Source organism: Humiphilus diazotrophicus (genome assembly GCF_059726315.1).
The window spans coordinates 346029-576714 of the sequence record NZ_AP040871.1; the positions used below are offsets into that span (position 1 = coordinate 346029).

Below are 230686 nucleotides of genomic sequence, written 5' to 3' on the forward strand. Positions count from 1 at the left end.
GGTGGTCATGCTTGTCAGTCTCGTGAGCCTCGGATGGAGAGTTGGTCTCGTCGTTGCGGCCGCTGTTCCTCTAACGCTATCGGCAACCCTGGTCGCGATGCTCGGCGCGGGCATTAACCTCGATCGGATTTCGCTCGGAGCGCTCATCCTAGGCCTTGGCTTGTTGGTCGACGATGCCATCATCGCGATTGAGACAATGGTTGTAAAGATGGAGGAGGGGTGGGACCGAGTCAAGGCTGCAAGCTATGCCTGGAACCATACAGCAGCCCCGATGCTCTCCGGCACCCTCGTCACAATTATCGGTCTGATGCCAATCGGATTTGCGCAATCGAGTCCTGGTGAGTATGTTCGCAATCTCTTCTGGGTGGTCTTCATCGCTCTCCTCATCTCTTGGGTTGTTGCGGTCACGTTTACGCCATTTCTCGGGGTTAAGATGCTACCCAACATTCATCGAATGGAGGGAGGATATGCGGAGATTTATGAAACACCCAATTACCGAAGGTTCCGCAGTCTGGTTGTCGCGGCGGTTGAACATAAGTTCCTAGTCGCAGGCGCCGTTGTAGCACTGTTCGTGACCAGCGTTCTCGGGATGAAGTTTCTCCAAAAACAATTCTTTCCAAACTCGGACCGGACGGAGATTCTGGTGGACGTCACTCTTCCTCAAGGTACGAGTATTGAAGCGACTGAGGGCTCGGTTAAGAAGCTCGAGGAATGGTTAAAGAAGCAGAAGGAAGCGACGACCGTGACCTCCTACACGGGAGGTGGCGCACCACGGTTCTATCTTGCCTACAACCCCGAACTTCCGGATCCCAATTTTGCCAAGTTAATCATTTCGACTCCCGACGAAAAAGCACAAATGCAACTCCTGACGAGGTTACGACAGCAACTCGCTGCGGGTATGGTTCCAGAAGCCAGAGTGCGTGCAGCGCGCTTTGTCTTCGGGCCATATTCTCCATGGCCTGTGGCATTCCGTGTAAGCGGGCCGGATTTGGCGAAGGTTCGCGAGATCTCAGAGAAGCTTCTCAAGCTAGCGAAAGCCAATCCGCATACGAGACAGGTAAACCTGGACTGGAATGAGCGTGCTCCGACCATTCACTTTGTTCTCGATCAGAATCGGTTGCGCTTGCTCGGACTGACGCCTGCGATGGCCGGGCAGCAGATCCAGTTTCTCACCACGGGCGTGACAGTTACCCAGGTTCGAGAAGACATCCGCGCCGTCGATGTAATCGCGAGAACAGCGGGAGAGAACCGGCTCGATCCAACCAGGCTTATGAATATGACTCTTCAGAGCAGCGATGGTCGAGCCATTCCACTCAGCCAGGTTGGAACCGTGGAAGTTCGTCCAGAAGATCCCATCTTGAAGCGTCGCGACCGGCTCCCCACGATCACCGTGCAATCCGATGTTGACGATGCCCTTCAGCCCCCGGACGTGTCTGCCGAGTTGGCGAAGTCGTTTAGACCCGTCAGCGACTCCTTGCCATACGGCTACAAAGTTGAGGAGGGAGCAGGAGTCGAAGATTCACAGAAGGCCAACACCGCTCTTGCTGCCGTCTTCCCGATGATGATCGTCTGCATGCTTGTAGTCATCATCTTTCAGGTTCGCTCATTACCGGCGTTGGCGATGACGCTATTGACCGCTCCACTGGGATTGGTTGGTGTCGTTCCGATGCTCCTCGTCTTCCATGTTCCATTTGGGTTCAACGCGATCATCGGCTTGGTTGCGCTCGGAGGAATTCTGATGAGGAACACTCTGATCCTGATTGGACAGATCAAGACCAACAGAGACGAAGGCCTCGATCCATTCCATGCGCTCGTAGAGGCAACGGTGCAGCGTTCCCGTCCGGTTGTCCTAACTGCGCTTGCTGCGGTTCTCGCCTTTATTCCGTTGACCTTCTCTCCATTCTGGGGATCGCTGGCATACACCCTGATCGGCGGAACGGCGGTTGGAACAGTTCTCACCCTAGTGTTCCTACCGACGTTCTACTCCATCTGGTATGGCATTCGGCCAATCGAGCGACCCGTTTCCAATCTGGTCGCGCAGTAGATATCTCTCGGAAGGGTGAAAAAGAATGACGAATAAAGAACAACTCATCCGAAGCGCGCTGAGAGTTTGGAAGCTGAACGAGATACGTTTCTATCGAACCTTGATCGTGCTATGCCTGATATTTATTCGGGCGCGCAGATTAAGGAAGCGTCAGGCAAGATTCATCTGGCGTTATGGAATGCATTCACCCAGTGAACGCTCAAGGAATGGCTCGAATCCCACACCGGCGCCTCCAACGAAGAGTTCGCGGCTGATCCCACAAGAAATCGGTTCACCGTGAGGGTGAACCGAACCGCTCACATGGCATACCATTTGGGCCAAGCGACACTGGCCAAATCCCCGCGCTGACGCGTTCGTCCGAAATGCCTGGTAGTACTTGCATGCTCAGGCTGACAGACGCCGCCATTTAGACTCGCATCTGGGTTCTCCATGTCGGTTTATTCGGGGATCCAAAACGGTCAACCGCTCCCGTGAAGGAGCGGCTGGCAGCATGCGAAAGCAGCCATCTTGTTATCCCAGCTTAAAGACCTCGGTCTTGAACCAATCATTCATCCCGTTGAAGGTGGCATCTTCCTCAGCGCCCCACGATCCCCGGAAAGGCTTAGCTGCTTCTACCAGAACTTCATGGTCGTCAGTTGCGAGCTTTTCCATCGTCTGCTCGACAAACTGCGGTAGCGGCATTGAACGCGGGTCCTTGCTGCTATCCAAGAGATCCGTTCCCACCCAGGGCGGAGCAAGTTCCTGAACCTTCACGGAAGTCCCCTTCAGCATATAGCGAAGCACCATCGAGTAGGCGTGGAGAGCTGCTTTGGTCGTGCTGTACAGTCCTGTAAACGCTAGCGGCGAGAACGCCTGGATCGACGAGTTATTCAGCACTACGGCATAAGGTTGTGCTTTGAAATGCTCAATGAGAGCGCTGGTCATGCGGATCGTGCCGTAGACATTCGTCTCGTATTGAGAAATAAGAATGCTCTCATCAATCGGCTTCGAGACATCGTCAATCAGCATCAGGCCAGCGTTGTTCAGGAGCACATTGAGCTGGGGATACTTCTGAGTAAGGGCTTTTGTGACACTTGCAATGCTGTCGGGATCTCTAACATCCAACTCCACAGAATCCATCCCCGGATTCGCCTGAATCACGTCCGACAGATTTGCCTTGCGACGACCTGCGACAATGACCTTATTCCCCAGTTTATGGAACCCTTCGGCTAAGCCACGGCCGATTCCGGATCCGCCGCCAGTCACCAAGATTGTGTTACCCGTCAATTTCATACTTCCTCCTAGTCCATTCCTTGAGGGCGCCGATCAGCAGCCCAAATCCCATTCATATAGAGTATGATCGTAATCTTAATGATGCAAAAAACTGCACAGAAACAGTGGCTGCGACGCTTTCTCAGCGTGGCCGCGATTGAGCTTGACAGCCGCATATGGTCCACAAGATCTCCCTCTAAAGGAACATGAGCCCGTCCACTGTGCTCAGTATCCATAGGAAGCGAGGTTGAGTCTTGTCTGGCTGTTGCACAATTTGGATTCTTGGCATCCTGAATCAGCTCGATGGACCCTGTGCTCTAATTGTCAGGAGCTCACCTATTGAGCAGGAACCGAAGGAGTATCGATGAGAAAGTCGAAAGCAGAGAAAGCAGACACTCATTCCAAGATCGTCTCGATTGCAGCTAAGCGTTTTCGGGAGCGCGGCCTAGAAGGCGTTGGCATTGATGAGTTAATGAAAGAGATCGGGGCGACCGCTGGAGGCTTCTATAAGCACTTTGCATCCCGGGATGATCTGGTCATCGAGGCGCTTGGCGAAGCATTTCGAGATCTGGACAAGTTAGAGCAACAATCCGAAGACCTGCAGGCACTGTTGAGCTCGTTCGTAAGCGAGGAACACTGTGCTCATCCCGGGAACGGTTGCGCGATCACTGCAGTTGCAGGAGATGTTCGACATGCGAGCACAGGTGTAAGAGCGGTGTTCACCGAACGCGTCAAGCATGGTTTCGGCTATTACGCGGACCATCTGAATGATGGCGATGCACAGTCGCGGCGTGCACGAGCGATACTGATCTTCAGTGCAGCTCTCGGAGGAATAACCCTAGCCCGTGCAGTTAGTGACAAGTCGCTCTCTCGTGAGATTATCGCTACTCTGCGGGAAGAACTCGTTACCCTCAGCAAACCGTCAGAGCAGCGAGGAGTCGCAGTCACGCAACGTCCAGTTCGAAGGAAAGCTCGACCGGCATCGAAATAGGTTGCTCACAACGGGAGAGCGATCAATCGTTGCAGGCAAAATGTATGATGCGACATCAAGAACTCAGCCTAAGGCAGAGCGTTCTTTGTGGCGGCGCTACAAGACCTAAGGAGTATCACATGCTTCACCTCGCGCCACATCCTCGGCCCAATCGTGCGCTCGTCTTGCAACCAATGCAGTGACCAAGGATCGCACAGTTCCCGCGCGCGAAATCATCATGCGCTCGTAATCGCCCAAGTCGTCGGCCGCGTGGAACGGCGTGAGATTCGATGGAGGCAGTTTGGTTGGAGCCTCCAGGTCTTCATCGACCGCCGTCGCCAGGACTTGCAATTCGCACACGATGGCTGCCCTTATGTCTGGACGCACTTTGCACCGACTTGCTGGATCTTCTGTGGCATCGCGGACGTAGAGCACCTGACTCCAGGCAAGAGCAGCCGCCGAAAGCGACGCTTGAATGATCAAATCGCTCATCTCTGCCTGTGAACGTCGGTCTGCGCCCACATCGTATTCGATGCTATCGTCAAGGGAACGTAGCAAGGTTAAGTCGAACCCGATCTGCCTCCTCAATGACGCCTCCTGCCGAAGCACTTCCATGGTGTCTCGGGTGACATCCATCGAAGTGGCATCAGCAGTCTTCCGAATGACGGAAGCGAGCACCTTCTGCATCCGCGTCACAGAGCGGGCAACGCCAGAGGGAAGAAGACTTTTTCTCTGCGGACGGCGTTGTTTGAAGCGCGGTGCTTGCAGACAGAAGTAGCAGTCTGAGACAGATGGGAAGCAAGCTGGCTCGCCGACGATTAGCCAGGAAGCCGAAGTTACGAATGCGTACGAATCCGCTGGGTAGTATATGGAGCAGGAAGCGCCGTAGGAACTCTGCAACCGGCAAGCTCATGAGCCGTTTCTGGTTGCCATGCGCGGAGTCTCTCCAACGAAAGGTGACCTTGCCATTTGCTAGTGCTACGAGTCTGTGATTGGAGATAGCGACACGATGGGTATAAGCGCCCAGATAGCGTAAGGCGTGCTGTGGGCCTCCAAAGGGGCGCTTGGAATAGACGATCCAGTCGTGTCGGAAAAGGGTTCGCAGCCAGGAGTCGAAGGCACGTGGTTCAGCCAAAAACTGGAGGTGGCCGTGAAACTGCAGCTTGTCTGTATGAAAAGCAGTTCTTCAGTCCGGCGACAAACTTACCTCGAAAGACGCGACTGAGTACTTTAAGGGAAGGAAGAAGGCACGTTGGGAGTTGATCCAGCGGGTGTGATCCGGAGTTAGCCCGCCAGCCGACAGGATGCAATGGACATGAGGATGAAATAACAATCGTTGGTTCCAGGTATGCAAGACACTGAAGAAACCAATCTCGGCTCCCAGATGACGAGGATCTCGGGCAATCTCCAGGAGCGTTTCTGCACTGGAGTGAAATAGCAGGTTGAAAACGGTCTTCTTATTCTGCAGGGCAAGCGGGGCCAGTTCGCGAGGTAAGGTAAAGACGGCATGCACATAGCGCGTTGGCAATAGTTCCTCTTGCCGCGCCTGAAGCCAGCGCAGGCGGGCGTTGCCCTGACACTTGGGACAATGCCGGTTACCGCACGAGTTGTAGGAGATGGCGATGTTGCCGCAGCCTGAGCAACGGTCCCGGTGAGCGCCAAGCGATGCCGTACGGCATCGATGAATCGCCAGCAGAACCTTTTGATGTTGCCAGCCAATCCAGTGCCGGCTCTGTTCCAGGAAGGAGGCTCCTGCGCTACGAATAATATCAGCCAACTCCAGAGGCGGCCGATTTATGCGCGCGGGGTTTGCCCTCCCGATTGGCGCAGAGTAAGCGCATCTAAAGGACTGGTCGTGGCATGGAGATGTTGGCTGGACAAATGCAGATAGATGGTCGTCTCCTCTAGATCGTGGTGTCCGAGCAACATCTGAATGGTACGCAGGTCGGTCCCGGCTTCTAGCAAGTGAGTAGCAAAGCAGTGCCTGAGCGTGTGCGGGTGGATATTCTTGTGCCCCAGGCCAGCCCGCTGGGCAGCCCGATGACATGCCCTCCAGACAATCCTGACCGAGATGGGGCGGCTTCCGGTGTGGTGGCAATTGCCAGGGAATAACCACTCTGTCGGTTTGCGCCGAAGCCCACGCCAATAGCAGCGAAGTTCCTCCAGCAGCTTTTGGCTTAGCATCACGTCGCGGTCGCGGTTGCCCTTGCCGCCATGAACATGAATCACCATCCGCCGGCTATCGATATCGCTGATCTTCAGATGGGTCAGTTCCGAACGCCGTACTCCAGTACCATAGAGCGTCATCAAGAGAATGCGATAAAAGGGAGGCGCGGCCGCATCAATCAGGCGGGCGACTTCTTCCTGACTGAGGATCTCCGGCAACCGGACTACCTTTTTAGGATAAGGTGTCTCGGCGATGCTCCAGTTCCGCTTAAGTACCTTGATATACAAGAACCGTAGCGCGGCTAGCCTCTGACTAACAGTGTTCGGACTGAACTTCAACTTGCTGAACAACATCGCTTGGTACTGGCGAATATGTTCCCGACCCAATTGATCAGGGCGGCAACGGAAATACTGACTGAAGTGCTCCACCGCATGAAGATAGGTACTGATGGTTGTTTCAGCGTAGTTGCGACGACGCAACTCCTCAATCATGAGCTGTCGTAGACGAGTCACAGAGAGGTCCTCCTTCTCTGCGACAAAACTACGCCTTCAGTCACTCATGCAGGTTCCTCAACACGCGTAAGCGTCCGCCGCCTAGCGGCTTCGTTCAAGTCCTCTTCGGGGAGATCTAGCGAGATTGAGCACAAGAGCTTCCGACCATGTTGCTTTCTGAACTATGTTCCAGCAGAGCGCAAACTGAGGTTAGCTGGACACTCAGATCTGGGCGTCATTTCAAAAGCTTGATCAAGTTGCTGCAAGACAGGCTTTATAACTATAACTCCGGCCACGCTGATGTTTTGGTTCTTTGGACCTCGTTCTAAACAGGTTTGCTAGATCATATTGTCGACTCGGTGGCACTTGAGGAGCAGATAAGCTGTTCGTTGCGATTGCTGGGATTTTTTCCGATGCATTCCGATTCTCAGCAGTTCGTTGGTGTTGCGTATTGGGTCACGGCTTTCACGGCGATAACACGGGTTCGAATCCCGTCGGGGACGCCAAATGTTTTCAGTCACTTAGCAGAAGCCCCCTGTTTTCGCCCGGGAGCTTTTGGGGGAGCAGTTAAGCCCCTTTTCAGCGATTTGCGGACGAAATTCCGGCCGCACCATCTCTACGACTTTCTGTTGCGCCTTCCTCTTCGCCGGCATCTGCGCCTGAGTATAGACATCCATAGTGATTCGTATGGATGCATGGCGCAGCAGCTCCTGGACTACCTTCATATCTTCACCGTTCGCCTTGAGCAAAGTCGAGTAAGTATGGGGAAAAGTGTGCCACGAAACCCGCTTCTGAATTCCCAGCTAAAGCATTTTCGCTTCTACTATGAACCAATCAACATTTGCGAAGTGTGGTTTTTCTTGACAAAAGCCACGAATACCTCCGCTGTTCGGTCTACGCTAAAAGCGAAAATGCTCCAGTATTCCCGCAATCGAAGATCAGGAAAGAAGATCGATCCTATAAAGCACTTGAACGGCCGAGAGTTTCGTTTGCTTGCTGGATATGGAACTGCGTATAACTAGCGCGCTTGATGAAACGGGAGCCTGGTTAACCGCGGCTTGTCTCGTACAAGAACCATGACCTTCTCTGGGCTTCGTCGATCCAGTTTTCGAGGAGACTCGCGGACGCGAGGTCGCCGGCCTGATCACAGAGTTCGTGAAGGCTGCGCATGCTCAGGGCGAGTGCTTTGTTGTCTTCCCACAATTCGCTAAGCATATCCTGCGGAGTGACGTAATCGGCGTCGTTGTCATCGATCCTCTTGAGACGCGCAATATGTCCGATGGACTGCAGCGTCGTGCCGCCAATCTTTCGGACGCGCTCGGCGATCTCATCGGTCATTCCGAATAGTTGATCCCCATGCTCATCGAGAAGCAAGTGATAGTCGCGGAAATGCGGGCCGCTCATATGCCAATGGAAGTTTTTCGTTTTGACGTACAGAGCGAAGACATCTGCGAGAAGGATGGTGAGTGCTCCGGAGATTTGTGCAACGGAATCCGGTGCAAGGTCGGTATGGGCAGAATGGGCTGCGACTCTGCGGGCGGCCAACTCTTATTGTGATTTTGTCATATTGTTAGCTCCTAGTGATTGTGCTAATTGCTAATGTCTGACGGCATACTTGGAAGCTAATTCTTCCAGGCCCCCTATGAAGATGCCTTGGAACAGATTGTGAGCCTCCTCATCGCTTACTCCGTTTGGCGTGAAAGTCCCGGCCCACTCGACTTGGCACTCTTTGCTGCCATCCACCGGAGTCGCGCTTATCCTGGCCAAGTAATCGGTCACCGGGAAAGTAGCCTGCAGGATCGAGTAACTGTAGGTTCGCCCAAAGCGATCAAATCGCTCCAGCCGTTCGATGATACTCTGCCCATCAGCGGTCACGAGATGACGAATGCGTCCCCCGTTCGACAGAGTGCTCTTGGGGATGAAGGCGGGCATCCAGTCTGGCAGGGAGCCAAAACCTCCAATCAACTCCCATACCTCGTCCGCGGAAACATTAAGGTTGATGGTTGCCTTTGCCGAGGCCATAAAAAAATCCTCCCTATTTGCGATCGATTGGAAGAGGAGCGTTCGGTGAAACAAGAGCTTGCTTACGCAAGTCCTGCCAAAAGTCATTGGGCACGAAGGTACTGAGTGCGGTATGGTCTTCGGAGATGCGTTCAGGTCTGCTTGCTCCCGGAATAATCGCTGCGGACGCCGGATGCGCAAGCGAAAATTGCAAGGCTGCTGCTTTGATTGAAATCGCATATCGCTCGCAAAGGGTCTTGATCTTCTGCACCTTTGCCAAAATCTCAGAGGAGGCAGGAGCATACTCAAAATGGGCTCCACCAGCGAGGACACCGGAACTGTAGGGACCTCCAACAACGACGTCAACCTTTTTGGCTTCGCACGCCGGCATCAACCGCTGAAGTGCTTTCTCGTGATCGAGAAGAGTGTAGCGGCCGGCAAGAAGAAAAGCATCAGGATGAGTCTCTGTCATCTCGATAGTCGCTTCGCAGGGCTCCACGCGATTGACACCAAGTCCCCAGGCCTTGATCATCTTCTGATCGCGGAGCTTCGTCAGCGCGACCATTGCGCCGTGGTGGGCAATTTCGAACTGCGCAATCCATGAATCGCCGTGGAAATCACGCGCGATGTCGTGGATCCAGACGAAATCCAGGTAATCTACACCGAGACGCTTAAGGCTGTCCTCGATCGACTTCATGGCGCCGGTTTCGGTGTAATCGTACACGATCTTATTCGGACGGCCGTGTTTGAAGAGTTCGCCTTTTTCGCCGAAGAATTGCGAACCTGCTACAACCTCGTCGAGGATGATGCGCCCCACTTTGCTGCTCAAGCGATATTCGTTGCGCTTGTGTTTCGAGAGCTGGTTTCCGAGGCGAATTTCAGAGAGGCCCCCGCCATAAAACGGCGCTGTGTCGAAGTAGCGGACGCCTTCCGACCAGGCTGTGTCAACGGTTGCAGCGGCTTCAACATCCGGGATGTTGCGGAACATGTTACCGAGCGGTGCCGCCCCGAATCCCAGCGGTCCATTCAATAGATACTCTCTGACACCCATAAGTTCTCCCATCGTCGGCGCTTCGTCCTGCAGGCATATCGGATCATTGGAGAGTGAGGTGGCCCGCCGCGAGCGGCTGCAGTGTACGCAGTAATATTGACGGGATCATGTATCGTTCGCAATTCCATAAATGTTGAATCCAGCGGGACCGGCCTGGGGAAAACGCTTGCGAGGACTTCCCGCCATCACAGCAACGGATCGCAACTACGCTTCCGCTACCTTTCAAGAGAAGCATCGAAGCCTGCGATTGTCATGGTATCTGCCGTCCGGATGGCGTCACGACGTATTGGTCTTCTTTATGCATAGTCAACCCTTCCACTAGCCCGCTATCCGTAATCCATCGCTGACGAATGCAGACGGATGCTTGTAGTGCCTTTCCACCGGCGTGTCCAAAAGCCCATATTCACCATGATCGGCGAGCCTCAGTGACATGCGAACTAGTGAGGCGAACGAATCTGCGCGCATCTTTCGCATAACACGCCCACGATGCACCTGGACAGTGTTCTCCGTAATTCTTAGTTCGTATGCTGTTTGCTTGTTAAGAAAACCTGCCACGACGTAGCGCATGACTTCCGCCTCCCGGGAGGTGAGCGACCGCCAACGGTTTTTCAAATCTTCGTCCTCTCGGCGCAGGGCAAGGGTCGCTTGATCTCTTCTGAACGCCTCTTCCATTACCTCCAGCAAATGGGAGCTGCTGAAGGGCAGCGTAAGGAAGTCATGAGCGCCTTCCTTGATCGCCCGCACGCAAGAAGGAATGTCACCATCATCCGAAAGAAAAACGATCGGCGGGGCGACCGCGCCAAGCATGCGTTGAAGATCAAGCCCGGACATATCCGACAGCCGGAGACTGATGAGCAGACAGCTGGCAACCTCAGGACGTTTGCAGGCAAGAAATTCGGACGCCGATTTGAGCCAATAGGCACGAGTTCCCTGGGATTCGATGACCGCGCTAGCTTCTTGGCCCAGGCTCTCGTCATCGGTGACGATGTACGCAACTCGCGATAGGTCGCGGGTGCTGGCCCCAATCCAATTTGCCGATCGGTTTGCTGCTGATATATGCATGTGTAGCGTGTCTGAGAGCATCTTTGCCTGAGAAGGGGAATGACGTTTGTCATCAGGGTCGAGGGAATGAACCCGGAAGTGCCTGGCGGTTACCGCCTTGTCAATGGCGAGGTCAATGCTGCCAATGAGCGAACCGTCCTGGCGCACGAAGGCCACGAGATGACCTCCAGTGTCGACTACGGCGATGTTGTAGGCGATTCCCAAGCTGGCGGCTTTGACCTCAGCGGCTGATAGCATACACTGCACATCTTTGAGCGTAATAGCCTCATAGGATCTCGGCACGGCGACCTCCCTGATGTTCCAAATAGACGATTGGTTTTAAGAAATCCGTCGCTGTTACGCGCATCGTTGGCTGATGGCGCTCTTTAATCTGTCACTGAAAGTGCGACTTGCACGAAGGGCCGTTCGATTCTTCAGTTTCACTAGAAGATCCTGGTTGCGGAGCGTTTTGAATCCCGAGACTTTGCTAAGGTTGACGGCGAATGACCTGTGAATGCGGCAAAACGTTTGTGCCGGCAATCTGTTCAACAAAATGGAAAGCGGCTCCCTCAAGAGGTGGGTGGCTCCATAGACATGAAGTTCGGTGTAGTCGCCAGCAGCCGCGATCCATTCAATTTCGCTTACTTCGATGACGTGTGTCCGTCTTCGGTCCGTGGTAGTGATGCGTCCCATGCTGAATTGGTAGTCGTACGAGTGAGCCATCGTCGAGGATTCCTGTTGAGCTGTACTCTCTGTCACACGTCGAAGGGCAATCTGTTCTCGTACTCGATTCAACCTTACATCGAAGCGATCGGCATTGAATGGCTTCAGCAGATAATCGGCAACTCCCAAATCGAATTCTTGAACGGCATAATGGGCGTGCTCTGTAAGGAAGACAACAATAGGTCTTACCGGCTTACACTGTAGCTCTGCAATGTCGAGATCGGAAGCTTCCAACAATGCTACATCGATAAAAATTACATGAGGTTGGAGAGTGCGGAGTTTCCGGAGTGCATCTTCGCCGGATGACGTTTGAGCGACCATTTCAAAATCGTGGTGCGCGAGAAGCCGCGCGCGGACAGTCGCTATTGCAGTCGAGTCGGCATCGGCCAGAAGCAGGCGGATCTTCATCTCTTGCATCCCCGACTTACGGGTGGGCAGCGAGTGATCGGACCCGAGCCGGCCAGGTATTTGGCGATAAGCTCTCCAAGTTTCCCGAACGCCTCCGGCAGTTGACGCGATAGCGTTTGAAAGTGAAAGCATACGTTTTAACCCGCCCCGTGAAGTGATGCCGGCTTACCGAATCTGAACCTGGCTCATCCGAGCCAATCCATTTGGCACGGAACTGGTACAAGACCAAAGCTTGAGCGACAGCATCGCCGAATAACTTTCAACCTTACATCCAGCGGCATCCAGGATTCGATATCCGACGAGAACTACCATGCGCTTTCGAGCGAGGGAAAACGATCCCGTTAAACTGGGTTTTTGAGGTAGCACAGTCGAGGGCTTTTCAGATCACACGAAAGAGGGGGGGGCGGGAACGGATGAACTCACCAATCGGCGATCAAAGTTTTATGATGCCCCGACGGAGACCGATGGCGACGGCTTCGGTGCGATCATTGGCTCCCAGTTTTTCCATAATGTGTTTTATATGCCCCTTTACCGTTTCCTCGCTGATGAAAAGCATCGAGGCGATATCGATATTACGATTTCCCTGGGCAATTTTTTCAAGGACTTCTATCTCTCTTCGACTCAGGGGAGCCTGCCCGAGGTGCTGTGCAAGTTGTGCAGCCACTTCCGGAGGTACATACCTTTGGCCATTGTGAACTTTACGAATCGTCTCCAGGAGTTCCGGGCGGGGCATGGTCTTCAATAGATATGCCTGCGCACCTGCTTCGAGTGCACGCCGAATGTCAGCGTCGCCGTCGAATGTAGTCAACATGATGATCCGTGCATGCCCGAACTCCCGCCGGATCGCCAGTAATGCGTCCACGCCGCTGATATCGGGTAGACGGAGGTCCATGAGTGTAACGTCCGGTTGGAAAATGCGGAACTGCTCTAATGCTTCTCGTCCGTTAACAGCTTCCGCGACCAATTCCATATCCGACGCATTACGGATGTAAGCGGCGATACCCTCACGCATGAACGGGTGATCGTCAACGCACAGGATTCGGATTGACGCAGGTTGCGTGGTCACGAGGGGACCTCCTACCGCTTAGGATAATGCTTTCGGAACCGCCACGGCCACCGTATCCAGCGACGGTTTGCGCGCGTATAAGCGACTGCGGCCGGGACTCGGAGTTCCACATCTGTACCCCCGGGGGTACGGGTACGGATTGCCAGGTCTGCGCCAATTGCCTCAGCGCGTTCTCTCATGCCCGCCAATCCCCAATGGCCTTCGCGACCATGTTTCAGTACTGCCGAATCGATCCCGCAACCGTCATCCCTCACTCGCAGGCGAAAGACATGTGGTCCATACTCTACCAGTATCTCGATCCGGCTTGCCGAAGAATGAGCAATGGCGTTGATGTAGGCCTCCCGTCCGATCCGATACACCTCATCGAACACGACTCTTTTCAGAGGGTGTGGATAACCTTGCACATGCACAAGGTCTTCGGCAGCCTGAGCGGGAACGAATTCGGCAGTCATTCGTCTGAACTTAGTCTCGAGATTTATGGAACTATCAGTTGTGCGGAGGCCGTGTAACGCCTCCCTGCCTTCCGCTGTGACCTGTCGCATCTGTTGCAGCAGGCGGTGCAACGTGTACCTCGTCGGTGAATCTTCTGGAAGATCGTCTTGGGCGACGTCGAGTTGCATTGAGGCGCTTATGACACCCTGTAACAAAGTATCGTGTAAGTCTTGGGCAATTCGCGTGCGCTCGGCGAGTCGGTCCTGAAATCGTCTATTGAGTTGACCCGTGACCTGCCTCAAACGAATTCGATAGAACACAATGGTAAGGACCGCGGCCAGCAAAACTCCGAGCGCCTGGAAGTACCAAGTCTGCCAGAATTCCGGCCGTATGGTGAACTTCACGTCGTTCTCAGGGCCATTCCAGATTCCGAGCGCATTCGATGCCATGATGCGAAATGTATAAGTTCCCGGAGACAAGTGAGTGTATACCACCTGCCGTGACGATGAATCATCGCTCCATTTTTGATCCAGGCCATCAAGGCGGTAGCGGAACTGTGTGCGTTGTGGCGCTGCCAAACTCGTTCCGGCGTAGCGGAAGGTGATGCTGCGGGTATTTGGTGACAAACTCAATCCTTGTTGCGGACCCGAAACTGTGGTCTCTGCTAACACCGATTCAATCCGTACCCGTACAACGCCATGATATCCTTCGGCTTCGCTTGGATCTGCGACCGCGAGTGAGTGTGGCAGCGATAGCCAGATACGTCCGGAGGAGTCAGAGATGAGTGAGCGATCCCGCCTCACGCCCTTTGTCTCGCTCAATCCATCATCGACCCCATAGCTCAACACGTCATTCTCTTTAAGAGTTCCATCGAGTAGCTTTGTCCGGTTGATTTGCAGGACGTGTTCTGCGGTGGAGATCCACAGAAAACCTTGAGCATCCTGCCCGATGCCTAGCACCTCGTCACTTAATGTGTGCGGTAGACCAAGAGGCACCTCAATTTGACCATGATCGAATCGCGCGATACCGTGAGTTGTCCCAATCCATAAAACATGGCTTGAGTCCTCGAACACTGTTCTGATATTGGGTGGCGGGTAGCTTTCCGGGAAGACATATGTGCGCCAATGGTTGCCTGAGAAATGTGTTAGGCCACCGGGCGAAGCAAACCACATTGTCCCGTCGCCAGCTTCCATAGAGGAAAAAATTGCGTTTGAGGGGAGATCTTCCTTCACGGTATATGTGGTGAATAGCCCGTTCCGCAGAACACTTATACCTCCGCTCACCGTTCCTGCCCAGACACTTCCGTCGCGTGCGCGGGTTACCGTGTAAACGCTATTCTGGGCTAGTCCATTCTTTTTGGTATAGGTTCGAAATGACCACCCATTGGTGCGCTGTATCAGCTCAGTAAGCCCACCCCTCTGTCGCCCCAGCCACAGTTCGCCTTTGACGCCGTCGATTGAATAAACAACATCATTGTTATCACCAGGAATCTCCACGCGCTTGACTGAACCATTCTCAAGGCAGAAAAGCCCGCCGGATGTCGGTCCGAACCAGGCGCGGCCAGTATCGTCTACAAAGACAGGTCCACCAATCTCTTTGAGCGAAGTGTCGCGGGAAGAGATCGACGTAAATATCCCGTCACGAAGGCGTTCGAGGCCGTGTGATCCGGCAAACCAAATGCTTCCATCGTCATCTTCATAGATCGAAGTGATTTCTGGGTCCTCCTGACTACGGAAGACCCCGGTGACTGTTTTGCGTTTGGGGTCGATGCGGTAAAGCCCAGCGTCTGTACCTGCCCATAGGCTGTGATTATGATCCCGCAGGAGTGCAAAAACCTGTGCTTTATGCAGGCTGTCAGGAAGGCTCAGATCAAGGGAGGTACTATGCTCCCATAGATGCAGTCCGCTCTCCGAGCCTATCCATACCCCACCCTGTTCCGAAGGTGCCAGAGCATTCACGCTGCGTAGCAATGTGTCGGGGAGAACCTTGGTAAACTCACCGTTCTCGATCTTGTATAGGCCCGCATCTCGCGCGCCGAGCCATAATGCCCCGGTGGGACCGTCAAGAAGGGAAATGACTATGCCATCGATGCGGTCCCGCGGGGACTTTCGTTGAAAATTGCCATTCAGAAAATGAAGAGTTCTATTTTGTGGACCCCACAGAAGCGGCTTACCGTTCTGATCCCGAGACATTGCTGTGAAGAATGCTTCGCGGATATCGAATCTCTGTACCGCATCTTCGAACACGCCATCTCGATATTTGAGTAGCCGTGGACCATCGAGCCTGATCCAGAGATCTCCATCTGTGTCCTCCACCAGTCCTCGGACTGCAACTGATCTGCGATCTGACAAGGGGAGATCGATCGGAGTGAATTCGGACCCGTCGAAACGAACAAGTCCACGTTCTGTACCCAACCAGAGGTAGCCATCGGGAGTTTGAGCTATCGCGTAGACGGTGCCGCCGGCATAACCCTTATCGGCACCCCACGTGTTGTGTATGTACTGTGCGATTGTTCGATTGCCACTCAGTGCCAAGGCTGGCATCGAAATTCGAAACGCCAGGGAAAGTGCTATGCCCGCGAGGACCCTATTGGCTGAAACGCAATCATGGTAAGTACTCGAAATTCTGGACCACAACTTCGACAGGATGCTGCAGTCCGCTTTGGGGATGGTGGACATCATAAAAGTCGAGGTGGAGCGTTTCGTCGGCCGGCACCGGTACGCCAGATTTGAACACATGATCCATTATCTTGGAGCGAGGAGCTGTAGATGCGCCAGCGAAAGACCGGAAGGCGGCACTACTCGGTTCCCATCGAAGCACATGCGTTGTGGCTCCCGCTGGAACCTCAAAGTGTACTGTATTTTCGGGGATATAGTATGGCTGTACTACGTAGTCAGCGTTACGGTTTTCGGCTTTGCCCCATCGGCTCAGTTCAATATCCATCTCAGCTCCATCGCCGCCCTGCGTGAATATAGCCAGAACGGCAGACAGCGGAAGATGAGCAGTGTCTGCGATCACAAACCTGTAGGTTCCATAGCCAAGACTGTGGCCTAGCCAGATGCCCGCACAATACCGATGGCCTCCCTCCACTCCCATCAATAGGTGAAGATATCCTTGGTCGTCAATCCAGACATTGGAAGGTTCGTAATCACATAGCTCACCTCCGCGATCATTGGGCGAGGAGCGTACCCTCCAATCATACCCGCTGAAATGAATAACCTTCGGAGGCGGTTGCTGCTCGGAAGATGCCTTTGTGATTGCGATCGCTAACACGTTACCGTCTGTTGATGGCAACGCTGAGAATTTGGACATGGGCCGATAGTTTGGAGCAACCAACAAAGCCGCATATTCCGTGCCGAGATGAGTACGGTTCTCCCAAGTGCCATCGTTTGCGACATCTGTGAGCGGGTGACTCCGGAATGGTTGCACCCACCAAGTATCTTTTCTGTGCGCATAGACAACAATCTGCATCCCGGTCTGGCCATTCACAACCCGCCCGCTGATGCGATCAAGGTACTCTGGTCCTCCTCCTGCGGGAGGTATATGTGTGAAGAGGATTGCAGGTGCATGTGACTCATGAGCCCTTTTGCAACCCGCAGAGAATATCAGGCAACAGTAGAGCGACGCAGCCAGAGCAGTTCTGAGTGGAGACTTGGCGGAAGTGCGAAACGATTCTATCCGTTCCCTCAGCTGAGATGCCCGGTTCTCCTGCAACAATTTCATGAAGGCCCTCTGAATTTCGACGGTCTACTGGAGGATTACATTCCGACTGCTCGGTGGAAAACAACTCGAAAGTGGTGTTTTGGACACTGACGCGAGCGTTACCCGACCAAGTGCGGGTATGCTCAGGATGGCTAGTTATTTACTCCAGACCAAAACAGCCAGCCCTGGCCGCAGACTCTTCGGTCGATTGTTGCACCGAATGCCCAATTTATAGCCCCAACTCTCGAGGAGAAATAGTGAATCGAGGCTGAGGCGAGTTGCCGCAAACGAAGCTTGTTGTCAGGGCTGTTCAAAATTTCGCTACACCTAGTCCTTCCCTTATGCGGGAGGTGAGTGCGTGCTAAATGCAGCGGACAAAAGGGTTTTGGGGTGCGGCGCAGTCATTCAACCCAAGTGGAACAGGGCTCAAGAGGTACAACGGAGATGTTCAGGGAAACGGGTCCCACGGAAGGGAGGCGAATGATGGGAAAAGTTGGGTGGGAAAGAGTCCTCAGATGCACTTCATACTTCCTATTGGCGCTATGTGCGGGGTATGCCGCAATCGCGGGGTGGATTCCCTTGGGCTTGGCGCAAACGGCCAACGGCAGCATCCGTGGACAGGTAGTGGATGCATCCGGAGCTATGGTATCCGGTGCGACGGTTGTTATCACAAATCAGGAAACGGGAGCAGTACTGTTCTCGGCACCCACCGACAGATCCGGCCTCTTTGTACTTCCCCAAGCGACGCCGGGGAAATATCGCATTTCCGCAACCGCAAATGGGCTTCAGCCAACGGAGATAGACGATCTGATTGTGTCGGTCTCGCAGCAATCTGCCGTAACGCTCAAGATGAAGGTTGGCGGTGTCAAGGAGGTGGTAATGGTTACCTCGCACGGCGAACAACTAGATACTAGTACTTCGGACGTAAGCACCCTGACGGCGCCGTCCGAGGTGCAGAACATTCCGCTTCAATCGCGCAATTTGGAGAACCTGCTTTCCTTTATGCCGGGCGTCTCACATGGGGGCAACGTAACCCAGGTGAACACATCCCAGCTGAGCATCAACGGCAGCCGCACGCTGAATACCGAAGTGCTGCTAAATGGCGTCTCGATGATCATCGCTTCGACTGGAGTGCCCGCGCTGCTGCCCTCACCAGACGGCATTGACGAGCTGCGCTTGCTGACCTCCAACGCGCCGGCCGAGTATGGCCGCACATCAGGCGCGGTGCTCTCGGCGAACACCAACTCAGGTACGAATCAATTGCACGGGAACGTCTACTTCTTAATGCGAAACGAGATTGCGAACGCCAACTCGTACTTCAACAAAATGAATGTCACGGTCGCGAATCCAAACGGCCTCCCTCGACCGGAGGATCGGTTCTTCCAGCCCGGCATCAGCATTGGCGGACCAGTGTACATTCCACATGTGTACGACGGGCACAAGCGAACGTTCTTTTTCGTAAATTATGACCGCACATTGCGCCGTGATCCGAATACAGTCACCGAGACAGTCCCGAATGAAGCACAGCGTATCGGTGACTTTGGCGCGGTGGCGACGACCGCGCCGGTAATAGACCCAGCAACAGGTCGGCCCTTCCCTCAAAACAAGGTGACGGGCTTCGATCTCGCGGCGGCCAGGATCATCGCGCTCATACCGCATGGCAACGCGCCCGGAATTGTCGACGCAGTCAACGCGCGCATAACCAATAACTACGTTTTCCAGCAAATGACGAACTTCGACCAGCTTCGGTTCGTTGCGCGTGGTGATCAGCAGTTCGGTACGAGAGGACATTTCAGTGCCAACTTTTATCGGCTGAAGGCATCAGAACCGCTCGTAGTTGCGTTTCAGCAGCCTCTGCTCAACAGTAACTATGACTGCAATTGCAGCGATGCTTGGATCACCTCGCTTGAGTACACGCACACCTTCTCGCCTACCCTGGTCCTGGACCTGAACATGGGATTTTTCCGGAATTCGGCGTTGCGAAACCCTCCGGGCGTCGGCCAGGATGCTGCCACTGCGCTGGGCATCGCGAGTCTGCCGTTAAACGAAACCCCGACCATCAGCGTCTCGGGCTCGAGCTCAATCGGCTCGGATCAAAACACAAATCAATTCAATATTACCAATACGTTCACGCCCTTCGGCACGCTGACCAAAGTCAGTGGACCGCATACGATCCGGATGGGCGCGAGCCTGCGCAAGAACCAGTTCAATTCCTACAATCCCGTGGGTTATCCCAACGGGCAGCTCTTCTTCACCGGAGAGATCACGAGCAGTACAAAATCCCCCGGCAATCCTAATAATGCATTGGCGGATTTCGAATTGAGTAAGGTCAAGACCGGCAACTACGAGCTTCCGCAACCACCCACCGGACGTCGAAACTCCAACCTTGGTGTGTTCCTCCAGGATGACTGGCGCGCGCTGCCGAACCTGACGTTCAACATCGGTATTCGCTACGAATATGAATCGCCCATGACCATCGCGAATGATATTTACACGCGCTTCGACCCGAGCACGGGAGCGATGCTCGTAGCCGGTCAAAATGCGACGCGGTCCCTGAATATCTCTATGCCCAGGGTTGATGTCTCACCGCGTATCGGCTTCGCTTACACGGTCGCGAAGAACACTGTCATCCGCGGTGCTTTCGGTACGTTCTATGGCACCATCTTCCAAAACCTTGGTGGTCAAATAGCATTCCCGGGTTACGAAGTCGCGCAGCAGTACAACAATCTTGGGATAGGTGTTGCACAACCGTTCTCGTTGTCGGAGGGCTTCCCACTGACCGCGGTCCGGAATTTGCGGAACCCCGCTGCGGCACTGGCCGATGCGACAACAGCAAACCCGTTTAGCATATCTGGAGTGGAGTTTGACCATCTGAGCCCGATGCCGTTGGTGCAACAGTACAACCTGGGTATTCAACGGCAACTCCCGCTCAATCTGATTCTGGAGATGAACTACGTCGGTAACCACGCGTTGCATCTACCAACCACTATTTCCGTGAACCTTGTGCCGCTGAGCCAGGTCGCTGCGGTAACACTGGCCAACACTACGGCCGCTGCTCAGGCTGTAAAGCCTTTTCCAACGCTGAGCTCTTGGACCGTGGTGGACCATGTGGGCAACTCCAACTACAACTCGCTACAGGTGTCCGTCCGACGGCAATTTAGCAGCACATTCGTCGTGCACTCAAGCTATACGTTTTCCAAGAGTCTGGATGACGGAAGCTCGATATACAACTTCTCGGCACCGAATGGAACGGCGAATGCCCAGTACACAGGCATTCCCTCAGTGCGTGAAAAGGATTATGCGGTTAGCTCGATCGATGCTAAGCACATGGTGAGCATCTCGATGGTATACACGACGAAGTTCGGGCCAAAGTGGATGCATGATTTCGTAATTTCTCCAGCATATGTAGGCGAGACCGGCCTGCCAATCAATATCACGCAATCCAACCTGTTCAGCAACGTCACGCAGCAACGCCCGAACGGAATGGTCAATGGGCTAAAGATCAAGCCATTCAGGAATGGATCGGCCATTCAATACCTGAAGGCGCCACCTGTGCCAACTCCGTCCAATCCCAGTCCGGCATATGCTCTTTCGCCATCAGGTCCACAATATGCAACGATCAACGGCACGCGAACGCAAATTGTTCCAACCAGCTTGGGAACACTTCCGCGTAATGCATTGCGAGGGCCGGGACAGGCGGAGTTTGATGCGTCGGTTGCAAAGAGCTTTCCGATTTACAATCACCTAAAGCTCACTGTGCGGCTCGATGCGTTCAATTTGGCCAACCACACCAACTTCAACGCGCCCAACGTGACTCTGAGTAATGCCGCTACTTCTACCGGGGGTTTTGTCGGTCACGCATATTTTAACTCCCCAAGTTTCGGGCAGATCACTACTGCGCAGCCGGCGCGCCAACTGCAGGCCTCAGCCCGCGTGACCTTCTAGAGAGCTAACGCAAAGAGGCGTTCCCTCTCCTAAACATTGTTCACCAAACATGGAATGGAGTTTCTAGTTCAGAGCGCGTATTTTCTAGGAGTTTCCCGTACTGCGGAGCCGACAGGTACAGACGACTGGGACATAAATTGATGAGATGAGTCACGGTTAAGCAAGCTGGTCTTTGGATCGAGCTGGTTACTGCGGAGAAAGGTGGAGTCGATGAGGAAAGTCAAAGGAATTAATCCTGAGTCAAAGCCAAGTGGCACGGGCTGTGTCGAGTGCCTTGTGACAGATGGTTGGTGGCTGCACTTACGCCGATGTGCGGAATGCGGACATATTGGATGTTGCGACAGTTCGCCCAGCCAGCACGCGTCCAAACACAGCCTGGACACTGGGCATCCCATCGCCGCCAGTTTCGAGCCGGGCGAACGGTGGTTTTGGAATTATCGAACCTCAGAAGAGGTGCTTGGACCGGAACTGGCACCACCTCATGCCCATCCGGCTTCTCAGCCAGTTCCTGGACCGACTGGCAAAGTTCCACGTGATTGGAAGTCCCAACTCAATTAGCAGCGTGTGCCAACCATAAGCCGCGGTACTTTCCAGCAACTTCCCACCGCCGCCTCTGGGGCGGGAACATCTTCGTGGAGCTAGACGAAACCTCTATCCGGATAATCACCGATCAAGCCTGCATGAGTCATCGTTCAATAAAGATGGAATAGAAGACTCACAATCGGTAACTGTATAAGGGAGCAGTTCTGGGCTACGGACAAAGGAGAAGTGCAATGGCGAAGAAAAAAGTTATCGTGATTGGTTCCAATGCCACCCGAATCGAAGTGCACGGTGGAGGCTCGGGCCCTACCGGCAATTACCTGAATGAAAGCGTCGTTCCGTCGATGGCACTGGTCGAGGCGGGTTATGACGTTGTGTTCGCAACTCCCAATGGAACAAAGCCGCACATCGACGAAGCATCGGACTCAGCTGCCCATTTCGGGGACGACCAGTACCGTTCCCATCCCAATATCCCTTGTTCGTGAAGAGAAGATTCTATTCCAGGGTCCCCGAGCCCGAGTTGCCAGTGTTTGTCGTGATTCGAAAGGAACTATTTGGTGGGGAGTGCAGGGCGGCCTTTGGCGCCAAGAGGGGAGGCGATTTGCCTTCTTCCCTCAACCCAAAGACTTACCGTTTGATTGGATTTGGGAAGTGCTGCCAGACAATGAATCGGGGGGATTATGGCTGAGCGCCGGAGACTCAGGCTTGATGTACTTTAAAGACGGAAACTGGTCAAGAACACATCAGCCACCGAATCTACCAGGTGACACGCCGAGCGCAACCTTCAACGACAACGAACGAAGCCTCTGGTTTGGCTATGAAGGAAATCGGATTGCCCAACTCTCAGGAAAAAAGGTGAAGATCTTCACTTCTTCAGAGGGACTAGACGTCGGACGTATAAGGACCATCCGCACAGCGAAAGGACTACTTTGGGTCGGTGGTGAGACGGGGTCGCAGGTCCTGAAAAACGATCACTTCACGAGGATTCACACAACGGGATTGGCGCCAATCGGAAAAGTAGTTGGGATTGTCGAAGCATCGGATGGATCCTTGTGGTTGAATGAAATACACGGGGTGCTCCGTATCCCTGCTGCGGAGGTTGAGCAGATATCAAAAGACCCGAGCAGCTCGGTGTTACCGCGAAGATATGACGCTCTCGACGGCTTGCCCGGAGCAGGCCAGATGTATTTCAGGAACTCCACTCTGCTTGAATCTTCAGATCATCGCATCTGGATTGCGACAGATGGCGGCATCGCTTGGGCTAATCGTTCTGAAGAGCCGGTAAATACATTTGAGCCCCCTACCCTGATCACAGCAGTTCATACAAATAACAGTGACTATTTGCCATCGAATGGACTGAACCTCCCCGCCGGCACGAACACTGTTGACTTCGACTATGAAGCCCTGAGTCTTTCAATGCCAAAGCGTGTCCAGTTTAAATATATCCTCAAGGGTATCAACGATGATTGGCACGACGCTGGAACCGTGCGGACAGCAACGTACAGTAACTTGCAACCAGGGCGTTATCAGTTCAACGTGATAGCCCGCAACGGCGGCGGAGTATGGAACCCTGTGGGTGCTTCTGTTCAATTCTCTATTCTCCCGCTGTTTTATCAAACACTTTGGTTCCGAATACTCGCGCTGTTGGTTCTCGCTATGTTTATTTGGTTGTTTTCTCTCTCGCGTCTTCGGCAAGCGAATGAACAAATTGAAAGCCAACTCAGGGTACGCCTCATGGAACGTGATCGGATCGCTCGTGAACTTCATGACACTCTTCTTCAGGGCTTTCAGATGTTAGTCCTTCGTTTTCAAGTTATCGCCGACACAATGTCGTCTGAGGATCCTGCAAGAGGTATGTTGGAAGATAGCTTGTCGCGCGCCGAACGCGTCTTACAGGAAGGACGCGATAAAGTAAGCACTCTTCGGTCAGGCACTGGGCTCGGTGATAATTTGGCAGCAGAACTTGCCCAATTCGGCCATGAGCTAAGCGCACAAAGCAAAACGACGTTCCAGCTTACCGTCGAGGGCAATCCGAAGTTAATCCATCCAGTCATCTCTCAAGAAATTTGGATGATCGCCCGTGAGACAATCGCGAACTCCTTTCGACATGCGCGGGCGACGACAATCGAATGCGTCATTCAATTTGCTCCACAATACTTTCTATTCGTATGCAGAGATGATGGGTGCGGCATTCCATACGACATTCTCCAGACCAAGACAAAAGAAGGGCACTGGGGACTGATTGGCATGAAGGAACGAGCCACCAAGATCGGTGCGGTACTCCGTATCATTCGCAGCGAGACTGGCGGTACCGAAGTTGAACTGAAATTGACGTCCAAGATTGCTTACCTGACGAACGCCCGCGCAAGGTTCTTTGGCCTGTTACGTCGTAGGCTGTCAGAACCTGGAGGGGAACGAAATGCTGAAACCCGTTCACGTGGATAACGTTCCTGCTGCGGCTAAACGTTATGCCTTACCTGCGGATCGAGGAAGGTAAAGCGATTGCGGAGAATTGCTTTCGGTATGGAGCGAACCTTGGGCCGGACAAAATGGAGAGCGTTGCCAGCCTTTTCACTCCAGATAGAGGCATGGCTGACGACTTATTGAGGTCCTGGGATTTGTTTTTATCCTGTGCCTGAGAAGCTGTTCCCCGTGCCTGCCCTGTGCCTTCCGCGTTGATCATACAGGACACGAGAGATTCAAGTCGGGTTGACATTCGCACAAGATCAGCCAGCGAATCCGCCTGCATTTTTCTCATGACGCGACCACGATGAACCTGGAAGGTATTCTCAGTAATGCCGAGTTCCGCAGCCGCTTGTTTATTGAGAAATCCCGCAACCGTGTAGCGAAAGACGTCTTGTTCTCGCGGAGTAAGAGAATGCCATCGTCCAAGTAGATCGGAGCGCTCGATACGCTCGTGGCGGTTGCTACGCGCGCGGGCAAAACCAGCCTCGACAGCGTCCAGCAATCGGTTAGGGTCGCACGGCTCAATCATGAAATCGATGGCTCCATTCTTCATAGCGCGAACTCCCGAATTCAGATCGCCACATGCAGTAACGAAAATGACGGGCGGTCCTTCTCTCTCAGATACCCGGCGTTGTACCTCCAGTCCACTAATATCGGGAAGATTCAGATCAAGTATTGGGCAAGCAATCTGTTCAGATTCCGCATTAGTCATATATTCGGCTCCCGTCCTGAAGGCATGAACGCCGATCGAATGCGATAAGAAAAAATCTTCCAGGCTGCGGACTTGGACCGCATCGCCGCACACGATATGCACAACGGCGTCCGGAGATGAAGGCGAATCAATCGAGATTAGTTGAGAAATGCCCTGACGACTTGGTTGCTGCGACTCATTCTGTCCGGGCTGCAATCGGGGAAATTGAACTGCTTGTGGGGACGCGGACATGTTTTTCTCCTGTTGAGTCGGTCACGCAATAACTACCTTTCTTAGGCTTTCCGCTTTGAAGCAGACTCATGCGACAGTGAGCATTGCTTTCCGCTTCGAATTTTCCATCGAGCGGACCGATAATCCCATTGAGTTCCAGATTACCTCCGCCACTGAACACATTGAGTAATACAGGTAAGAGTGGCTCCCGTCTATCGATACTTTGTTGGCGACGAATTAGTCTCGTAATCTACGGGGACGATGCTAACACCCGACAGTATCGAGTCAATCCACCGATCATCCATCACTCGAAAGAAGGAGCTAACGGTCACGCATTGGGGTAAGCATTGTGGCCTGAAGTATTGCAAGGCGCACGCCGTTTGGATGCGGCGAGGTTACGACAGCATAAACTCATCCGACACTTTCTGGTCTATCGCACTATGATCTTCAAGGATGCGTTCAGAACTACCGGCCAGTACACCGAAAGAATAGGGACCACCGACAACGATGTCTATTTTTTCTGAAGATGGTCTAGCTTCCACATTCATGGAATAGACATCGTTCTTCCCAGCTTCTAGCCTGAGATCTAGTGCATCGGTGCCGGCCGGTCTTGAGACAAGCCGTTCGCGAGGGAGAATATGCCAACGAAGCTACTCAAGGCCGTTGATCGCGCACCTCACTTCACGCTCCATACGGGCACTGATGGAGCCTCGGCTCACTTGGTGGGCTTGTAGGAGAGGTAGCCGAATGAGTCACCTAACAATTCCATTGGATCAGAACGATCAACTTCAGTGGTCGCAAGATACAGGCTGTATGGAAGCTCGGTGTTTTTCTTTTGGACCTTTTATCCTTATCCCTTCCCGCCAAGCATTACTCAGAAGAGGAGTTCCTGTGCGCCTCGGCACACGTGCCTTGGAAATCCTGCTTGCTCTCGTGCAAAGACCAGGGGCAATCATCGAGAAACAAGAACTGATGTCGTTGGTATGGAACGACACCTTCGTCGATGAGAGCAACCTGAAAGTGCATATTGCGGCTCTTCGCAAAACACTCGATGATGATTGCTCTCAGTCAAGTTGTATCGCCACGGTAATCGGGCGGGGATACCGTTTTGTTCAACCGGTGCGCGACTGCGCAATGTGTCACTCGACCGAGGAAATAGAACCTTTAAAGAGTATCCCCAAGTGCACCGAACGCCTCTTTGGGCGTGACGACATCGTCCAACAGCTTGCAATGCAAGTAGAGGAAAACAGGCTGGTCACTCTTGTAGGATCGGCTGGTGTCGGCAAGACCGCAGTGGCGATCATTGTATCCGAAACTCTGAAGCGAAAATTCGACCGCGGCACTTGCTTCGTAGACTTGAATGCGCTCAAGGACCCGGATCAGATTCCCGCAGCGGTCTCTGCGGCAGTAGGCCTCAGATACGAAACAGGAAGAGGTTCGAAACAACTAGTGGGTCATCTTCACAGCGCGGAGCTGTTGATGATCTTGGATACCTGTGAGCGGGCGATTGACGCGGCGACTGCACTGATCGAGCTCATTCACTCTTCATGCCCCCACGTTCACATCCTTGCAACCAGCCGGGAGACTCTACGAGCTACCGGAGAGCGAGTCTTCCGACTGCCTGCGCTGGATGCTCCTCCCCGCACCAGGAGCATGACCGCGGAGGAGATGCAGCGCTATCCGGCAGTTCAACTCTTTCTAGAGCATTTTTCGAATTAGTGTAGACTGAGCATGGCGAAACTCAGCGACAAGCAAAGCAATGGCGAAAGCCTACGAAGATGATCTGCGACGTAAGTTCCTAGCAGCCTATGATGATGGGAATGGGACGCTGGAGGAATTGGCAGAGCTATTTGGAGTAAGTGTAGGTTGGGCGAAGAAGGTTTCCAGCCAGCGGAAGCATAGTGGTCAAGCCGAGCGAGTTGTTCATCGTCCCGGGAGAAAACCACACGTCGGAGCCAGAGAGCAAAAGCAGGTAATAGCGTGGGTGGAAGCGGAGCCGGATTTAACGTTGGCTGAAGTGCAAGCAAAGTTGCACAATGAAGCAAGCGTGGAACTGAGCTTGGGGCGGATTTGGTTTCTACTTCGGAAACTGGGTTTACGGCTGAAAAAAAGTCGCTCTATGCCAGTGAACGCGATACCGAAGCGAACCGCCAGCGACGCCAAGAATTTGTCGCCAAGATCCAGGCGACAAGTCTGGAACGGCTGATCTTCCTTGACGAGAGTGGTGTGACAACTTCGATGACGAGGCGTTATGCCCGTTGCCTCGGAGGCACTCGTATACACGAATCTACTCCTGGAGGACAATGGAAAATCATGACCATCCTGGGAGCAATGAGTTTTCGTGGCATGGTAGCAACGATGACCATCGAAGCCGCTACCGATGCGGAGATATTCCTAGCCTATGTCGAACACATACTCTGTCCGGCACTGACAGCTGGCGATGTGGTGGTAATGGACAACTTGAGTTCCCATAAGGTCAACGGCGTACGGAGGCTGATCGAGGCCGCTGGAGCAGAATTGCTATACCTGCCGCCTTACTCGCCCGATCTGAATCCGATCGAAAAGGCTTGGGCTAAGCTCAAACAACTGCTTCGGGCTGCCAAAGCTAGAACCAGAGAATCCCTTGAGCAAGCTATAGCCGACGCTCTCAAGCTTATTTCCCCTGATAATGCTCAGGCTTGGTTCCGTCTCTGTATAAATGGTCTACACTAATTCGAAAAATGCTCTAGATCGAGTCGCAGAAAAGCCGGAAGATCGTCGCTTCACGGACGGCGAGGTTTCTTTGATTGCGTCTATTTGTGAAGAGCTCGATGGAATTCCTCTGGCTATTGAGTTAGCGGCACGGCGAGTGCGGGCGCTCGGATTCGTGGGATTGCCTCCGATTTTCACCGATTATTTCTTCTCGCTCAATCACGGCCAGCGGACAGGACCGCAACGACACCAGAACCTTGGGGCGGCGCTCGATTGGAGTCTGGATTTGTTACCCCCCGATGAACTTTATGTGCTTCGGAGACTTTCCAGTATTGAGGGCTGGTTTGACTTGGACGAAGCAGTTTTGAGGACATCGGACCAGGTGTTGAGCAAAACTGAGGCATCCACCTGCATTGCAAATCTTGTTTCCAAATCGCTCGTGGAGCGGCAAGGCCACAGTATGGTCGTCTTCCGGCTGCTCAATTCCGTTCGATATTATGTATCGCACAAACTTACCGCATATTCCGAGCGATCGATGCAATACACGCAAGATGAAGAGCTCAAAAACCACGCTTTCCAGCAATTGATAGAGGGCAGGCCTTCTTGTTTCATGAGTGCAGAAGACATTTCATCCCTTGCTATACCAAGATAGCCATTCAACAAGTGAAATGACGGTATCTCTCCGGAGACTTTCACTCAGAACACAAAACTCAATCTCATCGAGGACCGATATGCCAAAAACCTACCAGACGATCACCCTTCACGATGCAAAGCGAATGTTGATAACGGCAGAGGCAAAAGCGGAAAGCATAGGGGTCGCTTATAACGTTGCTATAGTGGATGCAGGTGGCCATTTACTGGCCTTTCTGCGTCAGGATGGTGCACTCATAGGCAGCATTGATCTTGCGATTGATAAGGCCGTGACAGCACGATTTTTCGACATGGAAACATCTAAGCTCGCGACCCTTTCACAATCGGGCAAGCCCTTATTTGGTATTCAAGAGAGCAACGCCGGCAAAGTTGTAATCTTTGCCGGAGGAATTCCACTCAGGCTCAATGGAAGCATTGTTGGCGCAATAGGGGCTAGTGGTGGCACTCTCGAGCAAGATATCTCAGTCGCAGAAGCCGCCGCTTCTGTACCATTGACATCGGACGATAGAACCCCTGTGGCTCACCTGAAATAAAAACTAGCTGGGGAAGGATTTATAGATGGATCGACGTGCATTCTTCATCTCTCTCGCGGCGTGTGGCCTCTCCTGGCGAGGCATTGGCGCTTCCATGATTCACGAGCACGTCGCGGAGACGAATCTTCTTCGCGAGGATGCTGAGAGCAACCTGAATAATATCCGCTCTGGCGGAATACGAGAGGTCGCAGTTCGTGGTGGCAAATACAAGGTGTGGACCAAGAAAGTCGGGTCCGGTGAAACGAAGGTATTATTGCTTCACGGAGGTCCCGGTGCCAGCCACGAATACCTCGAAGCATTTGAATCTTTCCTTCCTGCAGCAGGCATCGAGTTCTACTACTACGATCAACTAGGATGTAACAATTCCGATCAACCAAGTGACGGAGCACTCTGGACACTGGATGGTTATCTGGGAGAAGTCGAAGAAGTAAGGCAAGGCCTCGGACTTGGCAACTTTGTTCTCTACGGACACTCATGGGGCGGAGTCCTGACGATGGAATATGCATTCAGGTATCCGCACCACCTCAAGGCAATCGTGATTTCGAATATGAGCGCCAGTATCAGTTCCTATTTGTCGAGAATAAACTGGTGGAAAAAGCAGCTTCCCATTAAGGTCCAGCAGCTATTGGAAGCGTACGATTTGACGCAAGCCTACGACTCTGCGGAATATTCCAACCTGATGATGAAAGAAGTGTATCCGCGCATGCTTTGCCGTCTTGAGACGTGGCCAGAACCTGTTACGAGGAGTATGCGACACCTCAACGAGCAGATCTATGTACAGATGCAGGGCCGCAGCGAGTTTCTCGTAACAGGTAACTTGCAGGGCTGGGACCGCTGGGCGAGCCTCCCCAAGATCAACATACCGGCGCTCACCATTGGCTCCCATTACGACGAGATGGACCCCGCTGATATGGAGCGCATGGCAAAGCTGATGCCGCACGGAAAATACGCGCACTGCCCAAATGGAAGCCACTTTTGTATGTGGGACGACCAGACTGCCTATTTCAAACATCTTCTTTCGTTCTTGACTTCACTTTAGGGCGGGAAGGCTCAGGATGGAAGACCATAGTGAGCCTTTCTACCGTCCTCGCCGATGGCTACTAGACGGGGTTCATAATTGCCGTCTAGTCGCCTTCAAAAGCAAGGGCGACGAGTTCGTTCTCTACACGTTCTCTATCCAGACAGTTTGTGCATTCACAAAGGCATGAGCACCGAAATGAGAGAGCTCTCGATGATAGCCGCTGTTCTTCACTCCGCCAACAGGCACGCGTGGGTCTGACGCGGTAATACCATTGATGAATACACCTCCGGTATATAAATCGCATGCGATCTTACGAGCCCGCTCTATGTCACCGGTCCACACATTGCTGCTCAATCCGAACTGGCTTGCGTTTGCCGCACGAACGGCTGCATCAAGATCTGGAACACGCGTAATCGCCGCAACGGGGCCAAAGGTCTCCTCGTCAAAGGCCGGCATGCCCTCCGTCACTCCACTCAATACCGTTGGAGAATAGAACGCTCCGTTACCTTCCACCGGCTTGCCACCACATAGCACACGAGCGCCTTTTGCTACGCTGCACTGCACCTGTTTGTGCAGCGAGTCGCGAAGATCGGTACGAGCCATCGGTCCCATTTCGCTTTCGGGATCAAAGGGATCTCCAACACGAATGGACTTTGCTGCCTCGACAAATAGATGTTCGAATTCATCAGCGATCTTTTCTATCAGAATGAAGCGCTTCGCAGCCAGGCAGACTTGCCCTGCGTTGTGGAAGCGCCCACGAATACCGGCGGCGACAGCCTTAGGAATATCCGCATCTTCGCAGACGATGAATGCATCAGACCCACCCAGCTCCATCACCGTTTTTTTGATGACCTTTCCCGCCTCAGAAGCTACTGCGGAACCGGCTCGAACGCTCCCCGTAACCGAAGCTCCCTGAATGCGCGGGTCGCTGATAACATTGGCCACATCGTCTCTTCCGATGATCAGGTTTTGGAAGACACCCTCCGGAAAACCTGCCTCATTCATCACGCGCTCGAACTCGAGTGAACTTCTCTGCGTATTGGTCGAGTGCTTCACCAAGACGACATTGCCGCCCAGAATGGTCGGGATAGCCATACGCGTCAGTTGCCAGATTGGGAAATTCCACGGCATGACTGCGAGAATCGGCCCGAGGGGAAGGTAGGAGACGTATGCATTGACTGTTCCGGTAGGAGCAGGTTCGTCTGCCATGATCTTTGGCCCATGCTCGGAATACCAGTCGGCCACGTGCGCGCATTTTTCAACTTCCGCCTCGGCCTCGGAGAGGATCTTTCCCATCTCCGTTGTAATCACCTTTGCCAGTTGGACCTTGTTCTTTCTTAGCGCTTCAGCGAGATTCGAAAATAGCTGTGCTCGCCGATGAACGGACAACTTTCGGAACGAATCGAAGCTCTCTTCGGCCCGACTGAGCGCCTCGTCTATTTGTTTGGCGCTATAAAACGAAAATGTCTCAATCTGCTCTCCTGTGGAAGGATTGACGGTAACAAAGCCTGATGTACTCATTTTTCCTCCTCGTGATTCGACGACCAGGTCCCCTCCAATTTGCGAGGGGACCGATCTTGATCAGTTCCGAGCCTCCAGCCTCAATGAAAGCTGAAGGCAATCGGAATGCTGCAGGGATTCCGCTAACAGTGGAGCTTCCCTTCTCGGTACAAATCGGACGGCAAGACTTACTTATGGACGCATTCCGTTATCGAAGAGCCTGACAATCCTCTCCGCGGTGCTGCGACCGCTCTGCGGATTCGTCCCGGTCACGAGGCGACCGGAAGTGACGGAGTAGTCATCGAAAGCGTTCATCGAGGTACTGTAGAATCCACCTGCGGCGGTAACGGCCTCGACGATCGGAACGACCTTATCTTGTCTCATCTTTTCGAGGATGCTGAAGATGAGTTCACCTTCGATCGTAAATCCTGTTACGGTCCTACCTTCAACTATTGACTTGCCGGTCTTGGAGTCGATGATTCCGGGGAAGATCGCCGGCCCATGGCATACGGCACCGACGATGCCGCCACGATCCCAAATGTCTGCTGCGATTGTTTGCAGGCCCTTGGCAGTCGGATAGTCATAGAGCGCTGCGTGGCCCGCAGAGGCGAAGAAAACCCCATATTCTCCCTTCTTCAAATCCGACGCTTTCTTGAGTTGCGAATTCAGCTTGACCATAAAGGGGTGGTCCGGATTGTTATAGATCGCTTTGTCACTGCCAGACAGGAACGGTGGCTGCAGCGAGTTGAAGTCAAAGCCGAATGTACCGGTCTCAGAGGCCAAATCCACTTCGAAGCCAGCCGACGTTAAGACGCTGTAGGGATGTAGCGCTTCGGTGAAGAATAGGCCTGTTTTATGGCCACCGGGATAGATGGTTCCATTGAAGCTGGAGATAGCGATGACTGCCTTACGGGGAAGACTCGATGACATGATGAACTCCTTGAAGTTAGGGGCTTACGCCAGTAGAAGTTTCCTGCCGCGATCGGAACGCGCAGCGATATTGTTGCGAGAAAACGGCCGAATCCGGACGACAGTTTCGTCGTTTACGAACCTCTACGATCTGTCATGAGTTCTTCCTCATTAGGGACAGTAGAGGGCAAAAAGGCCCATTCATGTCACATTGCAATCTTGCGTGTAGCGATATGCGAAGGTAGGACATTACCGTCTCGTTGCTTCGGCCAAACTCGTTGTCTTATGCCGGAATGTCGAACACAACCACTGCTCGTCCGACGATCTCCCCTCGGCGAAGCAAGTCGATGTTTTCGTTGATTTCCTCAAATTTGATCCGTTTGATAGAGTGCTGAATCTTGCCTTTTTGCGCAAGCGACAGCACCTCTTGCAGATCGCTGTAGCTCGCCCAGAAGGAACCGTGATAGGTGAGCTCTTTTGCGGTGAACGGAAACAAAGGAATATTGATCTTTGTTCCAACCAAACCTACTGATACAAAGGCTCCAGAGGTGGCAAGCAGGCCAATACCGGTCTGGATCGTCTCTTCCGCTCCGACGCAATCGATGGCGGCATCGAGTTTGTGCGTCCCGGTTACTCGGAAGAGTTCGTCCTGAATATCCACCAAGGATTTACCACGAGTATTGATTGTGAAGTCCGCACCAAGATCTTTGGCGATTGCGAGTTTCTCATCGCTCCTTGCAAACACGGCGACGGCGGCGCCGGCGGAAAGCAGTTTGGCATACTGCACTGCATAGTTCCCAAGTCCGCCTGCGCCGAATACTCCCATGACGCGATCGGGCCCTAGAACACCGGCCGCTCGAAGCTTCTTGATTCCCCGATACGGCGTTACGCCTGCATCCGTCAGCGGTGCAAGTTCCTCCCATTTCAACTTATGTTCGATCCGGATCAGTTGCCGATAAGGCACGGGAACGAATTCGGCATATCCACCAGGAGGGCCAAATCCCGGCCAACTCCCATGTTCACAAATCTGTTCATTCCCCATGCGGCATTGCCTGCAAATTCCGTCACCCCAACCAGCCGCTACAACCACTTGATCTCCAACGGCAAGTTGCGTAGACGGAGGAACCCGGTCGCCAAGTGCCGCCACCAAACCGGCTATCTCGTGCCCCGGGGTTATAGGAAATCTCATCTTTATCGCGTCTCCAAAGTAGCCGTCGATAAGCTGAACGTCCGAACGGCACATCCCAGCGCCACCTACCCTTACCAACACTTGGTCAGGAAGGATCTCAGGAACCTTAATGTCATCGAGAATAAGGGGCGTTTTATATCCGTGCATCTGCGCAGCAAACATTGTCATTTCCTCCTTCGATTCATCAGCCCTTATAGAAATTGCCGATCGACCGGAGTACACAGGTGAGATCGTGCGGTGTATCTCCGTACTTTTCTATCTCAGCCGTAACTTAGTTCAGACAAAACTCAAAGACAAGTTAAGCGATGTAAATGGATATAAATCCGGTAAACGGCTTCGAACGGCGTTATACAAGCACAACCGGGCACGCATCACTCGACGCCTCTCAGGGATCAGTAACTTGTACTGTGCCCTTCCTTCGCTATCTTTCGTATGTTAAAGCCTGTTGTCGGCTCCGGGCCGACAGGAAAGAGCTGAACTCATTGGGATAACGATGCTGGACCTGCACTGTAGGGACGTCCTGGGGCAAGCAGCAAAGAAACCTACAACGAGGAATGGACGCTCACGACGAGTGAGGTGGTGGAATGTTTGATTCTCTATTTAGCAACTCAGTGCCGCTTATGAGCCCTCCCGGAAAGGCAGTCGAACGTCTGAGTTTGGCTGCCGTGCAAATGCGAAGCTCTGGGACCCGTCCTATACGAATCTAAAGGCGGAACGTACCCAAAAAGCGATGAATCTCCGGTACTACAACGGAGCCTTCTCCAACGGCCGAAGCTACCCGTTTCACCGAACCTGAGCGAACATCTCCCACTGCGAAAATGCCCGGGACAGAAGTGCCGAATGTGCCGCCTCCTCCAAAGGAGGAAGACGTCTTTACGAATCCACCGGAATCAAGTTCCACGCAATCCTTGAGCCACCCGGTGCAGGGGTCAGCACCTATCATTACAAAGAGATGTTCGGTTTCAAAGACTGTTATCTGGCCGCTTCCTCGACAACGCCAGGTTACCTGGCGCAGATGAACATCTCCCTCCAGCGCGGTAACTTCACAGTTAGCGTGTAGTGTAATTCCTTTTGAGGCATAGATGCGCTGTACCAAATAATCTGACATGGTGTTCGAGAGTCGTGGCCCTCGAATAAGCATGTGTACATGTTTGGCTTGGGTCGATAGATACATAGCTGCCTGTCCTGCTGAGTTGCCTCCGCCCAGGATGACGACGGACTGGCCGATACAAGGCTGAGCGTCTACCGGAGTCGATGCATAGTGAACACCACAGCCTTCAAACCTAGCCAAACCCGGAATGTCCGGTTTCCTATAATTTGCGCCACTTGCGATGACCACTGCTCTCGCAGAAACTATCTGATCGCCATCCAACTCGAGCGCGAACGGTTCTTCGGCACAATCGATACCTGTAACGGTCCTACAGACGGCGACGGTCGCGCCAAACTTCTCCGCCTGTACTTGGGCCTGTTTAGCCAGGTCGGCTCCAGAAATACCGTATGGAAATCCGAGATAGTTTTCTATCTTGGAACTTGTACCGGCTTGTCCCCCTGGAGCATAGCTGTCTATAACCACAGTTCGAAGGCCTTCAGAAGCCGCATAGACAGCGGTAGCCAGTCCCGCAGGTCCGGCCCCAACCACGGCAACATCCCACGTCATCCCATTACGGACATCCTCTGAGATGCCAAGCTTATCCGCAAGCATGCGCAGATCTGGCCGCCTCAATGTCCACTTGGTGCCCAGCACTGCAGGCAGGTCTGACTCTTCCAGCCCTCTTGCTTCAGCAAGCGATTGAGCTTCAGGGGAATGCTTCCAATCTACTGCGCGAAAGGGATAGTAGTTGGCATTGAGAAAGCGGCCAAGCTTTTCGATGTCTGCGTTTTCTCCGTTCCGAATAACAGTCAGGAAGCTTGCCCCAATCTCCATCATCCATTGGCGCCTTTGCACGACGGCTTTTACCACTATTTCGCCAATCTCAGGCTCTCCGGTGAGAAATTCGCGAAGGCGCTCTCTCGGAACCCGAAGAACGTTGCTTCCCGCCAGTGCTCGGGCTGCAACCAAGGTCTCCTTCTGGTTGAGCAGGTTGAGCTCACCAGTAAACTCTCCCATTTCCAAAGTAATGTAGCGCTCCAAATTGTCCACCGCATCGAACCAGAACACTTGGACCGCACCGGCAAGCACGATATAAAAATCCGATCCCCGCTCGCCTTGCCGGAACAGGAGCTTGACGGAGTCATAGGCGCGATTAGTGCCGTAACGCATTGCGCTTGTGAGTTGACCCGCGGAAAGCTTTGCATAGCCGTGTTCGGGAGTTGGTAGTGATTCAGCATCACGAGTGCATGGAAGTGAAACCACGTTACCTCCTGCAAGATGGATCACCGAACACGTAGATCCATTCTTGATTGCTATTGAGTTCAGAAATGCTGCTGCTTTCCCTGAGTGCGGCCAGACCTACAGCAGGGCTGACTGCAGCTATGTGGTCGGCGCGCGGTCAATTCGTAGCGGTCCTTTTTTGAGGGGCCCAGACTTCCGTCGAACAGAACTACTTCTCAGGCTGCACCTCGATCGCCATTCTTGTAAGCTTCACACCCCCTTCAGCAAGTGCCGGAAACTTGGCAAACCATGCTTTGACGTATGGCTGATTGTTATGTGCATTGAAGTCTGCTTCATTCAAGTAGACCTCATAGAAGAGGAAGTGCCCTGGTCTTTCGCGATCTTCTTGAAAGAAGTACACGAGATTCTTGGGATCACGCCGAACCAACGAGATCAGAGGTAGAGTTGCCTTTCTGAGTTCTTCAGCTTTCCCCGGCTTAGCCTGAATCTCGGCGATCACTGCGTACGCATCTTTTGGCACGCTTGCATAGCCGTGCCCCGGACCATTCTCGGCGGACATATCGACCATTGCCAGAATACAAATCATCGCGAAAAGTGAGACCTTCATGAGTGGAGATTTCATCGTCGTTTATCCTCCTTGTTTCGTGAATACATCCTTCGTTCGTTCGGCACATTAACTTCTGACCTTTTTCCTGTTGGCGAGAGCGCCATCAAAAATCTGCTTGACTGGACTGATGGCCTGTACAAACTCAAGCGCTTCCCCTTCAGGGCCGCGTGCGTAGATCAGCGCCCATCCGTTGGATTTGCCCTCACGAATCTTGTTCGACATTGTTTCAAGCGGTGCGCTCCTGCGACCTTCTTCCGTGGCGAAAGCGGCCGTGCGGTTTGCTCTGACATTTGTCATCCCACGACGCGCGGCTTCGGCCTCCAGGTCGTGAACGAACTTGTTAAAGTCGACGTCATCGTGAAGATGAAAACACAGGTGCAACGAGCGCGGGTAGGCAGGACTGCGATGGGTATGTGCCGGCGCCCACGCGGCCCCACTGCCTTCCGGCTGGCTGCTCTCGCGATAGTGCAATAACTCGAGCACCATATTGTCGAATTGAACGAAACGAACATCGAGGCGCTGCTGTCCTCCGCGCAGATCGGGCACTCCCAAGGTTACGGGATTGATCTTCTGCTCAATTGCTTCGATCTCATCATTCAACATCAAGGTATTGTGGATCTTCTCTCCGTGGAAGTCCCCGTCCCGCATGATCTCAGTTCCACCAAGCACCTCCGTATAAAACTCGAAGGCGCGGTTCATGTTCTGCACCGTCAGTCCAAAATGTTGGAATCCGCGAATTCTCTGTCCTAACGCCGCGTTGTCTCGTTGAGAAGCCAGGACAGGCGGAGATGGTTCTTCTGATTTCGCAATAACTGAAGAGTTAGCCGCGAGACCGGCCAATGTCATCGCACTTGCGGCTCGAATTACGTCACGACGAGTGGGTTTGTTTTGTCCGTTTTCCATGAGAATCCTCAATAAATCAAACCAGCTTAAGAAGTCATACGCCAATGCGCCGTAGCAAAACCATTCCATCTTCATGGAACCTTACTAATAGAGGTGCGCGTTCTCACTAACCTCACAAATGCTAGAGCTGTAGATGTTGGCTTTTACGCTTTCGAGGGCGCACTGGCTGGTTAACAATGCTAGGGCGAATATCTAACTTATGCTTCCGGTTATGGCACTTGCGTCTCGCCGAAGTACTTGCTGAGCATCTTCGAGGTCTCTGATGAGAAGCATCCTGAAGTTAAGCGCGACACTCTGCGACGATCTGGTCCAGTGAATGTGCGGCCCTGGCTATGACGTTCACGATGATATTCGGTCGTCAGGATCGTCTATTCCGAAAAGACACTCCATAAAAGGCGATAAACTGGCCGTGTCCTATTGGCCTTATCACGATTGGTCATTCTTCGGCAAAAAGAACGACTTAATTCTCGCCGCGATCTCGTCGCAGTGTGTCTCCAATGCGAAGTGTCCAGTATCTAGCAGATGAGATTCGATCTTTGACAGATCGCGTTGATATGCCCCTGCAGCTTCAGATGGAAAGACTGAGTCATTTTCCCCCCAGACAATGAGAGTTGGTGGCTGCTGCTTGCGAAAGAACTCCTGGAACTGCGGGTAGAGAGGTACGTTTGTTCTGTGGTCATATAGCATGTCGAGCTGAATGTCCGAATTTCCCGGGCGGTCCATGCCCGCTTGATCGAGAGTCCACGTGGTTGGATCCAGAAGCGTGGTGTCTGAGACTCCGTTATGATACAGCCACTTGGTCGAATCAATTTTGGTTAGAAACTCAAGAGCCGATCTATTTTCGGGACTTGGATCCGACCAATACTTTTTGATCGGCTCCCACGACTCGCGAAGCCCCTCCTCGTATGCATTTCCGTTCTGCACGATCAGGCCAGCGACTCTTTGCGGCTGTTTGAGCGCGAAACGATAGCCGATCGGAGCGCCGTAATCCATGACATAAAGGATTACCTGTTTGAGCTCTAGCTTGACTACGAATTGCTCGATGAGGCTTGCCATGTGCTCGAAGGTGTAGACGAAATCCTCGCGGCTCGGCATGCTGCTGAATCCATAGCCGGGATAGTCCGGAGCAATGATGTGAAAGGATCCGGCTAAACCTGGAATTAGATTACGAAACATGTTAGACGATGTCGGAAATCCATGCAGTAGCAAAATCGTGGGTGCGTGTGATGGTCCTGCCTCGCGGTAGAAGATATCGACATCTTCCGTGCGGACCGATCTATACCTTACTTGCTCATCGTGCGACATTGCACCTGAAACGGTCATATTGTTTCAATTATCCTTTCAATCTTTGCGACGCTGCTTTCGTTCTCAACTTGACAATGCGCGCCGATGGGCAAGCACTGGTTGACGGCATATTGCACTTACACTTCTCTAGATTCCAGCGAAAGAGGCGAGGTTAGGGTTTTCCCTTGGCTGCACCTTTTGCTGCCTCGGTGATGACGTCAGCAACTTTTCCGGGATCCTGCAGCATGGCAACATGGCAGGTAGGAAGCTTAACCGCGACTCCACCGGCTCGTTTAGCGCCCTCTTCCTCCATAGCAGGGCTTAAAGTGCGATCGTTCATCGAAATCACGTGCCACGAAGGCTTTGACTTCCAGGCTGCATGGGTCAGCTTCTCATCGAGCATCGGTCCGTAAGTCTGTCCTTGAACCGCAAACACGAGGCGTCGCTCCGCCATGGGAAGTCCATTTACGAAGTCATTCATGACACCATCTTCAGAAAGAGAGGCGAAATGCTGTGCATCGACCTTGATCTCTTTGATCCCAGGGGTTGGACCGAATGGCTCGCTGGTTTGATTTGCAGAGGTACCGATCTCGGGCATATATGCTGCAACGTAAACGAGTCCGACGACCTTAGGGTCATCTCCAGCCTCGGTGATGACAGCACCACCCCAGGAATGACCTACCAGAATCACCGACCCAATCTGAAGAGCAATGATCCGACGAGTGGCGTTCACGTCGTCCGTTAGGGAAGTGAGCGGATTCTGAACTGCGACCACGTGAAAGCCCCGTGCTTCCAAGATTGGAATGACCTTTGCCCAACTCGTGCCATCGGCGAAGGCTCCATGAACCAGCACAATGTTCTTGACCGGTTGTTGTTGCGCTTGTGCCTGACCAGCGCCTGAGAGCGCTGTAGCAGCACTTATGCTGGCGGCGAGAACTGTCTTCATCATTGTTTCCTCCTGATTGCTTAGTTGGTGTTGAGTTGTTGTGAATTAAAAGTGCGATGGTGCGTTTCAAGTGCTTCTGCCCAAACGCAGCAAGCGTGGTTCGTTGCTCCTCATTGGATATCGAGCTCAGAACAGGCTTCGTGACCGCAGTGTATGTCTCACTAATCGTGCATCTCGACTGTAACTTAGATCAGAGCTAGAGCTAACACAAGTTAAGCGATGTAAATGAATAGGAATTTGGTAAATGAATTTCAAACACGCAGGATTCGGATATCAAATCTGCTCTCGATCCACACTGCATCGACAGATGGCATTCAATGAATCCATCATTGTGTGCTCGTGCCGTGGCTGTTATGTTGGGCGACGAGATAGAGCGTTTCTCATGTTGCTGTGCAGTGAGCAAACATCCGTGAAATGTAACTTCTTAACGGAAAATCCACGCACGCCTATGTTCCTTGCTCTACACCAATATGAGAAATGCTCTACGGCATATTCGGAAATGGTGTGAACTTTCTGACGGTAATGCAGAGGGCGTTTTCTTGAGGGAAACGCCCGAATAGCGTGGTGACTTCGGTCTACAGTAAATTCGAAAAGTGCCATAGCGCAGGTGTTGAGGCGTATGCAAACTTCTTTCAGCCACAATGAAGATACGGCAGCGAGTCGGGTCCGCGTGCAGGACCGTTCAGGAGTAAAGTGTGATGTTGTTCGATTCCGAAACGGTCAGCTTCGAGAGATCGAAGACAATTTAGCCGCCGAGGAGCCGCTCGAAATTCGGTTGTGCCACGGAAGAACTGAAGCCCGACAGGTTAAATCCTTGTCTGTTACGATGCGAACGCCGGGTAACGATTACGAATTGGCTGTAGGCTTCCTGATAAGCGAAGCAGTGGTCCGAGATTCCTCGGACATCATGGCGGTCCATTCGATCGCTTTGCAGCCATCAGGCAGAGCTGTGACCTGTCCTACGATAAGCCCGTTGGAATACGGCGCTCGCTCCATCTATAACACACTACAAGTTGAACTCCATTCGGACGTAACAGTTAACGCGGCCACACTCGACCGCAACTTCTATACGACCTCGAGTTGCGGGATTTGCGGCAAGGCATCGCTTCTGGCGCTGCGGACTGTCTGTCCGGTGCGAACTCCCGACTCTTTTTCAATTGATACATCCTTATTGTGTGAACTTCCCGCCAAAGCTCGCCAGTGTCAGAGCCTGTTCGAGCTGACGGGCGGGCTCCATGCGGCAGCGCTCTTCGATTCGAGTGGCAAGTTGCAGTCGATCCGAGAAGATGTTGGCCGTCACAACGCGGTGGATAAGCTGATCGGGGCTGAATTTATTGCCGATAGGACACCTCTTCGTGACCGGCTGCTGTTCCTCTCAGGGCGTGCCAGCTTCGAACTCCTGCAGAAGGCTGTAATGGCAGGCATCCCAATGGTTGTAGCGATCGGTGCGCCCTCAAGTCTAGCCGTGCAAGTCGCCAAAGAATTTGATGTAACTCTGGTGGGGTTTCTGCGCGATTGTCAATTCAATATCTATAGCCGGCCCCAGAGGGTACGGTTTGCGGGGCAGGCAGGCCGACCATGAAGCTAAGAATTAAGGGAAACTCAATCAGGTTGAGGGTATCGCGTTCTGACCTCGCAAAACTGGCAGAGAGCGGTACGATCCAGGATGGGGTGCACTTCTCCGGCCATCATCGAGACGCATGGGTTTACGGTATTGTCCGAAAGGCTTTGAGTGCGCCGACAGTGGAGTTCGAAGAAAGGAAGGTCCTGGTGGTAGTCGGAGATGAAGACGTTCAAAGGTGGTGGGGTACTGAGGAGGTCGGAATCTATTTCTCTCTAGATATTGGTGTGCACGGAATGCTGGATGTTGCTCTTGAGAAAGACTTCGCCTGCGTGGATCGAAGTGATGAAGAGAACTCTGACACCTTTCCGTATCCACTCGTCTCGGAGCATTGCGACGTCCCTCCAGAATCGTGACGAAAACGCCCCTCGGATGGCTGATGGTAGACATGGAAACCCAGCAGCCAGCGGTGGCCCAGAATGACCTGCGCATTTGTTGTTTGAGGAGTTTCGTGATGAGTGAGGTACTAAGATATTTCGTTCTTGGCTTCAGTGCCTTGGTTCCGCTTGTCAATCCTCCTGGATCAGCACTAGAGCTGTTAAGCATCGTTGGTCTGGAAGATGTTCGACCCTACAGGACGCTGGCTAGAAAGATTTCCATCAATACGATGTTCTTTCTTGCTGCAGCCGGCCTGGCCGGCCCATACGTATTGGAGTTCTTCGGTATCTCAATCGAAATTCTTCAACTGATGGGTGGATCTGTAATTGTGGCTATGGGCTGGGTGATGCTGAATAAGCAGGAGAACCAACCCGACAGTAAAGATCCTGAGATTCGGCAGGCCGCTGAGGTCTGTGCGGCGAATTACTGGGATTCCAGAGCCTTCTATCCACTTACCTTCCCCATGACCGTCGGGCCAGGCTCTTTTGCGGTTATGTTGACGCTAAGCAGCGAGGCCAAAGGACTTCCTCTCTACGAGCGTTTATGGGCATTCGCCGGTCTCCTTCTCGCCCTTACCCTAATGAGCGTATTGGTCTACCTCTTTTACGCATATGCTCCGCGTGTCGCCAAGTTGATTCCGGCGGCTGCCATCCAAGGGGTGCTGCGTGTCGTTGCTTTTCTGCTGCTCTGCATCGGCGGACAGATTGCCTGGCACGGACTGCAAGTCCTGCTGAAGGCCATTCGCCCATAATGTCGCATCTTCCCTCCATGTTCCAGAAACATGGAATTGTCACGATTGGCTTACCGTGTGAAGTTATGGGAAGAGCTTTCTTGGTCTCAGGGATATGATGAATGATTCAATTCCCATCCTAATTGACGGAGCAACAGTCGATGCCGTCCCTGGAGAACTGCTGATTGAAGCAGTGCTACGCCGCAGTGAAATTCCCCACATCTGCTACCACTCGCCCTTAATGGGCCCTATACGGACCTGCGATACATGCATTGTGGATGTCAATGGGGCGTTAGTACGTGCATGCGGCGAAACCATTCGTCCGGGGATGAAAATCGTGACAACATCGGACGCAGCAGTGAAGGCACGGACAGAAGCCTTCGACACGATTCTCGGCAATCACATGCTCTATTGCACTGTGTGCGACAACAACAATGAGAACTGCCGGGTTCACAACACCGCCCTCGCGTTGAATGTGCAGCACCAGAAGCACCCGTACAAAGCGAAGCCGTATCCGGTGGACATGTCGAACCCCTTTTATCGATACGATCCCACCCAATGCATTCTTTGCGGCCAATGTGTTCAAGCCTGCCAGACGGTGGAGGTTAACGAGACTCTATCTATTGACTGGGAGAGGGAGCATCCTCGCGTGCTCTGGGATGGAGGCGAACAGATCGCAGGTTCCAGTTGCGTCTCATGTGGCCACTGCGTAACCGTATGTCCGTGCAACGCACTCATGGAAAAGTCGATGTTGAGCGAGGCCGGATATTTGAGCGGCATACCGCATGATTCTTTGGAAAAGATGATTGAGGTGGTCAAGGATCTGGAGCCTGAAATGGGCTATGGCGCCATCATGCAGGTTTCGCAGACCGAAGCGAAGATGCGCGAGTCGCGCGTCAAGAAGACCAAGACCGTTTGCACATTCTGCGGCGTCGGCTGTAGTTACGATGTCTGGACTAAAGATCGGCACATTCTCAAGATCGTTCCCCTGCACGGAGACGCAAATCAAATCTCGACCTGCGTAAAGGGCAAATTCGGTTGGGACTTTGTCAATCATGCCGATCGGCTGCAGCGGCCCTTGATTCGCGAAGGGAAGAGCTTTCGCGAGGCGAACTGGGATGAAGCACTGGGCTTGATTGCCACAAAGCTGAACAGTATCAAGCAGCAGTCCGGTCCCGACTCCATCGCAGTCATCATCTCCTCGAAGACGACCAATGAGGAGGGATTCCTGATGCAGAAGTTCGCCCGAGCGGTAATCGGTACAAACAACATTGACAACTGCTCCCGATACTGTCAGGCGCCTGCGGCAGCAGGCCTACATCGAACCGTTGGGTACTCGGGTGACTCCGGGTCGATCCATGATATCGCCAACTCCGATCTGGTCATGATCATCGGGTCCAATACGGCGGAAAGCCATCCGGTTCTTGCGACACGTGTGAAAAGAGCGCACAAGCTTCACCAGCAGAAGCTCATTGTGGCCGACCCTCGTGAGCACGAAATGGCCCGGCGCGCCGATATTCACTTCCGTCCCCGTCCCGGAACCGATTTGATCTGGATCTCGGCGATGAGCCGCTACATGTTCGATCACGGTCACGCCAAATCGGCTTTCCTCGAAAAATGGGTGAACGGCGTGGACGAGTACGTCAAGAGCCTTGAGCCTTTTACGCTCGAATACGCGTCGAAGATTTGTGATCTTCCCCTGACCACATTGGAGCTTGTAGCGAAAACTATCGCAGCTGCAGATACCATGTGCATTCTTTGGGCGATGGGTATCACCCAACACACGAATGCCTCTGATGAATCGACAGCCGTTTCCAATTTGCTCTTGGTGACTGGAAATTACATGCGCCCCGGATGCGGTGCGTACCCGCTGCGTGGACACAACAATGTACAGGGTGCTGGTGACATTGGCGCCGCGCCCGACAACTTGCCTGGCTATCAGGATCTGACGGATCCGGTAGTCCGCAAGCGATTCGAAGAGAGATGGCACACCGCAATTCCCAGCCAACCGGGCATGAACAATCACCAGATGGTTGAGGCTATCTATGGCGGCCAGCTTCATGCGATGTACCTGGCCGGAGAAGACATGATTTCGGCCGACTCGAATTCCAACTTCCTCGCCGGCGCGCTCGAGAAGCTGGATTTCCTGATCGTACAGGATGTTTTCTTTTCCGAAACTTGCCGTTATGCGGATGTGGTACTGCCTGCCGCCCCGGCTCTCGAGAAGGAAGGAACCTTCACGAGCACGGAGAGAAGAATTCAGCGAACCTATCCGAGTTTCGCTGAACTCGGAGATAGCAGGGCCGACTGGAAGATTACCCAGGACATCGCGAACCGAATGGGAGCAGGATGGAGCTATCAACACCCATCGGAGATCATGGATGAACTAGCATCACTGTCTCCGATTTATGCGGGTGTGAGTTACGAGCGACTCGAAGGATACAAGACGCTGCAGTGGCCAGTTGCTTCGAACGGCTCGGATCAGCCGGTGCTTTATCTGAATGGCTTTCCGTTCCCCGATGGCAAAGCGAGGCTTTATCCGGTCTCATTTCACGAACCTGTCGAGAGACCGGACGTGGAGTTCGATCTGTTTCTCAACAACGGAAACCAGCTCGAACATTTTCATCAAGGCAACCTGACCTACCGGGTGAACGGCATTCGCCAGGAGACGCCGGAACGGTACCTCGAAATCTCGAATGAACTCGCTCAAGAACGGAATATCCAGTCCGGGCGATGGCTGCGGGTGACCAGCCGGCACGGCTCACTCAAAATCAAGGCGCTCGTGACAGACCGCGTTCACGGTAAGCAGGTCTATCTTCCGCTATTCTCTCGAGAAGAGCCAATCAACGTTCTTACTGGTTCTCATGTGGACCCAGCGACTGCTACTCCGGGATACAAAGAGACCGCTGTCAAAATCGATCTGCTTCCCAGCCAGGGGACGAATCCGCTCAAGCAACTTAATTTTCGCTATTCCGGCAAACCTACTCCGCAGATGGGCGTAGAGGTGGAGCGCAAGTGGAAGCGATCGGATTACCGCTTTCCTGGAAAGCCGGAGCTGGTACAGATCCAGAGGAAAGCAACCAAAGCATCTGAGGAGATTTAACATGGCTTCTCCTGTCGAGTTTCGAACCTTTACACCCGAAGACAGTCGTCTGGATCTCCAGCGAAGGATTGCATCTGCTCCCCGGAAACATGCCGAGGCGATCCTTGAGTCCTACGAACTGCTGCAGCGTCTGCACGACTGCGGCGCTCTGGCCATCGCAAATGGTCTTCTCAACGCCGGTCCAACGGTAATCGGAAAAGTCACGGATGTCGTCTCCAGCGCGCCGGCAGTGACTACTCTTAGACTTGGGTTGAGTTTCGGCAAAATTGCAACTGCAATTGATGCGAATCAGGTAGAACAAGCCGTTTCCGAGTCAGCTACCCCACCTTCCTGGTGGCGGGTTATCCGGTTGATCTTCAAGAAGGAGACGCGGGAGGCCTTGGGACTCAGCCTTGGTCTCCTTGTCGCCTTTGGCGCGGCAATCGCAAAGCAACGCGAGAATCGTGCTTCAAAGTGATCTGTCCGGGGTGCCCGGCCAACGATCTAAGCGCAGTATGTACGCTTGCGCATCCAAAATGTCAGCGAGACGTCGAGAAGAATTGCCGGCGTGACGAATCGACATATAGAGGCGGTAGTTTGGCCAGTGCAGGAACCAGGAAGCAGTCTACTGGAGGGCTTCCTGGTTCCTGCACTGGTTTTTGACATGTCGTTCGTAGCGCAATGTTGCGGACGCTTTTTGTCAGCTTGATTAAGTTCTTGCTATCTCATACAGAAACCATGCTCGGCGCTGAGTCTCGTCAATCCAGTTTTCGAGCACACTTGTTGAAGCGACATCGCCGGCTTCATCGCACAAGTCGTGCACACTCCGCATGCTTAGTACCAGAGACTTGTTGTCCTCCCATAACTCACTGAGCATATCTTTCGGAGTAACAAATTCGGCGTCGTTGTCGGCAATGCGCTTGATTCGCGCGATGTGAGCGATCGAACGCAGTGTCGTACCGCCGATCTTGCGCACTCTCTCAGCGATGTCGTCCGTCATCGCGAACAGCTGATCTCCATGTTCATCCAAAAAGAGATGATAATCTCGGAAGTGCAGACCACTCATGTGCCAATGAAAATTCTTGGTTTTTACATATAGGGCAAAAACGTCCGCCAATAATGCTGTGAGGGCTCCAGAGATCTCCTTGACGGACTCTGGCGCAATATCAGTACGCTGAATATGAGTTGCAGTGCTGCGTGCTTCATTTTCCGGCTTCGTTTCTGTTGCCATTCTCGTCTCTCCTGTCGGTGTACATGTTGATCTGGTCCGGCGTTGACGGTTTTGCCAACTCGGCTACGTTGTCGGCTTCCCCTGGGCGGTCTCACTTTTGGTCGACAGGAAGCGGCGCCATGGGCGAGACAAGTGCCTCCACGCGCAGAGCGCGCCAGAAGTCGTCTGGCACCTTCTCATTCATTGCGTGGTGGTCCTCAATAATCCTTTTTGGCCGGCTGGCGCCGGGAATGACCGCTGCGGATGCTGGATGAGCAAGCGAGAAATGCAAGCTAGCAGCTTTGATCGAAACTGCGAACCGTTCGCAGACCTTCTTAATCCTCTGAACCTTGGCTATTACCTCTGCGCTCGCGGGGGCATATTCGAAGTTCGCGCCACCAGCCAGAACACCAGACGAGTAAGGGCCACCCACAACAATGTCTACTCTCTTTAACTCGCAGGCAGGCATAAGACGCTGCAATGCCAGGTCGTGATCGAGAAGCGTATAGCGTCCTGCCAGAAGGAAAGCGTCGGGCCGCATCTCCGTCATCTCAAGTGTCAGTTCGCAAGGCTCCACTCGGTTCACACCAAGGCCCCAGCCCTTAATGACCTTCTCATCGCGCAGTCTGGTCAACGCGACCATGGCGCCCCGGTGAGCAACCTCGAATTGGGCAATCCAGTTGTCTCCATGGAAATCCCGCGCGATGTCGTGGATCCACACGATATCCAGGTGGTCTACACCGAGTCGCTTAAGGCTGTCCTCGATCGACCGAGCAGTTCCGTCCGCGGTGTAGTCATACATGATCTTGTTCTTGCGGCCGTGCTTGAAAAGGTCGCCTTTCTCCCCGAAGCTTTGGACCTCCTGCTCCACTTCGTCAAGAATGATTCTGCCGACTTTACTGCTCAGAAGATAGTCGGAGCGCTTGTGTCTCGACAGTAACTTGCCGAGCCTGATTTCTGAGAGTCCTCCTCCGTAAAACGGTGCCGTATCGAAGTATCGGGTCCCGGCGGACCACGCCGCTTCCACGGTTGCATCAGCTTCGGTGTCCGGGATGTTTCGGAACATGTTTCCTAATGGCGCAGCTCCGAACCCTAAAGGACCATTCAGCAGATACTCTCTGATACTCATGCTTTCATCCATCCATGGTGTGCGTGCATAATGTCAGATCCCAATTGGCTCACCAGCCCATGGATCAGAAACGATGGTCCAGACCGGCACTGATCGCACTTGTCAGCTTAGTCTCGCCCGGCCGCGCGATTTGCCACAATTCCATTTTCATGGAATAGACATGATTGTTTTCGACTTCTAGCCTGTGGTGCAATCCATCGATAACGGCTTCGCTTGAAGTAAGCTGCTGGGTGAAGGAACGATTGACTAAACCGCTATAGAAATGAGCCATGGCAAGGGGTGGAACGGATACGTGCACTGCATTGGACGCGATTCTTTAAAAGGAGCGTGAGTATTCCTATGAATGTCCGATGTTTCTCTTTCGGGCCCTTTGTTCTTATCCCGGCCAGCTAGGCCCTGCTCAGAGGTGGAATGCGCGTTCAAAGTGTAATTTGATTGAATATCGAATGCCTGATATCGACGAAGCAGAGTGAGAGTTCAGGAGATCTGGATGACTGATTCGACCAAAGGAGCAAGGCTACTTCCACTCAGGGCGCTTCTGACAATTGCCGTTTCTGTCGGGAGTGTGGCGATCGCGTTCGCCTATACCGCAGGGTGGTTGTCATCCCATCGGCTTACCCCCAAGGCGATGCTAAGAGCGCTCGATGGACCGGAAGGCCCTGCGCTCGGCCATCGCCGAAACCATGCCAAGGGAATTTGCTTTATCGGGACATTTGAGGCGAATGGTAATGGGGTAACGCTCTCTAGGGCGCAAGTCTTCGAGCGTGGACAATATCCGGTGGTAGGACGCTTCAACATTGCTGGCCCAGACCCTCACACACCTGACCCAATGGCACAGGTGCGCGGTCTTGGTATTCGTATCATGACCTCAAACGGTCAGGAGTGGCGAAGCGCTATGATCGATGCGCCGGTCTTTGCAGCTCCCACCCCGCAGGACTTCTTCGCCTTGACTCAAGCCGCCGCAAGTAAGGATCCTAACGCCCTCAAGCAATACAGCTCGGTGCATCCAGAGATTTTGACCTTCATTGACTGGGCTAAGAACCATCCCCGTACAGAAAGCTGGGCCGAAACCCGCTTCAATAGTCTTGACTCCTTCGTCTTCATCGATGCTTCCAACTCGAAGCATATTGTCCGATGGTCCTTCCTACCTCTCTTGTCACCTGTCACAATTCCTCCTACTGAACTTGCTAAACGTGACCCCGATTTCCTTGTAGCGGACATTACGAAACGCGTGGCTACAAGTCCTCAACGCTGGGAACTCATCGTCACGATTGCCAATCCCGGTGATCCCACTTCCGATCCAACGAAGGCATGGCCAGCAGATCGTCGCACAGTCGATACGGGGACGCTGATCGTACAGCAGATCGTGCCAGAGGCCGATGGCCCGTGCCGCGACATCAACTTCGATCCAACAGTTTTGCCGCATGGAATCACGACCTCCGATGATCCCTTTCCTGCGGCCCGTTCGGCAGCATATCGCGTGTCATATGACAGTCGCATAGCTGAATCATCTAGCTACCCAAGGATGCAGAAAGGGGAAAAGCAATGAGAGCCCGCCTGACCAGGTTCACTGCACCTCAACGTTTCCTCCATTGGGTTATGGCCATTTGCATTTTCTCGATGCTGTTTATCGGGATCGGCATGATCTCCGTCGTCTCCCCGAAGTATCTGACTTTAATCCAGATTCACAAAGTGTTGGGAATCGCGATTCTCTTGCTTGCCCTCATTCGTCTGACATTACGCATGGTGTACGGCGTACCCGCATTGCCAGCCGATCTACCACTCACTGACAAACTCGCGGCAGTTTCATCTGAGTACATTTTCTATGCGCTGATGATAGGCATGCCGTTCATTGGGTGGGGCATGTTGTCAGCGTCGTCCCACCCGGTGATCTTATTCGGAGGGGTGCATCTGCCTCCGATTCTGCCGGTAAACCCGCAGCTGTACACATTGCTTTGGCGTGCACATTATTGCTTCGCGTTACTTTTCTTTGCACTCATCCTCATACATTTTTCCGCAATGATCTTTCACAAAATGGTCAGGAACGATGGCATCTTCGAAACGATGGCACCTGTTCAAATTACGCATCAGAAAGACGAGTCAGTCTCTAGGAAGAGTTGACGATGGGAGCCTTCACGGTGACTTCAATGTCTGACACGTCTGCACGATTGCGGCGCTCTGGCCATAGCAAATGGGATATCGTCTCCAGTGCACCGGTGGTGACGACTCTTCGAATTGGACTGACTCTTGGCAAAATTGCAACTGCAATTGATGCGAATCAGATAGAACGAGTTGTTTCGGAGTCAGCGACTCCAACTTCCTGGTGGCGCATTATTCGGCTGGCTCTCAAGAATGAGACGCGGGAGGCCTTGGGACCCAGCCTTGGTTTCCTTGTCGCCTCCCACGCGGCAATCGCAAAGCAACGCGAGAATGGAGCGTCGAAGTGATCTGACCGGGGCTGTCTCAGGCTGCATAGATGTTGGCGAATACGGTTATGCAAATCACTCGATCGCGAAGACTGAAGTACGATGCACTTCAAATTCCAAATTGTCCGCCAGCCGCATAAGTTGATTCATGAGTCCGAGCATGCTTTTTTCCTCGGGCCAGAGCTCCGCAGATCTCTGTCTGACAAAGTCATCCCAAACTTGATTGGACCGTGGACGAAGCGTTGTCTCTGGAGAAGCGCCACTCTTCAAGTGACTTTCAAGACGCTCTGCTATCTGGATCAAGGCTTCGGAACATCCCCCGCGAAATCGTTCATCAATAGCCTGAAAGGCAGTTGAGCGTGAAATCCTTTCGCCGTAGAGCCTCCTCTCAAGGAGAGGCAGTTCCATCACATAGAAAGCCCTCAATGTCGCCTGCCAGCGTCGAACGCGATCACGTGCCGCCAGTTTTCCCGACCGCCGGTTCCCAGTCTCAAACAATACGGCATCGGCCTCCGCGTGAATCGCGTCAAAGAGCTGAGAGAGTCGATCCCGTTGTTTGCGGATCAAGATGGCACTTTCTCCCCGGTTGCCGAGAGGAGGTCCGGACAAGATACTTGCGACCAGACGGGCGCTTTCCGCAAAGCTTTTAACCATTTCCTCAGCTGCCGAGGTGGGATTCAGACGCTCGAAAACGATCCACATCATGGTGATGCCCAACAGAACTCCGACAGCTCTGTCCCGCCCGATCGTAAGGTTGAGTGAAATGCTGAAGTCGGTCACGTTGACTAGATAGAAGGCGAATGCCATCTGAAGGCCGACATAGGAAAGGCGCGTGCTTGATGTCGCTACATATGCCGCGATCGCTGTCACGACGGCGAATACCATCGTCAGCCCGGTGATCGAATCGATGTACGGAAGGATGAAGATCTGTGATCCTAATCCAAAAACAAAGCCGCCGATCATCGCTCCTGCAATGCGCAGCATCTGCTTTTGACGGGAAGAGCCGATATTGCTGAGAGCCGTGAGGATACAGGTGGTTACGGCTGTCGAAATTCCCGGCCAATTGAGAGCAACATAGACTATGTAGCAAAGCATCGCTGCGCTTGTTCCAGCAAGGGCAAATTTCAAGTGTTCGGGGTTGCTGAATGCATCTTCGACTAGAATCCGATGCGGCGATTCGGGCTGTTCCAGAACGATAAGCCTCGGATCAATGCGAGAAGGTGTTCTGAGCACCGAGCCCATCAAATCAATCATGGATTCCAACTCGGAAAAGAGCGGCGTGCTTCCCGCTCGCTCCTGAAGCACTTCCCACTTTTTCGGCGGATCCCCGGACTTTACCGCTTGTTGAATCTCCACGACCCGAGATAGCAATGCCACGGTACGCTGCCGTGCTGGAGGCTCCAAAGAAGATGCTTCTGAGACATAGGCGGTAGCAAAATCGATGCTCCTGCCGATCAGTGAAACCAGGGCACTCATCTTCATGCGTTCGATCGGAGTGTAATTGTTGCGAACGGTCTGCCGTCGCAGGACGCCCGCGCCGGTTACGGCGTACCGTGTGATGGATTCAGTGACCGCATCTGGAACTGGATGCCCTTCACTGTAAGCTCGGAGCATGTCTTCAATGTTGCGGAGGCGATCAATAATTCCCTCGCGAAGCGGATCCGTCCGGTCATAGTACCGAAACACTACCTCTACCAGGACCGTGATGACCGCTCCAATGCAAGTAGCGAGAATTTGCCACAACGTAAGTTCGAGATTCAGTTCTGCAGGCCCGGGCAGATACCAGATCGCCAGCGTGCCCGTTGCCACCACAACGATTCCGGTCGTGAGCGGAAAGTTTGTTAAAGTTCTCAGCAAGAAAAAGCAGAGAAAAATGCTTACCAGTTCCCAGAGAAAATGTGTACTTGGAATAGAAGCGAACATGCGGGCGCCGATAGGGGTGAGCGCGGCCCACAGAGCAAAGGCGAAAACAAAGTAGAATCCCGTCTTGGCAGTCGAAACGAGGTTTTCCCGGGAGAGAATGAAAGCACAATTCACTCCGATCGCTCCGTAGGGGATTCTGAAAGTGATGATGACGATCATGCTCAGTGTTGCGGCGATCACCATCCGCGCAACCACCGAACCCCTGCCTGGATAGGGTTTTAACTCCTGACGCAGAGATACCGGGAACCACTCGGTAAACTTCTCCATCAAAGGTGTCTCGGTAGCAAATGCCACTTGTCACCTCCCTCTCGCGGACTGGATATCGCCACGGATCACAACGACGGCTGATTCTCCGAAGCGGAAGAACTCATTGGGTGGCGATTCCAACCGGACCCGGACCGGAAAGCGGGAAGCAAGGTGCACCCAGTTCAAAGTCCGTTGAACATCGGGAAGTCCATTCGTCAGTTGCCCGATCAGATCTGCGTCCGGCGTGACGCCGAACCCTACGCTGTCAACGACCCCTTTGAATCGAATGCCAGGTCTTGAAAGCACATAGACATAGGCCTCCATTCCCGGGCGAATATGGCGTAGTTGGGTTTCGCGAAAATTGGCGATTGCCCACCAGACCCGTGTATCAATCAACGTGAATATCTTTTCCCCTGCATGCGCGTAGGCCCCTTCAGACAAAGTGAGATTTGTGACTCGCGCATCAAAGGGGGCGACGACACTACAGTGATCGAGGTTGTACTGTGCCGTATCAATGGCCGCGAACTTCCCAGGCACTTGGCCTTGGAGCGGTTGAAGCGTTGTGACGTTATGAGTTGCCTGCAACACCTGATGCTGGCTCTGTGTCAGAGTGGCCTGTCCCTGTTTGTATTGAGCCTCGGCGGCATTGAGGCTTGCTTCAGCAAGCTCAAGTTGAGATCGCGCCTGGTTTGCGACCTGAGAACGTGTACTGACTAGGGTCCTTGCCTGATCGACCTGGTCCACAGTGACAAATTGCTTTTGCAGAAGAGGTTCGACGCGGTGGAGATTATTCGTTGCATAATCGAGTTCAGCGTCAGCTCTTTCGACAGCGGCTTTTGCATTTCGGACGTCGGCATTCGCCTGATCGATTCCGGCGCCGGCTCTGGTGAGGCTGGCTTCCGAACTCAGCGTTTCCGCCTTGGCTACATCGACGGCACTGACTTTGCCTGCGATGATGCGACCTTCATCATCAATCTGTCCTTGAAGAGCCTTGAGGTCCGACTTTGCTCCAGCGAGGGCATACGCATAGGGCCTCTGGTCAATTTCAAACAGAGGTTCCCCCTGTTTCACGAACTCGTTGTCGACAATGTGCAAATGCTGGATGGGCCCACTGACGACGGGGGCAATCCCGATGTAGTTGGCAAAGATCTCGGCATCGTCGGTCCTCGGATTCGATGTGACGCTCCGGAGAACGTAGATCCCTGTTACGGACGCATAAATGATGATGCCAGCACTCAGGAGTCTGCCTGCTGGGCCAAGAGCTACTTTGGATTCATCCGTTAACATAATGCTCCTCTAGCTGAACAAGAGCAGCCATAACGTGAAGGCGATGGAGGCGGCCAAGCAAGGGTAGGTGACAATGCTCCAGCGAATGAGTCCTTGTCGATTGCATGCAGAGAGACCAAAGCCCGCAGCTGCGCTAATAGCAATTCCGATCAGGATGCACACAAGCCATGCCGGAAAGTACGAACCCAGGATGTCGAAGGATGGTGCATCTCCGCATCCAGATAAGGGGGAGATCAATGCCAGCGTCGATAGGCTCGCAAGGATGTTGCGTTGGACATGCAGTGAGCATTGTTGATTTCCAAACATCATGCCAGCCTCCTTAGGGTCCCGGCCGAGAAGGCTGTGCCTGTATCAGGTCCGCGGTCCGGAATGCAAGATCAGCCAACTGCAAAAAAAGTTGAGCGCGTGCCGCAACCTCTTCGGAACGGGCCTGTGCCAGCGTCTTTTGGGCGGAAATAACATCAAGCTGATTTCTGACGCCTAAATTGTAGGATTGACGAGCGGCTTCGTAAGACTGTTCAGAAGCAGTGAGAAGTGCTGTAGCGGACTTCTGCTGCCGCAGCGCGGTTTGTGCGTTGGTGTAGGAGGCAAACACCTCCTGATCAATCTGGTCTCGAAGGGACTTGAGATCTGCTTCTGCGGCTCGACGCTCCGCCTGTGCACTCGCGAGCGCTTTTTCTCTCCGTGCCCCATCAAACAAGGCCCACTTCATCTGGAGACCGATGGACCACACTTCCCCCTGGGCATAGTGCCCCGGATAGAGGTCTTGCTGTCCGTAGGCACGAGCTAAACCTCCGTCACCGGTGAAACCTATGGAAGGACCATAGGCCGATCGCGCTTCCTTGATAGTTCCTTTCGAGGCACGAATGTGCGCGATCTGTTCCAGTAACTCAGGTCGCTGCCTGAGTGCACGATCAATCTCCTGATCGAGTGAATCCGGCACACTCGATGGAATCGGAAGTTCATGAACATCCTGGATGCGAAATGTAGTCTCGGCAGGAAGCCCCATGGAGGTTGCCAGTTGCCCCTGTGCGATGCGCTCAGCGCCGAGCGTCGCTTGCAGGTCATAGTCAGCCTGCTCACGAGCCGCGGTTGCTTCAAGGAGATCGGGAAGGGTACCGAGCCCGTTTTTCAATCGGCTCTGAGCATCTTCTTCTACGGTCTGTGCATTCTTGAGGCTGATTTCGGCCGCTTCATATTGCCCTTTTGCGTTGATGAGCTGGAAGAAGGCAGAGGAGACCTCGAATATCACTCGCCGGTGGGTGTCATTGAACTGAAGATTCGCAACAATCAGGTTGGCCTTGGCAACATCAACCGCTCCACCCCGTGCCCCAAAGTCGAAGATCAAGTATTCGACATGCAGTGTTGGTTCAAAGATGCCCAGCGTCTGACGATGGAAGAATTCGCCGATTAAGGCAGCATCGCGAACGGTCGAAGCCAATGCTACAGCAGTCAGCGTTGGATAAAAGGCAGATCGGGCAATTCCGAGTTCGGCCGCGTGCTCTCTGGCAATTTCCCATGCAACACGAGTCTTGGGATTGTGTGTCTCGGCAAGATCAATGAGTTCCGAGAGAGTGTAGACCTTGTCGGGATCGATGTCATAGGTGGTATTGCGCTCCGCAACGAGTTCCGCAGTAAGATCCTTTTCGATTTTCGAATGCCACGGCTTATTGGGAGAAGGCGCAGCGGACTGCGCAGAAAGACTTCTGCAAACGAGCAGGCCAATGAGCAGCATCACCGTGGCTGGACCTCCTCTCATGAAACTCCCACCATCCGCTTCTCAGCGTAGCTCCCTTGTCTTGCCTCAATCGCACCAGGATATACTCGTCGATCACGTCGCCCTTGGTCCACAGCAATAACCTTGTACTTCGTGGATATATCGGACTTATAGCCGGAAGAGACTACCCTCGCGGCAGTCTCTCCTCTTGCGATCCACTTGATCAGCGCCTGTTTGCCATCTCCTCCATGACCGCTGCTGCAGCCTTCCGGATCACGTCGATGACAAGGTCAGGCTTAGAGAGCATGGGAACGTGGCTACTTTCGACTTCGACCACAGTCGCACCCATACGCTTGGACACCCACCGCTGGAGATCGGGATGAACGGTATGGTCTTGCTTGCACAAGATGTACCAGCTTGGCTTCGACTTCCACGAGGTGCTCTGAATATGCTGCTGCTTGAAGAGGTCGGCATGAGGAGGAAAATGTGTCGCCCAAACGAGCTTCTGCTCTTCTGTGGAAAGATCTCCGCAGAAGAACTCAGTCCCATTCGGAAGCATCCAGGCGTACCCATCGGCGACTTCGACGCGAGAGAAGATATCAGAGGGATACTTGTCCAGTTGATCCTGAACAGTCTCGCCGACATCCGGCGCAACTGCTGCAATGTAGACGAGGCCAGCCACCCGATCATCAACTCCCGAGGCGGTAATGGTGGCGCCTCCATAAGAGTGCCCTACGAGGAGAACGGGGTTGCTTACTCGATTGAGCGTGCGCTTGACCATAGCCAGGTCCTCTTCAAAAGACTCTAGGCTGTATTGAACTGCAATGACCTCATAGCCGTCCGCCTGCAATGAGGGGATGACCTTGCTGAAGCACGATCCATCGGCCCAGATGCCGTGACAGAAAACGATGCTCGGTTTACTCTCGACTACCATTAGAACGCTCCTTTGCTTCGAATTGAGGATTGAACCAGGTGTTGCGCAGATCTTTCGCCTGACCGTCTCACTTAAGCTGGATTTTAGGAGAGCGCTATCCGAAGGAACAATTCCATGATTCTGTTACACGAGAACTGCAGCAGCTAAACCGATATCACGCCAGGGAAATCCCAAGGGACAAAGCTACGTCTCTATGCGATTTTTCTTCGAGACATCGCCACTCAGCATACTGGCGCAGCGGGTCGCTGAATCAGTTCGGTGGGCACAGCATGATCTCCGTTGTTGCTCCGTATAACCAACGCGTGTTCTGTGTGAGAAGTGTGCATGGAGTAGTGTCCACTGTCAGCGAAGGGAGGCAACTCAGCCGGCTCCGCCTTGATCCCAATCAGTCTTGTTGTTGCTTCTCAACCTTTTCTCAATCGTTCTCCTGGAGGATCTGTCCAGCACCGCAGGTCCTCTTGAAAACGGCGAATAAAACTGTCAGCGAGGGGATCAGAACAATCGCACCGCAGCCGAGGGCAATATCGAGAGCCTTGGCGACGTTACCCGGTGCGGCGCTATTCGTGATTGTGAAGTCAGGCCGAATCAGATAAGGATATTGAGCGATTCCCCATCCTGCGACAATCAATGCGACCTGGGCCGCGGCGGCAATTCTTGCCTGCCTGAAGTGGCGAAGCCAGAGTCCCCGAAAGGCCACGATTGTCGCACCAAGGGCACAGACCTCAAGGATCCAGGCAGCCGGTCTGCTTGAGAGTCCCTGACGAATTGCGATAGCAGAGGTCCCTGCCAGGACGTAGACGGCAAGAGCGATCGCAATTGAAACCACACCCGAGATCAATGCACGACGTCGGAAATCATTCTTGAGCTCTGGGCACTCTGCCTCGACCGCGAGGTCACACGCAGACAGATAAGCAAAAAGGGAAAGTGCCAGGATACCGACGGCTATCGGAAACGGAAGCAACCAGGTACTCAGGAATCCATTCTCGCTTAGGCCACGGTTCATGATCACGCTGTCGCAGGAGATTGCCCCAATAAGGACTCCAAGGAAGAGAGGCGTCATGCTACTTGAAATGGAGAAGACCTTTCCCCAGTAGAGTTGGGACTGCTTTTCGCCTGTGAAATAGGAGCGGAAGACAAAAGAGCAGCCACGAAGGACAATGCCAAGCAAGACAAAGAGCAATGGAATCGCCAATGCCACACAGAGAGCACCAAACGCGTCGGGAAAGCCGGAGAACAGCAGGACGACCGAGAGAATGAGCCAGACGTGATTTGCCTCCCAAACTGGCCCCAGTGCCTGTTCGATAAGGTGCCTTTGCTGTTCTTGCCGGGGACCGCGGCACATCAGATCCCAGAAACCGGCGCCGTAATCGGCGCCGGCCAATAAGGAATACATAACAAGGCCGCCCAGCATTGCGCTGGCAAGGAGATTCACGGAGGTCATACCGTTTCCGCCTTTTCAATGAGGCGTGTTTCCGGCGAGGCGATCACATGCTTTGCCAGGAGCCAGGTCGCGATGGCACCCAGAATCAGATAGAGAAATGTCATCAGAATGAACGTAACTGAGATGTATGGAAGAGAGGTGACGGCATCCCGTGTGCGAAGCAGGTGATAGATGATCCACGGTTGTCTTCCGAGTTCGGTAACCATCCATCCCGCTTCAAGCGCAACAAATCCAAGCGGACTAAGAACAACGACGAGAAGGATTGCTGAGGGAGAGAAGAGCCTCCCCTTGCGATGAAACCAAAGCGCGACCAGTGAAAACAGGGAAAGAATGCTTCCGCAGCCGACCATGGTTTGGAAACAGAGATGAACAACCCTGACGTTAGGCCAATCTGACTCTGGAACCTGATCCAACCCCTTCACTACGGCATTTGGATCGTGAAAAGCCAGAAGGCTCAATCCGCGAGGAATCTCAAGGGCGTACTTGGTCACTTGCTGCTCAGGGTAAGGCAGGCCACCGATACGAAGCGGAGCTCCGGCCTCCGTTGTGAATTGGCCCTCCAGGCTCGCAAGCTTAACGGGCTGTGTGGTTGCAACCATACGGGCTAAGGCATCTCCACTCACGCTCTGCAAAAGGACTGCAATACCTCCGACCGCCAAGGCGATTCCTATCGCGACCTCGTCGAAGCGATTCCTTCCACGGCGCAAGAGCAGCCAGCCGTGGATTCCCGCTGTCGCGAAGCCTGCTGCCGTATAGGCAGCGAAAATCATGTGCACGGCCTCCGGTATGCCCGCAGGATTCAGCATCGCTGCGAACGGCCGTATGTTCGTGAACTTCCCGTCGGCCAAAACAAAGCCTGTTGGCGTATTCATCCAGCCGTTCACCAATGTGACGAACATCGCAGAGAGGAGCCCGCTGAGCGCTACGATCGCGCCAGAGAGGAAATGGAACCAGGAGGAGACTTTGTTCCAGCCATAGAGATAGATCCCCAGAAAGATCGCCTCGGTAAAGAAGGCGAATCCTTCGAGAGAGAAAGGCATTCCGATGATCGCCCCCGCATATCGCATGAACCGCGGCCACAGTAGACCGAGTTCGAAGGAGAGAACCGTCCCAGAAACGGCTCCCACTGCAGTGAGAATCGTCGTTCCTTTCGCCCATCTTTTTGCGAGCAGTAGATATGCGTTGTCCTTGGTGACTAGCCACCTCCACTCTGCGATTACCATCATCAGAGGAAGAGCAATACCAATAGCTGCAAAGATGATGTGAAACGCCAGAGACATTCCCATCTGCGATCGCGCTGCGAAGAGATTGTTCACTATTAGAGTCCTCCGAAAGGCCTGCGATACGTCTTATGGCGGCGAGGACTCGTCTATATTGACCTGACAGCGCCACAGCCACGTGTCCCATTGGCTATAGCGTAGACACGGAGGCCGTCGCTTGGATATTCATGATTTCTGGAATATCAGCTCGGTGGGAGATAGCCTTGAGAACAATATTCCCGATCATGCGGCAGTCCTCGCCCCAACACTCTAAAGGGGTTTTGTTAGCACACTCGCGGGGCTGCCTGGTTACGGATGGCCTGCACATGGGCCATGTTGGCCGAGGATCTTATAGGTCTCGTGCATGTCTGTCTGAAAGATGCGCTCCATCATTTCTATGGGAGTGCGTGGCATCGATTGCGACGGGTCCTTATAGACGAAGGATTCAATGAGCAGGGTCCGTCTGGGACCATCTGGGGACCAGTTAATTTCGTGATTTGTTTTGCTGCGACTTCCACCGATGCACTGCGGTTTTCTGCGATTTGTAACTGTTGTTGTTCCGATTGATACTTTCACGGCGGGGTCAAGGCGTGAGGATTTCTCTGCTAAGCCAATTGCTATCTTACAGTTAAGAGAAGTGGGTCAAGTCTTTCGGGTACCAGCTGGGTACCGGTTTGTGTGCTCTGCAGTACTGCGTTTTTATTTCACCAACCCGGAACGATAGTTTCTTTTGATAGCGGTCTTGTTTGACTCTGATTGCTTATCGAATCCGATATATAACAAACATTGTTATAATTATCTATAGGCATAGCCATGAAGGGATCCGATCTTAGAGATGCTCGTTTGCGCCTTGGCTGGACACAAGAGCAAGTGGCCAAGAAACTCCGCCTGACGCAAGCTTACTTGTCTATGGTGGAGCAAGGGCGCAGGACTGTCTCTTCCCGCCTGCTATCGCGTACTCAAAGACTCTTTGAGTTACCGCCTACTACACTGCCGCTCGCAGAAGAGAGTTCGGGACCTGTCGATAGCGAGGCGGTGAAGTCAGAGCTAGGGGCGCTTGGCTATCCAGGGTTTAGCTATCTCAGCGGGAATCCAAAGCGCAATCCAGCACAGCTTTTATTCGATGCTCTAAATCAGACTGATCTAGATACACGAGCTGTCGAGGCCCTGCCATGGCTGGCATGGAAATATGCAGATATGGACTGGAAGTGGGTCGTCAAGCGAGCAAAAATACATGACCGTCAAAATAGGCTGGGATTTGTAGTAACACTCGCAAAGGAGCTTGCAAAGAAGCGTAGCGAGCAACAAGAATTCGAACGGTTAAACGTGCCGTGGGCACTACTTGATCGCTCACGTTTGGTGCTTGAGGATACGCTTTGTCATGATTCGATGTCCAAGTCGGAACGTGGCTGGTTGCGAAAGCATCGTCCGCCTGAAGCAGTGCACTGGAATCTACTCACCGACATGAAGCTGGAACATTTGCCTTATGCCTCCGTCTGACTTGTTACCTGAACCGTGGTATTCCTTCCTCAAGGAACTTGGATAATGCCGTCGAAGAGCCCGTGCGCCTTGATTGCATTGGAGTCTTTGTCATTACGATGCTCTATGCTTTACCGCGTCCGACCGCTGATGTGGATGTCTTGGAGATTGCACCGGGAAAGGCAGGAAACATCCTAGGTAAGATTGCGATGCAAGGTGGAGAGCTTCCCGCACAGCGCGAGTTCAGCGGCGATGTGGGCGAGAACCACAATAGGTTGATTACCCGGTCAACAGAGAAATTAAGGCCATCTCGCGCGCAATATTTGCAACGACTGAGGACGCGGGTACCTCATGGTTTCAGCAGACAAAATCAAAGCTATCTAAAAGTGTCCTTCCCTATGTCAACGCTCTGGATTTGAACCCTCTTAGCTGCAAGAAATAACGAGCACTTCTTCGAGAATGGTCATGAGTCTATTTCATTCACTGAAAATCGTGTTTTTTTGTATTGACGCGGCTTGACTATGTTGCAAGTGGTACCTAGTGTTTCGCGTGGCAAATTGTTTGCCTATTGCGTTGATTCTTACGATTTCTGGGAGGACACTAATGGAAGCAAGGACATCAACTTGGAGGACCATCTGCATTAAGCGCGCGACAAGCAGGGATACCTTCTGGATCGAACTACGAACCACTCTTTCGCGCTGTTTAATTCTGTCAGTTGCCAGTCTTGTTGCGAGTATGGTGACGGACTCTAGTCAAAGTGGGCATGCGGTTCGGCTGCGATGGGTCAGGGTTTTCGCAATGGGGATCTTAGCAGCGCAACTTATTCCGTATGGTGTGCTACATGCTCAGACAAACTTGGCCAGCATTTCGGGAACAATCACCGATAGTGCCGGGGCTACTGTCCCGAACTGCACCGTGACCGTGAAGAGTAGGGCTACGAGCGCGTCGCGTTCGCTTACCACGAGCACGGGCGGACTCTACTCCTTTCCTTCATTGCCATTGGGATCCTACACCATTACAGCAACAGCTCCAGGATTTGAAACAGCAACTACGACCATTGAGTTGGCCTTAAACGGAGTCACAGCGAACCTTTCTCTGCAAGTTGGGAAAACCAGTGAGACAGTTACGGTGTCAACCGCATCGGAATCTGTATCGCTACAGACTGATTCGGCAACTGTGGATCAGTCCTTCAGCGAAGTGCAGCTGACAAAACTTCCGAATAGCTCAGGGCTCAGTGTCTTAGGAATTGCGACTCAGGGGCCGGCATCTCAAGCTGGCTCCGATGAGCCAGAAAGCGGCGATGAATCATTCTTTGGTCAAATGTCCAACTCCGTAAATATCGCAGGGCTCGGAATCGCGCACACGCAGTTTCTTCAAGATGGAGTGGAAAACATAAATCTGCTGACAGAAACCGCCAATGTTGTCGCACCTACCGAAGCTGCTCAAGGAGTTACGACTACACTCAATGGCTCGCCTGCACGATTTGGACAACCCGCCATAGTCAATGTCATTACAAAAGGTGGGTCAAACGAGTTTCATGGCTCGGTGTATGAATATCTTCAGAACGACGCCTTCAATGCTACGAATTGGTTCGCGACTAGCAAACCGCCAGTACGGTATAACAACTTCGGCATCAGTTTGGGTGGTCCAATCCTTAAAAATAAGCTCTTTGCCTATTTTGATTACACGGGGTTCCGAAGCCACTCTAACTTCTTGAGTAGGGATCGTGTGCCTACATCCGCAGAACTGGGCGGAGACTTCTCGAATAATAACGTATCGACGGCCATCTACGATCCCGCGACCTACTCCAGCTCTGGGACATCGAGTCCTTTCAAAGATAATAAGATCCCAGCCGAGCGGATCGACAATTTCGCCAAGAATTATCTCCGGTACTTTCCTGTAGCAAATCATCCATTGGGTGCGGATAACATTAACTACGTCACTAATCTTGCAAACAAGAATAATGCTGATCAGTACATTATGCGTGTAGATTGGAACGTGACGAGCAGCAACCAGTTGAATGGTACCTGGCTCAACTCTACCGACAATAATGGCAGCGATACAATTGTCCCCGGTCTTTTCGGAATCTTTATTGCCACCTCAGGGACGAACGCTGCATTGCAGGATAGCTGGGTATTGAACCAGCACCTTGTTAACGTTCTGAAGGTCGGTTTTAATCGAGGAAATGTCGCACGAACTCAGCAGGGAGCAGGTGCGCAAAATTACGCAAAGAAGTTGGGCCTCAACAATCTCAATGCCGCCTCGCAACAGTGGACGCCTCCTCAGGTGTCAATTGGAAACTATATAACCGTGGGCGATCCATGGTCGCCGCAGGGAGGCTTGCAGAACCGCTACCAGTATGCGGACGAACTGAATTGGTCTCTGGGAAAACATAGTGTCGCGATTGGCGGGCAGTTTGTTAAAACAGCGTTCTTCGGCAACTGGACTGTCGCCAACAATGGGACGTTTTCCTACGACGGCAGTGGAACCTCTCAATATGTGCATGGAGAACGCAGCTCAACTCTCATCGGTAACCCGCTTGCCGACTTCATGCTCGGTCTTCCGCAATTCGGGCAGGCGGGAGTTGGTACGTCAGTTGGGTGGTTCAAAGAGTCTCAAGTAGCAGCCTATGTGCAGGACGACTGGAAGGTCACGCCGCATTTGACTCTCAATCTGGGGCTTCGCTACGACTTCGACAATCCTCCCTCTACGGCGAAAGGTGCCCTTTACAGCATTGCACTCAATAAGCCTATACCGGGAACCTGGGATACCAACTATAACGATTGGGGGCCGCGCGTTGGTTTTCGTGGAATGTTCTGAATAAAACTGTGGTCCGTGGTGGGGCTGGTATCTACTATTCCTCCAGCTTGTACAACAACCTCCAATTCGAACTGCTGTATGCACCCAACTTTGTGATGGAGTCCGCGTCCATTAACATCGCCAATCCAACGGTGATTGAGGACTTCTTTGCCCCGCCTTATACGGGAAATTCCGGGTACACTATTTCGAAAAAGCTCAAAGACCAATCGGCAAATGAGTGGAATCTTAATATTGAACGTTCCTTGAGCAACAATATGCTGCTCACCATGGCATATATTGGCAATGTATCAAGGCACATGTCCGCACGTGGGGACGGCAATCAGCCCTATGCATTGTCTTCCGGTAACACCACAGGGATTTTGGATGTGAGACCGCAGCCGCTCGCAGGTTCGGTTGATATGCAATTAAATGGATTCAACGCCAACTATAACGCTCTTGCTGCCTCTTTACAGCGCCGCTATGCATCCGGCCTTCAATTCCTGTTGAGCTATACATGGTCGAAAGCGAACGATGTCATTGAAGGTGACAACTCTAACATCGAGAACATCTATAAACCAAGTTTGACATATTCTCTGGCCAGTTTCGACCGGACACACAATATCCAACTGAGCGGAGTATATGACCTTCCAATTGGGCCAGGCCGACGTTTTCTGAGAGGAGACGGACTGCTGAGCAAAGAAATTCTGGGTGGGTGGCAGTTATCCTTCCTTCAGCAACTGGCATCGGGACAACCTATTTCAGTGAATGCCAATAACACAGCCGACACCAGTGGTATGCATGCCAGTTACGCTATCGAGACCTGCAATCCAAAATCGGGATTCACTAAGACGAGGTTCCAGATTCTCAATCCTTCCTGCTTTGTGCAGCCTGCGGCCGGTCATTACGGTTATACACGCAACATACCTGTGCGCCAGCCTGGATATTATCCAACCAATCTTTCACTGTTCAAGTCGTTTCCCGTCTATCACGAGCATCAACTCATCTTCAGAGCAGACGCGTACAGTGTGCTAAACCATCCGGAGTTTGGTGGCGGCGGCGGGAGTGCTGGATCCTCGACTCTGGGAAGATTGACCTATCAGTCATCTGGACTGAGATCGATGCAACTTTCGCTGAAATATCAATTTTAAGAGCAAATCCATCGGTCTTCAACGGAGTAGATTTGCGCTCTGTAGGAAAATCGAAAAGCGGAATGCGTCGGGGGCACGCCCTACTAGGGTGTATCCCCGATGTGAATTTTGGAAGAGTGCTCCAGCTGTAAGCAGGAAAATGGGCCGAACCGACTGAACAACTTCTGGTTGGTAATCCACTCTATATATCCAAATTGGAAAGAGACTGCGGTAGCGGCATTTGCATCCTCGTAAAGGCCATCATATGTGATCCATAGACAATGGCCTCCAACTCCGTCGGGAGATAGTGCTGAGCTTACCGCCAGCCGATATCGGATTTGACCATAGAGGAAGGGAAGTGGATGATTAGACGACTAAATGGGCGGCTCTGTCGAGGGATACAGCGACTGGTTTGAACCCTCGATCTGATAAAACGGGTGAAAGGCTCAAATGGAACAAGAATCCACAGGTGATTATCAAATCGAGTCGGTCGCGCGTGCCTGTCGTACCCTTCAAGTGTTGCGAGACCGGGGCAGTCTTTCGCTCTCTCAGTTGGCAGACGCAGTAGGCCTAAGCAGACCAACAGTCTTTCGATTATTGTCTACGCTTCAGTCGAATGGTCTCATTTCCAGAGACGGCCAACGGCAATATCGGCTGGCAGAGAGTTTCTTCTCTAGACGAAGGGTCAAGATTGGCTACCTCGCAGAGACCAGCCGCACATCATTCTACAGAGCTGTATCCAAGGGATTGCTTGATAGTGCGGGGCAGTCAGGGGTTGATCTTATTGTGACAGACTGCCATGACAGCCCCGAGGTTGCCCTCCTTAATGCCGAGAAGCTGCTCGCAGAGAATGTCGAGCTCATTATTCAGTTTCATTCTTACTCCCATGTTGCCTCGCGAGTCGTAGCCCTCGCGCGTGAGCGTAGGGTGCCAGTAATTGCTGTTGAAATGCCTATCCCGGATGCGACTTACTTTGGAGTTGATAATTGTCAGGTCGGTCTTATTGCTGGAAGATCCCTAGCTCGTTGGGCCGAGCGAAATTGGAAGGGCAAGGTCGATGAAATCCTATTGGTCGGAGCGGAAAACGCCGGGTCTTTGCCGGAGGCTCGACTTACAGGGAGCTTGCTTGGAATCCACGAGGTTCTTCCGAATGCAACAGCGGCGCGAGTTATTCCACTGGACGGCAAGTGGAATCAGGAGGCGAGTCGCGATGCAGTGGCGCAACACTTGCGCCACTCTACTGCCAGACGTATCCTCGTTAGCACCATCTTTGATCCGAGTGCTATTGGTGCTCTCGAGGCTTTTAGACACTTGCAGCGTCAGCAGGAATGCGCAATCGTTGGACAGAACGGTACGGTGGAAGCTCGAATGGTCTTGAGAAGCCAGAAATCGCGTCTGATCGGCACAGTTGCTTATTTCCCCGAGCGATATGGTGACCAACTAATCAATCTTGCTCTCGAAATTCTAGGACATCGAACTCTCGTCCCGAAGGCAGTGTTCGTTAAACCTCAATTTCTGACAGCGAAAAATCTGATGGAGTTCTACAATCGCGAGGTACCAAGCGGCGATTCATAAGTGGGTTCGCATCGTCAATGTGAATCTGGAGCTGTAGTGAAGGTGTCCCGTTAATCTGCTGCTCTGTGGGTGCACTTTGAAATTTCACTCTGTGAAAGCCTATGGTGAAACCTGATAGTTCTCCGTGCCTACGTCATAATCGCTAACATTGCGCAGAGAACGGTTTCGTCTCCATCAAGTACTTCGAAACTTACGTAGTGTGAAATAAGGGAAAATTATTCCTAAACTCTGCGTTGACGATGCTCCATGTCGTCACTATATTTCGGATGGTAGCTTTTGTCTCTATTGAAAAAGCTCGACAGCACCATACGCCTCAGGTATGGCACTCTTCAATCGCAGAGAAATGGGAATGAAATCGGCCTGCATTACACGTCTTTCAAATGGTGCTCTCGCAAGGCGGTTGGAGAGACGGCATATGTGTCAGATATCTTCTATTGATTGGAAAGAGACGCTGAGCGTCGTGCCGCCGCTTGAATCTTTGCCGAGTGTGTCTGCGTTCAAAACAGGACCATTACTCTTAGCTCTGATCCTATCGGATTTTGCGTCACAAATTGTGGCAAACAGAGTATTACGACTTATTCAAAGGGAGACATTATGGATCGACGCGAATTTGTGTCAGGAGCTGGGGCACTTGCGTTCATGGGAGGCTTGCGGCCAAAGTTCTCACATGGAGAGTTGTCAACCTCAGGGAACTGTGTGACTGCGGCTTACTACTTCGGAAATTACCACATGGATGCGCGGAACGAGAGAGCACACGGTTCAGGCTGGACCGAGTGGAATCTGGTCCGCGCTGCTAACCCGAAATTCCCAGGCCATCATCAGCCCAAAATCCCTCTCTGGGGATACCAGGACGAGTCGGATCCGTTGGTGTTTGAAAAGAAAATCGCTATCGCACACGACAGCAATCTCGATGCAATGATCTTCGATTGGTATTGGTATAAAGATGGCCCATTCTTAAATGGAGCACTGGAACATGGATTTCTCGGAGCCTCAAATAACAAGAATCTGAAGTTTGCACTTATGTGGGCCAATCACGACTGGTATAACATCCACCCGGCAAAGCTGGATGGCTCTGCGTCTCTTCAGTACGTTGGAGCGGTTGCGCTCGATACGTTCAATGAAATGTCCAGCAAGCTACTTGAGCTCTTTCAGCATCCATCGTATCTTACGATCGCAGGTGCACCATATTTTTCGATATATGAACTCACTCGCTTCATTGAGGGCATGGGAGGTGTATACCAGGCTGCTGCCGCGCTAGACTCGCTTCGCTCCAAAGTCCGCGCAATCGGTCTGCCCGGTGTTCACATCAATGTGGTCACCGCAGGCGTCAAATTGCTTCCCGGCCAGAGTGAGGTTGCCGATCTGCCTGAGCTGCTTGAACATCTGAAGATCGACAGCACTACTTCGTACGTTTGGGTACACCACGCGGAGTTGGGCCACAACCTTACCATTGAGTATGCAAATGTTCAGCGTCAATACGAGGCCTACCGCGATAGTGTGGCAGCCCAGCTCAAAAGAGGATATTTCCCTAATGTGACGATCGGTTGGGATGCATCTCCGCGCAGTTGTCAGGCGGATAACTTTCGCATTACCACTTATCCGTTTACTCCGGTGATTGTGAATAATACTCCGCAAGCATTCGAAGATGCACTTCGGTCAGCCAAGCAATTTGCTTTGAAACATCTTCCTGACGGACAGAGGCTTATCACTATCAATTCCTGGAACGAGTGGACAGAGGGAAGTTATCTTGAACCTGACAGAGAGCATGGGACATCTTACCTCGACGCGATTCATCGGGTATTTCCCTGAGCTGACCAAACCTGACAATGGAGGTTGCGATGTGGGTACTCAGTGCCAGTAGTACACATATGCAAATGAACGAGCGATTGAAACAACATATTAACATTGCTGCCAGTTCGTACAGCGAACTGCACAAAAGTTGCTTGATGATGCCTCTTGGCATCGTTATATGCATTCTGATTTTCTGCGGGCAAGCTGCGCAGGCTGTAGAGTACAGGGTCCAGCGTTGGCAGGCTATCGAGATTAAACTCACGAGCTCTGTAGCTTATGTGGATCCGTTTCAGGATGTCGATGTTATCGCCACTTTCACCGGCCCTGATAATAAAAAGATTATCCGCCCGGCATTCTGGGATGGGGGGCGTATTTGGAAAGTCAGGTTTGCTCCACCAGAAATCGGTCTATGGACTATGACTACCCAGACAACGGACACCAAGAACAGCGGACTGCATCATGTGACCAAGACCATACGATGCGACCCATATTCCGGCAATCTCGATATTTATAAGCATGGTTTTTTGAAGGTCAGCGGCAGTGGGAGATATTTGACCTACGCCGACGGTACCCCATTCTTCTATCTTGGAGATACGCATTGGATCTTATCTCATGAAAGATTTAACAGGTCTAATGCTCCTGGTGTGGCTTCGCAATTCAAATATATAGTCGACAAGCGAGTTAGACAGGGATTTACAATTTTTCAATCGGAGCCTGGCTGGCAAGCTCGCAGCGCACAAATTCGGGTTAATCAAGAAGCCTATTCCGATGAAGAAGCCGATACTGATTTGAAGCACGGCTTTACGAGTGCCACTCTGGCCGGTTTCGCAAACCTAGACAGGAAGTTCAAATACATTGCCGATCAGGGCTTAGTACATGCCAATGCTTCGATTTGTTGGGTTGGCGATCCTGCCGAATTCCCTATCTTCACTGAGGTGTTGATGGCGCGGCTTGCCAAATATTGGGTGGCTCGTTATGGAGCATATCCGGTTATCTGGACGATTGCACAGGAGATCGATAAGAACTATTACGGGGCCTACGATGCCACAACGATCAAAAAGTGGTTTGCGGCCGCACAAAGTATCGCGAACAATGACGCATATCACCAGCCCATTATGCCGCATATGGAAAATACTGATCATACAACAGCCTCGAATTCGTGGTGGTCGAGTAGGCCGTTTCATAGCGGTTGGGCAGTGCAGTGGCAGGGCGAATTGACCGATGTCAGTACCGCCGAGGGATTCTGGCATGCTTTGCCGACCAAGCCTTCAGTGCTTTATGAAAGTGCGTATGACCACTTCTGGACCGACTCGAGAGCGGCGCTCGGCGCAGCCTACAAAGCTTTCCAGTACGGTATGTATGGCTATGGTTACGGAGCGAATGGTATATGGAACGATATTTATTCCAAGCCCGGCGAACCCGGCGATTTCGGAACAGCATATGAAATGCCGGCCCATTACTTTTGGTGGCGCGATGGGGCTGATCTGCAGACCGGAGATCAACTTTCATACTTCAAACATTTCTATACAAGTCTGGAATGGTGGAAGCTGCTTCCGCGGTTCAACGACAAAGCGTGGGGCACATTCGCCGATACTGCTCGGTCGCTTCTCTCTTCCGACGGACAGGACATTTATGTCGTGTTTTTCTTTAGTGGGGGGACATCCACCGGCACTCTAAATCACATGCAGAACCATTCCACCTATGTTGCCCAATGGTTCAATCCCCGAGACGGACGGTATAAGGATATAGACATATTTACGTTGGATGGAAGTCAATGGAAAATTCCAGACAGACCGACTGCGGAGGATTGGGTCTTGCTGGTAAAGAGGACCGTTGGCAGCCATTCGAGAATAGCTGCCAACTAGAATTTGTTGTTGGTTCTTAGCAGCGACGGGAGGAGACTCATACGTATCAGTTAGTTCAGGAGTTATTCCCTGCGGTCTATGTTCCTGTGCCGGATATCTCGGACCGGCGCAAATTGGGAGGGGGACAGTTATTGTGACTCATCGATCACTTCGATTGCGGAGATGGTCGCGTAGTTTACGAGCGGCTCGAAAGTTAAATCGAGTTTCCCCTCCTGTGAGGGTCGCAAATGATAAACGTCTTGGTCAGAGCACGCAGGCTGCTAGCTTCCTTGTAGATATCAAAATCGTCGAGCAGTGTTGAGCCGTTGCCATAGACACGAAAGACCCGGCTTCCATTGCCTTCGGAACCGGAAGCCTGAGGCCCCCCCAGTACAACTCGGCGGCGATAACAGCTTTGCCGCATTTCGGGGTATCAGTCAGATAGCTAACCCTTGTTCATTGCTGCACATATGGTGCATTCCAATAGCCTCCCGCGCTTCTGCTTACAACGAGTTACGGGCTGCAGGCAGCCTTTCACGACGACAATACAGTCCCTAATCTCTAGTGAAGTTGAGGAGCTGCAGAGGACCCCGAAAGCCCCGCTACCAACCTCGCTGCCGTCTCTCCTTAATAGATGAGATGAGATTAACACTCGATTGATGCTGCAGTGGACGTGTCGAATCGCGCTTTGATCAGGGATTATCTCGTTTTATGACAATTCTGGACGAGCAGGTCTTTCCAGGTGGTGCAGTTTAGGCCACGAGACGGAAATTCGTCACACGTCAAATATCCGTCGCAACTTCGCCATATTGGAACTCGAGGTTTTTTGCTACGGCTCGTGGTTGATCTCATGATAGGACAACGCTTAGCCCTCTCAATCTAACGCAGTAAGAGGACCACGGTGTTTGGCATTTCAGGTGCAACGAAGCAAGAGACCTGAGCTGTTGCATTCCAACTCGAGCGCAAGAACAGATAGCTTGTGCTCGATCGATCACCATTCTGCTTCAACTTGATTAGGTAACTGCTATCGTGCCGAATATTTGTTGCTTTTATGACGACTCCGCCCGCGCGCCGATTCCTTTCGCATCGGTCCGTTGGCAAGCCTGGATCTGGAGGCTGATTTTATCTAAAGCAGTTTGTGCGGAGCGGGCATGGCGAAGCTCTAAGCAGCCGGAATTCGCGCCACCTCACAGGCACAACAGCGGATTTCACTGCGGAGACCCACACGGTCCTCTGCCGTATGGAGATCACCTTACGTAGCCCTTTGAAACACGCAAATTATGAATGCTGTGCCCCAGCGGGTCTACAGGACAAAATAGGGGGGCCTTTCAGTCCCCGCTTGAGTTAAATCGAAGTTTCGAGAATATAACAGGAGCTGCGTATGGTTTTTCGTTACGTGCTGTTCGTCATGATGATTTCCTTGTTCGTTGGCGCCGATGTGAAGGCGCAGAACTCCCCATCCGGAACTTCACCATCGATTCCGGATAAGTTGCTCAAGCCCTTGGGTTCCGGCACTGGTGTATGGACAGAACAACAGATCACAACAATGAATCGCATTCGTGACGCTGCCCTGAGCAGTCCTTGGGCGTGGAATGAACTAAGCTACCTGGCCGATAGTATTGGGCCGAGGATTCCAGGCTCGCCCCAGATGGATGCGGCCGTGCAATGGGTTTCAGCGCAGATGCACGCGATTGGCGCAGACGTGAGTCTTGAGCCAACGACTGTTCCACATTGGGTGCGTGGCGAAGAGTCCGCAGCTCTTACTGTTTGGCCGGGTATGACACCTAATACCACTCAAAAAGTCGTGATAACAGCCCTCGGAAATTCCGTTGCTACGCCAAGTGGTGGTTTGGTCGCCCCGGTGATCGTAGTTTCCTCGTTTGCAGAACTTGAGCAGTTAGAGACTAATCAGGTTAAGGGGAAGATTGTTCTCTTCAATCGCCTGTTCGATAAGGAACTAACTGCAGAAGGCAGGGGGTTGGATGCTTACATAAAAAACGCGCCATACCGAATGTCAGGTGCGACGGTAGCCGCTTCCGCTGGAGCTGCCGCGGTTCTTGTGCGTTCACTTGGGAATGTCGATCTGCGAATACCGCACACAGGCATGATGGTTTATAAAGATAGCCCGAAAATTCCTGCCGCTGCTGGTACATCAGAAGATGCCGACCTGATTGCGAGGCTTGCGAAACATGGCCCGGTTGTTATGCGGATGCTTCTTACGTCACAGACTCTTCCCCCTGTGACCAGCTATAACATCATCGCCGACTGGAAAGGGTACGATCATCCGGAACAAGTCGTCATCGTTTCAGGGCATCTGGACTCCTGGGACCTCGGTACGGGGGCTGTGGACGATGGTTCGGGATTGGTCACTGCTATGGAGGCCATCCAGCTCCTGCAGTCTCTAGGAATTCATCCACACCGCACCATTCGCCTGATCGCCTGGATGAATGAAGAAAACGGGTTGTCCGGTTCGATGACATATGCTTCGGATCATGCGCGAGACTTTTGCAACCACACCGCTGCCATGGAAAGCGATACAGGGGCGGATCATCCTGCCGATCTGTTCGTCTCCGCATTGCCTGGACTCTTGCAATATCTCGCACCACTTGCATCAGTGTTGGAGCCATTCGGTGCAGACACGATTGCAGTTCCCGAGGATCTCTCATCGGAAGACATCGTTCCCTTAGTAGAGGCAGGGGTTCCAGGCATCACACCCGCGCAGGATCTGCGATATTACTTCAACTACCATCACACCTCGGCCGACACCCTCGATAAAGTTAATCCGCGTTACCTCGCCGAGAACGCGGCTGTCATCGCAGTAACCGCGTATGCTTTGGCAGATGCATCGAATCCACCACCGACGGGACAATCAACCACGCGCACTTGCAGTGCGAAACAGACGGCATCAGAACGTTAATAATCCTGTTGTTACATGAGCAGAATTCCCGGACATGCGGATAGTAACGAAGTACAAGGTATCTCGCCCGTGATAAATGCGGGCTAGACGCCGGGCATTTCATGCGCTTCGCCACGCTGTTCTGCTAAACCCCTGGTGCGATTTTCGAACACACCATACAATCTCATCCATGCAATCCTCGATTCCAAGACTTGCGGATATTGCCAAGGCCGCAGGTGTCTCCATCGCCGCTGTCTCCATTGCGTTGAATAAGAAGGGGTCATCGCGGGTCAGCGCGCAGCTTCGGGAACGCATCATCCAGATCGCACGGGAGCTAGGATACTCTCCTAATGAACTGGCGCGGGCCTTGGCGGAGAAGAGAACACGGCTACTGGGTCTGGCCGCACCCATGCGTGACTCCATCTTTTCCAACCAGTTCATCGCGCAAGCGCTGTCCGGCATTCAAAGTGCTCTCGTGCGCCGGGGATACAACCTGCTGATCTTCTCGCCCACTGGCAAACCAGGCCGCGAGACCCGTGACCAGATGCTCGAAAGCCGTTTTACAGACGGCATTATCTTCATCAACACCCGCTCCTGCACAGCGCAGGATGTGAATGACACTATCGATGAACTGCAGCGTGCCCAGGTGAAGTTCTCGATGATCAACTCCTACTACGGCAAGGCGCCGATCAACTATGTCGGTGTTGATGACGCAGCCATCGGCCAGTGCGCGGCAGAGTATCTGGCGAAGCGCGGACACCGCCGCATCGCATTCTTCAGCGGATCATCTACATTGCCGGGGCACCAGCAGCTGGTGGCAGGCCTGCGTAAGGGACTCGCCGCCTATGGGCTGGAGCTGGCGAAGGACAGGATCGGTTGTACCGGTTACGACCAGGCACAGGGGACTCGGATTCTGGATAGCTGGTTTTCCAACAAACGCAAACGTCCCACGGCCATCTTCACGGCCGACGACCAGCTTCTTCTGGATTTCTATGACCATGTCGAGCTTCGTGGTATCTCCGTCCCCGGAGATATTGCTGTGCTGCATCGCGGTAACTCCGGCTCAAGCGACCACGTGCGTCCACGGCCTACTACCTTCACCATCCCCACGTTCCGCATGGGGGAACTCGCGGCAGATCTTCTGATTGACTCGATTGAGAATGCCGGAGTGAGTCCGCGGCGTGTCTTTCTCCCCTACGAACTGGTGCCAGGCAGCACTGCCTGAACCGCAGTTAATCGCGCTCTGCCGCAAAGATCTCTTGACAATCGAATACCAAACAGATTAAACGGTTAACCTACAACAATCGGAGAGGTCTTTCGTGAAGTGCCTTGTTTTCTTTGCCCTGACGGTAGTCCTGTTCTGTCCCATCTCCTCTGCGACCACAACGGTCGACCTGGACGGTGCCGGGTGGGTCTTTCGCACCACGCTGGAAGAACAGTGGAAGCCAGTCTCCGTGCCGCACAGCTGGCTGATGGACCCGGAGCATGAGAAGTATATCGGCCATGGCATATACCAGCGCACCTTTGAGATGCAATCCCTGCCCGCCGGCAAGATTGCCCGGCTGCACTTTGACGCGGTCTACGATATCGCACAGGTCTGGGTCAATGGGAAGCTTGCCGGTACACACGATGGCGGATATAACGCTTTCGAACTGGACATTACCCACCTGTTGCGCACCGGAACCAATTCCATCGTGGTGGACGTCGATAACACGCCTACCTTCACTTCGATTCCTGCCCTGGCAACTGGCCATCCCTCGACGGAAAAGTATGCGGAAGGTGTAGGCAAGGCAACCATCGTTGGCTGGCTGCCGTATGGCGGCATTGTGAGGCCGGTTCATATTATCATTGGCGATCCCGTCTACTTCCGCAGCGTTAAGGTAGATGCGGAGCCTGATCTGAAGACCGGGGTGGCATCCATCACCGTGCGCGCCACCCTGCATAATGCGTCAGATCGTGCAGTTGCGGCTGCCATTCGTGGAGACGTTGCAGGCCTGAAGACGGCATTTCGCGCAATCCGGGTGCCTGAAAAAAGCGATCTCAGTGTGACATGGAAAGGGACGTTGAAAGACGCTCACTTGTGGAGTGTTCGCGACCCCTTCCTGTACGACGCACACCTGCAAGTGGCGGACGATACCTTCAGTTCTCACATCGGTGTTCGCAAAATTCAGGTCCGTGGGACGCGTCTTCTACTGAATGGAAGAGAGGTGCATCTGAGCGGCGCCAACCGCGTTTCAGAAGACATGAAAGATGGCCTTTGCGAGTCCGACGCGATCATCGAACGGGACATGAGCGACATGCTTGCGGACAACATGCGGATGATGCGCATCGCTCATTACCCGCAGGCGCAGGCCGTCCTTGATTTCGCAGACCGTCACGGAATGCTGCTCATTCCTGAAGCAGGAAACTGGAACTTCAGCGCATGGCAAATGGCTGACACCGGTATCCGCGCCCTCTGGAAAATGCAGATGCAGGAGATGATGGAGCAGGACTGGAACCATCCATCCGTGATTGCCTGGAGCGTAGGCAACGAGTACGAGTCCTACACACAGCAGGGCCGCGACTGGACGCGCGACATGCGGGCTTTCACGCTTGGTTTGGACCCAACGCGTCTCATCACCTTCGCCTCCCGCTATATCTCCGATGCAGCCGTCAAGACAGGCGCGGACGAAGCAAGCCAATACTGCGACTTCGTTTCCATCAATGTCTACGGCGATTACGCACGTCGCTTTGACCGTGCACACGAACTGTTTCCGGACAAGCCAATTTTTGTCACCGAATTCGGCAAAATGGGCGAAACTGCCCTGCACGATCCGCAGCGCATTGCAAACATTACCGAAGCAATGATTGCATTGAAGCAAAGGCCTTACATGATCGGTGCATCGTTATGGACATGGAACGACTATCGCTCGTTCATTCGCGGAACACCGGCCGATGGCATTCGCCGCTGGGGTGTGGTCAACACTGAACGAGAGCGCCGCGATAGCTGGAAGGTCGTTCAGAAACTGTTTGAGACCGAATTACCCTAGCTTGCGTTGTCGGTAGCAAGCTCCTGCCCTGAAGAAGGCGCTTGCTGTTCACCTTGCGACTTGGACCGGAATGCAGTCCACAATAAAACAATGGCAAGCGGATGCATGATGCCCATGACAAAGAAGACCGGGCGATATCCCCATGCGTCAGGCAATAGGCAATCATTGAAGGCCGGTAATAATAGGAATCGAAGGGATCGCGGCCGCACTGTCTAGAGCATTTTTCGAATTAGTGTAGACTGAGCATGGCGAAACTCAGCGACAAGCAAAGCAATGGCGAAAGCCTACGAAGATGATCTGCGACGTAAGTTCCTAGCAGCCTATGATGATGGGAATGGGACGCTGGAGGAATTGGCAGAGCTATTTGGAGTAAGTGTAGGTTGGGCGAAGAAGGTTTCCAGCCAGCGGAAGCATAGTGGTCAAGCCGAGCGAGTTGTTCATCGTCCCGGGAGAAAACCACACGTCGGAGCCAAAGAGCAAAAGCAGGTAATAGCGTGGGTGGAAGCGGAGCCGGATTTAACGTTGGCTGAAGTGCAAGCAAAGTTGCACAATGAAGCAAGCGTGGAACTGAGCTTGGGGCGGATTTGGTTTCTACTTCGGAAACTGGGTTTACGGCTGAAAAAAAGTCGCTCTATGCCAGTGAACGCGATACCGAAGCGAACCGCCAGCGACGCCAAGAATTTGTCGCCAAGATCCAGGCGACAAGTCCGGAACGGCTGATCTTCCTTGACGAGAGTGGTGTGACAACTTCGATGACGAGGCGTTATGCCCGTTGCCTCGGAGGCACTCGTATACACGAATCTACTCCTGGAGGACAATGGAAAATCATGACCATCCTGGGAGCAATGAGTTTTCGTGGCATGGTAGCAACGATGACCATCGAAGCCGCTACCGATGCGGAGATATTCCTAGCCTATGTCGAACACATACTCTGTCCGGCACTGACAGCTGGCGATGTGGTGGTAATGGACAACTTGAGTTCCCATAAGGTCAACGGCGTACGGAGGCTGATCGAGGCCGCTGGAGCAGAATTGCTATACCTGCCGCCTTACTCGCCCGATCTGAATCCGATCGAAAAGGCTTGGGCTAAGCTCAAACAACTGCTTCGGGCTGCCAAAGCTAGAACCAGAGAATCCCTTGAGCAAGCTATAGCCGACGCTCTCAAGCTTATTTCCCCTGATAATGCTCAGGCTTGGTTCCGTCTCTGTATAAATGGTCTACACTAATTCGAAAAATGCTCTAGTTTGTGCGCATATGTTCCTGGTTGCGATCCCATTAACACATCTAGCCCGACTTCCGCTATTCACGGGGCAAAAAGCTGTAACTGATTGATTTTGCTAGAGGGGTATAGCGTAGGTCTTCACCACAACGGTGAAAAAATCAGGCGCGTTGCAACAGATCATCCACGGTGATTTTCGGCTTTGGTTGTGCGGGCAATTCGAGCTTCAGGCGTTGTAACAGAAGCTGGTGATCCTTCTCCGGCTCTGTATAGCGTGACAGGATCACCTGGCGCCCATCGGTGGTTGGCAAGTGAACGTCGATCATCTGGATCGAAGCCATTTTCTCGATCACTGACCGCGGCGTAAGTCCTGGAGCTAAGGCCTTGGTATATTGCTTCAGCGTCACCTGTAGGCAGTAGGCGATGAAAGCGATAAAGATGTGCGCTTCGATCCGATGCTCAAGCTGGTGATAAATAGGACGAACCGATAAGTCGTTTTTCAGCTCTTTAAAGGCCTGTTCCACTTCGACCAGCTGCAGATAGAACAGCCATAGTTTTTCCGGATCATCGTGCGTCAGGTTGGAGCGTAGTAGATAGCTTCCTTCCCGCCGTCTTGCTGCGCGCAGTTTTTGCCGGTTGATCGTGAAGGTAAATGTTTTTGCCGTAATCCGCTGACCTGCCGTCGGCACCTTGATGTCAAGGATCGAGTAGGCATTGCCGGCCGCATGCTGAGCCGCTCCCAGCTTCATCAAAAGCTTGGTCCTTGTTAGCCGCTTCTGATTGCGAATATCTTGCAGACGCTTTAGCAGCTGTTTAAGACGTCTGCGCCGCATTGCACTCCCTTTCTCTCGTCTGCTGTTACTGCGAGCCAGCACATAAACCTCGCCACCGCGTTCCACCAGTTTTACCTGAACATGCTCTCGTACCTGACTCCAGGGCTTAGCCAGAAAAGACTGTTCCAGTTGTGTGAGCCGTCCACGCGGGGCGCCAACAAGATAATGCACCGGCGTTTCAGCCGTTCGCATTTCAGTCAGTACTTCTTCAGTCGGCACGCCACGATCCATCACCCAGGTACGCCGGGCCTTGCCGTACTGCCTTTCGATCTTGCCCAGGAAATCCTTCAGGGTTGTCTTGTCCGAGGTGTTGCCAGCCAACACCTCGTAGGCCAGCGGCAAGCCATCTGGAGTAACAACCAAGGCAATGACAACCTGAACGCAATCGGACCGCTTATCCGGGCTATAGCCGAACTTCCTCTTTCCTTCCGACGGCGGATCGATCTCGAAATAGGTGCTGGTCAGGTCGTAAAGTAATACGTCAAACTTAGCCTGAAACAGGTCTTTCCATCGCTGCTGCAAATACGTGAACAGCTCCTGCTTATACTGCAGAATCTTGTCTAAACACCGATACAGCGTATCGTCTTGTGCCAGCCTGGCATCGGAGCCAAGAAGATCCCCCATCGCACTGCCGTCATACCACTGCCGATGCAGACGCCATTCACTGCCCGGATCAATCAACTGATAGCTGACCAGTGTCTTCAGCACATGCACCCAGTTAGTCCCTTTCCTGGATGGATCCAGAAGCCTGTCCCAAAATTCATCCAGACGCAATTGCTCCCACAAATAACAGGCCAGCCAACATGCACCCCATTGTCGCGGCCGGCAAAGCCGCATTTCACTTATCCGGATTCTGATCACATCGCAGTCAAGCATCGGCGCTTGACGATATTCCGGAAACAGCGCCACCTGCTTGGTTGTTTGATCATCTTCATCGAAAACTTCGATCGCCTTACTCCAAGCTGCTTGCTGGCTGTCGTTGATTTCCCCCAAATACAGGACATGACGTTGTACGGTTCGATTGCCTGCCACACGCCGGTTTTCTACTACGCTCCAATAGCGATGTTCCTTGCCATCCTTCTTCCTCGTAGTCGAGCGCAAGAACATGCCGCGATTGTCCATCCAACCGCTCCTCCACGCAAGATACTTGGTCTTCACCGCAAGCACTTTCGCTCTGTTTTACCCTCCTGATTTCAATCAAATCAGAAAGTTATGACTCTCAGAAACTCGATTTTTCTTGAATTTCACCGCGAATAGCGGAAGTCGGGCTAGCCGATTTAACTGTTTCTCCAACGAAAATCGGAGTAGGGGAATCGTAGAACGAGCCTGCAAGAGTAATGCCTCGGCTTGAGCAGTCTCACGTTTTGTCGCAGCACCTGCAGCCACTCGGTTTTGTACGAGGTGCAACAAGCGTTCATCCGTTTCGATCTGATTCTTCGCAATCGCAAGTCTCGCCTGGTATCCGCGAACCTGGAGACAGGCATCTACGGCACCCGCCGCCACAATCATGGGCCTGCCAACTCGCTCTGCTTCGGCTGCTTGCACCTCGTAACGCATTGCAGCAGCGCCGTGTCCTAGCCCTCCAGCAAGGTCGATCTCCCAGCTGGCCAGTCGGCCCTATCGTGTACTCATGTATGTTGCGTCTGTAGGTCGGAACCGTACTAGCAATCGTGCCCAAGTTCCCTTGGAGGCTCTGGTGCTCCGCAGTCGCCGATCCGTCGAACTCTCCCGCCGGATATAGCTTGGCACCTGCCCCCGCAGCTGCTGCGCGAGCCTGATCTACACGCGCAATCGTAGCGGCCAGATCTAAATTTTGCTCTAGAGCCCACCGAACAATCGTTACCAATGTCGGATCGTTGAAGCCTGTCCACCACTGGTCGAGAGGTGGAGCCGCCGTCGCGTCGTTTGTCGAAACCGGGACCCGATTGTGGAGTGGAGCCAAGGCCGATGTCGGGGTTCTATATTTCGGGCCAACTGTGCAGCCTTCGAAGAATAGGCCTAGCAAGAGACTGCTCATGGCCACCTTAGTGACGAAGTTAAAGTCGCGATTCATGCGTTCCTCCTGCCAAGCTTGCGGACCATCGTGTAGAAGGCTGGCGTAAACAACAAACCAAACACTATTACCCCCAGCATGCCGAAAAACACCGTGGTACCTAACGACTGGCGCATTTCCGAACCGGCACCGGATGCTATGGCCAGTGGAAACACACCACTACGGACTCAAACGCACGGCCTATTGCACAGCCAGCTACCGCTGGTAAGGAGATTAGCGATGAAGACTCTTTCTGCCCGAGTGGTGCGGCGTTGGTATCGCATTCACAAATGGTCCAGCCTGGTATGCACGGCCTTTCTGCTGATGGCCTGCATCACTGGCTTGCCACTCATTTTTCACGACGAACTGGATCAAATGTTCCATCAAGAAGTTCGGCCGACGGAAGTTCCGGCGGGGACACCTCTTGCCAATCTGGATGCGATGGTGAAGCAAGCCAAAGTGCGGCTGCCAAATCTGCAACCCTATTCGCTGTTCCTCGATGACGACGAGCCGCGTGTGGTCGTCATCATGACACCGACGCCGAAGCCCGAAAAGTTTGAGCAGGTCAGTTTCGATGCCCATACGGGCAAGCTTTTGGAAGCGGCGCCAATCCGCAAAGATCTGCTTTCCTGGCTGTTGACGTTACACCGGGCGCTCTTCCTGGATCTTCCCGGAGAATTGTTGATGGGCGTGATGGCACTCCTGCTCATCGTCTCTCTGGTAAGTGGCGTGCTGGTCTACGGTCCATTCATGCGGCGGCTTTCCTTTGGTACGGTACGCACGCAGCCCACGCGTCTGCGATGGTTCGATCTCCATAACTTGCTCGGTATCGTCACTATCTGCTGGGCTCTCGTGATCGGTGCAACCGGCGTAATGAATGCCTTGTCGACACCGCTGTTCGGCCTGTGGCAGATGCGAACACTGCCTCCCATTCTGAAGCCATTTCACGGCAGACCCCTTCCACAACAACTAACATCCGTTGACGATGCCGTTGCGCGCACAGCTGCATTGCTGCCCGGAATGCGTGTGACTTCTGTTCTATTTCCGAATGGCATTGTTGCCAGTCCGCGTCACTTCGTCGTGTGGACGCAAGGCAACAGTCCTTTAACCTCTCGACTACTCACACCTATGCTGATTGACGCTGAAACGGGTCTGCCGACTATCGTCGGCGGACTGCCCTGGTATCTGCGCGTGCTCGAGCTATCGCGGCCACTCCATTTCGGAGACTACGGTGGACTGCCGCTGAAAATCCTTTGGGCATTGTTCGACGCCGTGCTGATCGTCGTTCTCGGCAGCGGCGTCTACCTTTGGCTATCGCGCAGAAAAACACCTGTTGAAGGCAGTTTGGATCAGCTGGTGCTTGCGGAACAACCCTGGGTTCCAACTACAGGAGCAGGTCCGATGAAAGAAAACCTCCCGTTTCGCCGAGTCTACGGGATACCCATCTTGCTTGCGGTGGTCACGCTATCCGGGTTGCTCTCCGCGCTCGTCGGCGACGGTCTCTGGGATGAGGTGTCGTGGGGCATCCTTGCGCTGCCATTGCTGATATTCATGTGGTATTTCTTTCTTCGTCAGCCTTCGTCTTTCGCGACAAACCGGCGCCGCTGACTCCGTAAAGATGAGTGCGGTCATCTCCAAGCTTCTCAGAAGCGAGTGGCCGCAAGTATCACTGGTTAGGTCGGGCAAAGTCGCACCGGGCCTTGAAGTGTCTCCGTTGATCTGTACCGAGTTCTTCAACGACTCCCTCGGGGTGAGGTTGATTCAGCTCTTCAGCAAATTTTCAGCAAAACCGTTTTGCGCAAAGTCAAGTTGCTGATACTGGAGACGATAGCAAACTTACGTAGAATCTGCGAAATTCTGGTAAGCTTGTATTGATTTCACCGAAAGGAAGGAACTATGAAGACATTCGATATCCATGGCACTCCACAGACGCCGATAGTGTTCCTTCCCGCCGTCTCGCTTAACTAATTTCCTTTCAGTTTGATCTGAAGGTCTTCAGTACAGCCTGAGGAGGCGTTCGGCTTCTTTCAACTTCAATCTGATCAATCTGCGGATGTTGTGTCCGCTGATCTTTACTTCTTCTGCGAGTTTTTATGAGCGAGAGTTTGAATAAGAATGTTATTCGTGAAGTGTTGGTCTTTCTTTTTCGCCATTGGTGTCGCGAGAAATGGCTGGTAATGAGGGTGGCCCTATGCATGATAGCGGCTACGCTCGCTGATCTACTAATGCCTGTATATGCAGGCAGACTTGTAGATGCCGTGGCAACACAATCCGCGGTGCGCTTGCCGGCGTTACAAGGTGCTGTGCGTGCAATTGTCATGATGTTGTTGTTAGGCATTGCCTTAACAGCGCTGAGATATTTGGCACTAAACCATATCATCCGGCTGACGTTGCGATTGATGTCTCGTTTTGCTACCGATGCCTTCTGGCGGGTGCAACGGTTCTCCAGTAACTGGCATGCGAACAATTTCGCGGGTGCGATTGTGCGACGGATTACACGGGGCATGTGGGCCGTGGATACGCTGGATGACATTTTGTTGCTGGAGATGTTACCGGCACTGCTTGTTCTGGTAGGTTCGTCGGTGCTGCTGGGGCTGCATTGGCCGAGTATGGGCGTAGTGGTGGCTGTTGGAGCAGTAGTTTATATCCTAGTTTCAAGTTATCTGTCGTTGTATTACGTGGCTCCGGCTGCGCGGCTATCAAATGCGCAGGATACTCGAATCGGAGCGTTCATGGCGGATGCAATTACCTGCAATACGGTAGTTAAGTCCTTCGGCGCTGAAAAACGCGAAGATTATCGACTAACGAAAGTGTTAGCGAAATGGCATAAACGAACATCGCGAACCTGGATTCGTGCGACCCTCAATGGAAGTCTGCAGATGTTTCTACTGCAATGTTTGCGGACCCTAGTATTGGCCTATGCAATGTGGATGTGGTGGAAGGGCCGGGTCACGGCAGGTGATATGGCGTTTGTATTGACAAGCTACTTTATTGTGCATGGGTATTTGCGCGATATCGGTCAGCATGTGCGTAATTTGCAGCGGTCCGCGAATGAGATGGAAGAGATGGTGCATTTCTACTCTCAGCCGCTGGGAGTTGTAGATCGTGAAGATGCGCGGCCGATTCGAGTCAGAGAGGGCGAAATCGTCTACGACCAGGTAACTTTCCGTTACGGCGGCCAGGTTGAACCTCTTTTCTCGAATTTTTCGTTACGAATTCGAGCGGGGGAGCGAGTTGGACTGGTGGGGCATTCCGGTTCAGGCAAAACCACATTTGTGAAGCTACTACACCGGCTACACGATTTGAACGCTGGGAAAATCTTTATCGATGGTCAGGATGCTGCATCTGTGACACAAGACTCGCTGCGTGCGCAGCTGGCTTTGGTATCGCAAGAACCAATCTTGTTTCATCGAAGCTTGGCGGAGAACATTGCATATGGGAGGCCCGATGCAACGATGGAGGAGATCGAGCAAGCTGCCCGGCTGGCAAATGCTCACGATTTCATCATGTACCAACCAAAGGGGTACCACACGATGGTGGGTGAGCGCGGTGTAAAACTCTCTGGCGGCGAACGGCAGCGTGTAGCGTTAGCGCGGGCCTTTTTGGCAAACGCTCCGGTGTTGGTGCTCGATGAGGCAACTTCGAGTCTGGATTCTGAGTCCGAGGCGCTGATTCAGGAAGCTATGGAGCGGCTCATGGTGGGTCGGACGTCGATCATCATTGCACATCGGCTATCCACGGTGCGAATGTTGGACCGCATTCTTGTTTTCGAACATGGAAGAGTGATCGAGGAAGGAACGCACGACGAACTGGTGCAACGTGAAGATGGTATGTACAAGCGCTTATTCGAACGGCAGGCCCTGGGACTCCTTGTAAATAAAGATGAGGCTGATCTAGATAGTGAGGCAGATTTATCGGATGACGCCGTAGCCTGTTGATGGCTGCAAAGATACAAATCAGTTGAGTAGCCTTGGACGGATTCCTCCGATTTCTATTTCTTTCTGGCCTTGGAATATAAAGAATTTCCAGGGCCTGGCTTTGTCTGAGCCGAAAAGATAAGGGCAAAGAGATTCCACGTGATTTATTCAATGCACGACACTACTGCTTGTGCTCGGCAACGTAACAAGCAACTCTGGTGCAAAGTGCGCTATCCCCTTTTCATATGCCCAAGAAAGTCCGGCATTTTTGTATCGGCTTTGTCCATCATAGTCACCTATGCGGGAAATACTCTAAAAGCCGTTTTACTGTTTCGCTCCAAATGCATTACACATCGACAGCGCCAGTAAGGGGTATGCTGTGCCGCTATAAGTGATGAATTGCCATCCATCGCGATTCAGTGACCGGGTCCACCATCGGCCTGAGGCCCGTTGATTGGCCAGCAGCCACGTAACACCTCTTTGGATTTGGGGATTGTTTGCCGGAACACCAGCTTTTCTCAATGCAATAATTGCCAGTCCCGTCATGTGCCCGTCGCTGGGTGGATCACGAAACTCCGGTTCCTCTCGCAGTTTCTGTGCGCGGTTACCTTTTCCCCACTCCTCCGGTTGAGCAAATGTTCGAATCGACCAACCCCCGTCGGGTCGCTGGTGACTCAAGATCATAGTGGTGAGTTCGTGCATCCTCTTTTCCTTCAGCAGCCCTGGATACTCCGCAGCTGTCCATAGCAGGTCGGTACGGTCGTAATCTCCTTGCACCTTATGTTCCGCCCGCAAAAATTCTTCCAGGCGCCTGATGCGTGTTTCGTTTGATGTTCCTCGTTGTTGCGCCAACCAGCCCGGGGCGTTGGCAACGGCGCGAGCCGCTACTGTTGCCAGTTGAAATGTATTCGACTCAAGCGGTGGGTTATTATCGTCATCAATGTACCAGTCGCCAGTTTCTCGTTGTAGCTTGAACATCAGCTGCAGCGCATTTACAGTTTCGGGAGAGAGAGAATGTGTTACATTCGCATCCCAAACCGCTAGCCCTGCAGCGATATATACCACCTGTGTCGGTTCAGGACGCCACTGCGGATCATCCGGGTCGGCAGTCATTTGCTCGTGCAGCGCTGTAACGAAGTAATCACGTAACTCCTTCTGTGGAATTCCGAATTGCGTGCTCAGCATCGGACGCACGACCATGTAAGAGCCATTCGTATGGCATGCGACGCAGTGCCGTTCGGCTGTCCAGGCAACAGCTCCCTGCTCAAGATAGGTAAGGGCAAGTTTAGGCGAGAAGGGAATCACCGGTTCATCGGCAGAGGGCCTGTAGTATGTTGTATTTCCGTAGTGATACTGGTACAGAAACGGTACTGGCCAAGCTTTTTCCTTTTCTATTCGTGACAGATAGACACGAGAAACATGTTTCTCGTAGCTCCAGGTTCCATGGATCGCGTCACCTTTGGCCGAGACAGTGCCTTCAAATGCCCCTTTCCCTGCGTTCGCGGCAAAATGTAAATGGGCCCCTTCGTTTGTGAACGAGTTGATTTGGACCTCATCAGGGAAAAATTCGATATAGAAAGCCTTCGGTTGCCAGGTGCCTTTGCCGGTTTCTGTCATTTGCAGTACTGCCCGATGACGTTCGGCACCAATCTGGATTGATCCTTGCCAGGTAATGGTGGAGTTCTGAGCGGGAAGAGCCTGTGCAAGCAGAGCCTGGAATAGACAGAGAGCGGTCAATATGCGACTCAAAGGGGACCTCCTCGTGACCGGCACACCTATGCTACTTCAGCATCGCAAAAGTTGACAACAAACGTTTGTCTAGTATGAAGGAAAGTTTCGACGAGACGGCGGACGAAGATACCAAGAGGCGGCAGTTATGCCAAGCATCGCTGTGAGATAAGCAATGGCTCCGATATCGATTAGCCCTGCCGCCAGGTGCGATGCGATCGCGCCGGTGAAATTGAAGACTACTCCTGCATAAGTCCATTCCTTTAACCGAGGAAATCGCGGGACGGCTAATGCAATGGCGCCAAACAGCTTCCATGTTCCCAGGATGGCGAGGAAATAGACCGGATACCCGAGTTGAGCGACTACGCTTCGCACCTGGTGTACCCGGAAGACATCCCATATGCCTCCCAAGATCAGTTCAAACTCAAGCAATGCAGTGGCAGCCCAGTAGGCTCGGTTCTGCTTCGAGAACTTCAACAAAAAGGTTATCGACAGGATATATATCGCACTCGGGACAGAACTGTACATCGCTCTTCAGAACACCTTAGGCTCGCAATCTATTCCGGAGCAACAAAAGCCTGGAACGCTCCAGACTGAAGCAGGGATGTGTTAATTGGCTGGTAATGACGCTTTTACCAATAAGGCAGAGGTCGTTCACGTTTTCCTATTTTGCAGGTATGCAGGAGATCCGTAATGCGTCCCTATTACTTTGTTTTGTGTTTACTACTGTTTCCGTCTCTATTGCATGGTGATGCCAGCCGCTCGGATTGGATCGGAAACTACTCGATGAATCACGATGGACATGCCGGAATACTACGTATTTTCCCCGCACAATGTAGCACTATGCCGTGTCCAGGACTGGGATTGCTATACATCGATGCTCATGGAGCAAGCTATTCCGGGACAGTGAGCGCTCTTGATGAGAATGGTCAACATCTGGCATTCACAATCAGATTTGCCGACATGGCACAGCGATTCGATCTCTATATCTTCAGTTTCGACAAGGCAAAACTTGCTGGAACAACTATATGGGGAGGACGAGCCTTTGGAGTGATGGCTCTAAAGATCAATAGTCAGCCCTCAGGCATGCCCGCGACAGAACACGTGAAGGTTGCAACCCCTCTGGTTTCTGGATCTTCTGGTTCCTCGGGTGGAACACCCGCTGGAGTTTCTTCGCGTGGGATGACGCCAGAGGGCTTAATTGAGGTGCGTTATCCAGACGGAACTGTGCGAACCAAGAGAATTGGAGCCTGCGGAGAAAATATACGTTTTCCTGATGGACGGGTGATACCTGCACAGTGCACACGCATGAGCGTCAATCCTGTGTTTCCACCGGATCCTCCGACTGGGAGTTCAGCTGCACGGTGGTTGAGTGATCAGGATCAGGCTTTGTTGATCATTCTCCAGGGGCTATTAGGAGGAGCAAATAGTGCAAATTTCCAAAACTATGTAAAGAATTATGAAAATCCTCCTAATCCTGTGATTTACCAGCGCGTAAGTTTTCGGACAAAGGCGATTACTGAATTCGTATCGGTTCCCAAATAAATGGGGTGCGCAATGCAGAAGACGGCAAAGCTTGTCTGCATATTACTCTTGACGATTTCCTCTGCTCATTCGAAATACCTTCTGGCCGACTCAATCCAGCAGGAGGGAAATCAAAATACAACCCACGGTTGCCAAGGGAAGAGAAGCGTTCTGCCTGACGGGACTGTCGAGATCCGGAATGCAGATTGCTCGATAACCCGGATTTCGAAGGACGATTTGTTGCAAACGTCGGATAATCAAGCCTCTACTCAAACGACTCGGCAGCCACAATCGCCTAATGTCACACATCTGCGAGAGATGAAGCCACAAGCTCCCCTTGCTGGCGAGGATGACCCTACGATGCGTGCCAAGTACCTGAAAGCGATGGATGGATATTTTGACTATTATACTGCCGGTTATGCGCATCGGCAGCGAGTGTTCGAATGGCAGTTAATATCCTCGAAAATTATCTTTTTCCTTGTAGCCCTACTCGTTATTTCCGGAGTGTACTTTGCAGCCGTTCAATTCCATGTAGGGATACGCAGACGAGGCACAGAATTGGCACACGTCCCCAGTATCCCTGGTACCACTCAGCAGGAAACAGCTGTAGCAGCGAGTGATGGTCTTGCAGTCACGACATTTTCTGCCTCATCGAAAGGAATTGAGATTAGTTCTCCTATCCTGGGAGTAATCATTCTCGTGATTTCCTTGGCATTTTTCTACCTATATCTTGTTTATATCTACCCTATTACTGAGCTCTTTTGATTCCTTAGTCGGCAGAGGCTTAACACTTTTCGTCGGCAAATTGAAATTCCGGTTCATTCAGGAGTCTTTGGAATTCGTCTACGAACTGTGCAACATGTAATCCATCCGCCAATGCGTGGTGAACATGTATTGACACCGGCAGGGTGCAGCGACCATCCAGTTCGGTGATTTTGCCAAAGGTTATTCGCGGTGCGGAGTCCTCGCGAGAGAGGTCTCGGGCGTGGGAGATGGAGGTAAAGTCGAACCAGGGAAGCACAGAATAACGAATCAGGTTGGCCTCCGGGTAGCGCTCCACATCATCCCTCTGCTTTACTCGCTCCACTTCGAGGGATGCTTCGTTTACAAATTCGTTGATTCCTTTCCGGAAACGGTAGTGTCCGAATCCAATGGTCCCGTTCGGGCGCCCCACGGCACTACCTCCATCGATTTGCTCATAACTCCAGACTTCTCCATTAACAATCCGGGTTTTGAAGTTCTCAACCTGATGGGCCGCAACCAGTGAACGATGCAAGAGTGATAGAAAAATTGAGAGGCGATGTTCCTTTGCATAGCGGAAGGTTCCGGTGCAATCCACGCGCAGGCATACCCCGTGATATGGTTCCGTGAAATTTTTGAAGAAGTTGAAGAGCGCGCGACGCTCCCACGTCTCCAGATTGACTTTCTTTTTCCCTAGAGCGAGTTCTTCCTGCATATTCCTATGCTAAGCGCAAACGAGGTGTGGGGGTGGTCATCCTTCATTCCTCAATCGGGAAGTCAATTCAAAGGCAGAGTTGTGCCTAAAGGCAGCGTCTTGTGTGCGCGTTGCCTTTTCTGCGTGGCACTTCAATACTCCATGTTGCTCTCAATGTGTGTATCAGCTGGCGAGTATTGGGTAGTCGGTATATCCGCGAGTGCCACCTCCATAAAATGTATCTACATCCCAGACGTTTAAAGGAGCATCTTTTTGCAGCCTTTCAACCAGGTCTGGATTTGAGATAAAGAGTCTGCCGAACACCACACCGTCTGCACGTTTGCGGGCGATGATCTCATTCCCTGTCTCTTTAGAAAAACCGCCAGCAGCCAGCAGTGTACCGGCGTAATTCCTGCGCAATAGATCGATGGGATTAAACGATGGCGCGGTGCCGCGAGCATATCCGCTTTCATAGCCCACATGCAGATAGGCCAGACCTTTTGGATTTAGTTGCTTTGCCAGATAAGTATAGGTGGAGGCCGGGTCTTCCTCGAACATGTCATTTACCGTATAGCCCGGTGCAATTTTGATCCCGACTCGATGGGCTCCCCATACTTGGCCGAGGGCATCAATTACTTCCAAGGTGAATCGGGCACGATTTTCGATTGAGCCTCCGTAAGCATCTGTCCGACGGTTCGAGTTGGACGACTGGAACTGATGCGGCAAATAGCCGGTAGCAGCGTGGAGTTCGACGCCATCGAAGCCGGCCATCACCGCTAGCTCTGCAGCGTGCCGATACTCGGCGATGATGCCTGGGATCTCCTCTGTATTAAGTGAGCGGGGCACCTCAAACGGTACCTTGCCGTCAAAGGTGTGAATTGTCCCTGAGACAGCGATCGCAGAAGGGGCCACCGGTAGTGCATGATTGGGTAGTAAAGAAGAGTGTGTTACTCGGCCTGCATGCATGAGTTGTACAAAGATATGTCCGCCTTCGTCATGTACTGCATCGGTGATTTTGCGCCAGGCCGTCGCCTGTTCTTGAGTGTGAAGACCCGGAGGATAGGTGTATCCACGACCCATTGCGCTCGGATGAGCTCCCTCCGTGATGATGAGTCCTGCCGAGGCGCGTTGGCGGTAGTAATCCGCCATTTCAGACGTGGGCATGCAGCCGTCTCCAGCACGGAGACGAGTCATCGGCGACATGATGATTCTGTTCGGGATTTCAATTGCGCCTAGTTTCAGCGGAGTAAATAGTAGGTCTTGCATCTAGAGCTCCTTTATTGAGCAATGCTCGACGACAACGCAATCGAGCGGATTCTTTGAGGTGCGGCTACTTCAGTAGAGATTGAGAGATTCAGAGGCTGCCTGAATATTCCATCTGTGTATAGAAGGCATGCTCTGAATTCCTTTCAAATCGATTATTTCTCCGGTGAGCGGCAATTGGTAGTCCCTTGGAGTAAAGAACTGTTATACGTTTGGTGTATGACCGAGGCACAGGGAACAGATCGTATCGAACTGGTGGCGACGTTTGTACGGATTGTTGAGGCTGGGAGCCTGTCTGCGGCTGCTGCTCAATTGGGAACAACGCAACCAACAGTAAGCCGCCGGCTGCAAAGCCTGGAGAGCTACCTGGGGGTTAAACTGCTACAACGCTCTACCCATGGAATGAAGCTAACCGAAGATGGAGATCGCTTTTTCACCAGAGCAAAGGAATTATTGACGGCTTGGCGAACGATGGAGGAGGAGCTACGTGGAGTAAAGGAAGCGCCCTTTGGTCTGCTTCGTGTAGTTGTTCCTCATGCGTTTGGGCAGGGACCGCTGGTGGAGCCGTTACTTGATTACCTTGAAAACTACCCTCAGGTCTCGATTGAGTGGATTTTGCATGATCTAAATCCGAACTTCATAGCGGACGGAATTGATTGTGCGATTCATCTTGGTGCTGTGGACGATCCATCGCTCGTTGCCGTTCACTTGGCCGAAGTGCCCAGAATCGCGGTTGCCTCACCCTCCCTGTGTAAAGGCGACACAGCTTCCTCTATAAAGAGACTTCCTTCTTTACCTTGGATTGCGCTTACCAGCTTCTATCGAGACGAGGTTGTTTTAATGCCGAAGAACGGTTCGGATAGCTTTCGTTTTGATATTCGGCCAAGATTCTGCACCGACAGTGTCTATGCGCTACGAAATGCAACACTGGCTGGTCTTGGAGCCAGCCTCATTTCTAGTTGGATCGTTGCAGATGATTTGGCAAGCGGCCGCTTGGTTCACCTTGTGCCGGATTGGCACGCGGTATCCTTGCCGGTGTATTTGACCTATCCGTATGCACGATTCTATCCAGCAAAACTGCGGCGTTTTCTGGATTTAATGCGTAAGCGGATGCCCCGGCTTGTTGGTGGTACCACACCAGAAAAGGCTCAGGTCCTTCTCCGCATGGGTAATGGAGAAAGACCTGTGACAAAGCTTTAGGATTGAGCCAAGGTTCAAATGCTGTTCGGTGGAGGCGTTTCTAGTATCCTGAGTCATTAATTCGTCGCATATATGGAGTTGCTGGATACGGAGAAATTAATCGATCCGGCTCTCGAAAATATGTGGTGAATTAACGACTCACCACACTAGTCAGGCAGCGCAATTTCCGCATTCTTCTGTGTTGATTTCACATCTTCGCCTGCACCAGGTTGTGCATCCCCATAGGCTACAGTTCCGGCACTCGGTTCAATTCCCGCGTTTTTCATGATCTCTCGAGCCTCTGCAGGCCACTTACCATCCTTAATCAGGTGGTCTTTGAGGATCAGATTGTTCTGATAATTTGTCCACATGCCACCTATCTTGGTTCCATCGTGCCAATTGTCCGTTGCCGTGTTATCGGGCGAGATGCGCAATGGATAGATCGCATGAACGGTATTGATATTCAACCACTCCCCGTATGGATCCTGGACGACATTCTTTCGAATCGTGATGTAGCGAGATCCCTCATCCAGATAAATGCCGATCAGTGAGCCGTTATCGAAGATGTAGTTTTCTGTGATCAGCGTACCTGGACTTGCCGAGAGGTTATAGATGGCGCCGCCATCATGGAATAGCTTTTTGGCTCCGTGGATGCGATTGTTAGCAACGACAGTGTCGCGGTGCGTTGTGGGAGTCTGGTAAATCAGATTCTGCTTCCATTCGTAACCACGATAACGAAGCCTGTAGTTCGGATTCCCGCCGGGATCGTGTATGCCCCACCCATAGCCAATGTCGATTGCATCATAGGGCACATCGGAAATATCGTTGTGCAAGATGATTGCCTGCTGAACATAGGTACTCAGAATCGCGCTGTTATCGAAATAATCCTTGCTAACCGAACGAATGCGGTTATTACGCAGGATGATTTGCCGATTGCATTGGCGTGGATCGGAGGGGTGATGTGCTTCTCTCTGAACTCCACCTACAAGCACAGCTCCACCGGCTAAATCAGTAAAGACATTCGCCGTCACGGTGATGTCTCCTGCGCCAAGTCCTGTGCCGGACAGTGTCGCGTTCGTATCGTTTCCAATACCTAGTGCATACTGGCCGAGGTGCGCAAAGATGTTTCCCTCGAAAGTGATCCGCTCTGATGCGCTCACCTGTACGGCGGCAGGCATTTGCTTCCATTCATTTCGAACGCTCTCGAAGGCTGGGCAGCCCTCGTGGCATTCCTTAAGTGGATCTTTCGGATATGCAACTGCCCGCCCGGCCAGATACGCTCCGCTCTGTTGACTTGCATAACCTTCCTCGCTAGAAGGTCCGAGCCATGTCGTATGGGAAAAACGAATTCCACGGAAAACTATGTCCTGGACGGGTTCGTCAAGATTGTTTCCTACTGATACCAGTACGCTCATACGTGGAAGTTCGACCACCATTTGGTTGACATCGGCTCCGGCTGGCGGGCGAAGATAAAGCTTTCCTCGCTCCGGATCGATATACCATTGTCCCGGCTCGGAAAGAAATGCTAATGAGTTGGCTAGGAAGAGATGGGCGAGCTCCGGATGATATGGGGTATTGACGGTGTCATATCCCCAGATGTTGTTATTCCATGCCGGCTGTTTCATCACCAAGGTGTGGTTGGAGATTTTTTCTACAGGTGAAATACGCTTTGTAAAAAATCCTGTCGCATTGATCTCCATCCTGTTCTGGTTGGGGAGAGTTGAGAGGGAATCGTACTTTGCATCTTTCAGCACGATTCCCTCAGCTGTGAAATCTACCGCCGATCTTGGAATCTCAATCGAAGCAACTCTAGCCAGCTTGTTATTTATCCATAGCTGGCGAGTATCTAGCCCCTTTGGTGTGTCTGCCACATAGATTTGTCGGCCCTTGTCGTATAGTTTCCATCCGGAAACAGAAATTCCCCCCGACAAGACCGGATGAGCATTCGGAGCTGCCTCCCAAACCACGCGGTGACCGTTGTGTCCGCCATCCTTGGCTGTGAATACCAGCGGGTGTGTCAAACGAAATATTCCATCTCTCAATTGAACATCTACATCGTGATCTTCATTTACGGCCCGCACTGCCTGTTGCGCACGCTCAATTGTTTGAAAGGGAGCCTGAGGTGTTCCGGCGGCGGCGTCGCTTCCGCTGGGCGATACCGCAAATATAAAGTCATACTTGATCGGTTTCGATTTGGCTAGAAGTGCAAATGGGGACAAGGCCAATATTGCAAGAGAAAAAGTAACGCGAATGCTTTTCTGCGAAATCCTCATATTCCTCAATTGGCCTCTCCTCTATGCTGCATCTGCGTGCAGGCGGTGGGAGAGGCTTCGTATGGCTCCAAAATCAGGAAAGCGGCTTTGGGCAAATTTATAGGTTAATGTTGTGAATATAGTTTACCGAAAGGAATTCCTTCCCTCCCAGGTAAGCGCTATACCCGCCTGAAATCGCTTCAGAAGGCATTTGGGTACTTGGTTGTCCCAGATCGAGGAACGTGTAACGCCAGATCTTTCGTGGTAGCGGCGATTTCGCAAACCCTGGTGTCTGATGGATAAATCTGCAAGAAGATTCTATCCACCAGCCCAGAAGGTGTAATTACAGCAACAAGAAGTTATGAGTTGCTGATCGTCTTGGTTGTGCTCTCCTTGAAGATGGTGTCATTAATGAATTGGGAGCCAAAGAGCCGGAAGTTTGAAACCTCATGTAGGTCAGCAATATTTGCTCCTCCAGAAGTACGAAGACGGAAGAGGTCAAATCGATCTACGTCATGCAGCCACAATGCTGGACGTTGATCTGGTGCTCCAGTTGTGAATTCCAGATTGCTGGCCTCTATGTTTTTGGCGTGACGTATAAACAGTCCGTAGGCAGGCTGGTCTCGGAATGCGGTCGGCTCAGTCAATTTGGGATCGACCTCTACCGGAACGCCATCAAAAAGCTCGCGACCGCCAACTTGATGACAGTAAATGTCACTCAACTTGATGTCTTCAACATAGTGCCCCGGAAAGCCCTGAATCATGCTAGCCATCGTGACTGCGCCATAACTTACGAGATTGCTGATCAGTACTCGTTTGATGGTGCCGACAGGAGTGTTCTGTGGAGCGCGCAGCCTGCCTCCAAGTCGAATGTAAAAAGGGCCACTCGATGCTTCGCGCATCGCATTATTTGTGAATGTGATGTCCTCAATCGCGGCACCGTCCATAGACTGAAGGGCAAAACCTCGGCTGCGCTCAAAGACGCAATTTGAGACCGTAATGTTCCGGAAACCGCCGACCGACTCGGTTCCGCACTTGATGCGCCCATTCCAGAAGAGCTTATGTCCGGGAGCGCTTTCTCCCGTGAGAGGCTTCCAAGAGCCGTCGATCATCGAGCCTGCTTCATATTTCCCGGTTACGAAGCAGTTGGTGATTGTGACATTTTCTGTAGGACGCGAGTATCCGAGTGCATAGGAGCTTTTCAAGCAGATGCCGTCGTCCCATGGCGAGTTCACACTGCAGTTGGATACACGAACGTTCTTACAACAGTCGATATCGACACCATCTCTATTGGTATCGATCTTCAGATTATCCAGAGTGACGTTGTCGACTCCGGTTAACAGAATTGCAAAGTGTCCTCCTTTGAGGATCGAGAAATCTTTAAGCGTAACGTTCAGGCAATTCTTGAGGGCTATGGCCTTGTTCCCTACACCTGGTTTCTCTGCTTTTGGGGTGTCTCTATAGGCTCCGCGACTGAGTCCGGTACCAGATATCAGCCCCGGTCCCCCTATGGAGATGTTTTGAAGTCCTTCTCCCCAGATGAGACTGTTATGCCAATGATTGTGGCCATAATCTTGTAACTTTGAGGTAGGAAGATCTTTTTCGGCAGGATCGTAGCCTTCGGTTGAACCTTCAGGGAAGCCATCCATCGGTGTGTTTGCCGCCACAATAACAGCACCGGCATCGAGAAACAGGGCCACATTACTTTTTAGACGGATAGAAAAGCATAGATATTTACCTGCAGGAAGATAAACGGTTCCTCCTCCATTTTTCTCTGCGGTTTCAAGCGCCTTGTTGATTGCGGATGAATCGAGGTTCTGTCCGTCACCCTTGGCACCAAGATCTCTCACATTCAGAAATCCGTTTAGGTGGGCACGCGTAGTTGAACCCTGTTCTTCCGCGATGGCATGCAAAGAATGTGGTGCTGCCAACAACGCGCCGCTGGCAAGCCCTGCACCTGCGAGTTTTAGAAAATCTCTGCGGAAGTTTTGATTATCAAGCGACATAATACTTCGTACCTTTCTTGACGAGGAATTCAGGGCTCAGCACACATTGAAGCGCTGGGGCTGCCAATGCTTATATGAATTCAAGCGCAAGGGCTGCTTGCTGTAGTGCCGAAGGCAGACCGGGAAATTGCAGAATCGGAGTAGATTGCTCTGAATGGATTTGAAATTGCTTGGTTTGAGTGGGCATCGCCGCTCTTGCAGGAAGCGGCGATGCCCAAGTGAATGTACTACGAAGAGAGGCCTCGAATCGAGACATGAAGAAACCTCACTTAGCTGTACCAGCTGGAAAAGATACGTCTAGCAGATCTTTATCGTGCCAGTTTGAAGTTGCGACTTCTGTGCCTTGAGCATCGAATTGGTGCCAAGTCCACTTATCACCAGAACCATAGGTCTTTTGCCAGATCTTGGCCCCATTTTCCTGGTAATAGATTTCGTCTCCAACCTTTTTGCCAAGGTGATAGTTAATGGTCCACTGAACTTTTCCATTGGGGTAGTAGAAGGTTTCCGGTCCATCCAACAGCATGCGGCCATCGCTTGCTCTTCCACTCGTCCACTCGGCTTTTAGTTTCTTGTTCGCATAACGTTCCTGGTGCTTCTGCTTATTGGCAATTGTCAGCTCTTCCGACTGAGCTTCTTTCTGGTCTGAAAGGATCCATGCTTCATTCAGCTCAATCTCGTAATTGGTTGTGTTCTTGGACGTGACAATATGGATAGTTCCATCAGGCCCTTGTGTTGCCGTTGTGTAGCCAACTGTAAGGATATTTTCTGGCAGTTTCTTTATTTTCCAGGTTGCACCTTCATCATCGCTTAGCGCCACATAAACGCCATCTTTGTGAACATGCTTCTGATGGTTCGGATTGTAGTCGGCGACGAAGAGGATGCGTCCGGAAGAGAGGCGGACGACGCTGGGGCGTTCACCACTGGCCAATGGATCAAATGGAGTCTTCTCTTTCTTCCAGGTCTTTCCTCCATCGGTGCTGACGGCCAGGGGCATGCGTCCTTCGATATTGGAGTTCTTGCCGCCATAGCCGAGAATAGCTCCATCTTTACGCAGCGTAATCGTGGTGTGGCGTCCTGCTGTGCGGCCTCCTGTGTCATACCAGGTTTTGCCGTTGTCATGGGATCCCCAAACCACGGAGACCGATCCATTCCCATCCGCGTCCCGTCCGGTCGAGTCCGTAGGCATCAGGATGGTTCCATCCTTTGTCCTCACTGCGCTGTTAATTGGCTGGGAAATATATCTGCCGATCGGAGCAGGGAATTGAGGCACTTCTACTGGCGCCCAGGTCACACCGTTATCGGTTGAGGTAGTGAAATAAAAGGGAGCGTTTCCGATGAGGCGGGGTGTTCCCCAGAATAGCCACAGCTTTCCGTGAGGAAGGGATGCGGCTGCGGGATCGTTCCAGATGACAGGCGCTGCCGTTGCGGCGTCGGCGAAATATGGCCAGGGTTCTGGCATATCCCACTCTTCTGTTCCAGCACGGCGACGCATGATCAGAATGGTCTGGTCCGGGTCGTCTTCCAGATTAGGAGTGTTGTAGTAAGCAGCTAGCAAATCACCATTCGGCAATACTTGAATAGCCGAGTTGTGATAGTGGATGCCCAAGCCTGTTGCCAATCCGAGCTTCCAGCCTGTTTCGGACATCGATTTATCGCCCAGATTGGGGAATAGCGCATGAACATGATAGAAGGGCTTCTTCGGATCAGGCCCTAATGTTGGCGATTCAGGGGTCTGCTTTACTGCGGTTTCAAAGAAGGGTTTTGGTACAGCGGTAAACGCCGAGGTAGGATCCGGTGCTTGAACGATACGAAATCCGATATTGCCATTGGGACTATGGAAGGTCGGTACCAGACTTGCCCGGTTTGCGCTTCTTGCAAAGTAGGATGATTCAGCGGGGTAACCTTCTCCCACACCGGATTTCGCTTTTTTCGCGTCGAGTCCACCACCGCGGATTACCTTCATGAGACCAGCTGCAGGTCCATGAGGATCCACTAAAGTTGCTTTTGTCAAAGGATAGGCAGCGTACCAATCAAGCACCCATTCCGGGCGTCCGGTACCCATATCGCGAAGTCCCCATGAATTGGCTTCATTTGCCTTGAGTGGATGGTCGCCTGGGAAGAAAGGTGTCTGTGTACCTGCACGTGTAGCGTATTCCCATTCTGCTTCGGTTGGCAGACGATAATGCTTACCTTCTTTCTTGGAAAGCCATTTGCAGAATTCCACTGCCTGATTCCAGCTGATGCCTGCAGCATATTCCGGATGAAGCGTGTTGGGTTGATACTTTGGATCGAATTGCCGGTATTGTTCTACCGTGATCTGTGTTGCAGAGATTAAAAAACCGCGCGAAATGCGAACTGTGTGTGCAGGCTGCTCATCGAAATCGCCGTGCACAGGGCGTTCCGACATAAGCGCATGTCCATCCCGAATTGCTTTGGGTAGATCATCTGCATCTGCACCCATCTTGAACGTACCCGGTTGCAGAGCCTGCAATTCAACTCCGATGGAGTTCTTTATCGGCTTTTGCGGTTGAGCCTGAACTGCCGGGATCACAAAAGTGCCTGCTGTAAAGATTGCAAGGCCAAGAAACGCAATAGGGGAATAACGTTGGCAGATCTTTGAGTGAGTCATTCAATTCATCCAATCGGTATTAATGTCTTGCAGGAAGCATGGCTTCCATGGGGCCTAGATTTTTGCGGGAGGCTATCTTCTTGCCATCTACGAAAAGAAAGAATCCTGTCCCGCGGTGGTACTGCTTGCCGGTTACGTCATAGAGAATGGTGAGTGTGTGACCGTGATATGGAAGTCCGTCGACAGCGAAATAGGACCATGTATTTGGCGGTAGCAGTGGCCTTAGCACAATGCGATCTCCGATTTGAGGCCGCAAGCCGATCAATCCCGTGATAAGCGGGTCAGCGAAACCGGAATGGTTGTAGTAGTTCCCGCGTCCAACTTGTTTGTTCTTCTGGATTAGCATCTGCTTGGCAATCCATTCATCCGTGTCGGCGTCCAGGTCCTCATCAATCCATGGAATGACTTTGCCATCCGCCAGTTTCAGATGTTGGGAGAGAACATATTTCGAGAAGAGCTGATAATAGTCCTGCTTTGATACGTATTTCTGCTGCGAGTCGTTATTTAGCAGTTCTGCCAAAGACCACAGCGTTTGTGTGGTGGCAAAAGGCCACGCTGGACCATTCCATGTGCACTGGTCATTGCTGGCGAAGCGGAAGCGTGGACTTCTGCGCTCGGCGGTGGTGGGACCATATTTTGCCGAGAAGCCCTGCGGATCAGTCAGTTGTTTCCACGCGATAGCATGGTCGGGAGTCGGAATATCGTATAACCAGGGGATGTATCCGATAAGCTCGCGGACTCCGGCGGGCTTCATGACCGTCCCGGGATCGACAAATTTTTTCTGCTTGCGAATTCCGGAATCTGCAGCCGGTGACACTACTTCATAAAAGGAGTCTTTAGGATTCCAGAGCGTCGTTTCGATCAGGGAACGAAGTTTTGCAGCTTTGCTCTTGAAAAGCTGCTCCGTACTGTGATCTCCAGCTTGTGCCGCCATCGTGGCGATGGCAACTGCATCACCATACATATAGCTATTTAAGGTGGGGCGATATCCATCTCCGCTGATGCTCTTCTCCATGGCATCGCGTGTGTCGATTTGCCAGAAGAGGCCGTTGGAATCCTGATGCGTCTGCTCCCAGGAGCGATAGTTCAAGACTAGCGACGGCATCAGTGAGATGGCGAAGGAAGTATTGCCATTTGCAAGAGCAACGTTCCAGACTGTATCCGCGACCGGGAAGCTGTATTTCTTAGGGTCTGCATCGGGCGTAAGCCAATAGCGGGAATAGTCTTCCGCTATTTTCGGGTTACGAAGCCATCGTGCTTCGGCAAGATGAAAGGGCGCAGCATCAGGAAGAGCTCCATAGAAGCCATCGGGCCTTTCCGGTTTTGGCAGCCATTCGGTGATTACAAACCCGCTTCGGGTACTGACGACGTGCTTTTGCCACGCATACCAGCGAAAGTAGTAGATTTCCTCGAATTGCTTATCGGAGCTTTCGAACCAGGGTATGTTTTCCTTCATCCATGCCCAGGAGTCGATGCCAGGTTTGCCCGTTGCCGCTTCTTCCTGTTGTTGGAAGAGAGGAGTGTAATGATGAAACTGCTCGGGCTCAAGAAGCCGCTGTTGTGCAGATCCCGACAGCGCCAAAGAGGCAGCCAAGCCCATAAAAGCAAGAAATCTAGGAGCTTTCATATTGACCCAGCAGTGTAATGCAAAAAAGAAAGATATTTCAACAATTTGAAAACTATATTTTATTTACGGCAATAACTGGTGTAGTTTCGTCCCTCTCCGGGATCAATATTGTTCTTTTTCCTTTGCCATGGTTTGTTTTTCTTTCGAGTCTTTCCTGTCAGGATGCTATTTTCAGATCTCCTCTGTTGCAATAGGTGCTGCATGTCGCGCCATCATCCCGGCTGGTAAAACGGGTAGCTGAAGTCTGGTTGGCTACGAGCCTGTCGTTGAGATAACGGCTGCTTTATATCGAATGCCGTCAACATACCATCGGGCTCCAGTCCGGCTGTCGTATGGACGCCCCTCCCGCAGTATCTGACATGAAGGTTTACATACATCCTTTACGTTCTTTTCATACGACAACGCCTTATGGAGGCCATAGATTGTCAGGAAAGGATGTAAAAGCGATGGATGAGTCAAGGCCTGGCAAGAAGACAACTCTTAAGAAGAGTGTGAATTCGAAAAAGCTCCCGCCGGAAGCTACGGAGGTAGCCGGAAAGTCCTCGACAAAGGAAGACAAGACTACAGCTCAAAATCTGCCTGTCGATCAACAGCAGGTAGCAAAAGGCGACGTCGGATCAAAACAGCCGCATCGGTGGGCACATCCATTCTTCACCCCGGTTCCGAAGTCAGAGCGCGCTTCAGTCCCCGGTATAGGGAAGACATTGATCGATCATGTCAAAGGCAAGCTTGAGGCAATCCCTTTACCGAATCGCGAGCCATTGTTCCTCCTCCAAGAGATTATTGGGCAAAGGGGAGTAGATGAAATCCAGGCGGCGGGTTCAATTTTGTTCCATACGGTAGGCGATACAGGTCGTGGTGCCGACACGCCGCAAGGTGTGGTAGCGGGAGCGATGGAAGCAGATTTCGACATTTCACAGCCGGCCAAGTCTCCAGCTTTTTTCTTCCATTTAGGAGATGTAATTTATGGCACTAATAAAGATGCCGAATATAAAAGAGAATTTTATGAGCCATATGTGCACTATCCCGGCAAGATTATTGCGATTGCGGGTAATCACGACGGCGAGGTGATCCCGCCGACCGATCCGGTTTCGTTGCGGGCTTTCCTTTCCAATTTCTGTGCAGCCGAACAGCAGGTCCCCGCTGTGGCAGGTACGATTTACCGGGAAACAATGAATCAACCGGGTGTGTACTACCTGCTGGATGCTCCGTTTGTCCAGATTGTAGCTCTGTATTCGAACTCTGCAGAAAATCCAGGGTTTATCTCTGGGGACATACCTGGTAATGCACAGAAGGAATGGCTACTGACAACACTGAAAGAGATCTCCAGGAAACGTGCAAACGGTGAACATAAAGCCCTGATAATGGCAACACATCATCCACCGTTTACCGCAGGTGGACATTCACCCAGCACCGATATGCTGCATGACATAGATGAGGTATGCAAGCAAGCGGGAGTGATGCCCGATATGTATTTGTCGGGTCACGCGCATAGTTACCAGCGCTACACACGCGAGGTAAATATGGCGGGCAAGCAAATGGATATTCCTTATGTCGTGGTGGGAACCGGAGGCATCAACGATCAAGCCGTAAAGCCGGCAACTGGCGAGAAAACCGGAGACCACACCTATGTAAGCTCATTCAAAGGATATGGATACATGCTGGTAGAGGTTAGTGGAGAGTTAATCACGGCGAGGGCTTTCCAGGTGGATCCAAATACTCAGAAGAAGACGCCATTTGAGGAGTTCATCGTAGATCTGAAAGCAAATCGGGTGCGGACGATGAGTCCTGAAAAGAGATCGTAATGGCAGGCGGGCTTAGTAGCCGATAAAATGAGAAATACGTATGAGCCCAACTGCCAAGCGTTCAGTGATTTCCGAAGTCGAAGATATTATTCCCAACACCGCCTCCTCGCTGCCTGTTCCGGTTGTCTCCGAAAAGGCTGGAGTCCTGACGCTACATTTCGAGTCCGATTATGTCCAAACTCAGATGCTTATCGAGGACCCGGATTTTCTGGCACTTGCGTACACTCGCATCATGATGTCCTTTGAGCTGTTCAAGCCTGAGCCGAGAAACATTGCTCTGATCGGTTTGGGCGGCGGGTCGCTTGCCAAATGGTGTTATCGTCATCACACAAAGGCAAAGCTTACGGTAATTGAAATCAATCCTCACGTGATTGCCGTACGCGATGCATTCCGTATTCCACCTGATGATCACAGATTCCACATTCTCTGCGAGGATGGCACAAAGTTCGTAGCGAGAAAGTCCTCTGAATTCGATGTTTTGTTGGTGGATGTTTTCGGTGTTGATAGCCTGCCGGAGGAGTTGTGCTCCCAGAGCTTTTACGACAACTGCTATCAGTCTCTGAACGAATTGGGGCTCATGGTAGTGAATCTCTGTGGAAAGGAGAGTCGGAAGATTCTCAATCGTATTCGCAGGAGATTCGAGGGGCAGATCCTGGTGTTACCCGACGGAAATGGCAATAAAGTTGTGTTCGCCTGTAAGGGGAAGCTACTCTGGCCTAAAAACGAATCGTCAGATTCATTTCAATTGAAGCTCAAGAAGTTCGAGAAAAAGCACGGATTGGCGAAAGCCATGAAACCGGTTAGCTAATACGGTTGGAATGCCTATCCGTAAGCCCTTTTGTTCAGGTTTTCCGTAAAGAAAACCTGAACATTATCGTATTCGGGTAGGACACACTAATGCTGGTTTGCTCTAATCGATAGGTACTCCTGTGCCTCGATAGGAGTTCGTGGCTCGCAATTCACCCTGATTGGTGTTGTACGCGTAAAAAGTCCATAATTTGCTTGGATTACGTACGTCGTTGACCCAGGCATAAATGTTGTTCTCAGGCGTGAACTTTAGTACATGGCCTTGATTATCGACTTGAACATGATAGACATAACCTTGTCGGATATTTTGAGCGACGATGTCCGGTTCCTGCCCATTCAGTGATCGATCTATCCATGCACATGTTCCAGGTGGAAGTGATTTTCCCATCTGTCCCGCTGCCTTGTTCGATTTGTTGAAAAATAGTCCAAGCTTCTGGGCTGTGTTATGGACATCGGTCGGAGAAATTCTTACGGACATTCCCGGTCCTCCCCGGCAGATCATGCGAAAGCTTTCCTGTGCAAGCAAGACAGGGGAGGCTACTACAAACAGGCAAGGGAAGAAGAACAAGAGAAGTAAGCGCTTCTGAGACATTAGACCAGCGACCTCCGGACAAAATTTAGGAACGCGGCATAGGTCGTACAGGCCGCTACCTGAAAAGGCGTCAAATCCGTCCGTAGTCTCTCTCTGAAAGCTCTAGGAGGAATTTTTGCAGGGGCAGCCAATTTGCCGTTTCAGCTGTAATTCTCGTAATGAGTTTTATGGGTTGACATCCGACCCGAAACTTGCAACACTTTGGGTCGGATGCCTACAGGAAAAAATACCGACGATCATATTGCCTTGCTACAAGGCACTTTGGATCTGCTGATTCTCAAAATTCTTATGCTCGGACCTTGTCATGGTCAGGGAATAGCTCGCACAATACAGCGCCAATCAGAAGAGGTCTTCTTTGTTGACCACGGATCGTTGTATCTGGCTCTACAGCGCCTTGAAGATAAAAAATGGATCACTGCTAAATGGGGAGTAAGCGAGAACAACCGTAAGGCACGGTTCTACGCATTAACGCCAAAGGGCAAAGAGCAGCTTACGGCTAAGGCCAACGAATGGCAGCGTTTGACGAGGGCCATGGGATTGATTTTGGGCAGCGAGGAGGCTTGACTATGTTTAAGCGTAAGCGCAGCACCGATGATTTTGAGGAAGAGATCAGAGCTCATCTGGAATTGGAGGCCGAGGAGCTGAAGAGCGAAGGATTGAGCGATGAAGATGCATATCGGAAGGCAAGGCTTGCGTTTGGCAATGTCAGCGTAGTGCGCGAACGGTTCTATCTACGGAATAGAGCCGTCTGGTGTGAAAATCTGATCCGGGATGTGAAGTTTGCCGTTCGACAGCTTAGAAAAAATCCAGGATTTTCCCTCACATCGATTCTTGTACTTGCTCTCGGCATTGGTGCTAGTGTTGCCATCTTCTCTTTCGTCGATGCAGCTCTAATCAGACCATTACCTTATGTTCGTCCGCAGCAGTTGGTCCACGTGTCGGAACGAGATATTTCGGTTTCTCATGCCAATCTTTCGTATCTCGATTATGTCGATTGGAAGAGGATGAACACCGTTCTTTCCTCATTTGATGCTTTTGCCGGATGGAACCCTTTGTTGCATACCCCCGCAGGTGCAGAACCCTTTCAAGGAGAGCGTGTCACCTCAGGGTTCTTTCAGACTCTTGGCGTGGCGCCGGTCTTGGGACGGGGTTTTCGTCCGCAGGAAGAGATATCGGGCAGCCCGCATGTGGTGATGCTTAGCTATGGAATCTGGCAACAGCGGTTTGACGGAAGAAGAGATGTGATTGGGCAATCTGTTCAACTGAGTGGACTTCCCTATACGGTTATCGGTGTTTTGCCCAAGGGATTCGACTTCGCTCCTGCCCACGGAGCCGTTTTCTGGACTTCACTTCGGCCCGACAATGATTGCGACAAATTGCGAGACTGTCATTATTTCTATGCTGTTGGACGGCTAAAAGAAGGAGTTTCGCTTCAGAAGGCTGCGGCCGATATGCAGTCGATTGCTAGGCAGCTGGAAATGCAATATCCGAATACCAACAGAGGCCGGGGTGCAAGTGTGGTGTCCCTTTCAGAACAAATTGTCGGGGACATTCGGCCTATTTTGCTTTTATTACTAAGCGGTGCAGGACTCCTGCTGCTGATTGCTTGCATAAACGTCTCAAGTTTGCTGGTAGTGCGCTCCGAGGGGCGCAAACGCGAGATTGCCGTGAGGGGCGCCTTGGGTGCTCCACGTGCGCGGATCGCATATCAGTTCGCGACGGAGGGAATAGTACTCGTAGGCTGCGGAAGTCTGACCGGGCTGGTAATTGCGGAAGGTGTGATGCAAGTTTTGCATCATTGCATTTCGAAAGAACTGATGGCCAATCTGCCTTTTTTCCAGGACCTGGGGATCAATACACATGTGTTGGCCTTCACCGGCGGACTGACGCTGCTCGTAGCTCTATTGTTCTCTATCGTGCCTATTCTGCATCTCTCTATATCCGAACTGCGTGATGGTCTTGCAGAGGGAGGCCGCACCTCGGCAGGAACATTCTGGCGCAGGGTAGGTGAACGTTTAGTTGTATTTGAGCTGGCCACTACGATGGTGCTTTTAACCGGAGCAGGTTTGTTGGGTAAGAGTCTCTACCGGCTTTTACATGTGGATGTGGGATTCCAGGCCGATCATTTGGCAACTTTGCGCGTCCGACTTCCGGATATGGAGTTCCCAAAAGAAGCGGAGCAGATCGCTTTTATTCATCGCCTGCTGGATAGGGTCAAGAGCCTGCCGGGAGTACAAGGTGCAGCTGTTACCAGTGTCTTGCCGGTAAGCTGCAACTGCAACACAGACTGGATGCGGATAGTAGGAAAGCCATATGATGGGAGTCATATTACAACCAACGCCCGCAATGTAAGTTCCGAGTTCTTCAATGTACTTCGTGTGAGGCTCCTTGCAGGACGCATCTTCAATGATGCAGATGATGCTTCAAGGTCTAAAGTAATGATCGTCAACCGTTCTTTTGCGCGAAAGTATTTCCCAGGCGAGGACCCGATAGGGAAGCGGGTAGGCGATTCAACACTAAGTCCATCATCGATGAAGCAAATTGTGGGTGTGATAGATGATTTTAAAGATGCTTCGCTCGATGAAGAACAGCAACCGGCGGCCTACTATCCTTACTACCAGGACGGCAGCTCTGGCTTTTCTTTAATCGTACGTACTTCTCAGGACGAACGCCTGATACTGTCTGCTCTTACGGCTGCAATTCATCAACTCAATGAGAATGTCGGTGTTGACCAGGAAGTGGGAATGATTCAACGAATCAATGAATCCACCAGTGTCTACTTCCGCCGTTCCACGGCTTACTTGGTTGGTGGGTTTGCAACGTTGGCATTGCTTCTGAGTTCTGTAGGGCTTTACGGAGTAATCGCATATTCAGTAGGTCGCCGCACGCGAGAGATTGGTGTGCGCATGGCTCTCGGCGCGCAGCGTAAATCCGTTCATCGAATGGTGCTGCAAGAGGCTGTCTGGCTGGCTGCGATGGGGATTGGAATCGGGACGGTATGTGCTCTGGCTGCGGGCAGTTTTCTACGTGAACTTCTTTTCGGTGTACGTACCTGGGACGTTCCTACGCTGATAGTTGTTGCACTTACGCTCGGGATTGCAGCACTCCTGGCCAGTTATCTTCCGGCACGCCACGCTTCATCCGTAAATCCAATAGAAGCTCTTCGCACGGAGTAACGCTTTTGACGTAGGTACTCTGCAGGAGTTTGTTCTTTGAAAATCGCTTTACTTATGCGGGAGAGCAAAGATAGACTTGCTCCGCTATGATCACACGGCGTTCATTTGTCCGGAATGTTTCGTTTGCCTCTGCAACTTTGGCTTTTGGTTCTCGCACTTCACTGGCTTTTGCTCAGGCGGATGCGGGCACATACCGTAATCCTGTCATGGGTGGCGATCATCCCGATGGCAGTCCACTTCGAGTCGGTGATGATTTCTATCTGACCCATTCGAGCTTCGATTACGCTCCGGGCCTGTTGATCTGGTATTCGCGTGATCTGATCAACTGGCGCCCTGTTGCGGCCGCTCTTCATCGTTACTACGGCACCGTTTGGGCTCCTTATCTCTGTGAACATCAAGGGCGCTATTACATCTATTTTCCCGCAGCGGGCAAGATTCATGTAGTCCATGCCGATCGTTTAATGGGCCCATGGAGTGAACCTGTCGATCTTGGAATCAATGCCATTGATCCTGCGCACATTGCTGAGAATGACCGCCGTTTCCTTTATCTGGCTGGAGGTCAGATGGCAGAATTGACTGCGGATGGACTCGCCGTCAAGACTCCGCCGCGTACGGTATTGCAACCTTGGCCTGTGCCGGTTTCCATTCGGATGGAATGTACTTGCTTGGAAGGACCAAAACTGCTCCAGCGCAATGGCTACTACTACTTGACCGTGGCTGAGGGAGGCACCGCTGGACCGGCCACCAGTCACGCTGTAGTGAGTGCTCGCAGTCGCCACGCGAATGGGCCATGGGAGTTTTCTCCCTACAACCCGATTGCACATACCAAATCCCGCGAAGATCGCTGGCTGAGCCTCGGCCACGGACGCCTTGTCGATACCCCCGATGGTAAGTGGTACATGACAGTCCACGCATATGAAAATGGTTACCGCACTCTTGGCCGCCAGCTTTTGTTATTACCTATTAGCTGGACCTCTGATGGGTGGTTCCGTGTGCCTGAAGGGGTGACCGCCGATTCGGCTATTTCCCTGCCCGTTGGAGGCGGAGGACAACAACCATTTCCCGATCCTTCGGACGACTTCACCGCTCCCGAACTCGGGTTGCAATGGGCCTTCTGGCACGAGTTCGATCCAAAACAGTTTACCGTGGGGAAGGGGGTTCTCACACTTGCGGCCCAAGGCAAGTCTCTTGCTGGCGCTTCCGTCCTTACGACTCCTGTTGGTGGTCACTCCTATACAGTGGAAGTCGACGTTGAGGTTGAACGAGGATGTGAGTCCGGATTGCTGCTCTTCTATGATCCGGAACATGCCAGCGGTCTTTCTTTAGGCCTAAAAGGTATTGGTGCGCGACTGGCGACTGGTTCAACACATTCATACCAGGAGGAGGGAACAAGTCGTGCCACTTTGCGTATTGTGAATGATCGTCAGGAATTGGACTTTTATTTCCGCATCCCCGGAAAACCATGGCGGCGAACACAGGAGTCCGCTGAGATATCGGGAATGAATCACAATGTACTTGGCGGTTTTCTCGATGTGCGACCTGCTCTCTATGCCTGCGGTTCCGGCAAAACGATGCTACGCAATTTCCGTTATTGGCCTGAAGTGAAGGTGCCGGAACTAAATGCAGGTAGCTAAGTCCAGGCAGGCGATGACTTTAGAATAGAGTGGCCGATGAGGATCTGCAGAGTATCTACGGATTTCAGCCTTTCCATTCAGAGCAAAATGTATCAGCCGATTCACGCGAAGTAAGTACCCAACGATATTCAGGTGAAAGGGTAGCTGTTTATTGAGTAATATCTTGGCGTGGATACCGTTGCTTGGTTGCTCGATTCTGATCCGGCAGTAAGATGGCAGGCAATGCGAGATCTGACAGATGTCTCCATGTCCGAGATCTCGGAGGAGCGCGCTCGCGTTCCTCGCGAAGGAATCGCTGCTCAGATTCTTGATAGTCAAGAAGCCGATGGTTCGTGGCATCGGTCTGATGCTCCCGTGTGGCTTCCAACCCTTTATACACTGCTTCTTCTGCGTGCAACTGGTGCGGATCGTACCGAGTCCGCAGTCGAATTGGCGATCCTTCGTCTTGAAAAAGGGTTTCGCTGGGACAAGGAGTTTGGGGAGAAGCCGTTCTTCGAAGGAGAGGTGGAGCCTTGTATTAATGGAGGTACCCTCGCGCTTGGTGCCTACTTCGGGCGTCCGACGGAGAGTCTCGCACGTCGTCTTCTCGGTGAGCAACTTGAAGATGGTGGCTGGAACTGCGAAGCTCCACAGAGCAGGCGATCATCGTTTCATACGACGATCTGTGTACTGGAGGGGCTACTTGAATACGAACATGCAGTAGGTCCCGTGCCGGAGATCGCGATGGCTAGGCGGCGAGGCGAAGAATATTTGCTTGAACGAGCGCTCTTTCGGAGATTATCGACCGGTGAAGTCGCAAATTCATCATTCTTGAAATTCGCATTTCCTCCTCGTTACCACTACGACATTCTTCGTGCCCTCGACTACTTCAGGAATGCTGGCCATCAACTTGACGGGCGTATGGAGGATGCTCTGCGCGTCGTTAAAAACAAACGACAGCCCGATGGGCGATGGGTTCTCGATGACACACATACCGAGGCTCTCTCCCTTCCATTTGGCGAATCGCTCGGCGAACCCAGTCGATGGAACACGCTTCGTGCATTGCGGGTGCTCCACTGGTATGACCAGCAGGGCTTATGACAACCTACGCGCTATAAGGTCAATTCTCTGCATTTTTGCATCTTTGTATTTCTAGCCATTTCCCGTCTGCCATCTGCGGTAAGCAAGATTGCTTCAGATATCTCTCCAATATTCGTTCTTCTCCTCATATGTATCAGCAACCGATAAAGTTCTCGTAGTCTTTGGATCGTTTATATTGCATTGATCTATGAAAACTCGCAATCACCGTGAGGATATCGGTTCTTGGCTTCATCTCCCTACGTAGATACTCAAAATAGCTCGTCGAAGTACGGGCTTTATTCTGGCATATAAATTCACACGCCTGCATATACATGCTTCATTTTGCATATCTATGCAGCATAGCAATAAATTCTTGACAAGCTATTTGTCTACCAACTAATGTTGCGCCCGCACTCAGGACTGCAGATTGCTCTGCGTTTGCCTTGCTGGACACCGCTCAATCGAACGACTGATAAACCTGAGCCATTCTGCAGAATCTGTTTCCCGGATCCGGTTGCAAAGCATAGACCAAATCAGGTTGTTTCCGAGGCCTGCATCGAGTGACAGAAGGAGAGAGCAACATGTCAAATGTGATGATGGTTGTCGAAGAGCATCTTGGACGGCCATGGTTGAGATACTCTTGCGGAAAGACAAGAGTTCAGTTTCGGAGAGGGCTCCAATTCAGGTGGGTACTGTTCACCGTGCTTGTTGTGTCTGGGTTTTCGATTCCTCAAGCAATGGCTCAGGTCATAACGTCAGATATCGTTGGAACTGTCAGTGATCCAAATGGTGCTGTTATCCCGGGAGCCACCGTCACCATCGTCAATACCGAGACGCAGTTACAGAGATCCATGAGTACCACGAGCACTGGTGACTATGTGTTTACACTTTTGCCGCCAGGGAGCTACACGATTCGAGTCGAGCAGACGGCATTCAAAACCTACGAAGCAAGAGGAATCAAAATCGGGGCGGGCGATAGGATGCGAGTCGATGCACACTTAAGCCCAGGAGCCGCCTCAGAGACTGTGACAATTACCGCTGACGGACTTCCGGTTCTGCAAACCGATAGCTCGACAGTCCAGGATGTCGTAGGTGAGAAGTCGGTTCAGGATTTGCCCCTAAACGGGCGTAATCTCCAAGGCGCTGTGCAGTTAACAGCTGGAGTGAATCAGGGTTCTCCCAGCGCGATTTCAGGTGGAGCACGGCCTGACGATCGTCGTCCAGGCTTCACCTTTGCCGCGAATGGTCAATCGGATCTCTCCAACGATAACCTCGTTGACGGTTTGGACAATAATGAACGGGAACAAGGGTTTAGTGGAATTCATCCCTCGGTGGATGCTATTGCAGAAGTGCGCGTTCTAACTAATAACTACTCGGCTGAATTGGGTCGCACGGCAGGCGCGGTTGTCAACATCATCACGAAAGGTGGTACGAACGAATTCCACGGCTCTGCTTATGAATATCTTCGCAATGATGTGCTCGATGCGCATGATTTCTTTGCGAACCCCGCGCTCCGAAAAGCTAAATACCGCCAAAATGTCTTTGGGGGAAGCATCGGAGGTCCCATCGACAAAAACAACACATTCTTCTTTGCCGACGTTGAGGCAAATCGATTGATTCAGGGACAGGTCTGGACAAGTACCGTGCCTACTCTCTTTGAAGAACAGAATCCAGGCAACTTCAGTGATATTGGTGGCCCTGTTGTGCCTGCAGGACAGATTTCGCCGGTAGGATTGGCCTATTTCAAAATGTATCCAGCACCGACGAAAGCCGGCAGGGTCAACAATTATGTATCACAACCGAACAAGACACAGTATTCAACGAGTACCGATAATCGCGTGGACCATCGCTTTAGTGATAGAGATTCAATTTTTGTCCGGTTTGGGTATAACCCGGTAGACACCTTAATTCCTGGGCCTCTTCCGGCTGTACGGATGGCGGGTTCCACGGTATATCCGAGTGGTACTTCCTATGCTGGTCCTTCGAAGACCACCGCCACCAATGTCCAGGCAAATTACGTCCACATCTTCAACCCGAATTTTGTCCTCGAGCTCAAAGCTGGTTTTACGCGCATCAATATTCAGACGCGTCCCCTGAACCATGGGGTCGATTGGGCCGCCAAACTGGGAATGGGGAACTCATATGTTACTCCCGACAGCATCGGACTTCCCTACATGTGGATGCTCACAGGAGATTACACCTCGATTGGAGATGGAATATTCATTCCCATTCTCGATGCAAATAATACTTTCCAGTACAACGGTGCGGTGAACTATACGAAATCAAATCACAATCTCAAGATAGGTGGAGCGCTCATCCGCAGGCAGTTGAACTATTTCCAGGACAACTGGAGTCCGCAAGGAGGATTTGTCTTTTCTCCTGCAGGTGTGTACAGCAATTCGCTTGCGAACCTGCTATCGGGAAATCCGATCTTTGCGGAGCGGGGCAACGATCTTGCCCATCAAGGGCTACGTTCTTGGGAGCCAAGTATCTACGCTCAGGACGATTGGCATGCGAGATCATGGTTGACATTGAACCTTGGTGTTCGCTGGGAAGCATATACGCCTATCACGGACTCACATAACCAATTCGCGAATTTCAATATGCAGCAGCTGAAGGTTTTGGTTGCGGGAAAAGATACCAGCAGCAGCGGTGGCGTAAAGACGGACTATACGAACTTTTCTCCCCGCGTTGGTTTTGCTGCAAATATTGATCGCAAGACCGTGGTACGTGGAGGGTTTGGTTTCAGCTACTATCCACCGATCATGCAAACGCAGTTGGAGAACGTCAACCCACCTTTCAGTTACGTGTGTTTCCCTTGCTTTGGCGCGACATTCCCGAATCTTCCAACACCTTCGTCAAATGCTGCGAATCCGGTGGGAACTGTAAGTTCCATAGCTCTGGATCTCAAGAATGCTTATGTGCGCCAGTACAATTTCTTTGTGCAGAGACAAATTGGTGCGAACTCATTTAGCGTGGGCGGAGTGGGCACACAGGGAAGGCGGGCTCTCTACTTGCGCAATGCGGATCTGCCGCTGCCTCCCGGAGCTGGAAATCCGACGCCAAAATATGTCTACGCCTCACAGCTACCTAACGTCACCAGCATCCAATATATAGATAACAGCGGTATTTCGAACTACTTTGCATTTCAAGCAATGTTCTTCAGACCTGTCTCGCGTGGCCTTTCGTTTAATGCGAACTACACCTGGGCACATGGACTATCGAACAGCGTTCAGGCAGCGAGCACCTACACAAATCCTTCACCAGCTTTGATTACAAACGATCCCATGTACGACTACGGTAACTCACCGGTAGATGTTCGGCATCGTATTGCAGGTTCACTGATCTATGATCTCCCGTTTGGCAAGTCGTTACAGGGGATTACTGGAACGGTTGTACGAGGATGGGAAGTTGCTTTGCTGGGCTATTGGCAAACAGGCATACCGTTTACCGTTGTCGACGCAAATGCCGCTATCAATCTGCCGGGTGTGACGAGTGATCGCCCGGACCAGACCCGGTCAGCTGCACTATCGAATCCGAGCATCAAGAAGTGGTTCGATACGTCTGCCTTTTCAACACAAATCAAGGGAACTCCAGGAAGTGCGGCGAGCGACTCTGTGTACGGCCCGAGGGCCCGCGTACTCAACATGTCCTTGCTCAAGAACATTCCAATTAATGAAAGATGGCGCTTCCAATTCCGAAGTGAGTTCTTCAACGTCACCAATACACCGAATTTCGGTCAGCCTGGAAATGGACTCACCACCGGAACATTCGGTGTCATTTCGTCTACCGCGGCGAATATGACACCTCGCCAGATGCAGTTTGCACTGAAGCTATTGTTTTAGGTGCCCCCGGATCTGTAGGGAGCGGCAATACCGCTCCCACTCTTTCTTGTCATTTCGATCAAGTTTGTTGTGCGGGTTATAAACCAGATCCCAGTCTCGTGCTCGTGTATTTTCCGTCATTGGATTTTACAGATGGACGGGGAAACAGTGTCTTTGATGAAACGAAAGAGAGTCCTTTCTTGAGGGACTTTCAAAATCGACCAAAGACCTTGTGGAGGGATCGCCCTAAGTGGGGATCATCTCAATAGGTGGGAAATTCCGCCAAGAACGCAATCACTTTTGCCGCTATTCTTTGATGTTTCGGAGTCTATATGCATATTTATGCAGCATTGAAAAAATCCGTGGCACTGCCTACAGTCCAAGTGTATTGTGTGAAGAAACATTGCCAACAGGTTCCGGATATACGAAATTCTTGGGACATATTGGCGATCAGAATCTTTTTGCCGTCTGTGGTAAGGACGCTCTTGGAGCCGGTATCGATCGAAGTTCCGGTTGCGAATGCGTTGATGCTGTTATCGCAGCGGCGCAACTAAGGTGTTATTGCAAAGACAATGAATCAAAACGGATTTGAAGAACTCGGGTCTCCTGAAGATAAGGCTGAGTGGTTAAGCAGAAAGGCGAACTGGATTCGTCTGAGTGCGATGACAATGACCAATCATGCCAAACTGGGCCATACTGGCGGGGATTTGTCTTCCGCCGATATCCTGGCGACGCTATATCTTGGTCAAATTTTGCGGGTAGATCCTTCCAACCCGAACTGGGCACAGAGAGATCGTTTTGTGATGTCCAAAGGGCATTGCTCCGGTGCTTTCTATTCGACGCTCGCTCAACGCGGGTTCTTTCCTCTGGAGCAACTGAAGACCTTTATGGATCCGCTCTCGATGTTGAACGGACATCCTGACAGAAACAAGCTGGCAGGCGTAGAAGCAAATACCGGACCGCTTGGACACGGATTGCCAATCGCGGTTGGTATGGCACTTGCAGCGCGGATGAGAAATGAATCGTGGCGGGTTTTCGTGCTGGTTGGCGACGGAGAGCTTCAGGAAGGCTCGAACTGGGAAGCAGCTATGTGTGCCCAGCACTACGGCCTCGATAATCTGATTGTGATTGTTGACCGCAATCGAATCCAGCAAGGCGATTTCACAGAAACTACCATTCGGATGGAACCGCTAGCCGATCGTTGGACTGCTTTTGGATTTGCTGTAGAGGAAATCGAAGGCCACGATCATTCGGCGCTCTTCAATGCCTTTACTTCGGTTCCGCTAAAAACCGGCAAGCCGACATGCTTCATCGCAAAAACAATTAAAGGTAAGGGTGTCTCGTTTGCTGAGGGGAAACCCGCATGGCATCATGGCGTTCCAACGGCAGAGCAACTGCAGCAAGCCGCGAAAGAACTTGGCATGGAGGTGACGCTGTGAGCACAAGTACTCCTGTAGTGGAAGAGCTATTCGACTGCCGAGATGCATATTCGCGAGCTGTGGAAGAGATGGCGGCTGTGGATCCTCGTGTATGTGTGGTAATTAACGACTCGCTGTCGTCGGCCAAGATGAAGGGCTTCAAGGAGAAGTTCCCTTCCCGATTCGTGAATGTGGGTATTGCCGAACAGAACATGGTGGGTGTGGGAACAGGACTAGCCAATGGCGGCATGGTTCCGTATGTGTGTGGTGCTGCATGTTTCTTGACGGCCCGTGCAATGGAGCAGGTGAAGATCGACCTGTGTTACACCAAGGCCAATGTGAAACTGTGCGGCATGTCTTCGGGTATGGCATATGGACAACTTGGCCCGACGCATCATTCGATCGAAGATTTGGCCTGGACGCGTATACTTCCGCATCTGTCGGTAATTGTGCCAGCCGATCCTCTGGAGACCGAACAGGCGCTGCATTACTCCCTGGAACACGTAGGTCCGATGTTTCTTCGCATTAGCCGCATTCCGGTGCGGAAGGTGCATGCAGATAACTATCGGTTCACTCTGGGTAAAGCGGCGAAGCTGCGTGATGGCGACGACGTAACCATTATCGCCAATGGCGTGCTGGTTTCACGGGCTCTGGATGCGGCGGATGCACTGGCCAGCCGAGGATATTCCGCACGGGTCCTGAATATGAGCAGCATGAAGCCATTTGACTCCGATGCGGTGATCGATGCGGCGAAGAAGACACGCGGCATCGTGACAGTGGAAGAAGCATTGACTGCAGGTGGTTTGGGGGGTGCAGTGGCCGAGGTTCTGGCACTGAACCATCCGGCTCCGATGCGCATTCTGGGTTTGCCGGATACGTTTGCACCGACGGGGAAAGCAGAGTTTCTGCTGGATCACTTCGGACTCAACGCCAAGGGCATTGAAAAGGCAGCAATGGAGCTGATAGGAGCGAAATGAAGATGGCGGCCGAAGCGATTCTTTCAATCGACCAGGGAACCACGAACACAAAAGCCCTGCTGATGAATCGTAGCGGAAAGCCTGTCTTTCGCGCATCGGCCGGGTTGGAACTGCTACAGCCGCAGGCGGGTTTCGTGGAGCAGGACCCGCTTGCGCTGTGGAATTCGGTTCTGCAAGTAATGAACGAATGCACTCGATATGCAAGCACCAAAGAGCTGCGTATTGTAGGTATCACGATTTCAAATCAACGCGAAACGGCTGTAGCATGGCGTCGTGGCATACCTGGAAGACCAGTAACGAATGCTATTACGTGGCAGTGCCGGCGGTCGGCGGGGATTTGTGATCGGTTGGCAGATAAAGCCGGGTTGATTCGCGCGAGAACAGGATTGCCTCTCGATCCGCTGGTTTCCGCAAGCAAGTGGGCCTGGATTTTTGGAAACATGCCGGAGCTGAAGAAAGAGGCTGAGGCTGGTGAGGTATTGCTGGGCACGGTCGATGCGTGGCTGATCTATAACCTGACAGGCGGTGCGGTTCATGCAACGGATGGCTCGAATGCTTCACGAACAGCGCTGCTAAATCTCGAAAAACTGGATTGGGATGAGCAGATGTTGGCTCTGTTCGGCATTCCGCGGCGGGCATTGCCGGATGTGCAAACGTCAAGCGGCAGCTTTGGCGTGTGCACGGCTGTGCCTGAGCTGACAGGTGTGCCGGTGGTGGCAGCTATTGGCGATTCTCACGCTGCGCTTGTAGGCCACGGACGATATAAAACGGGCATTGTGAAAGCGACCTACGGGACCGGGTCGTCACTGATGATGATGGCTGCTGAGTTACCCAAAGAGACGGATGCGCTGGCGCGCACAATTGCCTGGACCTCGAAGAATGAGGTGCGTTATGCACTTGAAGGGAATATCGCGATGACTGGTTCGGCTGTGCAATGGGTTGGCGAGTTTCTAGGACTCGAGCATCCCACGGCGGATGCCGTGAAGTTGGCGAATTCAGTACCGGATGCGGGTGGAGTTCTGTTGGTTCCGGCGATGGTAGGGTTGGGTGCTCCGCACTGGGATCATACAGCACGCGGCACAATTACCAACCTTGGGAGATCGCACACTGCGGCACATTTAGCTCATGCGGCGGTGGATGCGATCGCGTATCAGGTCGCAGATGTGTTCTATGCGATGGAGCAGGCCTCGGGTATCGAATTGCCGGCGCTGCTGGCCGATGGTGGAGCAAGCCGCAACGATGGCCTGATGCAGATGCAAGCTGACATGCTAGGCCGGTCTGTTTATCGCTCCGGCAATGAAGAACTTTCTGCATTAGGTGCGGCGTGGCTGGGCGGATTAACTCTGGGATGGTGGGCGTCGACTGCAGAGTTCGAGAAGTTGCCTGAAGCGACTACAAGTTTTGCACCGCAGATGAGTGCGGCGGAACGGAACGAAAAACTGGCGGCCTGGAAGCTGGCCGTGCGCCGTGCGCGCCTGCTGCCGGAGTAAGAGAGGAATCAAGCAATGGTCACGATTCAGAGTTATACGGTTGCAGTGATACTGTGCGTGCTGACGATGATCTGCTGGGGATCGTGGGCAAACACGCAGAAGCTGGCTGCACGCTCATGGCGATTTGAGCTGTTCTATTGGGACTTTGTTTCTGGACTGATGCTGACGTCCTTAGCTGCGGCATTGACCTTGGGGACGTTTGGTTCAACCGGTCGGCCTTTTCTCGCGGATTTGGCACAAGCTGATGCTGGCAGTATCTTCTGGGCGATGTTGGGCGGTGCAGTGTGGAACCTGGGTAACCTGCTGCTGGTGGCTGCTATTGCCGTAGCCGGTATGGCAATTGGTTTTCCTATCGGTGGTGGTATCGCCTGGGTGCTGGGAATTATCTTCAGTTTTGTCCTTGTGATCCTGGAAGGACAGACGAATCCGGGAAACACCGGCTTGTTGTTTGCGGGCGTGGCTGTAATTGTAGTGGCGATCTTTTTGAGCATGCATGCTTATAGCAAGCTGGTGCGTGCGGTGAAGAAGCCGAGTGCAAAGGGGATTCTGCTATCCGTAGCAGCGGGCATCCTGATCGCGTTCTTTTATTCCCTGACAGTGAAGTCGATTGATCCTGTGTTTGTAGCGGGAGGATCCGGCAAGCTGATGCCGCTGACGGCATCGTTCTTCTTTACTGTAGGCGCATTCGTGACGACCTTCGTGTTCAATCCGTTCTTCATGCGCAAGCCTGTCGAAGGAGAGCCCGTGCGCGGAGGGGACTACTGGAAGGGAAGCCTTGGCACGCACATGACTGGCGTCTTGGGCGGCGTGATTTGGGCACTGGGACTTTCACTGAGTTTTATCGCAGTAGGTGCGGCGGGACCGGCGGTTTCCTATGCGCTATCGAATGCAGCGCCGGTGGTGGCTATCTTGTGGGGAGTGCTGGTGTGGCGTGAGTTTGCAGAGGCTCCAAAGGGAACATCGCGTTTGCTTGCTGCGATGTTCCTTTGTTATTTGGTGGGCCTGGCAATTATTACCTATTCGCGCCTGTAGGCGAGACCTACAACGCCGGAACCTTGAACATGCCGGTACACAGAAGAGGATCATGATGACGATCGGGAACGGCACTAGACCGGGCCGGGCGTTCGTAATAACAAGAAATCTCGACAATCAGAGAGGATGAGATGACAAGCAAGTCGATACTTGGGGTAATTATAGGCAATCGCGACTTCTTTCCCGATGTACTGATTACGGAAGCGCGGCGGGACCTGGAGAAACTATTTGGTGAATTGGGCATTGAGCCGGTGTGGCTTTCCCCATCAGATTCGAAGCTGGGTGCGGTAGAGACATGGTCCGATGCGCAGAAGTGCGGAGAGTTACTGAGAAAGAACCGTGAACGCATTGAGGGGATCCTTGTATGCCTGCCGAACTTCGGCGATGAGAAGGGTGTGGCCGATTCCATCCGTTTGGCAGATGTTAATATTCCAATCCTCGTGCAAGCCTATCCGGACGACCTTGATCAGTTCGGCCTTGATCGTCGCCGTGATGCCTTTTGCGGGAAAATATCGGTCTGCAATAATCTTCGTCAATTCGGACTTAAGTACAGCCTTACACGGGATCACACGGTAGCCGTGCTGGATCCGCGTTTTCGCGAAGACTTAGTCAATTTTCTTCAGGTATGTAAAGTTGTTCGCGGTTTGCATCGCGCTCGCATCGGTGCGGTTGGCGCCCGCCCGAATGCCTTCAATACCACTCGTTTTAGTGAAAAGCTCTTTGAAAATTCAGGTATCTCTACAAATACCATCGATCTCTCCGAGATCTTCGGGAATGCCAGCCAGATTGCCGATAGCGATAGCCGTGTGAAGGCACGCATCGAACAGATACATGCTTATGCCGATGCATCGGCAGCTCCAGCGGAGTCTCTTGTCCGTATGGCGAAGTTCGCTCTCGTTCTTGATGACTGGATGGACTCTCTTGGTATTTCAGCTACTGCCATCCAGTGCTGGAGTTCACTCCAGAAGAACTTTGGCGTTAACGTCTGCACAATTATGTCGATGATGAGTCAGAGGATGATGCCTTCTGCCTGCGAGGTGGATATTGCAGGTGTTATCAGTATGTATGCTCTTCAATTAGCAAGTGGACGGCCTAGCGCACTGGTAGATTGGAATAACAACTATGGCGGGAATCCCGACAAGTGTGTCCTGTTCCACTGCGGCAATTGGGCTACGGAGTTTCTTCCGGAGGCAAAGATCAGTACAGCGCCAATCTTGGGAACCACGCTGGGCGAAGAGAATACGGTAGGTGCACTCAACGGGCGTACACCTGCAGGCCCCCTGACCATAACGCGTGTCAGCACGGATGACCTTACAGGTTCTATCAGTGCTTATGTTGCCGAGGGTGATTTTACGGACGATCCCCTTAATACCTTTGGTACGCGAGCGGTAGTCGACGTTCCCACGCTACCGAAATTGATGCATATCATCTGTCAGCATGGATTTGAACATCATGCGGCAATGAGCCGTAGTCATTGTGGAGAGGCCGTGGCGGATGCGCTCAGCCGATATAAGGGATGGAGGACATACCACCACAATCGCTCCTCCGAGTTACCCTCGATTCCCTGCGTGATTTAAGGAGAGAAGTGGGCTAGATCTTACATGGTTCGTAAATTGCGCATAGAAATGCGTCAAGTACTGAAAATGCTTGGCGCGTTTTATCCCCTATGCGACAATTACGGCTATGGCACGCGTGGATGAACTCCGTCTTATGGCTAAGGTTGCTCGAATGTATTACATTCAAGACCTCAGTCAGCAGGCAATTACGGAGAAACTGCAGCTCCATCAGTCGACAATTTCCAGGATGCTAAAAAAGGCGCGGACATTGAATCTTGTCCGCTTTAATATTGCCACTCCTCCTGGAACATTCGCCGAGTTGGAAGATCAACTAACATCACGGTTTGATCTTAAGGATGCCGTTGTCGTGGATTGTCCGGCCGAGGGAGAAGCCATGGTCCGCGACCTGGGAGTAGCATTAGCCTATTTTCTCGAGACAACGTTGAAGCCGGGTAGGGTTGTCGGTATCTCTTCCTGGAGCCGTTCCTTATTTGCCATGGTCGATGCCTTACATCCGAGCGATTCCTGCAAAGATGGCAAAGTAGTTCAGATCCTCGGTGGAGTTGGGAACGTCGGTAACGAATTTCATGCAATTCATCTTGCTCAACGATTAGCGGCAAGCATTGGTGCCGGAGCTGTCCTGCTGCAGTCGCCTGCCGTTGTTGGCTCGCCTGAGGCCCAGAGAGTTCTTTCCCGTGATCAGGCAGTCCAGGAAGCATCGGCGTTGTTCGATAAATTGGATGTAGCCCTGGTCGGAATCGGCTCGATGGAGCCTTCGAGAATGCTTGCGGTAAGTGGCAATATCTTTTCTAGAGAAGAGCGCGCACAACTTCAGCGACTAGGGGCTGTTGGAGACATATGCTTCCGCTTCTTCAACGCTGACGGACAGCCTATCAAATCGCCGCTGATGAAGAGAGTGATTGGGATTGACCTGGTCAAGTTGCGGGCCTGTAGGCGCGTTGTTGGAGTTGCCGGGGGAGCGCAAAAGATGAATGCCATTCTTGGGGCTTTACGCGGCGGCTTGATTGATGTCTTGATTACCGATCAGCGAACAGCTGAAGCCCTTTCAAAAGCGCAAAGTTAAGGCGCTAGAGAGGGCGCAATCGTTCTGCCAGCATGATTGGAGACGGAGCAGAAAGTCTCCTTCCAGTCGAAACGGGACCGCCGACAAATCCCTCCCGTGTGACGGAATCCTTTCGGCTTATTCTGGTAATCCGACCATGTTGACGTGTCCCGTTGCCTCAGCGAGAGATGTGCTATCAGTTCGAAATCTTATTCCGTTGAATAAGCAATATGTCGAAGATTGCTTGGCATGTAGTCTTGCCGACAGCGGGAGAGATTGATCCTACTGCTGCTGGTATTTGCACTTTAGTAGCTCGACAGGAATTTTTTAACATCTAGGGAGCCCAAGCCTGTTACCAGGTCATACCCTGCTGTGACCAGGTATCCTACTTGTCCTCCGGCCAGATTGGTTGAGGATGCGCTGCTGTTATTGCACATACTCGGTGTGCTAACGGTACAGTCGCTTACTCCGCTGGTTGCTACCGTGACATCATGGAAGGCTGCTGGAGCATTTGTCGCTGTAGAGTAGAGCCCGGGATTTAGATTTCCCTGGGAGGCTCCCTTCGTGGTAAAAGGCTGCAGTACGAGTGCAGAGAGGTCATGTTAGACAAGAAAATTTCGACACCCATTTAAAACTATTCCAACCCGTGTATTTTCTCCAAAGACGGGCGCCGAAAAAATGGCTGCGCTCGCCTCCATGTTGTGTCGTATCTCCAATCTCACCAAAAACGTGTGGATCAATTTTTCGCCAATGCGCATGAGTATTGCATAAATATGCATATTGACAATGTTTATGCCTAATGCTTAGATTGTGGTCCTCTTCGAAAGGGGGCTATAACTCTTAATGCAATATCGAGCACATCTGCGTGCTACTTTTTTGTTTGCGGTTTTTGCTCCCGCAGCTTGTTTTTCACAGTCTTCGGCTTTGTCACAACATGTTGATATGTGTTTGCCAGCCGGAACTCCAGCCGGTATTTGGAATACTGCGCCACCATTACGGTCTCCTGAAATCTCGTCAGATGGCCATGTGCTGCTTAGGTTTTGTGCCCCTGAGGCCAAAACCGTTAGGGTAGTTGGAGACTGGAATTCCAAGAGTCCGATGGGCGACGTTCTGGAAAGAGATGCGCAAGGTGTCTGGTCCATTTCGTTGGGGAAAATGCGGCCAGATTTTTATACCTACTCTTTCCTTGTAGATGGGGTGAAAGCGATCGATCCTAATAATGTTCACTCGATCAACGATGCCATCCGGATCGGTAGCTATTTTATTGTCACAGGGCAAGATCCAGAGAGTACGTTATATGAGAACAAGGATCTTCCTCATGGTGAAGTCACAGCCGTCTGGTATACGTCAAAGAGCGTGGTTACTCCCAGGCGAGCTTTGATATACACACCACCGAATTACCGGGAAGGTACGGACAGATATCCTGTGCTATATCTGCTCCACGGATGGGGAGGAGATGAGAATGAGTGGCTCGAGTCGGGTCGGATGGCACAGATCATGGACAATCTCTTCGCCGCTCACAAAATTGTGCCCATGATTGTTGTAATGCCAAATGGGCATCATGACCGGCATTCCATTCCGGATATCTTTCCACCTGCGAGTACAGCATTGCTGGCTCCACTGCCGCCACGCGGGTATGACATCACGCCGAGCATTACGGAGATTGCCAAAAGTATTGTCTATGATCTTGTTCCTTACATGGATCGGAACTACCGAACGATTCCAAGAAGCTCTTCTCGTGCTATTGCAGGCCTCTCCATGGGCGGTGGACAAGCGTTGTTTACCGGGCTGAATAATCCTGATGTGTTTGCATGGATTGCGTCGTTCAGTGGTGCAATTATCGCATGGCCGGGAGCAATGATGCCTGCTAAAACGTCCACGGCAAATGACCCCGCTGCACTTAGCATCCCGAAATTCAACCTTGATCCTGGGGCTATCGAGAAGAACATGCCTGGCCTGGATGCGTCCATCAACGACAAGCTACGTTTGTTGTATCTTTCCTGCGGTTTGGACGACGGTCTCATTACCTCAAATAAGCAATTCGAAGACTGGCTGATCGGGCACAAAATTCATTTCATTCACAACGAAGTTCCGGGTTATGGGCACGTCTGGAGCTTTTGGAGGAAGAGCTTGGTGGAAGTTGCTCCCCAGTTTTTCCGCTAACTGCCATTCCTCTACATCGTGAGGAATTCGGCCGATAAGAAGCGTCGATGATTGGTCCCTGATATCGAGGTTTACGAAAGTTATGCGAAACGAGAATGGTATTGCTCTAGTGATGATCTTGGCTCTGGTAACTCCCGGAGTTCTGGCTCAGGAGAGTCCTCACGAGCCTCCGTTTAAGAATGTTCCATGCAACATGAACTGCCTGGACAAAGATCATGTGATTGCCACAGTACATGAGAACGAATCACTGCGGGACGAGGACAGGCACCGTCTCTTTGTTCTTACCGATATGGGAGCCGATAACGATGATAGCCAATCGATGGTTCGTCTTGTCCTATATTCGAATGAAATCGATATCGAAGGTCTCGTTGCGACAACGTCGACTTTTATGATGGACAGGACTAATCCCTGGTTGATTGAAAAGGTCATTAAAGCATACTCGCAGGTTCGCCCAAATCTACTGCAACACGACTCTCGCTATCCAACTGGAGAGTACCTTAGTTCGCTGATTAAGTCTGGATCATCGGAGTATGGAATGGGAGGAGTGGGGCCAGGGAAAGACTCCGAAGGTTCTTCAATGCTGATCTCAGCATTAAAGAAGAACGATTCACGTCCCTTATGGGTAGCGATATGGGGTGGTGCGAATACGTTGGCCCAGGCGCTCTGGAAGATCCGTGCTACGGAGAAGCCCGAATCTGTGAAGGCCCTTGTTTTGAAACTGCGTGTGTATGCGATTGGGGATCAGGACGACTCGGGGTTTTGGATTCGTAGAGAGTTTCCATCGCTGTTTTGGATAACACCAATCGGTTTCGATACTGGTCTAAACTCGGCCGACCCTGGCTCTAGTCCGGAAATGATTAGTTCAGCCTGGCTAGTCAAGAACATCCAGCAAGGACATGGCCCACTTGGCGAAGTCTATCCAGATATCGCATATGGAATGGAAGGTGATACACCCTCATTTCTGGGCCTCATTCCTAACGGACTGGATAACCCCTCACACCCAGGCTACGGAGGATGGGGCGGTCGCTTTGCTCTTTATCTCCCGCCGCTTCCTCCACCACTGCCGGTAATTCCCAATTTCCGCTGGCAGAGTGTGGTCACACCTGTGCCGGAGACACGTCCCATCTGGACCGCGAGCAGCGACCAATACAATGGGCCCATGGTGCGTAGACCTTTCCGGTTGCCAGGTTCAGTTGCGGAGGATAAATCAGTTTTGCCCAAGAACGCGGGCGTTACTCTGTGGCGCTGGCGTGAAGATTTTCAAAATGATTTTGCCGCTCGCATGGACTGGACAATCAAGTCATACAAAGAAGCTAATCATCAACCGGTTGCAATCCTTGCGCAGAACACGCCACCAGAGTTTACAGTTCATTCAGGGCAAGAGTTTCACCTGAACGCAACGGGTTCCTACGATCCAGATCACGATTCCATCAGCTATTACTGGTTTCAATACGTCGAAGCGGGAGATCTGCCGGAGCCGGTAAATCTTGCACCATTTTCACCGGTGCTGGCAGATCTTCCGGTGACCGCCCCGAAAGTTGATTCACCAAAAACCATACATTTTATACTTCGCGTAACAGATAAAGGAGCACCTCCGCTTTCACGCTATCGCCGTGTTATCGTGCACGTGCTTCCCTAATCAGGTTAGGCATCTTTGACTGCAGCATAAGAGGACGGCTGGTCAGATTAGAGGATACTTCCACGAAGCTTTCAAAGAGTTGAGGTGCTGTCACGTGCGATCTACCACATTGGACGAGTCCCGTGTACGCGAGAGCAATCTTACATGCAAGTCGCTTAAAGAAACACAGCACAACTATTCTCCAGTTGTGCTGTGTTTCTTTGTCTGTGATAGAGTCTGTGGGATGTCAGATGTTAAAAATGCTGCCAGTGTAGAACTTCAGTAAGCGGTCGTTTCTCGATTTGTGGATCTTCAGCTGGATATCCGAAGGACACTATGGCGACAAGTTTATGATTTTCCGGAGCACCAAAAGCTTTGACCACGGCGGGCCCATAGGGCTGTTGTGAACCTGCCACCCAACAGGAGCCCAAACCATATGCCGCTCCTGCAATCAGAAGATTTTCCGTAGCTGCACAGCAGTCTTCCAATGCGCACTGAGTCGGACGGGCCAGGACTAGCACTGCAAATGCTGCGTTAGCAATAAACTCGGCATGTCCAAGCATTACGGGAATCTTCTGCAGAGCATCCTTTTCGGTTATGACAACAAATTCCCAAGGCTGATCGTTCATCGCCGTAGGTGCCAATCGTGCGCAGTCGATAATCTGCTCGATAATGCTGCGCTCCACCTGCTGTGCGGTGTAATTACGGATACTGCGGCGACTTCTGAGAACCTCAATAGCACTCTTCATATTCGGTTTTTAATGATACAAGAAAACGCCATAAGAAATTGTGATCCAGAGTTCGCTCTATTGCGAAGAGGAGGTGAAGATATTGAGCAGTGGAGAAATGTACTGTGGACTATGTCGAAGAAAAAAACGACAACAGCTCTTATTTTTTCCCTTGACTGACGTTGATAGCTTTTTCTCTTTTTATTCCAAACTGCTTAAGAGACAGATCGACAAATGCCCGCGCTGCTGGATGATTATTCTCTTTCAGAATTATCAGTGCTATTTCAGAGAAGACGTCGATGTCGGGACATTTCCGTATTGCGATTCCGGGTATCTGATAATTCTCTACCGAGGCGGGTGCTATTGCCACTCCCAGCCCTGCAGATACCAGAGAAACCAATGTGTACATTTCTCCTGTTTCCTGCGCAATTCTTGGTGAGAGTCCAGCTCGATTTAGGATTCCTAAAATCTGATCATGAAAACCGGGAGCATGCCGGCGGGCATACATTACGAAACTGCAGTCTTTCAGTTGCTCAAGGTGGAGTTGGCGTTTCTTCGCGAGCGGATGAACCACTGGAAGGATGATGACGAATGGCTCCCTATGGATAGGAAACACCTCGATATCGTCATATGCGGGGATTGGCAGACGTAGCAGTCCTACATCGATGAGTCGGTTTTGTATTGTTGTGAGTTGCTCCGCTGTGAGGATATTTCTTAGTTCCAGTTCTACCTCTGGGTGCTGTTCCCGATAGGTGGAGATGATGGAAGGCAAAACACGAGAAGCCGCCGTTGAGATGAATCCTATGCGAACCAGTCCTACCTGTCCCCTTGCTGCGCGTCTCGTTCTTTCTGCGGCGCGATCTGCGGCTTCGAGTAGAGCACGCGCTTCGTCGCGTAGTATTGCCCCGGCAGCGGTAAGCGTAGTCCTGTGCCGGTCTCTATTCAGGAGGGTTACACCTAATTCTTCTTCGAGCGCACGAATCTGCAGCGTCAATGCAGGTTGGCTCAGATGGACAAACTCTGAGGCCTTATGGAAATGCAAATGCTCGGCTACGGCAAGGAAATATTTAAGCTGACGTAGATCCATGGTTTTCTCCTTACGTGGACTTTTAAGAGTTCAACTTGCTGTGCCCTCAAATTCCACTACTCGCCATTGATTTGAAAAACTTATCACCAACTCGAAAACAAACAATTATACAGATTGCGCGTTGCGAGCTCTAATGACTAGTGGATTCAGAACGGGCTTCGGAAAGGGCATGAAAATCCGATAAGTCTTTGAGTTCGTACGGTGTTGAGTATCGTTCGATCTGTACTCGATTTGTTCGAAGTTGCCTTGTGCTTGTCGCGACACTTCCCCCCTTTCGCGACGCAAGACTACTCCTCACAAAGAGTGTTCTGTTTCGACATCAGAGGTTTGCCCACTTGTGGTTTGACTGGAATCTCCAGCTGCCAGGAAATCTATGAAGCCCAGCTTGGTTTAGCTGCTTCATAGATAGATATACGGCGAGAGACAGGAAAGGACACAAGTGAATTGCGCCGATATGGCACGCGTCGAGTGGGAAGATCGAGTGTCAATGAGGCCAGGTGGTATCGGCAAGAGGTTCCAGTAGTGAAAGGAGAGTTTTGGATGAGTCCCGCAGTACAGACAGGCATTTCAAAGGACAAGCGGTCGTGGACCACGCGGCGAGATGAGAAACATCGGCGCTTGAGTCTGATTCAGTCTCAAATGGAAAACAAGATTATCTCGGGAGCAGAGATTGTTGAAGTACTCGAGAAATTGATTGCTTCAGGGGACAAGATAGTTCTCGAAGGAGACAACCAAAAACAAGCCGACTTCCTTTCGCGTTCTCTGGTTCAGCTTGATTCCAAGAAGATCCATGATCTCCACCTGATCATCTCCAGTATTAGCCGTCCTGAGCACCTCACCCTCTTCGAAAAAGGCATTGCAAAGAAGGTCGACTTCGCTTTTGCCGGGCCACAGAGTCTGCGTGTTGCCCAACTGCTCGAAGACGGGCAACTGGAAATCGGTGCAATTCATACCTACGTCGAACTCTATGCGCGAATGTTCGTGGACCTTTGCCCTAATGTGGTTTTGGTCTGCGCAGAGAAGGCGGATCGACAAGGAAATCTGTATACCGGACCGAACACAGAAGACACTCCTGTAATCGTCGAAGCGGCAGCTTTCCATGAAGGCATTGTGATCGTTCAGGTAAACGAGATCGTTGATGAACTGCCGCGTGTCGATATCCCGGGATCCTGGGTTGATGTTGTGGTTCAGTCCGATCGTCCTTATGCTATAGAACCTCTCTTTACGCGTGATCCTCGTCAGATTAATGAACTACACATTTTGATGGCCATGATGGTAATCCGCGGGGTCTACGAGAAACATCAGGTTACGGCCCTGAATCACGGGGTGGGCTTTGACACTGCGGCTATCGAGTTACTGCTGCCCACGTATGGAGAGTCGCTTGGATTAAGAGGGAAGATTTGCCGTAACTGGACTCTAAACCCCCATCCGACATTGATTCCAGCAATTGAGAGTGGATGGGTGGAAAGTGTCCATTGCTTTGGAAGCGAAGTGGGCATGGCAAAGTATATTGCGGCCCGTCCCGATATCTTCTTTACCGGCCGAGATGGAAGCCTACGTTCGAACCGCGTTTTGTGCCAGCTTGCAGGTCAGTACGCCGTAGATCTGTTCATCGGTTCAACGCTGCAGATGGATGCGGATGGGAATTCCTCAACGGTAACGCTTGGGCGTCTTGCCGGTTTTGGCGGCGCTCCTAACATGGGACATGATCCCCATGGCCGCCGTCATGGAAGTCATGCCTGGCTCGATCTGATTACAGACAATGGAGCTGTCGTTCGGGGACGGAAATTAGTTGTACAGATGGTTGAGACCTTCCAGGCAGGAGGAGTTCCTGCTTTCGTGGAGACCTTGGATGCGGTAGAGGTTGGTAAGTCAAGTGGCATGCCGATAGCTCCGATCATGATCTATGGCGATGATGTCTCTCACGTAGTCACGGAAGAGGGCATCGCATATCTCTACAAGGCACAAGGTGTAGAGGAGCGTCGGGCTGCTCTCGCAGCAGTGGCTGGTGTTAGCCCGATTGGATTGAAGGCGGATGGGAAGCGAACTGCAGCATTGCGTCGGCAGGGCATTGTTGCATTGCCTGAGGATCTGGGTGTTCGCCGTACAGATGCTAAGCGTTCTCTTCTTGCCGCCCGCAGCGTAGAAGAACTAGTCGAATGGTCTGAAGGGCTGTATGAACCACCAGCCAAGTTCCGGAGTTGGTAATGCTAGAGCCGAAGATTCAGCATCGTTTTTGTGAAGAGCCTGAGTCCGATGTCCGCGCTTTCTGGGAATTCCCTCTAGCTCTTACTTCGGAGGAACTTGCCGGGATCGCAGTGGATGCTCTGATGGCTGAGGCAAATCTCACACCAAAACCTGCATTGGTTGATGGTAGAGGGCCGGGTGCACATAAAGATCTGACACTAGAGCTTCTATTTCGCTCTGCCCAATCGCTTCAACCATGGTTTTGCGAGATGGCTGCTGTTAGCCAGGAAGCATATCCTTGCCAGAATCTCCGGGAGGTTTTGGCGGCAATCGGTCGTCGCGGAGAAGAGGCGATGTATGCCGCCACCGGGGGATGCAATGCACATAAAGGTGCGATCTGGGCGTTGGGCTTGTTGATTGCGGGGGCGGCGATCTCTCAGATCAGGAATGCGAGGACGATTGCACATACCGCCAGCTTGATTGCCCGTTTTCCGGATTCGAAGCAGATTCCTCAGATTACAAATGGTGTTTCTGCCGCAGCAAAATTTGGTGTGAGAGGAGCTCGGGGTGAAGCTTGTGAAGGTTTCCCGCATGTCCTGAGGATTGGCTTGCCTATGTTACAGGAGGCGCGCAGACAAGGACTTCCTGAGCAGGTTGCACGTTTGGATACTTTGTTGGCAATCATGGCCGAGCTTGATGATACCTGTCTTCTTCATCGTGCCGGTATGACGGGCCTGATAACAGCAAAACGTGGGGCACGAATGGTTTTAGCTGCCGGAGGTACATCGACAGCGAGAGGACGAGAGGCGTTTCAACATCTGGATACGGCCTTGTTGGAACAAAATGCTTCGCCGGGGGGCAGCGCCGATCTGTTAGCTGCGACGCTATTCCTCGATTCATTGATAGAACCAGAAGCTGTGTTTTTCGATAGCACGGAAGAGGAGTCGCAAAGATGGAAAAAATGAAATTTGAGTATGCCGTTAGCGGCAAGGTTCCACGCCCGGCACATGTCGGCGTAGTTGGCTCGGGCGATCTGGAAGTCCTTCTGGAGGCGTCGAATGAGGGTAAAGCTTCGGTTCGTATCACCACCAGCGTTGATGGGTATGCTCCGGTGTGGAAAGAAGTAGTAGATCGTTTCTTTTCCAAGTATCAAGGAGCGGCAAGGATCGAGATCAATGATTTTGGCGCGACTCCTGGAACTGTGATGTTGCGTCTGGAACAAGCCGTGGAGGTGAGTGAAGCATGAGCGCAATCCTGGATTCAAAAATCGATTATCGAACGAGAAAGAGTTTCTTGGAGTTACATGCCAGAGAGCGTGCTCAATCTTTGCTGGATGAAGGAACTTTCCGCGAGCTATTGGGGCCGTTCGATCGCGTGATCTCACCCTGGTTGCCGATGCAGGACATCGTACCTCAGTTCGACGATGGATGTGTCGTCGCAAAAGGAAAGATTGATGGTGAGCCGGCGGTTGTAGTTGCCATCGAGGGAGCTTTCCAGGGTGGCAGCATTGGTGAAGTTTGCGGAATGAAGTTGGCTACCGCTCTTGAGCTGGCCCGCAAAGACAATGAAAAAGGAATTCGCACTCGCGCCGTTCTCTTGTTGGAAACCGGTGGCGTACGTTTGCAGGAAGCCAACCTGGGCCTCGCATTGATCGCCGAAATTCACGCTCAGATCGTTGCGCTTCGTCAATATGTCCCGGTAATCGGTGTTGTTGCCGGAATGGTTGGATGCTTTGGCGGAATGTCTCTGGCGGCTGCACTATGCACGTCACTGGTTGTGACTCGCCAAGCCCGTTTGGGTATGAATGGTCCTGAAGTCATTGAGCAAGAGGCTGGTATCGAGGAGTTCAACGCTGGGGACCGTGGCCTGGTTTGGGCCGTTGACGGGGGAGAACAACGCTATCTGGCAGGTTTCGCAGACGTGTTAGTTAACGACGATACCAGAGAGATTGCACAAGCAATAAGAAACGAAATTGCAAAGGGTGTTCCTTCGGTACATCGTAGCTCGAAAGTCGAGCACTATTGGAATCTACTTTCGGCAATGGATGCCAGCCAGCAATGGACAGCGGAGTTGATCCGTAAGCAATTCGGACGGGAGGAAGCTAAGTGAGCGGAACAGGTTGTCGTGGTCGAGTTTGGATCGAGGCATTGGCAGGCAAACAGAAGCAACGGGCGGACATGCCAGGTTCCATCCTTATCTCCGATACGGATTTGAATGGTGAAAAGGTCCGTTTCCTTTCTGTTGTTCCTAATCCGGAAAGTCGTTTTCCCCGTGTACGCAATGGAGAAGTTGGCCTGGAGGAAGGATGGAGCCTTGCTCGTGCTGTTCGCGAGGTAATCAAGGCCGACGCGAATGGTGAGAAACGGCCGATCATCGCTGTGGTTGATGTGAAAAGCCAGGCATACGGACGGCGCGAAGAGCTTGCAGGGATCCATCTTGCCTGTGCTGCGGCTGTCGATGCTTATGCAACAGCTCGTGCAGCCGGACATCCGGTTATTGCATTGGTTGTGGGGCCTGCTATTTCCGGTGCTTTCCTCTCGCATGGCTACCAGGCAAACCGTATTCTCGCGTTCAATACCCCTGAAGTAATGGTGCATGCAATGGGTAAAGCTGCTGCGGCGCGTATCACGAAACGCAGCATTGCTGATCTTGAGAAACTGGCTGAAGAGATCGTTCCTATGGCATATGACATCCGCAATTATGCGAAGTTGGGAACGCTACATAAGCTGCTCAATATCGTAAGCCCTGACAATCCACAAAAGAATGAAGTGGAAGCGATCAAGCGCGAGCTCACCGATGCTATAGCTGACGTCCGGAATGGCAAGAGGGATCTTAGCAACCGTTTGGAATCGGCAGGAGCTAAAGAGTTCCGTCGTGCTTCGATCGAAGTAAGGCGCAGATTAACTGAACAGTGGACAGAAGTATAAAGAGTAGAAAGAGGTAGGAAATGGGGCAGCAACTTGCTAATGCGCTAGTACCCGTCTTTTTTGTGATGGCCCTGGGTTTCTTCGCAGGGAAAAAGGGGATTGTCGATAACAAAAACCTGAAGAGCCTGATTCATTTTGTGATGATGTTTGCATTACCGTGTTCTCTATTCGGTGCTATAGCCAAAACACCGCGTTCCGTGGTTTTGCAGCATGGGAATTTGATTCTAGTTCTTCTTATTACGTATCTCTTGATCTATGGACTTGCCTTTTTCATTCAGCGCAAAATCCACGGATCCACTGCAGCTGTAAGTGCAGTTCATTCCTTGACGGTTGGCTTTCCTAACTGCGCTTCTATCGGTCTCCCCTTACTGGGAAGCGTATTCGGTTCACAAAGTGCATTAGCAGTTGCCATCGGCATTGCCGTTGGCTCCATGACTATCTCTCCTATTACCCTTGCTATTCTGGAAAGTAGTACTCCTGCCGGTCAGTCATTATCTGTAAGCCGACGAGTTTTGATGGCGACGTGGAAATCTATTACCAAGCCGGTGGTGTTGGGTCCTTCTTTGGGCGTGATTGTTGCTTTGCTCGGTCTTCAGATTCCTGAGGTTGCAAGCCGTTCACTCAGCCTTATCGGCCAGGCTACTGCGGGTGCGGCGTTGTTCCTGACTGGATTGATCCTTTCTGCTCAACCATTCAAGATAAACGGAAATGTTTTGAGCGGGATTGGTTGGAAGAATGTTCTTCAACCCGCAATAGCTTATTTCCTGGTTCGCGCTATGGGCGTGCCGGTTGTCATTGCCGGTGAGGCAGTCCTGCTGACAGCAATTCCCACAGGCTTTTTCGGACTTGTCTTTGGTGCTGGCTATGACACTAAACCTGTAGTAGCGAGTTCCTCGCTTATTGGTAGTTCGGTACTAGCGATAGGAACATTGGCTGCTTGGATTCTGATCTTAGGCGGAGCACACTGAGTCATGATTGGCGGAACGGACACTGCGTTACAACACTATGCTGCACATGATCTTTTGCTTCTTGACAGCGCAGATAGCTTTATAGCCGGTGTTCCGTTTCAACCATGGGTGCGCGAAGCGTTAACACTTACAAAAACCGTCGTAGTGCGAAGAGGCATGTCTTCGGTGAATCAGATTCCAGTTGGAGTAAGAGGTCATTCTCGTTCACAGCGCTGTGCTGGTTTTGTTTCTCAGCAAAATATCCTGGCAGTTTCCACGCCGGAATCAATTGTAAGGCGAAAACTATGGAGGACAGCCTTGCGACGGGAACAGATACCAGCCATCGGTCATCTTGAAATCATTTTTGAGGCTTGGAGGGAACTGGGTATTTCGTGGGGACCTACAGGAAGTGTCGCGTTTGAGCTGGTGACAGGAATGACATCGGCAAGGCTTGAGAGCGACTTGGATCTTAGGATTATTGCGGCTGAGAGATTATCGACTGAGTTTGCTCAAGAACTTCTCGTTGTTGCCACTTCCTCGGAGATACGGATCGATATTCAGATGGAAACGCCCAACGGTGCGGTAGCTCTAGCAGAGTATGCAAGTAAAAGCTCCACCATGCTTCTGAAGACCGAGAAGGGGCCGATGTTGGTCAAGGATCCTTGGCTGGAGATTGTTTCTTCAAGGAGTCTACAGTGAGTATTGCGTTTCTTTTCCCAGGACAAGGATCTCAATATCCAGGTTTCCTTCACGAGTTGCCGGATCATCCCGTTATCGCGGAGACTCTGAGGGAAGCTCAGGAGTATTCCTCCGAGGAAATAATGGGTATGGACACCGAAGAGTCTCTACGCTCGACTGTTGCTGTCCAGTTATCCATTTATGTCGCTGGCGTGGCGAGCGCAAGAGCTCTGATTGCAGAAAAGGTGGAGCCTGGGGCCGTCGCGGGGCTTTCCGTAGGAGCTTTCGCTGCGGCGGTAATTTGCGGAGCGCTCAAATTCTCCGATGGCTGGAGACTCGTTGAGCAGCGAGCGAGAGCGATGGAGAACCTCTACCCTCAAGGATATGGACTGGCTGTTATCAATGGCTTAAGAGAGAAGCAGGTCGCAGAGTTAGTTGCACATTACCAGTCTTCTAGTGCACCGGTGTTCTTGGGAAATATTAATGCTCCTCAGCAAATCGTCATAGCAGGTTCGAATGAAGGTATGAACCGGGTGCTAGATGCAGCAAGAGCAAAGGGAGCCAGGAAGGCGGAACGTCTCCCGGTTAGTGTTCCATCCCATTGCGCACTGCTCTCTTCTGTGGCGAGAGGGCTGGAAAAGACTCTGGCATCAATGGAGCTGAACGACCCCAGAATCCCTTATGTGAGCAACAGGAGAGCACGCCCACTTCGTAAGATAGAAGCAATCAGGGAGGATTTAGCTACCAACATAGAAAATCCGGTTCGCTGGCACGATGCTACTTCTATCTTGGTCGAACTCGGTGGGACTGTGTTTCTGGAGATGCCTCCTGGTCATGTCCTTGCCTCTCTTGCCAAAGATGCTTTTCCCGATATATTCGCATTAGCACTAGATGGTGTTGCAATTCGTTCCATACAGCAACAGCTTAACAACCTGGGATAAGGCCCGCTAAATCGCCGGTCTATCTAACATTGTAAAAAATGTAGGACGGGGTAAGGACGTCCTTTCCGTCTGTTCTACTCGGACCTTCTTGCGTCAAAATTCCCCTGCCACTAAGGCCGATTATGGAAAGTTCACTGAGACAAGGTCATCAGCTATAAGTGGAAAGTACGAGTGTATTTTATGAAATCAGAAAAGGTAACAATCGCAAGAGCAATTCTAGTGGGGTTGCTTCTCTCTGCAGGAATGATAAACTGCATGGCGCAACAGCAGGCAGGGAAAACAGATGATGCAAAGTCTAATAACTTTGCATTGCGGTATAAAGGCGTTACAGTGGCTCCGGGTGGTTACATCGCTGGAGTGGCTATTTGGCGTCAGCGTAATGCGACCTCCGATTCAAGCACAAACTTTGGAGCTATTCCATTACCGGGAACCGCGAATTACTACACTACAGAATGGCGCGAGAGTGCCCGCAATAGCCGGGGAACTTTGACTGTCAAGGGTAGTGAAAAGGGAGTGGCGTTAACTGGATATCTTGAGTTTGATTGGGGAGCGGCTCCCTCGAATGCAAATGAAAGCCAGAGTAACGCATTCAGTCCTCGGCTTCGCCAGGGATACGGCGAGGCGAGATTTGCGGGGAAATGGTATTTCCTTGCAGGGCAATCATGGTCACTCCTCAGTTCGAGCCGCCAAGGGGCTGATCCAGAGCGCATGGCAATCCCCCTGACAATCGATAATCAGATTCTTCCGGGGTATACTTATGCCCGCCAAACGGGCTTTCGGATTACACGGAATTGGAATGATAAGTATGCTTTAGCTCTGGCTCTTGAAAATCCTGAAACGAATGCCAGTTTCGGGGCAAATGTTTCTGCTTTGAGCAATGTTACATACAATAGCTCCGGATCTGCATTTCTCTCCAACGGAACTAATTACAGCACAGATGTAGCTCCAGATATTATCGTGAAAGCAGCTGTCGATGGAACGCGTGGCCACTTCGAAGTCAAGGAGATCACTCGCTTTTTCCGTGATCGAATCACTCCAAAGGGTGCGACACAGACGAACGGCTCCTACAACGATACTCGGACGGGTGCTGCCATCGGAGCCTTTGGACTTTTGCACGCGCTTCCGGGAAAAGTGGACTTGATGGCACAGGGGATCTACGGGAATGTTGGACGCTACTCAGGTGCGGGTTCCATGACCGACGTGACCTTTCGCCCGAACGGAACTATGGCTCCATTGAAGTCCCTTCAAGGATGGGGCGGCATCGAATACCATTACAGCCCGAAGCTTACTGTCTTCGGGTATGAAGGTGGAGACTATTTGAATCGCGTGAAGTATAAGCAGGCCGATGGTTCGGCTTTGGGATACGGAAACCCAGATGCTAAGGGATCAAGTTTCGATAATCGTCTTGTTTTTGCGACGAGCATCGGATATAGCTATCGGATCTTCAAGGGCTCTATAGGAAGCTTTGAAACGGATACGGTATATACCTACATCGGTCGCAGCACCTGGAGGAATCAAAGCGGCGCTCCAAAGGCGAATGATAATACCGCTATGGTGAGAGTTCGCTATATTCTCCCGTAGGATGTCACTTTTGAAGAGCCACCTCTAAAAGTGTTGTTAACCTTGCAAAAGCTTCGAGCGGCCAACCCAGGAGAGTTAGTCTGATCGAAGCTTTTGTCCTTTTCTGCTGTTTACGCATAGCATCTTGCGGACAGAAGTGCAACTTTCCTTGTGGCGTTGTGCTGCAAGGACTCTATAGAGCAAAACCAGCGTTACTATGTCCTATCCAAATTCAGCGCTGTGCAGGTTTTCTTGACGAAAAACCTGCACAGGAAGTTGTGGCTCGGGATACACCTATGCTGGTCTTGCTCTAGTTGCCCCAGGTGAATTCAATAGGCTTTTGTATTTCTGGGTGAAGACTCTTGTGCACAGGACAGGTGTGGGCAGCTCTTTCCAGTTTCAGCCTGTGCTCTTCGCTAACAGGATGTGGTACATGAATTTTGACTGCCAGCTTGTGAATCATTCTCTCCGGCGCGTTAGCCATCTCTTTTTCTACTGTTGCCGTGGTACCGGCCAAGTCGAGGTTGAGTGAGCGCGCCATGATGCCTATGATCGTCAGTATGCAGCTGCCTAGCGCTGTCGCCACGAGGTCGGTCGGCGAAAAACTCTCTCCCAGCCCTTGATTATCTTTCGGGGCATCGGTGGTGAGGACAGTTTGGGATGGACCATGTACTGCTTTGCAGTGAAGGTTCCCCTGATATTCCAATTCAATTGTGACCATTCTGATTCCTCTAAAAAGATAGTGTAATGGTAGTCAAGACAATGTCCAGATGCCAAATTCTTGGGTCTCGCAATTTACGTTGGGGCTACGAGAATTGTTCCCGGAATCCAGTAAGAACGGCGATAACTCTGCATCGTTTCGACACCGACAGTTTCAGCGACCTTTCCAGGCATTAGCGTGAAATTCGCTGTCGCCGTCTGGCCTGTGACTAGAGTGATATCAGTTTGAACAACGGTCAACGCGCTACATGGGTTTCGCAACTGGCATACCTCGCTCCCCGCGGCCCGCGACGTACTTGGTCATTAGCGCCGGTCTTTCCCGATCCCCAGAACAAAGGCTATGCGGATGTTGCGATTCCGACAGGAGGTATCTATCCTCTATTGGCGTTTGCAAAATTCAGATGCAACAAGTAACCAGAGCCACTGGGACGAAGAATCCGTTGTATATAACCCGCCATGCAGTAGACGTTGCACGCACCTCTCGCTTCAGTCGTTGACGATCGTGTCATTTCTCTTTATGGAAGAGGTTCCTCGCCAAGTTGCTCGCGCACCATGTACTCGGCATACCAGTCCGGCCAGTTCGGATCTACCTGCCCTGTTCGTGCTTCATGCTGTCCGTGTGCAGCTGCAGCGCGTCGTAAGGCCTGTGACAGGTCGCCAGCTGAGGAATATGTTGTGTTGCCTGCGATGCGGCCGGGAAGCCGCGTCGTAACCTTCTGTAACAGCCATCCATTACCGTCCGGATCGCTGAATGAGGCGAATGAGTGGTAGCTGCGATGCTCCGGGTCGAGACCGGCAATCCGGATTCTGCCAAAAAGGTAAGGTTGATCGGTTCCAGCGTACACACCTCCAGCATCGTGGAAGATCTCGCTGATTTCGACCCCACGATTGAGCAACTCTCTTCGGGCGGCATCAATATCTGACACTATCAGGTAGAGTCCCTGGGCTGAGCCGGGTGTTGCTGCCGTGACGTTTTTGCCGAAGATGAGCGAGCACTCTGAGCCTGGAGGCGTGAACTGGACTACCCGATAGTCATCACCATTTGTGAAATCTGCATCGAGCCTCCATCCGAGTCGCTGGTAGAACTCTTTTGCGCGATCAACATCCGAAACCGGTATGACAACGACTTCAAGCTTTGTATCGATCTGGGCAACATCTGAGTCCCAGATGGTTGCGTTGATAGAAACGTCCTTTACGAGCTTCGTCATATTCTCTTCTCCTTATTGAATGAGTAAAGCCGGACTTGAAGACTGTAGCTTTGGTAGAGAGATTCTGTATGTATTCTGGTTCACTCTTGTCCAAAACAGGAATTCGGTGCAAGTTAGGATGACATAGTGGCAAGGCTGCGCCGTTCTGATAGGTTGAGTTTGCGAAGACTTGACCGTCAGAGGAGGACGCAGCCTTGTCTACAGTATCCAGCATTTTCTCGCAGATTCTGAAATTGATTCCGCGTGGCGATTTCGACGCCACGGTACGCAAGCACGGGGCCGAGCGCAACGCCAAGGGTTTCACCTCGTGGGGCCAGTTGGTTGCCATGCTCTTCTGTCAACTGGGCTCGGTTTCCAGTCTGCGCGACATCACCAACGGCTTGGCCGCCAGCGAAGGCAAGCTGCGACATCTTGGTTTGCCAGAGGCTCCCAAGCGCTCCACGCTGGCCTATGCCAACGCGCACCGTCCCAGCGCCGTTTTCGAAGATCTCTTCTATCGCTTGCTGGAGTCGGCCCGCAGCCATGCGCAGCAAGCAAAAGTTCGCCACAAGTTCCGCTTCAAGAACAAGCTGTTATCGATTGACGCCACCACGATTGAACTCTGCGCTTCGGTCTTCGATTGGGCGAAGTTTCGCCGTACCAAGGGCGCGGTCAAGCTGCATCTGATGCTTGATCACGACGGCCTTTTACCCTGCTTCGGCGTGATCACCGATGGCAAGCAGCATGAGGTCAAGGTCACGCGCCAGTGGCAGTTCGAGGCGGGAACCGTTCTGGTCTTTGATCGCGGCTATACCGATTACGACTGGTTCGCACAATTGACCAGCCAAAAGGTATTTTTCGTTACCCGCCTGAAGGCCAACGCGGACTACATCGTGGTTGAAGACAGGCCCCTTGCTCCAGGCAAGGGGATCGTTTCGGATCAGATCCTCTGCATGACCAGACAGGCCATGGACAGCGACACTCCACCCATGATGCGCCGCATCGAGTTCTTCGATGAAGAGCAGCAGCGCACGCTGGTCTTCCTGACCAACCACCTGAAGCTGGCTGCCGCCACCATTGCTGCGGTCTACAAGGATCGCTGGAAAATAGAGCTATTTTTCAAGGCGCTCAAGCAGACGCTGAAGGTGAAAACCTTCGTCGGCACCACGGCCAACGCGCTGAAGACTCAGATATGGACGGCGCTGATCGCTATGCTGCTGGTCAAGATCCTGCACATGCGGTCGAGCTTCGGCTGGCATTTATCCAACTTCATGGTGTTGCTGCGCCAGCAACTGTTCGTCTATCGAGACCTCTGGAAGTGGATCGACGAACCCTTCCAAGCACCAGAGGATACTTCTCCACCGCAAATGATGCTGGCCTTTGCCTAAGTTGGACAGCAACCCCAATAGATACGTCCAGCAACACAACAATAGCTAAGAAAAAGGAGAAGCAGATTGGACAGCACATAGGTCCGGCACATAACCCCTCTTACCCCCAACCCGGTTTGCTCTCAAACCATGGACGGGAATCTATGTCCTTTCATTCCTCAATCTGTCCAGCTCAGCCTTCGCTGTCTTGGACGGCAGTGATTCTGGTTATAACAATTGATTGACGTCGATCACGGCCTGGGCAAAGGCCTGAGGAGCTTCTTGCGGAAGATTGTGGCCAATCCCACCGGATATGTTTCGATGTTGGTATTTACCGGAAAATTTGCGAGCATAGACAGATGGATTCGGATGTGGCGCACCGTTGGCGTCGCCTTCAAGAGTAATTGTGGGCACGTTGATAACTGGAGCTTGGGCAAGTCGCTTTTCGAAATTCGCGTATTTGGGTTCACCCTCGGCTAGTCCAAGGCGCCATCGATAGTTGTGTACAACGATTGCGACATGATCCGTGTTATCGAAAGATGCTGCGCCGCGTTGGAATTCTGTTTCATCGAAATTCCATTTCGGTGAGGCAAGCCTCCAAATCAACTTTGCAAAATCCCGCCGGTATTTATCGTAGCCAGCCTGACCGCGTTCTGTAGCGAAGTAGTACTGATACCACCATTGAAGCTCCACTTCAGGCGGCAGCGGGGCTTTTCCTGCTTCCTGGCTGCTGATCAGATATCCGCTGACTGAAACGAGTGCTTTGCAGCGGCTCGGCCAGAGTGCCGCTATGATACCTGCAGTCCGGGCACCCCAGTCGAATCCGGCTAGAATTGCCTGGTCAACTTTGAGAGCATTCATAAGTTCAACAGCGTCCAAGGCCAACGCCGATGGTTGGCCATTTCGGAATGTTTCACTGGAGAGAAATCGTGTCGTACCATAGCCACGCAAATATGGCACGATGACTCTGAACCCTGCTGAGGCCAAAAGCGGTGCGACATCAATATAGCTATGAATGTCATAGGGCCAGCCGTGTAAAAGCATGACCGGCTGTCCTCCCGGAGGTCCGGTTTCGGCATAGCCGACATTCAAAACCCCAGCCTCGATTTGTTTCAAGTTTCCGAAATTGTTGGTTGTGACAGTGCCATTTTTCTTTGCAATGTCAGTTTGTGCAGCGAAAAGGGAATTAGTGAATATTGCTGCGCCTGCCGAAAATCCCGCGGTCTTCAATAGCTGGCGCCGCGAAAGTTCCTTTATTCTTTTCTGGTCCATAGTGAATCTCTCCGGATTTATAGAGCATTTCCCGCATAGGTATAGAGGCACCAAGGATAGAGGAATCGGCTTTCTTCCCTCCCCAGCAAACATAAAGGCATGTTTGCTAGCGTAACGACTTGAATGCGGCGCGCAATTCTTCGCTAAAGAGCTGAGGTTGTTCCCACGCGGCAAAATGTCCACCTTTATCGACCTGATGGTAGTAAATAAGCTTGTGGTAGCTCCGTTCGGTCCAGCTCCTGGGAGCGCGATAGATTTCGCCAGGGAACACGGTTACAGCGGCGGGAAGTGAGATGTCCACCGCATTAAAGTTATTTGCATTGTTTTCCCAATACAGCCGCGCGCCAGAAGTGCCCGTGTTTGTAAGCCAGTAGAGTGTGATGTCATCAAGCATTTCGTCACGCGTGAGTTCCTGCTCAGGATGGCCATTGGTATATGTCCAATCGGCAAATTTGTCATAGAACCACGCGGCAATTCCAACAGGTGAATCCGCCAAACTGTATCCCAGAGTTTGCGGACGAGTAACCATCATCCCCGCATATCCTGAGCCTTTTGTGTACAAGGCGGTCATTCCTTCATATGCCCTCTTTTCATCAGCAGAGAGATCTGTTGGAGCAGGTGCTCCGGCGGCAAGATCTTTTGCAACTTCCGGAGGTACAGTAGCGGGCATGTTGACGTGGATGCCAAGGAGTCCTGGAGGTGCTTGGCGTGCCATGACATCTGCGATTACCGATCCCCAATCCCCGCCTTGTGCAACATAATGCGTATAGCCAAGGCGTTTCATCAGCTCATCCCAGGCTCGTGCAATATGATCAGGGTTCCATCCCGCTACTTGCGGCCTACCAGAAAAACCGTATCCCGGCATAGAGGGAAGAACGAGATCAAATGCGTCGTCTGCGCGTCCTCCGTAAGCAGGTGGATCGGTGAGCGGACCGATTACCTTGAGGAGTTCAAAGACTGATCCGGGCCAACCGTGGGTCATAATTAACGGCATAGCGTTTGGATATTTGGAGCGAACCCAAACGAATTGAATGTCGACATCGTCGATTGTTGTCATGAATTCCGGCAAAGCATTTAGCTTAGCTTCCGCCCTTCTCCAGTCATAACCTGTGTGCCAGTACTGCACGAGATCCTTCATTATGGCTAGTTGCACGCCTTGCGATCGATCCATGACGGTTTCAGAATCCGGCCAGCGCGTTGCTGCGAGACGTCGGTGGAGATCGACGAGTGCTGTTTCCGAAACTTCAATGTGGTAGGGCCTAATTGTGCCGGCATTACCTGAATCCTTGGGAGCAGAAACAGTCGAGGGCAGCGAGGATGCGTTTGCAATTGCGACTGGAGTTGACTGCGCCTTGACACTGCTGGCGATGAAGAGAAGTGCCATCAGGAGTAGTCCTGCTACTGTGATAGGCATTCTGCAACGTTTTGTCCGTGACAACTGGGAAGCGGATGTAGAAATTGTTGCCTGGGTCATGGTGTATGTCCTCACTATGTTGTTGCTTATGTACTCGAATCGGTTCGAACGCAATCGAACGTTCATGATTAAGCCAGAGGAAGTAGAGTGATTCCATTAGACCAAGGTATAGATCGATACCTTAGTTCAAACTTATGTGAGCGGGAACAAAACTATCTTTGAGCGTGAATGACTCAACTCTAGAGCAAGCTAACAGATTGTTGCCGGGGCGAAGCCATGTTGTGACAGGGACAGTCCTGAGACAACGTGCTTATTGCAGACACGTTGTCTCACCTGGAGTAGGGCACGCTAGCTCTTAATCTCAAGCAGCGTTTGTTGCAGGAATGCTTGTGACACGGAGCTTTGCTGCCATGTTTACCAGATCGGCGAACGAGCCCGCTTTCATTTTTCGCATGACATTGCCACGATGCGCTTTTACTGTGACTTCACTGATGCCGAGTTCTCCTCCCACTTGCTTGTTAAGCAATCCGGAGACTATCAATCTCATTACTTCGCGTTCGCGACGAGTGAGCGACCGATAATCTGTTCGCAGTGTGTGCAATTCATTTTCGCGGCCGAGAGCAGCCTGGCTGCGCTTGAGTGCATGCCTGATCGTATTCAATAGCACTTCGATATCGAACGGCTTAGTTAAGAATTCAAGAGCTCCACGTTTAATTGCTTGTACAGTCGTGCGTATATCGCTATGCCCAGTGAGAAAAATAATTGGCATGTCACTGCGTTCGGCAGCGATGCGCTGCTGAAGTTCGAGACCGCTGATATCTGGAAGAGCTACGTCAAGGACTAGACAGGAGGGAGTAGCAGATCGTGGGCGGGCGAGGAATTCCCGCGCAGAGGCGAAGGTCTCCGGTTTCCAGCCGGCGGTGCGGATAAGCAGTGCCAACGATTCGCGGAGCGTAATGTCATTATCGAGAACGAAAACGATCGGGGTGGAAGCGTGTAACATGCGCTATAACCTCCATTGGCCAAATGCGCCCGCTCAATCATCGTTGTCTCCGAGATATACCACACTGAGAAGTTAGCTCAGCAAGAATGCCCGATAGCCAGATTCAGCGAGATCAGATGGTCGGGTAGTTCAATCATCGTCGAAAATTCTGATCGGCGATTGAAGAAATTGTCACAGAGTTACAGTGCGAACAAATCCCCAGATCGAGCTTAATTGAAGCTGAATCGTGTGAAGGAATGCCTCTTTCGAGTCAAAAAAGTCCCTTGCGCGGAGGGCAGATTACCACTCTTGCTTGGCAAGCAGGCGACGGCGATCTCTCATTTTTCAAGGTCGATTCTTTTCCATCCAAAGAGCCAGGCATCGATAGATACAGCTCCGGGCCCTACAAGTGCTAGTGCTACGCCCATTGCTGCCAGCAAAATGCCAGGATATGAGTATTCATGCTGAACGAGAATTCCCCAGGCAGAGATTACGATGATAAGAGATCCTGCAATTGGAGTCCACAGCCCTGCGACCAGCAGTGTACCGTCTCCGATCGCTAGCAGACCGAGAATCATAGGTCCAATTGTTTGGCCGGCCTGAAATTTTTCGGCTCCGTCGATAATGAGAGATCCGCCTGCAACAATCCGCATCAGAAACAATCCGACCCCGGGCCAACCACGAGCAAAAGTTGAGAAAAGGCGACGCACAGGTACCTCTTGACGAGGCTACTGAATCATCATTGCCTGCTATAAGCCCCAAAAGGGTGGAGCATAGACTCTTTCGAGTTTTTACAGGTCTCAAAGTTCATTACGCCCTGGTACATAAGCTGTGTCTTGGAATTCGGATTGGAAGAAGGGGGCAAGGCAGGATCTATTTCGCAGGTCTTGGTTGAATCCGCAGTGTTCTAGAGTTCGATAATTCCGCGTTTCAGGCCTATTGTCGCCGCGTGAGTTCTATCGTTGGCGTTCAGTTTGGAAAGAATGTTTTTGACGCGGCCCTTTACGGTCTCTTCGGTAATCGACAGCAGATCGGCAATCTGCTTGTTTGCGTTTCCTGCAGCAATGAGTCGGAGTACCTCTACCTCGCCCGGGGTCAAGGCATCATCCGTGGCGTGCTCGGCTAATTCGAAGGACGCTTCCGGCGATAGAGCTTTCTTGCCGGAGTGAACCGCCCGAATCGTTTCTATAAGATTTTTGTGCAAAGTGTTTTTTAGAAGATAAGCTCTGACTCCGGCCTTCAAAGCACGTAAAACCTGTACATCGCCGTTGTAGGTGGTGAGTACGATGATCTTTGCATCGGGGAATTCGCCGCGAATTGTAATAATTGCGTCCAGTCCATTCATTTCCGGCATTTGCAGATCCATCAGAGTGATGTCAGGTTGGTGTGATCGGAATTGCTGGATTGCTTCGAGACCGCTGCAGGCTTCCGCAATCAATTTCAAATCCGGCTGATCAGCCAAAAGGCTTGTAATGCCTTGGCGAAAGATAGGGTGGTCATCGACAACCAGAATTCGAATTACCTCGGAAAGAGTATTCATTACCTTAGCTCCGCCAGAGTCGGAATGGTAGTGGCCAACGCGAAGTACGCGACTTTGTGAAAGTGCTTGCAGCTGGAATCTCTAACTCAATTTCGGTTCCCGTGCCGAGTTGGCTCCAAACTTCGAACATGCCACCGATAAGTTTGGCCCGTTCCCGCATGCCACGCAAGCCCCAATGCCCAGCGGCATGGTCACGGCTAAGAATAAGTGGATCGATACCCTTGCCGTCGTCTCGAATTCGAAGCCGCAAGCTTTGCTCACTGTATCTCATTTCTACCTCGATTCGGTGGGCATCTGCGTGCCGGATCGCATTTCGCAAAGCTTCTACTCCGATCCGATATACTTCATCGCGAACGATTGGATTGAGAGGTTGAGGTGTCCCCTCTACCTGAACACGAAGCTCGGGACTTTTTCCCGCTTCTGGGTCTGCCAGAAGTTCCTTACCGAAATTGCCTATAGCTTGGCAAAGTTCAGTTGAGTGCAATCCCTCCAGGCGCAATTGATGTACCGCATCTCTACCCTCGGTGATGGCATTCGCTGCCAAATCAATAGCGCTGTCAATACGTACTTTAGCCTCATCAGGCCGTGATGGCAGTAGGTTGGATACGGCCTGGAAGCGTAGCAGCAAACCGTTGAAGCTTTGCAGTAGGGTGTCGTGCAGTTCACGGGCAATTCGAGTTCGCTCATCAACACGTGCATCGAGGGCAACATTGAACTGTTGCTCGAGCTGTTTCAGACGTATGAGGTAGATTGACCAAAGCAGAGCGAGGAATGCCGCAAGGCAAAGTCCACGGAACCATAAAGTCTGATACCAGGCAGGTAAGATCTCGATGTGTAGACGTGCGTTCAGCGGACTCCATGGACCGCGGCTGGTTGCTCCCTGTACTTCGAATATATAGGTACCTGCAGGAAGAGTGGTGTAGTTAGCGATACGTTGGTCGCTGCCTACTTCGTGCCAGCTCTTGTCAAGTCCCTCCAGCTTGTAGCGATATCGGTTTGTCTGCGCATTGAAAAAGCTCAAAGCCGCAAACTCGATCGAGAAAATATTCTGTCGATGCGATAGTGTTATCGAACTAGACTGCGTAATCGATTGTTTGAGCGGTGATCCTGAGCCGATTGGAACCGGGCTCCCTGACAACCGGAAATCAGTCAAAACGGTTCTTGGTACAAATGAACTATTTATGATCTTGCCTGGATAGAACGCGGTTGCTCCGCTGAATCCGCCGAAGAACATCTCTCCGGAGGGGCTCTGATTGCACGCCCCCCAACCTGTGAGATCCTGTCCGGGAAGTCCATCGGCAGCGGAAAAGTTTTGGAACTGTCGCGAACGTAGATCGAAGCTAGATAAGCCGTTGTTGGTACCCATCCAAAGTACGCCGTGTTTGTCTTCTTGAATGCAGCTAACTACATCACCGGCCAGACCATCCCTCTCGTAGTAATTTGTAAAGGTCCCAGTCTGCCGATTGAATTTCGCAAGGCCATCCTGTGTACCCACCCACAAATTCCCCTGACGATCGAAATGTACTGAGTTCACACGATTATCACTTAGCGAATTTAGATCATTCGGATTGTGTTCGTAGATTCTGAACTGTCCGGTCTTAGGATCGAAACGATGCAGTCCTGACTGTGCACCTAGCCATAAGAATCCCTCACTGTCTTCTCCGATTTTTTGGTACTGGATAGCGTTCTGGTTTTCGGGCGTGTACATAATGAACTGTCCGGTAGCCGGATCAAAACGGCCAACCCCACCATACATGGCGGCCCACAGATGTCCCTGGTGGTCATAGATCATTTGCATAATCGGATTAGTGAGATGAGGTACTACTCCACGTAGATAAGGGCTCATCTTGCCTGTTTCTCTATCGATTCGTTGGAGACCCTGGTGAAATGTTCCGCAGAATAAACCCCCCTGGGGATCTTCAAGTATGGAGAGTATTTCGTTACCGACACCGGATCCTGCTGGCACGATATTGCTCCCGGAACGTCGATCAATACGATTCAGTCCACCCATGGAGCCAATCCAAAGAATGCCCTTGTGATCCTCATAGATTGAGGTGACGAGCGGGTTAATTAGGCTCCCTTGTTGATACGTAAAGTTTTCGAAAGGGAGAGGTTGTTCCGAGAAGAAGTTGGGTTCCGCTACTTGAAAACACGTCCAGATAATTCCCTCGGTATCCTGATAAAGGAAGATCAAATTGTCCGACTCCAGGCTTTCCGTATCTATAGGGTTATTGTGATAGCGAAGGATTCTGTTGTGGTCTCGATCCAGCTTAAGCAGGCCACCTGTGGAACTGAACCACATTGTCCCGTTGCGGCTCCGGATCATTCCTGAAATGAATGCTTTGGAGGGTATTCCTCGCAACTTGTAGTTGATCGAATGGCACTTTACAACATCGTTTTCGAGATTCCAACTTGCTAAGGCGCACGACGAATCCCCTGTGGCTATCCAGAAGTCACCAGATTTGTCTTCATAAACCAAGCTGGTTTCAATATGGATAGGGGCTCGTCGTCTGACCTTTCCTGTGGTCCGATCTAGTTCCTCAAGTCCATTGGCACTCGCTATCCACAGCCGTCCCTCCCTGTCTTCTGCCGCCATATTGATGCGATTTGCAGAAATGCTATTGGGATCCTGCGGGTCATGAACATATCTTGTGGTTTGTCCGTTAGTCGGATCAAATCTGTACAGTCCCTTGGCTGTTGCCAACCACAGGGTGCCGGTGTGATCCTCTGCAATGCGGTCGATTGGGGTAGACAGTTGATGAGAGGTGTCGGTGGAGATGCGATAGTGTGTGAATGTCTCTGGGCCTGGCTCAAATCGGTCGAGAAACCGGTCGCATCCAACCCACAGGGTGCCGGCATGATCGATAAAGAGGCTGCGAACGTAGACGCAGCTCAGACTTCCAGGTTGGCCGGGCTCGTGCTTGAATACTTTCGATTTATACCCGTCGAACCGGTTAAGTCCGTATTGTGTTCCGAACCATATGAAACCTACTTTGTCCTGTACGACCCAGGAGACTCGAGTCTGTGATAAGCCGGTTCCCGCAGAAAGTCGCCGAAAACGAATATCGTTTCCATCGACAACGTCGATGTTTGCCGGGAGTCTATCTTCCGATAGATTGCGGTTGGCAGTGGGAGAGAGTTTTGATGCTGCTTTCGCATACGAGGCAATTAAGGATATAGGAAGAACGGAAATGGTTACACAAAGCAGAAGCTGAAATCTCTGCCGATATCCTAGGCGGCGGACAAGTTTACGTCTCGGTTTCGTGAAAAACACGCTTACCTCAATGGATTTGGTGCTTATTCTTGCGTCGGGCAGACTTCTGCGGTTTGCGCAGATTCATCGCTAACGATTGCTCCTTAAGATGAGCGAGTGATTTTCATGGATCTCTCATCTTTCCATGCATTTATCTTTCGTATGTAGCTTTGTGCTGTCCGGAACATCTATGGATGCCGACTTACATAGGTGTGACTGCAAACCTGGATTTTGAGTGATGGTGCGCTTACGTCCACTAAAGCAGGGAAATCAATCCGTAGTCCGAATACCCTGATCATCATAACTCTAATGCGCGTAAATGGGATTGCTCCCAATAATCGTTTCCAGAGGCGTTGATCGATACCTTTGTCCAATACCACTCTCCTGCTCAGTCTGGCCTAATCGCAAATACAGGGGGAGCTGCCGGTGGTGCGATCAGCGAGGTCTAGGGGGCTGAATAACGGTTTGGCTCTGCAATGCGAACAGAGCTCTGAGATGCCGAACCGGGAGTGTCCCTTGATGCAATTTGTAGGCTGGAGAAAAACAGATGTCTAGAGAAATCGACCACAATCGCCGGCGTTTTCTTGGCACGGCAGCAATGGCATTCGCGATTACTTCGGTTGATCTATTTGGTTTCCAGATAAGGTTACCGTTCGAGGGCGAATTCCCTGCATTACACGGCGCTACTGCATGGTTGAATTCGAGCCCCCTGGAGAAGGCGAGCCTGCGCGGTAAAGTTGTCCTTATCAATTTCTGGACCTACTCGTGCATTAACTGGCGTCGCTCTCTTCCGTATATTCGTGCGTGGGAGAAGAGATATAGAGAATATGGATTAGTGGTAATCGGTGTACACTCACCTGAATTTGTCTTCGAGAAAGATATTGATAATGTTCGTCAGGCCTCGGCAACCATGACGATTGACTATCCGATTGTCCTCGACAACGAGTATGCAATTTGGAGAGCCTTCAATAATGAATTCTGGCCAGCATTCTATTTCATTGATCACAAGGGACATATCCGCCACCAAAAATTTGGAGAGGGTGATTACGACCAGTCGGAAGCGGTCATTCAACAGCTGTTGGGTGATGCTGGCGCACAAGGTTTTGGCTCCGGGTTTACTCCCGTCAATGCTTCAGGTGCAGAGGCAGCGGCAGATTGGCTCGATTTGAAATCTGCAGAAAACTATCTGGGATATGAACGTACCCAGAACTTTGCCTCTTCCGGAGGCTTGACTATGAACAGGCCTCATGACTACACCCTTCCTCCAAAATTGAAGCTGAACCAGTGGGCGCTTATGGGAAGTTGGACGGTTGAAAAACAGGAGATTCGGCTGAATACGCCCAATTGTCGCATCGCTTACGGTTTTCACGCGCGTGATCTTCATCTTGTTATGGGTACTGAGATGCGGGGAGCTCCCATTCGATTTCGCATACTCATAGACGGACAAATGCCTGGTTCCGCACGAGGAAGTGATGTCGATGAGCACGGAGAGGGTGTCGTGAATGAGCCGAGAATGTATCATCTCCTTCGGCAGCCGCAACCGATCATTGATCGAAAGTTTGAGATCGAGTTTCTTGGCGCTGGCGTGAAAGCCTATTCGTTTACATTCGGCTGATCTACATGAGGAATCTCAATGGTTCCCCTAGTCAATGATTTTTGAAAAAGGCTATAGAAGGGCGTCAGTCCAGAGATGATACCGCGTTTCTCGGTGGGGGGAAGAGTATAGGAAGCCTCTCCTGTATCAAAGGATAAGGGGAGGCTTCCTGTTGCCATCTGTGACTGTCGAAAGTTCTATGTGCCATCCGGTGTTCTCTCTCTAGACTGCTTTCACCGGCCTGGGGATAAAGCACTCTCTTCTACGTGTGAAGCCATGAACTGGTGGACAATTGTTGTAATCTCATCTGCTTTTGTATCGAGAGCAAAGTGACCCGCGTCGAGCACGTGGAGTTCTGCGTTTGGTACATCCTTGCGATATCGCTCAGGTTCTCCAAGATCGAAGGAGAGATCATGCTTCCCCCAAATTACCAAGAGCTTGGGCTGTGTCTTTCGCATCCATGCTTGCCATTTCGGGTATGCTTCCACATTCGTACGATAGTCATAGAAGAGATCGCTTTGAATCTGGGCTTGGCCTGGAGTATTCAAAAAGGCGAACTCATCAGTCCAGAGATCCGGGTCATACAGTTCAACGTTCGGGTCGTCGCCGACATGGCGAGTCCTGGTAACCTGAAGAGACAACAGGTTTTTGCGAAGTGCTTCTTCATTTGCCGAGCGATTCTCCCAGAATGCGCGCCTGGTCGCCCAGTTAGCTCCCAAGCCTTCATTGTGGGCAACGGCGTCCTGTACGATTAGTACCTGAATCCGTTCTGGATGCATCAGTGCCATCCGAAAACCGACAGGTCCACCGTAATCCTGCATGTAGAGAGAGTAGTAAGGTATTCCCACGGCCTTTGTAAAATCATTCATTATTTGTGCGATGTGGTCGAAGGTGTAGGCAAACTCTTTCGGATCAGGCCAATCACTATGCCCAAATCCTGGATAATCGGGCGCAATCAAGTGGTATTTGTTGGCGAGTCTCGTCAGCAAAGGCTGAAACATCCGCGACGAAGATGGCAGTCCGTGCAGCAAGAGGAGCGTTGGCGCGTCTTTAGGGCCCGCTTCTCGATAAAAGATGGAAATTCCATCTACTTTTACTGTGCGATAAAACACCCGATGTTCCATGGTCTCAACTCTCTTTGGGGCACCGAGGCCCAGTGTTGTTGCGAACACGATCACAAGCATTAGTAAAACCCGAGTACTGGATAAGAGCGCTGTCATACGTCCCTCGATCTACTCAGTGACTTCAAGAATTACTTCGAGTTCAATCGGCATGCCAAGTGGGAGACTGGCAACCCCGATTACGAGTCGGACTGCCGCCTTGTCGCTACCGAAGATATCCCGAAAGAGATCGGAAGCCCCATCCGCGACTTTGGGCTGGTCGAAGAAATCTCCAGCGGTCGCGATGAACACACCCAGCCGGATTATCCTTGCGATGCGGTTGAGCGAACCCAAATGCTGTTTTGCCGCCGCCAATGCACTTAATGCTGCTGCGCGGGCGGCGTCTCGGCCAGCCTCGGTATCCAGCTCCTTTCCTAACCTGCCAAGATACTTGGGCTTGTGGTCAATTACTGGCAACATTCCGCTGAGAAAAAGCAGGTTGCCGGTTTGTAGTGCCTCGACGTAGGTGCCGAATGGGGTTGGAGCACTCGGAAGCTGTATTCCAAGGTCCTTCAGGCGATCTTCTGCACTGCCCGCCTGCGAACCCTTCACGCTTACCACTTTCCTACGTGTGCACCACCATCCACGTGCAGCACCTCCCCGGTGACATAACGAGCTTCAGCTAAATACACCACGGCATCAGCGACGTCTTTTGCTTCAGAAACAGCTCCCATGGGCGTAAGTGTCTTTAGCAGGTCCTTGTTGTCATTGCCATGCATAGGCGTATTCACAACTCCTGGCGCAACAGCGTTGAAACGGATGTTTTTCGCTGCATACTCATTGGCCAGACTTAAAGTAATTGCGTTCAGTCCTCCTTTTGTGATCATCGGGATAGACGCTGGTACAGAGGCGATAGGATTATCAGCTAAGGCAGCTGTAATGGTTGTGACACTTCCCCCTGTACCCTGCCGCAGCATCTGCTTTACCGCCAGTTGAGTAAGAGAGATGAATCCGTTGAGATTGATGGAGACGAACCTGCGAAATTCGTCTTCGGTATAGTCGGTAAAAGGTTTAGCAGCAAAGATGCCTGCATTATTAACAACATGGTCAATTGATCCGAATTGAGAAGCCGCATTTTCGGTTATCTTTTCCGCTGTCTCCTTTTGTCCGATGTCACCTTCAACAAGTGCCAGGTTTGTAGCTGGAGTGAATTCTCCTCGCGAGAAGGTGAGCGAGTTTGCAACTACGTTGTAACCACGATGAAGAAAGGCCTGGACGATGGCTGCTCCAATTCCTCGTGACGCTCCAGTCACGAGCACCGTCTTATTGTTGGTCATGGTGGACTCCTGGTTCGTGGATGGGTTTCCAGTTCAAGCCCTTGCTAATCCCGGATAGAAGTTTTGTGTGAAGCTCGGCCAAGATCAGTGGTCCTTATCTTGGCCGATGTCCTGTGCAGGATGGCAAAGCTGACTCTCGATTTGGACTTGATTCCTAGGCAGCTTTTTCTGTGGCGACCAACTTTAGGAGCGCCTGGGCTGCAGATGTTGACGATGCGGGATTCTGTCCGGTGATGAGCCGTCCATCGACGATAGAGAAGGGCTGCCAATTGGGAACTTTCTCAAATTTCGCTCCCAGCCGTTTTAGCTCATCCTCAACAAGGAAGGGAACAACATTGGTAAGGTTTACTTCCTCCTCTTCCCCGTTCGTAAAGCCGGTTACTCGTTTTCCTTTGACGATTGGCGCGCCGTTGTAGGTGACTCGATGAAGTACGCCAGGAGAATGACATACTAAGGCCACCGGTTTGCCCGAGTTATAGAAGGATTCAATCAGTGCAATTGAAACCGGACTTTCTGCCAGATCCCACATGGGACCGTGTCCACCTACATAGAATACTGTGTCGTAATCGTCTGATTTCACATCGGTAAGCTTGACCGTGTGAGCGAGTGCTTGTTGTGCAGATTCATCCTGTTTAAATCGCGCCATTGCAGAGGTTTGATTTTCGGGCAGATCGCTCTTTGGATCGACTGGAGGCTGTCCGCCTTTAGGAGAAGCAAGCGTCAGTTCAACACCTGCATCTCTAAAAACAAAGTAGGGCGCAGCAAATTCCTCAAGCCAGAAACCTGTTTTGCGGCCGGTATTCCCGAGTTGATCATGCGACGTAAGTACCATCAGTATTTTCATGTTCCGACTCCCTCTTCTTCGCTATGCAGATCCGGGCTGAATCGGATCGATGAATGAAATCTAAGCAGAAGGAGTGGTCGGGAACAATTAGACGATGGTATTGGTACCACTCTGGTATAGGCACGTTGTCAAACGATGAACTCTTACACTTGCGTCCGCTATCGTCATGACCTTGGTGTTCAGTGCTTTTACTCCGCGCAGTTATTCTCTAAATTCCCAAGGGCATTATAGTCAGAGGAAAATATCCACCCATCAGCTGACACTTAAATAGTCCATTCGGTGAACTTTAGATTCCACTCCTCGTTGCAGGACAGATAGACACATATTCACTAATGTGGTCTGAGCAAGAAATGCTTGGTGCGTTCCCCTAAACTTATGTGCCATTCCAAGAGAAACAAAAGCTCAATTATCCGCTATATCGTCGTCGGCCTTCTTCCCCTACTGATCCTGGTAGAAATGAGCGGTTTACAGGTAGAGGCCCAGATAGGCGACGCGACATCGAAGCTGGATCTCGGAATCATTGTTATGCCAACCAGAGAGGATGCCGAGATCGTATCCAAGCAATTGAACGCAGGCACTGATTTTACGGTATTGGCAAAAGAAAGATCCATCGATGCGACAGCTTCCGATGGTGGATACATGGGCAAATTAAGTCCGAGTCAGCTTCGCGTCGAGTTGCGGGATGCCTTGCGAGGACATAAGGTTGGAGACCTCACGGATGTGGTGCACCTGCCTTCAGGATTCGCCATTTTGAAAGTGCTTTCCACCGCTCCACCAACACAGGACCTAAACCCAAAGAGAATCTCTTCGCTGGTGTCTACTGGTGCTATTCGCTATGGAGCTCAAGTTGCCGGCCTCGTAGAAGCCGATACCGCTCTGCAAGATTATCCAAAACCGGATGGGTGGAATCGCGATTTTCATAAGGTTTGCCAAATCCGTCGGGATTCATTAGCGGCAGCAAAAAGGGAAGTACTAGATTTCGTAACTTCTGGCGTTACACCAGAGGGGAAAAAGCTTACTGCAGGAGAGCAAATTCAAGGACATGGAGCTTTAGCTCAGCTTTATGCCTTCAGTGGAGAGATGGAGAAGTCCATTTCCGAATGGGAAACGGCCTACAAGTCAGCTGTAGCCGGAGCGCCTGGATTTATTCCAAATCTCGAAGAGACTCTCGGAGTTTCCTACCTCCACATGGCAGAAATGCAAAACGGCATCTACCAAGGCTCCCGCGATCTAGACCTCTTTCCTCCAGTGCATTCTCAGGTAGGGTATGAGAAGAAAGATGCCTCCAAACTAGCCATCGAATATTTTGAGAAGTATTTGCAGGGGCGGCCCGATGACCTGGAGGTCCGGTGGCTTCTGAACCTGGCCTTCATTGCACTTGGAGAATATCCATCGGGGGTGCCGAGTGCTTATCTGATTCCGGAAAAGAATTTTCGATCTCGGGAGAATATCGGACGTTTTGTTGATGTTGCTCCGGCTACAGGATTAAATGTCTTCCGCGGCGCCGGCGGTGTTATTGTCGACGATTTTGATAATGACGGATTTCTGGATGTGGTTGTCTCCAGTCTTGATGTATGCGATCCCATTCGCTATTTCCATAACAACAAAGATGGTACGTTCACAGACCGTACCGAGCAGGCGGGACTCCTCGATCAGCTAGGTGGGCTGAACATCACACAAGCCGATTACAACAACGATGGCTGCATGGACATTCTGGTATTGCGCGGGGGATGGCAGTTTCCACAACGCAAATCTCTACTGCGCAACAATTGCGACGGTACTTTTACGGATGTAACCGATGCCAGTGGTCTCGGGACAACCATTACTGCTACGCAAGCTGCTGCGTGGGCCGATATCGATAATGATGGCTATCTGGATTTGTTTCTCGGGAATGAACGGTCTCCAGCTCAACTATTCAGAAATAGAGGAGACGGGACTTTTGAAGAAATAGGTCGGTTGGCGGGGATCGATCAAACGGCATTTAGCAAAGGAGTTGCTGCTTCGGATTATGATCACGATGGCTTTGTCGACTTTTACGTGACAAATCAGAATGGAGTTAATTTCCTTTACCACAATAACGGGAATAGAACATTCATCGAGGTGGGCAGACAAGCGGGCGTGCAAGCACCATCGTATAGCTTTGCAACCTGGTTTTTCGATTACGACAACGATGGTTGGCCCGATCTGTTTGTCGATAGCTATCTTACTTCGGTCGAAGAATCGCTCAAGACCTATGTAGGACGTCCTCACAACGCCGAAACATTGAAACTCTACCGTAATAAACATAATGGAACATTTGAAGATGTTACCGCGTCGGTCGGGCTCGATAAGGTTTTTATGCCCATGGGAGCGAACTTTGGTGACATCGATAATGATGGTTATCTCGATGTTTATCTGGGCGTAGGACAGCCTTCCTTTACTGCTCTTCTTCCGCATGTGTTGCTCCGGAACCGCGAAGGCAAGGAATTTGTAGACATCACCGAATCGTCAGGTACAGGAGAGTTGCATAAAGGCCACGGTATAGCTTTTGCAGACTTAAGTAGACGGGGGAATGTGGATATTGTGGCTGAAATTGGAGGTGCCGTACCAGCCGATAAACATTCGTTACGTGTGTTCGAGAATCCTGGTAACGACAATGATTGGCTGAATGTACGTTTGATTGGCGCAAAGAGCAATCGTGAGGCTCTTGGCGCACAAATCCGGGTTACGGTAAAGGATGGGGACGCCGCTCCTCGATTCATTTATCGCACCGTGGGACAGACCAGTTCCTTCGGCGCCAATCCTATGGAACAACACATTGGCCTCGGGCATAGGGCTCATAGCGTGACCCTCGATATCTGGTGGCCGGCTACTGGTACTACGCAGCATTTCGTCGACGTCGCAACGGATCAGTTTATTGAAATCAAGGAATTCGCATCAAGCTACACCCATTTGGAGAGGAAGTCATTCCGGCTGGGGAAAAGAGATACATCGATTGTGGCTTCAGCACAGCATTCCAACGAATGAACTGGTTTAGTAGTCCGACTTATCCTTTCTAAGTCGAAGAGCGGAGGCATGAATACTATGATGGGCAAATTTGTGATGGCCGCATTCCTGCTAGCCTCAATTGCTCAGGCTAGAGCCGATGAGCGTCATTCCGTGACAGGTATTTTGCTGGAAGTGAAACCGGCCAAGCATCTGATTATCGTGTCTTGCGATGCAATTCCCGGTTACATGGAAGCAATGGTAATGCCCTTTGCCGTTCGGCGATCAGAGACTCTGAAATCGCTACAACCTGGTACTGCTGTGCGCTTCGATATGATCGGACAAGGGCGTGAAGATTATGCCGAACATATTCAAGCGATTCAGGTATCGAACTTTGAATCTGAGCCTACAGAAGCCGGCCGGCTGACCTTTCTCCATCGTGCATTGGATCCCGCTGCCGCAGCAAGGATCGTTACTGTTGGCCAACCTATTCCGGATTTTGCCCTCCCCGACCAAGCTCAACGCCTGACACATCTCACGCAATTTCGAGGTAAAGTAGTTGCACTGACTTTCGCTTATTCTCGTTGTCCCAATCCGAACTACTGCTTTCGTCTATCGAACAATCTGTTCAGACTGAGCCGGCGCTTTCATTCTCTAACAGGTCGCGAGCTGATATTAATGACCATTGTCATCGACCCTGATCAGGATAGGGGAAAGGCGCTGGAACGATATGCCGATACCTGGAAAGCTGATCCGGAAGCATGGCGCTTCTTAACCGGGTCGCTATCCGATATTCGTGGAATTGCAGAAAAGTTCGGAATGAACTTCTGGAGCGACGAAGGATTCCTTATCCATAGCTTCCACACGGTGGTTATCGATCGCGAGGGAAAAATGGCAGCGAATCTGGAAGGGAATCAATTTACCGCCGAACAATTGGGAGATCTGGTTGAAACTGTTCTTCACCGGCCATTTCATCCTGCATCGGCACCAACTCTAGCCAGAGTTAAATAGAGCGATGCACCGGTGTATATAGATTTTCTGCAGACCTTGTATGTGAGTGCAAGGTCTGCAGAAAGGTTTGGCTATAGGTATCCGAAAGAACTCAAGCTCATTTGAGAGCCAGGGCACCTATTCTCTGACAGGTACTTCGCTGTGAACTTTAAAGTGAACCAGGATAGACGCATGACCGGCGGGGCAACCCAGCAATAGTCCTCTTCCTTGCCCCTTAAAGGAATAGGCAATATGCGCCACTCCAAAGGGATCAACTTTTTTTACAACCGGAGGCGATATATCTTTGATCTTGCTTGTATCCACGAGTTCAGCTTCAGCTGACAAAAGCTGTTCATGCTGGGAAGGGTCAAGTGCAATTGACACGCGCAGGTCATCTGCTGAATTCGTACTATTGCAATCGACATTGAGTCCGGAGACCTTGTTATCCCGAACGGTTTCGACTACATCGACGACTGGATAATTGCGGTAGATCTTAGCAAAGAAGGTATAGGCATCGGCATATTGATTGGCAGGTTTAACAATATCGATATGATCTGCCATGACCTTTTGTGGAGCCGTATCTGTATCGCACCCATAAGTTGCGCTATAGTAGCTCACTACTCGAGTACGCGCCCGCAAGTATCGGCCGATGCCTGCGCCAGCAGCGGTATCCATTGCTTCAAAGGCGCAAAATCGATGAATCCGGGTAACAGACGGAGTGCTTCTCCACTTCTGTTCGAGGTCCATCAAAAAACCGTTGTCATTGCTTGCTCGAAGATCGGTCAAGAGAGGATCGTGGTCGTAAATTTTTGCGAGGTTAGCAACAAACGATCCCTCATGCGGTGTTGCATACGAAACAATAAACCTGACGCGGGCCGCATCGGCAGGGTGATTGAGTAGCATCTCCTCGGTCAGGATTCCTCCCAAACTGTGGGCAATAATCACGACCTCTTTATGCTCCCAGACCCTTTTCTGCTTTAACCCCTGCCAAAGAATCTGGGCCAGTTGCGTACTTGATAACTGGCCATGCATAGTTGGCGTTGGATACTCTGCGACTACGACGTCCGATTTTTGGAAATGCGGATCGGCCTGAATGAGTTGTGGCCAATATGCACCATTCGAAGCCCGCCATGTGTCGTGGCCGCCGTGAAGGCCATGAACAAATACGATTACCCGCGGTTTGATGGTGTCGGCCTTAGCCGGGAAACAGCCTGAGACTAAAACAAGACAGCTTAAAAATAGCGCCCCAAGAGCGGCGACAAGACTGCGCAAAACGAACCTCTCTGATGCTCGATTCTGACAACTCGACGATGTTGATAAAAGATTACCGCTTTTCGATGAATCGATGAAGATTTGCAATTAAGAGCGAATCGTATTATAAGAGCCGAGCGAGATGCTCAAAGGGGGAAGGGCGACGGATCGTTATTGTCGCACGGTTAACTCTGCAATTGTATGTTTGCCCATTGCTGCGCGAACATTTTGCTCCGTATTCCGACCGTCTCGCTATTTGGGCCCAAGAATCACACCATCATGTACATGTATCCGATATTTCTCTTGGGCGGAAAGCCAACAAAATTTCTACTCACTGTTCATGAGACTGCCTCTTCCTCTCCTCTAGAGCGTGGAAATTGCGCATCGCTCCTGTCTCGATGCAGCGCCGATCATCACTCGGATGCAGCAATAATTGATGCCAAAACGATGAACTCGCCGGCAAGTGTTTTCATTACGTAGCTACTGTAAATAGAGGTATACCTAGCTAAGTACCTTGTAATCAATTACGTAGACTTACGTTAGAAGGCGGCTTAACGTTGAAATTCCAATTGCCATTTCGATAATGTGGATGCATAGAAGTCTGTCTATTGAAGACTAGATTGTAGTCGTCAGCCAATTGCATTACTGAAGCGTTCTTGTGAGCGGCCTTCCCGAACAGCCCCATCAAAGAGTGGAATCAAAGTGAAACGACATAAAGTTTTTGGAGCTTGTGGCAGACAGAGATCAAAAGATCGTCTGCAGCATACCTGCTTGTTATTTTTGTGGGTGATTGCGTATTCGCTGACAGGGGCGTGCAAAGCTCAAACGTACTCATCTGAGGATGCTAGAACTCGGGCTCAGCGAATTGTCTCTCAAATGACTCTGGAAGAGAAGATTGACCAGCTTCATGGCTTCAGAGACGAGAAAAATTTCCGAATTGTGCCGGGGATCCAGCGCCTCGGCATTCCTGCACTTCGAGTTACGAATGGACCTGCAGGTGTTGGCCCCGGGGGTTCCGGGCCTCAATTGCGTGCTACTGCATTACCTGCGCCCATTGCCTTGGCTGCTACCTGGAGTCAGGAATCGGCATTTGAGTATGGACGCTTGGCTGGTGAAGAGACCTTAGCTTTGGGGTCTGATCTGCTGGAGGCTCCGGACGTCAATATTGTGCGTGTTCCCCAGGGCGGCCGTACATTTGAGTCGTTCAGCGAAGATCCCTGGCTCAATAGCCGCATAGCGGTTGAGAACATCCGTGGTATTCAGAGTGCGGGTGTCCTTGCAAATGTGAAGCATTATCTGGCCAATAACCAGGAAACCGAGCGCGGGTCCATCAACGAAATTATCGGAGAACGCACGCTTCGGGAAATATATATGCCAGCCTTTAAGGCTGCGGTGCAAGAGGGAAATGTCGATTCTCTGATGTGCGCCTACCCCCGTGTGAACGGTGCTTTTAATTGCGAAAACAGTCCTTTGCTAACCGAGACGCTCAAAACAGATTGGCATTTTAAAGGTTTCGTGATGTCGGATTTCGGGGCGGTCCATAGTACGGAACGAAGCATTCTATCGGGACTAGATCTTGAAATGCCGACGGGGCAGTACTTTGGTTCAGCGATGGCTGCGGCTATCAAAGATGGCAAAGTTCCTATAGCTCGGATTGACGATGCGCTTATTCGACGCTACACCGTGATGATTGAAAGAGGAATTTTCGATAGAAAGCCAATTGAGCGAGTTCCTAATCCGTCTATTCCCGTATTTGCTCATGGTGCAGTTTCGCGACATCTTGCGGAAGAGTCTATGGTGCTTCTCAAGAACGAGGGCAATCTGCTTCCTCTAAACTCGCGAAAGCTAAAAAGCGTCGCCCTTATTGGTCCCTATGCTGTCCACACTATGACCGGTGGTACCGGTAGTTCATACGTAAATCCGTTCTACACGATACGGCCTGAAGACGGAATTTACTCCCATATGGAGTCGCAGCGAGCTCTTCTTGTGGTGGATGGTTCTGATCTGGATGCAGCTGTGAAAGCTGCCCAAAAAGCACAGGTTGCGATTGTGATGATTGGCGACAATGAGGGGGAAGATCACGATCATCTACTTTCATTGCCTGAATCACAAAACAAACTGGTTTCTGCCGTTGCTGCAGCAAATCCGCAGACGGTTGTTGTTCTTAAGAGCGGCTCGGCTGTCTTGATGCCTTGGCTACCTGCAGTTCCCGCCGTACTGGAGGCTTGGTATCCGGGCGAGGAAGATGGTGATGCCGTAGCTAATGTTCTATTTAGGGATGCCGAACCCGGGGGCCGCTTACCGATCACCTTTCCTGTGCGCAGTGAAGACACTCTTGCGAGAAACCCGGAACAATATCCCGGGGTGAACGGGGCAGTTCATTACAGCGAGGGACTTCTTGTAGGGTATAGGTGGTTTCAGGCGCAAAAGATACAGCCACTGTTCCCTTTTGGCTATGGATTGTCGTACACACAATTTTCTTACTCTGATTTTTCTCTGAGCCAGACTGGGAAAGGCGGTGAACCTCAGGTCACCGTGAGCTTTCGTGTGACGAATACTGGCACAAGGAAAGGGGCATCCGTTCCCCAGATTTACGTGGGCTTTCCTCCTCTTCCTGAAGGAGATGAACCTGTTCTCCAGTTAAAGAGCTTCCAAAAGCTACATCTCGATCCGGGTGAGACACGCGTTGTCCAGCAAGTGCTTGATCGACAAGCATTCTCCTACTGGTCAGAGCAGAGCAAGGGATGGAAGGTTGCGAACGGTACTTTTAAAGTTGCACTTGCAACCTCTTCAGCAGATTTGATCGAAGTCAGAAATCTTATATTGCGCTGAGCGATGCTTGCGTGCTTGAACGACCTTTACCAAGGACTATTCGGGATGACCAATAAGCTGAAGTTAGCGCGACGCGAATTCCTTAAAATTTGTGCAGGAACTGCTGGATACTCTCTGATCTCGTCCGACATAACCCTTGCCGCCAGCCGTGCGCTTACTGCAAAGGGAAGGCTCATTCCTGCCAGGAGTGCTGCGGGCAAGCCAATTAGCGATGTGTATCCGATGATAGGTACGGGATGGCGCGGACATATGTTCCCCGGTGCAGTTGCTCCTTTTGGATTAGTTCAACTGAGTCCGGATACGAGCGGTCCACCCGAACCGAAGTGGAATGCGCGTGGGGACTATTATGATTGGGAGCATTGCTCTGGCTACCACTATCCGGACGATGTCATATCCGGATTTAGTCATACCCATGTGCAAGGCACGGGTGGCAAGGATCTGGGCGATATTCTGCTGATGCCGCTGGTGGAAGGGAAGAATTGGTCCTGGGATGCAGGCATTCCTTCGCCGCAAGCAGAAATGCAGATCGAAGCTCTGGGCATGCATTCTGGATGGGTATATGGCCAAAATGATTCCGGATACCGCTCCTACTTCTCTCATCAACAAGAGATAGCGAGAGCAGGGTACTACAGTGTATTTCTCGATACGCCTAAGGTACAGGCGGAGCTGACGTCAACGACACGCTGTGGCATGCATCGTTATGGATATGCTACAAGTGCTATCGATAAAGGCAAGGGCATGATTGTCGATCTCGTGCATAGCCTGAATTGCAAGGTCTATCATGCGGAGCTAAATGTTGAAAGTTCCTCCTGTATAAGTGGCATGCGCTCGACACATGGCTGGGCTCGTGATCGGCAGATCTACTTCGTCCTTGAGTTCTCAAGTCCAGCTGATTCGATTGAAGTCAACGAAAATGGCGAAGTGAGTTTAGCATCTCCTGGAAAGAAATACGCGGGAGAGCGGCTCAAAGCAATTTGCAAGTTTTCCGCCGGGATGAATTCCATTATGGTTCGTGTAGGCATCTCCTGCACTAGCATCGATGGAGCCAGAAAGAATCTAAAAGGAGAGATTTCTCACTGGGACTTTGATGCAGTCGTAAAAACGACGGAGCAAGCATGGAGCGAGGCGCTCGCTATGCTTGAGGCTGATATTCCCGACCGCAAATTTAGGCAAACATTTTATACCGGGACCTATCATAGTCTTGTTGCTCCCGCTACGTTTAATGATGTGGACGGAACTTATCGCGGACAGGATCACAAAAACCACGCGAACCCCGGATTCACAAAGTACACTGCATTATCAATCTGGGATATCTACCGTGGAGAATTCCCCTTCCTGACACTAGTCCAGCCAGGACGGGTTAACGATATTATCCGCACATTGCTGGCCGATTATCGCGAGCTAGATATGCACGCCTTGCCAATGTGGCCACTTTGGGGCAATGAGACCTGGAGCATGAATGGCTTTCATGCTGTGGGCATGATCCTGGGTGCTTACGTTCGTGGTTTCCGGGATTTTGATATCGAGATGGCTTATAAGGCCATCTACGATACGGCACTTACAGGCACGGATGTGAAACGCAATCGGCAGATGCAGGATCGCTTTCGCGAGCAGGGTTTTGTTCCGATTGATTTCCATAATGGAGCTGTTTCCTGCACCCTGGATCTGGCATATGACTACTGGTGTGCCGGTGCTATGGCGGAACTGCTAGGCAAGCAGGAAGATGCCACCATGTTTTATAAACTTGGCCAGAATTATCGGAACCTCTTCGATCCTTCCACGGGATTCATGCGTGGAAGGCTGGGAAATGGAAAATGGCGTGAGCCCTTTCGCCCTGATGAAGAATACGAAGAAGATTACGTAGAGGCCGATGCCTGGCAGGCAAGCTTCAGTGTGCCGCATGATATTCAGGGGCTAATTGCACTGCATGGAGGAGATGCTCCGTTTATCGCCAAGTTGGATGAGCTCTTCACAGCTCCGTCCGATGTGCTGAACGTTCGTCCTGATGTTACCGGGATGGTAGGGCAAAATGCACAGGGCAACGAGCCCAGTCATTGTCATCCGTATCTGTTTGCTTTTGCAGGTGCTCCCTGGAAGACGCAGTATTGGGTTCGTAAAGTTGCATCGTTGTATAACAATACGTCGGCAGGCATTCCAGGAAATGACGATTGTGGGCAGTTGTCCAGTTGGCTCGTCTTCGCCGCACTTGGGCTCTATCCCGTGAATGCAGCTACTGGAGTTTATGTTCTTGGCAGTCCAATGGTAAATCGCGTCACGATTCATAACCCTCTGGCGAAGACGAAGTTCACCATCGTTACAGAGAATAACTCTGCAGAAAATATCTATACTGAACGCGTACAACTAAATGGAAAAGATCTAAATTGCTCTTGGATCACGCATGCACAAATTATCGCTGGGGGAGAGCTTCATTTCCGAATGAGCAGGCGCCCGAACAAGGACTGGGCTTCAGCTCCTGAAGGTCGCCCTCCCTCCGGGCTTATTAAAAGTTAGTAATAGGAAATTAACAGTCTCTTAGTGTTCAGCGCTTAGCTTAATTACTGGAAAAGGATTCACTCCCGATGCTTTCGAAACATTTGATGTGGGCACTTGCCCTAGCACTCATCCCAACTTTAAATGCGCACGCGTGGGGAAAACGTGGACATGCAGTTATTGATCGGGCAGCCATAGAGTCATTGCCTGCAGATGGACCGGTATTTTTGCATAAGTATATTGACTATATTGCTGATTCTGCAGGTCTTCCTGATTCCTGGCGGAGTAGCTCTGAACCATTCACAAAGATAGAGGAGGACCCTAATCATGGATGGTTTATGGAACAGTTCTCCTTTATGCACCCAATTCCACGCTCAAGATATGAATATGTCATTGCACTATATCGCCAGAATCTGCTCATTGCGAAGACCGATCCAGAAGGCGCGAAAAAGATGAATGTTCGCTGGACTGGGACGTTACCTTTCGCGGTAATGGAGGTCTATGGACGATTGGTCGCGAACATGCGTTCACTGCGCGCAGCAAAGGAGAGGAACCAGGATACTTCCCATCTGGAATTGAATTGTGCCATGTATACCTTCTGGTTAGGTCATTATGTCGGTGATGGAGCCCAGCCACTGCACGATACGATTCATCACGATGGATGGCAGGGGGCAAATCCTCATAACTACACTCGCGATCCCAAGATTCATGGTCGTTTTGAATCTCAATACGTTGAACAGATCAACCTGACGGATAAAAATATTCTTCCTCGGATCGGTTCTGCGGGATCTTTGGACGGCGATGTTTTCGACCTGGTGCTAGATTTTCTAAAGAAGTCGAATGAACAGGTCGAAGAGATCTACCGCCTGGATAAGCAGCAGGCCTTCACAAATCCTCAAAACGAGATGGCTCGCGAGATGGTCTACACCCGTACGGCTGCTGGAGCACGTCTGCTGCGTGATCTCCTGAACAGAGCGTGGCTGGAAAGTGCGAATGCTCCGAAGCGGGATGGTATCGATCCGAACTCGGATCAAAATCCCGCCTACAACCCCGAAACGGGATCAGCTCCAGCTTCAATTTCTACATCGTTGAAACGGTAGATTGCTGGTTTCGGCAAATCTGGGAAAGTCGGAGAGTTCTGGAATGTTCGATGAGGAAGATCGTAGCTTGAGTTGGAAGATTATGGATGTGCACTGTCAGTGCATCTTGCTTCGAAGATCTTTCGCGGGGAGCGGTCTTTCTTTGATGAGCCTTGCCTCGTTCTCTTTCCTATGAAGTCTGGTGAGCATTGAGATTTCCCGGACGTCTGGGAACGAATTTAACCGCTTCTTATCTCCTTAAGGTTTCTTGCAGCCAACCTGCAAAGTTCTTGAGTGCTGTAACGGACTGCGGGAACCGGACTACCGTTCCGGGGTGAACGGGGAAATTATGATGCATGTCTGGCGCATGCAGGTGTGTGACCGGAATATTCCCTTCTGCAAGTCTTTGGGCATAAGCAATTCCTTCATCTCGGAGTGGGTCGTATTCGGCGGTTGCTACCAAGGTTGGAGGGAGTGAAGGAATGTGCTGCAGGCGCAGAGGGGAAATCTGCGGGTCATCGGGATGGGCATCTTTGGCATATTGCTTCCAGAACCACAGCATGAGGTTTGCATCGAGCCCGCAACCGCTGGCATGTTCTCTATAAGAAAGGTGCCCGGCGCTTGGGTGATCGGTAACCGGATAGAGCAGCATCAGCGCCTCCGGTAAGACTTTTGTCTCAGTGGCGCAGATGCGATTTGCCACAACCGCTACAAGATTAGCACCGGCACTATCTCCCCCTAAGAGCAATCGCTTAGGATCACCTCTGAAGCTCCCAGCATGAACGGCGGCCCATCGGTAGGCTGCAAATACATCTTCGAGGCCTGCCGGATAGGGGTGCTCGGGGGCCAGCCGGTACTCGACCGAAAAGATCATGATATGGGCTGCCTCGCTAAGGAGCCGGCAGAACGGATCGTGTGTTTCTACAGAGCCAACCACCCATCCTCCGCCATGTGCGTATACGAGCACGGGTAGTGACGAAGTAGTATCCTGCGGACTGTAAAGCCGGCATGCCAATCTCGCATCAATCATTACGTCCGACGACTCTACACGATTTGGCAATCCAGAGATGGCTCCGCGGTTCTTAAGCGCATTGTTTATGATGGTTCGGCCCATTTGCACTCGTTCCGCATCGGTCGGTAAGGATGCAACCGGTGTGGACGGAGCAGTCGCCTTAAGGTAAGCCTTGAGATCGGGATCGATGGGTTTGCGCGCTCTTCTCAATGAGTGTGTCATCTGAGATTCTCCGCCATAGAGCCTTCGAAGAAACGACTATATTCCGTCCAGTTCCATATGACTATCTTCTATTCAGGGAATTGCCGTATCTGGAGCTTGAATCTGCTGAGCAGATTTGAGGGGTAGTGCTGATTGAGAGGGGGCCGTCGCCGGGGAGACTGCTGCTTCTTCTCGGGTTTTGGTAATACCGTCCTCCCTGGTAGAGGTTTAGGCGGCAATTTCTTGTGCAGCAGGATGCTACATCGGCAGCGGAAGAATAACCTTTAGATTTTAAAGTGCAACTTCGGTGGATTTACAAATCCTCTTTGTAGGGATTAACGGCCGCATCCAGCGAATGTATCTTGATCCTGCTCTATAAGGATTGTTGTCACTGTAGTCGAATTCCATTGCTTTATTGAATTTGGAAGGTGGATATGCAGAACGTAAATACTGGGCTGGTAGCCAATAGTCTTGGAGAAATCGACAGTTACAATACGCACTATTCCGCAGCTGTGTTGGGTGTGGATTTAGATGGAAAATCGATTGGGCAGTCTAGCGTCCATGATGATGAGACTACTGACGGTTTATCTCGTAAATTGACGGAAGAGCAAGAACAACTTCTTCTGGAGCATTTGCCACTGGTTCAGACTGTCGCCAGACAGATACATGCACGGCTGCCTAAGCACGTGGATATTGACGATTTGATTTCTGCAGGCTTTGTAGGGCTAATGGATGCAGCCACGAAATTCGATGTGAGCAAGAAAGTTAAGTTTCGTTCTTACGCCTGTTTTCGCATCCGTGGAGCCATGCTCGACAGTTTGAGGGACCTCGACTGGGCCTCTCGTGGCCTACGCCGCAAGGGACGTATGATTCAGGAAGCGATCTCTACCCTGACAAAGGATCTTGGGCGTGCCCCCGCGGATGATGAGGTGGCTAAGGAACTGCAGATAGATCTTACTGCGTACCAGATGCTACTTAGCGAAGTAAAGAATCTTGAAATTGGTTCCCTGAACGCGGAATATTGCGAAGATTCGGATGAGGAGATGCTTGCGTATATCCCGAACCCTCCTGAGGATAGTCCTCTCTTCCGGTGTCTGAATGGAGAGCTCCAGGAGCGCTTAGCAAAGGCTATTGAGGAACTTCCTGAGCGGGAGCGGCTCGTAACGACACTCTACTATTACGAAGAAGCAAACATGAAAGAAATTGCTTTAATCCTGAATGTAGGCGAGTCGAGAGTTTCTCAAATTCATGCTTCAGCAGTTTTACGTCTGCGTGGGATGCTTGAATCATTTGTTCCGTCCGGGACAGCCTCAAAGGCACCGGCTAGGTCATATAATCGGTCCAAGCTAGCGGGCAAGAACAAGGGCATCCGATAGAATAGTGCTGTTTTATCGGATGCGGCTTAGCTAGCGTTTTGCTCCCCATTGGATAGTTGCAGTGCTTGGCGAAATCTATTTCTACTGGCGCCGCAGGTAATCGAGTCGAATTTGAACAAGTATTAAGGTAAGGCTCTAGACGGGCCGAAATCCTTCTTTGGACAGGATAAAGCGAACAATTGTTCGCTGGACCACAGCGTCAGAAAGCTCATACCAGCAATCCCGTGCTTTAACTACTCCTTTGTGTTCGCTATTATCTGAAGCCCGATAGTGGATTTGATCGCCGACTTGAGGAATAAAGGGAACAAAATCCGAGGGAAAATCAATGTGAGCGGCGGAATCCATCTCCTCGTCTTTCCCTGATTTCTTGAGCTTAAAAACAAAACGATAACTGTGCATTTTGAATCTTCCTAAACTATTACTGCCGTTACTCTTCGGGGATATGTGATTTTCTCCAAATCGTCTGGTTTGAACATCTTGTGCTAGCATCGCCTCCTCAACCAAGGATGTAGCGGAATGCTCATACAGTTTGTCCTGACATCAGAAGGTCTTAGTTCCCCTATTCGGCAAGGTCGAGAGCGAAGTTTATCCCCTGATAAGGGTCTACGCTGTACTGATGTTGCGTGAGGTTCATTTTGGTAATTTCAGACAGAGATTAGACGATGTGTGTGGTATCAATGACCAGTCTCTATTCGTTCTGCTCGGTGTAGGATCCCTTTGAGTTTTGCATTCAAAACAAAAGACTTTCGGGCATAAACTTGTGAATACGTTTACGCTGGGTCGGTCCATACCGAAGTTCCAGCTTAGAAAAGGAGCAAAGGGAGAGATAAGCACCTTACTGATAAGTGAGATAAGCAGAGTATGTCTTTGTTGATTACATGAAAATGTACCCATGTAATATCAAAATCATCGCTTGACGTCGTGCTGTTAATGATGCATATTGCTGGCCATGTACATCGACGTCGTGCCCAACCGCAACTCTCCTCCAGCCGTACTGCTGCGGCAGGCCGTTCGCGAAGGCAAGAAGATTCGCAAGGTTACCCTGGCCAACCTTTCCGACTGGCCGCAGGAGCAGATCGATAGTCTGCGCTTGGTACTCAAGGGCGAGTCGATGATCCCGCTCAACGGAGCCTTCACCATCAACCGCTCCTTACCTCATGGTCACGTTGCTGCTGCTTTGGGCACTCTGCGTCAGCTAGGACTGGAGCGCCTGGTGTGTCGAGAGTCTTGTCGGGAACGCGATCTGGTTGTAGCCATGATCGTGGCTAGGATCCTTGAGCCAGCTTCGAAGTTGGCTACCGTACGGGGCTTGGAAGCCGAGACCGCCTCCAGCAGCTTAGGGGCCTGTCTGGGGCTGGGATCTGTGAGCGAAGAGGAACTGTATCGCGCCATGGACTGGTTGTTCGAGCGCCAGGAGTCGATTGAAAAGCAACTGGCCAAGCGCCATCTGCAGCAAGGCTGTTTAGTGCTCTACGATGTAACCTCCACGTATTTTGAGGGTCGGCATTGTCCACTTGCACAGTATGGTCATTCCCGCGATGAGCGTTCAGGCAACTTGCAAATTGTCTTCGGTCTGCTGACCGATCAAGACGGACGGCCCCTTGCAGTGGAAGTCTTTGAGGGCAACACGGCCGATCCGAAGACCGTTGCCGTTCAAGTGGAAAAGTTACGCACCCGCTTTGATCTGCAACAGGTCATCCTGGTGGGCGATCGAGGCATGTTGACCAGCGCCCGCATCGAACAGGATTTGCGCAACTCCGGACTGGATTGGATCACCGCCTTGCGTAGCGTACAGATTCGCAGTCTGGTGGATTCTGGATGCCTGCAGCTGTCTTTGTTTGACCAGCAAGACTTCGCTGAGATCTCTCATCCCGACTACGCCGGAGAGCGACTCATCGCTTGTCGTAACCCTTTATTGGCCGAAGAACGCTCGCGCAAACGTCAGGAGCTTTTAGCTGCCACAGAAAAGCGGCTGGAGCAGATTGTTGCCGCCAGCAAACGCAACAGACGTCCCCTACGAGGTAAGGAGAAGATCGGCATCGCTATTGGAAAAGCTCTGGGCCGATACAAAATGGGCAAGCATTTTCAGTTCACCGTCGAGGAGACCCGTTTCACCTATCGACGTAACTTAGACAGCATTGCTCAAGAAGCGGCCCTGGACGGCATCTATGTGCTTCGCACCAGCGTTGCCCAGCAGCAGCTCTCCGCAGAACAGACGGTGCGCAACTATAAGCGTCTGTCGGTGGTGGAACGAACCTTTCGTAGCTTGAAGAGTGTTGATCTGAAGGTGCGGCCGATTCACCATCACTTGGCTAACCGCGTTCGGGCTCATGTCCTGTTATGCTTGCTGGCGGCCTATGTCGAATGGCATCTCAAACAAGCTCTCGCCTCCTTGCTATTTACCGACGAAGAGCCTCAAGCAGGGGAGGCTCTTCGTCCTTCCGTCGTAGCTCCAGCTCATCGTTCCCCAGCGGCTCTGGAAAAGCGGCAAAACCATCGCTCCGCTGACGGCCTTGCTGTCCATAGCTTCTCCACGCTACTCGAAGACTTGGCTACTCTGACTCTCAATCAAGTCTCTGTTACCGACCATTCCATGCAAATGATCTCTACACCTACGCCGCTGCAACGCCGCGCCTTTGAACTGCTCGGCGTTGCCCCTGCTTTCTAAACTGTACCCAGACCCCGATTCGCTCTCTGCACTTATCCCTCTGAATTCGCACACCTTTTCGTCCTTAAGGATGTGGAACTTCGGTCCATATACCCAGTCAGCCTTGAGTTTCAAAGTGGGCCATTACTAGAAAAACCTCTTGACCAAGGGCTTGGCCTGCCTTCTCAGGTGCCGATTCTTTCTTTACCTGTCATAAATAGCAGAGGTGAAATATGCTTACCCCAACCTACCGGTGGCTGGATGGGAACGGTGTGGCGTTTGGTGCGCCGGGTACCGATCCCCTTTGGACTTCTAGTGAAAAAGATGCAGTCGGCACTGCTTGTTCTCCATCCAGTCGTATTTGGTATACGGTTTCGCGGGGGATCTTGAATGAAATTTACCATCCAACAATCGATCGTCCCCAGATCCGCGATATGCAATTTTTGGTTACAGACGGGGAGACTTTTCTACATGAAGAGCAGCGGGATCTGATAACGAGTTTCGAGTATATCGATCCAGATGCTCTTGCTGTTCGCTATGTCAATCGCGATCCAGCCGGAAGATATTCTTTGGTTAAAGACATCATTAGCGACCCGTTTCACCCTGTTGTCCTGATGCATGTACGTGTTGAGGGGGACACTGCGCTTTTGCCAAAGCTGAAGATTTATGCGCTATTGGCTCCTCATTTGGATGGTGGTGGGTATGGCAATTCAGCGCGCTCTCTTGATGTGGCAGGGAAGAAAGTGCTTGTCGCCTGGAGGCACAAAGCTTCCTTAGCGATGGCTGTAGATTGTGGTTTCTATCGCGTGAGTTGTGGGTATGTCGGGAGTAGCGATGGTTGGCAAGATCTGCATAAGCATATGAAGATGAATTGGACCTTCGGAGCAGCACCAGATGGAAATATAGCTATCACTGGTGAAATTCCCGCTGCGAAGCGTGAGTTTACAATAGCCATTGGTTTTGGCGAAAGTCCCCATGCTGCTCTATCGGAGGCTGTTGGATCTCTGGCAACACCTTTTCGGAAACATCTGAAGCAGTTTATGGATCAGTGGTATCGCACGACCAGTCCCAAGAAGCTCGGTGCAGCGGCGGGTGATGCCGGAATGTTACTGCAGACCAGCAACAATATCCTACTGGCACATGAAGACAAGACGTTTGCAGGAGCTTTCATTGCATCGGCTTCAATTCCTTGGGGACATGCGAAAAGCGATGAAGATCTAGGTGGATATCACCTTGTTTGGACCCGCGACATGATTCAGACTGTTACAGCGCTGCTTGCTTCCGGACGGGTAGAAACCGCGCTACGTGCTTTGGTCTATCTGGCATGTACACAGAATCCCGAAGGAGGTTTCGCACAGAACTTCTGGATCGATGGACGTCCCTACTGGACGGGAATGCAACTTGATGAAATTGGATTTCCTATCATTTTGGCTTGGCGTCTCTGGAAACTGAATGGGCTTGGGAACTTCGATGTTGTGCCATTTGTGGAGAGAGCTGCCGGTTGCATTCTTCGACATGCGCCCATAACTCAACAGGAACGTTGGGAAGAGGCGGCTGGATATTCTCCGTCTACATTAGCTGTTGTAGTTTCTTCTCTAATCTGTGCTGCCGATTTACTGCGTAACCATGGTAAGCCGAAACACGCTCAATTCCTGGAAGAGCACGCCGATTGGATTGAAGGTCATATTGAAGATTGGACGGTGACTAATGACGGAGTACTACATCCGGAGATCAAGCGTCACTATATGCGGGTACGTCCTCCAGAGAGTGAACTTCCCTATTCCAGCGAAGGAGCTGGAACCGAGATCTTGCGTCTTGCTAACCAGCCCCCTGGCGCACAGTATGACTATGAAGCACGCGAAATCATTGATGCCGGATTTTTGGAGCTGGTGCGGTATGGGATTCGGCGCGCTGATGATCCCCTGATCGTAGATTCCTTGAAAGTTGTGGATCACCATTTGAAAGTGGATTTGCCGCAAGGCCCGTGCTGGAGACGGTACAACCACGACGGCTACGGCCCAACCGCCGATGGCGGCCCTTACCTAGGGAGTGGCGTGGGGCGTCCGTGGCCGTTGTTGGTAGGGGAGAGAGCTCACTACGAATTAGCAGCGGGGAAGGATCCTCGCCCCTTGATTAAGGTAATGGAGTCTTTTGCCACACAAGGACATCTTTTGCCAGAACAGGTATGGGATGACGAAGACAGTCCAGAGAAAGGCCTTTTCTACGGCAAGCCTGCAGGCGCAGCAGTTCCTTTGGTTTGGGCTCATGCGGAATATCTCAAGCTATTGCGGTCAGCTTTCGACGGTAAAGTTTTTGATCGCATTGATCCTGTTTACGAGCGCTATTGCACGATGAGGAGGCCTCGCCAACTGGATGTTTTTATGCTGCGCCGTCCCGTGCGGCAAATAGCTCCAGGTATGACGTTAAGAATAGTGGCAGAAAAACCATTCCGGGTATTGTGGACGAAAGATGATTGGCAATCCGTGATTACCACAGTCAGTACGAATTTAGGTTCGTTGGGGAGCTTTGTAGATCTTAAGGCTTCTTTCGGGTCCCAGGCGAAGACAATCTCGTTCACGTTTTATTGGCTTGAAGAAGCTCGGTGGGAGGGCCGGAACTTTGACATTAGTATAGGAGGGGCTGAAAGTCCCGATGGTTACAGCGCCCGTCCCGAGTTCTATGCCCCACCCCAGAACTCAAGTGCCAGTGGCGGAGCACCTTTCATCGAGAACTTCAGGGAGATTGAGAGCTATTCGTAGCGTTCTATCGAAATTGTGATCGAAACTGCGACAGAAGTTGTGCCATTGAGCTAGTGGAACGGATTCTGTCGTAGGCATGTTGAGTCATCGCTACTTGTGGAAGTTTGGCCACCTTAGCTTTCAATGCTTTGCAGGCTCTCCTCGATTGGAATTTGTAAAACCACTTCCCAGACAAGTAGCCATGTATTACATGTAAGACAAGTGCACCATTGAGTTTGCCTCATTCTGAATATACCTTCCCAAGTTCATGGGCCTTTCAAGATATTGCAGATCAGTGAATTGAGATTGAATCTCCTGTTCAGGAAACAGGAGAGAAAACAATTTCCTTATCTGTATCTGATCAAAAATTGGTTGCGAAACGCTTGTTGGCATTCGGAGCGCTAGTCTGCCTTAAAGGGAAACGGGATAATTCGACGCTATCCTTCATATAAAGAGCTAAATCACGGGCACGCCTCCTATTTTGGGAATCTGGAGAAAAACTGTGGAATGGAAGCATCAATAGAGCGATACTCCAGAAGAAAGTTGCCCGAGTGACAGTATCGCTACTATATTGTGAGGTCGGTCACGGGTTATTGCTGTCGATGATCTAGACATGGGTGGAATGCGCTGAGGACGGCGACGGAATTGCATGCGATTGTCCATCGCATGCCTGGTGTTGATGCACTTTTGCACAGGGTATGCCTCCGTCTCATAAACAATCTTCCAACGGCCCACGGATAGTGAACCAGCTACAAACGGTCGGAAGGATACCCCGCAATGGTGAATACGACAATATGGCGAGGTAGAGAAAAAAGAGGTCTCACTGCTGCTGCACATAAGCTGGTTATGATTTCCGTCATCATGCCGGAACCTTGGCGCTACGCGATCGCAATATTTGTAATTGTGGCAATCACGATGGTTGGCCTATGGCTCCGCCCATTCATTTACACCGCGCCGTTTCTGTTTTTTTATCCTGCAGTGTTCTTCGCCGTATGGATCGGGGGCTTGCGACCAGGCATTCTGGCCACTGTACTGGCTTCGGTGTTGGCGAATCGCTTTTTCCTTCCCCCTTATGATCAGTTTAGTCTCGATATTCCGAATCTGATTCGGACTGCATTCTTCAACGTGACCTTTATTAGTGTTTGCTGGCTTGTGGAACTTGCCCGTAGACACTTGCGCGAGAGTGAAGAGCAGTTTGAGTCTTTGGCCAATTCGATTCCACAACTAGCATGGATGGCGAATCCAGATGGATGGATCTTCTGGTACAACCATCGCTGGTATGAATATACGGGAACCACTCCGGCTCAAATGGAAGGATGGGGGTGGGAGATGGTTCACGATCCCGAGGTGTTACCAAAGGTTTTGGAACGATGGAGTACCTCAATCAAGACAGGTGAGCCATTCGATATGGAGTTTCCCCTACGCGGAGCTGACGGCGTGTATCGTCCGTTTTTAACTCGCGTGGTGCCGGTTAATGGACCCCGTGGCGAGGTGGTGCAGTGGTTTGGGACCAATACAGATATTAGCGATCAGAAACGTGCTGAGGAAGAAGTGAAGCGCCAGCTCTCAATCACCCAGGCCATCACTATGACTGCTGCCGATGCCATATTCCTGTGCGATACCGAGGGGCGAACGATTTTTGTAAATCCTGCGGCTAAAGCGATGCTCGGTTTTACCAGCGAGGAACTCCTGGGGAGGAAGCTGCATGAAATAGCTCACCATAAACATCTGAATGAAAACTCCCATATTCCATCCATGTGTACCCTGGAGCAAGTCTGTGCCAAAGGGGTGACCTTATACGATCACGAGGAGGTCTTCTTTAATAAGAAGGGTGTGCCTCTTGACGGCTCCTGTTCTGTAGCTCCGGTGGTAGAAAACGGTAAGGTAACAGCCTCCGTGCTTGTAGTGCGAGATATCACAGAACGCAAACAGTCCGAAGAAGAACTGGGCGCGATCTATGAGCATGCACCACTCATTATGTTGCTTGTGGATGGAGACTGCCGCATCCAAAAGGCAAACAGGTTTGCTAAGCAATCTACGGAATTCTGCAATGGAGAGATTCTCGGGTTGCGCGGTGGAGAAGCTTTACATTGTCTGCATGCGCTAGATACTCCTGACGGCTGTGGCTTTGGTTCGCATTGCCAGCAATGTCGAATACGTCAGACTGTTCTCGATACTTTTGCTGCGGGACGCAGTCATCAACAGGTTGAGGTCCGGCATTCACTGGTGCTATCGGGAAAAGTTCGAGAAGCTACATTTTTGATCTCTACCGCAAGACTTGAGGTCCGCGGACAGTATCAGGTCCTAATGACCATGCAGGACATAACCGAACGAAAGCAGACTGAGGAGTCGCTGAGAGAAAGCGAAGCGCGCTTTCGCTCTATTTGTGAATATGCAGCGGTTGGGATTGACCAAGTCTCGTCAGACGGCCGATTCCGCATGGTGAATGCGGCGTTGTGCCGTATGTTGGGGTATAGTGAAAGCGACCTGCTGAATAAAACTTGGAATGAGATTACACATCCGGAAGATGTTCCCCGCGAGGCGCGCTTGTTAGAAGCGGTGCTTGAAGGAAAGTCCAATTCTTACGAGATTGAAAAGCGGTATCTCCACTTGAGTGGGTCTCATGTATGGGTAAATGAAACATCATCTCCGGTGCTCGACGATCAAGGCAATATTTTGTATCGTACTGCAATTATCCAGGACATTACTGGCCGCAAATATGCGGAAAAGGCTTTGATCCGCAGCGAAAAATTAGCGGCGGTAGGAAAGCTGGCAGGCATAATTGCGCATGAGATTAATAATCCGCTGGAGACAATGACCAACATTGTGTATTTGTTGCAGCGGTCTTCTCTAGATGAGCATGCCCGGGAGTATCTCAACTTATTCGAGAATCAACTTAATACACTTGTTCACATTACTAAGCAAACATTGAATCTCTATCGGGAAACAGGTAAACCAGCAGAGTTCGATCTTTCAGTAGTCATTCGGGAATTACTGTTGTTATTTGTGCCGAAGGCAAAGAAGAAAGATGTGGGCATCGTGACGCGTTTACTCGACGAATGCAAAATCGTTGGTTTTGGCAGTGAGATTCGACAGGTGATTTCAAACCTGTTGATTAATGCAATTGAAGCTACGCCCGTCGATGGACGGATCACAATTCATCTGCGAGGAGCGACAGACTGGCGCGGCTTTCATAGGCGCGGATATAGAATCTCAATTGCAGATACTGGAGTGGGAATTGACCCACAGCATCTCGATCATATCTTTGAGCCTTTTTTTACAACCAAAGGAGACAAGGGGACCGGTCTAGGGTTGTGGGTGAGCATGGGAATTGTTGATCGGGTCGGAGGATCCATGCGCGTGCGCAGTAAGCAGAGTCCTGGCAGGTCCGGTACTTGCTTTTCAATCTTCCTCCCGCACCAGGCACCATCCCCGGTTTTGCAGAATCAATATTCTTATGAGAGAGCTATTTCACGTTTTGCCTAGAAGGCATGATAGAACCGCTATAGAATTAAGTAATTTCTACTTCGCAAATTGGAAGTAGATCGTTGCCCGGAGTACGAAGCTCCTATATTCATATTTCTTGCTGTCCCTTTCTACGGTTTTGGTTCTATCAAAGTGCTTGTATTTTGCTGGTGGGGAAAAGCTCTTGAAGGCAATTGTTTCCCGGTGTATCGTGTCTTCCCACGCAGCCAGTCGCGTGGCAAACCATTGTACTGTTACTCGCATATGTGAGTAGACGGTTTTGTCTTTTAAAGAAGATGAAACTTTCCAGGCTGGCAGGGATCGAATGCATCCTGGATCGGTAATGAAATAAGGAGCGAGAGATGCCTGAAACCAGATATACAAGGTTTGGAAACCCGCCGTCACTGGAGCTAGAAATCGATGAGAACGAAGTCAATCTTCGGAAAGACTTTCTGCAATTTCGCGAAGAAGATGTCGACGCACTCAAACAATTAAATGAGATCGCAGAGAAATATGCGGATCCTGTGATCGAAGATCTCTATCATCATTTCCTATCTTTTGAGGATACACGGGCATTTTTTAGAGATCAGAAAGTCCTTGAACGTGTTAAGCAATTGCAAAAAGAGTACTTTCTCCGTCTGACTAAAGGCGAATACGATGCCGACTATGTAGCTAATCGACTGAAGATCGGGACAGTCCACGAACGCATCAATTTGGCTCCGAAGTGGTATCTGGGAGCCTACAATTTCTATCTCCGCTCTGTAGCTATGAGGTTTCAGGAAGCTTTTGCCGAGAGTCCAGGCAAGGTCCTTTCCAGCTTTCTTACCCTGATGAAATTGGTTTTTCTCGACATTGGCTTTGCCGTCGATACCTATATTTATGCAAGAGAAAATACGATGCTGAAGCAACAGGAGGCAATTCAGGAGCTTTCGACTCCAGTGCTTCAGATTCGCGAGCGACTTCTGCTATTGCCGATTATTGGAGTGATCGATAGCCAACGGGCTCAGCTCATTACTCAAAATGTGTTGCTTGCCATCCGCACGAATCGCGCCAAGGTCGTGGTTATGGACATCACCGGGGTCGCAACGATCGATTCCAAAGTTGCCAATCATCTCTTGCAGACCATCACTGCCGCACGACTCATGGGTGCAACGGTGATTGTTACCGGGCTTTCACCAGAAGTGGCACAGGCACTAGTAGCGCTGGGAATCGATCTGGACAAATTCAATACCGTTGGAGATCTCCAGGGAGGAATCGAGTTAGCAGAACGACTCCTTGGATATCGTTTGGTTAAGATTTCGGATGAAGGTACTGATTCAAAACCATTACGGCATTGACACTCTTGCTTTTGTGGAGGCTGAACTTGCCTGTTCCGATTCTGAAACAAAGCGGGATTCTAGTTGCGAGCATCCAGGATGCACTTTCCGACAAGGACCTGATTCAACTTAAGGATGATCTTGCAGACCAAGTCGGGCGTTTTCGAGCTCGTGGTGTGGTCATCGATGTGACCGCCCTCGATGTTCTAGATTCCTTTGCAAGCCGAACGATTCGCGGCATTGCCTACACTGCTAAGCTTCGTGGTGCAGAGACTTTGGTTGTAGGGATTCAACCGAACGTTGCTTTCGCTATGGTTCAACTAGGTTTAACTCTGGAGGGGGTAAAAACGGCACTCGACCTCGAGGAAGGTATGGAGCTGTTGCGCGAGGGAATGGAAAGGGGACATCGTGAAACTGGAACTGGTTGAAACGCGAGTCCCGATAGCTTGTGATGCCGATGTGGTTTTGGCCAGGCAAGCGGGGCGTAAACTTGCAGCCGAACATGGCTTTCACAGTACCGATCAAACATTAATCGCAACTGCAATTTCCGAAATTGCCCGAAATATTCTCGAATATGCACAAAGTGGGGAGATGCTTGTAAGTGCGGTTCAAGAACATGGCAGAGTAGGTATTGTGATTATTGCCAGGGATGAGGGCCCGGGTATTCCGAATATCGATCTTGCGATGCGCGATGGTTACTCCACTGGAAGAAGTCTCGGAATGGGGCTTCCGGGAGCAAAACGGCTTATGGATGAATTTCATCTAGCTTCCGTACCGGGAGAAGGTACTACCGTCACTATGAAGAAATGGTTCCGATGAAGCATGAGTGATGAACAGCCGTTAATGGAATGGGGATTCGCGGGTAGAGCGTTAGGAGAAGCTCCCGGAAGAGAGCACAGCAATATTTCCGGAGATGTGTATGTTGTTGCGCCTTTTGAGAAGGGAACTCTGATCGCGGTAATTGATGGACTTGGGCATGGAATCGAAGCAGCTATAGCGGCAAGAGCTGCAGCTCAGATCCTTGAAGCCCATGCGGGAGAGCCTGTTCTAGAGTTGGTGAAACAATGCCATGAGGGATTGCGCAAAACTCGGGGAGCCGTTATGAGTTTAGCTTCTTTTAGAGCGGAAGACTCATCTGTGATCTGGACGGGAATTGGCAATGTAGAAGGAATCCTGTTACGTGCGAATCCTTTAGCGGAACCTCGTCGCGAAAGTATTCTGGTGCGTGGTGGTGTCGTAGGGTTTCAGATACCTTCATTACGTGCTGCCAAACTACCTGTCTGGAGAGGCGATACCCTGATTCTGGCAACAGATGGAATACAGAGCAGATTCACTCTGGATTTATCCTTGGAACAAGATCCACAGCAGACTGCCGATACTATTTTCAGTCAGCACTATAGAGGGTCCGACGATGCACTTGTTCTTGTAGCACGTTATCTGGGTTTGTAGCGCAAGGCGGAAGGTAGAGCAAAGTATGAGCGGACCGCTGAAGAAAGATCTCGAGATCAGGATGATGGTCCGTGAACCCGTTGATATTGCTATGGCGCGAAAATATGTACGCCGGCTTGCTGAGTCGACTGGGTTTTCGACAGCTTCTAAAGAAGCGTTAGCTACGGCAGTTTCAGAGATCGCCTGTAATATTATTTATCACGCTGGTAACGGAGAGGTTTTAATTCATGTACTTAAGGTTCATGGCCAGATTGGCATCGAAGTCATTGGATCTGATGAGGGACCCGGTATTCCCGATCTTGAACAGGCGATGATCGATGGGTTTTCAACGACGGCTGCGAGCCTTGGTCTGGGGCTCTCCAGCGCAAAACGACTGGTGGACGAGTTCCAGATCTCGTCCACCCTCAATAAAGGAACAATGGTTGTGTTGAGGAAATGGGCTGCATGACTCAGTCGATAGATTCCAGGACCAGGGAAGTTCTTGCATTGAGCTATGGAAATGCCCTGTCCAAGTATGTTTTGGGAGCTGGGGAGACCGCTCTCGTTTCTGCTTATGAACTTGGCCGTAAGGCAGCCAGCGACGGTTTCGGGGTTCTGGAAATAGCAATGGTGCACCACGAAGCCTTAAGGAGTGTTTTGGCTGAGAAGCGCACTTCTCTGGAAGAGACCTTAACTCTGGCGGCGCAGTTTTTCGCGGAGGCAATTTCTCCATTTGAGATGACGTTACGTGCGTATCAAGCGAGCGCTCGTTTACTTGGTTTGAGCGAAACATTGGTACGCCAAAATGCAGAGATCGACCGCGCGCGGGAGCAACTGCAAACTATCCTGGATGCGACTACAGCAATTATCTACTTGAAGGATGTCGAAGGACGATATCTCTTTGTCAATCGTGAGTTTCAGAGGCAGTTTCATCTGAACAGAGATCAAATCATTGGCAAAAAAGATGACGAAATCCTTCCTCCGTCAACTGCAGCCATTCTCTATGAGAATGACTGCGAGGCGCTACAGAAGCAAATTCCCCAAGAGGTAGAAGAGAATCTTCCCAGTAAGAATGGATTGCATACCTATCTCTCGCTCAAATTCCCACTCCTCGATGCTTTCGGTGTTGCACATGCCATCTGTTGTGTTGCTACAGATATCACCGAAAGGAAGGCCGCCGATGAGGCTTTACGTGCAGCGAAGGAAACAGCGGAGGCGGCAAACCGGGAGTTGGAATCCTTCAGCTATTCCGTTGCTCATGACTTGCGTGCGCCGCTTCGTACCATCAGCGGCTTTAGCCAGATCCTGCTCGAAGATTATATCGTCCAACTTGATAGCTCAGCCAAAAGCTATCTGGATAGAGTTATAGAAGCGTCACACCACATGGCGCATTTGATTGACGATCTGCTTGCGCTTTCGCGCGTATCCCGGCAGGAGTTCCATAAGGAAAGAGTGAATCTTTCTACTCTGGTTCAACGAATTGCTGAGCGCTTGCGATCTACGGAACCTGAGCGTCGAGTCGAGTTTGTGATTGAAGAGGGGGCCTTTTCTGATGGGGACACCCATTTGCTAGAAGATGTTTTTGAGAACTTGCTTGCAAATGCCTGGAAGTTTACCAGCAAAAAAATGGTTTCACGAATTGAGTTCGGAATAGAACGTGAGAAGTATCCTCCTGTCTATTATGTGCGTGACAATGGGGCGGGCTTCAATATGGAGTATGCCGGAAAGCTCTTTGGCGTATTTCAACGTCTTCACTCCAGGCAGGAATTCGAGGGTACAGGCATCGGTCTTGCTACAGTTCAGCGCATCATAAGACGTCATGGGGGGCAGATCTGGGCTGAGGGAGTTGTGGACCAGGGCGCTACTTTCTATTTCACTCTAGAAGCTGAAGAGGAGCTAAAAAAGGCTTCTTAGCTCAGTAGCTTAGGTGCAAAAGAGCAATTGAGATCCTTCCCTAATCGTCAGTATAGTAATTATATTAGTTACTTTATTCCTAATTGCCTGTCGGTTTTATCTCACCATTAGGGCATTTCCCGAAAAGATGTAGACCGAAGCAATAGAAGTTGGCGCGGCTTTCCGCCAAAGAAAGCCGCTCTTCCCCTTACGTGGAAAGTTCACAGTATTTCGGGAAATGCTTTAGCAATGCCTCATTCAAGATGGATGGTGATTGCGATGCATCACCGAATTCTTGATCTGGTCTATAGGCCTGCATGTAGTGGCTGCTGTCTTTGAACACAGTGGCTGCCTATTCCTATTCTTGGCTTCGAGGTATGAAAGTAGTTTGAAGGCAGCGGAATTTCAGTTTCCGCTGCCTTTGTTTTAAGTGAAGTTATATCCAGATTTCTTGGGGGATTGTTTTGAAGATAGTAATCGAGGTGAGGAGGCCCGGTTATTGTGCGCTATTGGGGGCAGCTGATACGCCGATCATCATTCGTGTGCCACTTGCCAGTTGGATATCCTGTTTCGCGCCTAGTAGGATGCTCGATGCCTGCGCCATTCTGGGATCTTCTTGTCCAGGTGCATTGTTTGCAAGCAACACTCCCGGAATTGAGGTAGTGATGATGTCTATTCTGCCGTTCTGGGCTACAACGACTCCTGCAGCTGGTTTGTTGGCTTCTGCGCTAGGGGAACTAGCCGCGGACGGTGTGTTGTTGGGACTACTACCGCCATTAGGCCCAGCGGTGTTCGGATTTGAGGTATTGCTAGCGGAAGGCGTATTAGCTCCAGGAGAATTGTTGGTTGAGACCGCGTCCGATGGAGGTGAAAGCGACTGAATCTGTGAATGGATTGGCAGACTCTGACCACCTTTCAGCTCTACCTTGTCAACCAAAAGGACAACCTGTGAATTTGTGCCTGCTTGGCTCGCTTGTACTCCAACTACATGGCCAAGAAGCTTCGATCCTGCAGGAATCTTTGTTCCGTCCGAGGTTTTTGCGGAATCCTTGGTTTGGATTACTATGCTGTCTCCGGCTTTGGCGGTTTTTGAATCAAGGTTATTAGCGAGTTCGCCGTCAATTGTGCTCATTTTTGCGATGGAGGTTCCCGGATTGTTGGGCGATGTTTCGTCTCCGGTCGAGGGTGTCTGCTGAGTAGTAGCAGGAGCGTTTGGCTGATGAGCTGTGGAGGGTTGCTGCGATAAAAGAGGAACGCTTGCGAGAAGGGAAAAGGTTGCAATTATAAGTGCATTTGTTTTCACGTAAATCCTCCGAGGGTTTCCCCGACGATCGCACTCACACTTTCACGGCGTGATCGCGAGATCTCTGCTTACGAGGCAACTATCATGCCAAAACAGGAAATCGCCATACACCTTTCTCAAGCGATTGATTCCGAAGCGATTGACATTTTGACTTATAGAATTCCTGCCACTTCGACGCGGCTCTGTGTGCACAATCTCTATAGATCGGGTAATTCTTTCAAAATTGGGGAGTATGCGGAATTGCAAGGTGCAAGTTGCATTGAGGAATTGGGAAGAAGAAGCCATCCGCTGACGGGACCCCATAACAAGAACCCCCTCGCAGCTCAGGTTTTGATGGCAGGGATCGCGATCTCTGAGATGTTTCGAACTATTCAGGAACTGTCTGGACGTACTATGGTGTTCCGGCATAATGGGAAGGCCGAGTTAAGTAGGTTCTTTTACGAAAGAGTTATTCCAGAGAATCTTCCGTTTGCGTTCTTCCCTCCAATGCCCGGAGGAACTGCTCCCTGTTCATATGGTACTTGAATGCCTTCTGTCCATTGATGAAAACTAGCGGTATCTCATCGTTGTACTTCAGGAATTCGGGATCGGTGTCGATGTCCACCTCGCGCCATTGAAAATTGGCTTCATTCTGAACCTGTGTAAGCGTCTCCTTAACTACGTCGCAGAGATGGCACCCTTTTCGTGAATACACAACAACCTCATGCATATACAGATTGTAAACCGCTCATCAAGAAGTTGGTGGAGACGTATTGGCAATCAAGTCACACTAGGAGCACGTCTCGTGTTTGAGGATTGTCTTGAAATGGAGTTCAGTTATAACGTGTATCGTCGTTACACTTGCCGCAAAAAAATTAAGACAATGTTATTGCCACCACAGCGAGCGTAGCTCCGTTTCTTTGTTGAACTCTGAAGGCTCGCCCGGTGCCGGAGACCACAGAGGAATGCCGCGTATATCTGCCAGGTCGTTTACTCGCTGAATTGGCCATCGCCATCCATGCAGCGCCAGATCGAAGAGTCCCCAGTGAATCGGCATCAGTAACCCTTGAGCTCCCATTGCTTCAAAAGCCCGTACTGCACCGTCCGGCCCCATATGAATGCTTTCCCAATTCTGGTCCCATGCTCCAATTTCCAGCATGCTTAAGTCAAAGGGGCCATAAGCTTTGGCGATTTCAGCGAAACCTTCCCAGTATCCCGAATCTCCTCCATAGTAGAGGTTATGTTTCGATCCTCGGATCGCATAGGAAGCCCAGAGCGTCTCAAAACGGTTGCGAAGGCTACGTCCGGAGAAATGCCGCGTCGGCAGTGCTGTAATCTTGACTGACTTGCCTGTTCGTGGGCTACGCACTTCCACGGTTTCCGTCCAGTCCAATTCGGTAATGCCGTGGTTCGTCACGCCGAAATCCTTCAGTATTCCACCAATCTCGAGCGGCACAATCCAGAGTGCAGCCGCGGCTGCAGGTAGTGTTGAGAGGGCACGAACTGTCTGTTTGTCAAGATGATCATAATGATCGTGAGAAATGAGGATTGCATCCAAGTCCGGCAGCTTTTTGAGCGGAAGCGGTGAAGAATAGAAACGCTTCGGGCCAATCCAGGGTAGTGGAGACGCGCGCTCATCCCATACCGGATCGGTCAGTACACGTACACCATCGATCTCAATCAGCATTGTCGAATGTCCAAACCATGTTATTCGCAGTCCTGAGGCCGGTGGATTGACATAAACGGTGGCGTTCGTCAGGAAGGGCCCAAGCGGTTGCCTGGGTGATTTTTCTTCCCGGTTCATCAGGTAAAGGGGCAAGAGTTTCAGCATCATGCCGATACCGCCCAACTTGGTTGGTACAGGGTTTTCAAACTTGTTGCCAATACGAGTTGCGCGTTTCACGATCATTTCTTTCAACACAATACATTGACTCAACCACTACCCCTGGAGATTCTGAGATTTGTCCATGGTTTATGAGGAATGAGCTGTTTCGAAATGAGGTAGAGATTGTAATTTGCGGTTTATTGTGTTGGTCCAATTGCGGTGCAGAGAGCAACTCCTGCTGGGGAATGCCGACTCCCGGAGCGTTTCGACCTGCGCTGAATCCGAAACGCTTGGGGCACAGTATGTAAACCATTTCTTGACAACGATGTCATGGCTGAATTAATCTCATCCGCAATAAATTGCGAGTGGAAGGGGAAGTTCAGATCCCGTCGCGTCTAGGAATTTCGCGATGTCGTGAGGACTTTATGTCTCGATCTTGCCCCTGTGACAACCTAAAAGCACGAGGATTGGGCTGCACTGTGGGCTTTTAGTTCATGGAGCTCCACCGGTATCCCCTGCGTGTCGTCATTTGCTTGTGGAAAACCAACAGTTTTTACTTGGGTCCGTTGTTATACGGAGCCAGGGACCGAGGAAGATACGATATCTTGCGTTATATACAAAGAAAAGCTGCTTCTCTCCGTTATGGCCTGCTCCTTCTAGCAGGGGCGATTGCTTGCTGTGTTCCCTGTTCTTCCTACGCATTCAATGGCCCGGTTACCCCTAATAAGGTGGTCGAACCTTCGGGGTCGATAGCCAACCCGGCATCTGTGGTTATCTTGGAGCACGCACGCTTTACGATATTGACTCCTCAACTTATCCGCATGGAGTGGGCGGAGGATGGAAAATTCGAAGATCACGCCTCACTCGTCTTTCTAAACCGGCGAATGCCCGTACCTCAGTTTACGCAGAAGCGGGAAGGAAAGCGGCTTACCATTGATACTGCTGCTCTGCATCTTGTCTACGATGCGGGCACGTCAGATAGCGGCAAATTTACCCCAGCTAATCTTCAGATTACCTTTACCCTGAATGGGAAACAGGTTTCCTGGCATCCTGGTGCAAAGGACACGGGCAATCTTCTAGGTACCGTACGTACCCTGGATCGTGCAAGGGGTAGCGAGACAATTGACCCTATAGAACCCGGCTTGGTTTCGCGTGAGGGCTGGACTCTGGTGGATGATTCTCAACGCCCTCTCTTCGATTCCGACAAGTTTGATTTCAGGCAGGGGGAGAAGAGTCCTTGGCCATGGGTTATGGTTCGTCCCTCGGGCGATCGTCAGGACTGGTATTTCTTTGGCTACGGGCACGATTACAAGCAAGCGCTCTCTGATTATGTCCGTGTGGCTGGGCGCATTCCTTTGCCGCCACGCTTTGCTTTCGGAACCTGGTGGTCACGTTATTGGGCTTACAGCGATCAGGAACTGGACAAACTAGTTAATGAATTTCATCAGAACAATGTTCCGCTCGATGTCCTCGTGATCGATATGGACTGGCATTTGAACTATAGCCAGCTCAAGGAGCGTAATCTGGTCGATCAGTCAGGCCAAGGTCTGGGCTGGACGGGTTATACCTGGAATCCGGTACTCTTTCCCGATCCCCAGTCCTTTTTGAGTCATATTCATCGAGAGGGATTAAAGGCGACTCTGAATCTACATCCGGCTTCCGGTGTACAGCCTTGGGAGAAGCCCTATCCTGAGATGGCAAAGGCGATGGGCATAGATCCTGCCAGTCAAAAGTATGTGCCCTTCGATATCACAAATAAGAAATTTGCCACCAACTACATGGATCTCTTGCATCATCCCTTGGAGAAGCAAGGAATTGACTTCTGGTGGCTTGATTGGCAGCAACAGGGAACGACAAATATCTCTGGTGTAAATCCGACGTGGTGGTTGAATTATGTCCACTTTACTGATCAAGAGCGGGAGGGCAAACGTCCCTTGCTCTTTCATCGTTGGGGAGGTCTTGGTAACCATCGTTATCAGATTGGCTTTTCGGGAGATACTGTTTCTGTTTGGGAGTCACTGGAATTCCAGCCCTGGTTTACTGCTACTGCCGCGAATGTCGGCTATGCCTATTGGAGCCACGATATAGGCGGTCACATGCCGGGTTCCATCGACCCGGAGTTGTATACACGCTGGATCCAATTCGGAGCTTATAGTCCAATCCTTCGTACTCATACGACCAAGAATCCTGAGGCAGAGCGGCGTATTTGGGCCTATCCTGAACCGTTCGCGGATATTATGAGGGACACTTTTCGCCTCCGCTATGCTCTCGAGCCATATCTCTATACAGAGGCTCGACGTACTTATGACACAGGTGTTGCATTCCTGCATCCGCTTTATTATGACTGGCCGGAAGAAAATGCTGCTTATTCACACAAGGGCGAGTATGTCTTCGGAAGCCAGATGCTAGTTGCTCCCGTAACGAAGCCTGTCGATCACTCCTCCCAACTCGCTGCACAGCAGGTATGGATTCCCAAGGGAGAATGGATTGAGAGCGCAACGGGAAAACATTTCAATGGCCCAGCGGAGATTACGAGAAGTTTCGCGATAGACCAGATTCCGGTTTATGTGCGGGCCGGTTCTATTATTCCAAAGCAACGACCGATGTCTTATACCGGAGAAAAGCCTGTTGATCCTCTTCTTCTGGATATCTATCCCCTTGCAGATGGACAAAAGACTTCTTATACGCTTTATGAGGATGAGAGTAGATCTGAAGCCTATAAAGATGGTGCTTGCGCCTGGACCAAACTCAGCGCCCAGCAAACGGGAGATGATCTTATCGTAGAAGTTGCACCTGTGCAGGGAAGCTATCCAGGGATGCCGAATTCCAGAGCTTATGAAATAAGACTTCCCGGAGATTGGCCTCCAACGACGGTGACGGTGAATGGACAGTCTTTGTCCTTTTCAGAGCGTGAGGACAAAGCCTCTGGCTGGCGTTATGACGGTAATACTCTGACCACGGTTATTACAACTCCACGTTTTCCCGTTGCGACGCCTGTTCGAATTGCAGTTCATCGCAAGGCTGGATCTCTCGTGGCAAGAGCTCAGCTCGATAACTTCGCGGGCTCCATAGCGCGCTTGCGTAAGGCCTACGACATCCTAAATACGCTATATCCAGTTGCATGGTCTCCCAATCTGCTCATGGAAACAATGCAGACAGGGGATCGCCTGACTTATCATCCTGAGACTGCACAGGCAGAGATAAAGAGCTTTCCAAAGAACTATTCTGATGCACTGAAAGATCTTGAATCCCTGCCTGCCAGCATTTTCTCGTCTGAAAAACAGCTAACCGTTGAACGTAAGCAACAGATATCGGCACAGATCCAACGTGCTATGGTGCAAATGAAGGACGGCACACCAGCTGGTACAGAGGAAGATCGTCAGGCAACAACGAACAGTTCATTGTCGGTATACACAATGGCTAAATAGTTGTAAAAATGATTTGTCATTTCGGATGCTATACAGATAGCGTCCGAAATTGAAGTGAGATTGTGAAAGCACGGGAACCGGTTAAAGCGCAATGAATATTGTTGAGCACGAAAGGGCAACTTTTGGAAGCCATAAGAATCATGTAGCTTCTTATGGTTTTTCATTTTGCGGTACTTGTTATTGCTACTTTGTACTAGCTCTAATTTTGTTTCTGCAGCTTTTTTCGGTAAGCGGGCGAGCACAGGTCTCTACGAATCTTTCGCAACAAGGCTGGTATGCGGATCCGGAAGCTCATATTTTCGCAGGCGAGTACTGGATCTTTCCGACTGCTTCAAATTTTGGTCCGAACACGAAACAAGATCAGACGTTCAGTCCGTTACAACAAGCGTTGCGCAGTAAGCACATTGTCAATCAGGAATATTTGCTGCAAACATACCTGGACGTCTTATCTTCACCTGACCTCGTGCACTGGACCAGGCATCCGGACGTACTGGATGTGAAGAATATCTCCTGGGCTGCTTATGCCGTTTGGGCTCCCACTGCTATTCACCTGAATGACAAGTACTACCTTTTCTTTGCAGCTAACGATATCCAGAAGAATGAGAAAGGGCCAGGTGGCATTGGTGTAACGGTAAGTGATAATCCCGGTGGGCCATTTGTGGACGCAATTGGGAAGCCACTCATCGGAGAATTTCATAATGGTGCTCAACCGATCGATCCGATGGTGTTCAAAGATGATGATGGATCGATTTACATCTATTACGGTGGTCAGGGCCACTGCAATGTAGCACGGCTCGCGGCCGATCTAAAAAGTGTGATTCCTATGAAAGATGGCGAAATGTACAAGGAGATCACACCCGAGCACTACGTCGAAGGGCCTTTCATGATCAAGCGGAAGGGCACATATTACTTCATGTGGTCTGAAGGTTATTGGGGAGACTCAAGCTATGGCGTTGCATATGCAAAGAGTAGTAGCCCCACTGGGCCATTTGAACGTGTTGGCAAAATCTTGCAGACAGATCCAGGCATTGCCACCGGCCCAGGTCATCACTCTGTAGTACAGATTCCCGGGACAGATGATTGGTACATTGTTTATCACCGCCATCCCCTAGGTACCACCGGTGCGAATCAGAGACGTCTTGCGATCGACGCGATGTATTTTGATGCGAATGGAGATATCCAGCCCGTAAAGATGAGCAAGGAAGGGCCTCTCCCTCGCTTGTTAACGAAGGTTGCGATAGAGAAGGCGGGACAATCACTACCACGAATCGACTTGCATGTTCATATAGATAGTGACGACCATCCGGCAGAGAGCCTAAAGCCAGCCCAAGCAACAGCAATTTCGAAACAGATGGACGTACGTTTTGGAGTTTTGGCAGAGGGTGGTTGCCAAGGAGAAATTCACGATAACGCTTCGTTGGAAGCTTTCCTTGCCGCGATGAAAGATCAGCCGATGTGGGCGGGTTTGCAGGTCTATGGTTTCGATTGGCAGAAGTGTCTTTCTGCAGAAAATCTGGCCCGTTTGGATTACATTTCTGCCGATGCTCTCGTTATGCCTGACACGAATGGGAAAGCGACCTTGCTGTGGCAGCCGGGAGTGCGTTATGAGGATCCTGAGAGCTTTATGGATCGCTATGTCGACTATAACGTGCGCGTATTATCGCAGCCGATCCAGGTGTGGGCCAATCCTACATACCTTCCAGAATCGCTGCAGTCCCGCTACGATGAACTTTGGACGCCGGCACGTATGGATCGCGTCATTCAGGCAGCGGTTCAGAATCATGTTGCAATTGAGATTAACTCACATTTTCATGTTCCAAGCGTAAAGTTCTTGAAGCGGGCTAAAGCGGCCGGGGCTCGTTTCACATTAGGTTCTAATGCGCACGTGCGTGGTATTGGCAATATAGATTTTCCTCTACAGGCTGCGCGTCAAGCAGGACTCACTGCGGACGATATCTTCGTACCCAAACGGCAGCTCTCAGAGTAAAGGCCCGGGGAATGTTTTCATAAGTCTCTGGATAAGGATTTGTTGAAGCAGGCGCTTCTTCCTGGAAGTGCCTGCCACTTGGTACAGGATCTTCAGAGCATTTCCCCCAACGGAAACAGGTTTGGGCGTCGGACAGAAATCGTGTTGTTCTGAGAGGTGCGTTATTCCTTTCAGCGCTTATTCCTGACGGAGAGCAATCGCAGGATCAACGGAGGAGGCGCGCCTGGCAGGTATCCATATGGACAGCAGCGCAGTTACGGCCAAAGCCGAAACTGCAGCTGCAAGCAAGCGTGGGTCATAGATCTTGAGTCCAAAGATCATGCTTGTCATGAACTTCCCGACTACTATCGTTAAAGCCAAACCAATGATAGAGCCAACCACAACGATAGGGATAACCTGCTGCATTATCAGGCCGATCACTCCCGCCCGCGTTGCTCCCAAGGCGATCCGCAATCCAATCTCTCGCGTGCGGCTGGTCACGTAGTAACTGATCATGCCGAATAATCCGGTCGCCGCCAATACCAATGCAAATACAGCAAACACTCTCGATAGGTATGCGAGTGCTTGATTTTCTACCAAGGCTTGGTTTTTCGCCTCGCTGAGAGTCGTATACGCCTGAACATATTCTCTTCCGCGTGATGCCACGACTTTGGCAATTTCAGACTGAGCCAGCGAAGACTTATTACGACTGCTTAGGATTAGGACAGGAGAACGGAGTATAGGGAGCTGGTCCCATACATTGATATAGACAACAGGTTCTTTGCCACTTTCCGGATGTTCCAAACTTAGCTTGGCATCGTGCGCAATTCCAACAATTCTCAGTTGCTGGTAATGTCCTTCATCTCCTACCTGTATATGACGTCCAATCACTTGTTGATTGCCGATGGATGCTGCCAACGATTCGCTGACAATTGCAGCCGGCTCGTCTGTTTTAACTGCAGTGCGACGAAATGCCTCACCCGCGATGATCGGTATATCTAGCGCCCTAAAGAAGTCTTCGCTGACGAATACCGGCTGGACTCTCAGATCAGATACAGATTGCTTAGTCTCGACCGTAGTGACAGATTGAAGTCCCTGTGTGGTCAACAGAGGAGCATAATCGGATAAGGCCGCCGCAGAGACCGCGGGTAGGGTATCAAGTGTAGCCAATAGTTCCTGGTAATACGTAAGCTGTGACTGCTCGACGCGTTGTTCCGGAGTAGCCGCCAGGAATGCCTCTGATACTCCACTTATTTTCATACCGAGATCCATCCCGTTAATCTTCTCGAATGAAAAGCCGAGAAGGATGCCGCAGGTAACGAGTGTGAGTGTGAGCGCAAGTTGTGCCGTGAGGAGAATCCGTTGGGCGCCGGTGTTGCGTCCAACCATTGCGCGGCCTCCCCTATCAAGCGAATTCCAATGCACGCGGCTTGTATAGGCGATAGAAACAATTCCAAAGAACAAGAGTATTGAAATGGTTATGCAGCAATCCGCAATGATCAGGGGGCGATCTATTGTGGAGGCAATACTGATCGAGAATGCACGCTTCAAAGAGCTAGCAAAAGCGGATCTGGCCCACTGAGCGAATAGTATTCCCACAGCAGATGCGGTAATCACCAGCAAAGAAGTTTCAACCACGAGAAGTGAAGCGATGGCTTTCTTTCCGGCACCTAGCGCCTGACGTAGTCCAAATTCGCTGTGTCTGCGCAAAATCCGCGCCAATAGAACCCCCGAAAGATTCACGCAGGCCACAAGAAGAACACAGACACAGATCCCGAATACGATAAACAACGGAGTTTGGAACCGTTCCTGAAACCACCGGTTTACTCCCGTAGTGCCCGACGAGACGTGCAGGCGTCGATTGGAATAATCAGTGCGCTGCGCTGGGTTATAGCGGAGAGGAGCACTCTCCGACAGTAGTTGTTTCGCTGTCGCATCAAAATGGATCTGCACTGCTCGCTCAGAAATGCCAGCAGCACGACGAGCGATAATTTCAACCCAGTAGTAAATTGGTCGTCCCTGGGTATTCTTTATGCTGCCCGGAGTTTGATTGATGGGGATCAGAATTCCAGGATTCGTACCAAACTGCAGCGTTGTAAAATCGGGTTTGGTAACGCCGATTACTGTAAAAGACTCTCCTTGGATTCGGATCTCTTTGCCTACTACGTCTCGGGTGCCGTTGAGCGCGGATTGCCAGAAGTGATAGGTGAGTACTGCGACATGTTCTCCTCCAGCCAGATCTTCAGCGAGTGAGAACGCGCGTCCAATCTCGGTTTGTAACCCAAGGGTGGAAAAGCAATCGCCCGATAGTGCTAGAGTTTCGGTGCTTCGCAGATTCCCGTTTATATCAGTGGCAAAGCGCGATGGCGCAAAACCGCAGATGCCAGCAAATACTGAATGGTCCTCGCGCAAATTCGGCAGAATTTTTGAAAATAGAGTGCCACGCTGGCCGTTCTTATCGACTGAGTAGATCTGTTCCAATTCGTTGGCATTGGGCACCGGAAGTGTTTTCCACAAAGTCGAGTACATTACCCCAAAGACCGCGAGGTTAGATCCTATCGCCAGTGCCAGGATCAGAATGCTGAGTCCGCTGAAAGTTGGATTGCGAATGATGGAACGGAGCCCTTGCTTTAGGTTGTCTCGAAGCACGTTCAGCATGTGACGGTCATAACCTCCCGGTTTGCACCACATTTGCAACAAACTGATTCGACACGGAGGACTTTGTCGCGTTTTATTCGACCGAAGTCGTTATTGTGAGGTTAAAAGCTCTTCTTTCGGTTGTATGCGCAAGTTGTTGGGCAAAGAGGTGATCCGGAGCGCCTAATGGCAGCTGTGGTGCTGAACTTCTCTCTCCAAAAATCAAGCTTAGTTCATGCCAAGTTCCGTTTAGCAGGTATCTGCATTCTCCTGCTCGAAGAGTTTTGAAACTTTACTGCGCCGCAGTTCAGAAGTCTACCTGCATTCGGTCTTTCCGTTGCATTCTTTTGTGGCGTGCACCGTGTGTGCATATTCCGTGGGATAGAGTGCACAGCCTGGAGAGGATCTGGAAGTTGGGAATGCTTCGCTATTTCGGCCGATATGAGCGCTCGTCTGGGGCGGTACTTTTTGATTACGATGGAGAGTCCGGCAGGGGCACAAACGCGGGAAAACCCCAGTGCTGGTCGTTCAGGTGCTTTTTCCCCGGATCTATGTTTAGTCGGAGGCAGGTCTGTAGATGTGAAACATTTTCTGGAGCGGTTGAACCGGCTGAAATGGACTTTTGCGGGCATTCCTCTGTGACTTGTGGATAGATCTCAGGTTTCCGGATTCCAGAATAAAATAGCTATAAAAGAGAAGTTTTTCGAAGCATGAGTCTTTCCATCAAGTTAATCCATAAATTTTCCCCGGGAGCCAGAAACCGAGGCTCACTTTATTATGAGAAGAAGCTTGTCCGTCTTCTATATGGGTCGCGTAACCAGGTACGTGCTCGAGTTAACGATGTGGAATCGTTTCGCGTGTTTTTGCAGCTCGAAGATGACAAGATCGCAGCTGCCTGTACATGCCCATATTTCGTAGACACGACGAGTCCCTGTCGCCACATGTGGGCCGCGATTCTTGCCGCAGACGCTTCGGGACATCTCGCTACCATCGTTGAGGAACCGCATCTGGAGTGCATCACCTTGCCCGATGATGACGATCTATGGGCTGGGGAGGGAGAGGTTGTTGGTGGCAAAAATCCCGCCGAGCAACAAGGTTCTCTTCTGGATGCCTTTTACGCTTCTCCATCCTCGCCTCCTGTTCCTGAAGTCCCCAGATGGCAGGAAGAGCTGAACAGCGTGCAAGTTGCAAGACCCCGAAGGGTGGAGCAGGACGCGAGATGGCCTGCGAAGAGGCAATTGGTTTATTGCATAAACGCTCCGCTCACGGTGATCAGTAGCGGTTTAGTGCTGTCTCTTGAAGTGCGTGATCAGAAGAGAGAAGGGGAATTCACAAGCGTTCGGCCTTTGTCCCTTTCGTATTCGCATATTTTCCAGCTTCCTAATGCCGAGGACCGCGAGATTCTTTCAATCCTTGGCGGTAGCAAGGATTATTACGCGTACAGTAGCGCAAGCGGACAAATTCCCGAGCATCTTGTCCTCTCGGCGGGTTTAGCTCGCCTGATAGTGCCTAAAATTCTACAAACAGGACGTTGTTTCCTCTCTCTGACCAAGGATAATGATTCACTCGAATCGCTTACCCTCGATGAGGGACCTGCTTATCGCTTTTTGTTGAGTCTACAAAAGGCACGGAAAGACTGCTGGACTCTTGGCGGCGTATTTCAGCGAGGGAAAGAACGGATTCCTTTAGGTACGCCAGCGCTGGTGTCCGATACCGGATTTGTTTTTCACGAGGGCGCAGTAAAGCAAATTGCCGGAGACGCTTGCTGGGAGTGGATTACTCATTTACGTAAAGTTAAGAAGATCGAGGTGCCTAAGGCGGATTGTAATAAGTTTCTCTCTTTACTGCTTCCCAAGTTCGGTCTGCCAGAGTTGGATCTTCCCGAGGAGCTGAAGTTCGAAGTGGGAGAGGTTAAGCTATCGCCTCATCTGAAACTTATTCAAGCGCAAGCGAATAAGTCGGATCGACTGCTTGCAGAGTTGAGCTACCGTTATGAAGATCGTTCCTTTCGTGAAAGTGATTCGGAGCGTGGGTTCTATCGAGCGGAGACGCGGTGCTTTATTCCTAGGGATTTTTCTTCGGAAGAAAGTGCTGCAGAACTGCTGGAGGAACTTGGCCTAAAACTCCGAAATGCACAGAGCGGAGAGACTCATAGCTGGGAGTTGGCATCGGCTAAGCTGCCGGGAGTCTTGCACACCCTCGTAAAAAAAGAGTGGCAAGTCGAGGTAGATGGGAAATTTTTCCGCAAAGCAGGGGATGTCCATCTCGGTGTTACCAGTGGTATCGATTGGTTCGAGTTGAAGGGAGGTGTTGAATATGGAGATTTTACCGTTCAGCTCCCCCAGCTACTTGAGGCATTGCGTACGGGCAATAACATGGTTCAGCTCGGAGATGGAAGCTATGGACTTCTTCCCGAGGAATGGCTGAGCAAAATCGGCGCGATTGCCGAGATGGGTTTATCGGAAGAAGGGGAGCTTCGATTTCAGAAGAATCAGGCCGGGCTCCTTGATGCCTTATTGGCGACACAACCACAAATTTCTTGCGATGAAACCTTTGCCAAGGTACGCGAACAGCTGCAGCGGTTTGAAGGCATAGCTCCGGCTGAGCAGCCAGAGGGCTTTGTCGGAAAGTTACGTGACTATCAGAGAGAGGGCGTGGGCTGGATGCACTTCCTGCGCAGTTTCTCCTTCGGTGGTTGCCTTGCCGATGATATGGGTGTCGGAAAGACAGCGCAGGTGTTGGCATTACTGGAGACACGGCGAGAGCTGCGAGAGCGAGGCGAGATCTCCGATCCTTCTTTAGTGGTAATGCCAAAATCACTTGTATTTAATTGGAAGCAGGAAGCTACACGGTTCGCTCCCAAGATACGCCTGCTTGACTATACTGGCGCAACTCGTGACAATTCGGAGATTGCGGCGCACGATGTAGTTCTTACTACCTATGGGACTCTTCGACGAGATGTTGAGCAACTCGCGGATATCAATTTCGATTACGTAATTCTGGATGAAGCACAGGCTATCAAAAACGCAAGCACAGGATCAGCAAAAGCTGCTCTTCTATTGCATGCTTCGCACCGCTTGGCTATGAGCGGTACACCAGTCGAGAACCACTTGGGCGAACTGTGGTCTCTTTTCGAATTCCTGAATCCCGGAATGCTCGGTGCTGCCAGTGTATTCAATATGGCAGATGGAGCAATGCGGAATCCCGGCGAGAGCGCTCGCAAGATGCTGGCGTATGCCCTTCGACCCTTTATTTTGCGTCGTACTAAGGAGCAAGTTGCTCGTGAGCTTCCTGAAAAAATTGAGCAGACAATCTATTGCGAGATGTCTGCCAGCCAGCGAGAACTTTACGATGAGCTTCTTCAGCATTACCGGAATGCGCTCTTAGGTAAGATCAAGAGCGATGGACTGGCCAAATCCAAGATCCAAATCCTTGAGGCACTATTGCGTCTCCGTCAGGCGGCTTGTCACCCGGGGCTTCTTGATCAAAAGCGTCTGGAGGAGCCGAGCGCAAAACTGGATGTGTTGATGGATCAGCTCGATGCTGTTCTTGATGAGGGCCACAAGGCGCTGGTCTTTTCGCAATTTACAAGTTTGCTTTCTATTGTGTGCTCCAATCTGAAGGGCAAAGGTCTTGCCTATGAATACCTGGATGGTCAGACTCAGGATCGGCAGGCAAGAGTTGAGCATTTTCAAAATGATCCTGAGTGTAAGGTGTTCTTGATCAGTCTGAAGGCCGGTGGTGTAGGTTTAAATCTCACTGCTGCCGATTATGTCTTTATCCTTGATCCGTGGTGGAATCCGGCAGCCGAAGCGCAAGCTATTGATCGCGCCCATCGTATCGGACAAACAAGAAGGGTCTGTGCGTACCGACTGATAGCCAAAGATAGCATTGAAGAGAAAGTTCTGGAGCTCCAGGACGCAAAACGCGATTTAGCAACGGCCATTATTGGAGAAGGGAATAGCTTGATTCGCGATTTGAAAGCGGAGGACTTGGAGCTTCTGCTCTCATAGATTGGATATGGGGCTGCTTCCTATTGAACTGATTTTGTGTGAAAGAGAGGGGGAGCAGACCCCGGAAATATCCACCCCCGGCTTTTCATGATATGTCATGTCCGTTCGACAAATTGTGTGACAATGGCCTCGATCTTATTGGGTGCATCCTCAAGAGAATAGTGGCCCACACCTTCAAGTCGATGAATTGGCGCTTGCGGAAAGATTGCGGAAAAAAGTGGTAAAAATTGCTCCGCTTTCAAGGTTCGATCTGCTGTGCCCCATATGGTTAAAGCTGGAATCGCACTGATGGTTCGGATGGCAGCTGCATCGGGCGCCTCAAACTTGTGTGCGCCAATCGCAAAGCCCTTTGCCCATCCAATAGCTCCAGCACAATCGGCAGGATTCACGAAGTGCGAGCTATAGGCTGCAAGCCATGTATCTGTAATGAGATCGTTGCATTCAAATCCATTTAGCTTAAGTGCACTAAGAATGTTAAAGTTCAATTGTCCAAGAACATTTTCTAAACTTCCGTCTTTCTCCGCTTTGATGATCCATTGAAACCAAGGAGAGGCTTGCGCATTTGCCGTTATGCGTTCTACTAGGTCAGATTGACCAAACGGGGTAGGCGCATTGATCGAGATAATTCGACGGATCCGATCGGGATGTCGGGCAGCAAGCCCCATTCCCGTTGGTCCTCCAAAATCATGCATGACAAGAGTAATGTTCTGGAGCCGAAGAGATAGGACGAGACATTCCAGATTGTCTATATGATCCTGCAACCAATATGTGCGATTCTGCGGTGTCTCGCTTTTCCCAAACCCCATGTGATCAGGAACGATGATTCGATAATGATGTCTTAGTGTTTGAATCAAATGCCGGAAGAGATAACCCCAAGTCGGTTCTCCATGCAGGCATAGCATGACTTCCGCTTCTTGTGGCCCCTCGTCGATATAGTGCATCTTGAAACCAGCTGTTTCCATGTAATGAGGGGGATATGGAAAACTGTTATTGAATGTCTCGTTGGGCATGATCATCTACATTCCTCCTTCGCATCTTTTTGTGAGTGCACTGCTTCCGCATCTATTGGGCTCTATATACTTCGATACGCGCGTTCCTTTGTAACTTTGTCTACATAGTTGCTGATCAATTTGGTGTAGCTGTGAGAGCACTAGGGCTTGGTACCTGATGGTTTTGGCTGGAGTCATCCTTCGTCTTGATCATGGTTGCATTATGCAACCATGATCAGAAGGCTAACAGAGCCGGTTTTATAATGCAACTATGGATGGAGGTGATACACGATGAGACGGACGAGTCTTGAAAATGATCAGTGCCCGATTGCTCGAGCGCTAGATGCGATAGGAGATTGGTGGTCGCTGCTTATTATCCGTGACGCATTCGATGGTTTGCGCCGTTTTGGCGAATTCGAAAAAAGCCTCGGAGTTGCCAAAAACATTTTGGCTGTTCGACTTCGCAAATTAGTCGCTGACGGCATTTTGAAAACTCAGCCAGCCGAGGAGGGAAGCAGACATCAGGAATACCTTCTGACCGAGAAGGGGCGCGCGTTATTTCCTGTGATTGTCAGCTTAAGACAATGGGGCGAAGAGTTCTTTTACCGAAAAGGAGAGACTCATTCTGTGCTAATCGATCGCAAAACGAAGAAGCCTGTGAGTAAGCTGGAATTACGATCAAAAGACGGGAGACTTCTTGGCCCCAACGATACTGTAAAACATATGCCTGTCTAAAGAGAGAGAATTCCTCGCTTATATTTTTATGGATTGGGACTTTCTTTTCCCTTTCTATACATCTCGTGAAGTGTTGAAATACGGTCACAAGATCGATGGATGTAAGTAATAGCTTTCCACGAAATAGATTTCGGCAGAGTCGAAAGAGCTGTTGGATTGCTCCTGGATCGGGGGAAGACCCAAGCGACCTGCCCGGCCAATTTTGCTCGACAAAACGGTGTATGCAGGAATTACTCAAAATTCCATGAAAATTGTCTCCTAACCGGACGGAGATTTCATCATCCAATCAGCTAGATGGCAGAACAGGCCAAGTCCAGTCAAAGTTTCTCTTCTGAAGGTGCGCAGCGGACAGCGTGAAAACCAGAACAGAATAGAGGGGGCTGCATGTTGCAAGAGCTACGGTTTGCGATTCGGATGCTACTGAAACAACCTGGTTTCAGCTTGATTGCGGCGTTGACCTTGGCGCTGGGGATTGGTGCTACTTCCGCTGTTTTCAGTTTGATTCAGGGAGTGTTACTCACACCGCCACCGTACCGGAAGCCGGAGCAACTCGTGTTGATTCCATCGACGCGTGCAGATGGACAGAAGACGGATAGTCAGCGCGGATGGGCTGCGCAACAGTGGATGGATTGGTCCAAAGAAGCAAAATCGTTCGAAGGAATTGCTGCGTATGGCTGGACGTTTAATTTCTTAATTCGGAATGATGGCAGCCAGTCAATGCAGGGGATGGAGGTGACAAGAAACTATTTACAGGTGATGGGGCTGAGACCGATGGCGGGACGCGGTTTCGAGGATGCGGATTTCGGGCAAGGGCCGGCGAAGGCAATTCTTTTGGGATATGAGTTTTGGTTACGGGCATTTGGAGGCAACAAGCAGATCATTGGGAAGACTGTTCGCATCAGCCGCTGGGAAACATCACCGACGGTGATAGGAGTGATGGAGCCGGGTGTGCGATTCTTGCCATCTCCGAGAGCTGCGAAGGAACCTAATTATGACGTCAACACGACGGTTGATTTTTGGGTACCGGCGAATCTGAATCCAAAGTATCTAAAGGATCCGTATTGGAATGTAGTTGCGCGACTGCGAGATGGAGCAACACTTCAGCAGGGGCAACAGGAGCTTTCTGTGCTTACAGCAAGGGAAGCACAGGAGGAGAAGAAGTTTGAAGGTTTTGTGCCGCAACTGGAACCGTTAACAGACGAAATGAACCGAGATGGGAAACGGATTCTGCTGCCTCTCTTGGGTGCGGCGGCACTGGTACTGTTGATAGCTTGCGGAAATGCAGCGGCACTGCTGTTGGTGCGAGGACTGCAACGACAACAGGAATACGCAGTGCGGAGCGCGATGGGTATGAGTCGCTTGGCCCTCCTGAGACAAGTTTTAACGGAGAGCTTGTTACTGGCATTTCTCGGTGGAGCCTTGGGTGTTGGACTTGCCTTTAGCACTGTAAAGCTATTTAAGGTGATTGCAGGGCATGCTATTCCTCGGCTGGATGGAGTCACGGCGGGCTGGTCCGTTTTGGGGTGGGGTCTTGGAGCGGCCGTGATCGCAGCCTTTGTAGCAGGAATTTTCCCGGCATTGCGTGTCCTTCGGCTGGACCCGATGGATGTGCTGAAAGATGCTGGTCCGAAAGGGACGGCGGGAACCGGGGAGCGGCGGTTGTTACGGGCCGTCACGATGCTACAGACTTCGCTGACACTGGCGCTCCTAGTAGGTGCGGGATTGCTGGTTCGAACGATGGTAAAGATTGCAAAGGTGCCGTCGGGGTACAACACAGGCCGAATATTGACGATGAGTGTTACGGAAGTACAAAGCTGGTCGAGTTGGAGCAGCTTTCATCGGCAAGCCTTAGAACGTGTTGCGGCACTCCCGGGGGTACAGTACGCGGCGTTTGCGTGGGGGGTACCGCTGACGGGCAATAATTGGTCAGCAACTCTAGATATTGAAGGCCAGCCTCCAGCCGTAAAAGAGAGCGACAAAACTATCTTTCCGCTACGTGCAGTTACACCTGATTACTTTAAGTTAATGGGAATGGCACTGCTGGAAGGGCGGGAGTTTCGATCCACGGATGATGATAAAGCTTCGATGGTAGCGATCGTGAACCAGGCATTCGCGCATCGGTATTTCCCTCATAGTACCGCAATAGGAAGAAAATTCTGGATGGACGTCCGGAATAAGCCAGGCGTAGAGATTATTGGGGAAATAGCAGACGGTCGGACGGACGATTTGACACGGGAAGCTTCGCCGGAGATCTATCTGCCGCTGTGGCAGGAGAACGCATTCTCAAAACATCTCGTAGTACGGACCAAGGCGGATCCGCGTACAGTAGTGGTTGCAGTGGAACGCGAATTACGCTCAATCGATCCAACAGCAGCGATCGAAAATGTGAAGACGCTGGAGCAGATCCGCGATGAGTCACTGGCATCACGCACTTTCGCGATGCACTTGCTGACAGGGTTCTCTGTAATTGGAAGCATATTGACGCTGGTGGGAATTTACGGAGTACTTTCGCTGTCAGTCGCCTCGCGACGTCGGGAGCTAGCAATCCGCAGCGCTGTGGGTGCGCAGCGAAAGGACATTCGCAAGTTGATTTTCGGCGAAGGATTCCGGTTGATAGCGGGTGGCATACTTATCGGTATGGCGTTGGCGATTGTTCTATCACGAGTGCTGAGATCTTTCCTCTTCGAAGTTCAGCCTAATGATCCTGTGACGCTGATTGTTGTGGGAGGGGTATTCGCAGGAGTGGGTTTATTGGCATGTTGGGTACCGATGCGAAGGGCGGGGATGACAGATCCGCTGGAAGCGTTACGGTACGAGTGAATCGTAACGCTTCGGTGACGAAAACATATGAGCGTTGATTGCTCAATACCTTCCCTCTCTATAGATAGAGAAACCTGAGGTGTCTTGAAGGGGATTCCTTGATGTTGAGACAGTGAGATTGTCAGATCTCCACACTGGAACTATTGTGGCAGCGCAACATCATCCTAGGCGCTTTCCCTTAAGGGCCGATTCGATGATTTCTGTACCGGATTACCAGGCGTAAGCGTCCTGAATCTGAGGTGCTCCCACTCTACCGGCAGCCACATCCACTTTCAAAACCACCTCAATATTTCGCTTTCGCCAGTCCCGTCCAAGGAGTGCATCCAGTTGTTTGAGATCTTCGGCGGAACTGACAAACTGTGAGGCCGCATCGGTTCCGAATCGCTTAAGTCCGGCTGCAACTACCACCATATTTCCGGTGGACTCACTTCGGAAGCGAGCTACTAACGCATAATCAGGAGAATTCTCGATATCCTCTTCAGTACGCTTCCATTCTCGATTTGCCTGCTTGGAATCTACAATCCCCTTTTGCGGCGCAGGGCTGAAATGGAATCGTAGCGGCAGCAGGAGGCGCTGAGTCCACTGATTGTTGTATGCCCCAATCAGTATGATGGGGCCCTCTGAGAGCCGGGAAAGTGGAGTCTGCCCCGCCGCTTCGACACGATAGTGTCCATCCATGCGACTGATAGCCGCTGTCATCCGGCCCAACGCTAGTCCGTTACCAAATGATAAATAAGGCGCAGTCGTAGTTGCATCTGCGGGCTGAATCATATTTTCAGGTTTGGCCGCATCGACGAAGTTGCTTCCGGGACAAATCAGGACGGTAGTATCCGGCCCAAGATATGGTTCCCAGAAAGCCCGCACCGGGTCTGGGCGGAATACTCGCCATAATATGACCGCGGAAACGGTCAATACAATAAAAACCAAAACCGCTGCCAACGAGAAGGCGATTTTTCGCCAATCCCGGGCTTGGGTGGGAACCGGTGACGGGGGCACCTCCGCTTCTGGGGGTAGTGACCCAGGTTGGCCACTCTCGACTTCTGTCTGCCTCAAGAACTCCGGTACGTATGAACGGGTGCTAAGCGCAATCTGTAGCGAGGAGTCCGGATGCGCATGATAGAAGAGCGCCAACCGCTTCCGAATCTCACTTGCGGTATACCGTACTGCGGTATCGGTATTCGTGTCGTAATCCGCTGGTCGACCAAAGACCTCTATTCCGAGGGTCCTTTCCTTGATTTCCAGGTGGCCAGCTAGAACTTCTTCTACCAAATAAGACAGCATTGCGGGGTACCGCTTGCTGTTTCGGAATTGCTGGCTCTCTACAACCTCAGCAAGCGCGGTACGAACCTGTGCGCGATCTTCCTCCGTTTCTGGATTCCAAGGGACGTACTGTACAGCCATAGCACACAAATAATAGCGTGAATGCCCCACAACTCGCGACATCTCCTTGAGACAAACGTTTAAATCCTCCCAATTCAGGCCCAATTCGATGTTCCAAACGGTGAGTCACTTGGCAGAGGTATATGCAAAGACAGAGGGTAGCTGCCGACTTCAAAAGAGGAAGGCATGCGTTCTCTATCCAAGCTCGACCGTCGAGAATTTCTCCGTATCGCAGGGACGGCAACCGCCCTACTGACCTCCAGTTCTTACCCACTTCTTGCTGTGGGCACTTCTTCCATAGTGCACAGTCCGGCCTGGCGGCTGGTCGCGGCTAAAGACCGAGACCGTATCCTTCGTCAGGCGAAGGCAGCTCAGAGTGAAAGACCTTTGACGATTGTTGACGTGCCCTCCCCGAAGAGCCCGGGTGGCCCTCACGACTATTTTTCCCAGGCAGATTATTTTTGGCCGAATCCTGCCAACCCAAGCGGTCCGTACATCAATCGCGACGGCCAAAGCAATCCTGAGAATTTTGACGGGCATCGTCGGGTAATGGTTCGTCTGTCGATGTTGGTACCCCAACTGACCGCGGCTTGGCTTCTGACGGGAGACCGCCGCTTCGGCTCCGCCGCCTGCGACCACTTGCGAGCTTGGTTTGTGACTCCGGCAACGCGAATGAATCCGAACCTGGAGTACTCACAGGGTGTCATCGGAGTTACTACCGGCCGGTCGTACGGAATCATCGATACGTTGCACTTGGTGGAAGTAGCTCGCTCTGCCAGTCTGTTGGCTCCTACAGTGATGTCGGCCTCTGATAGAGAGGGAATTACCGGATGGTTCCGCGAGTACCTCCACTGGATGAATACCAGCCAGAAGGGCACAACGGAACGCGACGCGAAGAATAACCATGCCACCTGCTGGGCTCTTCAAGCCTCGGAATTTGCCCGGCTTACCAGTGATACCGCGATCAGAAAAGAGATTCGGCGCTGGTATAACGAGCAGCTGCTTTCCAAACAGATGGGAATGGACGGATCGTTCCCTCTGGAATTGGCACGAACCAAACCCTACAGCTACTCCATTTTCAATTTCGATGTCAGTGCAGGGCTGGCCCAGTCGCTCACAACTCCTTCGGACAATGTACTGACCTTCTCACTCCCCGACGGTCGCGGCCTATGCAAAGCCGCTGCCTGGATATTTCCCTTTCTCGAGGACAAGTCACGTTGGCCGTACCAGAAGGACGTAGAACACTTTGATGTCCTGCCGGTACGTTCGCCGGGATTGCTCTTTGCAGGGCTTGGCTGCAAACGGCCGGAGTACCTGGCTCTATGGAAAACCTTGAACCCGGATCCGACCGATCGTGAGGTTATTCGCAACTACCCCATACGCCAACCACTGCTGTGGGTATAACGCCGTTTCAGGAGAGCGGGATTCCCGAGCGATTCATGAACTTTTTAGGAGACACTGATGCAATCTAGATGTAGTAAATTCAAATACCACCTGTGGCCAATTCTTGCCGCTGCTATGGCTCTCACCGTAGTGAATGCGACCGGTATCCTAAGCGCTACGCTCTATGCTCAGAACACGAATGCTACCATACGGGGTCAAGTGCTCGATCCTACAGGTGCGCTAGTTCCGAATGCAACTGTTACGATTACCAACAACGATACGAACGTAAAGATTTTTAGTGGAACAAGCGACAGTTCCGGAAGCTTTCTTGCGCCTCAGGTCATTCCTGGCAGGTACACCGTCACTGTTGTCGCTCCTGGCTTGAAAACCACCACTATTAGTAACGTTATTGCCACTGTGTCGGAAGTGACAGCGGTGAATGTAACGATGCAACTTGGCGAGTCCACAGAGACCATCACGGTAGAAGCAAAGGGAGAGCAGCTGGATCGTACTACGTCTAACGTGTCCACGCTAATCTCTCCATCGGATGTGCAGAACCTTCCACTGGCAAACCGCAACGTCGAAAATCTTCTTGCCTTTGTACCCGGGGTTGCTACGGGCGGAAACCCCACAACCGTGAATACGGCGCAATTGTCCATTAACGGTAGCCGTACTCTCAATACAGAAGTTTTGTTAAACGGAGTTTCTACCATCGTAGCCTCCACTGGTCAGCCGGCCACTCTGCCCTCACCGGACGGAATTGACGAATTGCGGTTCCTTACCGCCAATGCGCCTGCGGAGTATGGGCGTACTTCAGGTGCTGTGCTATCGGCAAACACCCCTTCCGGCACGAATATCTTCCATGGTGCCGTCTACTCCCTGGTTCGCAATGAAGCTCTGAACGCGAACACATATTTCAACAAATTGGTGCAGGTAAACGGAAAGCCGCAACCGCGAGGCCGTAATCGGTTCTTTCAGTTCGGCGGCTCACTAGGTGGGCCGGTTCTGATACCGCATATTTTTAACGGTCACGACAAGATCTTCTTCTTCACTAACTATGATCGTCAGATTCAACGCGTCACCAGCACGTCGACGATTACCGTTCCCGGTGCGCAGGAGAGGACAGGAGATTTCTCTGCTTCCACGCAGAAGGTCTACATGCCGGGCACTAGCACGGCGCCCGGTACGAAAACCGCACAATACCCCGGCAACCGTATTACGTCAGGAATGGACCCGGCGGCATTGAAGATCCTGTCCCTGATGCCGTTACCGAATACCCCCGGAACCTATGACGCAGTGAACGGCCGGTATACCAATAACTACACTCAGCAGAACACTACCTCTCCCGACCAGACCCGTTTCGTCGCACGTGTAGATGCTCAGGCGACAGCCAGTGATCGTCTCAGCTTCAATGTGTATCGGTACGTTAATAGTTCTCCCAATGCCGTTGTTTACAATGTCCCTCTGCTAAACACCAATTTCGATTGCTCCTGCAGTAATGCCTGGATGGCCTCTGTCGAGTACACCCGCATGTGGTCACCCACCTTTGTTAGTGATTTCAATGTGGGCTTCTTCCGTAACTTCGTGCGTCGCAATCCTCCTGGATCCGACCTTGGAGCATCGAAGTCTCTTGGCATTGCAAGTTTGCCGGTCGATCAGACCCCGCAAATTACCATCACCGGCTACAATAACATTGGTGCGGACACAAATACGAATCAGCTCAATGTTACCAACACCTTTAGTCCTTACGTTACGCTGACCAAGACGTACTACGAGCACAACTTCCGCTTCGGCGCATCGCTTCGTAAGAATCAATTCAATAGCTATAACCCCTCGGGTAGCCCAGAGGGCTCTATCGCTTTCAATGGCACCATGACCAATCATGGTGCGACCGGCAATGCCACTACTGCTCTTGCTGACTTTTTGACAGGCAAGATCGCGACGGCCAATTACCAGCTGCCTATGCCGCCTACTGGTCGTCGCAACTGGAACCTTGCCTTTTTCCTCCAAGATGATTGGAAGGTAACGTCCAAGTTCACTATCAATGCCGGCATCCGCTACGAATATGAAGCGCCCGTCAAGATCGCAAACCATGTTTACTCGCGTTTCGATCCCGCTACAGGTCTAATCCTGCGTGCAGGTATTAATGCGTCCGACTCACTGAATGTACATACTGCCATGGCGAACTTCTCGCCCCGTGTAGGTTTGGCCTATAACCTCAACGATAAAACTGTAATTCGTGCAGCTTTCGGTACGTTTTATGGAACTATCTTTCAGAACCTGGGCGGTCAGATTGCCTTTCCCGGTTATGACCAGACGCAGAACTCAAATGCTGTAGGAACAGCAGCGCCTCAGCCTTTCTCCTTAAGCCAGGGACTGCCATTGACCTTAACCCCGGACGTGACAGCATCCTTTGCCTCGATTCCTTCGCCTACAGACACTACTCGCGCCAGCAACCCGTATTCGGTCAGCGGCGTTAGCTTTGACAAGCTTTCTCCCATGCCGATGGTGCAACAGTGGAATTTCGGCGTCCAACGCTCTCTTCCTCTGGCCATCACTTTCGAAGCAAATTACGTGGGGAACCACGCTCTCCATCTGCCTTACCTCATCCCTGTTAACCTGGTGCCGTTTGACCAGGCGGATGCGGTGACCTTAGCCAATACAACTGCGGCAACACAGCTCGTGAAACCCTTTCCTGCACTGCAGACGTTCACAGTTGTAAGGCATGCAGGCAACTCTAACTACAATGCACTGCAACTCGTGGGTCGTCGGCAATTTAATTCGCGGTTGAGAATCCTGGCGAACTATACCTATGCAAAGTCCCTGGACGACGGCTCAACCATCTACAACTTCTCCGCACCGAATGGTACGGCTAATGCCCAGTACACCGGCATCGATTCCTTACGTAAGAAGGATTACGCCGTTAGCAACATCGACATCAAGCATCGTGCGGCAATTGCGCTTCAATATACAACCGGTGGCCCATGGTGGATGCGCGGCTGGAATGTCTCTCCGGCCTTTGTAGGACAGACAGGCTTGCCGGTCAATATTACACAGAACAACACGTTCCCGAATGTCTCACAACAACGTCCAAACGGGAATGCAAAAGACGTCCTTGTTAAGCCGTACATCGATGGTTCCGTACTGCGCTACTTCAAGAAGGTCGATTCGACAGCAGTTGGTCCTCAGGCTTACCCGCTGACCCCCAGCGGACCGATCTACGCAACAATCAACGGTACGCGTACACGTATCTTGTCTTCATCGTTAGGCACAATGCCCCGCGATGCAGCACGCGCATTCGGCCTGATCCAATTTGACGCATCTCTGTCCAAGACCTTCGTTGTATTCAAGGAAGTTCATATGCAACTTCGCGTCGATGCGTTTAATATTCTCAACCACACCAACTTTAATGCACCAAACGCGTCACTGACAGCTGCGGCAGATCAAGTAGGCAGCAGCACAACATATCTACCCGATTTCCGCGCCGGGTCCAGCAACTTTGGACAGATCACCGGTACTCAATCTCCACGTAACCTACAACTGCAAGGCCGTTTTACCTTCTAAATGTATTTTCCCTGAGAGTCGCAATTGTGGCTCTCAGGGCTTTCTTCATTTTGTGGAGATCCTATGCCGTTTCGCTCTCTCTTGTTACTCTTGGTCTTGTATTTTCCTCTTTGCAGTGTCGCTCAATTTGTTCATACACAAAACATAAATATTCTCGATGAGCGAGGTCAGGTGCTTCGTTTGAAGGGGACGAACCTGGGAAACTGGCTGGTGCCGGAAGGCTATATGTGGCACTTCGACCACGGCCCTCAAAGCTATCGTGAAATCGACCAGTTGCTTCGACATCTAGTAGGGCCCAGACGCACGCAGCTCTTTTGGCAAACCTATCGGGATTCCTATATTACACGCGAAGATATTCAGCAGATTAAAAGAGCAGGTTTCAATCATATCCGTATTCCCTTTCACTGGTCGCTCTTTCAGAGTGATGATGCGGAGGGTTTTCGTCTGCTTGATCGTCTCCTTGGCTGGTGCACGGAAGAGCATCTTTATGTTGTGCTCGATATGCATGCCGCCCCCGGTGGGCAAACGGGAACGAACATCGATGATAGTGATGGGTACCCATGGCTCTTCGATGATCAAGGAGCACAGGAACAAGCTATCGCCACGTGGCGGCGCATTGCGCGACACTATCGTGATAACAAGATTATCATCGGATACGATCTGCTCAATGAGCCCATCCCCAATTATCCCGAGCTTATACCTCTCAACCCAAAGCTTGCACCGTTGCAGCGCCGGATGACAGAGGCGATTCGTGCAGAAGACAAACATCACATGATCATTCTTGGAGGTGCTCAATGGGACCAGAACCTGAAGGTGTACGAGCAACCATGGGACAACAACGTTCTCTACGAGGTACATCGTTACCGTTCCACGGCGGAAGATCACTCTATCGATGATTTCCTTGCGCAACGAGATCGGTTACACGCTCCTTTATGGATGGGAGAAACCGGAGAAAACACGGATGAATGGATTGCACGCATGCGAACTCTGCTCGAGAAGAATGATGTAGGCTGGTGTTTCTGGCCTTATAAGAAGATGGACGCTACGACTTCTCCAGTGACTTTTGGACGACCCGATGGATGGGACCAAATCGTCGCCTACGCCAAACTGGATCGCAGTACCCGCCAGACAAAGCAGAATCTACCATCCCGGCCGTCGCAGGAGACAGTTGATCGCGCAATCAGCAGCCTGCTTGAGAATATCCGTTTTGACCACGAGCGATTGAATGCTGGCTATATCAAAGCACTGTTGCCCGACAGCAATATTTCCCGATAATTCAAAGTGGGCCTGGAAATCAATGAAGCTTACTCGACGTACTTTCCTTCAGAGCGCAACAGCACTCTCAGTTACACATACTTTGCCGGTCTTTGCCGCAATCGAACGGTCCCTTTTTCATGGATCAGAGGAACACAATGCAACTACTTCTCTTCGACTCTCCGAGGGGTGGGAGTACTATCAGGGATCACTAGATCCATCATTTCAAGTCTGGCATAGCGAAGAACTCCTCTCTTGGGAGAAAGTAACACTACCGCACTGTTTCAACCATTATGACGCGTGCGATCCGGACGAGCCTGCCTATCGGGGTCCTGGATGGTATCGAACCATGCTTTCAGTAGCGAATCCCTACTCGGGGGGACGTACCTTACTCCATTTCGAAGGCGCAGGGCAGAGCTCAAGGATCTATATCGGTGACATGCTGGTTGGAGAACATACCGGAGGATATAACGAATTCGTTGTCGATATTACTGACGCCGTAGCTAATAGAAAGAAAGTCCAGCTTGCCGTGCTATGTGACAACGGCCGGAACATTTCGCGGATGCCGTCAGACTTGAGCGACTTTACCCTCTATGGCGGTCTGTACCGTCCTGTCCACATCATCTATGTTCCTCCCGTATCGCTTGAGGCTGTTCATACAAGGGTCTCCTGGGAGCCTGGCAAAGACGCTGAAGTCTCTGTTTCTGGACGCCTCTATGCTCCGGTCAATTCGACAGGTAGTCTTACCCTGGAAATTAGTATCAGCTCTCCTGATGGAAAGCTTATTCATCACCAAAAGGTCTCTCGAGAGTCTTGCTGGCAAGGAGAAATTGAGCTAGCTAAGTTCAGGCTCGAGCAGCCAATTGTGTGGGCTCCGGATTCGCCGTCTCTATATCAATGTGAAGCTTCTCTGCGACATGCAGGACTGGATTCGACTGCATCTCATCGTTTTGGAATTCTGCACACTCGATGGGAAGAGCACGGTCCGTTCTTTCTTAATGGCAAGCGCCTTCTGCTTCGAGGTACCCAGAGGCACGAAGATCATGCGGGTTACGCTGCCGCTATGCCAGACGACCTCATCCGGCAAGAGTTGCGAATGATTAAAGATATGGGTGCCAATTTTGTCCGTCTCGCCCATTATCAACAGGCTCGTCTCGTATTGGACCTTTGCGATGAACTCGGACTCTTCGTTTGGGAGGAGTTGCCCTGGTGTCGCAGTGGTGTTGTGAACCAGACGTTTCAGGCACAGGGTAAAGCTAAGCTTGCCACGATGATCGATCAACACAGCAATCATCCTTGCGTTTTGCTGTGGGGATTAGGAAATGAAGATGATTGGCCGACCGAGCCAAATGGGGATGACCATACGGCCATTCGCAATTACATGACAGAACTGAGAGATCTCGCCCATCGACTGGATCCAACTCGTCTCACTTCGTATAGGAGGTGTGATTTTGCACGTGACATCCCCGACGTCTATTCGCCGTCAATTTGGGCGGGATGGTACAGTGGCGCCTATAAAGAATACCGCTCAGCCCTGGAAAAGGTTCGTCCCACAGTAAAGCACCTATTTCATGCCGAGTGGGGAGCCGACAGCCATGCCGGGCGCCACGCCGAAGATCCCGATCCTGTTATGGGACAGGTTTCTGTGGGCGGCAACACCGCGGAAACAGGTTTCGACTACAAGCTTCATGGCGGAGCCTTACGAATGGCAAAGGATGGCGAGTGGAGCGAAACCTATGCCTGTGACCTATTTGACTGGTATCTAAAGACGCTTGAAGAAGTGCCTTGGCTTACTGGTTCTGCGCAGTGGGTTTTTAAGGACTTCACGACACCATTGCGAGTAGAAAATCCAATCCCCCGTATTAATCAGAAGGGTCTTGTAACCCGGGATATGCAGCCTAAGGAAGGCTATTACGTCTTCCAGTCTTACTGGTCCAAAGAACCAATATTACGGATCTATGGGCACAGTTGGCCGATCCGCTGGGGCAGGGCTGGACAGAAGCGTCTGGTTCGAGTTTATTCAAACTGCGGAGAAGTGGAGTTATTTCTTAATGGGCAATCGGTTGGTGTGAGGAAGCGTGACGCATCCGATTTTCCCTGCGCCGGCCTTCGCTGGGAGTTACCTTTTGCTGCAGGTGCGAATGAACTTCGCGCTGTTGCCAATCTTTCCGGTCGAACAATTCAAGATACGGTGCAATTTCATTACGAGACACAACCTTGGGGTGAACCTGTCAAATTCAGCCTTGCTACAGTGCGTCGAGTAGCTAATCGAACAACTGTCCAGGTTGAACTTCTTGATCGACAGGGGAAGCGGTGCCTCGATGCGCGTACTCCAGTTCGTTTCAGTCTGGCGGGTTCCGGGCGACTGGTTGACAACCTCGGGACGCCTACGGGTTCACGTGCAGTTCAGCTCTATAACGGTAGAGCGGAAATCAGCGTCGACCATCTTGAGAATGTCACAATATATGCGACAAGTTCTAGTTTGGAAAGCGATTCGTTGATTTTGGCCACCACAAACAGAAGGAGTTAGTGAGCATAGGACCCTATTCTCTAGAACCGCGACGGGTATGAGGGGCGCCCGTCGCGGTTCTATTCTGAGTGGCGGGAAATGCCTTTCCTGTGATGTTGAACAAATTTTGAAATATATGGGGTCCAGGAGGAGGCAACCCTGGTGATCCAGTAGCCTGCATTCTCCACGATGGTAAGTTCGTGTGGCGCAGTATAGGTATCCGATATTCATATAGTGTGGGTTCTACTCTATAGCGCAGAAACGAAGATTGCGGAAGCTGGGTATCAGAAGATAAATTTACGTGATGTGCCAGCCGTTTTAAAGCGTATCAGAGATACGGAATTCCACCGGACGACATACTCTATCTACCTATCATCCAGCTAAGTCCTTTCTTTTTATGGTATAAGTGTTTTCTATGTAAGTACCTGCACTTTTTGCTTTCTCCTGAAATGAAACGATGTCACAATGGGATTGGCTTGACCCAGAGAACGCCAAGCGCATAAACCAACTTTGCTGTATTTGAGGGACATTATGTCTCCTTTTGCCGAAGTTACTCTTGATGATAGCTGTCATTCTCCTGTTTTAGAGGATCAGGATAGCTATATCTTTCCCTCTGCAACTGTCTCTGAGCTTTGGACTCTGTGAAATCTATTACCAGAACTGCAGTATTGAGATGACTTGCTTCCAAATTGAGAGAGAATTCAATTCCTGGTGAAGGCCGTGTACTTGTGTGTTTATAGGGCCTGAATCCAACTGTAAGTTGCGAAAAATAAGGAAATAGCGAGAGTGCTGTCACTTGGCTGATCGCAGTTTCTCTAGAAGAAGCCTTTGCGAACAGCTGCTGTTCCCAAATGTTTAGTCAACCTTGGCCTTATTGCGGAGAAAAATATGCTGAAGTCGACCTTCGTTCGTGGTTGCTGCCATTTAACGCTTGGTTTCTCTGGCGTTCGCTTCTACTTGAAGAATACTCGGTTGCTTCTAGGGCTTCTTCTATGCTTTCTGACGTATCTCCCGCCATGTCAATCGGAGAAATGGCATTGTGGTCAAAAGGGCAATGTCCAGGTTCTCAATTATTACGACCTAACTGGAGACTTTGTTACAGACGATATTGTTGTTGCAAATCTCGGTACCAAAGTGGCGAAGGTAAAGGTGTCCGCCAGCTTCGGATCTACAGAGCTATCGATTCCTGTAGGGCAGACAGGAGTAACATCTTTCCCCGGGCAGTCTGGGGGGCCGGTTTTTATCATAAGCGACGAGCCGATTATTGCTTCGCAGCAGACTAACCACGATTATGCTAATAAAAGTGAGGTGAATGCTCAACCAGTGAGCAAGGCGAGTGAACACTTATGGCTGAATTTCTATGTATGGTCGAGCCCGAATATGTTTACCTCAAATAACATTGTGATTGCGAATCCCTGTGAGAAGGAAGTTGTGGCAAATGTAAGCATGAACGGGCTTGTTCAGGCGGTAACAATCGCTCCATATGATATTGGTGTTGTTAATTTTGGCGAGACAGTTGGCGGTCCCATTCAAATTGATGCGACCGGGCCGGTTCTTGCTTCGCAGCGGACGGTTTTTGTCGATTCCTTTAACGAAACCAATGCGGTTCCGGTACGTGAAGCTAGCAAGAAAGTCCAATTCAACTGGTTTGACCACGAGGGGAATTCGGGTTTTTATCTGGACAGTATTTGGATAGGCAATCCTGGAAAGACGACAGCCAATGTAGTGCTGACCCTTGCTGGAGCGACCCCGCAGGTGCTAACCGTGGCACCAGGAGGAACGAATCTCACTGATTTCTCCAATATGGTTGGTGGGCCTCTCATCATTGAATCGGATATTCCTGTAATCGCTTCGCAATGGGTGAATTTCTACGATTCCTTTTCAGAGGTCTTTGCCGTTCCCATGAAAGAGGCGAGCAAGGAGTACGCGATAAGTTGGTACGATTATGCTAGTTCAGGAGCTTCCGACAATATTTATGTTTCAAATCCTTCGGACAAGGTAGCGACAGTATCTCTCACACTGAATGATTCCAAAGAAACGATTATGGTTTCACCGGGAGAATCTGGTTACGCATCTTTCCCTGGACAACTTGGCGGGCCTGTAAGGCTAGTCTCGGATGTCCCCGTTTTGGCTTCAACGCGAACGGAATACTTCCAGTCCTTTCATGAAGAGAATGCAGTTCCGATTCAGCCATCTTTGCATGACAAGTGTGACCATTCCCATGAGGCGTGGAGTGGCGGACATTAAGTTCGGAGCATTTCCCCGCAATGCTCAAGGATCCTCCACGTGTTCTTGCCGGTCATAAAACGAGAAGGAGGGAAAATCCTTAAACCGAGAAGAAAGCCGTGGGAGCTGGACAAAGTTGCTTCTGCGGGTCAATCAATCATTCCCACGAGTATGGGCATAGACGAATAATTGCGAACGATAGGGGATGGAAAGTTCTCGGTTGCAAAAGAGGAATATCCATCCTCTCCTAATCCATAGGCAGGCTTATCACCGGAAATTTCTGGTTGCAGTGACTTAAGTCGCTGCGGATGGTCGATTACCTCCCTGATGCTGAATCGGTGCGGGCCCGCCGATTGGTCCAAGAGATTTTCGCATGTCCTGCCTGCGGGTGCGTACGGCGACGTCCGCGAGGTGGAACGCTAAGCCTGCTTCCTCTTGGAGTATGCCGATGTCGTTTCGTTCAGTGTTTGTTGCTGTCGTCATTGCCTTCGGGCTCATTGTTACTGCTTTTCTTCTGAATCGTGCTCGTCCGAAAGTGGAAACAGATCAGCCGACAGCGGATTTTGTCCGCGCCTCGGGCAAATGCGCCGAGTGTCACTCTCGGCTTCAGTATTCGGTTGTCCACGAATATGAAATGTCGGCGCATGCGAAGAAGGGGCTGAACTGCCTGGATTGCCATCAACCGACAGCTGGACAGAAGAAGGTGGATCATCACGGATTCGTCATCAGCGAGCACCTCACTGCAGGCAATTGCCGCTCCTGCCACGAAAATATCTATCAGGAGTTTCTGCGTAGTCGCCATGCCGCCCCCAGTTGGGCTGCTGTACACGGGGAACAGGGATTGTCTCCGGAGCAGGTCTCTTTCAGTGAACAATTTCAACCTGGAGGAACGAAGCGCACACCAAATCCGCTGACGATGCCTGAAGGGCATGTCGCGGTCAGTGGCGGGTGTGAGCAGTGCCACTCCATCGGCAAACCGAACGATGACGGTACGATTGGCACCTGCACGGAGTGCCATTCCCGACACACCAGTTCCGTCGAACTGGCACGTTTGCCGTCAACCTGTGGCCAATGCCACATGGGACCCGATCATTCACAGATTGAGATCTACAACGAATCGAAGCACGGCGTCATGTTTGCGGCACAGCGCAAGCTCCTCAATCTTGCAGCCAATCCACGCACGTTGACAACCCGCGATATGTTCGTGCCGACCTGTGCCACTTGTCATATGAGCGGTATCAACGGGCTTAAAATCACCCACAATCCTTCCGACCGGTTGAGCTGGTATCTCGCTGATCCTGTCAGTACACACCGGCCAAACTATCTGCAAGCACAGATAAATATGAAACAGGTGTGTACCCAGTGCCATGCGCAGGCACGAATCGATCGCGTATACGCTCAAGCTGAACAGGTGGTCGGAAACACCAACACCAAAGTCCTTGCAGCAAAGGACATCATTGATGGCTTGCGCAAGGATGGTACGCTATCTGGACCGCCATTTACGCATCCTATCGATTTCACCTACTTCAATTTGTGGCATTACGACGGTCGTACCAGTAAACACGGCGCCTTTATGGGTGGGGCAGATTTCGTGCAGTGGCATGGAAACTACGAGATGCTGTCGAAGACCGTGGAACTCCAGCATGAAGCGGACGAACTGCGGAGAGACCATGCTCATAAGTAGATGGTTGTTGGGTGCACAGGCAGTTGTTACCGATCCGAGTCTGCGGTGGATGCACGATCCCGAGTTATGGGCGGAACTCTTCGTCACAGTGAATCTCGCGATTCTGGCTGCGGATATCTATATTGCTCATTCCGTAAATCAGTTCCGGCGGTCTGCCGAATACATTCCTTTGTATTTCTCGATTGCCGCGCCTATGGTGTTGGCAATAAGCATCGCTCTGCGATGGCGTTGGCATTTGCAGGCTCCATGGCGGGTAATGGGATCTCTGGTTGGCTGGATTTCCATTCTAGTCGGGCTCGGTGGAGTGCTCTATCATCTGGAGAGCCACTTCTTTCTTGAACGCACGCTCAAGAGTCTGACCTATGCTGCTCCGTTTGCCGCGCCTCTGGCCTATTCAGGAATGGGGTTCCTTCTGCTAACGAACCGCATGGTTGCCTCACATAGTGTGGCATGGGCGCGGTGGGTTATGCTGTTCGCCCTGGGCGGATTCTTTGGAAATTTTGTCCTGTCATTGACTGATCACGCTTCAAATGGATTTTTTGCACGAACGGAGTGGATTCCTGTTATTTCCTCTGCGTTTGCAACAGGTTTTCTTGTGGTGCCTCTCCTCATGAATGTAACCCGCCGCTTTCTTGATTTCAGCTTGATGGTAATGATAGGGCAGGCTTTAGTCGGTATTCTGGGCTTTTGGTTCCACATGCGAGCCAATCTTTTCGAACCGGGGCACAGCCTCTTTGAGAAGTTAGTTAATGGAGCTCCACCGATGGCTCCACTATTGTTCCCAAACCTTGTAGGGCTGGCGCTCATTGGATTCTGGGCACTGGTTCCGCATTTGCCGGAATCAACGCCAAGAAGTTCGTGGTTTGGTGCGGTGTATAGATGGATGCATCAGCAGCGTATCGCAGGCACTACAGAGTGATTGCCATGGTCCCTATTTCATTGTTATGCCCGATCTCAACCAGGAGATTGCGCCAGATTTTCTCCAGGAAATCGAAGTAGGTCAAAACAAATACGGCACTGTTGATACCAGGGTTATCACTGGTGCCAATGGTGCCGTATTCATGTTCCCTAGACTAGTGAGCTTCCGCAGTCGAAGTGTTTCTGTGAACTATAAGACTGGTAAGTGATTGTGCGCTGACTCGGATGATGGCGAACGGTCCGAATCTATCCTTTCCAGAGGTCCACTGTCCTTCCGGTAAGCCTTCTGCCGATGTTTGCGTACTCTTCGTCAACAGTATCCCGTTGCGTTTCATGGAACTTATGTTGCTTCCATGAACTCGAATGAGATAGGTGCGAAGTGCTGGACGAAATGTCCCCATCGGTTTTCCCATGTTTACCTGAATTTCCTGGCCGTTGGTGGAGGTATGAATCTCCTGCCTGTAATAGCCGCCTTTTTCATACGCATAGCTCGTGCCGTCATCGTCGTAATAAACGAATTGACTTGTGCCCGGTCCCGGAAAGATGTCGAGCGTGACCTCTGTGGCTGGTTTCTGATCCACATAGTCCTGCTCTGGCTGTGATGCCACAATCGATCCGGCGCGCACAAACACTGGAATGTCCTGCCATTTGACCGAATCTACGGGGTAGCTGATCGTCTGATTTCCGTGAAATGCCTTCCCGGTGAAGTAGTCGTACCATTCTCCGGCAGGAAGATACACCTCATGCGTCGTTTCTCCTTCTTTCACAATTGGTGAAACGAGGAATGCATCTCCAAACATCCACGATCTGCCTTCGTTTGTGACATGAGGATCGTCGGGATATGCCCAGAACAAGGGGCGTACAATCCCGATGCCGGTTTCGGTGGCCACACGCTCATAGGAGTAGATGTAAGGCAGCAGTTGATAGCGCAACTGAATTGCCTTAGTGGCTGCGGCTTCGGCTGTAGGCCCATAAATCCACGGCTGGCGCTTTTCCCCTAAGATGCCATGAACTCGAGCGATGGGAACAAACGTCGCGAATTCTATCCAGCGTGCATAGTTTTCGGCTGATGGGTGGCCGAAGAACCCACCAGTATCCATGCTCCAATGCGGCTGGCCTAAATCAAGGGTTGCCAGCATACGCATACGCTGTTGCTCCATAACCTGGAAGCCAGTTTGGATATCTCCAGACCAGACTGCGTATCCATAGCGTTGTGCGCCTAAATAAGTGTTCCGGTTAATTGACCAGACGCGCAGATCAGAATCTTTCCTTTGTCCTTCATAGAGCATCCGGCCCATATTCAGGAACTGAAAACTACTAAAGCGAAACTGACCTCCATCCGCAGTGCCGGTGGTATCAGCTTCGTCATTCCACCATCCGCTTAAGCCCTGCTGGAATGCAGGCTTCAGATGCTCCCAATACCACGAGCGAGTCTCTGCGTTCGAGAAATCCAAATCGCGTCCCGGACGCTTCGTGAAATAGTCTATGATCTTCGGTTCTCCCGGATACCAGAGGTTATGCGCATCGGCATAAGCAGCGGCTTCCTCGAGCTCTGTCTCACTGCCTGGCTTATAAAGGAGGATGCGTGGCTTGAGAATTCCGGTCAGCTTTACACCCTGAGCTCTCATCTGTGCGGCGAATTTGCCGTTTTCACCATTAGGAAATTCGTTGGCATGCACGTTGCCTGGACCGGAAGTGCTATTCCACCGCCATTCGCCATAGTGATCCTCGCCCCATGCTTTCCAATCGAAATCCAGAATGAAGGCATCCAGCGGAATATGCTTGGTCCGGTAAGTTGAAACAATCTGTTTGAGCTCGTCTTCCGTTGCGCCCCATTGGCTGTTCAGAAAGCCCAATGACCATTTTGGCGGCAGAGGCGGGCGTCCCGTGACCATGGCTAGGGCAGCGATTGTTTCTGTCGGTCTGCCGGCCATAAAGAAGTATTCGCAATTTTTCCTTGAGATCCCGCTGAACTCGATTGATTTGTCCTCGGTACCAAAGGCTCCATCTTCTGAATCAATCAAGATTCCATAACGCGTTGTGAAGAACCAGGGCGCGCCACCCTCGCCCTGCTGTCCGGCGCTCACTTCGCTGCCGTTATTCCGAAGTAGTCCGCGCCCGGTTTCCCCCATACTCAGGCCGCTCATCCCGTATAGATTTTCGCTAGGATCGTGCAAGAACGTTGCTCGGTGTGTACGTGCGGATTCAATAGGGTGAATCTGCTCGATAACCTTGCGTCCCTCCGAATCGGAAATGACAATCGAGGGCTGGGGGGCGCAACTTACCAGTGCGCTGAATGCTTTTGTACTCATCTGCACACCGTTGCTCAGTGTATGAATTGTGCCTGCAAATGGCTGGATTGCTTTCAGTGCAGGATCCAGAACAATCGTGCGTGGGCTATGCTCCCCACCTGGTTGTACATCCACCCGAAGGACATTTGTCTGAAGAATTTCCAAATCAACCGTACCGGCATCGGTTGTCATGCGCATGCCGTGATCACTTGTTGTTGTAGTGCAGCCATGGCTTGCAGCCTGGGCATGTAGGCAAGGCAATGCAACTGCCAAAAGTGCAAAACTGAAAGAACTTCTCAATGGGAATCTCATTATGCCGTTCAGTAGTCCTCAAAATTGATACATGAAAGCTTGTTAAGACGAGTGGTATCGTTCAGTACACCCGTACCGCTGCCGTTTATCTCTCATATGAGAGAAAGCAGGGGAGTCTAAATGGGAACGTTCCCATTTCTCCCGAAGAATAACATTCTGCGAAAAACGCGTCAAACCCAAGAATGGCCTTCAATCGGCTGGAGTCAGAGATTTCCATTTGGGCCACACTGCTGAGCTTCTATAAAGACGTCAAGCGGTCTATAGATCGTCAAATACCGGCGATCTTGTATCGCAATCTTGGCGGGTGACTTAGCGGAGGCAAAAAAGACGAAGATGGCGCGATTGGCAGCATCGTCTTCCAGATCATCTTCCTGAGACATCATGAACTTTGGCGTGTTTCCCCGTACCGGTTCTGATGGGAAACATTAATAGAAACTTTGATCTCAAGCTTTGTCGGAATGGGCGTTCCTGCTGCATGGATGAGCTATACATTTCCAGCAAATAACATCGAGTAAATCGATGTATATCACTGAAAAATGAAACTATAATCTCCACGATTCTTCCAGATACTATGCCACTGTTTGGATAACTTACGTTGTCATCTGAACGAGTGACCCGGAGGGAAAACAATCTCCGGCCAAACAATCTATCCGGAGACGAACAAGTCTCAATACCCAATCAAAACTAGAGGGGAGCGCGTTCGTTGTGGAGAGGACTGATGAAAAAAATTGGAATCGTAATCCTGTTGTTTTCGAGCTTATGTTTGGCGCAGAACTCAGAGGAGTTTCATCCCGCTACTACTAACGTATGGGGAGCGGCCTATCCCCGTGTTGACGCAAGTGGCAGGGCTCAGTTTCGGATTAAAGCTCCAGATGCCGCGAAGGTCCAGGTAAGCTTCTGGGGACAGACCAAGGTGGATCTAGCCAAACAACCTGATGGTTTCTGGCTTGGGACCTCCACGCCTCTGGTTCCAGGTTTCCACTACTACACGGTAGTGGTTGATAGTGCAGAGGTGAACGATCCCGGGAGCCATACCTACTTTGGTGGTGGTAAAGACGCCAGCGGGATCGAGATTCCAGAGGCGGGATCAACCTACTATTTGCCTCAAGAAGTGCCTCACGGTGCAGTTCGTGAGATCTGGTACAACTCAAAGGTAACAGGAAGTTGGCGGCATGCTCTTGTTTATACCCCTCCCGATTACGACACAAATCTCAAGGGACGCTATCCTGTTCTTTATCTCCAGCACGGCGGGGGAGAGGACGAGACTGGATGGATCAAACAGGGCCACGCGAATTTCATTCTCGATAATCTGATCGCTTCTGGAAACACCAAGCCCATGATCGTCGTCATGGCCTACGGGTATGCCAGACGTGCCGGTCAGTCCGACCCCGATCTGAATGGAAAGCCGTTTGGTTCTCCTGAAGCCATGAAAGCAATGCAAGCGATGGCCATGGCCTTCGAAGACGATCTGACACAGGTTCTGGTGCCATACATCGACACGAACTTCAGAACTCTATCCGACGGAGATCATCGCGCCATGGCTGGCCTGTCAATGGGCGGCATGCAGACTTTTCAGGTGACATTCGATCATCTCGACATGTTCTCCTATATCGGAGGCTTTAGCGGTGCAGCAGGACCTCTTGTACTCGGCAACCAAAAGCTGGATCCGAAAACCGCCTTCAACGGAGTGATGGCCGATCCTGAAGCATTTATGAAGCGGGTACATCTGTTGTGGGTCGGTGTCGGAACAGAAGAGCCGTCCATGATGCGTGCAGGCTTGGTCCGTTTACACGAGTCACTTAACGAAGCGCATATCCAGCATGTCTTTTATGAGTCACCAGGAACCTCGCATGAATGGCAGACTTGGCGTCGTGATTTGAAAGATTTTGCACCGCGTCTCTTTCGGTAATGTCACATATCCCAGACTCTCGGCTGCCAATCTAAAGTTGCTGTATTAAACCAATTCTGCAACAAAACCGCCTCTTCATCATATGTGCTACATACGATGAGGGGGCGTTGTTTTATGTTCTCGCTTTACCTACTTCCTATTCGGTCAGGACACAGCAACGCTGGTTTTGCTCTAATTCCCAGAGGGAGGCTCCGCGTGGTCGATGATAATTGTCCTAATTGGAAGCTTTGCCGGTCTCAGTTCCAATCCCAGTTGCTCTCGAAGAGCAATGAACAAGGGTGCACCAGAGCGCATCTTGTTTCCTTCCTCGGTATTTGCATTGTCGGGTTGCCAACGGAGAACAATTTTGTATTGTCCCTTGAGATCGGTCTTGTCAACAACTAACGATTTTGTCCCAAATTCAAGCTCACCGATTAGAACATTCGGGGCGAATCCATTTGCCGAAAAGGTTCTCACCCCATCGTCATCTATGGCCAGTTGACTGCTTGTTTGGCTGTTTGTCTGTGCTCCAAACTCTTTATTGAAGGGTTGCAGTCGCGGTCCCCCTTTAGCCTTCACCAACTCGTATCCGGCTATAATCTTATTCCCTATATGTAACTGAACCTTGAAGCCTGCAATCAGCACAGCTTTCAATGCAGACTTCCTCTCACCGTCGGTCAAGCTTTGTAATTCGCGTTCGGTACGATCTGTCCACCTGGCAATGATGTCATACCGGCTACTTCTCATCGCCGGAGGCACTGTGGATGCGTACTCGCAAGCGCTTTCATACGCCAGGCCAAGTATGTCGCATAAGGACACAGCCTTAGCTGTCACTCCGTTGGCGCCCAAACTGAATGAACTGCCACCTTCTTGATGCAGGTTCTGCCTAATCGATACAACGTCAAAGTCGGGCGTAGCTGTGGGGGCGCTACTCTCGGTCTGCCGCTTTGCATATAGCCCTGAAGATGCCGGGCTTATACAGGTAGACAAAATCGGTACGATTATTATCGTCCACACCCGCCATCTGTTGGGCTGTCGTAGATGTATGGTCGCATCAACGGCTCTCCGTATCAGACCCGTAAGTTGCCCAGCCAGTATTGACACGTGCTTGCTCCTTGCGCGAGAGAGTGTCGAATATTACAAACGTCGAGATGAACCCGCGTAAAATACCATCCATATTCCTATTGTTGGACAACGTTGTCAATTTGTCAGATATTCTCTGGATAAATTGAACATCCTGTCCATCGAAAAATTGCCATATGGATCTGGAATCAAGGATGCGGTGCAACTTCATACGGGAGCAATTTACTGCCACTCCTTTAGCTGCGGAGGACACCTCGTTGAGAGCTTCTTCCCTACAATTCTACGAACAACTCTTAAGGGTTGTTCGTAGAATTGTGGCGGCAGTTTCCTTCAGGATTCCAGCCGTAAAAAGGAGAGACTCTGACGAAGAATAGGCTCTGGATTCGTTCAGATCATTTATCTAAAGGTTGGATTGTTTTCGGAGGGATGCTGATACCAAGCTCGGTCTGTTCAATCGGCTTGATGGTTCCATCTGGATTGTAATAGAGGTACTCGGCGGCAACAGCGCGCCTTCCTGTTGCTCCACTCTGACCATCAATTGTCAATGCGGCATTGTGATAGAAGAAATACCATTGATTGTGGAATTCAACGATTGCTGGGTGAATAGTATAGCTATTCTTGGCGTTTCCGGTAATTAACCCCCGATAGGTCCATGGCCCGCTCATGCTCGGTGCTGTGGCATAAGCAATTCGTTCTGCCCCTGGTTTTTGTTCATCAATCGAAGCATACGAAAGATAGTACAAGTTCCCGCGTTTGTGCAGCCATGGTCCTTCTGTGTAGTTCGGGAGTTCGACTTTTTGGATTGGGCTGTCAAGTTCGATCATGTTGGCTTTTAGCTTTGCCAGATAGCAGTTTCCGTTACCCCACATCAGCCAACTTGTTCCATCGTTGTCTATGAAGACCGTTGGATCGATATCTGACCAAGGTCTCTTAGAGTGAGGTGTCATATCATCGGTTACCAGAGCTGAACCACGTGCATCTACGAAGGGGCCGGTTGGTTTGTCCGATACCGCCACACCAATTGCCATTCCTGGATGTGTGCTGTTGTGCTGAGCCGCGACATAGAAGTAGAACTTTCCGTCTTTCTCTATAGCTTGCGATGCCCAGGCGTCGCGTATAGCCCATTTGAAGTCTGTTACCTTCATCACCGGACCATGTTCGGTCCAATGCTTCATATCCTTAGTCGAGAACACAAGCCACTCCTTCATCGTGAATAGCTCATTTCCTCGAGCTTCATCGTGGCCGGTAAATAGGTACAAAGTGTCTTTGTACACCATAGTTGCTGGGTCTGCGGTGAAGACATCGGTAAATAGGGGATTCTGCCCCGGCTTGCGTTCTTCTGCATTCACGGTAGAGACGGTGAGGCTTGCAAGCGTGTAGCCAAGTGCAATTGCTAGACAACTTTTGAATGCAAGAGTGCGAATTAATTCCTGTCGCAACAAAGAACAGCTTTTCATTCCGTTCCCTTTCTTAAGAGACTAACTTTTGGTGCTACTGCCTGATTGCTGTTTTGATTTTGTTTCGTTCCAGTAGAACGGAGAAGCTTGGTTCATACGGTTCCTGCGTAATCACAATTTCTCTAGTTTTGAAGTAGCTGCACAAACCATCATCAATATTGCCTCGGGACTTCTGTTATGCCCGGCCATGTGTCAGTACGAAAGGGAACAGCTGGTAATCCTGCTCCATTGAACAAGGTTGCAGCTGGATTCGATTGCCAGGCATAGCGAACCTCTTGCGGATTGGGAACTGACGGAGAGGAGACAACAACGGTATTACCCTCGATGTGCGCATCTGCCCAATACCATTTGCGATCCTCACCCGCAATGGCAAACTCGGCTAACTTGTCTCCTTTAACTACCAGTCCTCCATCTGTATGCGTGAAGTTCAAGCGGATTAAGCCCGGCAGGCGTTCAGATGACAAGAACGTTGGTCCTGAATAGACCACATTCTTACCGTAGTTTTTTGCTAACGCGCACTGGGCCAGACGCTCTCCTACAGGGAGTTTGTCTTTGGGATGGATGTTATCTGGATCACCGGTGTCGATAGTTGTTGCCAGACAGGAGTTGGAAACAGTAGCTGCCGTGATTGCCTGTGATTCTCGTAATTCGGCCCATGCATCGTCAACAGGAGAGGGACTGCGATGCTTAAAGGAGGGTAGGCCAACGATATAGAAAGGAAAATCGCCTTGGTTAAAGAGTTTTCTCCAGTCTGCGATCATCACTGGAAGAATTCGGCGATATTGAACTCCGCGTTCGGAGTTTTGTTCTCCTTGATACCATAGGGCGCCTGTTATGGAGAGTGGGGCCACAGGTGCAAGCATTCCTTCATAAAGCACGGTTGGCATTACAGGCCAATTTTCGTAAGCGAGTGGCAACGGGTGTGGCGGACGGGCATCGACACTCAGCTTACCTTTCCATTTGCCGGCGAGTGGGATACTCGTTTTATCTCCGAGTACAAGACGCAATTCTTCAGGCTTTCCGAGAAACCCGCCTTGCTCTTTTGTCTTGAGGATACGAATGGTTACGATATTTCTGCCGGGCTTTAGTACTCCATCAGGAATGAAATAAACACGAGGATTCTCAACCCACGCACTAGCTCCAATTTGCATGCCATTGATATAGGCGGTGTCCATGCGCTCAATCGATCCCAGGTGCAAAAGAGCATGGCCTGCCGGGAGCGGCTCTGGCAGGATTATCTCCCTCCGAAACCAAGCCACGGCTGGAGTGCTCGGCACTCCTAATTCAGAGAAACCTCCTGGTATCTCCACGGGCTTCCAGGTCGAGTCGTCGAGATCCGGAGTAGACCAGTTTCCCTTCAATCCGATGTCATATCGATCGTACCAATGCAAGATATAGTTACCGTATTCTGGTGCGTTCTCTGCGGCCAGCCGTTTGAGTTCCGCTAGCGGGACGTCGAAGTCTTTTAGTGGACTAAGCGCGGTCGCACTCGTCCATGCTTCTGCTGGGGTTCCTCCCAGACTGTCGATGACAAGACCGATGGGAATATGCATCTCCTGCTGAATCTGACGTGCGAAGTAATATGCGACGGCCGAAATTTCATTTGCTGTTTCAGGGGAGACAACTTTCCATTTTCCAGAGAGGAGGTCGGTGTGGTGATAGGCTGTGTTGGCTCCGACAGTGAAGAAATGGATGTCAGGGTGAGTGGCGGCTTTGACCTCTGCTTCGCCATTGAGAACACCCTTCAATCCAAACTGCATATTGGATTGTCCCCCGCATAGCCAAACATCGCCGATCAGCACATTATTCAGTTCGACTTGTTGATGGCCGCTAATTGTCATTACGTATGGGCCACCTGCAGGAGGAGATTGAATTTTTACCTGCCAGCGACGATCTGCTCCGGCAATTCCTGACGAGGTCTGGTCTGCGATTTTGACTTGAATTTTGTCGCCTGGGTCTGACCATCCCCAGATAGTGTTCTCTTTGCCACGCTGCAACACCATGTTGTCGCTGAAGATAGGACTGACGAATGGGAGCGTTTTGACCTTTGAGACAGCTGGATCTTGGGCTAGAGCACCATCGTGTAACGCAAGCAAGAGGGCTGTTACAGCGACGACGAGAGTCGTGCATCTTCGGATCATAGGTTCAGAACCTCATTTTGGCTAAGCAACAGGTTACAGTGCTTTGCTGCTTGATCGTTTGTTTGGTGCCTCATCCCCTTTAGATTCGATTGGTATCAATCGAACCTCTCGATGAGTTGCGGGGTGTCCTACTGCGAAACCAGATCCCTGTAATAACCGGATTGACGGATGAGTCATTGTTGAGGACTCATTCTTGTGCATGCCATGAGCTTCGCGTGGTATCTTGGGCGGTTCAGTAAAACAGCATTCTGAAAACGGGAGTAGTGCCATTGTTGGAAAGACGGTTTAGTATTTCAGCCCTGCTGGGCCTCCTCTTCTTCTTGTGTTCTTCCTCAAGTGGGATAGCTGCACAGCCTGTTCAGCGAGACGATCATGGCATCACGCTTCAAGACGGAAGTATGATGACACGCGTCGAATTTTGGCGTGACGATCTTGTGCGTGTTATTCATCGTCCCCTTAGCGTAACGAACCCCGGTACAAGCCTTTCGGTAATCACCAAACCCGAGAACGTTCAGTGGTCGTTTAAGGAGGACGGTGAATCCTTAGTTCTCGCCAGCAAAAAACTACAAGTTCGAATTGACATGCGCAATGAGGTGGTCTGCATTAGCGATGTCAGCGGCGCGGTGCTGGTGGCTGAACAGCCTCATGGTTCTTGGTTAACTTCTACTGACGTGGGTCTTGCACATGGCACCCTTTTCTCGGGACAGAAGTTTGTACTGAATTCTGATGAGTCGATCTTTGGCCTGGGACAGCATCCCGAGGCGGCTTCAATGGATCTTGTCGGCAAGAGTCTGCGCTTACTGCAGGAGAATACACATGTTGCCGTGCCCGTTATCCTCTCGTCCAAAGGTTATCTTCTGTTCTGGGATAATCCGGCGGTGACTCAAGTAGATGTCGGCAAGTCCGATTCGCACACAATTGCATGGCAGTCGGAGGCAGGCAGTGGCGTCGACTACTATGTAGCTGCCGGACCCGAGCCTGATCACGCAATTGCAGGCTATCGCTGGCTGACCGGGCCAGCACCGATGTTTCCAAGGTGGGCATGGGGATTCTGGCAGTCGCGGGAACGTTACAAAAGTCAACAAGAGATTCTGGATGTTGTTGGTCAGTATCGCCAACGTCACATCCCGCTCGACGGAATCATTCAGGACTGGCAGTATTGGGCGCCGCTTAACCAGGAGACGGCTGCGAATGGTTGGGGCTCACACAGTTTCGATCCCGAGCGCTACCCCAATCCGGCAGCTATGGTTAAGACCCTTCACGATGAGCATGCTCATCTGATGATTGTCTCGTGGGCAAAATTCGACGTTACAAATAATGGGGTCAGCATTCCGAATCTCAAGGAGCTTGAGGCCGTTCATGGCGTATATGAACCAGCCATTCCCTATGTCTATCCTCCGGGAAGAGGCAAATGGTATGACGCATTCAATGACGACGCCAGACGCATTTACTGGAAGCAGCTGAATGAAAAGCTATTTTCGCTGGGTGTTGATGCCTGGTGGCTCGATGCTTCAGAAGCCGAATTGAGCGGCAGATGGGGCGAGTTCCGCGATTTCAAGACCGCACAGGGGCCGGGTTCTATTGTCTATAACGCATATCCGCTCGAGCATACCCGGACGCTGTATGAGGGACAGCGCAGTGCAACCGATCAAAAACGTGTATTTATCCTGACGCGTAGTTCCTATGCGGGTCAGCAACGCAATGCTGCTGTCACTTGGTCGGGAGATATTCAGAGCCAGTGGGATGTCCTGCAAGCACAAATTCCTGCCGGTTTGAATTTCGTGGCGAGTGGCATTCCTTATTGGAACACCGATATCGGTGGTTTCTTCGGCAACAATCCTGATGATCCGAAATTTGTTGAGTTGTTTACTCGCTGGTTTGAATTCGGAGCATTCACTCCAATGTTTCGTGTTCACGGGACAGATAAGCCAAAGGAAGTATGGCGGTTCGATAATACTACCCAGGCCACACTCACGGATTACATCCGTCTCCGTTATCATCTGTTGCCGTATATCTATTCGACTTCGTGGCGCGTGACGCATGATGGCTATACAATGATGCGGCCTTTAGTAATGGATTTTCGTGACGACAAGATTGCACGTCGTTCCGCCGATCAGTTTCTATTTGGTCCTTCTTTCCTTATCAATCCAGTCACTCATCCGGGCGAATCATCGCGACCGGTGTATTTGCCTGCAAAATCAACTTGGATCGATTTTTGGACAGGGCAGAGTACAGAGGGAGGCCAGACGATTACCACGGCTGCTCCGATTGAGAAAATGCCGATCTATGTCCGCTCAGGTGCAATTGTGCCTTACGGACCGAATGTCGATTATGCCGATGAGCAACTGAATGCGCCAATTGAATTACGCATTTATCCAGGAACGAATGGCGATTTCACCATCTATGAAGATGAAGGAGACACCTACAACTACGAGCACAATGCATTTGCTACGATACAACTGCATTGGAATGATGCCACTTCGACTCTTACCTTTGAACCCAGACAGGGAAAGTTTCCCGGCATGCTGGTTGATCGCACCTTCCGGATCGTGCGCGTCAAGCCAGGGCATGGTGTCGGTGTGAACTTAACTGACAAGCCGGATGCCATCGTGGTCTATCACGGTCAGAAGCTGGAAAAGTCACTTTAGTGAAGAGTAATCTGCGGAGGTCTATCGGCTAGAGCGGACTCAGGGCAAGTGTGTTCGATCCTGCAAGGGGTAAGTGCAGCTTTTCTTGACGGAAAAGCTGCGCAGTCCTCTGTGGCTTGCGGATACGCGGATACATCTACCCTGATTCCACCCTAATCCGACTAGACCTTCGCTCCTGTCCCAGACTCTGGCGCATATCGAGTGCTCAGCTGCTAGATCACTTCAAAATCACGGTTCATGCCAAGCAATTCGGCAAGTGCATTTAGCTCTTTGCTATTGGAGTCTGGATCTCTGCAAATTAAGTTGAGACGGACCTCCCGCTCCCTACCAGCGGACATCGCAAGGGGAACTAATTCTTCGTTTTCCAAATAATGCTGAATGCGGTAAACAGGCAGCCATCCGAAGCAAAGGCCATTGCGAATAGCGTCTATTGCAGCTTCAATTGTGCCGACCGACAAGAAGCGTTGTGCGGGATTACGTGGCTGCCGCTTGACCACGCCGGAAGCTACTCCCTCGATGGTTACCAGGATATGCTGCATCATGTCGATTCGAGACAGCTGCTTTTTCAGCGAGTGGAGTGGATGATCTTTTCGTGCGACCGCGATGAGCTTAATGCCCAGAATTGGCTTAACAAAGTATTCTCTCGATACGAGAGCCGAGATACAAAGATGAGTGTTGTGTGCCGAGAATTCAGAATCGGAAGAAAGAAAGGTGGATTGCCGAAGCCTTGTATGAACGTAGGGGTACTGCTTACTGAATCGAGCCAGAACAGAAAAGAGGCGTTCATTTGGGAAAATGCTGTCTACGGATAATCGGACCTCAGATTCTCCCCCGGATGCCAGCGAACGGGCACGTTGTTCAAGTTGGTGAAATCCAGTCAGATGGATTTCGGCATCTGCAAGAAGAGATCGTCCCACCTCTGTCAGCTGTGCTCTTCTGCCTTGCAACTCGAGCAACTTGATTCCTAATTGCTCCTGCAAACGAGCGATCGCATAGCTGATCGTGGATTGGGAGCGATGAAGTTGTTCCGCTGCGGGAGCAAAACCGCCTAACTGCACAACTGTGTGCAGGATCTCCCATTCATCAAGGGTGGTTTTCATGTATTGTCAAATATATCGAAAAAATCGATATGGAAAAGCAGAAAATTGTAACTTTTTCTGCAATGATTTTCATATATGAATGCACTTATTGGGCAAGCTTCAATTCAGGTTGTAGGGGATACTCTTGCTTGATTCATTCAATAACTTTTCGGGTATCTTGATGACAAAGATCTAGTAGATCGATGTGAAGGGTAGTTGCAATCGAGCCCGTGCTATGGAGCTTGGAAACTGCGCAGCTTTTCGTTGGCGGAAAAGCTGCGCAATCATCTGTCACATCTGATCTGTTGTCCTACTCATTCAGGGAGCTTTATTGAGCCTTGAACATCAAAAGCCACAGATGGTGTTCCAATTTCATCCGTGGGTTGACTGCCTCCTACAAAGAGTTGGTAGTGACCAGCGGCGATCATTGGATCTCCTTCTTGACTAACTACGCTCAGGTCTCGTTGATTCAGTTGGAAGGTAATGTTACGGGTTTCACCCGGATTCAGATGAATTCTCTGGAAGCCTCTCAGGGCAAGACGAGGTGCTCCATCAACCTTGGGAAATTTTAAGTAAAGCTGTGCTACTTCGTCGCCTGCGACCTTTCCAGCATTGCTGATTGATACCTCGGCTGTAATAGGTTCGCCTGCCTGTATTGATCGATTGTTTAGTTTGAGATCTTTGTAACGGAAGGTTGTGTAGCTCATCCCGAAGCCAAACGGGAATAGCGGCTTGCCATCGAAGTAACGATAGGTGCGGCCTTGCATAGAATAATCGTCAAAGGACGGTAATTGATCCGTTCCGGTATAGAACGTTACTGGCAAACGACCTGCCGGATTGTTTTTGCCTGACAATGTCTGCGCGACAGCTGTTCCACCCTCTTCTCCGGGATAGAAAGCGTCGAGTACGGCGTTAGCGAGCTTGCTTTCTTTATTGATAGCTAGAGCGCTTCCGTTTGTTAGGACGAGAACGAGAGGTTTGCCTGCCGATGCGAGTGTTTCGACCAATTCCTGTTCGGGTTGAGGCAGATCCAGACTGGTGCGATCGCCTCCTTTGAATCCCGGCTCGCTCACGGGCATTTCTTCACCCTCAAGCAAGCTGGTAATGCCTACGACCGCAACCACAACATCAGCAGAGCGAGCGGCGGCAAGAGCCTTTTCTTTTATTTGAGGATCTGGTTTTACCCAAACAAATTGTGCCTGCTTGCGACCGTCTTCGGGCAGATGATAATTGATTTCAAGATCGGCAGCTTCTCCCGCCTTCAAAAGAATGGAACCCAGATGAGGAAACGATTGCCAGCCTGGAGAAAACGCGAGTTGCTTTCCATTAACTTTAATTGAGCTACCGCCATGCGATTGCACTCCGAGGTTATAGCTGCCACTTACTGGAACAGTGAGTTTACCCGTCCATGTGATGGAAAGGAGTTGTTCGCCTGCTTCCGCCTCTGGCAGCTTTAGCGAAGTTGGATCCACACTATCAACTGTTCCCCCTTCCACATCTCGTGTCGGTTGGGCTTTTGGATCGTTACTGGCGGAATCGGATTTCTTTTTGAATTTGTAAGTGACTTTGAGCCCGGCCAATTTCTCTGAACTCAATACGTTTGCCGGTACTGGTTCGGTTCGGTCATCCAGGTAGATTGTTCCAGCAGAGAAGATGATGCTGTCTTTACCAAATTCATTTTTCAACCCCTCTAGTATTGATGTAGTGTGCGAGGGCGTCCCATTGTAGTTGCCCAGGAGAACCCGGGGCTCATCTGCCAGTGGACCAATTACTGCAATCTTTGTGCCGGTTTTCTTGAGCGGCAGAGTGCCATCGTTCTTTAGCAAAACCATGGATTCGTTCGCAAGCTTAAGAGCCAGAGCCCGATGCTCAGGGCTCTCAAGTAGTGTTTTGTCCAGGTTTGCGAAGGGTGCCGATTGTGGTGGATCGAAAAATCCGAGTCGCATCCGTGCAGTGAAGAGGCGCACGAGAGCACGATCCAAATCGCTTTCCGGCAGGAATCCTTGTTTTACCGCGTCAATATAGCTTTTGTAATCGTGGCTATCAGTCACTAGGGCATAATCGATACACTCGTTATCCATGCCCCGCTTAACTGCCAGTGCTGAAGCCTCCGCCTGAGATTTGGTGAAGTGGTGATTCTCAAAAATGTCGACGACAGCGCCACAATCGGACACTACGTAGCCATTGAATCCCCACTTCTTTCGTAATTGATCCTGGAGGAGAAACTCGCTTGCGCAAGCGGGTTCTCCGTTGATGCGATTGTAGGCACACATGACCGAACCGGCTTTTCCCTCAGTGACTGCTGCCCGGAAGGCCGGCAAATAAGTATCGACTTCATCATGCTTGCTTACGTTGAAGTTGTCTCTGTGGCGCGACGGCTCTGGCCCGCTATGAACAGCGAAGTGTTTGGGTGTTGAGATCGCCAGATAATACCGTGGATCGTCGCCTTGCATGCCTGTGACGTATGCGACGCCGAACTTGGAAGCAAGAAACGGATCTTCCCCGTATGTCTCCTGGCCGCGGCCCCATCGTGGATCTCGAAAGATGTTCACGTTAGGAGCCCAAAAATCCAGACCCTCGTTCATCTTGCTATGTCCAGCCTGCTCTGCCAGGGCGTGCTTGATTCTTCCTTCAATCGCAATTGTTTTGGCCATATCGTGAATGGACTGAGGATCGAAGGTCGCAGCGAGACCAATCGGCTCTGGAAATTCCGTTATGCCGTCTGTGACTACTCCATGGAGTGCCTCATTCCACCAGTCGTATGCCGGAACATTTAGGCGCGGAATCGCACGAGCTTGATTTACCATTTGTGATGCTTTTTCTTCCAGCGTCATGCGACTGACGAGATCGGTTGCCCTCTGTTCGGGAGACAACTTTGTATCTAGATAAGCTTGACCATCGGCTTGAGCGGGTCCTATACAGGCTGCTCCCGAGATCAGTAAGACGGCAAAGATTTGCGAGTATTGCATGAAATCCTCGGCTTCATGAAAGAGTTGTACTTCCCCAAAAGCAAAAGGCCGTAGCCCAAAATCAATGCAACCGCTGCGACCAGAAACACAAGTAAAACTGATTCCGTTACGAATTGTGTTCTGAGGCAGTGCATTTATCGTTCAGCGGAGGAGCGATTCGTGCATGCCAAACTTCGTAGCCAGAACAATTGGGCCTTAACAGGATCTATCAGAAACGTGACGTGTGGTCATTTTTGACAATCTGGCCACGTAGATATCAGCTTTTGGTTTACACCGAAACCCAATATGCTCCAGGCCTGTAGTCCGTTTTTGCAGAAAACGCTTTCTCCTATCTGGCTGAATTAGCATCAGTCTGCCCGGCAGCGGAATTATAGCAAGGCCAAAGCTGAAATCTAAAGCGCTTTTGTTATTGACTATCGTTCATTGGAGCAACTAAGATGCCGAAGCGTACCTGAAAACTCCAAATTCGATTGATCTTGTAGGCGAATGCGGATGGGGAAAACGATTGCTAGACTGGCTCTGATCCCGGATCGATCAATAGGATGATGAGGTGTGAGGCGCAGTATCCAGGTAGTTTTAAGGTGTTTGTTACAGGCCCTCGAATGATTACTTTGGGTTTTCAGCTTCTGTCCACCAGGATACGATTCGTCTTGCTGTTCTTGGGAGGATGGAACAACAGTTACTCGTTCCTATGAAACAACAATGCGGAGGAGGCGATCGAGAGTAATCACTGCTGCATATGCAATGTGATTACGCCGGTCATAGGGTTTCGCTTATAAGCGAAATTACTGTTTGACTTCTTTGATTCGAAGAATCTTGTCAGGAGCAACTGCTTTCAGGGTTTGATGGATTCCTGATGGCCAGAGGATTTCGATCTCATCGACAACGTTGGCTGAGCCCAAACCGAAATGGAGCGGCCCAGCACTGGAAGAGGCATATCCAGCAGCATGGCTGACGTGATCCCACTGCACTTTCCCTCCGGCAGTGATCTTTACTTTGGCACCAATCGCATCCCGATTGCTCTTCGTTCCTTCAAGTGCGAGCTCTATCCAGTGATTGTTGCCAGGACTGTTATTGATCCATATTTCTGCGGGGGTGCTGAGAGCGGTAACGACAATGTCTAATTTGCCGTCGTGATTAAGATCACCTACCGCTGCCCCGCGATGCCGTTTCGGCGGCAGGGAACTGAAGCCTGCCTCTTCTGTCAGAGCTTTCCATTTATTACCGTCGCCTAGATTGCGGAATACGGTATTGTTTTGATCGACAGCCTGGCGTTCTGCCATGTTGTACG

The 230686-nt window shown here is 51.3% G+C and carries 160 protein-coding genes and 5 pseudogenes (2 of these 165 only partly in view); 88 read left to right on the top strand and 77 right to left on the bottom strand.

What is annotated here, in order from left to right:
• On the top strand, nt 1–2044 hold the 3' portion of the coding sequence (locus tag AC6I7T_RS31485; protein ID WP_497795435.1) for an efflux RND transporter permease subunit. The gene continues 1085 nt to the left of window position 1, outside the view; only the last 2044 of its 3129 coding nucleotides appear in the window; the start codon falls outside the window, past its left edge; its stop codon occupies nt 2042–2044.
• Nucleotides 2045–2554: 510 nt separating this feature from the next.
• Here AC6I7T_RS31485 and AC6I7T_RS31490 read toward each other — a convergent pair.
• Nucleotides 2555–3316 carry an SDR family oxidoreductase gene (locus tag AC6I7T_RS31490; protein WP_497795436.1) on the bottom strand — a complete coding sequence of 254 codons (762 nt, stop codon included), beginning with the start codon at nt 3314–3316 and terminating at the stop codon, nt 2555–2557.
• A 343-nt stretch (nt 3317–3659) separates the two neighbouring features.
• Between AC6I7T_RS31490 and AC6I7T_RS31495 the strand changes: the two genes are divergently transcribed.
• Entirely contained in the window at nt 3660–4286 is a 627-nt protein-coding gene (locus tag AC6I7T_RS31495; protein WP_497795438.1) for a TetR/AcrR family transcriptional regulator, read from the top strand.
• Nucleotides 4287–4391: 105 nt separating this feature from the next.
• Here AC6I7T_RS31495 and AC6I7T_RS31500 read toward each other — a convergent pair whose 3' ends face one another.
• From AC6I7T_RS31500 to AC6I7T_RS31555, 12 genes and pseudogenes are all read right to left on the bottom strand, one after another.
• Nucleotides 4392–4943, bottom strand: coding sequence for a hypothetical protein (locus tag AC6I7T_RS31500; RefSeq protein ID WP_497795439.1), 552 nt, complete (start codon nt 4941–4943; stop codon nt 4392–4394).
• A pseudogene (locus tag AC6I7T_RS31505) lies at nt 4912–6042 on the bottom strand (IS91 family transposase). The gene AC6I7T_RS31500 and the pseudogene AC6I7T_RS31505 overlap by 32 nt, the downstream one beginning before the upstream one ends.
• Before the next feature lie 17 nt (nt 6043–6059).
• A complete protein-coding gene (locus AC6I7T_RS31510; protein WP_497795440.1) occupies nt 6060–6944 on the bottom strand; it encodes a tyrosine-type recombinase/integrase in 885 nt (294 codons plus the stop codon).
• Between the two features lie 500 nt (nt 6945–7444).
• Nucleotides 7445–7726, bottom strand: coding sequence for a tyrosine-type recombinase/integrase (locus AC6I7T_RS31515; RefSeq protein ID WP_497795547.1), 282 nt, complete (start codon nt 7724–7726; stop codon nt 7445–7447).
• 244 nt (nt 7727–7970) lie between these two features.
• Nucleotides 7971–8468, bottom strand: coding sequence for a Dps family protein (locus tag AC6I7T_RS31520; RefSeq protein ID WP_497795442.1), 498 nt, complete (start codon nt 8466–8468; stop codon nt 7971–7973).
• Nucleotides 8469–8519: 51 nt separating this feature from the next.
• Nucleotides 8520–8945, bottom strand: a complete 426-nt coding sequence (locus AC6I7T_RS31525) for an SRPBCC family protein (protein ID WP_497795443.1) — start codon at nt 8943–8945, stop codon at nt 8520–8522.
• A 13-nt stretch (nt 8946–8958) separates the two neighbouring features.
• Complete coding sequence (locus AC6I7T_RS31530; RefSeq protein ID WP_497795444.1) at nt 8959–9975, bottom strand: aldo/keto reductase; 1017 nt, start codon at nt 9973–9975, stop codon at nt 8959–8961.
• A 318-nt stretch (nt 9976–10293) separates the two neighbouring features.
• Nucleotides 10294–11319, bottom strand: a complete 1026-nt coding sequence (locus tag AC6I7T_RS31535) for a LuxR C-terminal-related transcriptional regulator (protein ID WP_497795445.1) — start codon at nt 11317–11319, stop codon at nt 10294–10296.
• 54 nt (nt 11320–11373) lie between these two features.
• Entirely contained in the window at nt 11374–12279 is a 906-nt protein-coding gene (locus AC6I7T_RS31540) for a LytR/AlgR family response regulator transcription factor (protein WP_497795446.1), read from the bottom strand.
• A gap of 301 nt (nt 12280–12580) precedes the next feature.
• Nucleotides 12581–13213: a response regulator gene (locus AC6I7T_RS31545; protein ID WP_497795448.1), complete on the bottom strand. Its 633-nt coding sequence runs from the start codon at nt 13211–13213 to the stop codon at nt 12581–12583.
• Between the two features lie 11 nt (nt 13214–13224).
• Nucleotides 13225–16188: a sensor histidine kinase gene (locus AC6I7T_RS31550; protein ID WP_497795449.1), complete on the bottom strand. Its 2964-nt coding sequence runs from the start codon at nt 16186–16188 to the stop codon at nt 13225–13227.
• Nucleotides 16189–16249: 61 nt separating this feature from the next.
• Nucleotides 16250–17368 carry a glycoside hydrolase family 16 protein gene (locus AC6I7T_RS31555; RefSeq protein WP_497795450.1) on the bottom strand — a complete coding sequence of 373 codons (1119 nt, stop codon included), beginning with the start codon at nt 17366–17368 and terminating at the stop codon, nt 16250–16252.
• Nucleotides 17369–17827: 459 nt separating this feature from the next.
• On the opposite strand from AC6I7T_RS31555, the gene AC6I7T_RS31560 reads away from it, so the two are divergent.
• The 4 genes and pseudogenes from AC6I7T_RS31560 (at nt 17828) to AC6I7T_RS31575 (ending at nt 24277) form a co-directional block, all read left to right on the top strand.
• On the top strand, nt 17828–21292 hold the full coding sequence (locus AC6I7T_RS31560; protein ID WP_497795452.1) for a TonB-dependent receptor: 3465 nt from the start codon (nt 17828–17830) through the stop codon (nt 21290–21292).
• A gap of 210 nt (nt 21293–21502) precedes the next feature.
• The gene (locus AC6I7T_RS31565; RefSeq protein WP_497795453.1) at nt 21503–21850 is read left to right on the top strand and encodes a UBP-type zinc finger domain-containing protein; all 348 of its coding nucleotides are present in this window, start codon (nt 21503–21505) and stop codon (nt 21848–21850) included.
• 215 nt (nt 21851–22065) lie between these two features.
• Nucleotides 22066–22284, top strand: a pseudogene (locus tag AC6I7T_RS31570) (type 1 glutamine amidotransferase domain-containing protein); the annotation flags it as partial.
• A 256-nt stretch (nt 22285–22540) separates the two neighbouring features.
• Nucleotides 22541–24277 carry a sensor histidine kinase gene (locus AC6I7T_RS31575; RefSeq protein ID WP_497795454.1) on the top strand — a complete coding sequence of 579 codons (1737 nt, stop codon included), beginning with the start codon at nt 22541–22543 and terminating at the stop codon, nt 24275–24277.
• Nucleotides 24278–24305: 28 nt separating this feature from the next.
• On the opposite strand, the gene AC6I7T_RS31580 is transcribed toward AC6I7T_RS31575, so the two are convergent.
• Complete coding sequence (locus AC6I7T_RS31580) at nt 24306–25241, bottom strand: response regulator transcription factor (protein WP_497795455.1); 936 nt, start codon at nt 25239–25241, stop codon at nt 24306–24308.
• Between the two features lie 726 nt (nt 25242–25967).
• Between AC6I7T_RS31580 and AC6I7T_RS31585 the strand changes: the two genes are divergently transcribed.
• The 5 genes from AC6I7T_RS31585 to AC6I7T_RS31605 all read left to right on the top strand — a co-directional run bounded on the left by AC6I7T_RS31585 (nt 25968) and on the right by AC6I7T_RS31605 (nt 30134).
• Complete coding sequence (locus tag AC6I7T_RS31585; RefSeq protein ID WP_497795457.1) at nt 25968–26939, top strand: ATP-binding protein; 972 nt, start codon at nt 25968–25970, stop codon at nt 26937–26939.
• Between the two features lie 351 nt (nt 26940–27290).
• Complete coding sequence (locus tag AC6I7T_RS31590) at nt 27291–27932, top strand: IS630 family transposase (RefSeq protein ID WP_497788089.1); 642 nt, start codon at nt 27291–27293, stop codon at nt 27930–27932.
• The gene (locus AC6I7T_RS31595) at nt 27919–28563 is read left to right on the top strand and encodes an ATP-binding protein (RefSeq protein ID WP_497795458.1); all 645 of its coding nucleotides are present in this window, start codon (nt 27919–27921) and stop codon (nt 28561–28563) included. Before AC6I7T_RS31590 ends, AC6I7T_RS31595 begins: the two co-directional genes overlap by 14 nt.
• 79 nt (nt 28564–28642) lie before the next feature.
• Entirely contained in the window at nt 28643–29095 is a 453-nt protein-coding gene (locus tag AC6I7T_RS31600) for a GlcG/HbpS family heme-binding protein (RefSeq protein WP_497795460.1), read from the top strand.
• Nucleotides 29096–29120: 25 nt separating this feature from the next.
• Nucleotides 29121–30134 (top strand): proline iminopeptidase-family hydrolase, encoded by a 1014-nt coding sequence (locus tag AC6I7T_RS31605; protein WP_497795462.1) that lies wholly within the window; start codon nt 29121–29123, stop codon nt 30132–30134.
• 123 nt (nt 30135–30257) lie between these two features.
• Here the strand turns inward: AC6I7T_RS31605 and AC6I7T_RS31610 are convergent, their stop codons facing one another.
• From AC6I7T_RS31610 to AC6I7T_RS31645, 8 genes are all read right to left on the bottom strand, one after another.
• Complete coding sequence (locus AC6I7T_RS31610; protein ID WP_497795463.1) at nt 30258–31637, bottom strand: NAD-dependent succinate-semialdehyde dehydrogenase; 1380 nt, start codon at nt 31635–31637, stop codon at nt 30258–30260.
• Between the two features lie 171 nt (nt 31638–31808).
• A complete protein-coding gene (locus AC6I7T_RS31615; RefSeq protein WP_497795465.1) occupies nt 31809–32546 on the bottom strand; it encodes a type 1 glutamine amidotransferase family protein in 738 nt (245 codons plus the stop codon).
• 262 nt (nt 32547–32808) lie between these two features.
• Nucleotides 32809–33876 (bottom strand): NAD(P)-dependent alcohol dehydrogenase, encoded by a 1068-nt coding sequence (locus tag AC6I7T_RS31620; RefSeq protein WP_497795549.1) that lies wholly within the window; start codon nt 33874–33876, stop codon nt 32809–32811.
• A 541-nt stretch (nt 33877–34417) separates the two neighbouring features.
• Nucleotides 34418–36067, bottom strand: coding sequence for an FAD-dependent oxidoreductase (locus AC6I7T_RS31625; RefSeq protein ID WP_497795466.1), 1650 nt, complete (start codon nt 36065–36067; stop codon nt 34418–34420).
• 187 nt (nt 36068–36254) lie between these two features.
• Nucleotides 36255–36653 carry a putative quinol monooxygenase gene (locus AC6I7T_RS31630; RefSeq protein ID WP_497795550.1) on the bottom strand — a complete coding sequence of 133 codons (399 nt, stop codon included), beginning with the start codon at nt 36651–36653 and terminating at the stop codon, nt 36255–36257.
• A 66-nt stretch (nt 36654–36719) separates the two neighbouring features.
• Nucleotides 36720–37556, bottom strand: a complete 837-nt coding sequence (locus tag AC6I7T_RS31635; RefSeq protein WP_497795467.1) for a VOC family protein — start codon at nt 37554–37556, stop codon at nt 36720–36722.
• A gap of 426 nt (nt 37557–37982) precedes the next feature.
• Nucleotides 37983–38879, bottom strand: coding sequence for an alpha/beta fold hydrolase (locus AC6I7T_RS31640; RefSeq protein WP_497795468.1), 897 nt, complete (start codon nt 38877–38879; stop codon nt 37983–37985).
• 133 nt (nt 38880–39012) lie between these two features.
• Nucleotides 39013–39789 carry an alpha/beta hydrolase gene (locus tag AC6I7T_RS31645; RefSeq protein ID WP_497795469.1) on the bottom strand — a complete coding sequence of 259 codons (777 nt, stop codon included), beginning with the start codon at nt 39787–39789 and terminating at the stop codon, nt 39013–39015.
• Nucleotides 39790–40405: 616 nt separating this feature from the next.
• On the opposite strand from AC6I7T_RS31645, the gene fdhD reads away from it, so the two are divergent.
• The 5 genes from fdhD (at nt 40406) to AC6I7T_RS31670 (ending at nt 46075) form a co-directional block, all read left to right on the top strand.
• A complete protein-coding gene (gene fdhD, locus AC6I7T_RS31650; protein ID WP_497795470.1) occupies nt 40406–41368 on the top strand; it encodes a formate dehydrogenase accessory sulfurtransferase FdhD in 963 nt (320 codons plus the stop codon).
• Nucleotides 41365–41763, top strand: a complete 399-nt coding sequence (locus AC6I7T_RS31655; RefSeq protein ID WP_497795471.1) for a DUF7009 family protein — start codon at nt 41365–41367, stop codon at nt 41761–41763. Before fdhD ends, AC6I7T_RS31655 begins: the two co-directional genes overlap by 4 nt.
• Before the next feature lie 98 nt (nt 41764–41861).
• Nucleotides 41862–42536: a MarC family protein gene (locus tag AC6I7T_RS31660; RefSeq protein ID WP_497795472.1), complete on the top strand. Its 675-nt coding sequence runs from the start codon at nt 41862–41864 to the stop codon at nt 42534–42536.
• Nucleotides 42537–42630: 94 nt separating this feature from the next.
• Nucleotides 42631–45618 carry a formate dehydrogenase subunit alpha gene (fdhF, locus tag AC6I7T_RS31665; protein WP_497795473.1) on the top strand — a complete coding sequence of 996 codons (2988 nt, stop codon included), beginning with the start codon at nt 42631–42633 and terminating at the stop codon, nt 45616–45618.
• Between the two features lies 1 nt (nt 45619).
• Nucleotides 45620–46075, top strand: coding sequence for a helical membrane plugin domain-containing protein (locus tag AC6I7T_RS31670; protein ID WP_497795474.1), 456 nt, complete (start codon nt 45620–45622; stop codon nt 46073–46075).
• Nucleotides 46076–46306: 231 nt separating this feature from the next.
• On the opposite strand, the gene AC6I7T_RS31675 is transcribed toward AC6I7T_RS31670, so the two are convergent.
• The 3 genes from AC6I7T_RS31675 to AC6I7T_RS31685 form a co-directional block, all read right to left on the bottom strand.
• The gene (locus tag AC6I7T_RS31675; protein ID WP_497795475.1) at nt 46307–46828 is read right to left on the bottom strand and encodes a Dps family protein; all 522 of its coding nucleotides are present in this window, start codon (nt 46826–46828) and stop codon (nt 46307–46309) included.
• A gap of 91 nt (nt 46829–46919) precedes the next feature.
• The gene (locus tag AC6I7T_RS31680; protein ID WP_497795477.1) at nt 46920–47936 is read right to left on the bottom strand and encodes an aldo/keto reductase; all 1017 of its coding nucleotides are present in this window, start codon (nt 47934–47936) and stop codon (nt 46920–46922) included.
• A gap of 64 nt (nt 47937–48000) precedes the next feature.
• The gene (locus tag AC6I7T_RS31685) at nt 48001–48234 is read right to left on the bottom strand and encodes a hypothetical protein (protein ID WP_497795479.1); all 234 of its coding nucleotides are present in this window, start codon (nt 48232–48234) and stop codon (nt 48001–48003) included.
• Nucleotides 48235–48426: 192 nt separating this feature from the next.
• On the opposite strand from AC6I7T_RS31685, the gene AC6I7T_RS31690 reads away from it, so the two are divergent.
• Genes AC6I7T_RS31690 through AC6I7T_RS31700 form a run of 3 tightly spaced genes read left to right on the top strand, consistent with a single transcriptional unit; the run spans nt 48427 to nt 50383 of the window.
• Nucleotides 48427–49485, top strand: a complete 1059-nt coding sequence (locus AC6I7T_RS31690) for a catalase family peroxidase (RefSeq protein ID WP_497795480.1) — start codon at nt 48427–48429, stop codon at nt 49483–49485.
• Nucleotides 49482–50057: a cytochrome b gene (locus AC6I7T_RS31695; protein WP_497795481.1), complete on the top strand. Its 576-nt coding sequence runs from the start codon at nt 49482–49484 to the stop codon at nt 50055–50057. Before AC6I7T_RS31690 ends, AC6I7T_RS31695 begins: the two co-directional genes overlap by 4 nt.
• Nucleotides 50058–50083: 26 nt before the next feature.
• Nucleotides 50084–50383: a hypothetical protein gene (locus tag AC6I7T_RS31700; RefSeq protein ID WP_497795483.1), complete on the top strand. Its 300-nt coding sequence runs from the start codon at nt 50084–50086 to the stop codon at nt 50381–50383.
• 54 nt (nt 50384–50437) lie between these two features.
• Here the strand turns inward: AC6I7T_RS31700 and AC6I7T_RS31705 are convergent, their stop codons facing one another.
• The 7 genes from AC6I7T_RS31705 to AC6I7T_RS31735 form a co-directional block, all read right to left on the bottom strand.
• Nucleotides 50438–52579 carry an FUSC family protein gene (locus AC6I7T_RS31705; RefSeq protein WP_497795485.1) on the bottom strand — a complete coding sequence of 714 codons (2142 nt, stop codon included), beginning with the start codon at nt 52577–52579 and terminating at the stop codon, nt 50438–50440.
• A 3-nt stretch (nt 52580–52582) separates the two neighbouring features.
• A complete protein-coding gene (locus AC6I7T_RS31710) occupies nt 52583–53818 on the bottom strand; it encodes an HlyD family secretion protein (RefSeq protein WP_497795487.1) in 1236 nt (411 codons plus the stop codon).
• 9 nt (nt 53819–53827) lie between these two features.
• A complete protein-coding gene (locus AC6I7T_RS31715; protein WP_497795489.1) occupies nt 53828–54127 on the bottom strand; it encodes a YtcA family lipoprotein in 300 nt (99 codons plus the stop codon).
• A 10-nt stretch (nt 54128–54137) separates the two neighbouring features.
• Nucleotides 54138–55577, bottom strand: coding sequence for a TolC family protein (locus AC6I7T_RS31720; RefSeq protein WP_497795491.1), 1440 nt, complete (start codon nt 55575–55577; stop codon nt 54138–54140).
• A 181-nt stretch (nt 55578–55758) separates the two neighbouring features.
• On the bottom strand, nt 55759–56469 hold the full coding sequence (locus tag AC6I7T_RS31725; protein WP_497795492.1) for an alpha/beta hydrolase: 711 nt from the start codon (nt 56467–56469) through the stop codon (nt 55759–55761).
• 415 nt (nt 56470–56884) lie between these two features.
• The gene (locus tag AC6I7T_RS31730) at nt 56885–57910 is read right to left on the bottom strand and encodes a cytochrome d ubiquinol oxidase subunit II (RefSeq protein WP_497795493.1); all 1026 of its coding nucleotides are present in this window, start codon (nt 57908–57910) and stop codon (nt 56885–56887) included.
• On the bottom strand, nt 57907–59226 hold the full coding sequence (locus tag AC6I7T_RS31735) for a cytochrome ubiquinol oxidase subunit I (RefSeq protein ID WP_497795494.1): 1320 nt from the start codon (nt 59224–59226) through the stop codon (nt 57907–57909). The genes AC6I7T_RS31730 and AC6I7T_RS31735 overlap by 4 nt, the downstream gene beginning before the upstream one ends.
• A 756-nt stretch (nt 59227–59982) precedes the next feature.
• On the opposite strand from AC6I7T_RS31735, the gene AC6I7T_RS31740 reads away from it, so the two are divergent.
• The 5 genes and pseudogenes from AC6I7T_RS31740 to AC6I7T_RS31760 all read left to right on the top strand — a co-directional run bounded on the left by AC6I7T_RS31740 (nt 59983) and on the right by AC6I7T_RS31760 (nt 69805).
• A complete protein-coding gene (locus tag AC6I7T_RS31740) occupies nt 59983–60669 on the top strand; it encodes a helix-turn-helix domain-containing protein (RefSeq protein ID WP_497795495.1) in 687 nt (228 codons plus the stop codon).
• Nucleotides 60670–61446: 777 nt separating this feature from the next.
• Nucleotides 61447–64595 (top strand): annotated as a pseudogene (locus AC6I7T_RS31745) (TonB-dependent receptor domain-containing protein).
• A gap of 429 nt (nt 64596–65024) precedes the next feature.
• Entirely contained in the window at nt 65025–66149 is a 1125-nt protein-coding gene (locus tag AC6I7T_RS31750; RefSeq protein ID WP_497795497.1) for a sugar ABC transporter substrate-binding protein, read from the top strand.
• Between the two features lie 594 nt (nt 66150–66743).
• On the top strand, nt 66744–67958 hold the full coding sequence (locus tag AC6I7T_RS31755) for a glycoside hydrolase family 99-like domain-containing protein (RefSeq protein WP_497795499.1): 1215 nt from the start codon (nt 66744–66746) through the stop codon (nt 67956–67958).
• 29 nt (nt 67959–67987) lie between these two features.
• Nucleotides 67988–69805, top strand: a complete 1818-nt coding sequence (locus AC6I7T_RS31760; protein ID WP_497795500.1) for a glycoside hydrolase family 140 protein — start codon at nt 67988–67990, stop codon at nt 69803–69805.
• Between the two features lie 193 nt (nt 69806–69998).
• On the opposite strand, the gene AC6I7T_RS31765 is transcribed toward AC6I7T_RS31760, so the two are convergent.
• Complete coding sequence (locus AC6I7T_RS31765; protein WP_497795501.1) at nt 69999–70208, bottom strand: hypothetical protein; 210 nt, start codon at nt 70206–70208, stop codon at nt 69999–70001.
• Between the two features lie 957 nt (nt 70209–71165).
• Here AC6I7T_RS31765 and AC6I7T_RS31770 point away from each other — a divergent pair.
• The 4 genes from AC6I7T_RS31770 to AC6I7T_RS31785 all read left to right on the top strand — a co-directional run bounded on the left by AC6I7T_RS31770 (nt 71166) and on the right by AC6I7T_RS31785 (nt 76935).
• Nucleotides 71166–72701, top strand: a complete 1536-nt coding sequence (locus AC6I7T_RS31770; protein ID WP_497795502.1) for a M20/M25/M40 family metallo-hydrolase — start codon at nt 71166–71168, stop codon at nt 72699–72701.
• 76 nt (nt 72702–72777) lie between these two features.
• Entirely contained in the window at nt 72778–73905 is a 1128-nt protein-coding gene (locus AC6I7T_RS31775) for a LacI family DNA-binding transcriptional regulator (RefSeq protein WP_497795504.1), read from the top strand.
• A 94-nt stretch (nt 73906–73999) separates the two neighbouring features.
• Nucleotides 74000–75709 carry a glycoside hydrolase family 2 protein gene (locus tag AC6I7T_RS31780; protein WP_497795505.1) on the top strand — a complete coding sequence of 570 codons (1710 nt, stop codon included), beginning with the start codon at nt 74000–74002 and terminating at the stop codon, nt 75707–75709.
• Between the two features lie 584 nt (nt 75710–76293).
• The gene (locus AC6I7T_RS31785; protein WP_497788322.1) at nt 76294–76935 is read left to right on the top strand and encodes an IS630 family transposase; all 642 of its coding nucleotides are present in this window, start codon (nt 76294–76296) and stop codon (nt 76933–76935) included.
• Between the two features lie 154 nt (nt 76936–77089).
• Here AC6I7T_RS31785 and AC6I7T_RS31790 read toward each other — a convergent pair whose 3' ends face one another.
• The 3 genes and pseudogenes from AC6I7T_RS31790 to AC6I7T_RS31800 form a co-directional block, all read right to left on the bottom strand.
• Nucleotides 77090–78868, bottom strand: a complete 1779-nt coding sequence (locus tag AC6I7T_RS31790; protein WP_497795552.1) for an IS1634 family transposase — start codon at nt 78866–78868, stop codon at nt 77090–77092.
• A 90-nt stretch (nt 78869–78958) separates the two neighbouring features.
• Nucleotides 78959–79318 carry a TolC family protein gene (locus AC6I7T_RS31795; RefSeq protein WP_497795507.1) on the bottom strand — a complete coding sequence of 120 codons (360 nt, stop codon included), beginning with the start codon at nt 79316–79318 and terminating at the stop codon, nt 78959–78961.
• Between the two features lie 492 nt (nt 79319–79810).
• Nucleotides 79811–79972: pseudogene (locus AC6I7T_RS31800) on the bottom strand (efflux RND transporter permease subunit); the annotation flags it as partial.
• Between the two features lie 61 nt (nt 79973–80033).
• On the opposite strand from AC6I7T_RS31800, the gene AC6I7T_RS31805 reads away from it, so the two are divergent.
• Together AC6I7T_RS31805 and AC6I7T_RS31810 are read left to right on the top strand one after the other, a co-directional pair.
• A complete protein-coding gene (locus AC6I7T_RS31805) occupies nt 80034–81401 on the top strand; it encodes a PepSY-associated TM helix domain-containing protein (RefSeq protein ID WP_497795508.1) in 1368 nt (455 codons plus the stop codon).
• 485 nt (nt 81402–81886) lie between these two features.
• Nucleotides 81887–83731: an ABC transporter ATP-binding protein gene (locus AC6I7T_RS31810; RefSeq protein WP_497795509.1), complete on the top strand. Its 1845-nt coding sequence runs from the start codon at nt 81887–81889 to the stop codon at nt 83729–83731.
• A gap of 303 nt (nt 83732–84034) precedes the next feature.
• Here the strand turns inward: AC6I7T_RS31810 and AC6I7T_RS31815 are convergent, their stop codons facing one another.
• Nucleotides 84035–85459: a prenyltransferase/squalene oxidase repeat-containing protein gene (locus tag AC6I7T_RS31815; protein ID WP_497795511.1), complete on the bottom strand. Its 1425-nt coding sequence runs from the start codon at nt 85457–85459 to the stop codon at nt 84035–84037.
• Between the two features lie 69 nt (nt 85460–85528).
• The gene (locus AC6I7T_RS31820; RefSeq protein WP_497795512.1) at nt 85529–85966 is read right to left on the bottom strand and encodes a DoxX family protein; all 438 of its coding nucleotides are present in this window, start codon (nt 85964–85966) and stop codon (nt 85529–85531) included.
• A gap of 165 nt (nt 85967–86131) precedes the next feature.
• On the opposite strand from AC6I7T_RS31820, the gene AC6I7T_RS31825 reads away from it, so the two are divergent.
• Together AC6I7T_RS31825 and AC6I7T_RS31830 are read left to right on the top strand one after the other, a co-directional pair.
• Nucleotides 86132–86983 carry a hypothetical protein gene (locus AC6I7T_RS31825; RefSeq protein ID WP_497795513.1) on the top strand — a complete coding sequence of 284 codons (852 nt, stop codon included), beginning with the start codon at nt 86132–86134 and terminating at the stop codon, nt 86981–86983.
• 12 nt (nt 86984–86995) lie between these two features.
• On the top strand, nt 86996–87727 hold the full coding sequence (locus AC6I7T_RS31830; RefSeq protein WP_497795514.1) for a hypothetical protein: 732 nt from the start codon (nt 86996–86998) through the stop codon (nt 87725–87727).
• 19 nt (nt 87728–87746) lie between these two features.
• On the opposite strand, the gene AC6I7T_RS31835 is transcribed toward AC6I7T_RS31830, so the two are convergent.
• Together AC6I7T_RS31835 and AC6I7T_RS31840 are read right to left on the bottom strand one after the other, a co-directional pair.
• Nucleotides 87747–88418, bottom strand: coding sequence for a CatA-like O-acetyltransferase (locus tag AC6I7T_RS31835; protein WP_497795515.1), 672 nt, complete (start codon nt 88416–88418; stop codon nt 87747–87749).
• 162 nt (nt 88419–88580) lie between these two features.
• Nucleotides 88581–89663, bottom strand: a complete 1083-nt coding sequence (locus AC6I7T_RS31840; protein WP_497795516.1) for an alkene reductase — start codon at nt 89661–89663, stop codon at nt 88581–88583.
• Nucleotides 89664–89879: 216 nt separating this feature from the next.
• Between AC6I7T_RS31840 and AC6I7T_RS31845 the strand changes: the two genes are divergently transcribed.
• Entirely contained in the window at nt 89880–90860 is a 981-nt protein-coding gene (locus AC6I7T_RS31845; protein WP_497795518.1) for a LysR family transcriptional regulator, read from the top strand.
• Nucleotides 90861–91006: 146 nt separating this feature from the next.
• On the opposite strand, the gene AC6I7T_RS31850 is transcribed toward AC6I7T_RS31845, so the two are convergent.
• From AC6I7T_RS31850 to AC6I7T_RS31865, 4 genes are all read right to left on the bottom strand, one after another.
• Nucleotides 91007–93112, bottom strand: a complete 2106-nt coding sequence (locus AC6I7T_RS31850) for a hypothetical protein (RefSeq protein WP_497795519.1) — start codon at nt 93110–93112, stop codon at nt 91007–91009.
• A gap of 338 nt (nt 93113–93450) precedes the next feature.
• The gene (locus AC6I7T_RS31855) at nt 93451–95097 is read right to left on the bottom strand and encodes a rhamnogalacturonidase (RefSeq protein ID WP_497795521.1); all 1647 of its coding nucleotides are present in this window, start codon (nt 95095–95097) and stop codon (nt 93451–93453) included.
• Nucleotides 95098–95362: 265 nt separating this feature from the next.
• Entirely contained in the window at nt 95363–97726 is a 2364-nt protein-coding gene (locus AC6I7T_RS31860; protein ID WP_497795522.1) for an SUMF1/EgtB/PvdO family nonheme iron enzyme, read from the bottom strand.
• Between the two features lie 19 nt (nt 97727–97745).
• The gene (locus AC6I7T_RS31865; protein ID WP_497795524.1) at nt 97746–99353 is read right to left on the bottom strand and encodes an MGH1-like glycoside hydrolase domain-containing protein; all 1608 of its coding nucleotides are present in this window, start codon (nt 99351–99353) and stop codon (nt 97746–97748) included.
• 422 nt (nt 99354–99775) lie between these two features.
• On the opposite strand from AC6I7T_RS31865, the gene AC6I7T_RS31870 reads away from it, so the two are divergent.
• Nucleotides 99776–101158, top strand: a complete 1383-nt coding sequence (locus AC6I7T_RS31870) for a metallophosphoesterase family protein (protein ID WP_497795525.1) — start codon at nt 99776–99778, stop codon at nt 101156–101158.
• A 40-nt stretch (nt 101159–101198) separates the two neighbouring features.
• Nucleotides 101199–101966, top strand: a complete 768-nt coding sequence (locus AC6I7T_RS31875) for a fused MFS/spermidine synthase (RefSeq protein WP_497795526.1) — start codon at nt 101199–101201, stop codon at nt 101964–101966.
• Between the two features lie 102 nt (nt 101967–102068).
• On the opposite strand, the gene AC6I7T_RS31880 is transcribed toward AC6I7T_RS31875, so the two are convergent.
• The gene (locus AC6I7T_RS31880) at nt 102069–102557 is read right to left on the bottom strand and encodes a hypothetical protein (RefSeq protein WP_497795527.1); all 489 of its coding nucleotides are present in this window, start codon (nt 102555–102557) and stop codon (nt 102069–102071) included.
• A 210-nt stretch (nt 102558–102767) separates the two neighbouring features.
• On the opposite strand from AC6I7T_RS31880, the gene AC6I7T_RS31885 reads away from it, so the two are divergent.
• From AC6I7T_RS31885 to AC6I7T_RS31945, 13 genes are all read left to right on the top strand, one after another.
• Nucleotides 102768–103121 (top strand): PadR family transcriptional regulator, encoded by a 354-nt coding sequence (locus tag AC6I7T_RS31885; RefSeq protein WP_497795529.1) that lies wholly within the window; start codon nt 102768–102770, stop codon nt 103119–103121.
• Nucleotides 103122–103123: 2 nt separating this feature from the next.
• On the top strand, nt 103124–105733 hold the full coding sequence (locus AC6I7T_RS31890) for an ABC transporter permease (RefSeq protein WP_497795530.1): 2610 nt from the start codon (nt 103124–103126) through the stop codon (nt 105731–105733).
• 86 nt (nt 105734–105819) lie between these two features.
• The gene (locus tag AC6I7T_RS31895) at nt 105820–107367 is read left to right on the top strand and encodes a family 43 glycosylhydrolase (RefSeq protein ID WP_497795532.1); all 1548 of its coding nucleotides are present in this window, start codon (nt 105820–105822) and stop codon (nt 107365–107367) included.
• A gap of 222 nt (nt 107368–107589) precedes the next feature.
• Nucleotides 107590–108447, top strand: coding sequence for a hypothetical protein (locus AC6I7T_RS31900; RefSeq protein ID WP_497795533.1), 858 nt, complete (start codon nt 107590–107592; stop codon nt 108445–108447).
• Between the two features lie 560 nt (nt 108448–109007).
• A complete protein-coding gene (locus AC6I7T_RS31905) occupies nt 109008–112271 on the top strand; it encodes a TonB-dependent receptor (protein WP_497795535.1) in 3264 nt (1087 codons plus the stop codon).
• Nucleotides 112272–112822: 551 nt separating this feature from the next.
• The gene (locus AC6I7T_RS31910) at nt 112823–113689 is read left to right on the top strand and encodes a transketolase (RefSeq protein WP_497795536.1); all 867 of its coding nucleotides are present in this window, start codon (nt 112823–112825) and stop codon (nt 113687–113689) included.
• A complete protein-coding gene (locus AC6I7T_RS31915; protein WP_497795537.1) occupies nt 113686–114645 on the top strand; it encodes a transketolase family protein in 960 nt (319 codons plus the stop codon). Before AC6I7T_RS31910 ends, AC6I7T_RS31915 begins: the two co-directional genes overlap by 4 nt.
• Nucleotides 114642–116135, top strand: coding sequence for an FGGY family carbohydrate kinase (locus AC6I7T_RS31920; RefSeq protein WP_497795538.1), 1494 nt, complete (start codon nt 114642–114644; stop codon nt 116133–116135). Before AC6I7T_RS31915 ends, AC6I7T_RS31920 begins: the two co-directional genes overlap by 4 nt.
• A 15-nt stretch (nt 116136–116150) precedes the next feature.
• Nucleotides 116151–117167, top strand: coding sequence for an AcrB/AcrD/AcrF family protein (locus tag AC6I7T_RS31925; protein WP_497795539.1), 1017 nt, complete (start codon nt 116151–116153; stop codon nt 117165–117167).
• Between the two features lie 131 nt (nt 117168–117298).
• Nucleotides 117299–118744, top strand: a complete 1446-nt coding sequence (locus AC6I7T_RS31930; protein ID WP_497794666.1) for an L-fucose/L-arabinose isomerase family protein — start codon at nt 117299–117301, stop codon at nt 118742–118744.
• Nucleotides 118745–118814: 70 nt separating this feature from the next.
• Nucleotides 118815–119807 carry a sugar-binding transcriptional regulator gene (locus AC6I7T_RS31935; protein WP_497794667.1) on the top strand — a complete coding sequence of 331 codons (993 nt, stop codon included), beginning with the start codon at nt 118815–118817 and terminating at the stop codon, nt 119805–119807.
• Between the two features lie 822 nt (nt 119808–120629).
• Nucleotides 120630–121949, top strand: coding sequence for an esterase (locus tag AC6I7T_RS31940; protein ID WP_497794669.1), 1320 nt, complete (start codon nt 120630–120632; stop codon nt 121947–121949).
• Nucleotides 121950–122031: 82 nt separating this feature from the next.
• Complete coding sequence (locus tag AC6I7T_RS31945; RefSeq protein WP_497794671.1) at nt 122032–123588, top strand: DUF1593 domain-containing protein; 1557 nt, start codon at nt 122032–122034, stop codon at nt 123586–123588.
• Between the two features lie 233 nt (nt 123589–123821).
• On the opposite strand, the gene AC6I7T_RS31950 is transcribed toward AC6I7T_RS31945, so the two are convergent.
• Nucleotides 123822–124316 carry a nitroreductase family protein gene (locus AC6I7T_RS31950; RefSeq protein WP_497794672.1) on the bottom strand — a complete coding sequence of 165 codons (495 nt, stop codon included), beginning with the start codon at nt 124314–124316 and terminating at the stop codon, nt 123822–123824.
• 139 nt (nt 124317–124455) lie between these two features.
• On the bottom strand, nt 124456–125382 hold the full coding sequence (locus AC6I7T_RS31955) for a LysR family transcriptional regulator (protein WP_497794674.1): 927 nt from the start codon (nt 125380–125382) through the stop codon (nt 124456–124458).
• A 540-nt stretch (nt 125383–125922) separates the two neighbouring features.
• Here AC6I7T_RS31955 and mdcA point away from each other — a divergent pair.
• From mdcA to AC6I7T_RS32000, 9 genes are all read left to right on the top strand, one after another.
• Nucleotides 125923–127590 carry a malonate decarboxylase subunit alpha gene (gene mdcA, locus AC6I7T_RS31960; RefSeq protein ID WP_497794675.1) on the top strand — a complete coding sequence of 556 codons (1668 nt, stop codon included), beginning with the start codon at nt 125923–125925 and terminating at the stop codon, nt 127588–127590.
• Nucleotides 127590–128534 (top strand): triphosphoribosyl-dephospho-CoA synthase, encoded by a 945-nt coding sequence (locus tag AC6I7T_RS31965; RefSeq protein WP_497794677.1) that lies wholly within the window; start codon nt 127590–127592, stop codon nt 128532–128534. Before mdcA ends, AC6I7T_RS31965 begins: the two co-directional genes overlap by 1 nt.
• Nucleotides 128522–128815 carry a malonate decarboxylase subunit delta gene (locus AC6I7T_RS31970; RefSeq protein ID WP_497794678.1) on the top strand — a complete coding sequence of 98 codons (294 nt, stop codon included), beginning with the start codon at nt 128522–128524 and terminating at the stop codon, nt 128813–128815. The genes AC6I7T_RS31965 and AC6I7T_RS31970 overlap by 13 nt, the downstream gene beginning before the upstream one ends.
• Nucleotides 128812–129678 carry a biotin-independent malonate decarboxylase subunit beta gene (locus tag AC6I7T_RS31975; protein WP_497794679.1) on the top strand — a complete coding sequence of 289 codons (867 nt, stop codon included), beginning with the start codon at nt 128812–128814 and terminating at the stop codon, nt 129676–129678. Before AC6I7T_RS31970 ends, AC6I7T_RS31975 begins: the two co-directional genes overlap by 4 nt.
• Complete coding sequence (mdcE, locus tag AC6I7T_RS31980; protein WP_497794681.1) at nt 129675–130496, top strand: biotin-independent malonate decarboxylase subunit gamma; 822 nt, start codon at nt 129675–129677, stop codon at nt 130494–130496. Before AC6I7T_RS31975 ends, mdcE begins: the two co-directional genes overlap by 4 nt.
• Before the next feature lie 20 nt (nt 130497–130516).
• Nucleotides 130517–131464: an AEC family transporter gene (locus tag AC6I7T_RS31985; protein WP_497794682.1), complete on the top strand. Its 948-nt coding sequence runs from the start codon at nt 130517–130519 to the stop codon at nt 131462–131464.
• Nucleotides 131465–131467: 3 nt separating this feature from the next.
• Complete coding sequence (locus AC6I7T_RS31990; protein WP_497794683.1) at nt 131468–132142, top strand: malonate decarboxylase holo-ACP synthase; 675 nt, start codon at nt 131468–131470, stop codon at nt 132140–132142.
• Nucleotides 132139–133062 (top strand): malonate decarboxylase subunit epsilon, encoded by a 924-nt coding sequence (mdcH, locus tag AC6I7T_RS31995; protein WP_497794685.1) that lies wholly within the window; start codon nt 132139–132141, stop codon nt 133060–133062. Before AC6I7T_RS31990 ends, mdcH begins: the two co-directional genes overlap by 4 nt.
• Before the next feature lie 180 nt (nt 133063–133242).
• Complete coding sequence (locus AC6I7T_RS32000) at nt 133243–134643, top strand: hypothetical protein (RefSeq protein ID WP_497794687.1); 1401 nt, start codon at nt 133243–133245, stop codon at nt 134641–134643.
• A gap of 289 nt (nt 134644–134932) precedes the next feature.
• Here AC6I7T_RS32000 and AC6I7T_RS32005 read toward each other — a convergent pair whose 3' ends face one another.
• The 3 genes from AC6I7T_RS32005 to AC6I7T_RS32015 form a co-directional block, all read right to left on the bottom strand.
• Nucleotides 134933–135343, bottom strand: a complete 411-nt coding sequence (locus AC6I7T_RS32005) for an OsmC family protein (RefSeq protein ID WP_497794688.1) — start codon at nt 135341–135343, stop codon at nt 134933–134935.
• Between the two features lie 74 nt (nt 135344–135417).
• Entirely contained in the window at nt 135418–135603 is a 186-nt protein-coding gene (locus tag AC6I7T_RS32010) for a hypothetical protein (protein WP_497794689.1), read from the bottom strand.
• Nucleotides 135604–135857: 254 nt separating this feature from the next.
• Nucleotides 135858–136550, bottom strand: coding sequence for a VOC family protein (locus AC6I7T_RS32015; protein WP_497794691.1), 693 nt, complete (start codon nt 136548–136550; stop codon nt 135858–135860).
• 194 nt (nt 136551–136744) lie between these two features.
• Here AC6I7T_RS32015 and AC6I7T_RS32020 point away from each other — a divergent pair, with 194 nt between their 5' ends.
• Nucleotides 136745–137917, top strand: coding sequence for an IS4 family transposase (locus AC6I7T_RS32020; RefSeq protein ID WP_497794692.1), 1173 nt, complete (start codon nt 136745–136747; stop codon nt 137915–137917).
• Nucleotides 137918–138124: 207 nt separating this feature from the next.
• Here AC6I7T_RS32020 and AC6I7T_RS32025 read toward each other — a convergent pair whose 3' ends face one another.
• The 6 genes from AC6I7T_RS32025 to AC6I7T_RS32050 all read right to left on the bottom strand — a co-directional run bounded on the left by AC6I7T_RS32025 (nt 138125) and on the right by AC6I7T_RS32050 (nt 146378).
• The gene (locus AC6I7T_RS32025) at nt 138125–139168 is read right to left on the bottom strand and encodes an alpha/beta fold hydrolase (protein ID WP_497794693.1); all 1044 of its coding nucleotides are present in this window, start codon (nt 139166–139168) and stop codon (nt 138125–138127) included.
• 106 nt (nt 139169–139274) lie between these two features.
• The gene (locus AC6I7T_RS32030) at nt 139275–140552 is read right to left on the bottom strand and encodes an epoxide hydrolase family protein (protein ID WP_497795554.1); all 1278 of its coding nucleotides are present in this window, start codon (nt 140550–140552) and stop codon (nt 139275–139277) included.
• A gap of 391 nt (nt 140553–140943) precedes the next feature.
• Entirely contained in the window at nt 140944–141585 is a 642-nt protein-coding gene (locus tag AC6I7T_RS32035) for a response regulator transcription factor (RefSeq protein WP_497794694.1), read from the bottom strand.
• A 317-nt stretch (nt 141586–141902) separates the two neighbouring features.
• Nucleotides 141903–142274 (bottom strand): DoxX family protein, encoded by a 372-nt coding sequence (locus AC6I7T_RS32040; protein ID WP_497794695.1) that lies wholly within the window; start codon nt 142272–142274, stop codon nt 141903–141905.
• Nucleotides 142275–142471: 197 nt separating this feature from the next.
• Complete coding sequence (locus AC6I7T_RS32045; RefSeq protein ID WP_497794696.1) at nt 142472–143104, bottom strand: response regulator; 633 nt, start codon at nt 143102–143104, stop codon at nt 142472–142474.
• Nucleotides 143105–143108: 4 nt separating this feature from the next.
• Entirely contained in the window at nt 143109–146378 is a 3270-nt protein-coding gene (locus tag AC6I7T_RS32050) for a sensor histidine kinase (protein ID WP_497794698.1), read from the bottom strand.
• A 526-nt stretch (nt 146379–146904) separates the two neighbouring features.
• Here AC6I7T_RS32050 and AC6I7T_RS32055 point away from each other — a divergent pair.
• Nucleotides 146905–147972 (top strand): redoxin domain-containing protein, encoded by a 1068-nt coding sequence (locus AC6I7T_RS32055; RefSeq protein WP_497794699.1) that lies wholly within the window; start codon nt 146905–146907, stop codon nt 147970–147972.
• A gap of 212 nt (nt 147973–148184) precedes the next feature.
• Here AC6I7T_RS32055 and AC6I7T_RS32060 read toward each other — a convergent pair whose 3' ends face one another.
• From AC6I7T_RS32060 to AC6I7T_RS32075, 4 genes are all read right to left on the bottom strand, one after another.
• Nucleotides 148185–149075 (bottom strand): alpha/beta fold hydrolase, encoded by an 891-nt coding sequence (locus tag AC6I7T_RS32060; protein WP_497795555.1) that lies wholly within the window; start codon nt 149073–149075, stop codon nt 148185–148187.
• A gap of 108 nt (nt 149076–149183) precedes the next feature.
• Nucleotides 149184–149672, bottom strand: a complete 489-nt coding sequence (locus AC6I7T_RS32065) for a RidA family protein (RefSeq protein WP_497794701.1) — start codon at nt 149670–149672, stop codon at nt 149184–149186.
• The gene (locus AC6I7T_RS32070) at nt 149666–150388 is read right to left on the bottom strand and encodes an SDR family NAD(P)-dependent oxidoreductase (RefSeq protein ID WP_497794703.1); all 723 of its coding nucleotides are present in this window, start codon (nt 150386–150388) and stop codon (nt 149666–149668) included. Before AC6I7T_RS32070 ends, AC6I7T_RS32065 begins: the two co-directional genes overlap by 7 nt.
• Nucleotides 150389–150542: 154 nt before the next feature.
• A complete protein-coding gene (locus tag AC6I7T_RS32075) occupies nt 150543–151232 on the bottom strand; it encodes a type 1 glutamine amidotransferase domain-containing protein (RefSeq protein ID WP_497794704.1) in 690 nt (229 codons plus the stop codon).
• Between the two features lie 357 nt (nt 151233–151589).
• Here AC6I7T_RS32075 and AC6I7T_RS32080 point away from each other — a divergent pair, with 357 nt between their 5' ends.
• Both AC6I7T_RS32080 and AC6I7T_RS32085 read left to right on the top strand, forming a co-directional pair.
• Nucleotides 151590–154238 carry an FG-GAP-like repeat-containing protein gene (locus AC6I7T_RS32080; RefSeq protein ID WP_497794705.1) on the top strand — a complete coding sequence of 883 codons (2649 nt, stop codon included), beginning with the start codon at nt 151590–151592 and terminating at the stop codon, nt 154236–154238.
• A 48-nt stretch (nt 154239–154286) separates the two neighbouring features.
• Nucleotides 154287–155207, top strand: coding sequence for an SCO family protein (locus AC6I7T_RS32085; RefSeq protein WP_497794707.1), 921 nt, complete (start codon nt 154287–154289; stop codon nt 155205–155207).
• A 117-nt stretch (nt 155208–155324) separates the two neighbouring features.
• On the opposite strand, the gene AC6I7T_RS32090 is transcribed toward AC6I7T_RS32085, so the two are convergent.
• Entirely contained in the window at nt 155325–156458 is a 1134-nt protein-coding gene (locus AC6I7T_RS32090; protein WP_497794708.1) for an esterase/lipase family protein, read from the bottom strand.
• 855 nt (nt 156459–157313) lie between these two features.
• On the opposite strand from AC6I7T_RS32090, the gene AC6I7T_RS32095 reads away from it, so the two are divergent.
• From AC6I7T_RS32095 to AC6I7T_RS32105, 3 genes are all read left to right on the top strand, one after another.
• Entirely contained in the window at nt 157314–159269 is a 1956-nt protein-coding gene (locus AC6I7T_RS32095; RefSeq protein ID WP_497794709.1) for a beta-glucosidase, read from the top strand.
• Nucleotides 159270–159284: 15 nt separating this feature from the next.
• Nucleotides 159285–161780 carry a GH92 family glycosyl hydrolase gene (locus AC6I7T_RS32100; protein ID WP_497794711.1) on the top strand — a complete coding sequence of 832 codons (2496 nt, stop codon included), beginning with the start codon at nt 159285–159287 and terminating at the stop codon, nt 161778–161780.
• Nucleotides 161781–161848: 68 nt separating this feature from the next.
• A complete protein-coding gene (locus AC6I7T_RS32105; RefSeq protein ID WP_497794712.1) occupies nt 161849–162859 on the top strand; it encodes a phospholipase C/P1 nuclease family protein in 1011 nt (336 codons plus the stop codon).
• A 229-nt stretch (nt 162860–163088) separates the two neighbouring features.
• On the opposite strand, the gene AC6I7T_RS32110 is transcribed toward AC6I7T_RS32105, so the two are convergent.
• Complete coding sequence (locus tag AC6I7T_RS32110) at nt 163089–164072, bottom strand: alpha/beta hydrolase (RefSeq protein ID WP_497794714.1); 984 nt, start codon at nt 164070–164072, stop codon at nt 163089–163091.
• Between the two features lie 413 nt (nt 164073–164485).
• Between AC6I7T_RS32110 and AC6I7T_RS32115 the strand changes: the two genes are divergently transcribed.
• On the top strand, nt 164486–165427 hold the full coding sequence (locus tag AC6I7T_RS32115) for a FliA/WhiG family RNA polymerase sigma factor (protein WP_497794715.1): 942 nt from the start codon (nt 164486–164488) through the stop codon (nt 165425–165427).
• Between the two features lie 135 nt (nt 165428–165562).
• Here AC6I7T_RS32115 and AC6I7T_RS32120 read toward each other — a convergent pair whose 3' ends face one another.
• Complete coding sequence (locus AC6I7T_RS32120) at nt 165563–165916, bottom strand: hypothetical protein (RefSeq protein WP_497794717.1); 354 nt, start codon at nt 165914–165916, stop codon at nt 165563–165565.
• A 460-nt stretch (nt 165917–166376) separates the two neighbouring features.
• On the opposite strand from AC6I7T_RS32120, the gene AC6I7T_RS32125 reads away from it, so the two are divergent.
• The 9 genes from AC6I7T_RS32125 (at nt 166377) to AC6I7T_RS32165 (ending at nt 178935) form a co-directional block, all read left to right on the top strand.
• A complete protein-coding gene (locus AC6I7T_RS32125; RefSeq protein WP_497788306.1) occupies nt 166377–168095 on the top strand; it encodes an IS1634 family transposase in 1719 nt (572 codons plus the stop codon).
• A 212-nt stretch (nt 168096–168307) separates the two neighbouring features.
• Entirely contained in the window at nt 168308–170833 is a 2526-nt protein-coding gene (locus AC6I7T_RS32130) for a glycoside hydrolase family 15 protein (protein ID WP_497794719.1), read from the top strand.
• A 756-nt stretch (nt 170834–171589) separates the two neighbouring features.
• Nucleotides 171590–174298 (top strand): PAS domain S-box protein, encoded by a 2709-nt coding sequence (locus AC6I7T_RS32135; RefSeq protein ID WP_497794721.1) that lies wholly within the window; start codon nt 171590–171592, stop codon nt 174296–174298.
• A gap of 341 nt (nt 174299–174639) precedes the next feature.
• A complete protein-coding gene (locus AC6I7T_RS32140; protein WP_497794723.1) occupies nt 174640–175614 on the top strand; it encodes a protoglobin domain-containing protein in 975 nt (324 codons plus the stop codon).
• 26 nt (nt 175615–175640) lie between these two features.
• Nucleotides 175641–176021 (top strand): STAS domain-containing protein, encoded by a 381-nt coding sequence (locus tag AC6I7T_RS32145; RefSeq protein ID WP_497794725.1) that lies wholly within the window; start codon nt 175641–175643, stop codon nt 176019–176021.
• Nucleotides 176002–176412 (top strand): anti-sigma regulatory factor, encoded by a 411-nt coding sequence (locus AC6I7T_RS32150; RefSeq protein ID WP_497794727.1) that lies wholly within the window; start codon nt 176002–176004, stop codon nt 176410–176412. Before AC6I7T_RS32145 ends, AC6I7T_RS32150 begins: the two co-directional genes overlap by 20 nt.
• Before the next feature lie 3 nt (nt 176413–176415).
• A complete protein-coding gene (locus AC6I7T_RS32155) occupies nt 176416–177042 on the top strand; it encodes a SpoIIE family protein phosphatase (protein WP_497794729.1) in 627 nt (208 codons plus the stop codon).
• Nucleotides 177043–177067: 25 nt separating this feature from the next.
• Nucleotides 177068–177490 carry an anti-sigma regulatory factor gene (locus tag AC6I7T_RS32160; protein WP_497794731.1) on the top strand — a complete coding sequence of 141 codons (423 nt, stop codon included), beginning with the start codon at nt 177068–177070 and terminating at the stop codon, nt 177488–177490.
• A complete protein-coding gene (locus tag AC6I7T_RS32165; protein ID WP_497794733.1) occupies nt 177487–178935 on the top strand; it encodes a sensor histidine kinase in 1449 nt (482 codons plus the stop codon). The genes AC6I7T_RS32160 and AC6I7T_RS32165 overlap by 4 nt, the downstream gene beginning before the upstream one ends.
• A 475-nt stretch (nt 178936–179410) precedes the next feature.
• Here the strand turns inward: AC6I7T_RS32165 and AC6I7T_RS32170 are convergent, their stop codons facing one another.
• The 3 genes from AC6I7T_RS32170 to AC6I7T_RS32180 all read right to left on the bottom strand — a co-directional run bounded on the left by AC6I7T_RS32170 (nt 179411) and on the right by AC6I7T_RS32180 (nt 182105).
• Nucleotides 179411–180217, bottom strand: a complete 807-nt coding sequence (locus tag AC6I7T_RS32170; protein ID WP_497794735.1) for a hypothetical protein — start codon at nt 180215–180217, stop codon at nt 179411–179413.
• 448 nt (nt 180218–180665) lie between these two features.
• The gene (locus AC6I7T_RS32175) at nt 180666–180911 is read right to left on the bottom strand and encodes a glutaredoxin family protein (protein WP_497794736.1); all 246 of its coding nucleotides are present in this window, start codon (nt 180909–180911) and stop codon (nt 180666–180668) included.
• 171 nt (nt 180912–181082) lie between these two features.
• Nucleotides 181083–182105: an MBL fold metallo-hydrolase gene (locus AC6I7T_RS32180; RefSeq protein WP_497794738.1), complete on the bottom strand. Its 1023-nt coding sequence runs from the start codon at nt 182103–182105 to the stop codon at nt 181083–181085.
• Between the two features lie 521 nt (nt 182106–182626).
• Between AC6I7T_RS32180 and AC6I7T_RS32185 the strand changes: the two genes are divergently transcribed.
• Complete coding sequence (locus AC6I7T_RS32185; RefSeq protein ID WP_497794740.1) at nt 182627–185449, top strand: glycoside hydrolase family 31 protein; 2823 nt, start codon at nt 182627–182629, stop codon at nt 185447–185449.
• Nucleotides 185450–185540: 91 nt separating this feature from the next.
• Nucleotides 185541–186674: pseudogene (locus AC6I7T_RS32190) on the top strand (glycoside hydrolase family 43 protein); the annotation flags it as partial.
• Nucleotides 186675–187613: 939 nt separating this feature from the next.
• On the opposite strand, the gene AC6I7T_RS32195 reads toward AC6I7T_RS32190, so the two are convergent.
• Complete coding sequence (locus AC6I7T_RS32195) at nt 187614–190073, bottom strand: ABC transporter permease (protein ID WP_497794742.1); 2460 nt, start codon at nt 190071–190073, stop codon at nt 187614–187616.
• A 689-nt stretch (nt 190074–190762) separates the two neighbouring features.
• Between AC6I7T_RS32195 and AC6I7T_RS32200 the strand changes: the two genes are divergently transcribed.
• Nucleotides 190763–194065 (top strand): DEAD/DEAH box helicase, encoded by a 3303-nt coding sequence (locus tag AC6I7T_RS32200; RefSeq protein ID WP_497794744.1) that lies wholly within the window; start codon nt 190763–190765, stop codon nt 194063–194065.
• Between the two features lie 95 nt (nt 194066–194160).
• On the opposite strand, the gene AC6I7T_RS32205 is transcribed toward AC6I7T_RS32200, so the two are convergent.
• The gene (locus AC6I7T_RS32205; RefSeq protein WP_497794746.1) at nt 194161–195081 is read right to left on the bottom strand and encodes an alpha/beta fold hydrolase; all 921 of its coding nucleotides are present in this window, start codon (nt 195079–195081) and stop codon (nt 194161–194163) included.
• A gap of 264 nt (nt 195082–195345) precedes the next feature.
• Between AC6I7T_RS32205 and AC6I7T_RS32210 the strand changes: the two genes are divergently transcribed.
• A complete protein-coding gene (locus AC6I7T_RS32210; RefSeq protein WP_497794748.1) occupies nt 195346–195789 on the top strand; it encodes a winged helix-turn-helix transcriptional regulator in 444 nt (147 codons plus the stop codon).
• 384 nt (nt 195790–196173) lie between these two features.
• Entirely contained in the window at nt 196174–198609 is a 2436-nt protein-coding gene (locus AC6I7T_RS32215; RefSeq protein ID WP_497794750.1) for an ABC transporter permease, read from the top strand.
• A gap of 210 nt (nt 198610–198819) precedes the next feature.
• On the opposite strand, the gene AC6I7T_RS32220 is transcribed toward AC6I7T_RS32215, so the two are convergent.
• Nucleotides 198820–200040, bottom strand: a complete 1221-nt coding sequence (locus AC6I7T_RS32220; RefSeq protein WP_497794752.1) for a hypothetical protein — start codon at nt 200038–200040, stop codon at nt 198820–198822.
• Nucleotides 200041–200175: 135 nt separating this feature from the next.
• Between AC6I7T_RS32220 and AC6I7T_RS32225 the strand changes: the two genes are divergently transcribed.
• The 7 genes from AC6I7T_RS32225 to AC6I7T_RS32255 all read left to right on the top strand — a co-directional run bounded on the left by AC6I7T_RS32225 (nt 200176) and on the right by AC6I7T_RS32255 (nt 213528).
• Complete coding sequence (locus AC6I7T_RS32225; RefSeq protein ID WP_497794754.1) at nt 200176–201393, top strand: alginate lyase family protein; 1218 nt, start codon at nt 200176–200178, stop codon at nt 201391–201393.
• Nucleotides 201394–201450: 57 nt separating this feature from the next.
• Nucleotides 201451–204936: a TonB-dependent receptor gene (locus AC6I7T_RS32230; RefSeq protein WP_497794756.1), complete on the top strand. Its 3486-nt coding sequence runs from the start codon at nt 201451–201453 to the stop codon at nt 204934–204936.
• 63 nt (nt 204937–204999) lie between these two features.
• Nucleotides 205000–206211: a glycoside hydrolase family 5 protein gene (locus AC6I7T_RS32235; protein ID WP_497794758.1), complete on the top strand. Its 1212-nt coding sequence runs from the start codon at nt 205000–205002 to the stop codon at nt 206209–206211.
• A 22-nt stretch (nt 206212–206233) separates the two neighbouring features.
• Complete coding sequence (locus AC6I7T_RS32240; protein ID WP_497794760.1) at nt 206234–208720, top strand: glycoside hydrolase family 2 TIM barrel-domain containing protein; 2487 nt, start codon at nt 206234–206236, stop codon at nt 208718–208720.
• A gap of 867 nt (nt 208721–209587) precedes the next feature.
• The gene (locus AC6I7T_RS32245) at nt 209588–210946 is read left to right on the top strand and encodes a hypothetical protein (protein ID WP_497794762.1); all 1359 of its coding nucleotides are present in this window, start codon (nt 209588–209590) and stop codon (nt 210944–210946) included.
• A 427-nt stretch (nt 210947–211373) separates the two neighbouring features.
• Nucleotides 211374–212609 (top strand): multiheme c-type cytochrome, encoded by a 1236-nt coding sequence (locus AC6I7T_RS32250; protein WP_497794763.1) that lies wholly within the window; start codon nt 211374–211376, stop codon nt 212607–212609.
• Nucleotides 212596–213528, top strand: coding sequence for a hypothetical protein (locus AC6I7T_RS32255; RefSeq protein ID WP_497794764.1), 933 nt, complete (start codon nt 212596–212598; stop codon nt 213526–213528). Before AC6I7T_RS32250 ends, AC6I7T_RS32255 begins: the two co-directional genes overlap by 14 nt.
• A 154-nt stretch (nt 213529–213682) precedes the next feature.
• On the opposite strand, the gene AC6I7T_RS32260 is transcribed toward AC6I7T_RS32255, so the two are convergent.
• Nucleotides 213683–216118, bottom strand: a complete 2436-nt coding sequence (locus AC6I7T_RS32260) for a TIM-barrel domain-containing protein (RefSeq protein ID WP_497794766.1) — start codon at nt 216116–216118, stop codon at nt 213683–213685.
• A gap of 215 nt (nt 216119–216333) precedes the next feature.
• Nucleotides 216334–216513, bottom strand: coding sequence for a hypothetical protein (locus tag AC6I7T_RS32265; RefSeq protein ID WP_497794768.1), 180 nt, complete (start codon nt 216511–216513; stop codon nt 216334–216336).
• A gap of 335 nt (nt 216514–216848) precedes the next feature.
• On the opposite strand from AC6I7T_RS32265, the gene AC6I7T_RS32270 reads away from it, so the two are divergent.
• Nucleotides 216849–218039, top strand: a complete 1191-nt coding sequence (locus AC6I7T_RS32270; RefSeq protein ID WP_497794769.1) for an alpha/beta hydrolase-fold protein — start codon at nt 216849–216851, stop codon at nt 218037–218039.
• Between the two features lie 171 nt (nt 218040–218210).
• Here AC6I7T_RS32270 and AC6I7T_RS32275 read toward each other — a convergent pair whose 3' ends face one another.
• The 3 genes from AC6I7T_RS32275 to AC6I7T_RS32285 form a co-directional block, all read right to left on the bottom strand.
• Complete coding sequence (locus AC6I7T_RS32275) at nt 218211–219122, bottom strand: TIGR03435 family protein (protein WP_497794771.1); 912 nt, start codon at nt 219120–219122, stop codon at nt 218211–218213.
• 371 nt (nt 219123–219493) lie between these two features.
• On the bottom strand, nt 219494–220558 hold the full coding sequence (locus AC6I7T_RS32280) for a glycoside hydrolase family 43 protein (protein ID WP_497794772.1): 1065 nt from the start codon (nt 220556–220558) through the stop codon (nt 219494–219496).
• Nucleotides 220559–220710: 152 nt separating this feature from the next.
• Nucleotides 220711–222699, bottom strand: coding sequence for a sialate O-acetylesterase (locus AC6I7T_RS32285; protein ID WP_497794774.1), 1989 nt, complete (start codon nt 222697–222699; stop codon nt 220711–220713).
• Nucleotides 222700–223097: 398 nt separating this feature from the next.
• On the opposite strand from AC6I7T_RS32285, the gene AC6I7T_RS32290 reads away from it, so the two are divergent.
• Nucleotides 223098–225347 carry a glycoside hydrolase family 31 protein gene (locus AC6I7T_RS32290; RefSeq protein ID WP_497794775.1) on the top strand — a complete coding sequence of 750 codons (2250 nt, stop codon included), beginning with the start codon at nt 223098–223100 and terminating at the stop codon, nt 225345–225347.
• A gap of 212 nt (nt 225348–225559) precedes the next feature.
• Here the strand turns inward: AC6I7T_RS32290 and AC6I7T_RS32295 are convergent, their stop codons facing one another.
• The 3 genes from AC6I7T_RS32295 to AC6I7T_RS32305 form a co-directional block, all read right to left on the bottom strand.
• Nucleotides 225560–226447, bottom strand: a complete 888-nt coding sequence (locus tag AC6I7T_RS32295) for a LysR family transcriptional regulator (RefSeq protein WP_497794777.1) — start codon at nt 226445–226447, stop codon at nt 225560–225562.
• Nucleotides 226448–226740: 293 nt separating this feature from the next.
• Nucleotides 226741–229395 carry a glycoside hydrolase family 3 C-terminal domain-containing protein gene (locus AC6I7T_RS32300; RefSeq protein WP_497794778.1) on the bottom strand — a complete coding sequence of 885 codons (2655 nt, stop codon included), beginning with the start codon at nt 229393–229395 and terminating at the stop codon, nt 226741–226743.
• A 785-nt stretch (nt 229396–230180) separates the two neighbouring features.
• On the bottom strand, nt 230181–230686 hold the final stretch of the coding sequence (locus AC6I7T_RS32305; protein WP_497794780.1) for a CRTAC1 family protein. It continues 1222 nt past the right edge of the window; the window shows 506 of its 1728 coding nt (coding positions 1223–1728); its start codon lies off the right edge, out of view; it ends in the stop codon at nt 230181–230183.

Excerpts from the sequence above, each read along its gene's own strand:
- AC6I7T_RS31490 (WP_497795436.1), bottom strand. The coding sequence starts at position 3,316 with ATGAAATTGACGGGTAACACAATCTTGGTGACTGGCGGCGGATCCGGA.
- AC6I7T_RS31495 (WP_497795438.1), top strand. The coding sequence starts at position 3,660 with ATGAGAAAGTCGAAAGCAGAGAAAGCAGACACTCATTCCAAGATCGTC.
- AC6I7T_RS31525 (WP_497795443.1), bottom strand. The coding sequence starts at position 8,945 with ATGGCCTCGGCAAAGGCAACCATCAACCTTAATGTTTCCGCGGACGAG.
- AC6I7T_RS31530 (WP_497795444.1), bottom strand. The coding sequence starts at position 9,975 with ATGGGTGTCAGAGAGTATCTATTGAATGGACCGCTGGGATTCGGGGCG.
- AC6I7T_RS31540 (WP_497795446.1), bottom strand. The coding sequence starts at position 12,279 with ATGCTTTCACTTTCAAACGCTATCGCGTCAACTGCCGGAGGCGTTCGG.
- AC6I7T_RS31550 (WP_497795449.1), bottom strand. The coding sequence starts at position 16,188 with ATGCCAGCCTTGGCACTGAGTGGCAATCGAACAATCGCACAGTACATA.
- AC6I7T_RS31555 (WP_497795450.1), bottom strand. The coding sequence starts at position 17,368 with ATGAAATTGTTGCAGGAGAACCGGGCATCTCAGCTGAGGGAACGGATA.
- AC6I7T_RS31560 (WP_497795452.1), top strand. The coding sequence starts at position 17,828 with ATGATGGGAAAAGTTGGGTGGGAAAGAGTCCTCAGATGCACTTCATAC.
- AC6I7T_RS31565 (WP_497795453.1), top strand. The coding sequence starts at position 21,503 with ATGAGGAAAGTCAAAGGAATTAATCCTGAGTCAAAGCCAAGTGGCACG.
- AC6I7T_RS31575 (WP_497795454.1), top strand. The coding sequence starts at position 22,541 with ATGTACTTTAAAGACGGAAACTGGTCAAGAACACATCAGCCACCGAAT.
- AC6I7T_RS31580 (WP_497795455.1), bottom strand. The coding sequence starts at position 25,241 with ATGTCCGCGTCCCCACAAGCAGTTCAATTTCCCCGATTGCAGCCCGGA.
- AC6I7T_RS31585 (WP_497795457.1), top strand. The coding sequence starts at position 25,968 with ATGAGTCACCTAACAATTCCATTGGATCAGAACGATCAACTTCAGTGG.
- AC6I7T_RS31595 (WP_497795458.1), top strand. The coding sequence starts at position 27,919 with ATGGTCTACACTAATTCGAAAAATGCTCTAGATCGAGTCGCAGAAAAG.
- AC6I7T_RS31600 (WP_497795460.1), top strand. The coding sequence starts at position 28,643 with ATGCCAAAAACCTACCAGACGATCACCCTTCACGATGCAAAGCGAATG.
- AC6I7T_RS31605 (WP_497795462.1), top strand. The coding sequence starts at position 29,121 with ATGGATCGACGTGCATTCTTCATCTCTCTCGCGGCGTGTGGCCTCTCC.
- AC6I7T_RS31610 (WP_497795463.1), bottom strand. The coding sequence starts at position 31,637 with ATGAGTACATCAGGCTTTGTTACCGTCAATCCTTCCACAGGAGAGCAG.
- AC6I7T_RS31615 (WP_497795465.1), bottom strand. The coding sequence starts at position 32,546 with ATGTCATCGAGTCTTCCCCGTAAGGCAGTCATCGCTATCTCCAGCTTC.
- AC6I7T_RS31620 (WP_497795549.1), bottom strand. The coding sequence starts at position 33,876 with ATGTTTGCTGCGCAGATGCACGGATATAAAACGCCCCTTATTCTCGAT.
- AC6I7T_RS31630 (WP_497795550.1), bottom strand. The coding sequence starts at position 36,653 with ATGAAGGTCTCACTTTTCGCGATGATTTGTATTCTGGCAATGGTCGAT.
- AC6I7T_RS31635 (WP_497795467.1), bottom strand. The coding sequence starts at position 37,556 with ATGGAAAACGGACAAAACAAACCCACTCGTCGTGACGTAATTCGAGCC.
- AC6I7T_RS31640 (WP_497795468.1), bottom strand. The coding sequence starts at position 38,879 with ATGACCGTTTCAGGTGCAATGTCGCACGATGAGCAAGTAAGGTATAGA.
- AC6I7T_RS31645 (WP_497795469.1), bottom strand. The coding sequence starts at position 39,789 with ATGATGAAGACAGTTCTCGCCGCCAGCATAAGTGCTGCTACAGCGCTC.
- fdhD (WP_497795470.1), top strand. The coding sequence starts at position 40,406 with ATGCAAACTTCTTTCAGCCACAATGAAGATACGGCAGCGAGTCGGGTC.
- AC6I7T_RS31655 (WP_497795471.1), top strand. The coding sequence starts at position 41,365 with ATGAAGCTAAGAATTAAGGGAAACTCAATCAGGTTGAGGGTATCGCGT.
- AC6I7T_RS31660 (WP_497795472.1), top strand. The coding sequence starts at position 41,862 with ATGAGTGAGGTACTAAGATATTTCGTTCTTGGCTTCAGTGCCTTGGTT.
- fdhF (WP_497795473.1), top strand. The coding sequence starts at position 42,631 with ATGATGAATGATTCAATTCCCATCCTAATTGACGGAGCAACAGTCGAT.
- AC6I7T_RS31670 (WP_497795474.1), top strand. The coding sequence starts at position 45,620 with ATGGCTTCTCCTGTCGAGTTTCGAACCTTTACACCCGAAGACAGTCGT.
- AC6I7T_RS31675 (WP_497795475.1), bottom strand. The coding sequence starts at position 46,828 with ATGGCAACAGAAACGAAGCCGGAAAATGAAGCACGCAGCACTGCAACT.
- AC6I7T_RS31680 (WP_497795477.1), bottom strand. The coding sequence starts at position 47,936 with ATGAGTATCAGAGAGTATCTGCTGAATGGTCCTTTAGGGTTCGGAGCT.
- AC6I7T_RS31690 (WP_497795480.1), top strand. The coding sequence starts at position 48,427 with ATGACTGATTCGACCAAAGGAGCAAGGCTACTTCCACTCAGGGCGCTT.
- AC6I7T_RS31695 (WP_497795481.1), top strand. The coding sequence starts at position 49,482 with ATGAGAGCCCGCCTGACCAGGTTCACTGCACCTCAACGTTTCCTCCAT.
- AC6I7T_RS31700 (WP_497795483.1), top strand. The coding sequence starts at position 50,084 with ATGTCTGACACGTCTGCACGATTGCGGCGCTCTGGCCATAGCAAATGG.
- AC6I7T_RS31710 (WP_497795487.1), bottom strand. The coding sequence starts at position 53,818 with ATGTTAACGGATGAATCCAAAGTAGCTCTTGGCCCAGCAGGCAGACTC.
- AC6I7T_RS31715 (WP_497795489.1), bottom strand. The coding sequence starts at position 54,127 with ATGATGTTTGGAAATCAACAATGCTCACTGCATGTCCAACGCAACATC.
- AC6I7T_RS31720 (WP_497795491.1), bottom strand. The coding sequence starts at position 55,577 with ATGAGAGGAGGTCCAGCCACGGTGATGCTGCTCATTGGCCTGCTCGTT.
- AC6I7T_RS31725 (WP_497795492.1), bottom strand. The coding sequence starts at position 56,469 with ATGGTAGTCGAGAGTAAACCGAGCATCGTTTTCTGTCACGGCATCTGG.
- AC6I7T_RS31730 (WP_497795493.1), bottom strand. The coding sequence starts at position 57,910 with ATGACCTCCGTGAATCTCCTTGCCAGCGCAATGCTGGGCGGCCTTGTT.
- AC6I7T_RS31740 (WP_497795495.1), top strand. The coding sequence starts at position 59,983 with ATGAAGGGATCCGATCTTAGAGATGCTCGTTTGCGCCTTGGCTGGACA.
- AC6I7T_RS31750 (WP_497795497.1), top strand. The coding sequence starts at position 65,025 with ATGGAACAAGAATCCACAGGTGATTATCAAATCGAGTCGGTCGCGCGT.
- AC6I7T_RS31755 (WP_497795499.1), top strand. The coding sequence starts at position 66,744 with ATGGATCGACGCGAATTTGTGTCAGGAGCTGGGGCACTTGCGTTCATG.
- AC6I7T_RS31760 (WP_497795500.1), top strand. The coding sequence starts at position 67,988 with ATGTGGGTACTCAGTGCCAGTAGTACACATATGCAAATGAACGAGCGA.
- AC6I7T_RS31765 (WP_497795501.1), bottom strand. The coding sequence starts at position 70,208 with ATGCGGCAAAGCTGTTATCGCCGCCGAGTTGTACTGGGGGGGCCTCAG.
- AC6I7T_RS31770 (WP_497795502.1), top strand. The coding sequence starts at position 71,166 with ATGGTTTTTCGTTACGTGCTGTTCGTCATGATGATTTCCTTGTTCGTT.
- AC6I7T_RS31775 (WP_497795504.1), top strand. The coding sequence starts at position 72,778 with ATGCGGGCTAGACGCCGGGCATTTCATGCGCTTCGCCACGCTGTTCTG.
- AC6I7T_RS31790 (WP_497795552.1), bottom strand. The coding sequence starts at position 78,868 with ATGTTCTTGCGCTCGACTACGAGGAAGAAGGATGGCAAGGAACATCGC.
- AC6I7T_RS31795 (WP_497795507.1), bottom strand. The coding sequence starts at position 79,318 with ATGCGTTACGAGGTGCAAGCAGCCGAAGCAGAGCGAGTTGGCAGGCCC.
- AC6I7T_RS31805 (WP_497795508.1), top strand. The coding sequence starts at position 80,034 with ATGAAGACTCTTTCTGCCCGAGTGGTGCGGCGTTGGTATCGCATTCAC.
- AC6I7T_RS31810 (WP_497795509.1), top strand. The coding sequence starts at position 81,887 with ATGAGCGAGAGTTTGAATAAGAATGTTATTCGTGAAGTGTTGGTCTTT.
- AC6I7T_RS31820 (WP_497795512.1), bottom strand. The coding sequence starts at position 85,966 with ATGTACAGTTCTGTCCCGAGTGCGATATATATCCTGTCGATAACCTTT.
- AC6I7T_RS31825 (WP_497795513.1), top strand. The coding sequence starts at position 86,132 with ATGCGTCCCTATTACTTTGTTTTGTGTTTACTACTGTTTCCGTCTCTA.
- AC6I7T_RS31830 (WP_497795514.1), top strand. The coding sequence starts at position 86,996 with ATGCAGAAGACGGCAAAGCTTGTCTGCATATTACTCTTGACGATTTCC.
- AC6I7T_RS31835 (WP_497795515.1), bottom strand. The coding sequence starts at position 88,418 with ATGCAGGAAGAACTCGCTCTAGGGAAAAAGAAAGTCAATCTGGAGACG.
- AC6I7T_RS31840 (WP_497795516.1), bottom strand. The coding sequence starts at position 89,663 with ATGCAAGACCTACTATTTACTCCGCTGAAACTAGGCGCAATTGAAATC.
- AC6I7T_RS31845 (WP_497795518.1), top strand. The coding sequence starts at position 89,880 with ATGACCGAGGCACAGGGAACAGATCGTATCGAACTGGTGGCGACGTTT.
- AC6I7T_RS31850 (WP_497795519.1), bottom strand. The coding sequence starts at position 93,112 with ATGAGGATTTCGCAGAAAAGCATTCGCGTTACTTTTTCTCTTGCAATA.
- AC6I7T_RS31855 (WP_497795521.1), bottom strand. The coding sequence starts at position 95,097 with ATGTCGCTTGATAATCAAAACTTCCGCAGAGATTTTCTAAAACTCGCA.
- AC6I7T_RS31860 (WP_497795522.1), bottom strand. The coding sequence starts at position 97,726 with ATGACTCACTCAAAGATCTGCCAACGTTATTCCCCTATTGCGTTTCTT.
- AC6I7T_RS31865 (WP_497795524.1), bottom strand. The coding sequence starts at position 99,353 with ATGAAAGCTCCTAGATTTCTTGCTTTTATGGGCTTGGCTGCCTCTTTG.
- AC6I7T_RS31875 (WP_497795526.1), top strand. The coding sequence starts at position 101,199 with ATGAGCCCAACTGCCAAGCGTTCAGTGATTTCCGAAGTCGAAGATATT.
- AC6I7T_RS31880 (WP_497795527.1), bottom strand. The coding sequence starts at position 102,557 with ATGTCTCAGAAGCGCTTACTTCTCTTGTTCTTCTTCCCTTGCCTGTTT.
- AC6I7T_RS31885 (WP_497795529.1), top strand. The coding sequence starts at position 102,768 with ATGCCTACAGGAAAAAATACCGACGATCATATTGCCTTGCTACAAGGC.
- AC6I7T_RS31890 (WP_497795530.1), top strand. The coding sequence starts at position 103,124 with ATGTTTAAGCGTAAGCGCAGCACCGATGATTTTGAGGAAGAGATCAGA.
- AC6I7T_RS31895 (WP_497795532.1), top strand. The coding sequence starts at position 105,820 with ATGATCACACGGCGTTCATTTGTCCGGAATGTTTCGTTTGCCTCTGCA.
- AC6I7T_RS31900 (WP_497795533.1), top strand. The coding sequence starts at position 107,590 with ATGCGAGATCTGACAGATGTCTCCATGTCCGAGATCTCGGAGGAGCGC.
- AC6I7T_RS31905 (WP_497795535.1), top strand. The coding sequence starts at position 109,008 with ATGTCAAATGTGATGATGGTTGTCGAAGAGCATCTTGGACGGCCATGG.
- AC6I7T_RS31910 (WP_497795536.1), top strand. The coding sequence starts at position 112,823 with ATGAATCAAAACGGATTTGAAGAACTCGGGTCTCCTGAAGATAAGGCT.
- AC6I7T_RS31920 (WP_497795538.1), top strand. The coding sequence starts at position 114,642 with ATGAAGATGGCGGCCGAAGCGATTCTTTCAATCGACCAGGGAACCACG.
- AC6I7T_RS31925 (WP_497795539.1), top strand. The coding sequence starts at position 116,151 with ATGGTCACGATTCAGAGTTATACGGTTGCAGTGATACTGTGCGTGCTG.
- AC6I7T_RS31930 (WP_497794666.1), top strand. The coding sequence starts at position 117,299 with ATGACAAGCAAGTCGATACTTGGGGTAATTATAGGCAATCGCGACTTC.
- AC6I7T_RS31940 (WP_497794669.1), top strand. The coding sequence starts at position 120,630 with ATGCAATATCGAGCACATCTGCGTGCTACTTTTTTGTTTGCGGTTTTT.
- AC6I7T_RS31945 (WP_497794671.1), top strand. The coding sequence starts at position 122,032 with ATGCGAAACGAGAATGGTATTGCTCTAGTGATGATCTTGGCTCTGGTA.
- AC6I7T_RS31950 (WP_497794672.1), bottom strand. The coding sequence starts at position 124,316 with ATGAAGAGTGCTATTGAGGTTCTCAGAAGTCGCCGCAGTATCCGTAAT.
- AC6I7T_RS31955 (WP_497794674.1), bottom strand. The coding sequence starts at position 125,382 with ATGGATCTACGTCAGCTTAAATATTTCCTTGCCGTAGCCGAGCATTTG.
- mdcA (WP_497794675.1), top strand. The coding sequence starts at position 125,923 with ATGAGTCCCGCAGTACAGACAGGCATTTCAAAGGACAAGCGGTCGTGG.
- AC6I7T_RS31965 (WP_497794677.1), top strand. The coding sequence starts at position 127,590 with ATGCTAGAGCCGAAGATTCAGCATCGTTTTTGTGAAGAGCCTGAGTCC.
- AC6I7T_RS31970 (WP_497794678.1), top strand. The coding sequence starts at position 128,522 with ATGGAAAAAATGAAATTTGAGTATGCCGTTAGCGGCAAGGTTCCACGC.
- AC6I7T_RS31975 (WP_497794679.1), top strand. The coding sequence starts at position 128,812 with ATGAGCGCAATCCTGGATTCAAAAATCGATTATCGAACGAGAAAGAGT.
- AC6I7T_RS31985 (WP_497794682.1), top strand. The coding sequence starts at position 130,517 with ATGGGGCAGCAACTTGCTAATGCGCTAGTACCCGTCTTTTTTGTGATG.
- AC6I7T_RS31990 (WP_497794683.1), top strand. The coding sequence starts at position 131,468 with ATGATTGGCGGAACGGACACTGCGTTACAACACTATGCTGCACATGAT.
- AC6I7T_RS32000 (WP_497794687.1), top strand. The coding sequence starts at position 133,243 with ATGAAATCAGAAAAGGTAACAATCGCAAGAGCAATTCTAGTGGGGTTG.
- AC6I7T_RS32005 (WP_497794688.1), bottom strand. The coding sequence starts at position 135,343 with ATGGTCACAATTGAATTGGAATATCAGGGGAACCTTCACTGCAAAGCA.
- AC6I7T_RS32015 (WP_497794691.1), bottom strand. The coding sequence starts at position 136,550 with ATGACGAAGCTCGTAAAGGACGTTTCTATCAACGCAACCATCTGGGAC.
- AC6I7T_RS32025 (WP_497794693.1), bottom strand. The coding sequence starts at position 139,168 with ATGGACCAGAAAAGAATAAAGGAACTTTCGCGGCGCCAGCTATTGAAG.
- AC6I7T_RS32030 (WP_497795554.1), bottom strand. The coding sequence starts at position 140,552 with ATGGCACTTCTCTTCATCGCCAGCAGTGTCAAGGCGCAGTCAACTCCA.
- AC6I7T_RS32035 (WP_497794694.1), bottom strand. The coding sequence starts at position 141,585 with ATGTTACACGCTTCCACCCCGATCGTTTTCGTTCTCGATAATGACATT.
- AC6I7T_RS32045 (WP_497794696.1), bottom strand. The coding sequence starts at position 143,104 with ATGAATACTCTTTCCGAGGTAATTCGAATTCTGGTTGTCGATGACCAC.
- AC6I7T_RS32055 (WP_497794699.1), top strand. The coding sequence starts at position 146,905 with ATGTCTAGAGAAATCGACCACAATCGCCGGCGTTTTCTTGGCACGGCA.
- AC6I7T_RS32060 (WP_497795555.1), bottom strand. The coding sequence starts at position 149,075 with ATGGAACATCGGGTGTTTTATCGCACAGTAAAAGTAGATGGAATTTCC.
- AC6I7T_RS32070 (WP_497794703.1), bottom strand. The coding sequence starts at position 150,388 with ATGACCAACAATAAGACGGTGCTCGTGACTGGAGCGTCACGAGGAATT.
- AC6I7T_RS32075 (WP_497794704.1), bottom strand. The coding sequence starts at position 151,232 with ATGAAAATACTGATGGTACTTACGTCGCATGATCAACTCGGGAATACC.
- AC6I7T_RS32085 (WP_497794707.1), top strand. The coding sequence starts at position 154,287 with ATGAATACTATGATGGGCAAATTTGTGATGGCCGCATTCCTGCTAGCC.
- AC6I7T_RS32095 (WP_497794709.1), top strand. The coding sequence starts at position 157,314 with ATGACTCTGGAAGAGAAGATTGACCAGCTTCATGGCTTCAGAGACGAG.
- AC6I7T_RS32105 (WP_497794712.1), top strand. The coding sequence starts at position 161,849 with ATGCTTTCGAAACATTTGATGTGGGCACTTGCCCTAGCACTCATCCCA.
- AC6I7T_RS32110 (WP_497794714.1), bottom strand. The coding sequence starts at position 164,072 with ATGACACACTCATTGAGAAGAGCGCGCAAACCCATCGATCCCGATCTC.
- AC6I7T_RS32115 (WP_497794715.1), top strand. The coding sequence starts at position 164,486 with ATGCAGAACGTAAATACTGGGCTGGTAGCCAATAGTCTTGGAGAAATC.
- AC6I7T_RS32120 (WP_497794717.1), bottom strand. The coding sequence starts at position 165,916 with ATGCTAGCACAAGATGTTCAAACCAGACGATTTGGAGAAAATCACATA.
- AC6I7T_RS32125 (WP_497788306.1), top strand. The coding sequence starts at position 166,377 with ATGTACATCGACGTCGTGCCCAACCGCAACTCTCCTCCAGCCGTACTG.
- AC6I7T_RS32130 (WP_497794719.1), top strand. The coding sequence starts at position 168,308 with ATGCTTACCCCAACCTACCGGTGGCTGGATGGGAACGGTGTGGCGTTT.
- AC6I7T_RS32135 (WP_497794721.1), top strand. The coding sequence starts at position 171,590 with ATGGTGAATACGACAATATGGCGAGGTAGAGAAAAAAGAGGTCTCACT.
- AC6I7T_RS32140 (WP_497794723.1), top strand. The coding sequence starts at position 174,640 with ATGCCTGAAACCAGATATACAAGGTTTGGAAACCCGCCGTCACTGGAG.
- AC6I7T_RS32155 (WP_497794729.1), top strand. The coding sequence starts at position 176,416 with ATGAGTGATGAACAGCCGTTAATGGAATGGGGATTCGCGGGTAGAGCG.
- AC6I7T_RS32160 (WP_497794731.1), top strand. The coding sequence starts at position 177,068 with ATGAGCGGACCGCTGAAGAAAGATCTCGAGATCAGGATGATGGTCCGT.
- AC6I7T_RS32165 (WP_497794733.1), top strand. The coding sequence starts at position 177,487 with ATGACTCAGTCGATAGATTCCAGGACCAGGGAAGTTCTTGCATTGAGC.
- AC6I7T_RS32180 (WP_497794738.1), bottom strand. The coding sequence starts at position 182,105 with ATGATCGTGAAACGCGCAACTCGTATTGGCAACAAGTTTGAAAACCCT.
- AC6I7T_RS32195 (WP_497794742.1), bottom strand. The coding sequence starts at position 190,073 with ATGCTGAACGTGCTTCGAGACAACCTAAAGCAAGGGCTCCGTTCCATC.
- AC6I7T_RS32200 (WP_497794744.1), top strand. The coding sequence starts at position 190,763 with ATGAGTCTTTCCATCAAGTTAATCCATAAATTTTCCCCGGGAGCCAGA.
- AC6I7T_RS32205 (WP_497794746.1), bottom strand. The coding sequence starts at position 195,081 with ATGATCATGCCCAACGAGACATTCAATAACAGTTTTCCATATCCCCCT.
- AC6I7T_RS32210 (WP_497794748.1), top strand. The coding sequence starts at position 195,346 with ATGAGACGGACGAGTCTTGAAAATGATCAGTGCCCGATTGCTCGAGCG.
- AC6I7T_RS32215 (WP_497794750.1), top strand. The coding sequence starts at position 196,174 with ATGTTGCAAGAGCTACGGTTTGCGATTCGGATGCTACTGAAACAACCT.
- AC6I7T_RS32225 (WP_497794754.1), top strand. The coding sequence starts at position 200,176 with ATGCGTTCTCTATCCAAGCTCGACCGTCGAGAATTTCTCCGTATCGCA.
- AC6I7T_RS32230 (WP_497794756.1), top strand. The coding sequence starts at position 201,451 with ATGCAATCTAGATGTAGTAAATTCAAATACCACCTGTGGCCAATTCTT.
- AC6I7T_RS32235 (WP_497794758.1), top strand. The coding sequence starts at position 205,000 with ATGCCGTTTCGCTCTCTCTTGTTACTCTTGGTCTTGTATTTTCCTCTT.
- AC6I7T_RS32240 (WP_497794760.1), top strand. The coding sequence starts at position 206,234 with ATGAAGCTTACTCGACGTACTTTCCTTCAGAGCGCAACAGCACTCTCA.
- AC6I7T_RS32245 (WP_497794762.1), top strand. The coding sequence starts at position 209,588 with ATGCTGAAGTCGACCTTCGTTCGTGGTTGCTGCCATTTAACGCTTGGT.
- AC6I7T_RS32250 (WP_497794763.1), top strand. The coding sequence starts at position 211,374 with ATGTCGTTTCGTTCAGTGTTTGTTGCTGTCGTCATTGCCTTCGGGCTC.
- AC6I7T_RS32255 (WP_497794764.1), top strand. The coding sequence starts at position 212,596 with ATGCTCATAAGTAGATGGTTGTTGGGTGCACAGGCAGTTGTTACCGAT.
- AC6I7T_RS32265 (WP_497794768.1), bottom strand. The coding sequence starts at position 216,513 with ATGATGTCTCAGGAAGATGATCTGGAAGACGATGCTGCCAATCGCGCC.
- AC6I7T_RS32270 (WP_497794769.1), top strand. The coding sequence starts at position 216,849 with ATGAAAAAAATTGGAATCGTAATCCTGTTGTTTTCGAGCTTATGTTTG.
- AC6I7T_RS32280 (WP_497794772.1), bottom strand. The coding sequence starts at position 220,558 with ATGAAAAGCTGTTCTTTGTTGCGACAGGAATTAATTCGCACTCTTGCA.
- AC6I7T_RS32285 (WP_497794774.1), bottom strand. The coding sequence starts at position 222,699 with ATGATCCGAAGATGCACGACTCTCGTCGTCGCTGTAACAGCCCTCTTG.
- AC6I7T_RS32290 (WP_497794775.1), top strand. The coding sequence starts at position 223,098 with ATGATGACACGCGTCGAATTTTGGCGTGACGATCTTGTGCGTGTTATT.
- AC6I7T_RS32295 (WP_497794777.1), bottom strand. The coding sequence starts at position 226,447 with ATGAAAACCACCCTTGATGAATGGGAGATCCTGCACACAGTTGTGCAG.
- AC6I7T_RS32300 (WP_497794778.1), bottom strand. The coding sequence starts at position 229,395 with ATGCAATACTCGCAAATCTTTGCCGTCTTACTGATCTCGGGAGCAGCC.